143 protein-coding genes, 2 pseudogenes and 3 riboswitches are annotated in these 175,152 nt (G+C 52.1%); of the genes and pseudogenes, 106 read left to right on the forward strand and 39 right to left on the reverse strand.

The window, feature by feature from the left end:
* The first annotated feature begins 261 nt into the window (after nt 1-261).
* From AC0LWT_RS25635 to AC0LWT_RS25665, 7 genes are all read left to right on the forward strand, one after another.
* Nucleotides 262-1,308, forward strand: a complete 1,047-nt coding sequence (locus tag AC0LWT_RS25635; protein WP_474684258.1) for a Rieske 2Fe-2S domain-containing protein — start codon at nt 262-264, stop codon at nt 1,306-1,308.
* Between the two features lie 1,669 nt (nt 1,309-2,977).
* The gene (locus AC0LWT_RS25640) at nt 2,978-4,753 is read left to right on the forward strand and encodes a cache domain-containing sensor histidine kinase (protein WP_474684120.1); all 1,776 of its coding nucleotides are present in this window, start codon (nt 2,978-2,980) and stop codon (nt 4,751-4,753) included.
* On the forward strand, nt 4,753-6,315 hold the full coding sequence (locus AC0LWT_RS25645) for a response regulator transcription factor (protein ID WP_474684121.1): 1,563 nt from the start codon (nt 4,753-4,755) through the stop codon (nt 6,313-6,315). The genes AC0LWT_RS25640 and AC0LWT_RS25645 overlap by 1 nt, the downstream gene beginning before the upstream one ends.
* Before the next feature lie 93 nt (nt 6,316-6,408).
* Nucleotides 6,409-7,755 (forward strand): ABC transporter substrate-binding protein, encoded by a 1,347-nt coding sequence (locus tag AC0LWT_RS25650; RefSeq protein ID WP_474684122.1) that lies wholly within the window; start codon nt 6,409-6,411, stop codon nt 7,753-7,755.
* Nucleotides 7,756-7,846: 91 nt separating this feature from the next.
* Nucleotides 7,847-8,713, forward strand: a complete 867-nt coding sequence (locus tag AC0LWT_RS25655) for a carbohydrate ABC transporter permease (RefSeq protein WP_474684123.1) — start codon at nt 7,847-7,849, stop codon at nt 8,711-8,713.
* Entirely contained in the window at nt 8,710-9,540 is an 831-nt protein-coding gene (locus AC0LWT_RS25660; protein ID WP_474684124.1) for a carbohydrate ABC transporter permease, read from the forward strand. The genes AC0LWT_RS25655 and AC0LWT_RS25660 overlap by 4 nt, the downstream gene beginning before the upstream one ends.
* 57 nt (nt 9,541-9,597) lie before the next feature.
* Nucleotides 9,598-12,492 carry a family 78 glycoside hydrolase catalytic domain gene (locus tag AC0LWT_RS25665; protein ID WP_474684125.1) on the forward strand — a complete coding sequence of 965 codons (2,895 nt, stop codon included), beginning with the start codon at nt 9,598-9,600 and terminating at the stop codon, nt 12,490-12,492.
* Between the two features lie 1,004 nt (nt 12,493-13,496).
* Here the strand turns inward: AC0LWT_RS25665 and AC0LWT_RS25670 are convergent.
* Nucleotides 13,497-14,402 carry an S-layer homology domain-containing protein gene (locus AC0LWT_RS25670; RefSeq protein ID WP_474684126.1) on the reverse strand — a complete coding sequence of 302 codons (906 nt, stop codon included), beginning with the start codon at nt 14,400-14,402 and terminating at the stop codon, nt 13,497-13,499.
* Nucleotides 14,403-14,585: 183 nt separating this feature from the next.
* Complete coding sequence (locus AC0LWT_RS25675; protein ID WP_474684127.1) at nt 14,586-15,794, reverse strand: oxalate decarboxylase family bicupin; 1,209 nt, start codon at nt 15,792-15,794, stop codon at nt 14,586-14,588.
* Nucleotides 15,795-16,007: 213 nt separating this feature from the next.
* Here AC0LWT_RS25675 and AC0LWT_RS25680 point away from each other — a divergent pair, with 213 nt between their 5' ends.
* Nucleotides 16,008-16,985, forward strand: coding sequence for a carbohydrate kinase family protein (locus tag AC0LWT_RS25680; RefSeq protein ID WP_474684128.1), 978 nt, complete (start codon nt 16,008-16,010; stop codon nt 16,983-16,985).
* Nucleotides 16,986-17,384: 399 nt separating this feature from the next.
* Complete coding sequence (locus AC0LWT_RS25685) at nt 17,385-18,365, forward strand: alpha/beta hydrolase family protein (RefSeq protein ID WP_474684129.1); 981 nt, start codon at nt 17,385-17,387, stop codon at nt 18,363-18,365.
* A 306-nt stretch (nt 18,366-18,671) separates the two neighbouring features.
* On the opposite strand, the gene AC0LWT_RS25690 is transcribed toward AC0LWT_RS25685, so the two are convergent.
* Nucleotides 18,672-19,304, reverse strand: coding sequence for a TetR/AcrR family transcriptional regulator (locus AC0LWT_RS25690; RefSeq protein ID WP_474684130.1), 633 nt, complete (start codon nt 19,302-19,304; stop codon nt 18,672-18,674).
* 386 nt (nt 19,305-19,690) lie between these two features.
* On the opposite strand from AC0LWT_RS25690, the gene AC0LWT_RS25695 reads away from it, so the two are divergent.
* The 3 genes from AC0LWT_RS25695 (at nt 19,691) to AC0LWT_RS25705 (ending at nt 22,827) form a co-directional block, all read left to right on the forward strand.
* Nucleotides 19,691-21,103, forward strand: a complete 1,413-nt coding sequence (locus tag AC0LWT_RS25695; protein WP_474684131.1) for an NAD-dependent malic enzyme — start codon at nt 19,691-19,693, stop codon at nt 21,101-21,103.
* 226 nt (nt 21,104-21,329) lie between these two features.
* A complete protein-coding gene (locus tag AC0LWT_RS25700) occupies nt 21,330-21,719 on the forward strand; it encodes an OsmC family protein (protein WP_474684132.1) in 390 nt (129 codons plus the stop codon).
* Between the two features lie 187 nt (nt 21,720-21,906).
* Complete coding sequence (locus tag AC0LWT_RS25705; RefSeq protein WP_474684133.1) at nt 21,907-22,827, forward strand: DMT family transporter; 921 nt, start codon at nt 21,907-21,909, stop codon at nt 22,825-22,827.
* 59 nt (nt 22,828-22,886) lie between these two features.
* Here the strand turns inward: AC0LWT_RS25705 and AC0LWT_RS25710 are convergent, their stop codons facing one another.
* Nucleotides 22,887-23,798 carry a helix-turn-helix domain-containing protein gene (locus AC0LWT_RS25710; protein ID WP_474684134.1) on the reverse strand — a complete coding sequence of 304 codons (912 nt, stop codon included), beginning with the start codon at nt 23,796-23,798 and terminating at the stop codon, nt 22,887-22,889.
* A 325-nt stretch (nt 23,799-24,123) separates the two neighbouring features.
* On the opposite strand from AC0LWT_RS25710, the gene AC0LWT_RS25715 reads away from it, so the two are divergent.
* The 8 genes from AC0LWT_RS25715 to AC0LWT_RS25750 all read left to right on the forward strand — a co-directional run bounded on the left by AC0LWT_RS25715 (nt 24,124) and on the right by AC0LWT_RS25750 (nt 34,986).
* On the forward strand, nt 24,124-26,202 hold the full coding sequence (locus AC0LWT_RS25715) for an alpha-glucuronidase family glycosyl hydrolase (RefSeq protein ID WP_474684135.1): 2,079 nt from the start codon (nt 24,124-24,126) through the stop codon (nt 26,200-26,202).
* An 826-nt stretch (nt 26,203-27,028) separates the two neighbouring features.
* The gene (locus tag AC0LWT_RS25720; protein WP_474684136.1) at nt 27,029-28,195 is read left to right on the forward strand and encodes an iron-containing alcohol dehydrogenase; all 1,167 of its coding nucleotides are present in this window, start codon (nt 27,029-27,031) and stop codon (nt 28,193-28,195) included.
* 18 nt (nt 28,196-28,213) lie between these two features.
* On the forward strand, nt 28,214-29,497 hold the full coding sequence (locus AC0LWT_RS25725; RefSeq protein WP_474684137.1) for a four-carbon acid sugar kinase family protein: 1,284 nt from the start codon (nt 28,214-28,216) through the stop codon (nt 29,495-29,497).
* Nucleotides 29,494-30,489 carry a 4-hydroxythreonine-4-phosphate dehydrogenase PdxA gene (gene pdxA, locus AC0LWT_RS25730; protein ID WP_474684138.1) on the forward strand — a complete coding sequence of 332 codons (996 nt, stop codon included), beginning with the start codon at nt 29,494-29,496 and terminating at the stop codon, nt 30,487-30,489. The genes AC0LWT_RS25725 and pdxA overlap by 4 nt, the downstream gene beginning before the upstream one ends.
* A gap of 19 nt (nt 30,490-30,508) precedes the next feature.
* Complete coding sequence (locus tag AC0LWT_RS25735) at nt 30,509-31,459, forward strand: phosphoglycerate dehydrogenase (protein WP_474684139.1); 951 nt, start codon at nt 30,509-30,511, stop codon at nt 31,457-31,459.
* A 33-nt stretch (nt 31,460-31,492) separates the two neighbouring features.
* The gene (locus tag AC0LWT_RS25740; RefSeq protein ID WP_474684140.1) at nt 31,493-32,758 is read left to right on the forward strand and encodes an MFS transporter; all 1,266 of its coding nucleotides are present in this window, start codon (nt 31,493-31,495) and stop codon (nt 32,756-32,758) included.
* A gap of 69 nt (nt 32,759-32,827) precedes the next feature.
* Nucleotides 32,828-33,724 carry a 4-hydroxy-tetrahydrodipicolinate synthase gene (gene dapA / locus AC0LWT_RS25745; protein WP_474684141.1) on the forward strand — a complete coding sequence of 299 codons (897 nt, stop codon included), beginning with the start codon at nt 32,828-32,830 and terminating at the stop codon, nt 33,722-33,724.
* 8 nt (nt 33,725-33,732) lie between these two features.
* Nucleotides 33,733-34,986 carry a nickel pincer cofactor-dependent isomerase, group 22 gene (locus AC0LWT_RS25750; protein ID WP_474684259.1) on the forward strand — a complete coding sequence of 418 codons (1,254 nt, stop codon included), beginning with the start codon at nt 33,733-33,735 and terminating at the stop codon, nt 34,984-34,986.
* On the opposite strand, the gene AC0LWT_RS25755 is transcribed toward AC0LWT_RS25750, so the two are convergent.
* Complete coding sequence (locus tag AC0LWT_RS25755) at nt 34,970-35,236, reverse strand: hypothetical protein (protein ID WP_474684142.1); 267 nt, start codon at nt 35,234-35,236, stop codon at nt 34,970-34,972. The two genes, AC0LWT_RS25750 and AC0LWT_RS25755, sit on opposite strands and share 17 nt — an antisense overlap.
* 140 nt (nt 35,237-35,376) lie before the next feature.
* Here AC0LWT_RS25755 and AC0LWT_RS25760 point away from each other — a divergent pair, with 140 nt between their 5' ends.
* The 7 genes from AC0LWT_RS25760 (at nt 35,377) to AC0LWT_RS25790 (ending at nt 43,946) form a co-directional block, all read left to right on the forward strand.
* Entirely contained in the window at nt 35,377-37,599 is a 2,223-nt protein-coding gene (locus AC0LWT_RS25760; protein ID WP_474684143.1) for an ATP-dependent helicase, read from the forward strand.
* Nucleotides 37,600-38,193: 594 nt separating this feature from the next.
* Nucleotides 38,194-38,655 carry a hypothetical protein gene (locus AC0LWT_RS25765; RefSeq protein WP_474684144.1) on the forward strand — a complete coding sequence of 154 codons (462 nt, stop codon included), beginning with the start codon at nt 38,194-38,196 and terminating at the stop codon, nt 38,653-38,655.
* Between the two features lie 514 nt (nt 38,656-39,169).
* Complete coding sequence (locus AC0LWT_RS25770) at nt 39,170-39,547, forward strand: GntR family transcriptional regulator (RefSeq protein ID WP_474684145.1); 378 nt, start codon at nt 39,170-39,172, stop codon at nt 39,545-39,547.
* Nucleotides 39,548-39,620: 73 nt separating this feature from the next.
* A complete protein-coding gene (locus tag AC0LWT_RS25775) occupies nt 39,621-40,310 on the forward strand; it encodes an ABC transporter ATP-binding protein (RefSeq protein WP_474684146.1) in 690 nt (229 codons plus the stop codon).
* Entirely contained in the window at nt 40,307-41,140 is an 834-nt protein-coding gene (locus AC0LWT_RS25780) for a hypothetical protein (protein WP_474684147.1), read from the forward strand. The genes AC0LWT_RS25775 and AC0LWT_RS25780 overlap by 4 nt, the downstream gene beginning before the upstream one ends.
* A gap of 12 nt (nt 41,141-41,152) precedes the next feature.
* A complete protein-coding gene (locus tag AC0LWT_RS25785; RefSeq protein WP_474684148.1) occupies nt 41,153-42,463 on the forward strand; it encodes a hypothetical protein in 1,311 nt (436 codons plus the stop codon).
* Between the two features lie 508 nt (nt 42,464-42,971).
* Nucleotides 42,972-43,946 carry a LacI family DNA-binding transcriptional regulator gene (locus tag AC0LWT_RS25790; RefSeq protein WP_474684149.1) on the forward strand — a complete coding sequence of 325 codons (975 nt, stop codon included), beginning with the start codon at nt 42,972-42,974 and terminating at the stop codon, nt 43,944-43,946.
* A gap of 247 nt (nt 43,947-44,193) precedes the next feature.
* Here AC0LWT_RS25790 and AC0LWT_RS25795 read toward each other — a convergent pair whose 3' ends face one another.
* Entirely contained in the window at nt 44,194-45,099 is a 906-nt protein-coding gene (locus tag AC0LWT_RS25795; RefSeq protein ID WP_474684150.1) for an alpha/beta hydrolase fold domain-containing protein, read from the reverse strand.
* A 944-nt stretch (nt 45,100-46,043) separates the two neighbouring features.
* Here AC0LWT_RS25795 and AC0LWT_RS25800 point away from each other — a divergent pair.
* Nucleotides 46,044-47,501 carry a glycoside hydrolase family 32 protein gene (locus AC0LWT_RS25800; RefSeq protein ID WP_474684151.1) on the forward strand — a complete coding sequence of 486 codons (1,458 nt, stop codon included), beginning with the start codon at nt 46,044-46,046 and terminating at the stop codon, nt 47,499-47,501.
* 14 nt (nt 47,502-47,515) lie between these two features.
* Entirely contained in the window at nt 47,516-48,478 is a 963-nt protein-coding gene (locus AC0LWT_RS25805; RefSeq protein WP_474684152.1) for a PfkB family carbohydrate kinase, read from the forward strand.
* Nucleotides 48,479-48,516: 38 nt separating this feature from the next.
* Here the strand turns inward: AC0LWT_RS25805 and AC0LWT_RS25810 are convergent, their stop codons facing one another.
* Both AC0LWT_RS25810 and AC0LWT_RS25815 read right to left on the reverse strand, forming a co-directional pair.
* Nucleotides 48,517-48,873 (reverse strand): hypothetical protein, encoded by a 357-nt coding sequence (locus AC0LWT_RS25810; RefSeq protein WP_474684153.1) that lies wholly within the window; start codon nt 48,871-48,873, stop codon nt 48,517-48,519.
* Between the two features lie 155 nt (nt 48,874-49,028).
* On the reverse strand, nt 49,029-49,364 hold the full coding sequence (locus AC0LWT_RS25815) for a helix-turn-helix domain-containing protein (RefSeq protein WP_474684154.1): 336 nt from the start codon (nt 49,362-49,364) through the stop codon (nt 49,029-49,031).
* A 1,211-nt stretch (nt 49,365-50,575) separates the two neighbouring features.
* On the opposite strand from AC0LWT_RS25815, the gene AC0LWT_RS25820 reads away from it, so the two are divergent.
* The 20 genes from AC0LWT_RS25820 (at nt 50,576) to AC0LWT_RS25915 (ending at nt 73,940) form a co-directional block, all read left to right on the forward strand.
* A complete protein-coding gene (locus tag AC0LWT_RS25820) occupies nt 50,576-52,231 on the forward strand; it encodes a sensor histidine kinase (protein WP_474684155.1) in 1,656 nt (551 codons plus the stop codon).
* Nucleotides 52,232-52,272: 41 nt separating this feature from the next.
* Nucleotides 52,273-52,902, forward strand: a complete 630-nt coding sequence (locus tag AC0LWT_RS25825) for a response regulator (RefSeq protein WP_474684156.1) — start codon at nt 52,273-52,275, stop codon at nt 52,900-52,902.
* A gap of 155 nt (nt 52,903-53,057) precedes the next feature.
* On the forward strand, nt 53,058-53,801 hold the full coding sequence (locus AC0LWT_RS25830; protein WP_474684157.1) for a YveK family protein: 744 nt from the start codon (nt 53,058-53,060) through the stop codon (nt 53,799-53,801).
* A complete protein-coding gene (locus AC0LWT_RS25835; protein ID WP_474684158.1) occupies nt 53,785-54,420 on the forward strand; it encodes a CpsD/CapB family tyrosine-protein kinase in 636 nt (211 codons plus the stop codon). Before AC0LWT_RS25830 ends, AC0LWT_RS25835 begins: the two co-directional genes overlap by 17 nt.
* Nucleotides 54,421-54,497: 77 nt before the next feature.
* Nucleotides 54,498-55,436: a UTP--glucose-1-phosphate uridylyltransferase GalU gene (gene galU / locus AC0LWT_RS25840; RefSeq protein ID WP_474684159.1), complete on the forward strand. Its 939-nt coding sequence runs from the start codon at nt 54,498-54,500 to the stop codon at nt 55,434-55,436.
* Nucleotides 55,405-56,100: a sugar transferase gene (locus AC0LWT_RS25845; RefSeq protein ID WP_474684160.1), complete on the forward strand. Its 696-nt coding sequence runs from the start codon at nt 55,405-55,407 to the stop codon at nt 56,098-56,100. The genes galU (AC0LWT_RS25840) and AC0LWT_RS25845 overlap by 32 nt, the downstream gene beginning before the upstream one ends.
* The gene (locus AC0LWT_RS25850; protein ID WP_474684161.1) at nt 56,090-57,034 is read left to right on the forward strand and encodes a glycosyltransferase; all 945 of its coding nucleotides are present in this window, start codon (nt 56,090-56,092) and stop codon (nt 57,032-57,034) included. The genes AC0LWT_RS25845 and AC0LWT_RS25850 overlap by 11 nt, the downstream gene beginning before the upstream one ends.
* Nucleotides 57,035-57,039: 5 nt before the next feature.
* Nucleotides 57,040-58,380 (forward strand): O-antigen ligase family protein, encoded by a 1,341-nt coding sequence (locus AC0LWT_RS25855; RefSeq protein ID WP_474684162.1) that lies wholly within the window; start codon nt 57,040-57,042, stop codon nt 58,378-58,380.
* The gene (locus AC0LWT_RS25860; protein ID WP_474684163.1) at nt 58,377-59,153 is read left to right on the forward strand and encodes a WecB/TagA/CpsF family glycosyltransferase; all 777 of its coding nucleotides are present in this window, start codon (nt 58,377-58,379) and stop codon (nt 59,151-59,153) included. Before AC0LWT_RS25855 ends, AC0LWT_RS25860 begins: the two co-directional genes overlap by 4 nt.
* A gap of 21 nt (nt 59,154-59,174) precedes the next feature.
* Complete coding sequence (locus tag AC0LWT_RS25865; protein ID WP_474684164.1) at nt 59,175-59,696, forward strand: VanZ family protein; 522 nt, start codon at nt 59,175-59,177, stop codon at nt 59,694-59,696.
* Nucleotides 59,693-61,177 (forward strand): O-antigen ligase family protein, encoded by a 1,485-nt coding sequence (locus AC0LWT_RS25870; protein WP_474684165.1) that lies wholly within the window; start codon nt 59,693-59,695, stop codon nt 61,175-61,177. Before AC0LWT_RS25865 ends, AC0LWT_RS25870 begins: the two co-directional genes overlap by 4 nt.
* Nucleotides 61,140-62,528: a lipopolysaccharide biosynthesis protein gene (locus AC0LWT_RS25875; protein ID WP_474684166.1), complete on the forward strand. Its 1,389-nt coding sequence runs from the start codon at nt 61,140-61,142 to the stop codon at nt 62,526-62,528. Before AC0LWT_RS25870 ends, AC0LWT_RS25875 begins: the two co-directional genes overlap by 38 nt.
* 16 nt (nt 62,529-62,544) lie before the next feature.
* Nucleotides 62,545-63,387 carry a glycosyltransferase family 2 protein gene (locus tag AC0LWT_RS25880; protein WP_474684167.1) on the forward strand — a complete coding sequence of 281 codons (843 nt, stop codon included), beginning with the start codon at nt 62,545-62,547 and terminating at the stop codon, nt 63,385-63,387.
* Nucleotides 63,374-64,633, forward strand: a complete 1,260-nt coding sequence (locus AC0LWT_RS25885; protein ID WP_474684168.1) for a glycosyltransferase family 4 protein — start codon at nt 63,374-63,376, stop codon at nt 64,631-64,633. The genes AC0LWT_RS25880 and AC0LWT_RS25885 overlap by 14 nt, the downstream gene beginning before the upstream one ends.
* Nucleotides 64,611-65,753 (forward strand): glycosyltransferase family 4 protein, encoded by a 1,143-nt coding sequence (locus AC0LWT_RS25890; RefSeq protein ID WP_474684169.1) that lies wholly within the window; start codon nt 64,611-64,613, stop codon nt 65,751-65,753. Before AC0LWT_RS25885 ends, AC0LWT_RS25890 begins: the two co-directional genes overlap by 23 nt.
* 29 nt (nt 65,754-65,782) lie before the next feature.
* Nucleotides 65,783-66,883, forward strand: a complete 1,101-nt coding sequence (locus tag AC0LWT_RS25895) for a glycosyltransferase (RefSeq protein ID WP_474684170.1) — start codon at nt 65,783-65,785, stop codon at nt 66,881-66,883.
* A gap of 4 nt (nt 66,884-66,887) precedes the next feature.
* Nucleotides 66,888-68,216 (forward strand): UDP-glucose dehydrogenase family protein, encoded by a 1,329-nt coding sequence (locus AC0LWT_RS25900; RefSeq protein ID WP_474684171.1) that lies wholly within the window; start codon nt 66,888-66,890, stop codon nt 68,214-68,216.
* A gap of 42 nt (nt 68,217-68,258) precedes the next feature.
* Nucleotides 68,259-69,629, forward strand: coding sequence for a sugar phosphate nucleotidyltransferase (locus tag AC0LWT_RS25905; RefSeq protein WP_474684172.1), 1,371 nt, complete (start codon nt 68,259-68,261; stop codon nt 69,627-69,629).
* Between the two features lie 127 nt (nt 69,630-69,756).
* Complete coding sequence (locus AC0LWT_RS25910) at nt 69,757-71,244, forward strand: glycosyl hydrolase (protein WP_474684173.1); 1,488 nt, start codon at nt 69,757-69,759, stop codon at nt 71,242-71,244.
* Nucleotides 71,245-71,282: 38 nt separating this feature from the next.
* Nucleotides 71,283-73,940 (forward strand): discoidin domain-containing protein, encoded by a 2,658-nt coding sequence (locus AC0LWT_RS25915; RefSeq protein WP_474684174.1) that lies wholly within the window; start codon nt 71,283-71,285, stop codon nt 73,938-73,940.
* On the opposite strand, the gene AC0LWT_RS25920 is transcribed toward AC0LWT_RS25915, so the two are convergent.
* On the reverse strand, nt 73,904-75,706 hold the full coding sequence (locus AC0LWT_RS25920; protein WP_474684175.1) for a sulfatase family protein: 1,803 nt from the start codon (nt 75,704-75,706) through the stop codon (nt 73,904-73,906). The genes AC0LWT_RS25915 and AC0LWT_RS25920 overlap by 37 nt on opposite strands.
* 59 nt (nt 75,707-75,765) lie before the next feature.
* Nucleotides 75,766-78,066 (reverse strand): AraC family transcriptional regulator, encoded by a 2,301-nt coding sequence (locus tag AC0LWT_RS25925; protein ID WP_474684176.1) that lies wholly within the window; start codon nt 78,064-78,066, stop codon nt 75,766-75,768.
* Between the two features lie 151 nt (nt 78,067-78,217).
* On the opposite strand from AC0LWT_RS25925, the gene AC0LWT_RS25930 reads away from it, so the two are divergent.
* Nucleotides 78,218-79,741, forward strand: a complete 1,524-nt coding sequence (locus AC0LWT_RS25930) for an extracellular solute-binding protein (RefSeq protein ID WP_474684177.1) — start codon at nt 78,218-78,220, stop codon at nt 79,739-79,741.
* A 273-nt stretch (nt 79,742-80,014) separates the two neighbouring features.
* On the opposite strand, the gene AC0LWT_RS25935 is transcribed toward AC0LWT_RS25930, so the two are convergent.
* Both AC0LWT_RS25935 and AC0LWT_RS25940 read right to left on the reverse strand, forming a co-directional pair.
* Nucleotides 80,015-81,226 carry an MFS transporter gene (locus tag AC0LWT_RS25935; RefSeq protein WP_474684178.1) on the reverse strand — a complete coding sequence of 404 codons (1,212 nt, stop codon included), beginning with the start codon at nt 81,224-81,226 and terminating at the stop codon, nt 80,015-80,017.
* A 15-nt stretch (nt 81,227-81,241) separates the two neighbouring features.
* Nucleotides 81,242-83,065: an asparagine synthase-related protein gene (locus tag AC0LWT_RS25940; RefSeq protein ID WP_474684179.1), complete on the reverse strand. Its 1,824-nt coding sequence runs from the start codon at nt 83,063-83,065 to the stop codon at nt 81,242-81,244.
* A gap of 354 nt (nt 83,066-83,419) precedes the next feature.
* On the opposite strand from AC0LWT_RS25940, the gene AC0LWT_RS25945 reads away from it, so the two are divergent.
* The 7 genes from AC0LWT_RS25945 (at nt 83,420) to AC0LWT_RS25975 (ending at nt 91,558) form a co-directional block, all read left to right on the forward strand.
* Nucleotides 83,420-83,992, forward strand: a complete 573-nt coding sequence (locus AC0LWT_RS25945) for a DJ-1/PfpI family protein (RefSeq protein ID WP_474684180.1) — start codon at nt 83,420-83,422, stop codon at nt 83,990-83,992.
* Nucleotides 83,993-84,275: 283 nt separating this feature from the next.
* On the forward strand, nt 84,276-85,802 hold the full coding sequence (locus AC0LWT_RS25950; RefSeq protein WP_474684181.1) for an extracellular solute-binding protein: 1,527 nt from the start codon (nt 84,276-84,278) through the stop codon (nt 85,800-85,802).
* Between the two features lie 101 nt (nt 85,803-85,903).
* The gene (locus tag AC0LWT_RS25955; protein WP_474684182.1) at nt 85,904-86,854 is read left to right on the forward strand and encodes an ABC transporter permease; all 951 of its coding nucleotides are present in this window, start codon (nt 85,904-85,906) and stop codon (nt 86,852-86,854) included.
* Nucleotides 86,855-86,867: 13 nt separating this feature from the next.
* On the forward strand, nt 86,868-87,743 hold the full coding sequence (locus AC0LWT_RS25960) for a carbohydrate ABC transporter permease (protein WP_474684183.1): 876 nt from the start codon (nt 86,868-86,870) through the stop codon (nt 87,741-87,743).
* A 24-nt stretch (nt 87,744-87,767) separates the two neighbouring features.
* A complete protein-coding gene (locus AC0LWT_RS25965) occupies nt 87,768-88,886 on the forward strand; it encodes a prenyltransferase/squalene oxidase repeat-containing protein (RefSeq protein ID WP_474684260.1) in 1,119 nt (372 codons plus the stop codon).
* Nucleotides 88,887-88,924: 38 nt separating this feature from the next.
* Nucleotides 88,925-90,028 (forward strand): glycoside hydrolase family 88/105 protein, encoded by a 1,104-nt coding sequence (locus AC0LWT_RS25970; protein WP_474684184.1) that lies wholly within the window; start codon nt 88,925-88,927, stop codon nt 90,026-90,028.
* Between the two features lie 12 nt (nt 90,029-90,040).
* Nucleotides 90,041-91,558, forward strand: a complete 1,518-nt coding sequence (locus AC0LWT_RS25975) for a glycoside hydrolase family 28 protein (protein ID WP_474684185.1) — start codon at nt 90,041-90,043, stop codon at nt 91,556-91,558.
* Between the two features lie 166 nt (nt 91,559-91,724).
* Here AC0LWT_RS25975 and AC0LWT_RS25980 read toward each other — a convergent pair whose 3' ends face one another.
* Both AC0LWT_RS25980 and AC0LWT_RS25985 read right to left on the reverse strand, forming a co-directional pair.
* Nucleotides 91,725-92,153 carry a hypothetical protein gene (locus tag AC0LWT_RS25980; RefSeq protein ID WP_474684186.1) on the reverse strand — a complete coding sequence of 143 codons (429 nt, stop codon included), beginning with the start codon at nt 92,151-92,153 and terminating at the stop codon, nt 91,725-91,727.
* Nucleotides 92,154-92,209: 56 nt separating this feature from the next.
* Nucleotides 92,210-92,371, reverse strand: a complete 162-nt coding sequence (locus AC0LWT_RS25985; RefSeq protein WP_474684187.1) for a hypothetical protein — start codon at nt 92,369-92,371, stop codon at nt 92,210-92,212.
* Between the two features lie 141 nt (nt 92,372-92,512).
* On the opposite strand from AC0LWT_RS25985, the gene AC0LWT_RS25990 reads away from it, so the two are divergent.
* Complete coding sequence (locus tag AC0LWT_RS25990; RefSeq protein WP_474684188.1) at nt 92,513-93,247, forward strand: SDR family oxidoreductase; 735 nt, start codon at nt 92,513-92,515, stop codon at nt 93,245-93,247.
* Nucleotides 93,248-93,270: 23 nt separating this feature from the next.
* Entirely contained in the window at nt 93,271-93,690 is a 420-nt protein-coding gene (locus AC0LWT_RS25995) for a MerR family transcriptional regulator (protein WP_474684189.1), read from the forward strand.
* 125 nt (nt 93,691-93,815) lie between these two features.
* Here the strand turns inward: AC0LWT_RS25995 and AC0LWT_RS26000 are convergent, their stop codons facing one another.
* The 3 genes from AC0LWT_RS26000 to AC0LWT_RS26010 form a co-directional block, all read right to left on the reverse strand.
* Complete coding sequence (locus AC0LWT_RS26000; protein WP_474684190.1) at nt 93,816-95,627, reverse strand: DUF2334 domain-containing protein; 1,812 nt, start codon at nt 95,625-95,627, stop codon at nt 93,816-93,818.
* 103 nt (nt 95,628-95,730) lie between these two features.
* Nucleotides 95,731-95,883 carry a hypothetical protein gene (locus tag AC0LWT_RS26005; RefSeq protein WP_474684191.1) on the reverse strand — a complete coding sequence of 51 codons (153 nt, stop codon included), beginning with the start codon at nt 95,881-95,883 and terminating at the stop codon, nt 95,731-95,733.
* Between the two features lie 130 nt (nt 95,884-96,013).
* Entirely contained in the window at nt 96,014-99,217 is a 3,204-nt protein-coding gene (locus tag AC0LWT_RS26010; protein WP_474684261.1) for an NTTRR-F1 domain, read from the reverse strand.
* Nucleotides 99,218-99,548: 331 nt separating this feature from the next.
* Here AC0LWT_RS26010 and AC0LWT_RS26015 point away from each other — a divergent pair, with 331 nt between their 5' ends.
* Both AC0LWT_RS26015 and AC0LWT_RS26020 read left to right on the forward strand, forming a co-directional pair.
* Complete coding sequence (locus AC0LWT_RS26015; protein WP_474684192.1) at nt 99,549-99,992, forward strand: MarR family winged helix-turn-helix transcriptional regulator; 444 nt, start codon at nt 99,549-99,551, stop codon at nt 99,990-99,992.
* A gap of 312 nt (nt 99,993-100,304) precedes the next feature.
* The gene (locus AC0LWT_RS26020; RefSeq protein ID WP_474684193.1) at nt 100,305-101,498 is read left to right on the forward strand and encodes an MFS transporter; all 1,194 of its coding nucleotides are present in this window, start codon (nt 100,305-100,307) and stop codon (nt 101,496-101,498) included.
* A gap of 97 nt (nt 101,499-101,595) precedes the next feature.
* On the opposite strand, the gene AC0LWT_RS26025 is transcribed toward AC0LWT_RS26020, so the two are convergent.
* A complete protein-coding gene (locus AC0LWT_RS26025) occupies nt 101,596-102,636 on the reverse strand; it encodes an LLM class flavin-dependent oxidoreductase (protein WP_474684194.1) in 1,041 nt (346 codons plus the stop codon).
* Between the two features lie 324 nt (nt 102,637-102,960).
* Between AC0LWT_RS26025 and AC0LWT_RS26030 the strand changes: the two genes are divergently transcribed.
* From AC0LWT_RS26030 to AC0LWT_RS26050, 5 genes are all read left to right on the forward strand, one after another.
* Nucleotides 102,961-103,125 carry a hypothetical protein gene (locus tag AC0LWT_RS26030; protein ID WP_474684195.1) on the forward strand — a complete coding sequence of 55 codons (165 nt, stop codon included), beginning with the start codon at nt 102,961-102,963 and terminating at the stop codon, nt 103,123-103,125.
* A gap of 41 nt (nt 103,126-103,166) precedes the next feature.
* Nucleotides 103,167-104,474 (forward strand): S1C family serine protease, encoded by a 1,308-nt coding sequence (locus AC0LWT_RS26035; RefSeq protein WP_474684196.1) that lies wholly within the window; start codon nt 103,167-103,169, stop codon nt 104,472-104,474.
* Between the two features lie 217 nt (nt 104,475-104,691).
* Nucleotides 104,692-106,800, forward strand: coding sequence for an ArnT family glycosyltransferase (locus tag AC0LWT_RS26040; protein WP_474684197.1), 2,109 nt, complete (start codon nt 104,692-104,694; stop codon nt 106,798-106,800).
* Nucleotides 106,801-106,823: 23 nt separating this feature from the next.
* Entirely contained in the window at nt 106,824-107,723 is a 900-nt protein-coding gene (galU, locus tag AC0LWT_RS26045) for a UTP--glucose-1-phosphate uridylyltransferase GalU (RefSeq protein ID WP_474684198.1), read from the forward strand.
* Between the two features lie 263 nt (nt 107,724-107,986).
* On the forward strand, nt 107,987-109,081 hold the full coding sequence (locus AC0LWT_RS26050) for an S-layer homology domain-containing protein (protein WP_474684199.1): 1,095 nt from the start codon (nt 107,987-107,989) through the stop codon (nt 109,079-109,081).
* Between the two features lie 453 nt (nt 109,082-109,534).
* On the opposite strand, the gene AC0LWT_RS26055 is transcribed toward AC0LWT_RS26050, so the two are convergent.
* The 3 genes from AC0LWT_RS26055 to sdaAB all read right to left on the reverse strand — a co-directional run bounded on the left by AC0LWT_RS26055 (nt 109,535) and on the right by sdaAB (nt 111,612).
* Entirely contained in the window at nt 109,535-109,771 is a 237-nt protein-coding gene (locus AC0LWT_RS26055) for a hypothetical protein (RefSeq protein WP_474684200.1), read from the reverse strand.
* A 280-nt stretch (nt 109,772-110,051) separates the two neighbouring features.
* Nucleotides 110,052-110,927 carry an L-serine ammonia-lyase, iron-sulfur-dependent, subunit alpha gene (gene sdaAA / locus AC0LWT_RS26060; RefSeq protein WP_474684201.1) on the reverse strand — a complete coding sequence of 292 codons (876 nt, stop codon included), beginning with the start codon at nt 110,925-110,927 and terminating at the stop codon, nt 110,052-110,054.
* Between the two features lie 13 nt (nt 110,928-110,940).
* Nucleotides 110,941-111,612, reverse strand: coding sequence for an L-serine ammonia-lyase, iron-sulfur-dependent subunit beta (gene sdaAB / locus AC0LWT_RS26065; protein WP_474684202.1), 672 nt, complete (start codon nt 111,610-111,612; stop codon nt 110,941-110,943).
* Between the two features lie 576 nt (nt 111,613-112,188).
* On the opposite strand from sdaAB, the gene AC0LWT_RS26070 reads away from it, so the two are divergent.
* On the forward strand, nt 112,189-113,328 hold the full coding sequence (locus AC0LWT_RS26070; RefSeq protein ID WP_474684203.1) for an N-acetylmuramoyl-L-alanine amidase: 1,140 nt from the start codon (nt 112,189-112,191) through the stop codon (nt 113,326-113,328).
* A 185-nt stretch (nt 113,329-113,513) separates the two neighbouring features.
* On the opposite strand, the gene AC0LWT_RS26075 is transcribed toward AC0LWT_RS26070, so the two are convergent.
* Entirely contained in the window at nt 113,514-113,606 is a 93-nt protein-coding gene (locus AC0LWT_RS26075; RefSeq protein ID WP_474684204.1) for a putative holin-like toxin, read from the reverse strand.
* 200 nt (nt 113,607-113,806) lie between these two features.
* On the opposite strand from AC0LWT_RS26075, the gene AC0LWT_RS26080 reads away from it, so the two are divergent.
* A complete protein-coding gene (locus tag AC0LWT_RS26080) occupies nt 113,807-114,280 on the forward strand; it encodes a VanZ family protein (protein ID WP_474684205.1) in 474 nt (157 codons plus the stop codon).
* 52 nt (nt 114,281-114,332) lie between these two features.
* Here AC0LWT_RS26080 and AC0LWT_RS26085 read toward each other — a convergent pair whose 3' ends face one another.
* Complete coding sequence (locus AC0LWT_RS26085; RefSeq protein WP_474684206.1) at nt 114,333-115,688, reverse strand: APC family permease; 1,356 nt, start codon at nt 115,686-115,688, stop codon at nt 114,333-114,335.
* 67 nt (nt 115,689-115,755) lie between these two features.
* Nucleotides 115,756-115,856, reverse strand: a riboswitch (guanidine-I (ykkC/yxkD leader).
* A gap of 194 nt (nt 115,857-116,050) precedes the next feature.
* A riboswitch (guanidine-I (ykkC/yxkD leader) is annotated at nt 116,051-116,162 on the forward strand.
* A gap of 72 nt (nt 116,163-116,234) precedes the next feature.
* Between AC0LWT_RS26085 and AC0LWT_RS26090 the strand changes: the two genes are divergently transcribed.
* Genes AC0LWT_RS26090 through atzF form a run of 4 tightly spaced genes read left to right on the forward strand, consistent with a single transcriptional unit; the run spans nt 116,235 to nt 123,116 of the window.
* On the forward strand, nt 116,235-116,954 hold the full coding sequence (locus tag AC0LWT_RS26090) for an urea amidolyase associated protein UAAP1 (RefSeq protein WP_474684207.1): 720 nt from the start codon (nt 116,235-116,237) through the stop codon (nt 116,952-116,954).
* 28 nt (nt 116,955-116,982) lie between these two features.
* Nucleotides 116,983-117,633 (forward strand): urea amidolyase associated protein UAAP2, encoded by a 651-nt coding sequence (locus AC0LWT_RS26095; RefSeq protein WP_474684208.1) that lies wholly within the window; start codon nt 116,983-116,985, stop codon nt 117,631-117,633.
* 5 nt (nt 117,634-117,638) lie between these two features.
* Nucleotides 117,639-121,277 (forward strand): urea carboxylase, encoded by a 3,639-nt coding sequence (gene uca / locus AC0LWT_RS26100; RefSeq protein WP_474684209.1) that lies wholly within the window; start codon nt 117,639-117,641, stop codon nt 121,275-121,277.
* A 21-nt stretch (nt 121,278-121,298) separates the two neighbouring features.
* Nucleotides 121,299-123,116, forward strand: coding sequence for an allophanate hydrolase (gene atzF, locus AC0LWT_RS26105; protein ID WP_474684210.1), 1,818 nt, complete (start codon nt 121,299-121,301; stop codon nt 123,114-123,116).
* A gap of 227 nt (nt 123,117-123,343) precedes the next feature.
* Here atzF and AC0LWT_RS26110 read toward each other — a convergent pair whose 3' ends face one another.
* Nucleotides 123,344-123,919, reverse strand: coding sequence for a BsuPI-related putative proteinase inhibitor (locus AC0LWT_RS26110; RefSeq protein ID WP_474684211.1), 576 nt, complete (start codon nt 123,917-123,919; stop codon nt 123,344-123,346).
* A gap of 500 nt (nt 123,920-124,419) precedes the next feature.
* Between AC0LWT_RS26110 and AC0LWT_RS26115 the strand changes: the two genes are divergently transcribed.
* The 8 genes from AC0LWT_RS26115 (at nt 124,420) to AC0LWT_RS26150 (ending at nt 133,265) form a co-directional block, all read left to right on the forward strand.
* Nucleotides 124,420-125,193 carry a phosphatase PAP2 family protein gene (locus AC0LWT_RS26115; protein ID WP_474684212.1) on the forward strand — a complete coding sequence of 258 codons (774 nt, stop codon included), beginning with the start codon at nt 124,420-124,422 and terminating at the stop codon, nt 125,191-125,193.
* Nucleotides 125,190-126,374, forward strand: a complete 1,185-nt coding sequence (locus AC0LWT_RS26120) for an MGDG synthase family glycosyltransferase (RefSeq protein WP_474684213.1) — start codon at nt 125,190-125,192, stop codon at nt 126,372-126,374. The genes AC0LWT_RS26115 and AC0LWT_RS26120 overlap by 4 nt, the downstream gene beginning before the upstream one ends.
* A 21-nt stretch (nt 126,375-126,395) precedes the next feature.
* On the forward strand, nt 126,396-126,599 hold the full coding sequence (locus AC0LWT_RS26125) for a polysaccharide deacetylase family protein (RefSeq protein ID WP_474684214.1): 204 nt from the start codon (nt 126,396-126,398) through the stop codon (nt 126,597-126,599).
* Nucleotides 126,600-126,726: 127 nt separating this feature from the next.
* A complete protein-coding gene (locus AC0LWT_RS26130; protein WP_474684215.1) occupies nt 126,727-127,749 on the forward strand; it encodes a LacI family DNA-binding transcriptional regulator in 1,023 nt (340 codons plus the stop codon).
* Nucleotides 127,750-128,017: 268 nt separating this feature from the next.
* Nucleotides 128,018-129,280: an ABC transporter substrate-binding protein gene (locus tag AC0LWT_RS26135; RefSeq protein ID WP_474684216.1), complete on the forward strand. Its 1,263-nt coding sequence runs from the start codon at nt 128,018-128,020 to the stop codon at nt 129,278-129,280.
* Between the two features lie 87 nt (nt 129,281-129,367).
* On the forward strand, nt 129,368-130,234 hold the full coding sequence (locus tag AC0LWT_RS26140) for a carbohydrate ABC transporter permease (protein WP_474684217.1): 867 nt from the start codon (nt 129,368-129,370) through the stop codon (nt 130,232-130,234).
* 59 nt (nt 130,235-130,293) lie between these two features.
* Complete coding sequence (locus AC0LWT_RS26145) at nt 130,294-131,055, forward strand: carbohydrate ABC transporter permease (RefSeq protein ID WP_474684218.1); 762 nt, start codon at nt 130,294-130,296, stop codon at nt 131,053-131,055.
* A 23-nt stretch (nt 131,056-131,078) separates the two neighbouring features.
* Complete coding sequence (locus tag AC0LWT_RS26150; protein ID WP_474684219.1) at nt 131,079-133,265, forward strand: alpha-galactosidase; 2,187 nt, start codon at nt 131,079-131,081, stop codon at nt 133,263-133,265.
* A 1,167-nt stretch (nt 133,266-134,432) separates the two neighbouring features.
* Here the strand turns inward: AC0LWT_RS26150 and AC0LWT_RS26155 are convergent.
* Complete coding sequence (locus AC0LWT_RS26155) at nt 134,433-134,681, reverse strand: hypothetical protein (RefSeq protein WP_474684220.1); 249 nt, start codon at nt 134,679-134,681, stop codon at nt 134,433-134,435.
* A gap of 169 nt (nt 134,682-134,850) precedes the next feature.
* A complete protein-coding gene (locus AC0LWT_RS26160; RefSeq protein WP_474684221.1) occupies nt 134,851-135,399 on the reverse strand; it encodes a stalk domain-containing protein in 549 nt (182 codons plus the stop codon).
* 209 nt (nt 135,400-135,608) lie between these two features.
* On the opposite strand from AC0LWT_RS26160, the gene AC0LWT_RS26165 reads away from it, so the two are divergent.
* The 3 genes from AC0LWT_RS26165 (at nt 135,609) to AC0LWT_RS26175 (ending at nt 141,003) form a co-directional block, all read left to right on the forward strand.
* Nucleotides 135,609-138,572, forward strand: a complete 2,964-nt coding sequence (locus AC0LWT_RS26165) for an OmpL47-type beta-barrel domain-containing protein (RefSeq protein ID WP_474684222.1) — start codon at nt 135,609-135,611, stop codon at nt 138,570-138,572.
* A 286-nt stretch (nt 138,573-138,858) separates the two neighbouring features.
* A complete protein-coding gene (locus AC0LWT_RS26170) occupies nt 138,859-140,082 on the forward strand; it encodes a multidrug effflux MFS transporter (RefSeq protein WP_474684223.1) in 1,224 nt (407 codons plus the stop codon).
* A 165-nt stretch (nt 140,083-140,247) separates the two neighbouring features.
* On the forward strand, nt 140,248-141,003 hold the full coding sequence (locus tag AC0LWT_RS26175) for a hypothetical protein (protein ID WP_474684224.1): 756 nt from the start codon (nt 140,248-140,250) through the stop codon (nt 141,001-141,003).
* 77 nt (nt 141,004-141,080) lie between these two features.
* On the opposite strand, the gene AC0LWT_RS26180 is transcribed toward AC0LWT_RS26175, so the two are convergent.
* Complete coding sequence (locus AC0LWT_RS26180; protein WP_474684225.1) at nt 141,081-142,025, reverse strand: helix-turn-helix domain-containing protein; 945 nt, start codon at nt 142,023-142,025, stop codon at nt 141,081-141,083.
* A gap of 207 nt (nt 142,026-142,232) precedes the next feature.
* On the opposite strand from AC0LWT_RS26180, the gene AC0LWT_RS26185 reads away from it, so the two are divergent.
* The 4 genes from AC0LWT_RS26185 to AC0LWT_RS26200 all read left to right on the forward strand — a co-directional run bounded on the left by AC0LWT_RS26185 (nt 142,233) and on the right by AC0LWT_RS26200 (nt 145,615).
* Nucleotides 142,233-142,961 carry a ThuA domain-containing protein gene (locus tag AC0LWT_RS26185; protein WP_474684226.1) on the forward strand — a complete coding sequence of 243 codons (729 nt, stop codon included), beginning with the start codon at nt 142,233-142,235 and terminating at the stop codon, nt 142,959-142,961.
* A gap of 179 nt (nt 142,962-143,140) precedes the next feature.
* The gene (locus AC0LWT_RS26190) at nt 143,141-144,256 is read left to right on the forward strand and encodes a hypothetical protein (protein WP_474684227.1); all 1,116 of its coding nucleotides are present in this window, start codon (nt 143,141-143,143) and stop codon (nt 144,254-144,256) included.
* An 800-nt stretch (nt 144,257-145,056) separates the two neighbouring features.
* Complete coding sequence (locus AC0LWT_RS26195) at nt 145,057-145,146, forward strand: putative holin-like toxin (protein WP_474684228.1); 90 nt, start codon at nt 145,057-145,059, stop codon at nt 145,144-145,146.
* Between the two features lie 379 nt (nt 145,147-145,525).
* Nucleotides 145,526-145,615, forward strand: coding sequence for a putative holin-like toxin (locus tag AC0LWT_RS26200; protein WP_474684228.1), 90 nt, complete (start codon nt 145,526-145,528; stop codon nt 145,613-145,615).
* Nucleotides 145,616-145,886: 271 nt separating this feature from the next.
* Here the strand turns inward: AC0LWT_RS26200 and AC0LWT_RS26205 are convergent, their stop codons facing one another.
* Nucleotides 145,887-146,498, reverse strand: coding sequence for a biotin transporter BioY (locus tag AC0LWT_RS26205; protein ID WP_474684229.1), 612 nt, complete (start codon nt 146,496-146,498; stop codon nt 145,887-145,889).
* A gap of 120 nt (nt 146,499-146,618) precedes the next feature.
* On the opposite strand from AC0LWT_RS26205, the gene AC0LWT_RS26210 reads away from it, so the two are divergent.
* The 3 genes from AC0LWT_RS26210 to AC0LWT_RS26220 are packed head-to-tail and all read left to right on the forward strand — an operon-like array spanning nt 146,619 to nt 149,738.
* Nucleotides 146,619-147,482, forward strand: a complete 864-nt coding sequence (locus AC0LWT_RS26210; protein WP_474684230.1) for an ATP-binding cassette domain-containing protein — start codon at nt 146,619-146,621, stop codon at nt 147,480-147,482.
* Nucleotides 147,479-149,191 carry an ATP-binding cassette domain-containing protein gene (locus AC0LWT_RS26215; RefSeq protein WP_474684231.1) on the forward strand — a complete coding sequence of 571 codons (1,713 nt, stop codon included), beginning with the start codon at nt 147,479-147,481 and terminating at the stop codon, nt 149,189-149,191. Before AC0LWT_RS26210 ends, AC0LWT_RS26215 begins: the two co-directional genes overlap by 4 nt.
* A gap of 10 nt (nt 149,192-149,201) precedes the next feature.
* Nucleotides 149,202-149,738 (forward strand): 3'-5' exonuclease, encoded by a 537-nt coding sequence (locus AC0LWT_RS26220; RefSeq protein ID WP_474684232.1) that lies wholly within the window; start codon nt 149,202-149,204, stop codon nt 149,736-149,738.
* A 762-nt stretch (nt 149,739-150,500) separates the two neighbouring features.
* Here the strand turns inward: AC0LWT_RS26220 and AC0LWT_RS26225 are convergent.
* Together AC0LWT_RS26225 and AC0LWT_RS26230 are read right to left on the reverse strand one after the other, a co-directional pair.
* On the reverse strand, nt 150,501-150,695 hold the full coding sequence (locus tag AC0LWT_RS26225; RefSeq protein WP_474684233.1) for a transposase: 195 nt from the start codon (nt 150,693-150,695) through the stop codon (nt 150,501-150,503).
* Between the two features lie 125 nt (nt 150,696-150,820).
* Nucleotides 150,821-151,018, reverse strand: coding sequence for a hypothetical protein (locus tag AC0LWT_RS26230; protein WP_474684234.1), 198 nt, complete (start codon nt 151,016-151,018; stop codon nt 150,821-150,823).
* A 177-nt stretch (nt 151,019-151,195) separates the two neighbouring features.
* Here AC0LWT_RS26230 and AC0LWT_RS26235 point away from each other — a divergent pair, with 177 nt between their 5' ends.
* The 10 genes from AC0LWT_RS26235 to AC0LWT_RS26280 all read left to right on the forward strand — a co-directional run bounded on the left by AC0LWT_RS26235 (nt 151,196) and on the right by AC0LWT_RS26280 (nt 159,710).
* A complete protein-coding gene (locus tag AC0LWT_RS26235; RefSeq protein WP_474684235.1) occupies nt 151,196-151,861 on the forward strand; it encodes a helix-turn-helix transcriptional regulator in 666 nt (221 codons plus the stop codon).
* Between the two features lie 246 nt (nt 151,862-152,107).
* Entirely contained in the window at nt 152,108-152,326 is a 219-nt protein-coding gene (locus AC0LWT_RS26240; RefSeq protein ID WP_474684236.1) for a hypothetical protein, read from the forward strand.
* 21 nt (nt 152,327-152,347) lie between these two features.
* Nucleotides 152,348-152,842 carry a TlpA family protein disulfide reductase gene (locus tag AC0LWT_RS26245; RefSeq protein WP_474684237.1) on the forward strand — a complete coding sequence of 165 codons (495 nt, stop codon included), beginning with the start codon at nt 152,348-152,350 and terminating at the stop codon, nt 152,840-152,842.
* Nucleotides 152,814-154,634 carry an ABC transporter ATP-binding protein gene (locus AC0LWT_RS26250; RefSeq protein ID WP_474684238.1) on the forward strand — a complete coding sequence of 607 codons (1,821 nt, stop codon included), beginning with the start codon at nt 152,814-152,816 and terminating at the stop codon, nt 154,632-154,634. The genes AC0LWT_RS26245 and AC0LWT_RS26250 overlap by 29 nt, the downstream gene beginning before the upstream one ends.
* 20 nt (nt 154,635-154,654) lie before the next feature.
* Nucleotides 154,655-155,092, forward strand: a complete 438-nt coding sequence (locus AC0LWT_RS26255) for a thioredoxin domain-containing protein (protein WP_474684239.1) — start codon at nt 154,655-154,657, stop codon at nt 155,090-155,092.
* Nucleotides 155,089-155,631 carry a MauE/DoxX family redox-associated membrane protein gene (locus tag AC0LWT_RS26260; protein ID WP_474684240.1) on the forward strand — a complete coding sequence of 181 codons (543 nt, stop codon included), beginning with the start codon at nt 155,089-155,091 and terminating at the stop codon, nt 155,629-155,631. Before AC0LWT_RS26255 ends, AC0LWT_RS26260 begins: the two co-directional genes overlap by 4 nt.
* A 74-nt stretch (nt 155,632-155,705) precedes the next feature.
* On the forward strand, nt 155,706-156,044 hold the full coding sequence (locus tag AC0LWT_RS26265; protein WP_474684241.1) for a hypothetical protein: 339 nt from the start codon (nt 155,706-155,708) through the stop codon (nt 156,042-156,044).
* Nucleotides 156,045-156,060: 16 nt separating this feature from the next.
* The gene (locus tag AC0LWT_RS26270) at nt 156,061-156,486 is read left to right on the forward strand and encodes a DUF6941 family protein (RefSeq protein WP_474684242.1); all 426 of its coding nucleotides are present in this window, start codon (nt 156,061-156,063) and stop codon (nt 156,484-156,486) included.
* A 913-nt stretch (nt 156,487-157,399) separates the two neighbouring features.
* Nucleotides 157,400-158,701, forward strand: coding sequence for an ABC transporter substrate-binding protein (locus AC0LWT_RS26275; RefSeq protein ID WP_474684243.1), 1,302 nt, complete (start codon nt 157,400-157,402; stop codon nt 158,699-158,701).
* A gap of 85 nt (nt 158,702-158,786) precedes the next feature.
* Nucleotides 158,787-159,710, forward strand: coding sequence for a metal-dependent hydrolase (locus tag AC0LWT_RS26280; RefSeq protein ID WP_474684244.1), 924 nt, complete (start codon nt 158,787-158,789; stop codon nt 159,708-159,710).
* A 78-nt stretch (nt 159,711-159,788) separates the two neighbouring features.
* On the opposite strand, the gene AC0LWT_RS26285 is transcribed toward AC0LWT_RS26280, so the two are convergent.
* Nucleotides 159,789-159,989 carry a hypothetical protein gene (locus AC0LWT_RS26285; RefSeq protein WP_474684245.1) on the reverse strand — a complete coding sequence of 67 codons (201 nt, stop codon included), beginning with the start codon at nt 159,987-159,989 and terminating at the stop codon, nt 159,789-159,791.
* A 560-nt stretch (nt 159,990-160,549) separates the two neighbouring features.
* Nucleotides 160,550-161,095, reverse strand: coding sequence for an S-layer homology domain-containing protein (locus AC0LWT_RS26290; RefSeq protein WP_474684246.1), 546 nt, complete (start codon nt 161,093-161,095; stop codon nt 160,550-160,552).
* A 55-nt stretch (nt 161,096-161,150) separates the two neighbouring features.
* Nucleotides 161,151-161,262, reverse strand: a riboswitch (cyclic di-GMP riboswitch).
* A 291-nt stretch (nt 161,263-161,553) separates the two neighbouring features.
* Between AC0LWT_RS26290 and AC0LWT_RS26295 the strand changes: the two genes are divergently transcribed.
* On the forward strand, nt 161,554-162,912 hold the full coding sequence (locus AC0LWT_RS26295; protein WP_474684247.1) for an amidohydrolase family protein: 1,359 nt from the start codon (nt 161,554-161,556) through the stop codon (nt 162,910-162,912).
* Between the two features lie 253 nt (nt 162,913-163,165).
* Here the strand turns inward: AC0LWT_RS26295 and AC0LWT_RS26300 are convergent, their stop codons facing one another.
* The 5 genes from AC0LWT_RS26300 to AC0LWT_RS26320 form a co-directional block, all read right to left on the reverse strand.
* Complete coding sequence (locus AC0LWT_RS26300; RefSeq protein WP_474684248.1) at nt 163,166-163,747, reverse strand: stalk domain-containing protein; 582 nt, start codon at nt 163,745-163,747, stop codon at nt 163,166-163,168.
* Nucleotides 163,748-163,820: 73 nt separating this feature from the next.
* Nucleotides 163,821-165,239, reverse strand: coding sequence for a DUF5050 domain-containing protein (locus tag AC0LWT_RS26305; protein ID WP_474684249.1), 1,419 nt, complete (start codon nt 165,237-165,239; stop codon nt 163,821-163,823).
* Nucleotides 165,240-165,758: 519 nt separating this feature from the next.
* A complete protein-coding gene (locus AC0LWT_RS26310; RefSeq protein WP_474684250.1) occupies nt 165,759-166,379 on the reverse strand; it encodes an S-layer homology domain-containing protein in 621 nt (206 codons plus the stop codon).
* Nucleotides 166,380-166,619: 240 nt separating this feature from the next.
* Nucleotides 166,620-167,024 carry a hypothetical protein gene (locus tag AC0LWT_RS26315; protein WP_474684251.1) on the reverse strand — a complete coding sequence of 135 codons (405 nt, stop codon included), beginning with the start codon at nt 167,022-167,024 and terminating at the stop codon, nt 166,620-166,622.
* A gap of 33 nt (nt 167,025-167,057) precedes the next feature.
* Nucleotides 167,058-168,584 (reverse strand): sensor histidine kinase, encoded by a 1,527-nt coding sequence (locus AC0LWT_RS26320; protein WP_474684252.1) that lies wholly within the window; start codon nt 168,582-168,584, stop codon nt 167,058-167,060.
* Nucleotides 168,585-169,457: 873 nt separating this feature from the next.
* Here AC0LWT_RS26320 and AC0LWT_RS26325 point away from each other — a divergent pair.
* Together AC0LWT_RS26325 and AC0LWT_RS26330 are read left to right on the forward strand one after the other, a co-directional pair.
* Nucleotides 169,458-169,649 carry a hypothetical protein gene (locus AC0LWT_RS26325; protein ID WP_474684253.1) on the forward strand — a complete coding sequence of 64 codons (192 nt, stop codon included), beginning with the start codon at nt 169,458-169,460 and terminating at the stop codon, nt 169,647-169,649.
* A gap of 237 nt (nt 169,650-169,886) precedes the next feature.
* A complete protein-coding gene (locus AC0LWT_RS26330) occupies nt 169,887-170,324 on the forward strand; it encodes a hypothetical protein (protein ID WP_474684254.1) in 438 nt (145 codons plus the stop codon).
* A gap of 12 nt (nt 170,325-170,336) precedes the next feature.
* Here the strand turns inward: AC0LWT_RS26330 and AC0LWT_RS26335 are convergent.
* Both AC0LWT_RS26335 and AC0LWT_RS26340 read right to left on the reverse strand, forming a co-directional pair.
* Nucleotides 170,337-170,546: pseudogene (locus AC0LWT_RS26335) on the reverse strand (VOC family protein); the annotation flags it as partial.
* A gap of 58 nt (nt 170,547-170,604) precedes the next feature.
* The gene (locus AC0LWT_RS26340; protein WP_474684255.1) at nt 170,605-171,033 is read right to left on the reverse strand and encodes an Lrp/AsnC family transcriptional regulator; all 429 of its coding nucleotides are present in this window, start codon (nt 171,031-171,033) and stop codon (nt 170,605-170,607) included.
* Nucleotides 171,034-171,158: 125 nt separating this feature from the next.
* Here AC0LWT_RS26340 and AC0LWT_RS26345 point away from each other — a divergent pair, with 125 nt between their 5' ends.
* From AC0LWT_RS26345 to AC0LWT_RS26355, 3 genes and pseudogenes are all read left to right on the forward strand, one after another.
* Nucleotides 171,159-171,905, forward strand: a complete 747-nt coding sequence (locus AC0LWT_RS26345) for an MBL fold metallo-hydrolase (protein WP_474684256.1) — start codon at nt 171,159-171,161, stop codon at nt 171,903-171,905.
* Nucleotides 171,906-172,053: 148 nt separating this feature from the next.
* Nucleotides 172,054-172,860: a hypothetical protein gene (locus AC0LWT_RS26350; RefSeq protein WP_474684257.1), complete on the forward strand. Its 807-nt coding sequence runs from the start codon at nt 172,054-172,056 to the stop codon at nt 172,858-172,860.
* Between the two features lie 420 nt (nt 172,861-173,280).
* Nucleotides 173,281-175,152: pseudogene (locus AC0LWT_RS26355) on the forward strand (HNH endonuclease); the annotation flags it as partial.

Consider the following 175,152-nt stretch of genomic DNA (forward strand, 5'->3'; position numbering starts at 1 on the left):
AGTGAAGGATCGCTCTTTCAAACGGAACAAACAGACAAAAGCTAACAAATTCACGAAGACCAAGCGGCGGGGGCTATAACCGCTTAACCTGACAACATTGGGGGTTAGATCCCGTGCATAGGGCGTGAGGCATCTCTCCCCCAACGCACGTCGTGGCTCTCCACGACGGGGGCGCCAAACCCCATGCGTGGGATGCGAGGCCGGGGCAGCCGGCCGGTCGTGATTTGATTTTATCCAAAATATGATGGGGTGGATACGATGATGGTAAATGAGAGTATGACAGCGAGCGCCGAAGTTCAGCTTCCACGGGATTGCACGTTTACGCCTCAAGATTGGCAAGTGCTGTCCAAATATTGGTATCCGGTAGCCGCAGTCAGCGAAGTGGGGGATAAGCCGCTTGCTGTCAAGCTTTTGGATGTAAAGCTCGTGTGCTACCGCAGCAACGGCAAAATCGTGATTGCCCGGGACCTCTGCTTTCATCGCGGTGCCCCGTTGAGCATGGGTTGGGTGGAGAACGGGGAAATCGTCTGCCCCTATCATGGCTTCCGTTACAATTGCGAAGGCAAATGTACAGCGGTTCCGGCGCATCCGGACGCTAAAATTTCACCGAAATTGAAATTGATCGTATACCCGGCCGTTGAACGATACGGCTTGGTATGGACCTCGCTTGCTTCAACGGAAGAACAGCTTCCATCGTTTCCCGGATGGGACGATCCGGATTATATGAACGTGCTGCCGCCGAGTTTCGACATTGCGGGATCGGCAGGGCGGCAGATGGAAGGCTTTCTGGATGTGTCGCATTTCGCCTTTGTGCATACCGAAACATTTGGCGACCGCAACAACACCGAAGTTCCCCAATACAAAGTAACGCGTGAAGGCAACCAACTGTTGGCCGAGTATTGGAGCACCGTCAGCAATTACGGAAGAGGCCAGGAAAATCCGGCGCCGGACGGATTCATGTGGCTCCGCGAATTTCACGTATTCCCTCCGTTTGCAGCTTCGCTCACCGTACATTTCCCGAATGACGGCAAGCTGATGATCTTGAACTGCGCATCGCCGGTTTCGGCGCGCTATACGAGATTGTTTTGCCCGATATCGCGAAATTTCGATAAAAACGCGCCCGTCGAGGACACCATCAAGTTTAACCTGCAGGTGTTCCAAGAGGACCGGGATATGGTCGAAGCGCAGACGCCGGAAGATCTGCCGCTTGATTTGCAAGCCGAAGCGCATATTCCGGCGGACCGCACCTCCATCGCGTACCGCCAGCTTCTTACCGAGTTGGGGCTCGGCAAAACCTACACGTCATAGAAGGCAAAACCCGGCCCGACATGCTGTAGATGTGCGATTGACCGAGAAAGTCACGATACTTGGCCAGGTAGCCGGAGGAGGCGCTACAAAAAAACTGCGAAAGTGCAGGCTTTTTCCGTAAAAGGGGCCCGTTTTGGCGAAAAGCCTGCGAAAGTGCAGGAATTTCTGGTGAAAATGAGCTTGGGCCCGTATGTTCGATGAAATTCCTGCACATTTGCAGGAATTTTTCGCTGCTGGCGTAAGCACGAGCAAAAACCTGCACATTTGCAGGAATTTCTCACTGCTGGGGTAAACACGCGCAAAAACCTGCACATTATACGAAAATAGACGCAGTAAGCCTGAATTATTTCATTCCGTGGGGCTACGTCCACGGCGTCATGGGGGTTTTTGCAGGAATTTCTCGTTACAGGGGGAAGCACGCGCAAAAACCTGCACATTATACGAAAATAGTCGCAGTAGACCTGAATTATTTTCATTCCGTGGGGCTACGTCCACGGCGTCATGGGGGTTTTTGCAGGAATTTCTCGTTACAGGGGGAAGCACGCGCAAAAACCTGCACATTATACGAAAATAGTCGCAGTAGACCTGAATTATTTTCATTCCGTGGGGCTACGTCCACGGCGTCACGGGGGTTTTTGCAGGAATTTCTCGTTGCTGGCGTAAGCACGAGTGAAAACCTGCACTTTATACGAAAATAGAACGCAGTGTGCCTGATTATTTTTATTCTGTGGAGTGACGTCCACGGCGTCATGGGGGTTTTTACAGGTTTTCGCCGCGTTGCCGAGTAGATGTGCTTGCGAGTAGCGGGCGAGTCTTTCGACAGCCTGCGATGGCGAGCGATGGTGCAGGAATGTTTTGTGACTTGTATGTTTTGCAGGAATTGTGCACGTTGCCGGCTTCAGCGATGGGCTAGCGAGTTTGCGACAGGTCTTAGAAATGCTCCGAAAGGAGCATTTTTTTACCACATAAGAATGTTTAAGTTCTTTACAGCGCTAAAGCGCGTAGAACAGCACTCTTATTGGCGAATAAACCTACCTCTGAACGCGGTCGCTCATCTTCGAAAAGACCTCGATAGAGGTTTATCTCACTGTTTAGGAAATTATGATTTTTGTTGCTTGTGGATAAAGTGTGCATAAAGTTGGGGGTAAGTGCTTTGTCAGCCGTCGGGGTGATTTTGTTCTTTCAAGGTCAGGATTTCCACGTATGGAACCAAGTCGGACCGGGGAACCTATAGCGAGTGGTGCATGAGCAAATTTTGGTGGAATCAGTTTCTTCAATCGGGGGAATTTGCCGGGGGAACTTGCGGCGAGCGTTCTTCATTATTTTGTCTGCCAGATGGTCGGGGTAGTGTTTTTTGTCTGTCCGATGGTCGAGGTATCGTTTATGAGGCATTCCGGCAGCCGCCCCCCCAAAAAAAATTATCCCCGCTAACAAGGTGCACGCTGACGCGTGTTTTTTTGTTGTATCGGTGCGATGCGGGAGCGTATCGTTCACCCAAAAAAAACGGACATGCGCCAAAAAAATGTGTACATTTTGTATGTCTATACACCCTATATATAATAGCCTTATAGGATTTTGTATTGTTCAGCGACCTGTTTCGTCTCTTCAGGCCGCTGATTGGCGTTGCGGAACGCCGCACAAAACGAAAGCGACGACAGGGGGGGTCAGCATGAAATCTTGGATGCGTTTACTTCGCAGTAAATTACGTTTCCAAAAGCTTAGAAGCCGCTTTCTCGCGGCGATGATTGTCGTATCTTTGCCCCCGCTGTTCATACTGGGGTACATTTCCTTCAATATCGCCAAAAGCACGCTCATGGAGACGAACGCGCAGACGAATGAGGATCACTTGGAAACGTCCAGCGAAGTGGCCGATTTGCTGCTGCGAAATATTGTCAATCTGCACCGGTCGATCGTGATGAACGACGAAATGCGGGGCGTGCTGAGCAGCAGCAACACCGGCAGCGGCACGCAGCCGATCTTCGGGCAAGGCAGCTCGCTGGAATGGACGCCCAGCAGGCTTCAGAAGCTGGTCAATAGCAATCTTTCCGACACCAAATTCGTGAATTCCGTCTGTGTATTCAATCTCGATTTCCGGACGTTTTGCACCGGGCGTTCCGATGATGCCGGCATTTATGAGAAACCGAACAAGCAGGCGCTGATCCAACAAACGGAGTGGTATCGAAACGCTTTTAACGCCCAGGGGAGGGTCGTCTTTTTCGGCTATGACGTGCTGGGGGAGTCGAAGGATTCGTTTTCTACGGTAAAACTGTTCCGGGATGCTTCCGATCCGAACGGCGAGCCGATCGGTCTGCTCGTCGTCAACGTATCGAAATCGATATTCAACAACATATTTAATGCAAGCAACGATTACGGCGGCTTTATGGCGCTCGAACCCGATCAGGGAAAGACCAACATCGTATTTAATAACGGCATGCCGGATTTGCCGTCTTCCCGGGAAGGGGACCTTGGCGCCGTGCTTAGCGAACTGCGGGACAACGGATTTTTGATCAGCCAATATCAGAATCAGACGACGGGCTGGACCTTTGTCCACTTGATTAAAATTCAGGAGCTGCTGAAAAAATCGAATAGAATCGCCATGGTCACAACCTCCATCGCGGTTTCGATGGGATTCGTCGCGCTTATCGTATCTATTTTTATTTCCGGCACCATTACCCGGCCGCTCCTGCAGATCAAAAAAATGATGGTCGAGTGGACAAAAGGAACCCGCGATTTTACGGAGACGTTCGAACAGGATGAAGTCGGAACGATCGGCGAGACGTTCAAGCGGCTGGCTTCGGAAAACAAGGATTTGAACGAGCGGCTGACCCTCTCCGAGCTCAAAGAGCGCGAAGCCGAATTAAGGGCGCTGCAGGCGCAGATCAAGCCTCATTTTTTGTATAACACGCTGGATTCGATCTACTGGATGGCTACACTGCAAAAAAACAACGATATCGCCCAAATGGCGGTCTCTTTATCGGAAAGCTTCAAGCTGAGCTTGAATAAAGGGAAAGATATGATATCGGTGTTCAAGGAATTGAAGCACATTGAGCATTATATGACGATACAAAATATCCGGTATGACAACCGATTTCAATATGTGGAAGAAGTGGAGCCCTCCATCATGGGGATGGAGATTATGAAGCTGCTGCTGCAGCCGCTTGTCGAGAATGCGATTTATCACGGCCTGGAGCCCAAAGTCGGGGACGGCACGATTCGTCTGACCGGCAGGAGGGAGGATGGATTTCTTATTTTTACGGTCGAGGATAACGGGGTCGGCATTGAAGATATGAAACGGACGGAGCAGGGGTACGGCTTGCGGAATGTGCGGGAACGGCTGCTTTTGTATTACGGAGCGAGCAGTTCCATGACGATTTCGAGCCGGGTGAATCAAGGGACGAAGATCGAAATTCGCTTTAACCCAATTATGGAAAAGAGGGATGACTGATGCTGAAAGCAGCCGTATTTGATGATGAATATATCGTGCTCAAAGGCCTTCGGGAAATGATCGATTGGGCGGGCTTCGGCATCGAACTGGCCGGTACCGCAAGCGACGGTTTGTCCGCGCTGTCTCTTTTTCGCAGCGAGCGGCCGGATATGATATTTACTGACATTCGGATGCCGGGCATGGACGGGCTGCAGCTGATCGAGGAGGTCATGCGGGAAGCACCGGAGACGTATTGTGTCGTGTTCAGCGGATTCAACGAGTTTGAATATGTGAAAAGGGCTATCAACCTGGACGTTGTCGATTATTTGGAGAAGCCGATTACGATCCAGAGCGTGGAAAAAGCTATCCGCAAAGTGCTTGACCGTATTGGCCGGCAAAAGGAGATCCGGGAATTAAAGCGGGCGTCGCAAAATAACAGGCGGGAGCTGCTCGAAAAGGCGACGCTCGATCTGCTGCTGATCGGGGCGGAAGCCGAGGCGAAGTGGCGGGAGAGCTTCGGGCCGGACGCGCAGCGGGTGCAGGCCGTAACCGTCATCGCCGCTGCGGCGGACGAGCTCGTGCCTCCGGAGGGCGCTGCGTACGATGCGGTCGCCGTCAGGCACGGGCAGGAGCGGATGATCGTTTTTTTTCATTACGACGTTCCGGCGCAGGAGTTCTGGGAGCATGCGATAGGCGAATTCGAGCATGCCGAAATGCCGGTCGGCAGCGGCGGGACGAAGCTGCGCGTTTCGGAAGCGTCCCTCAGCTGCAAAGAGGCGCTTCGCGCGCTGAGAACGGCGCGTTTTTTGGGCGAGAAGGGGATGATACGCTTCGAGGATTTGGGCGACCTTGCGGATGTGCCCGAAGGGGTGACGGAGCGGGAAGAAGCGATCATTCTGAGTCTGCGCTCTGGCAACAAAGCGGTGCTGCTTGAGCAGATCGACAGCTTTATTCAATGGCTGCAAAGCGGGAAGTTCGATCCGGAAGTGACGGAGCATGAGATGCTCAAGCTGATTTATTTGCTGCTGGAGGAAGCGAAAAAAAGCGCCGGAGACAAGTCTTTCCGGCTGCATGACAGCATGCCGCATGTCGAGTTCGGCGAAATGGCCGCGAAAGGGCGGGTCGCTGAATGGTTCCGCAGCCAGATCGAGCGGATCGCCGACGTCACAATCGATGCCCGTGGCGATTCGCGACATGCCGCCGTCGTCCGGGCGTGCCATTTTATCCGGCAGAATTGCACCCGTGATTTGACCCTGCAGGAAGTGTCCGAGCACGTGGGCATGAACCAGACGTATTTCAGCGTGCTGTTCAAAGAGGAGATGGGCGAGTCGTACATCAAATATGTGACCCGGTACCGGATGGAGCTGGCCAAATCGCTGCTTGGCAAAGGCTTGAAGGTGAACGAAGTCAGCGAGAAGGTAGGCTATCATACGTATAGACATTTTTCCGAGGTGTTTAAAAAGTATACAGGGGTAGCGCCGGGGCAATATAAAGAGCAGCATGTACATTATATGGATATACGTGCACATTCAGAAATAGATGCGGTGCAATCAGAAAAAAACGGACATGAAACAAAAAAATGAAGCACTGCCGCACCCCATGAGCCGGTATTACAATAAAACTGCAGGGGGATCGAACTCTGCACAACAAGTCAACATCATAAGGGGGCTTAACCGATGAATAAAAAGGGAACAAAGCTTGTCGCGTCATTGTCAACCGCGGTGCTGCTTTCCGGCGCGCTCGCAGGCTGCGGCGGCGCATCGCAGCAAGCCGGAGATAAAAGCGGACAACCGGCGGCTCAAACCGACGCTTCGGGGAAAAAAGTGACGATTTCGCTGCTTGTAGACAATTCGCAGGATGTCGTCAATACCTCCAACGCGGTTGTCGCGGCATTTGAAAAGAAATATCCGAATATTCATGTTGAAACGGAAACCCGTCCGGGCGGCGGCGAAGGCGACAATATCGTAAAAACCCGTCTTGCTACGGGGGATATGTCCGACGTTTTCTGGTATAATGCCGGTTCTCTTATGCAAGCGCTTAATCCGGAGCAAAACTTGCTGGATCTGACTAACGAGCCGTTCATGGCGAATGTGATCGATTCCTTCAAGCCTACGGTTACTTTTAAAGGCAAAATCTACGGGGCCCCGCAAGGCTCGACATCGGGCGGCGGCTGGTTTTACAACAAAAAGATTTATGCGGATCTGGGTCTTTCCGTTCCGAAAACGTGGGATGAACTGATGGCCAATAACGAGAAGATCAAAGCGGCCGGCATTACGCCTGTCATCGGCTCCTACAAGGATGATTGGACCTCTCAGATCGTCGTGCTCGCGGACTATTACAATGTGCAAGCTAAAAATCCGAAATTCGCGGACGATTACACGGCCAACAAAGCCAAATACTCGACCGATCCGGCCGCTCTGAGAAGCTTTGAGAAGCTGGAGGAACTTGCGAAGAAAGGGTATATGAATAAAGACTTTTTGGCCACGAATTATGATGCCGGTTTGAAAATGCTGGCGGAAGGCAAGGGCGCGCAATATCCGATGCTTTCCTTTGCGATTCCTACTTTGGAACAGAATTATCCGGACAAAATGAAGGATATCGGCTTCTTCGCACAGCCCGGGGACAGCGCGGATCAAAACGGTTTGACCCTTTGGATGCCGAATGGAGCTTATATTTACAAGAAGAGCCAGCACATCGAAGAAGCCAAGAAATTCCTCAACTTCACCGCATCTTTAGAAGGCATCGCCGCGACGCTTTCGGTTTCCAAGCCTACGGGACCGTATGCGATCAAGGACGCCAAGCTTCCTGACAATGTATCGCAAGCGGTTAAAGATATGTTCCCGTATTTCAATTCCGGCAAAACGGCTCCGGCGCTGGAGTATGTATCTCCTGTCAAAGGCTCCAGCATGCCGCAAATTACGACGGAAGTCGGCGCAGGCATCAAGACGGGCAAACAAGGCGCGGAGGCATACGACAAAGATGTAGAAAAACAAGCGAAGCAGCTTGGTCTTCAAGGATGGTAGTCGCTAACGGATAGAATCTGAGGGGAGCCCGTCCTCATGCAAATTGGATGCAGGACCGGCTCTCCTTCTTTAAGATACAGGGGTGAACTCGATGACCAAGATTTTCAAACGCACGTATTCATACGCTTTTCTGATCCCGGCGGCGGTTGTTTACCTGGTGATCTTCCTGCTGCCAACCGTCATGTCCTTTTTCTTCAGTTTGACCAGGTGGAATTTGGCGGATTGGCAATTTATCGGTTTGGACAATTTCAAAATGTTTTTCCAGGAAGCATCGCTCGTTATCGGCTTCAAAAATACATTCATTTACGCGGTCGTCACTTGCGTCCTGAAAGTGGTTTTGGGACTTTTGCTGGGCGTATTTCTAACTTCAAAAATAAGAACCAAAGGTTACCTGAGGTCTGTCATATTTTTCCCGACTTTGCTTAGCGCCATTGCGGTCGGCATTACTTTCAGCATGATGATGCATCCTACTCAAGGCTTGATCAATACTTCGCTAGCCGCGCTCGGCATCACCGGGCCGGACTGGTTGGGCGATACCCGCATCGCGCTGTTGTCCGTAGCGCTGGTGGACGTCTGGAAAGGCGTCGGCTTCGCCACCGTCATTTACATTGCCGGAATCATGTCGATTCCTCAAGACTATTATGAAGCGCTGGAAATCGACGGCGGCGGCTCATTCCGCAAGTTTTGGAACATCATCCTTCCGCTCAGCCGTCCGGCGACGAACTCGGTCATCATTTTGGCGTTTATCGGCGGATTGCGCTCTTTTGACCTCGTATGGGCGATGACCAAAGGGGGACCGGGCTTTACGACCGACCTCATCGCTTCGATCATTTACAAGCAGTACCAAGGCGGCTATTACGGTCTGGCGACGGCAGGCAACGTCATTCTGTTTATTTTCGTCACGGCATTGGCTTTCCCGCTGTATACGTACTTGAATAGAAAAGAGGTTGACCTATGAGCAAAGGGATAAGAAGGTTCAGTGTGGAGGCCGTTGCCGTTCTTCTGACGGTTGTCGTTTTCTGGATCCCTTTTTATTTCGTTATCGTCAATGCGATCAAGGATAAGCAGGAATCCTCGCTCTTGAACTTGGCGTGGCCGACGACGATTCATTTTTGGGACAATTTAAAACAAGTGATCGCTGCGCGGGATTATATGCTGATAAGGGCGTTCTACAACAGCACGCTGCTCACGGTCGTATCGATCGTCGTGCTCGTTATCGTCTGCGCCATGGCCGGGTACGTCATGCAGCGCAGGCAGGACAGGGCTACGCCGTGGCTGAACTTTCTCGTCCTGTCGGGACTGATCATTCCGCCCGCCATCGTGCCTACGATCTGGGTGCTGAACGGTCTCGGACTGTTTAAAACGATGCCAGGACTTGTCCTGGTCGAGGTTGCGCTCGGCTTCCCGTTCGGCGTCCTGCTCTACAAAGGCTTTATGTCCGCGATTCCGCGCGAGATCGACGAGGCGGCGGTCGTTGACGGGTGCAGCGGCTTCAAGCTGTTTTACCGGATCATCCTCCCTTTGCTTCAACCTGTTACCGCAACGATTATCGTCACTTCTTCGGTCGGCATCTTCAACGACTTTACGAATCCGCTGTACTTTTTCCCGGGAGCGAAAAACGCTACGGTGCAGCTTACGCTTTACAATTTCCAAAGCCAGTACGTCACGCAGTGGAACTTGCTGTTTATGAATATTTTGCTCATTACTTTGCCGCCGCTGATTTTGTTCATCTTTTTCAACAAAAAGATTGTGGCCGGCATGACCGCAGGCGCAGTCAAAGGTTAATTAATAGCGCTAATATTTATGCTGTTAATCATAAGGCCAAAGAAGAGGAGAGATTTTATGGGGAAATTGACAGTTGAAGCACTAAAATGCGAATACCGCACGAATCCGCTTGGCATTGGAGTCGCGAGCCCGCGGTTTAGCTGGCAGCTTCAATCGGACCGCCGCAGCACGATGCAGCGCGGATATCGGATTGTCGTAGCCGGCATGGACGGCGATTTTGGCGCGCCGCTGTGGGATTCGGGCTTCGTCGAATCGGAGCAGTCGATCCAAATTCCGTACGCGGGACCCGGGCTGAAATCGCGCATGCGCTACTCGTATCGGGTAAAAGTATGGGACCGCTTCGACCGCGAATCCGAATGGAGTGAAACCGCCTGGTGGGAAATGGGGCTTCTCGATCAAAGCGAATGGCATGCGCAATGGATTACGCCGCATGCGGATGAGATCGATCCTGACGCCGAGCCGGCTTTTCTTCTCCGCAGACGGTTCGAGGCGAAAGAAGGGCTTGTGTCCGCCCGCATTTATGCGACAGCGGCAGGGGTTTACGAACTGTATATGAATGGCCGGCGCGTGTCCGAGGAAGTGCTTGCTCCGGGCTGGACCAGCTACCACAACCGGCTGCAGGTTCAGTCGTACGACGTGACGGAGCTGCTGCTTGAGGGCGGCAACGGAATCGGCATCATGCTTGGGGACGGCTGGTACAAGAGCGGGATGGGCTTTGAAAATAAAAACTACAAGTACGGCGACCGCCGGGCGGCGCTGCTGCAGCTTCATCTTCAATACAAGGACGGAACGGAAACGGTCATTGCCACGGATTCGTCATGGAAGGCTTCTACAGGCGCGATTTTGTATTCGACGATCTACCACGGAGAAACCTACGATGCGCGATTGGAGCAAGAAGGCTGGAGCGGCGCGGAGCTGAGCGAAGGGCAGTGGAAGTCCGTGCAGATTTGCGAAGGTTTGCCGCTAAGCGTCCTGGTCGCTCAAGAGAACGATCCGACGCGGGTAACCGAAATCTTGCGCCCCGTTTCTTACTTTGTAACGCCTGCCGGCGATCATGTGCTGGATATGGGGCAAAATATGGTGGGCCGGGTTCGGTTTACAGTGAACGCTCCGGCCGGAACCCGCATTCAGCTGCGGCATGCGGAAGTGCTGGACAAAGACGGCAACATCTATTTCGGCAACCTTCGTCCGGCGAAGCAGACCGTTGAGTATGTCGCAAAAGGCAGCGGCGAGGAAAGCTATGCTCCTTATTTCACGTTCATGGGCTTCCGTTACGTGAAAGTGGAGGGCTTCCCGGGCCAGGAGAACGGACTGCCGCTGGATGCTTTTACGGGCGAAGTGATTCATACGGACATGGAGCCGACCGGCGAGTTCGAATGCTCCGACGAGCGGGTGAACCGGCTGCAAAGCAACATCAAGTGGGGGCAGAGAGGCAACTTCCTGGATGTGCCGACCGATTGCCCGCAGCGCGACGAGCGGCTGGGCTGGACCGGGGACGCACAGGTATTTATCAGCACGGCGCTGTTTAACTTCCAGGGCGGGCCGTTTTTTACCAAATGGCTGCACGATCTGAAGGCGGAGCAGCTGCCGAACGGCGGAGTTCCTTTCGTCATTCCGGACGTGGCGGGCGGCGCGAATTCGGCTGCATGGGGCGACGCCGCGGTCATTTGCCCGTGGACCGTTTACCAATACTACGGGGATACGCGTCTGTTAGCCGAGCAGTACGAAAGCATGAAAGCCTGGGTCGAGTACATTCGTGCTCAAGGCGAAAACGAATATTTATGGAACACGGGGTTCCATTTCGGCGATTGGCTCGGTCTTGACGCCAAGGAGAACAGTTACATCGGAGCGACTCCGACGGCTTTGATCGCGACCGCTTACTACGCGTATTCGACGCGTCTCCTCCGCGATGCCGCACTCGCTCTCGGCAAAGAGGACGATGCCCGGCTGTACGGCGAGCTTTACGGGAAGGTCGTGCAAGCGTTCCGGGAAGAGTTCGTCACGAAAACCGGCAGGGTCGCCGCTCCTACGCAAACGGCTCATGTGCTTGCGCTTGTTTTTGATTTGGTCGACGATAGCGTTCGAGCGAGAGTCGCGCATGATTTGAACGAGCTGCTCGTGGACAACGAGTACCACTTAACGACAGGTTTCGTAGGGACGCCATACCTGTGCTTCGCGCTTTCGAATAACGGCTACCACCGTACGGCCGTGAAGCTGCTGCTGCAGGAAAGCTATCCGGGCTGGCTGTACTCCGTCTCCAAAGGCGCGACGACGATCTGGGAGCATTGGGACAGCATCAAGCCGGACGGTTCGTTCTGGAGCGATGACATGAACTCTTTCAACCATTATTCCTACGGCGCCATCGGCGACTGGATGTACCGCAAAGTAGCCGGCTTGGACATGGATGCCGCGGTGCCGGCGTTCAAACGGATGCATATCGAGCCTTTGTTCGGCCTGAACAAGCTCGCTTACGCTTCAGCCGCCCATCGATCGATGTACGGCCGGGTTGAATCCGGGTGGCGGGTCGACGGCGACCGGATTGAAGTGAACGTGCGGATTCCGGCGAACACGACCGCTGAGGTTGTGCTTAGGGGCGCGACGATCGGCGGCCTGAAAGAAAGCGGTGTGGAGCCGGGCTCGGCCGAAGGCATCCAGCTGATCGGCGAGAGCGAGCAGGGAGTGCGGCTGATGATCGGTTCAGGGGCGTACTCCTTCACCTACACGAATGCGAATTTGTTCCGCGTCATCTACACGGTGAACACGAGAATCGACGACGTGCTGAGCGATCCGGCGGCGGCCGAAGTGCTGAAAAAGCACTTGCCGGATCTTTTCAACGGCGGCGCCTTCCATATCGTGAAAAAGTCCACTTTCAAGCAGTTGGCGGAGCTGCCGTTCGTGAGCCTGCCGGGCGAAAAGCTGTCCGCGCTGCTCGAAGAGCTCTCCAGCTTGTAAGAACTGCCCCGCAGGTGCTGATGCCGCTTGCAGGCACCAAAGCCGCCCTGCAAGCGCTGATGCCACCCCGCAAGCACCAAAACCCACTCCACAAACGCTGATGCCGCTTGTGGGGTGGGTTTGGCTTTCTTCAGGGGGGAGCGGGTGCGTCGTCGTTCCGTTCCTGCGAGATGCCGTGCTGGAACACTGCTTGCTAAGGCATCGTCGGCATCGCGCGCTGAAAGCCTGCAAAAGTGCATCTTTTTGCAGCCAACTGTGCTAGTTTCGAAGAATTCCTGCAAATCTGCAGGTTTTTACGCCCGAACTCAAGCACAGGCCCATCATTTCGGAAAATTCCTGCACAATTGCAGGCTTTTCCTCGAAACGAGCCGGTTTCCTCGAAAAAGCCTGTATTTTTGCAGTTTTTCTGGCCCTGAAGCTGTTGATCAAACCGAATCAGCCGATTACGGGTGGGCGAAATCATCCCTCGACTGACAAAACTAGCCACTTGTTACCGGACAATACGCTCATCTTATCTCCAGCCGCTGAAAAGTTGTACCCAAAAACCTGCCTATCAGCACTCCCCAGCCTTCCCGCACCCTCCGACATCCCTCACACCCCCCTTGGTGCTGTAACGATGGGTTGTGACCGCCATGCATCGTGTACAAGCGAGAGGAGAGAGTGCCTCGGGTCGTTGAAGTGGGCTTTGGATCGATGTTGTAACGATGTGGCTGACCGACCGCCGTCATGCAGCAGCACCACCGCGTGCAAGGAGCTGAGCGTAGTGCGACCATGCATCGTGCACAGCTGGAGGAGAGAGTGCCTCGGGTCGTTGAAGGAGGCTTGGATCGATGTTGTAACGATGTGGCCGACCGACCGCCGTTATGCAGTAGCACCACCGCGCGCTGGGAGCTGAGCGCAGTGCGACCATGCATCGTACAGCGCTCCCGGCCAAGCTGCTACAACACGAAAAAGACGCCCCCCATACACTGGTACAGCGGGTGCCGGAGGCGTCTTTTCTAGCATTACTTCGCAGCGGCTGGTTCGGCCACTGCTTTGTATTTGGAGGAAACGTAAGTCACGGCCTGCGGCTCGGTAATTACAGTTAAGTTCATCGAATCCGGCTGCGGGTCCTGCAGCGTATACGTGATGACGGCTTGGCCGTCCTGCTCGAACCGGATGCCGGTAATTGTTATCCCATAGCCCGTGCTGGGCTTGGAACCGCGGGACAGCGTCACTTTGTTGATGTCGTCGTTGATTTTTTCGACAGCCACCGAAACGTTCTCGGTCGGCGCCGGCTTTTGCGTGTGGGCGGCTGCGACCTTAGCCGCGTTGTAAACCCAAGTCGCCGCTTCCCCGCGGGTAAGCTCGCCTTTCGGATTCAGCTTGCCGTCCTTGTCGAGCGAAGTGATTTTATACAAAAGCATGCGCTGCAGCGCGCCTTGATACTCAGTCGTAATTTGATCGGCATCCTTGATCTCGACATACATTTTCACCAGCGGGAACTTCCCGTCTTTCTCCAGGGCGTGAACCAGCAAGTTCCCGAACTGTTCCCGTGTAATGATGGCGTTCGGATTCACATCCTTGGGAATCTCCAGGCCGTTGTAATGAGCGATGATGAACGCGTCCGCATACCAGGCATTGTTTGGAATGTTGGTGTAAGTATCCGATGCCTCCGGCTTTTTGACAAATTTGATCGTGTCTAAGTTTAAATTCAAGCCTTTTACGATCATTTGCACGCTTTGCGCATAGCTGATCTTGCCTTTGGGCATGAAGTGCTCGCTATCGATTCCGCTGACGACGCCGCGGCTTTGCAGCGCCGATACAGCTTCCGCTTGTCCCTCTTCGACATCCGAAAAAGCGAATGCCGTACTAAATGTCAGACTGCCGACCATTAAAGACGTTAAGGTTAATGCGATTAATTTTTTCAATGTTATTTCGCTCCTTATCATTCATGATTTATGTTGTTGTCCTCTAGAGTTACCCTTAAAACGGAAATGGCGTGGAAAAAGTTGCAGGGCTTTCGGAAAATTCGTCAATTTTCCGGATGCGCCGTTTCATCGACGGGTTGGGAATATAAAACAAAAGCCATAAGACAGCTAGTATTAGTTGTCTTATGGCTTTCTATGTATGGGAGCGGGCGCCGGCGCCGGGTAGCGGACGACAGGCCATTTTTCTTTGCGCAGAGCGTTCATCAACGCCGGTTCCGCATCAAGATTATTTTGCACGAGCTCGTAAGGGGTCAGGGCCATCCATTGGTTGAGCGATATGTCGGCGAAGCGGTTGCTTTTGAACATTTCCAGAAACCACAGGTTTTGGTTCCCGGTGTTTTGGATGTAATGTCCGAAGGCAAAGGGCACGTATCCCACGTCCCCCGCCCGGTAGTTGAACGTGCGGGCTGTGCCTTCAGCCGCAAAAACAGTCATGCGCCCCGTGCCCGAAAGGTAATACTGCCATTCGTCGTTGTTAGGGTGCCAGTGCATTTCGCGCATTCCGCCGGGCTTGATTTCCACCAAAGCGGCGGCTATCGCGGTCGCAATAGGAAAGTTGGTGGAGTCGGCGATGCGCACCGTTCCCCCTGGCGTTACCAGCGGCTTTTGCGCGAGCAGCCGGTATGTGAAACTTTTGGGCACCGAACCGTACGGGTCGGCAACTTGCTGACTTTCGAGAGAACCGGGCACCCGGGCTTGAAAAATATATTTCTGTCCGTTCGGAACATGGGCAAAGACGCTCTCGGGTACGCCGAAATTCGCCGACAGCACATCTTTCGGCGTATGAGCGAACCAGTCGGAGATCGAGAAAGTGTCGATATCGGAGAAATTGCCGTCATCGAAGACGAGCAGAAACTCGCAGCCTTCCGCCAGCCCTTGAATCGAGTGCGGGATGCCGGGAGGAAAATACCACAGATCGCCCACGCCGACATCGGCGATAAAGTTCCGCCCATCCTGATCGACCGCAGTGATGCGCGCCCTCCCCAGCGTCACAATGGCCCATTCGGCCTGCTTGTGCCAGTGCAGCTCCCTGACGCCGCCCGGCGTCAGCCGCATGTTCACCCCGGCCAGCGTGGTAGCGATGGGGAGTTCCCTTGCGGTCACTTCCCGCGACCACCCGCCGTAATTCAGCTGCATATGAGTATCGGAAAAAGAAAACTTCATGTTGGGAATCGTTCCGGCATCCGTCGCCGGCGGGACCAGCATGTCGGGGTTTTCCAAATCCCGCATAACGTCCCGTGGGCCGAAATCCGTCGCCCCGGCGCCATCGCTTCTGATGGGCTGCGGGATATTGACATACGCCGGCCGCCCCGATAAAGGCCTGCCACCCATTCAAACGTCCTCCTTTCGCCGGACCGCCGTTTCTGTTTAGCATGCGGTCGGCTGTCATTTTACAAATTTATGATGCGTTTTTCGTACATATGCCAGCCGTCAAACGCCTTGCTTGTGCTCCAAACCAAACGCGCATTCGCCCGCTTTCATAAGCTAGGGTATGCGTGTATAATGGGCAGAAGAAAAATGAGTATACTTAGCCAAAGGATTTGAATGATGGATACGAATGTAACGGTTATCGGCACTATTCTTATGGATTGCAAAGGATTTTCATCAGACGCTTACCGGCACAACGGGCGGAATCTGGGGGCTGTTCGTTTCGTACACGGCGGGGTCGGAAGAAATGTAGCGGAAAATCTGGCCCGGCTCGGCGTCCGGGTATCGATGATGTCTACCGTGAATGCCGACGGCAACGGCAGGGCCGTGGTGGAGCATCTGCGGGATTGCGGAGTTCGGACGGAGTACATTAAGCCCATTCCGGAGAAAGGGATGGGTTTTTGGCTTGCGATTTTGGACGAAAACGGCAACTTGGTCGGTTCTATTTCGGACATGCCGGAGCTTGGGGCGTTAGAGCGGATGGTAGAAGAGAAGGGCGAGCAAATTTTGTCCGAGTCAAGCCATGTGGTGCTTGTCCTTGATTTGAACGAACAACTGACAAAGCGAATTCTCCACCAGGCGCTAAAGCTGAACAAGAACGTTTACGGGCTCCCCAGCAACTTTAGCGTGATCGCTTCTCATCCCGAGGTGTTGGAAGGGTTGGAGTGCTTCATCTGCAATGAGTTCGAAGCGGCGCGGTTGTTCGGCAGCCCGTCTCTGGCCGAATTGAGCAGGGAGGCCCAGACGCAAATGCTGCGGCAATTCATGACGTCCCGTTCCATCAAGCAGATGGTCGTAACTCTTGGAGCAAGCGGGGCAATCTATCACGATGCCCGAACCGGCGAATCCGGGTTCCAGCCTGTCCAGCCGGTCAAACTGGTCGATACGAGCGGCGCCGGAGACGCCTTTTTCTCGGGGACGGTTATGGCCCTGGCAAACGGTAAAGACCTCGGAACCGCGGTCGCGGCAGGCACCCGGATTGCAGGCTGGACGATAGAATCGTCGGAGAGCTGCTGCCGCTCACTGAGCGCGCAAGCGGAACAGGATGCTTTTATCCGCACGATGTTGGGAAATGCCGGGAACGGCGCGGAGTAAGAGGGAAGTTTGTGAATAGCGCGCAAAGCCTTTAATCGCCCATATTTTTCGGCAGGTCTGCGTTCCTTTTGAAGCCCTGGTTTGCTATACGGACAACACGAAACTTATCGACGATGATTGCTGCCTTAAGCAATACAGCCCGCACAGCTTCTTTATAAGTAAGCCATAGTTACGAAAAGCCGATGATCAGGTAATATGTGAGGTTTCTCTCCAGTTCCTAGGATAAACCTCAATTACCTCTTTTGGCGTGCCCTTTTTCAATCTAAACGAGTGTTTAATCGAAATACTTATTGCAAACGGAACGATGTTCCATATATAATTGGAACGTGGTTCCGTTTGTGTTTGTCTTTAGCACAACAAGGCGGGTTGGCCATAAATCGATGAAAAAAGGAGTTTACTATGAAAGATCATTCCATGAGCAACACAACCACGCCGGCTATAGATAAGGCCCTCAGCACGCCCGCTCCCGTCCTCTCGGTCAGTCCGGTAGTGCTGCCAGCTCCCGGCCGAGCCGTGGACCTGGAGGTACGGGTCTCCGCGCCTATGACCGGGAGCGACCTGCCGGTCATCCTCCTCTCGCACGGTCAGGGCTACTCGAACAACCTCTCCTCACTGAACGGATACGCCCCCCTCGCCAACTTCTGGGCGGCGCACGGCTTCGTCGTGATCCAGCCCACCCATCTGAGCTCGAGGACGCTGAGCCTGGATACCGGCGACCCTGAGGCGCCTCTGTACTGGCGATCGCGGGCCGAGGACATGAAGCGCATCCTCGACCAGTTCGACGTGATCGAGGCCGCTGTCCCGCAGCTCCTCGGGCGCCTGGACCGAAGCAAGGTCGCCGTAGCCGGGCACTCGATGGGTGGGCACACCGCGAGCCTGCTGCTGGGCGCCCGGCTCACCGATCCGCACGACGGAACGGAAGTGAACCTGGTCGAGCCCCGGATCAAGGCGGGTGTACTGCTTGCCGCGCCCGGCAGAGGCGGCGATGCCCTCAGCGAGTTCGCAGCCGAGAAGTATCCTTTCTTCTTGACCACGGACTTCTCCGAGATGACGACGCCTGCGCTCGTGGTCGCCGGCGATAAAGACACGTCTACTCACCTGACGGTTCGGGGTCCGGCTTGGCACACCGATCCGTACTTCCTCTCCCCAGGCCCCAAGTCCCTGCTCACCCTGTTTGACGCAGAGCACGGGCTCGGCGGGGTCTCTGGATATGACGTCGCCGAGACCACGGACGAGAACCCCGAGCGAGTCGCTGTGGTCCAGCGGCTCACGTGGGCTTACCTTCGCAACGCGCTCGACCTCGACGATTCCAGTTGGCCGGCAGCTCGCGCGGCTCTGGAAGAGAGCGCCAGCCCGCTGGGGCGCATCGAGTCCAAGTAAGGGCCTGATGGGCACTTCGTTTCGAATAAATCCGAACGCATGTCGAACGGGTAGCTTCGTTAAGAAACAAACGATAGAGGCTTCCATTAGCTAAGAGAAAAGGGGAGCCATTTGCATGGCTTCCCCTATCGACTGTACATACCTTATTATGGCGGTAAGAACCTGAACCGTTCCTACTGCCAATTTGTTACTATGTAAAATCTGCACAATAATTGGAAGGAGCTCTCGATCTGTTGGCACGGTACGCGAGAGTTCCTTTTACTTATTGCATGGTCAAATTGCATTGGAGGTTCATCGGACAGACTTCTAGGAGGGCGTGTTTGCTGACGGGATCGCGCGGTAGCGCAACCCATCTACGAGCAGAGCAACCATTTGCCGCGCATGCACGGGATCGCCGTTGTGTACCACCGTACAAAGGCTCGCGACCGCCCGCAGCAAATCGTCTGGCTCAACGTCGGCACGCACCTTACCGGCAGCGGTCGCCGTTTCAAGCAAGGTTCTCAGCGCGGGATTTAGTCGCTTTTCGAAGTAGGAGGGCAAGGTCTCGTATGCCGGGTTGCCTGAATGCAGAGCCGCCGCGAGTCCGCGTTTAGCCGCTATGAAGTCCACGTATCGCTGCATCCATCGCGCCAGTGCCTCACCGGGTTCATGCTTGGCGGCCAAATCCTCCGCGGCATCTGCGCAAGCATCGACCTCGTGACGGAAGACGGCCTCGATAAGGTCCGAGCGCTGTGGAAAATGGCGGTAAACAGTGCCGACGCCGACGCCGGCCTTCTCCGCAATCTCCCGCACTGGAGCGTCCACTCCCGAGGTCGCGAACACCGTCATCGCGGACTGGAGCAAAGCATTGATGTTGCGCTGTGCGTCGGCGCGCACGCGTCGATCCGTGTGGTCGCGAGGTTCCAAGCCATCACTGGGGTTATCCGTTTTGTTATTCATCAAGTAGTCCCCCCATAAATTTAATCCTCAATTTACATTTACGAATTCATCCATTACCGCATATGTGAATAATTATACTATTACCACCAACATGGCTCAACCGTATATTCCGATTTTAAACCTTTGTGAAAGTGGATTGGTTTCAACCATTTTTTTCCTAGGGGCCATTTTTCATAAAAAAACCGGCGGCGCCGGTTTTTTTTGTTTTTACGAGAGATGCAGATGTAAAATAATAACACACATTAAATGGGTGATAAAATATTATTTAGTATGCAATAAATATTTTAATGTTGCGATTTATGTCGCGAAAAATATAATGATTATATGAGATGGCGCAGGTTGATCTCAAATATGATGTCGGATTTTTATTTGTGGGAGGTTTAACAATGTCGGTAGAAACAAAGGGAAGTCAAAGCGTCATTCTGCGTTTGGAAATTGAACGGGCCGTCTCCTTTTTTGAAGTTGTGTCTATGATGAATGAATGGGGCGCAGAGATTATTGCTGTGGATATGATCAGAACGCTGCAGGATTCCACTGTGCGAGATATAACGATCAATATTTCGGACGACTCCCGCCAAAACCAACTTGTACAAGCTCTCGAGGCGCATCCGGGTATCGAGGTGCTGCATGTTTCCGATCAGACCTTTTTGCTTCATCTAGGAGGCAAGATTGAAACTAAACTTAAAGTTCCGGTAAAAAACCGTGACGATTTGTCCCGGGTATACACGCCGGGCGTCGCCAAAGTCAGCATGGCGATCCACCACGATCCGTCGAAGGCGTACTCGCTGACGATTAAGCGCAACACGGTTGCGGTCATTTCCGACGGCACCGCCGTTCTCGGATTAGGCGATATCGGTCCGCTCGGCGCACTGCCGGTGATGGAAGGTAAGGCGATGCTGTTCAAGGAAATGGCCGATTTGGACTCTTTTCCGATATGTCTGGACACGAAAGATACCGAAGAAATCATTCAAATAATAAAAGCGATTGCCCCGGTTTTTGGCGGCATTAATTTGGAGGATATTTCCTCGCCGCGCTGTTTTGAAATCGAAGAAAGACTGAAGAAGGAACTGGATATTCCCGTATTCCACGATGATCAGCACGGCACGGCTGTCGTTTTGCTGGCAGGTTTGATCAACGCATTGAAAATCGTAGGAAAAAGCATGGAAGAGATCAAGGTCGTCTTCACCGGCGTCGGCGCCGCAGGGGTGGCCTGCACGAAAATTTTGCAGCGCGCCGGGGTGAAGCATATCATTGGCGTAGAACGGACAGGCATACTGAACCGCAATCATACGTACACCAACCCTGTACATGAATGGTACGCGGCGAATACGAACGAGGAATTGGCGGAAGGGACGCTCGCCGACGCCATTCAAGGAGCCGACGTGTTCATCGGATTGTCCGGCCCCGGTGTTCTGAAAGTCGAAGACGTTAAAAAGATGGCCAAGGATCCGATCGTATTCGCCATGGCGAATCCTACCCCCGAGATCAGCCCGGAAGAAGCGGCGCCTTATGTGCGCGTGATGGCGACCGGACGGTCGGATTATCCGAACCAGATCAATAATGTGCTCTGCTTCCCCGGCATTTTCCGCGGGGCCCTGGATTGCCGGGCGACGACAATCAACGAAGAAATGAAAATCGCCGCTGCGCAGGCAATCGCTTCCATAATTGGAGAGCATGAATTGAACGAGCAGTATATCATTCCGAGCGTGTTCAACCACAAGGTCGTCGAATCCGTCCGCCAGAAAGTCATACAAGCAGCCATCGAAACAGGCGTAGCTCGAAGAAATCCCAATACGTAGTACCGTGCAACAGCCCCGACAGGAATCGGCGGCAGATGAAGCTAAAGCTATCCCTTATTCATAAGGGCGGCTTTAGCTTTTGTCATTTACTTTTCGATTAAGAATAATTTATAGGTAATAACTATTAAATAAATTGCTTTAATATATTTCACTTATATCATCGCAAGAGCAATAATAAAGTTATCCTGATGTATGAAGTGAAAAATTTATAATTGGAGGGAATACAATGGTTATCTCAACAAGTGGAAGCGAAACTTATATTACTGAGATTTTTAACGGTACTTCTAAAATTTATTCAGATGTTACCGAAGAGAAAGGGGGGAGTGGAAAATATTTTAGACCACATGATCTGATAGAATCCGGCTTTGCTTCGTGTTTAAATATTACTGCGAGAATAATATTGGACTCAATGAATGTATCTTACGACGGAGTTACTGTTAAAGTTGAAATGGATAGAAGCAACGAAGCAAAGACTATATTTAAGTACCACATTGACATTTCAGGATCAATCGATAAAGAAACCAAGGAAGTAGTATTAAGAAAGGTAATGAACTGTCCAGTCAAAAAAACATTATCTAAACAGCTAGAGTTTATTGATGAAAGCAGTATTATTTGAACAAAGGAGCTAGTGGTTGCTTATTCTGTGAAATGATGTTGTTTCATTAAAAATAGTCAGAATCATTTAACTGCATCACTTCGTTTATGCCGCCTTACTAAACGAAGTGGTTGAGGTATTAACAAATATTGCGCGGGGGCGGTATACTTTCTAATGAAAGTTACTGCGTGGAAGGAGCTGGACGCTAATGTTTCGAAATTCGCCCTACATATTACTCATTCTGGCAACTTGCATTTGGGGCGGCAATTTTGTCGCCGGCAAGGCGCTGGTTACGCAAATGCCCCCGCTGACGCTTGCGGCTTTGCGGTGGAGCATTGCCTTCGTTTGCCTGCTTCCGTTGTTCGGCAGGGAAGCGTGGCGATTGAGAGCCGACTTTCTTCGCCATTGGAAAATGATCGTGTTCCTCTCCGTGACAGGGGTAGCGGGCTTTAATACGCTGACGTATGTGGCTGTACAGTACACCGGTTCGATCAATGCTTCTTTGATGAACTCGGCAACTCCCATTATGGTTGTCATTCTGTCGCGTCTGATGTTCAAGGAGAAGATCGCCTGGTCCGCCATCCCCGGGATCGTCGTTTCCATGGCGGGGGTGTTCTGGATTATCGGCCGGGGCAGCCTGGCCGCGCTCATCGGCCTGTCTTTCAATAAAGGCGATTTGTGGATGATGCTGGCTATTTTGTGCTGGGCGCTCTACTCGGTCGGCATGAAAAGAGCGGCTGGTTTATTTCCGGCTAGCCCGTTTTTGCTTGTTCAAGTGGCGGTCGCCTTGCTGCTGCTGCTTCCGCTTTCTGCGGTTGAGCTGGCGGCTGCCGCTTCGCCGATTGTTTGGACGCCGTCGCTGCTTATCGGTCTGCTCTATATCGGCTTGTTCGCCTCGGTTATCGCCTTCTCGTCCTGGAATCGGGCGATCGAGCTGGCGGGGCCTCAGCGCTGCGCGGGCTTTCTCAATCTGATTCCCTTGTTCAGCGCCCTGTTCGCGACGGGATTCACCGGGGAATCGCTCCATTTGTATCATCTGCTAGGCGCTGCGCTGATCGTTGCAGGGGTGTACGCGACCAATCGCGCGATGAAAAGGAAGGGTGGCGGGCGTCCGGCGCGGCAATCTTGATCGGGCGCGGTTGACCGCCGCCATGCGACATCGAACGGCCTGCTGCAAAAGCAGGCCGTTCAACTGCCCGGCGGGTTCTGCCGCCGGTATTCGCTCGGCGACAAGCCCGACCACCGCTTGAATTGGCGGCTGAAGTGGGCGATGTCCCGGTAGCCGAGCATGGACGCGATGTCCTGCACGGACAGCCGCGCATTGGACAGCAGCAGCTTGGCTTCGTGCAGCACCAGCTCGGACAGATGGGCGCGCGGCGAGACGCCGAACACGTGCCGGAAAATGCGGTTGCAATGGGAGGTGCTGATCCCCAGCCCTGCGGCAATGTCGTCGATGCCGTAATGCTGTTCCACGGCGATCCCTTGCTTGAAATGCTGGCTGACCAGCGCCTGCAGCCGGTTGCGGATTTGATGGGCAAGCTCGACCTTCTCGTAAGCGGTGGAAGACACGAGGACGGCTTCCTGGGAAATGGCTTCCCACAGCATGCCGAAAAGCTCAAAAATCGCGGAATGCAGCCGCATCCGCTGGGCCATCGTCGCCTCCCCGGACCGGCTTGTAATGTCGATCAGCCTGGATAGCACAGGCTGGATGTGCCCGGTCACGGAGCCGTCCCGCGGGAACAGCACCTGCTCCATGCGGCTGAGCAGGGACAGGAATATTTTGTCGTCGATATCAAAATGAATGCAAAAATAAGTAAAAGGCTCCCGATCTACGCTGCGGCTGGAATGGACATCCCCCGGACGAAGCAGGATGAGATCGCCGGCCTCCTGAACGAGTTTACGCCCGCCGACGGTCATGAGCTGCCGCCCCTCCAGCAAATAGTTGATCTCGTACTGCGGATGCTCATGCGCCGGATACTCCCATTCGCCGCTGACGCTGCGCAGATGGATGCCGAACAGGTTGACGGTCGTCCGGATATCCGGCAGCACGATGTCGTGAATAATTTGTCCCAATGTTGGAGGGGTGAATGTTGCGGCCATAGGCTGTTCTCCTTTGCCTGCTGATCGTTATGCAGTCAGTATAACCTAACTCGCCCGATTTGGGTAAATTTTTGATCGATTTGTCAATGGTCAGCCGGCCTGTTGCTGTGCTAGGATGGACGGGAATCTGCCGGTTCCAGGCGTTAATCCGGGCTGGCAGCTGATCAATATGCGCAAATTGGATTCGATCCCGCGCAGCCGGAATGTACAAAGCTTTGGAAGGCAACGGCAAAAGGCGAGAGCGGTTTGATGTTGGGAAATGGAAGAAAAGGGTAAGGGGAACTCGGGATAGGCTGCAGGCGGTAATAGCGAGGGAGGAACTAGGATGAGTGGAGCAACGAGGTTAGGCGCAGAGACGGGCTATAACGGCTGGCTCGGGTATAACCGATTGACGGAGAACGGGCCCGGCGGGGGATATGAAGCATGCTTCGGCAAAATTGTCGCGACCGAGACGGATGAAGTGATCCGGACGGCCGTATCGGAATGGATAAAAGGCATCGAGTCGATGCTCGGGCAGCGTCCCGTCGCGGCCGGGCATGCGGAAGGGGCTCCTTGCATCGCCGTCGGAACTTTTGGCGGCGGCAATGAAATTGTCGGCCGGACCTTCAGCGAAGCTGCGCGTTCGGCTGCGGGGGCGGAGGGCTTCGCGATCAAGGCGAATGCGGAGGAGAGCTGCATCGCGATTGGGGCGGCGACCGCGGCGGGCGTTCTGTACGGCGTGTTTCATTCGCTCAGATTGATCGGTACAGGCAGCGCGGTCGGCGGTCTCGATATCGCGGAAGCACCGGCCGGCATGCTGCGCATGATCAATCAATGGGACAATATCGACGGCAGCATCGAACGCGGTTATGCCGGCAATTCGATTTTTTACGCCGATAATGAAATTACATCCGATCTGGAACGTGTGCGCGATTATGCCAGATTGCTCGCTTCTACGGGAATCAATGCGATCGCGATCAACAATGTAAACGTACATAAGTATGAAACGATGTTTCTGACGGAGCGTTATCTTCCTGATGTGGCCAAGCTGGCCGGCGTTTTCCGGGCTTACGGCGTCAAGCTGTTTCTGAGCGTCAACTACGCCAGCCCGATCGAAATCGGCGGCTTGTCCACAGCCGATCCGCTGGATGCGGATGTGCGCCGGTGGTGGCGGGATACGGCCGCCGAGGTGTACGCGGCGATCCCGGATTTTGGCGGCTTTCTCGTCAAAGCCGACTCCGAGAACAGGCCCGGCCCGTTCACCTACGGACGGGATCATGCGGACGGCTCGAACATGCTGGCCGAAGCGCTTGAGCCGTACGGCGGCATTGTGATCTGGCGCTGCTTCGTTTACAACTGCAAGCAGGATTGGCGCGACCGCTCGACGGACCGGGCGAGGGCGGCCTATGATCATTTCAAGCCGCTGGACGGCCGGTTTAAGGATAACGTGATTTTGCAGGTGAAGAACGGTCCGATGGATTTCCAGGTGCGGGAAGGCGTCTCGCCGCTGTTCGGCGCGATGGAAGCGACGAATCAGGTGCTGGAATTTCAAATTACGCAGGAATACACGGGACAACAGCGGCATCTCTGTTACCTCGTTCCGCAGTGGAAAGAGGTGCTCGATTTTGAAACTTACGCCAAAGGCGAAGGCTCTACGGTGAAGCGGATCGCCGGCGGTGCGCTGTACGGCAACCGCTGCAACGGCTTCGCCGCGGTTTCGAACATCGGAGACGATGCCAATTGGACGGGGCATCTACTGGCGCAGGCCAACCTGTACGGCTTCGGCCGTCTGGCCTGGAACCCGGATCTGACTTCCGAAGCGATTGCCGAGGAATGGATTCGGCTGACGTTCGGGGGCGATGAGCGGGTGGTACGGACGATTGCGGCCATGCTGCTGGATTCGTGGGGCATTTACGAATCCTATACGTCGCCGCTCGGCGTAGGCTGGATGGTCAACCCGAATCATCACTACGGGCCGAATGTCGACGGCTATGAATATTCGAAATGGGGCACGTACCATTTTGCCGACTGCCACGGCATCGGCGTCGACCGGACGGTGGCGACGGGAACGGGATATGCCGGACAATATCAAGGAGCGAACGCGGTAATGTACGAGTCCGCGGAGTCGTGCCCCGATGAGCTTCTGCTCTTTTTCCACCATGTTCCGTACACGCATGTGCTGCATTCCGGCAAAACGGTCATCCAGCACATTTACGATACTCATTTTGAAGGCGTGGAGCGGGCGGAACAGCTGGAGCAATCGTGGAGCGCATTGAAGGGAATCGTGGCCGACGGATTGCACGGGCAGGTGGAAGAGCGACTGGCCGAGCAGGCTGAGCATGCCAAGGAATGGCGCGATATGATCAACACGTATTTTTACCGGAAAAGCGGTATCGCTGACGTACACGGCCGCAAAATTTACTAGAAATTGCAACGCTCTCTTGCTGGGGCCTACAGGGCCAAGCCGGAGGGCGTTTTTTGTCGTTTGGGAAATTATGCTTGTTGGTACTCAGCATGCTTCATGGTGCTGTTGTTCAAGCGGCGTGCAAAAAAACATTCCGGCAATTTGCCTCTGAATGCGGTTGTACGTCTCGATAGACCTTGGTGAAGGCTTCCTGCTGAGGCATAAGGTAGGGGCGATGCAAATCGGTTTGGCTTTGTTCCGCTTGCAGGGATTTTTCGAAGTATATACACTGCGGCGCATAAATTGAAAAGCCCCCACGTTCGAGGAGATAACCATAATTTGCCCGCCTGCACGAAGAAAACCTGCAAAAATACATGAATTTGCGTCCTTGATCGCTGTCCACGGACAATTCCTGCAAAAGTGCAGGCTTTTCACCAAACATATAGACTTATACTCAATTTCAGCGAAAATTCCTGCACTTTCGCAGGCTTTTCGCCAAAACAAGCCAATTTCAGCGAAAAAACCTGCACTTTCGCAGGTTTTTTCCCTAGCAAGCTGATTTCTGCCCAGTCGTGCAGTTACACGACCTGCCCCGGGAGAGGCACGCGGCCAGAAAATAAAGAGGCGGCTGCCTTTTTTCGCGCCGATAGCTTCTGTCCGGGAGTATTCTTGCCGAGGATGAGTCAGGATTTCACCTCAAAAATATTGTATTATGCATCAATATTATTCATTTTTCCTTTTATTAAATTTATATGTTGATAAATAAAACAATTATAATTATAATCCAATTATACAATCCTTGTTTCAATTTAATGTTTCAATATGGAACATGATGTGGAGGTGGAATATGAATACGCTGTATCAATTTCAAACTGCAGAGCGAATTGTGGCAGGGCGCAACTCATTTCAATCTTTAGGAGATTATATTCATACACTTGGAGCTGCGGTAAAATCGGTTTTGATCGTTACGCAGCCATCCATGAAAACGTTTGGATTCGTTGACGATCTTGTAAGCAGACTATCCGCTCAAGGAATAAGCGCCGACATTAATACGGGAATTGCTCCCGAGCCGACGGCAGACAATATTGAAGAAGTGTTTCGGAGCATTTCCGGCGAGCGTTACGATGCGCTCATAGGTTTTGGCGGCGGAAGCGTGTTGGATGCTGCGAAAATTTTATCCGTGCTGTCGACTAACGACAATTCGGTCCGCGAGCTGCTGGGAACGGATTTGGTGAAAAATCCGGGCATACCGACGATTTTGATTCCGACGACTTCGGGAACCGGGTCTGAAGTAACGCCGAATGCGATTGTGACTTTGCCTGACGAGGAGCTGAAGATAGGGATCGTAAGTAAGCGTTTGCTGCCCAAACTGGTCATTCTCGATCCTGTGCTGACGTTAAGCTTGCCGAAGCCTATTACCGCTGCAACGGGAATGGATGCTTTCACTCACGCCCTGGAATCGTATATTTCGAACAAAGCCAACCCGTTCAGCGACATGTTCGCTTTGGAATCGATCCGGCTGATCTCGGCAAGCATCGTGGAGGCGTACCGGAACGGCTCGTCCGTCGATGCAAGGGAGAACATGCTCGTAGGCTCCATGTACGGAGGAATGGCCCTGACTGCCGCCGGAACGGCTGCGGTTCATGCGCTGGCTTACCCGCTTGGCGGCAAATTTAAAGTGGCCCACGGAGTCGCCAATTCAATGCTGCTCCCTCATGTGATGGAATTCAACATGGATGCGATTACGGACAGGCTTTCCCGGGTCGCTGAGCCGATGGGCATCGGCGTTCAAGGACTTTCCGCCGCGCAGGCCGCCGGGAAGGTAGTCGAGAAAATGGTGGAATGGACGAATGTTTTGGAAATTCCGCAAGATTTGAGGAGCTTTGGCGTAAAAGAAGACGACGTGCCGGCCTTGGCCGTATCCGCTTCCAAAGTAACGCGTCTGCTCAACAACAATCCGAAGCCGCTCGCTTTAACCGATATGGAAACGATTTATCGCAGATTGCTTGTCTAGCTAAAAGGTGATGAAAACATGAGGATATTCGTTATTTCAGACGATTTGACGGGCGCAAGCGATTGCGGAGGGCAGCTCGTGCGGTACGGGATGGACGTTTCGGTCGTTATGGACCGCAAGGCCGAAGGCCTGGGCAAGAAAGAAGCGGTTATTCTGGACACCGACAGCCGTTCCGTATCCGGGGAAGAAGCTTACCGCAGGGTGCGGAATGTCAGCGAGTGGATCAAAAAGGAGTCTTTCGATGTGGTGTACAAGAAGATCGACTCCACGATGAGAGGAAATATCGGGCAGGAAATCAACGCGGTATACGATGTTTTTCAACCGGATTTCGTCGTCATCGCCCCGGGGTATCCGGAAATCGGGCGCCGGGTGAAGGACGGGATTCATCTTTTGGGCGGAAAGAAGCTGCATGAAACCGAGGTGGCCAAAGACCCGAAAACGCCCGTTACCGAATCTAACATTATGCGGTTGATGCAAATTCAAACACATAGAGAAGTCGGTCATCTGACGCATGACGATTTGAAGCAAGGTTACCCGCAGTTTATGGAGAAGCTGTTGGCTTTTAAAAAGCGGAACATCTCCTACGTGACGGCGGATTCCGTTACGGAGTCGGATCTGGAGACGCTTGTCGTATGGATGAAGCAGACTCCGTTTTCCGTCATATGGGCCGGTTCGGCCGGCTTGATGAATTATTTGCCGCTTGCTTACGGGATGCGGCGCGGGCGTTCCGCGGCGAGTGTGCCCAAGCATGACAGCCCTGTTTTGCTCGTCGCCGGCAGCGTCAGCAAGGTCGGGCGGGAGCAGCTGCGGCAATTGCTGGCGAATGCCGATGTTGCCGGAATCGAGATGCGGTCGGATCAAGTGATTGCAGATGAGGCAGGCAAAGAGCGGGAGCGGAACCGGGTGATGGAGGAAGCCGGGAACGCTTTTCGCAATGGACTGCATGTTGCGCTGTTTTCTTCGAATGAGGTGGAACGGACGCAGCGATTGGGAGCCGAACAAGGCTGCAGCCCCGTTCAAATCAGCAATAGGGTATCGGAGGCGCTGGGGGAGATGGCGGTTTCGCTCGTGAAGCGGCATGCATTGCGCCATCTTTTTCTAACGGGCGGAGATACGGCCCATCAAGTGTTCCGCCAACTGCACGCACAGGAGTTCCATTTGCTGGACGAGGTCGAGCCGGGCATTCCGCTCGGGAAAATTATCACGGACGAAGAGGTGTTTGTCGTGACGAAAGCCGGCAGCTTCGGTACGCAGCAGGCTATGGTCAAGGCAGTCCGCAAACTTCAAGGAGGATCAGAATGAAGCCCATTATCGGAATTACGATGGGAGACGCGGCGGGGATCGGCCCCGAGGTCATCGTGAAAGCGTTAGCCCATCGTTCTGTTTATGACATTTGCCGTCCGGTTGTAATCGGGGATGCCGGCATATTGAATCGCGCCATTCAAGTTACACAGGCGAAAGTCAATCTTCAAACCGTCCGCCGGGTCGAAGACGGCAAGTTCGTCCCGGGCACGTTGGATTGCCTGGATATGAATCTGCTGCCGGAAGATCTGTCGTTCGGGGAAATATCCCCCGCCGCCGGCGACGCCGCTTTTCAATATTTGAAGCAAGCGGTCGAGCTGGCCAAGGAGAAGCGCATTCATGCGATTTGCACGGCACCCTTAAATAAAGAAGCGCTGCAAAAAGGCGGGCACCTGTATCCGGGGCACACGGAAATTTTGGCCGATCTTACGGATACGGCGGATTACTCCATGATGCTTTCCTCGCCTAAGCTGAAAGTGATTCATTTGACGACGCATGTAGGCTTGATCGATGCGATTAAGGCCATTACGCCGGAGCGGACTTACAAAGTGATCAAGCTCGCTTATGAAACGTTAAGCCGCGCCGGCTATAGGAATCCGAAAATCGCGGTTTGCGGCATCAACCCGCATGCCGGGGAGAACGGGCTTTTCGGCAACGGGGAAGAAGAGGAGAAGCTGATTCCCGCTATTGAACAAGCCGCCGCCGAAGGCATCCAAGCGAGCGGCCCGTATCCGGCCGACACTTTATTTTTCCGGGCTGTCCGCAAAGATTTCGATATCGTTGTCGCCTGCTATCACGATCAGGGGCATGTCCCGATCAAAGTGCTGGGGCTGGAAGAAGGCGTCAATATTACCGTGGGCCTAAAAGGCGGCGTGATCCGCACTTCCGTCGACCACGGCACCGCATTCGATATTGCCGGGAAAAATATCGCGGATGAGCGAAGCATGCTGGCCGCGATCGGGTCGGCTGCCGATTTGTCCCCGAAAAACTAGAGCGAAGGAGCAACCTGTTATGAAAGTCGTATCTACTTCACCGTCCTTTGCCAAGTATTCGCAGGAGCCGATTCATTATTTGGAAAAGCACGGCATCCAAGTCGTCCACGTACCGTCCGACATTCAAGAGGAGCAGTTTATTGAAGCAGTCCGGGATGCGGACGCGGCGATTGTCGCTTTTAACGAAATGACTCCTAACGTGTTTGCGCACGCTCCGCGCTTGAAGATCGTGTGCAAGCATGGAGTCGGTGTGGATAACATTCATCTGGAAGCGGCCAAAGCGGGCGGCGTCTGGGTGACGAACGTTCCGAACGCCAACAAGCATGCGGTAGCCGATTTTACTTTTGCGCTCATGTTGTCGTTAGCCAGACAGATTCCGCTTGCCAATGACTTGACGAAAAAAGGCGAGTGGCCGCGCATATTCGGCTCCGACGTGTATCAGGCGACGGTCGGCATTATCGGACTCGGCAGCATCGGCAAAGAGGTTGCCCGCAGAGCGGCCGGCTTCGATATGGAGATTTTGGCTTACGATCCTTATCCCGATCATGCTTTTGCCCAAGCGCATGGGGTTAAATTCGTAACGATGGAGGAAATTTTGGCGGGCAGCGATTTTGTCACGCTTCACATTGCTCTGACCGACCAAACGAAACATTTAATCGGCGCAGCCCAGCTTGGCATGATGAAAAAGAGCGCTTACCTCATCAACGCGTCCAGAGGCGGCATCGTCGTTGAAGATGCGCTGTACGAAGCGTTGACGACAGGGGCGATTGCCGGCGCCGCATTGGATGTGTTCGAGCAAGAGCCGCTGAAGGAGCACCGACTGTTCGCTTTGCCCAATTTTATCGCGCTGCCTCATATCGCCGGGTATACGAGCGGAGCCATTAACGCATTAAGCCTGACCTGCGCCAAAAATATCGTTGAAGTGCTCGTAAACAACAAAAGGCCCGACCATGTGATGAACGGGCTATAACACAATCGGATACGGAGAGGTTGAGTTGCAAACATGAATAAAAGATCAAACGTACGCTGGGTAGTCGCGTTTCTGATGTGGGCGGCTATCGCCATCAATTATATCGACCGCACTGTTCTCTCGGCAGCGGCTCCGTATATCACCAAGGAGTTCGGTTTGAATGCCGCACAGATGGGCCTTATTTTATCGGGATTTTTCTGGTCTTATGCCTTATTGCAGATTCCTTCCGGATGGGTCGCGGACAAAATCGGGCAAAAGAAAACGCTCGGCTTCGCCGTTATCTGGTGGTCGCTCGCAACGGCGGTGACCGGCCTGGCGACCGGCTTTAAGTCGATTTTCGGCTTTCGGGTAGCGCTGGGGATCGGCGAAGCGGCGGCTTATCCCAGCAACGCGGGGATCGCGTCCAAATGGTTTCCGGATAAGGAGCGGGCGACGGTAGCCGGTATTTTTGACAGCGGTTCCAAGTTCGGCGGTGCTGTCGCCATCCCTTTGATCGTCTGGCTCATTTCGATGTTTCAATGGAAAATGACGTTTGCCATCATCGGTTTGCTCGGGATCGTATGGGCGGCTGTCTGGTTGTGGTATTTTAAAGAGAGGCCGGAAGATCATAAAGGCGTAAACGAGGCGGAACTGAAACATATCCGCGACGGCCAGGCGACAAAAGAAAGCGACGGCGCCGAGCGTCCGATGAAATGGTACCAGCTGCTCAAATACCGGAATATTTGGGCGATGTGCATCGGATTTTTCATGATCAACTACAATTCGTATTTCTTCATTACGTGGCTGCCGACTTACCTGGTCAAAGAAAGAGGCATGGGCCTGATTGAAATGGGTTTTATGGCATCGCTTCCATTGTTGTGCGCCATGGTCATGGAAGTGGTGGCGGGTTGGCTGTCCGACCGCATTTATGCCAAAGGGCTGCTCTCTTTGACGGCGACAAGAAAGCTGTTCCTGATCGTCGGCCTGCTGATGGCTTGCTGCATCGGGTTTGCCGCGTTCGCCCATTCGGCCGTGCTGGCCGTAGTGCTCTTGTGCATCGCAAAGTCCGGCACGACCGTAGCCGCTTCCCAGGTTTGGGCGCTTCCGGGAGATGTTGCGCCGAAGAACATGACCTCTATCGTTGCCGGCATGCAGAACACGGTTTCCAATATGGGAGGCGTAGTGGGGCCGATTATAACGGGATTTTTCGTTGCTGCTTACGGTTCGTTCGTGCCCGCTCTGCTGTTCTCGGCCGCGCTCATCGTCATCGGAATTCTCAATTACTTGTTCTTGCTCGGAAAAGTAAAACCGATTCAATAGCAATGGCGAACAACTGCAAATCATAATAACGGTTACTGCATGTGATGCAATGAAAAAGGAGATGCTGAAATGTTCATTCCAAAAGGTATAATTCCCGCCATGGTCACTCCGTTTACGGCGGACTATAAGTTGAACGAGACGGCTTTGCGCCAGATGACCCGCCGTTTTATTGATGCGGGCGTACACGGTTTGTTCGCTCTGGGGACGAACGGCGAGTTTTTCTCGCTCACTTCCGAAGAAAAAATCAGAATTGCGGAGATTGTCGTTGAAGAAGCAAAAGGCCGGGTTCCCGTCTATATGGGTGCAGGCGGGATCAGTACGGAGGAAACGATTGTTTTGACCCGCAAATTTGAAGCAATCGGCGTCGATGCCGTATCCGTGATCACCCCTTACTTTTTGGCGTTTACGCAAAAAGAGCTGTCGGACCACTACGTCAGCCTGGCCGGCTCGACTTCGCTGCCGATTGTGCTGTACAACATCCCGGCGCGGACCGGGAACAGCTTGCAGCCTGCGACCGTAGCCCAACTATCCCGCATCCCGAATATCGTCGGCATCAAAGACAGCAGCGGCAGCTACGATAACATTCTGGCTTATCTCGAAGCTACCGATCCTGGCGAATTTTCCGTTTTGGCCGGGACGGACTCTTTAATTCTCTCCACGCTGCTGGCCGGAGGACATGGCGCCATTGCTTCAACGGCGAACGTATTCCCGCAGCAAGTTGTTTCGATTTACGAAAACTGGAAACAAGGCGAAGTCGCAAAAGCCGAGGAGGCGCAAAGAGTGCTGAGAAAACTTCGCGGCGCCTTCAGTCTCGGAACGCTTCCCTCTGTTTTGAAAGAAGTGCTGAACATGATCGGCGTTCCGGCCGGACCGTCGCGCAAGCCGGTCGGTCTTGTTACGGACCAGGCTAAGGAAAAACTGGAGCAGATGGTGCAGGCATACCGCGAACAAGGGCTTGTCGAGTAAAGCCTATGCTGAAAAAAGTCGAACAATTGCTGAGGGATATCCCGATTCCGAGAATGGCAAAAGTTCAGCAAAACTTTTTTGCTCCCGAGCTTGACGATACGGCAAAGGCTGTTCATCAAGCCATTGAAGCGGCAGGCGTTATGTCACGCATTCTTCCGGGGGACCAGGTAGCGATCGCAGTCGGCAGCCGCGGGGTAGCCGATATCCCGATTCTGGTCAAGGAAGTCGTCCGTGCCGTGAAATCGGCCGGGGCGTTTCCTTTCATCGTGCCCGCTATGGGCAGCCATGGCGGAGCGACGGCGGAGGGCCAAGCCGAAGTGTTGGAGCAATTGGGGGTCACGGAGCCTTCCGTGGGAGCGCCGATACGCTCAAGCATGGAAGTCGTGGAGGTCGGGAGACTGCCCAAAGGCTTGCCCGTGTACACCGACAAACTAGCTTATGAAGCCGATAAAATTATCGTCATCAACCGGATCAAACCGCACACCGCGTTCAGCGGTCCGATTGAAAGCGGCTTGATGAAGATGGTGACCATCGGCCTCGGCAAGCATAAAGGCGCGGATGCCGCTCACGCCTACGGGTTCGGCAGCATGGCGGAGCATGTTCCCGCGATGGCCCGCATCGCGCTTGCCAAGCTCCCGGTCGCGTTCGGCTTGGCCTCCGTAGAAAATGCGTATGACCGCCCGGCCAAAATCGTGGCCGTACCCGCCGAGCGGATCGAATACACGGAGCCGGAGCTGCTGCTGGAAGCGAAGTCGCTCATGCCGCGGCTGTTGTTCGACCCGATCGACGTCCTGATCGTCGATGAGATCGGCAAAGACATATCCGGCAGCGGCATGGACCCGAATATAACCGGGCGCTTCAATACGCCTTATGTGAAAAGCACGGCTCCTGCCATCAGCCGAATCGTAATCCTCGGCCTGACGGAAAAAACGCAAGGCAACGCGCTCGGTATCGGCCCGGCGGACATCATCACGCAGCGCTTGTTCGACCAAATCGATTGGGAGAAGGGCTATTTGAACGCTTTTACAAGCACGGTATTGACGCCGGTCAAAGTCCCGATGTTCCTTCCGACGGAGCAGATGGCGGTGCAGGCGGCGATCAAGACATGCAACGTCCCGGACCTGCATCAAGTGAGGATGGTACGCATCAAAAACACGCTGGAACTCAAGCATATTTGGATTTCCGAGAGCATGCTGCCCGACGCGCGGAACATCAGAGAAGTCGACGTATTGACGGAGCCGTCAGTCATGCATTTTTCATAAATGAAAGGCGCTGCACGCGAGCAGCGCTTTTTTTCAATACGTGGGGGGGCGGGGCCTGGCTGCGCAAAGAAAACCTGCGAAAGTACATCTTTTTGCTCGATGGATACGCTGGCCACGACAAATTCCTGCAAATGTGCAGGCTTTTTGCTGCGAATATGGGCTCAGGTTCATTTTCATCGAAAAATTCCTGCACAATCGCAGGCTTTTTGCCAAAACGAACCGGTTTCCCGGAAAAAGCCTGCACTTTCACAGGCATTTCCTGCCGATCGCAGACCCTGCCTGGCTGCGCGAAGATAATTTGCAAAAGTGCCGTTTGGTTTGAATAGCATGAATATGGGCAATCGATTATAATAGCGAATGATCATGTTCATTGCAAAGAGGGTTTGTACCATGTTGACCAGGGAACATTTTTTTGACCGCAAAAAGCGGGAAACGGGCGTGGCCCTGAACGACGCCCAGAAAAGGGCGGTTCTTCATACCGACGGAGCGCTGCTGCTCCTGGCGTCGCCCGGTTCCGGGAAGACGACGACACTCATGATGAGAATCGGCTACCTCATTGAGGAAAAAGGAGTGAAGCCGGAGAGAATCAAGGCTGTGACCTTCAGCCGGGCCGCGGCAGCCGACATGCAGGAGCGGTTCAAGCGCTTTTTCCCCGGGGTGCCGCCCGTTCATTTTTCGACGATACATAGTTTGGCGTTTGAAGTGATGCGGGAGCATTTGCGCAGGTCGGGAACCACGTATCAGCTGATCGAGGGGGAAGTGAACCTGGAGGAGCAGGGGCTATTCGACCCGGAACGTCCGCCGCTGCACAAAAAGTTTATTTTGCGCCGGCTGTTTCAGGAGATCGCAGGCGAGAATATCACCGACGACCAGATGGAAGAGCTGACTACATACATCAGCTTCGTCAAGAACAAAATGCTTCCGCAGCACGAATGGGCCGGGGTTCCGTGCGACGTTCCGCTGGCGGAGGCGGTTATGCGGCAGTACGAGACTTTCAAGCAGTCCGGCGCGGACAAGCTTTTGATCGATTATGACGACATGCTGACGCTTGGCAATCAGGCGCTTGAGGAGGATAGAGGGCTTTTGCGGAAATACCAGCAAAGGTATGATTACGTGCTGACGGACGAAAGTCAGGACACCTCGCTCGTGCAGCATGCGATCATCGAAAAGCTGGTGCGCAAGCACGGCAATTTGTGCGTCGTGGCCGACGACGATCAGAGTATCTATACGTGGCGGGCGGCGGAGCCGGAGTACCTGATCAATTTTCGCAGCGTATATCCGCATGCGGCGACGCTGATGATGGAGCAAAATTACCGCTCCTCGAAGGATATCGTTGATGTGGCGAACCGTTTTATCAAGCGCAACAAGAACCGTTACGACAAAAACATGTTTACGCACAATCCCCGGCAAAAGCCGATCGTCCTGAGAAGCTTCGCCGATTATAAATATCAGTCCAAGTACGTGGCGGAAAAAGTGGCGGAGTTTGCCGATCTGCGCGAGGCGGCCGTACTTTACCGGAACAACGCGTCCTCGATCATGCTGATGAACGAATTCGACCGGGCCGGCATCCCTTTTTACATGAAGGACACCGATAACCGCTTTTTTTCCCATTGGGTCGTTGAAGACGTATTGAACTTTATGCGCATGAGCTTTAGCGACCGTCGTCCGGACCTGCTGGAGAAAATTCATACCAAATGCATCGGCTATATTACGAAAAAGCAGATGGCGGCGCTTATGGGCATTGCAGACGGCCAAGTCTCGGTATTCGATACATTGCTGGACCGCGTCCCGCTGCAGGATTACCAGGTAAAGCAGCTGAAGGAAGCCAAAGAAACTTTTCAGCAAATGAGAGGCGTCGCTCCGCTCCACGCTATCCGCATGATCCGGGGGCCGCTCGGATACGAGAAGGCGATCGACAAAATGTGCGAGCGGCTCGGCTTTCGCAGGGAGGCGTTGATCGGCATTTTGAACACGCTGGAAGCGATCGCCGATACGCTGGAGACGATGGAGGAGTTTGCGGCCCGGCTCAAACATCTGGAATCGGCGCTGAAAACGTCGAAGTTCAACAAGCATGAAAATGCGGTCACATTGTCCACCCTGCACAGCGCCAAAGGTCTGGAGTTCGACCAGGTGTTCATGGTCGATTTAGTCGACGGCATCCTGCCCGCGGCGGACGATATTCAAAAATTCGCCAAAGGCAGCAAAGCGCAGATGGAGGAATCCGCGCGGCTGTTCTACGTCGGCATGACGCGTGCCCGTACGCACCTGGAGCTGCTGACTTACAGAGCGAGGGACGGGGAAAAGGCTGCGGAATCCCAATTTGTTGCGGATGTCCGGCTTTTGCTGCAGCCTGGCAAGCCTGCGCCGGTTAAAAAGGAGCTGCCGCGGGCGCTTACGGTTACGGTGAAAATGGCCGCGCCGGCCCCCGTCAACCCGCGCGCGATCCGCGGGAGGGACCGGCTGCAGGCAGGCGGCGCCGTCAGGCACGGCGTATTCGGAAACGGGGAAATCGTGTCGCTCGGGAGCGAAACGATTTTGATCCGTTTCCAGGCCGGGGAGAAGCGGCTGTCCGTCGCGGCCTGCCTGGAAAGGGGCCTGCTCGAGCCGGGGTGACCCGGCGGTTCGCGGCAGCGCTGGCGGCCGGGGCCGCCGGACCGCACGCGGTTGCAGGCGCGGGAGGGTCGCCCCGCGGTGCGGCGCCGCCAAAGCGGCAGGGCCGCCGCTGGGGGTTGACCGCCGCCAGGCGCCGGCGCCGACTCGCGTGCGGGAATCGCGGGGGCCGGGCGCCGGGCCTACCCCGGCCCGTGCGTTCGGGATTCGCGCGGGGCGCCGGGCCTACCCCGGCCCGTGCGTCCGGGATTCGTGCGGGGCGCCGGCCCTCCCCCGGCCCGTGCGTTCGGGATTCACGCGGGGCGCCGGCCCTCCCCCGGCCCGTACGTTCGGGATTCGCGCGGGGCGCCGGCCCCCCCCCGGCCCGTACGTCCGGGATTCGTGCGGGGCGGGGTGGGGGCCTTTGGGCGGAAGCGCTCCGCGGCAGGCGCATAAAGCGGCAAAAGATGTACTTTCGCTGGTTGTTGCGAAAGTTTTGGTTGGTTGCTGCCCACAGGTTCAGCCCAGCCTTTTGTGAAGCTGCGGGGGAGGAGCCCAGAAAGCTGCGAAATTGCGGGCAGCCCAGAAACCCACACGTCGAAGCGGGTCGCATTCTAGTTGCGCGAAGAAAACCTGCAAAAGTACAGTTTTTTGCTCGTTAATGTGCTGGCAGCGAAAAATTCCTGCAATTGTGCAGGCTTTTCGCCGCGAACAGGGGCTCTGGTTCATTTTCATCGAAAATTCCTGCACAATTGCAGGCATTTCGCCAAAATGAACCATTTCTACGAAGAAAACCTGCACTTTTGCAGGTTTTCTCCCTGCCGCCGTCTTGTCCCCACCACTTCAGCACCGCAACCCGTGCAGGAGGGCGTGGGTCGGGGAAGAGCGGCTGTACCTACTCTGGTTCCTCTAACTCGTCACTTTATCAACAATCTGACTTTGCAGACTTTTTTGCGATGGGTGGTGATTTTGTCGAGCAAGCTATTTGCCGCTCTTCAGATCATCGCCGGAGCCGGGGGCCGGGAGGGGGGGACTCGCCAAGCCGATGCCAACCACCACCGCGCCGAGGCTAGGCGCTGAGCCGGGTGCCCGCTCCCCGCCGGAGCGCTGCCAACCACCACCGCGCCGAGGCTAGGCGCTGAGCCGTGCGCCCCGCTCCCTGCCGTAGCACCGCCAACCACCGCCGCGCCGAGGCTAGGCGCTGAGCCGGGTGCCCGCTCCCCGCCGGAGCGCTGCCAACCACCACCGCGCCGAGGCTAGGCGCTGAGCCGTGCGCCCCGCTCCCTGCCGTAGCACCGCCAACCACCGCCGCGCCGAGGCTAGGCGCTCAGTTGTGCGCCCCGCTCCCTGCCGGAGCACCGCCAACCACCACCGCTCCGGGCCTAGGCGCCCCGTCCGGCGCCCGAGCCCCCCATACACGAACGACTCCGAGAATCGTTCGTGTATTTTATTATTGACACGACCACTGTATTAAGGGTATAGTACACCCATAGTGTATGAACTACTTAGTACACACACTTCGTTTTTTCGGAATGCTGGTTTCGAGGACTGTTTGGTCAGGCTTCACGAGAAAGGAACTTAGGGAGATGGGCCGATGAACGTTACGTTTAATAATCGCGATCCGGTGTATTTGCAGGTGGTGCGGTACTTTAAAGAGGAGATTGCGACCGGCAGATTGGCGGCAGGCCAGGAGATACCGTCCCGCAGGGAGCTGGCAGGATTGCTCCAGATTAATCCCAATACGGTGCAGCGGGCTTATAAGGAAATGGAGGAGCAGAAATTGATTACGACGGAAGGCAATTCCCCGAGCCGTATTACGACGGATGAGCGGGTGCTGAGCTTGATTCGGGAGGAGCTCATTCGGGAAGCGGTCGAAGTGTTCGTGAATTCGGTCAAGAAAATCGCGGTGCCCGTCGACGAGCTGATGCAAATTGTCAAGGACAAATACGAATCGGAGCGGGCTAAGGAATAGGAGACGGGCTAAGGAGCAGCTGACGTTGTCTGAAGCCGGTTTTTCTGAAGGAAGACTTGAAGGAGGTTGCCCTATGGTTGAAGTGAACCGGATAAGCAAGAAATACGGAAGAAAAAGAGTGCTGGACGAAGTTACGTTCACAGCGGAGAAAGGCCAGATCACGTGCCTGGTAGGCATGAATGGGGTAGGCAAGTCAACGGTCCTGAAATCCATTATGGGGCTGACGCCGGTTAGCGGCGGCCATATTCGGATCGACGGCCAGCCGATGAATAAGCGGCTCTACGAAAAAATCGCATATATTCCGGATACGCTGACGATGCCGCCCTCTATGAAGATCAGTGAGGCGATGGACTTTATGCAGGATTTTTATGAATCCTGGAACGTGCGACGCGCTGTGGAACTGCTCGCTTTTTTCAAGCTGAAGGAAGGGGACCGGATCAGCGATCTATCGAAAGGGAACGCGGCTAAGGTCAATCTGCTGCTCGGCTTGTCGCTTGACGCGGATTATGTATTGATGGACGAGCCTTTTTCCGGGATCGATATTTTCAGCAGGGAGCAGATTGCCGCCGTGTTCACCAGCCATTTGATCGAAGAACGCGGGGTCATCATTACGACGCACGAAATTCATGATATCGAGCATTTGATCGACAAGGTCGTGCTGCTTGACCAAGGCAGGGTGATGAAAGAGTTTATCGCGGAAGATATCCGCATGAAAGAAGGCAAGTCCGTCGTGGACGTGATGAGAGAGGTGTATTTGGCATGAATCGTTACTGGAAGCTTCTGAGCTGGGAATTGAACCGGTTCGCCAAAATTTACGGTGTATTATGGCTTGTAGTTCTGCTCTCGCAAATGACCGGCGTGTTTTTGTACGCCCATAATTATACGAGTATTGCTGACGAAAGAATGTACAATGATTCTTTAACCGCAGCCGAATACACCGCCCGTTTTCGGCCGGCGAGCTTTGAACATACGATCTCGTCTTCCTGGTTTGAAGCGCCATTTTCTTTGTGTGCGGCGGCGCTCCTGCTGTATGTATTCCTGATCTGGTATCGGGACTGGTTCGGCAAACATACTTTTGCCTACCGGCTTCTCATGCTTCCGACTTCGCGGATGAATGTGTTTTGGGCCAAGCTGAGCGCCATTCTGCTGTTTGTGCTGGGATTTGTCGCTTTCCAACTGCTGATTCTTCGGCCGCAGCTGCTCTTTTTCAATCTGATGATTCCGAGTGAATTCAGGGTTCCTGTATCCATGGGGGAGCTGATTTCAAGCAGTTCCAACTTGAATACGATCATTCCCCGGCATTTCATTCAGTTCGTCCTGTATTACGGCGCTGGAATTATGGCAGTAACGGTCGTTTTTGCGACCATTTTGCTGGAACGCAGCTTCCGCATCAAGGGAATCGTCGCAGGCATTGTTTATGCGGCACTGGCCGGTTTATTGCTCCTATTGCCCATGTTCATCGCTAAAAACCTGCTTCCGAATTATTTTTATCGCAGCGAGTTATATTTGATGGAAGCCGTCGCCGGGCTTGTGGTGCTGGGCGTCTCGCTGTGGTTCAGTTCCTATCTGCTTCGTAACAAGGTAACCGTCTAAGGAGGAGTAAGAATGAAGCGTTATTGGAAATTAGCCGTGCTCATTCCTCTTATCGTTGTGTGCATAGGCATTTATTATATATGGCTGTCCAGCGGTGCTTATCCGCAATACGTTTTGAAGTGGCAGGAAGGCAACGAGAAGGAGGCTTTTCCGGTCTCACTTCAAGCTAATTACAGAAATGAACCGCTCAGTATCAGTTCGGCCGGAAGCCTGTATCGCAACGAGCAGTCCGTTCGGGAAATAACGGATGCTTATAATATGTTTAACGATGACTTTAACAAGCTTGTGAAGGAACACCGTTCGTTCATGCGGGGGAAAAGAAACCTCGGCGGCGTCTACGAGGATGACCGCATTATCGGGTATGCGGATATCAAATACGAGTCCGATTCGAAAAAAAGCAATTTTTTAGCCTTCCATCCTTTCAATTTCCGTTTTGCCGTGTCGGTATACGATAAGTCGCGGAAAGAAAGCTCTTCCTTCGAGGTCAATGTGCCAAGGGAGAACGAATATAATAATCTGAATATGGCTGAAGTTCAAATCGACGGTCAGAATATGAAGCTGATTACATATAATTCCAAGCGAAATCCAAACAAGCAGGGAAGCTACATTTCGGAAGTTCATCTGTATACGCTGAATTTGGACGCGAAAACTGTGGCCGAGGATCAGGCGATTTTAACCGGTCTTGTACAGGACGACGATAACCCGATCGACATCGGGGGTGTGCTTGAGGCGAATCCGACGAAGGCAAGCCGCTACGCTATTTTTAATCTTACATATTCCAAAAAGAATACGGCAAAACAATCATCGGAAACGGTTGCTTCTCGGGAGTATGTGAAGGATAAAGAGGAACTGATTGTCTACGACATACCAAGCGGCAAGCTGGCGGTGATACAGGATGCAGCGATAACAAGTTTGCTGAAAGAAACCGATGCCGTCACAGTCAGACACTCCGGGAACGAGCTGTTCCTGACCTCATGGAAGGACCCCAAAGGGCCCCGTGTTATCCGATATAGTCTGGCGGACAACAAAATTATGAAAGATCTGACGATAGCGTTCAAAGACGGGGGCAAAGGCGGGGAAGAGGTGCGAACCGCAAGTATTGCGAATAATCGTATATACATGCTGGTTAACTCGATGAAGGATGAAACATCCCCTCCAAGGGTAGTCATCGCCGAACTGGACAACGGAACGGTCGTTTATCAGGGCGCGGTCGCGACCAACGATAATCGGAAGTTTAGAAATTTGACGATTTTTGATATAGAAGGCAAACAGCAAGAAGAGCCGTCCCGGCAGTCGGCCTGGGCCCTTCTGCCGCCGTCGTAATACGAAGAACCTCCGGCGCTGCGCGCATGCAGCGGTCTGGAGGTTTTTTCGTTACCACATAAGAATGTTTAAGTTCTTTACAGCGCTAAAGCGCGTAGAACAGCATTCTTATTGGCGAATAAACCTACCTCTAAACGCGGTCGCTCATCTTCGAAAAGACCTCGATAGAGGTTTATCTCATTGATCGAAGGGCCATACGCGTCCGCTCCTCGGAGTATCGAGTCTGTAATCGGAATACTTCACGTCATAGAACCCGTATGACCTGACAGCGTATTTTCAGCGCACATTCAGTGCACTTTCAGTTGGTTGTGCTACGATAATTGTTAAGGATGTTCGCATGACTATGGAGAAAATCCCGTTGGAATAAGCGGCAGGCAGGCCGATTCCGCGCCGCCGTTTTTTGGCGGTGGCGGTTGGAGCGTCGGCTGCCGTACTATCGGCGGCGCTTTATTTCCCGCTGCGGCCGTGCTATACTTTTGTAAATTTGCATGCGGAAGAGGACGAACAGATGGCGACGATCAAGGATGTGGCTGAGAAAGCGGGAGTAACCGTTACAACGGTTTCCAGGGTTCTCAATAACCGTGGCTATATTAGCGACGCTACCCGGCAAAAAGTACATAAAGTCATGGAAGAGCTGCAGTATCAGCCCAATGAAATCGCGCGCTCGCTTATGCGCAAAAAATCGATGATGCTGGGATTGATCATTCCCGCCGTTGCTCATCCTTTTTTCGGGGAGCTGGCGAATAAGCTGGAAAATTACGCCTCTCTCAAAGGGTACAAAATTTTACTGTGCAATTCCCGGCTCGACCAGGCGAAGGAAAAAGAATATATCGATATGCTCAAGAGCAATCGCGTCGATGGCATTATTATGGGCAGCCACACGCTGGATGTGCTTGAGTATTTACAGCTTCGCAAGCCCGTCGTGACGTTTGACCGGCGCATTGCGGATATCCCCTACGTATCCTCGGATAACTATCAGGGCGGCGTATTGGCGGCGGAATTGCTGATCCGCAAGGGATGCAGAAACATTGGGCATATTTGCGGCAATTTGTCCCTGGACATGCTGGGCAACCGCCGGACCGAGGGGTTTATGGCAACGCTCAAACGGCATTCGCTGGAGCCCGTCATTATCGAGCTCGGAACGGATGTGTTCGAAAGCGGCGACTACGAAAGGGCGGTCAGGCGGATGCTGGCCGACTATCCGGAGGTGGACGGCGTTTTTGCAAGCAGCGACATGATCGCCTACTATATGATCAAAGCTTGCACATCGCTCGGAATTCGAATTCCGGAGCAGTTGAAACTGATCGGCTACGACGATATTCAATTCTCCTCGCTGGTGACGCCGGGGCTGACCACGATCAGACAGCCGCTCGAAGCGATGAGCCGGATGGCGCTCGACATTATCGACAGACTGACGGCAGGGGAAACCGTCCCTTTGGAGAACGTCCTTCCCGTGACTTTGGTGGAACGACAAACTACCTAGACGAAAAGCCGAATCCCTTTTGCGGGATAAGGCTTTTTTTGCGCATATGGTTCATTTTGCGGAAAAGCCCGCAATCGTGCAGGAATTCCTGATAAAAATGGGTCCACAGGCCGTGGAGCCGGAGACCCGGAATGCGCAGCGGCATGTCGAGCAGTTTTTGCATATCCATCCGTCTGATTTCAAAATAAAGGCAGAGTGACCGGAAAAGCCAAAGGAGGGCCTATGCCCTCCAATAAAATTACAGCTCTTATACATGCGCCGCCAAAAAAGCGCGGACGATATCAAGCACCTTCGGCGTCCAAAAGCGCGCCCCGTGCCCCGCTCCTTTCACCTTATAGAAGGTTGCCTGATGCCCCGCTTCCTTTAAAGATTCGTATAATAAAACGCTTTGGTTGAAAGGAACGATTTCATCTTGATCGCCATGCATAATTAAAAACGGCGGAAGCGGCTTCTCTTTGGAAATATAGAAAATCGGATTTGTCAGGGCCGCCTTCTCCTTGTTCTGTTGAATCGGGCCGCCGATCAGCAAAGATTCGGGAGAACCGGCCGCGTCATGGTCGATCCTGGACGGATATTTGCTCATTTGAAGAATGTCGGTCGGCCCGTAAAAATCGATAACTGCGTTGACGCTGCTCGGTTGTTCCGGGAATAAATCCGAATCGAAGCCGGCTACGCCTTCGCTGACCCCTGTAAGCGCTGCCAGATGTCCTCCCGAAGAATCTCCCCAGACAGCAACCCGGCCCGGATCAATTTGATAGGTTACGGCATGTTTTCTTAAATACCGGATAGCCGTTTTCACGTCCTGGATTTGAGCCGGAAATTTGGCTTCGAGCGAATGCCTGTATTCGACGCTTGCTACAACGTAGCCATGATGGGCAAAATCGGATAACTGCGGGATGGCCGTATACCGTTCCTGCGGAAGCCAGCCTGATCCTTGAATGTAAACTAGCAACGGGAACGGTCCCTTGCAGTGAGCCGGCTTTATAAGATTGATACGAATATCGCGCTCTCCGAAAGAGGCGAAAACGATGTCCGGTATGTACTTGGCGATATAGCGATCTTCTTCGTCTCCGCTTACGATCTGCATATCTTCGGATTCGTAGTTATCCACAGGAACTTTGACTTGAAGAAAAGTCAATTTGGGGGCTTCCATTTGTTAATTCCTCCTTAGTTTGGCGGATCGTTTTACTGGCCGATTGCGGCAATTCGCACCGCGCGCAGCTCTTAGCCCGCGGTGTTGTGCTGCATGACGGCGGCCGGTCGACCACATGGGCACGGCATTCTGCGAGGCAATCGGGATTTGGGATTCGGAGAATCGTGAAACCGCTAATAACACTTACGTCAATGTTATTCAGAACGCCTGAGAAAGTCGCGAGCGTTATCCAGAACCACCTGAGAAAGGCACCGATGGTATCCAGGACGCCCGAGAAAGTCTTGGGGGAGCTGTGCTCGAAGCAATGGTGTTTCGCTTTCCCGCCCATGCCGATGCGGTCGCCTGTGAAGCGGATTGGCCACCCGAAAAACCTGCGAAAGTGCAGGCTTTTTCGACGGAAGCGGTTCGTTTTGTGGAAAAGCCTGCAATTGTGCAGGAATTCCCAATAAAAACGGGTCCAAGCTAGAATATTGGTGGAAAAGCCTGCAGATTTGCAGGAATGTTGCGTTCTGAGCGTACCAACGAGGAAAAAGATGTACTTTTGCAGGTTTTCCGCGCGTTGCCGAGTAGAAATGCTGCCTTTTAGCATGCGGGTTTTCAACAGTCACACATTTGCAGGCTTTCTCCACGTTGCCGAGTAGATTTGCTAGCTCTAGCGAGCAAGAATTCAGCAAATACTTGCGGATGGCGGGGCGGCGAAAAAGCGGCTGTTTGCGCTCGTTCGATGATGCAACTAGTGTAATCGGTATAGTTACACAAATTAGTATAGATTTGCCTGTACCTATAGTCAATATCCTCGGTAAATTCTCCCTTTTCAGGTGCCGGTAAACAACAAAACTCGACGATATGTCAAGCGATTGACATAACACCGGCGGATCACTATAATCTCACTTAGATACGGTTTGGGGAGCAGGGCTCCGCCAAATGGGAAAGAAGGGTGCGCGATGAGCTATACCAGGGAAAAGGCCGACGCGTTTATTCGCGAGAATAAGCATTTGCTTCGCAATGATTATCGGCCAGGGTATCATTTGGCCGGGGAATTGGGCTGGATCAACGATCCGAACGGTTTTGTCCATTTTCAGGGAGAATACCATTTGTTTTATCAGCATTATCCGTATAAGCCTGTCTGGGGGCCGATGCATTGGGGGCATGCGGTCAGCCGGGATTTGATCCGCTGGTCGTATCTGCCGGTTGCGCTCGCTCCGGACCGGGAATACGACAAGGACGGCTGCTTCTCGGGCAGCGCGATTGTGAAGGACGGGCAATTGACGCTTATGTATACCGGGCATGTGGTGACAGGCCCCGATAAAGACCGCGATTATGTGCAGACCCAGAGTCTGGCGCTGTCGGTGGACGGGGTCGCTTTTACGAAAAGCGGGCTCAATCCGGTCATCCCTGCGTCCCAAATCCCGGCTCATGCCAGCCAAAAAGATTTTCGCGATCCGAAGGTGTTCGAGCGGGACGGGCAATACTACGTCGTGCTCGGCTCCAACGACGGTGCCGGCAGCGGAATTATTTTGATGTACCGGTCGGCGGATTTGCGGGAGTGGACGTTCGCCGGCGAAATTGCCAGGAGCGATGGCACGCTGGGAGATAATTGGGAATGTCCGGATTTATTCCGGTTGGAGGACCGCGACGTGCTGATGATGTCCCCGCAGCGCATGCCGTCGCAGGGCGATAACTATCATAATTTGCATTCCACGGTTTTCATGCTGGGCAGGCTGGACACGGCGGAAGGAAAGTTCCATTACGACAGCTACAGCCCGATCGACTATGGGTTCGATTTTTACGCGCCGCAAACGTGCGAGGACGATCGGGGAAGACGCATCATGGTCGGATGGATGGACATGTGGGAATCGGACATGCCGACTCAGCAAGGACACTTTTGGGCGGGGGCGATGACTCTGCCGCGGGAAGTCAGGCTGCATGGCGACAAGCTGCTCTTCGTGCCTGTGCAAGAAATAGAGGCTTATCGGGAACAGCCGTATGAGCTTGCGGCACAAGAGCTTGACGGCGAACTGACGCTCGGCTGCACGGGGGACCGCTACGAGCTGGATGTTGTCATCGAGGCGGGGGAAGCGTCCGCGTTCGGCTTGAAGCTGCGCCAGGGTGCGGAAGAAGAGACGCTGATCGCCTACGATACAGTTTCCGGTTTGCTGCGCTTCAACCGCGACCGTTCGGGAAGCGGGCCGAAAGGCGAGCGCAGAACCGCGGTAGAGCTTAAGGATAACAAGCTTGCTCTGCGCGTATTCGTAGACCGCTCTTCCGTCGAGGCGTTCATTCAAGACGGCGAGAAAGTTATGACCGGGCGGATCTACCCGGGGCCGGAATCGCTGGGCATTCAGCTTTTCTCTGAAGGGCAGTGCCGGATCGTTTCGCTGCGCAAATGGGACATTCGTTAAGAGGAGGACGGCACATGAGAACTGTATATACAATTGGCGAAGCATTGATTGATTTTATTCCTGCAGAGACCGGCGTTCCGCTGAAGGCGGTCGGCAGTTTTGCCAAAGCGGCGGGCGGAGCGCCGGCGAATGTCGCTTGTACGGTCGCGAAGCTCGGAGGGCGGAGCGCTTTTATCGGCAAGCTCGGCGAAGACGCTTTCGGCGATTTTCTTGTGGAGACGCTGGATCGGCTTGGCGTGGATACGCGTTATGTATCCCGCACCGCGCAAGCGAATACGGCGCTCGCGTTCGTCAGCCTGCAGGCGGACGGCAGCAGGGATTTTTCGTTCTACCGCAAGCCGAGCGCAGACATGCTGCTGGAGGAAAGCGATATCGACGCATGCCCGTTCGCGGCGGGGGATTTGCTGCACTTCGGCTCTGTCGATCTGATCGAAGCGCCCGTGAAGTACGCGCATATCAAAGCGATCGAAACGATGAAAAGCCGCGGAGGCTTAATCAGCTTCGATCCGAACGTCAGGCTCCCGCTGTGGAACAGCGCGGAGGAGTGCCGCCGGACGATTCTGGAGTTTATTCCGCGCAGCCATATGGTCAAAATCAGCGATGAAGAGCTCGCCTTCATCACCGGAATCGAGGACGAAGCCGAGGCGATTGCTTCGCTGTTCGCGGGCGATGTCGCGCATGTCCTCTATACGCGCGGCTCAAAAGGGGCTTCATGGCATACGCGAACCGGAAACGTCTCGGTTCCGGGACATGCCGTGCAAGCCGTCGATACGACCGGCGCCGGCGACTCGTTCATCGGCGCGCTGCTGTACCGGCTCAGCCTCGAAGCCGGGACGCTGCGCGAGCTGGACAGCGGCGTGATGCAGCAGGCGCTGTCCTTCGCCAACGCAGCCGCGGCGCTGACGACGACGCGCCACGGCGCGATCCCCTCGCTGCCGACGCTGGAAGAGGTGCGGCAGTTTGCTGCCGCGCGCTAGGCCGCGCGAGTTGCAGCTACCGCTGTAGTCTGCGCGAGTTAGGGCTGACAGCCCGCCCAGGTAGCCGGCAGTCGCCTATAGCCGGCGCCGCTCCAGAAAGCCTGCAATAATGCAGGCTTTTGCTCGTTACAGCCCTTTCCTCGAACAATTCCTGCAAAAGTGCAGGCTTTTCGTCGAGAACAAGGGTTCAGACTCATTTTCATCAAAAATTCCTGCACTATCGCAGGCTTTTCGCCAAAACGGGCCACTTTCGCGGAAAAAGCCTGCACTTTTGCAGGTTTTACACGCTGCCAGTGCAGCAGCTTTACGAGCGGCTGCACTCCCAGGGAGCGATTCATTGTACGATTTTGCAATGGCGGCGTAGCAGGTGTAGGAGGAAATAGTTCTTCGATCAAAGCACTAAGAAACTACTTGATTTCCCTGGAACAGCAGGGGGGAACAGCGAAGCACACGGCCGCACAAATAACAAAAGACCACTTCAAGCCTATGACAAGGGCCTTGAACGGGTCTTTTTTTCAATCCTATGAAAGTATACGGGAGGTTCTTATCGTTATTGCTCTTTGCGATGTGCCTTTTCCTCGAGTTCCCTCTTCTTCTTTCTGTATGCTTCAACGGTTGCGATTGCCAATTCTTTCTCTTCATCTGTCCAGGATGCCCCAAATGACGGGCTTGTCTCCGACTTAGGCTTGTCGGTGCGACCAAGCAAATAGTCTGTGTCTACCTGGTACAAATCGGCAAGCTTTTTTAATGTTTCAGTATCGGGGTCTCGATAGTTGCGCTCATAATTGGACAGAACTGAGTTAGTGATTCCAATTTGGTCAGCAACATATTTTTGTGACCATCCTTTTTTGTCACGTTCGTTTTTTAATCGCGTTCCAAGGGACATGGATTCATACCGCCTATTTGCCTGCTTTTGAAAATAATCGTAGCATTACTTCGCACCCTGCTAAATAAAATCAACTATTAGTTGATTTTATGATTGTTTTCAACGTTTAGTTGAGTTATAATCGGTTCATCATTCAACTTTACGTTGAATTGAATTCATGAACTTTACAAAGGAAGGTGAAGGGATGGAACAATTGCTGCGCAAGTACGAGTCTGTAGTCGAGGAAGAACAAATTCTGAACGAAAGAATCAGGGTATGTAATGAATGTGTTGAAATCATATTGGATTTTATCGAAAAGAGGGCGGATCAGATCCATGTGCTTACAGCGGAGGATATTGTTTCGGCCGCGCATACAATCGGTAAGGATTTGCAGACAGAGTTGCTTCATATAAGATTGCTTTCGATATATTTCTCGATCCCGCCAGTACGCCCCAAAGAACACCTCCCGAGGCGTTCTTTTTTCTTTTTGCCCGGTTTTCCCGGGCCTGGGCCTTGGCGCGGTGCAGCCGGTCGGAGGAAATATGTGAGTTCGGACCCAAGAGAGGACCATAGCGGCACTCGAAGGCACGTTTAGAATCAGATGGCGGATATAGTAAATTTTACTAGAGGCCGTCAGACGGCTCCCCGGCTTGCGGCGAAGTTGTTTTGTATACGCATTCATTTGTATAAAAGAGGAAATTATTCATTCGATCCGGTCATTTTTTTATGGAAGTGCAGACTTTGGTAGGAGAGTACATGGGATCAGAGCATAGCAAAAAAATGGTTAAAATTATCCTGTAACAAAATGCAAAACCCGAAAAATAGGTCGATGCGATGGACGCATGGGTCGGCAAAATCGGGACTAAGCACCTAAAAAATGCTCATTTTCAGCGTTTATGGACAAAAAAGTGGAAAAAAAAGCGAAACCTATAAAGGTTTCAGATAAGAATCTGTCGACTTATTCATTTTCGTGCATGATCATGAAATAATTATTTTCAAGATCTATTTTGGGAAAGGGGAGAGTTCGTTCTAAAGGACCTATAAGTAAGTATGATTAATATTCAGAAAATTTAATTAATGAGATAAACCTCTATCGAGGTCTTTCGAAGATGAGCGACCGCGTTTAGAGGCAGGTTTATTCGCCAATAAGAATGTGTTCTACGCGCTTTAGCGCTGTAAAGAACTTAAACATTCTTATGTGGTAAAAAAATGCATAAAGGAATGGTGCTGCGATGAAGCCAATGGCCGCAAAAGAGGACGGCGCCATTTATTTTTACCGATACACGTCGCTTTCGCTCACTTCTATCGTTTTTTTGTTGGGGGACAGCAATCCGCCGTCTATGTGGAAAATGGGCGTTGTATTGGCGCTGTTCATTGCGGTGAAATGGATAACGGCGTTTTACCGGAGAAGCCATAAAGGCTCCCGGACGTTCAAAGTGGCCGTAGGCCTGGAGATGGCCGGCATGATTTGCCTGCTGATTTCCACCGGCGGTATGGATAGTCCCTTTCTCTGGTGTGTGATGAACCCGACCCTGATCGCAGCAAGCTACCTCTCCACGGTGTACTGCTGGTTTATTCTGCTCGGATACCTCCTGTTCGTAACGTCATTCTCTTATTTTATCGCCGGCAATAGCGACCACTCGATCTGGAGAATCGTGTTGGACAACAGCGACTTTTATCTGGTGCTGCTCCTGATGACGCTTGCCATTCAGGTGCTGGCCGGCATGAAAAACAAGCTGGAGAGAGCCAATACGCGAACCAACGAGACGATGGAGCATATCAAATCCTTGTATCAAATCGTCGAAGCGGCCACTCAAAGCGAATCGGGCAACTTGCAGAAAATTTTTGCCGAGTTCGCGTTCAAGCTGACGAAGCAAAAGATGGCGTTCTTCTGGGACGTCAACGGTGAGGACGACGAGGACAAGCTTATTGTCCAAGGCAAAAGGTTCAAGGATACCGAGGCTTCCCTATGCGCAGCCATTGAGTCGAATTTGACCGGACTGCGGAGGCAGGACAACTGCACGGTGATGAATTTGCCCGGCCACGGCGAGTTTCTGATCACGCCGGTCAAGTCGGCGAGCAAATTTTGGGGAGTGCTCGGCATCAAGATCGAACGCTGGAATCACGAGGAAGGAAGCCGGTGGTTCGTGCAGCAGCTTTATTTCCTCTCCGAACTGTGCGCGGTCATTCTTGAGCGGCACCGGCTTGAGCGCATCGAAAATCAGCTGATGATTATCGAGGAGCAGAACCGGATCGCCGACGAAATGCATGACAGCGTCTCACAGCACATGTTCGGCATCGTGTACGCGATCCACTCGCTCAACCGCAAATGGCAGGACATCCCGGCAGACCAGCTGAAGACACAGCTGGAATTTATCCGGGAATCCGCCAACACCGCTTCGCAAGAACTTCGCACGACCATTTACAGTCTCAGCTCCAGAAAAAGCGGCGCCGCCTTTTGGCTGAGCACGGTCCAGGCTCATCTGGACAGCTTGTCCAAGCTGTATGCCGTGAAAATCCGCCTGAACGTAACGGGAGACGATCACCGCCTTCCGGTCAGCCACCAGAAAGCTTTATCCAGAATTATTTCCGAGGCTGCGGGCAATGCCATCCGACACGGCTCCAGCAGTTCCATCGTCGTGGAATTATGTCTGAAACCAAGCGAGGTCAAGCTGGCCGTCAGCGATAACGGGGAAGGGTTTGACGTCAATGTGCAGATGTCGGATCCGAAAGTTTCGGGACTGGGGCTCAGCAATATGAAATTCCTCGTGCAATCGTTAGGCGGAACGCTGCAAATTTCCAGCAACCAAGGAGAGGGCACGCGCATCTCCGTGTTCATCCCTATGGATCAACAGGACAAAAAAGCTTTGGAAGAGGTTATGGGGTAAAGCCGGTAGTTTCTCATTCGATGAAAGAAGGTGTATAAGCGATGAAGATTGTTATTGTAGACGACCATCCTTTGGTGAGAAGAGGGCTTTCAGCCGTATTGAAACTGGAGCGGGACATCGAAATTATGGGCGAATCGGAAATGGTTGAGGAAGCGATGGAACTGATCGAGGAAACGAAGCCCGACCTGGCTATTGTCGACATCAAGCTCGGCAACCGGTCGGGATTTGAAGTTGTGGAGAAGCTGAAAGATACGGACTGCCGTTGTATGATCCTGACATCTTCGATGATGGAGACGGATGTGCGCCGGGCGGAAGCGTCGGGGGCGGACGGGTACGTGCTCAAAGAGGCGCTGCCGGAAGAGCTGCTGCTGGCGATCAAGCTGATTTCCAAAGGGAAACGGTATTACGATCCGGGCTTGATGGAGATGCTGATCAAAAAGGACGACGACGATCAGTTGGACAGGCTGACTCCCAAGGAGCGGGAAGTTCTGATGGGTCTGGGAGAAGGGCTGTCCAACCAGGGGATAGCGCGCAAGCTGACGATTACGGAATTTACCGTCAAGAAGCATGTCAGCCAGGTTTTGAACAAATTGAATTTGAACGACCGGACCCAGGCGGCCCTGTATGCGCAATCCAAAGGGCTGGTTCATTTCAGCGTGGAGCATGCATAATGGAAGTTATGGTACGAAAGTATACCGCCTGGGTAGTACATAGAGGGGATGCAGGATATTCCAATTGATACCTAAAAAATCGTAATATCGGATAATATCATAATATTTGTAATTCATATAAAATAAATGACAAGCAGTTCTATCGGGAGGGTGTTATGGAGAAGACAATACTGGATTACTTCATCCTGATTCGAAAGAAGCTATGGGCTATTGCATTGTTTGTTCTTCTTTCCTGCATGATCACATTCGTCGTCAGCAAAGTGCTCATCAAGCCTGTATATCAGGCCGACAGCCAACTGTTGGTCAACAGCGTTTTTAAAAATTCGGACTCGATACAGCTAAACGATGTCGTGATGAACTTGAATCTGATCGACAGCTACAAGGAGATCATCAAATCGAACGCCATTCTCGACGAGGTGCTCGCCAACCATCCCGAATTCGTGCTAACCAGGGAAAAGCTGGATAAGAAATTGAAAGTAAGCTCCATCGATAAAACGAATATTATCACCGTCGAAGTGGAAGACAACAACTACGGCAAGGCCGTGCTAATCGCAAACGAAATTACGCAAACTTTTGTGAAACGAATCCCGGACCTGATGAATATGAGCAATGTCAAAATATTGACGGCCGCCGATTCCGGCAACCTGCCTCCCTCGGGGAGCGCCGGCCTTGTCATGAATCTCGCAATCAGCTTTGTACTGTCGGCGATGGCCGCCCTCGGCGTCATATTTTTCCTGGAAAACATCAACGACACGCTGCGTTCCGCCAAAGAAGCCGAGCACTACGTAGGGCTGCCGGTGCTTGCGACCATCGAACCGATCAAGAACAATAAAGCCCGGAGCCGCTCAAAAGCTGCGAGCAGAGAGGTGAGTGATACGAAGTATGCCACCGTTAAGTGAAACGCTTGTCACTGCGTCCGAGCCGGCTTCATCCGCCGCCGAGATTTACCGCTCCCTGCGGACCGCAATCAGGCAGAAGAGGGTGAAACAATCGGATGACGGGGTCGTCCTCATGGTCGCCTCGCCGGGCGAGCAGGAAGGCAAGACGACCATCGTAGCGAATCTGGCCGTCACGTATGCGCAGGATGGGAAAACGGTCGTCGTCGTCGACTGTAACTTGCGCAGCTCCTCCGTGCACACCCTGTTCGGATTGCCGGGCCAAACCGGACTTGTGCAGTGCCTGAAATCGGCTTCCGCTGCGAAAGACGCGATCTGCCGGACATCGGTGCCTAACCTGCACGTGCTGCCGGCAGGGGGCCAGCCGCCGAACCCTTCGGAGCTGCTCGGTTCCCGGTCGATGGAGGAACTGCTGGATGAGCTGAAGCGGCAGTACGATGTCGTGCTGCTCGACTCGCCTTCCGCGCTCAGCTTCACGGACGCCGGGCTGCTGGCGGAATACAGCGACGGCGTCATGCTGGTAGCGAAGCACGGCACAACGAAGCGCGAGCATGCCAAGCAAGCGAGGCTCCGGCTCGAGCAGTCGGGCGCCAAGATGCTGGGGATCGTCATGAACGGCTGAAGCGCCGGCCGGCAATCGCTCGTAGGGCCGGCCAGGCCTGTGTTTTGCTCCGCCAATTTGATAGGAGGATGAGAGAGATGAAAAAAGTGAAGAAAGCCATTATTCCTGCGGCAGGACTCGGTACCCGGTTCTTGCCCGCAACGAAGGCGATGCCCAAAGAGATGCTTCCGATCATCAACAAGCCGACTATCCAATACATCGTGGAAGAAGCAATCGAATCCGGAATTGAAGACATCATTATCGTAACCGGCAAAGGGAAAAGGGCCATCGAAGATCATTTCGACAACGCTTTTGAACTGGAGAACAAGCTGCTGGAAACCGGCAAGCTGGAACTGCTCCAGGAAGTGCAGCGCTCGGCCAAGGTGGATATTCACTACATCCGCCAGAAGGAGCCCAAGGGTCTCGGACATGCCGTATGGTGCGCCCGAAGGTTTATCGGCAACGAGCCGTTCGGGGTGCTGCTAGGCGACGATATTGTCACAGGCAGGGTGCCTTGCCTGAAACAGCTAATCGAGCAGTATGAATTATCAGAAAATTCTGTCATCGGCGTGCAAACTGTGCCTTCCGAAGTGACGCATCGTTACGGAATCATCGATCCGGGCGCTCAGGATAACAGGTTGTACGAAGTTAACGACTTTGTGGAAAAGCCAAAGCAGGGCACGGCCCCTTCCAATTTGGCGATCATGGGCAGGTACGTATTTTCCCCGCAAATTTTCGATTACCTGGAGCTTCAGGAAAAAGGAGCCGGCGGCGAAATTCAGCTGACGGACGCGATCCAAAAGCTGAACCGGGTCCAGCAGGTGCTCGCTTATCATTTTGACGGCATCCGCTACGACGTCGGGGAACGCCTCGGTTACATTCTCACTACGCTAAGTTTTGCTCTCGAAAGCAAGGATTTGCGCGATCCGGTACTGGATGCTATGGCTGCCATGCTGATTAAGGAACAATATCCGTCCATTATGGACCATTTAGGAGGTAGGGAGAATGAGTTTGCCAAAATTGCAGGAGGATTATGAGTATGCGGTACCGCAAAAAAATTATTACCGCACTGTGGCGTCAAGGGATCGCGGCCTGGATTCGTATCTGTTCTTCAAACGCGCGCTCGATATCGTATTGTCGTTGTGCGGGATGATTGTCCTGCTCCCCGCAGGGCTGATCATCGCTCTGCTGATCAAGCTGGAAGATCCGAAAGGCACGGTTTTCTTTAAACAGAACCGCGTAGGGAAAGACGAAGCGCTGTTTCCGATGTATAAATTCAGATCGATGGTTTCCAACGCCGAAGAGCTGAAAGCGAAGCTGCTGGAGCAAAACGAAGTCAGCGGCGCGATGTTCAAAATGAAGAACGATCCGCGGGTGACGCGCATCGGCAAAATTTTGCGCAAAACGAGCGTCGATGAGCTACCTCAATTGTGGAACGTGTTCGTGGGCGACATGAGCTTGGTCGGACCTCGCCCCGCTCTGCCGGCTGAAGTCGCGGAGTATACGGCGTACGATAAAAAGCGGCTGGCCGTGACGCCGGGCTGCACAGGGCTGTGGCAGGTGAGCGGGCGGAGCAGCGTCGGATTCAAAGAGATGGTCGAGCTGGATTTGACCTATATCAAAAACCGCACCATTTGGTACGATTTGAAAATTATCGTAAAAACCGTCCGGGTGCTGCTTGGTTCCAAAGATGCCTTTTAATCAGCCTTACAAAGATAAGCCGCTTGTCTCGATCGTCGTATGCACCTATAATCGCGCCGACTTGCTGCGGATTACTTTGGATTCGCTGCCGGGGCTGTCCGGAATCGAAAAAGCCGAAATTGTCATTGTGGACAACAATTCCACCGATCATACGCGCAGCGTTGCGGAACAATTTGCCGAGCGTCAGACAGGCAAGCTGGAGGTCCGCTACCGCTTCGAACGGAGTCAGGGGCTGTCCGTCGCACGGAATACGGGCGTTCAGGCGGCCCGGGGAGAGGTCGTCGCTTTTCTGGACGATGACGCCATACCTTGTCCGACATGGTTAAGCACGATATGCGCGGTTTTTAGCGGCAGGCGCGACGTTGATGCGCTGGGCGGCATCATCCGCCCGAATTTTGAAACGCATCGCCCGGATTGGCTCATTCCGGCGCTCGAACTGCCGTACACGATAGTGAATCTGGGCGATGCGCCCAGGGCGTATCCGGCGGGCCTGCACCCATACGGGGCCAATATGGCGATGCGCAAATCTTTTATGGAAAGCCATCCGTTCCCGACAGGGCTTGGGCGAAAAGGGCAGCTGCTGCTGTCAGGCGAGGAATCGTGGCTGTTTGACAAGATGAAAAAGGAAGGCAAGACGTTTCTTTATCATCCTGACATGGCTGTCGACCACTTCATCCCGGCCGGCCGGCTGACCAAGGAATGGATTTTGCAGCGCTACTATTATCAAGGCATTTCCAACGGGCTTATGCGCCAGGGATTCGGAGGCAAGCTGTTCCAACTCGGCACGGTCGCAGCGAGGATGGTGTACATTGCGGCAGACTCGCTGCTCGCCCGCAGCGAAGGAAGGAAGCTGCTGATCCAGTGCAGGCTGGAAAGCATTCGCGGAACGCTCTATATGCTGAGAAGACGCGAAAATATGCCATCAACCAGGTGAGGACTATGACGGGGCTCCATTTGAACATCAAAAAGCCGGTAACCTATGCGGCCGCCTATTTATTCACTGCGCTGCTTACGGGAGCCGCAGCGGTGTACCAGCCGGCACTTGGCGTCGGTGGAGCCGCCCTCTTACTCCTGCTGGCGGTCACTCTGCACAGACCGGAAACCGTCAGCTATCCGGTGCTGCTGTCAACCGCCATATCCATCAACTACATTATCGATACGAATGTGCTCGGGATTGAAATCATTTCGCTGTATAAGCTCGGCATTTTGGCGCTGCTCGTCCCGTGCATGCTGCGCACCGGCATCCGGCTAAAGTTCATTTATCCGATTGCGGCGCTCACGGCGATGCTGTTCATCACCTTTTTCTTTTCCGAATGGCATCCGAGGCTGACGGCTTCGCTGACGCTCAAAGCCTATATCGGATTGGCGCTGCCCTTCGTCTTCCTGCTGATAGAGTGGAGCCGGGAGATGGCGGCACGGCATATTCAGCTCATCTGCCTGCTTCCGCTCGTCAGCGTTGCGGCGGGGCTGCTGCTCCAGCTCACGCACCTGTACTCTTTCCTGGACGTCGAGTTCACCGGGGCCGTGCGGGTGCAAGGGGCGAATATCGCGCCTCATTTGGCGATGCTCGCTTTTCTCGGGATGACGATCGCGTTGATCGAGACGAAGCGGAATCCGCGGAAGGCGAAATTTTTCTATTTTACGCTCGCCGCCAACTTCGCCGTATTGATCGCGACGGGAACGCGGGGTCCGATTCTGGCTATGCTGGCGATGATCGCCTATTACTTTTTCGATATGGTCAAACAATATATCAAAGGAAAAGTGATCTTGATCATCCCGCTCGCCTGTTCCTTAGCGCTGATCGGAGCGGCATTATACGTGCAGTGGGACAATATGACGAAGCGCTCCTTCGAGCGTGAGACTTCTTCGGGAATCGATTTGTCCGGCAGAACCGAAGCCTGGGCGTTTTTCCTGAACGGGGTCAAAGATAACCCGCTGGCGGGCAGAGGGCTCGGCGCGGTTACCGTGGCGAACGACGGCAGCTTATACAAAGGTTTCGTCGTCCCGCACAACGAATACATCCGCTTTTACTACGACGCCGGCTACATGGGCAGCGGGCTGCTGTTTCTTTCGCTGATCATCGTATTTATTTTGATTTACCGGGCTTTGGCGCCCCCGATCAAAGTGTATTATTTGGCGTTTATATGGGGATTTTTCCTCTACTCTTTTTCCGACAATACGCTCTCTACCGTTCAGTTCATCATTCCATTCTGCTGGTATTTGAATTGCCTGTACGTATTGTCCAAGACAACTCCGAACAAAGAAGATGTGATCCCATGAGTAGTAGAGTCAATATGTTCGATGTCAATTTTGACAATTACGATTTTATGGATCTGCTCGGATTCATTGATGACGTGATTCGCCGGAACAACCATTCTTACATTTTAACCTGCAATGTGGATCATTTAATCAAGCTCAGAAAGGATGCCGAATTTCAGAAGGTGTACTCGAACGCAGGGGCCATCGTCGCAGACGGAATGCCGATTGTATGGGCGTCCAGGGTGCTGAGAAAGCCGCTGAAGCAGAAGGTGTCGGGTTCCGACTTGTTCGAGAAGCTGGGCAAAGCTTTTGAACACCGGCAGTACCGCCTGTTCTTCCTCGGATCGGCAAACGGGGTGCCGGAGCGGGCGATGAAAAACCTGAAATCGCTGTTCCCGGGCATCAATATTGTCGGATGCTACTCGCCGTCCTACGGTTTCGAGCATAAAGATGAGGAGAACCGCCATATTGTCCAGATGCTGATCGATGCCAAACCGGATATCGTTTTCGTCGGCGTCGGAGCGCCAAAGCAGGAGAAATGGATCTACAAGCATTATCTGAAATACCGGGTGCCGGTTTCCATCGGCGTCGGAGCGACCTTCGACTTTATTTCCGGCTCGGTCCAACGGGCTCCTAGCGTGATGCAAAAAATCGGCTTCGAATGGTTCTGGAGACTTGTGCAGGAGCCGAAAAGGCTGTGGAAGCGTTATTTGGTGGACGACTCGATGTTTATCGTGCTGGTATGGATGGAATTCATTAAGCAATTCAAGCTGAAACGGGGGGAAACGGAATGAACAGAGGATTTTCCGGCCGGTATGACTAGGAGCTTCACCGCCGTGTGGGGGCCTGCCATCATTGTGATGGGCGTTATCTTCATGCTTTCTTCCCAATCCTACGAGCAGCAATCGATCAAGAAGCAGCTGACGCGCGCAGTGGAACAGACTGCTCTGAGTCCTTATTTGTCCGATGTCAAGTTTCAATACGGCACCTTGACGGTCGATGGCCGCAAAGACGGGCCGGGGGGCGTGATGGAGTTTATACTCCGCAAGCTGGCCCATTTCACGGAATACTTCCTGCTCAGCCTATGCTTGCTTAAAGCGCTTCGCTATGCGACCAGGCTGAGTGTCGCTTATGCCGTGCTTGTTACGATTCTGATTGCGGCCGGATATGCCGTAACGGATGAGATTCATCAATTGTTTGCCGTCAACCGGGGATCCAGGCCGCAGGATGTCATTCTCGATACGGCAGGCGCGGCAGCCGGCATGTTGACGTACATGGCGCTTGCAGCATGGAAGAAGCGCAGACACAGCGAATCTCGCATGACGGAGGGTGTATGAGAACGTTAAGAAGCATGACTGTCATTCCCTTCACGAATCCGGCGGTAACGGCAAGCTTATGGGCGTGCTCCGCTTTGTTCATGGCTCTGGTTATCGGCTATGCAAGCGCCAAATTGAGCTTCAATGTCAGCATTCAGATCACGATCCTGTGCGTCATTCTATTCCCGGCTTTTATTATGGCTTTGCTGGAATCGCGCCGGATTGTGCCCTACATTTTGTTCATTTGGGCGATATGTCCCGAGATTCGGCGGATTGAGGATTGGCTGGAAGGCTCCTATCATTCGGTTTCCATGTTAAGTCTGGCGCCGCTTTTGACAAGCGCCGTGCTGATTATTCCGGTTCTCGCCAATATGCACAAGCTGGATGCGCCGATCAAAAAAATCATTCTTTTCCTGTCGCTGGCTCTGATTTACGGAACTTTGGTCGGCATTACGAAGAACGGGACGGGAACGTTTTACGATTTGGCCAACTATCTCATTCCAATGCTGCTCATTCCGTATTTTGCCCTTGCTTCCTTCGATAACAAAGACTTGGACGGGCTGCTCATCACCTTTTCCAACGTTGCTATTCTGGTCGCGGTGTACGGGATCATACAGTATTTGATCGTACCTCCGTGGGACGCATTCTGGATGAATCATGTGGAAATGAACTCGATCGGCAAGCCGTATCCGCTGGAAATACGCGTATTCTCCAGCCTGAATTCCCCGGGCCCGGCCGGCATGTTCATGGGGGCTGCGCTGGCGCCGATGATTTTGGAGAAAAAATGGCGGGGACCGCTCGGCTGGGCAGGCGTCCTGCTGGTCGCCGTGGGCTTGCTCATCACGCTCGTCCGCTCGGCATGGGTGATGCTGTTTATCGACATTTTCGCTTATACGATGATCTCGTCGGGCAAGCAAAAATGGAAACTGCTGACGCAAATGACGCTGGTCGCCGCAGCTTTGTATTTTATCATCCCCAAGCTTCCGGGCGCAGAGGGTCTTGTCGCCAGGATGAACACGATGACCGACATTCAGGGCGATCATTCGTATCAGGAGCGGCTGAGCTTTTTCAACACCGTGTTCCCGGTCATTTTCGGCAAACCGCAGGGCATGGGTCTCGGCAGCATCGGCGTCGGGACGAAGCTGAACAACGATGGTGCGCTTGGCGAATACGGGGTATTCGATAACGGGTTCGTCGCCGTCTTTCTGACCTTCGGCGTGTTGGGCGGCGCAGTGTTTTTCTGGGGTCTGGGGCTGATCATTAAAATGCTCATTGCCCGCCAAGAGGGGAATACCGGGTTGTTGTCTTATCGAAGAATGGGAGTTGCCGCTTTGATCGGAAGTATGGTGAGCTTGATTTTCGAGAACGGCTATACGGGCTTGAGGGGTTTTCTGTTGTGGAAAATGGTCGGCATCGGGATCATGGCGCACAGAACCATCACCCAAAAAAGGAGGCAAAACCCGGATGGAGCAGCCGGTGAATTTAAAAGTAGTCCGCATTAGACCGCTCTTCGGGTTGGTCAAAACGTTATTGTCCAGCAAAAGCAATATGGCCAATACGGTCAGAACGATGTTCTTCAGCATTTTTATACTGGTCATCAATATGCTTACGGGAATTTTGACCGCTCGCTTCCTCGGTCCGTCCGGACGGGGCGAGCAGACGGCCATGGTGCTGTGGTCGCAATTTCTCGCTTTCAGCTTCACGTTCGGCATTCCTTCGGCCTTGATTTACAACATCAAAAAGAACATAAAGGATGCTGCGAAGCTTTATACGACGGCCTTGTGGATGGGACTCGCAGGCGGTGCGATCGCCATGGCGTTCGGCGTGGCGGCTCTGCCCTACTGGCTGAAATCCTACTCCCACAGCGTAGTGCTGTTCTCGCAATGGACGATGCTCCTTGTGCCCTTGATCGTATTCTCGCAGATCAACAACGCGATGATGCAGGTGAGGGGCGAATACAAGCTGTATAACCGGATGCGGTTCCTCGTTCCGCTCAGCACGCTGGTGTGCTTGAGCGTTCTGATTTTGACCGGAACGATGAGCGCCCATACGTCGGCAGTCGCTTATTTGGCTCCAGCGATACCCTTCTATATATACACGACTTTGCGGTTAGTCGGGATTTATCGAGTTGTACTGGAGGATACGCTCCGCTCCTTCAAGCAGTTAATCACGTACGGGCTTGGCTCTTACGGCAACGATTTGATGGGCAATGTCTCTTATTATATCGATCAGATCGTCATCGTGGGGCTGTTGAACCCGGCGGAATTAGGGCTTTATGCAGTAGCCGTCAGCCTCTCGCGGATCGTGAACGTGTTCTCCACTTCCATTATCGTCGTTCTGTTTCCCAAAGCGTCCGGCCTGGAAAAAGAAGAGGTGATCGCGCTGACGTTCCGCGTCTACCGCATAAGCACCTGCATCGCTGTGCTGGCCTCACTGGTCATCATGCTGGTCGCACCGTTCGTATTAACGCTGTTGTACGGATCTGAATTCAGAGAAGCGCTAGGGGTATTCCGGCTGCTGCTGCTGGAGGTGTCCATCTCCGGCGGAACGATGGTGCTGGCCCAAGCCTTTATGGCGCTTGGGAAACCGAAGATCGTCACCATTTTGCAGGGCCTTGGGCTGCTGCTCGTCATTCCGATGCTGACACTGCTCGTTCCGAAGTTCGGGCTGACCGGCGCAGGACTCGCGATGCTGTCGTCCGTCGTGCTGCGGTTTCTGTTTATTTTGATCAACGTGCGCTTTACTTTAAAAATGAAAATTCCCAACTTGCTGATTACAAGGGAAGATGTGAGATGGTTGATATCGCAGCTATCGGCGTACACCGCCAAAAAATCTGCCAAATCAACGGAATGATGGAGGGGGGAAACCGATGCTTGACCATAGTAATTCCGCAGGAAAGTACCGCATTTCTGCAGTCATAATTGCACAGGATGACGAACAGCGGATTGCCGATGCGATTGCTTCCTGTAAAGCTTTTGCCGATGAGATCGTCGTGGTGGACGGGGGGAGCAAGGACGGAACCGTACGCGTCTCGGAGCAATTGGGGTGCAAGGTATACACGAATCCTTGGCCCGGATATGCCAAGCAGCGGATTTACGGAAGCGAATGCGCATCGTACGACTGGATTTTCGCGATCGATACCGATGAGGTCGTCAGCGAAACGTTGGCCAAGGCGATATTAGAGAGAAAGCAGGACTTGTCCGACGGCGAACGGGCCTACGCCGTGTTCAGGATCGGCGACTTTTTGGGTCGGTGGATGGGCAAAGGCGAGCGCCTGGTGCGCCTGTACAACCGCAAACACGTGGAGTTCAAAGATATTCTGGTTCATGAAGCTCCGGATGTAGCGGAAAGGCAGGTCACGCATTTGCCGGGAACTTTGTGGCACTACGGTTTTAGAAGCGTCAGCGATCACGTCAGGCGCTTTAACAAATATACCGATCTGGAAGCGGAAGGCGTGATGGCGGCGGGCAAATCGTTCAGACTGCTGCGGATGCTGTACCGTCCACCCCTGCGTTTCGTGCAAAAATACGTGTTCCAGGGCTTGTACCGCAAAGGCATACCGGGCCTGGCCGTAGCCGTCTTCTGGAGCTTGTACGAATTTCTCGTCTGTCTGAAGCATTACGAAAGGCTCCAGGAGCGCAAACAAGTGAAGCTCCGGCATGAAGAAGAGCCGTTAAAAAAGAAGGAGGGGAAAGCTTATGCCATCCAATAGCTTGCGCATTTTGTCTACCGGAATGGGCTGGCCGTCGGCACAGCCCGGGGGGTTGAATACTTACTTCCAGAACATTACCGAGCGGCTTTCGGAACGCCACGTGGTGCAAGCGCTGGTCTGCAGCCAGGAAGAGCCTGTGGTGAAGCCGGGACTGTTCGTCGAGAACATCGCCGATCCGAAGCTCAGCCTCAGGAGGCGGAGAATTGTTTTCGGCGAGTATGCGGCCCGGCAGATGGAAGAGCAGAAGTTCGACCTTGTCTATACGCATTTCGCCCCTTACGGCCTAGGCGTAGCCATGGAAGCGAAGAAGCGGAACATTCCGGTCGTCATGGCGTTTCACGGCCCTTGGAGCGAAGAAATCAAAGTGGAAGGGGGCGGGATGAGGGAGCGGCTCAAAAGATGGATCGCCAAATCGATTGAGATGAAAGCTTACAAGCATGCGGACGCGTTCATCGTGTTAAGCGAAACGTTCCGCGATATTTTGCACAATCATTACCAGGTACCGCTGGACAAAATCCACATCGTCGCCGGTGCGGCCGACACTGTGCGATTCCAGCCGTCCGCGGACCGGACGGCGGTGCGCATGCGGCTGGGGCTGGCGCCGCATCAAACGGCGGTGCTGACCGTGCGCCGGCTGGTCAACCGCATGGGGCTGCTGCAACTGCTCGCAGCCTGGAAAGAAGTCGCCGGGCAAGCTCAGGACGTCGTGCTGCTGATAGGCGGGCGCGGCCCGCTGAAGGGCGAGCTGGAGAGCCGCATCGCCGAATACGGGCTTCAAGACCGCGTGCGGCTGCTGGGCTATATCCCCGACGGCGAGCTGGCGGGCGTGTATCAGGCGGCTGATCTGTTCGTCGTGCCGACCCAGTCGCTGGAAGGCTTCGGACTGATCACGGTGGAAGCGATGGCTTCCGGGGTCCCGGTCATGGCTACGCCGATTGGCGGCAGCCGGGAAATATTGAGCAAATTCAATCCGGCGATGCTGTTCAAGAGCGCGAATAGCGGCGATATGGCGGCGGGCCTCATTCATATGCTGAATCACCGCGAACAGTGGCCTTCGTCGGAGCAATGCCGGAATCACGTCCTGGACCATTATACGTGGGATCTGGTGACGACACAGGTGGAAGCCGTGTTCGAGCAGGCCATGGGCCGCAAAATCCAGGCGTTCATGGTCAAGGACCGCGACGCCGGGGGCCTGCGTGTCAGGAGAGGAGGGACGGATACGGATGTTGAGAGTAGCCTACATTGATCATACGGCCAGATGGAGCGGAGGCGAAGTCGCCCTTTACAATATTTTGACCCATCTGGGCAGCAGAGTGGACCCGCTGGTCATTTTAGCGGAAGAGGGCGTGCTGGCCGACAGGCTGCGGGAAAAGGGCATCGACGTCAGGGTCATTTCCCTGGACGATAAAGTCCGCAACCGCAACCGCAACGCCGTCAACCTGCAGGTCGTATCCGCAGCGTTCCAACTGTTCGTTTACGGAAGAAGACTGGCCCGGATTTTGCGGGAAGAGCAAGTCGTTTGCGTCCACACGAATTCGTTGAAATCGGCGTTTTACGGCGCCGTTGCCGCCAAAATGGCGGGCATCCCGCTGATCTGGCACATTCGCGACCATATCGGCGCACCGTATTTGAAGCCGGCCGTCGCCCAGGTGATCCGCTTTCTGTCGCGGGTGCTGCCTAACGGCGTCATCGCCAATTCCAACTCAACGCTTGCGGCATTGCAGCTGCCGAAATCCAAAAAAACGCTGGTCGTCTATTCTTCCTTCGCCAAAGTCGTTAGTCAGGCGGCTCTCGTCATCAAGCCGAGGAAGACGTTCACGGTGCTGCTGGTCGGCCGTCTGGCCGAATGGAAAGGCCAGCATATTTTGCTGGAAGCGGCCAAATCCTTTTTGCCTGAAGCCCATGTCCGATTCTGGCTGGCCGGCGATGCGCTGTTCGGCGAGGAAGCTTACAAGCAAGGGCTGATGGATCAAATCCGGGAGAACAAGCTGGATAACGTAACGCTGCTTGGACATGTCGATGATATTCAGGGGCTGATGCAGCAGGCCGATCTTCTCGTACATACGTCGATCACGCCCGAGCCTTTCGGGCAGGTCATCGTAGAAGGAATGGCCGCCGGTCTGCCGGTGATCGCATCCAATGAGGGAGGGCCGACCGAAACCGTCGTCCATAACGAAACGGGACTGCTTATCACTCCCAAAGATCCCGCTCTGCTGGCGATGTCGATCCGGCATTTGCTGGAGCATCCCGTAGAGAGGCAGAGCATGGGGGAAAAAGGGAGAAAACGCGTGCAAGAGCATTTTGTCATCGAACGAACCGTTACACAGATCACCAGGTACTATGAAGGGTTGATTGCCAACCCTTGAAAGTAACCTCGGAAAAAGGGGTGGATCAAATGAGAATAGCAATCGCGCATGATTATTTGATTCAAATGGGCGGAGCCGAAAGAGTCGTCGAGGTCTTTCACCATATGTTTCCGCAGGCGCCTATATTCACGACGATGTTCAGCAGCAACCGGCTGATCGGCACGTTGAAGGAAGCGGATATACGGGCGTCGTGGCTGCAAAAGATGCCGGGAGGGAAGGATAACTTCAAAGGGATGCTTCCCCTGTACCCATTTGCGATCCGGGATTTTGATTTTCGTGATTTTGACATCGTGCTCAGTTCCAGCAGCGCATTCATGAAGAGCATTCAAGTTCCGAAAGAAACGTTTCACCTCTGTTACTGCCATACGCCGATGCGGTTTGCATGGGATTACGATACTTACATAGAACGACAATCCAACTCCGGCATTACGAAACGGCTTTTGAAAATTTATATGAACCAGCTTAAGCAGTGGGACCGGAAAACGTCGAAGAACGTCAACCAGTTTATCGCCAATTCGTCGGTCGTCAAAAACAGGATTCAAAATTATTATCACCGGGATTCCGACGTTATTTTTCCGCCGATCAACACATCGCGCTTCCGCAGCTCCGAGGCGATCGGGGATTACTATTTGATCGTCTCCAGGCTCGTATCCTATAAGCGGATCGACCTGGCCGTGGAGGCGTTCAACCGCAACGGACTGCCCCTGTACATCGTCGGGGAAGGGCCCGATCTCGAGCGTCTGAAGCAAATGGCGAAAAGCAACGTCCGCTTTCTCGGAAGGCTGGGGGACGCTACTGTGACGGAATTGATGGCGCAGTGCCGGGCGCTGATTTTCCCGGGCGAAGAGGATTTCGGCATCACGCCGCTCGAAGCCAATGCCGCCGGCAGGCCGGTTATCGCTTATCAGGCGGGCGGCGCGCTCGATACGATTGTACCGAAGGTGAACGGCGTCTTTTTCCGCCGGCAGGAGGTCGACGATTTGCTTGCCGCCATCGGCGAGGTGGAGAATCATGCCTGGAACGTGCCGCAGATCGTGAAGCACGCGCAAAAGTTCGACGAGAAGACGTTCATGGAAAAGCTTAAAAACTATATGATCAAAGCCTATGACAAATTCAGAGAGGAACGGTGATGGTATGAAATTAGCGGTAATCGGAACCGGCTATGTCGGATTAGTTTCGGGTGTGTGCTTTGCGGAGACAGGCAATCACGTCATTTGTGTCGATCAGGACCCCGGCAAAATCGCCATGCTGCAAAATGCGGTTTCACCCATCTACGAGCCTGGGATCGAAGCGTTCATAGAACGCAATATGCAAGCCGGCAGGCTGCAGTTTTCAACCGATTTGCGGGAGGCAGTGCAGCAGTCCGAGCTCGTCATCATCGCGGTCGGCACGCCTTCGCTGCCTAACGGCGAGGCCGATCTGCAATACATCGAGGCGGCAGCCGGAGAAATTGCCAGGGCGATGAACGGCCACAAGATCGTCGTGACCAAAAGCACCGTTCCGGTCGGAACGAACGAGAGAATTTACCGCATTTTGGCGGAACATACCGCCGAACCGTTCGATGTCGTCTCCGTGCCGGAGTTTTTGCGGGAAGGGTCGGCGATTCAGGACACGCTTCACCCGGACCGGATTGTCATCGGTTTGGACAATAAGGAGCTGGAGCAGACGATGGTGGAGCTGCACAGCCGTTTTACGGATCAAATCTTCGTCACGGATATCCGCAGCGCCGAGATGATCAAATATGCCTCCAATGCGTTCCTGGCGACAAAAATATCGTTCATCAACGAAATATCCAACATTTGCGAAAAGGTCGACGCCGATGTTACGCAGGTAGCCCTCGGAATGGGCAAGGATTCGCGGATCGGCCCCTCGTTCCTGAATGCTGGGATCGGATACGGCGGGTCCTGCTTTCCCAAAGATACGAAAGCTTTGATCCAGATCGCGGGCAATGTCAACTACGAATTCCAGCTGTTGAAATCGGTCGTGGAAGTGAATAAAGCGCAGCGCTACAAAGTCATTACGAGGCTGGAGGAATCGCTCGGACAGCTGTACAACACGGTCGTCGGGATTTGGGGCTTGTCCTTCAAGCCGAACACGGACGATATCCGCGATGCGCCGGCGCTCGAAATCGTCGAGACGTTGATCCGCCGGGGCGCGAAAGTGAAGCTGTACGATCCCGCCGCCATGGATAAATTCAGGGAACAGCTGGACCACCCTGCGATTCAATGGTGCAGTCTGGCGCTGGAGGCTGCCGGAGGCGTCGACGCTTTATGCCTGCTCACCGATTGGCAGGAATTCAAGGAAGTTTCGCTGCACCAGCTGACCTTCCTGATGAAGCAGCCGATTATGATCGACGGCAGAAATGTATTTTCCAAAGAACAGATCGAGGGAACCGGCTTGAATTACTATTCGGTGGGAAGACCGGATATGACCCCGCACTTCCGTCCGCGGGCCTACGTTTGACAAGTTTAAGTTCGTCCAATAATAAGAGGGAGTGTGATTAGCATGAAACTGGTTCTTTTATCCGGCGGGTCGGGCAAGCGGCTGTGGCCGCTCTCCAACGATTCCAGATCCAAGCAGTTTTTAAAGGTGCTCGACAGCCCGAATCAGGAGATCGAATCGATGGTGCAGCGGGTGTGGAGACAGTTGAATGACGCCGGTCTGGGAACTTCCGCTTATTTGGCAACGAACCGTTCCCAGGTTGAAATGATCGCCAGCCAGCTTGGCGGCGAGGTTCCTCTGATCGTAGAGCCGGAAAGAAGGGATACTTTCGCCGCCATCGCGCTCGCCGCAACTTATATGTATTCGATGGCCGACATGCCGCTGGATACGGTCGTCGCCGTTCTGCCGGTCGATCCCTACGTGGACGAAGCTTTCTTCGAGAAGATCAAGGAGTTGGAGCAGGTGCTTCGGGAAACGGATGCGAACCTGGCGCTGATCGGCGTCGTACCGAGCGTCCCGTCAGAGAAGTACGGCTATATCGTCCCTGCGGACCCGCACCCGGATTATGCGGAGGCGCTTCGGGTCAGCCATTTCCGGGAGAAGCCGGACCGCGCGCAAGCGGAAGCTTTGATCCGCCGGAACGCTCTGTGGAACTGCGGCGTGTTCGGATTCCGCCTCGATTATTTAATACAAGTGCTGGCGGAAAAAGGACTTCCGATCCAGTACGAAGAAATGCTTAAAAAATACAAGGAGCTTCCGAAAATCAGCTTCGACTACGAAGTGGTGGAGAAGGAAGAGAATGTGGTCGTCCTTCCGTACGACGGCTTCTGGAAAGACCTTGGCACGTGGAACACGCTGACGGAGGAAATGAACCGTTCCCAGATCGGCACGGGCATTGTGACGGAAGACTCCGTGAACACGCATTTGATCAACGAACTGGATATTCCGGTTACGGTGATCGGCATGAACGATGTCGTCGTTGCTGCCAGCCCGGACGGCATTCTGGTCACTTCGAAGGCGGAAAGCCCGCGAATCAAGGAAGTGATGAATGCGATCCAGCAGCGTCCGATGTATGAAGAGCGGAGATGGGGGCGCTATCGCGTCATCGACTATGTCAAATACGCGGAGGGCAGCGAAGTGCTCACCAAACGCATTCTCGTCCGCGCCGGCAAAAACATCAGCTACCAGCTTCATTACAAAAGAAGCGAGGTATGGACGATCGTCAGCGGCATAGCCGATATCGTCATCAACGACAAGCCGTATCAAGTGAAGCCCGGCGATGTCGTACGGATTCCGGAAGGGACCAAGCACAGCATATTGGCGATAACCGATCTGGAACTGATCGAGGTCCAAACCGGATCGCAGCTGATTGAGGAGGACATTGTGCGAATTTGCATGGAATGGAAAGATATCAAGCTTCATCAGTTTATATGAGGTTTGGATTGTGAAATAAACAACCCCTTTTTGCTCTCTTTTTCATGGGACTGGAAGGCGGTTGTTTATTTGGTAATCCGATGGGCATAGCAATGGCATCTTAAAATCATCCAATGGAGGGCGCGTTATGCGGGTGTTTCAAGGCAGAAAGGGTGGTGTAAAAGGAAAGGCGGCGATCCTGCTTTTATTCGCGCTGATTTTGCCCCAACTTCCTTTTTATCCGAACATTGCTTCTGCTTCGTCTGTCCCTGTGAATCCGTCTGCCTCGGCGGAGGCGAAGGCCGTTTTGCAGATTTTATATGACATTTCGGGCAAAAATATTATAGGCGGCCAGCACGATTACCTGGAAAGTCCGGACGAATTAAACGATAAATCGCAAAAATTGACGGGAGCGTACGCCGGAATCCACGGTTACGAGTTCGGCGCGATTATGAACCAATCCAAGACGGCGGTTGCTTCGCAAAGGCTGAATGTCGTGAAGAGCGCGATCGATTGGCATGAAGCCGGAGGTCTCGTAACCTTAACTTATCATCAGAGCATTCCCGGCAAATGCCGCTGCTGGTCCAACGTATCGACGGAAATGAGCCAGTCCGATTTCGACCGGTACGTCACTCCGGGAACGCCGGAATACGATAAGCTGATTGCCGATCTCGACGATGTGGCGGTGTACCTGCAAAAGCTGAAGGATGCCGGGGTCCCCGTATTGTGGCGCCCGTACCATGAGATGAACGGTGGCTGGTTCTGGTGGGGCAAAAAAAATAATTACCCCGCCCTTTGGGATACCATGTATGACCGGTTCGTCAATGTGCACAAGCTGGACAACCTGCTCTGGGTGTGGAGTCCGAACGCGCCCAACGCTTATGCCGATCCTTACCGGCTGACGTATCCGGGCGCCGACAAGGTCGATGTGCTGGCCGTCGATATCTACGACAACGATTACCGGCAGGACTATTACGACGACATCGTCGATCTGGCGGACGGCAAACCGGTGGCAATCGGGGAAAACGGCGAAGTGCCGGATCACGCAGTTCTTGAAAAGCAGCCCAAATGGGCGTACATGATGATTTGGGGCAAAATGCTGACGGATAACAATTCCTATCAGGGGCTGCAATCTTTTTACAAAAATTCGAAATCGCTGTCGAGGGGCGCCGTGCCTTCTTATTTTCAAATGGCCGACAGGCCGCCGGCTGCCATGCACGGTCTGCGGGCCGAATATTTCGACGATAAAAACTTGACCTTGCTCAAAGAGGTGCGAACAGACCCCAAAATCGACTTTAACTGGCATAAGTCCGCTCCGGTGCCGTCCGTTCGTGCCGATAAATTTTCCGTCAGGTGGACGGGCAAGCTGAAGCCGAAATATTCGGAGACCTATACGATTTCCACGGTCAGCGACGACGGAATCCGGGTGTGGATCGACGGGACTTTGGTGATAGACAGTTGGAACAATCAGAGCTGGGTGGAACGAACGGGAAAGATAGCGCTAACCGCCGGGCAGCTTGTGGATATTAAAGTGGAATATTATGATCATACGGAAGGGGCTGCGGCCAAGCTCATGTGGGCCAGTTCCTCCCAAGCGAAAGAAATCATTCCCGAAGGCGTCCTCTTCCTCCCTTGATGAATTCGCAAAAGCTAAGACTGGAAAGAGAGGACATCATGAAAAGAAGAGCGTTTCAGTTTATTGCCCTGTCGGCCGTCTTGCTTTGCATCATCATCTTGTCTTCCGCTTCGTATTATTGGAGCGTGGCGGCGAAGACGGCGAATCCTTCCGCTCAGGCTCAGGCTTCATTGGCACTCATGGGCGACAGCCGGCTTTTGTGGATGCTTGGCAGTCCGGACGATTCCTTTGTTGAGTTCGCCAATTACGACGCCGGCATCCGAAGGTACTCGGCCTCGGCAGCCCCGGCTAACGGCGCGAATTGGAAAAAGGTGCCCAAAGGCCTCAACAAATCTGTGAATCCCGATTTCAGCATCGACTATTCCTTGGACACGGTTCCGGAATACGGCGTTCAGCTCCAGGTCAAGGTGCTGGGTGCCTACAAGTCCGTTCCGCAGATGGCTGTATTTTCCAACGGCATGCTGTCGGGCATCGTGCAAATCGCCGGCGTCGGCGGGACGACAAGCAAGTATGCTTACAAAAAGACGTACGATCTTTACATCCCGAAGGAAATGCTGCGGCAGGGCGACAATGAATTGAAGCTTGAGGCGATCGGCTGCATGTACTGTTCGCCGGCGGAAAACCAGTACCTGTGGTGGAACTGGGATTACATTGCGCTGACAGCTTTGCCGGCGCCGGCGGAGGAGCCGATTCACGGCAATTACATCGCGTCCGGTACGAGCGTCAACAATATGTCCTTCTATTACGACGAAGGCGCCGTCCGCCACCTTCCGTACGTGCTGAAATGGCTCGGCATCGCCTATAGCGGCAACATTATGCGGACCGGCTGCGCCACGGATGTCAAGAATGCCTGCTCGTCCATCAAGGAATATTACGAGACTTTGCGGGACTATAACACGCAAGCCGTCTCCTTTCACCTGCACACAGGCAACATCAAGCTGAAAGCGGACGGCACCCTGCCGGACGATGCCGAAGCGAAGCTGGCCGATTATTTGAAAAACTACGGTTCGCTCTTTCAATATTATGAAGTGGACAACGAGCCCGGCTTGTTCAACAGGTCCAAGGCGGTCAATCTGGCGATTGCCAAATGGCTGGGCGAGCATATTCCCATTTTGGCGCCTCATATGAAGACGGTAGCTCCCGGATGGGCATACGCCCCGGAGTATGAGGAGAAAGCGTGCAAAAACCAAGCGCCCGGCCAGACTGCCCGCTGCGGCGATCCGGACGGTTGGGAAAGCGATCCGGCCCAGCGCAAGGAGCTGGAGCGGGTGACGGATTTGACCAACGGGCACGCTTACGGCTCATCCTACGTGGATAACGATGGCGGGAGCTTCGTGGAAAATTTGGAGACGTTCGGAGGAGCGGAGGACGGCTTGCCGAAAATGATGCTGAACACCGAGTACGGGACGTCGGACAGCCACACCGACGACAAGCAGTACGGGGCCGTTCAGCCGAAAGCGGCCGCTTTCGACCGCATCATGCGCGCCCATATCGGCTATGCGGACATGTTCACGCAGCATGCGGCTTTTTATCCGTCGTATTCGCTGTTCGAAACGGGCTTTGATCTGAACGGCCATAATCCGTCCGAGACGCGAATCCACAGCAACCCGCCGGAGCAGGATTCCCGCGCAGCCGTCATGCGCAGGCTCAATCTGGCCTATGCGACCCATGGCCGGCCGCTGGCCTACGAGGTCACGAACAAGAGCGGCTTGACGGGCAAGCTGGTATATGTTCGCGCTGTGGATACCTCATCGTTGAAGCCGCTGCCCGGATCGCAGGGGACATCGGACAAAATATTGCTGAACTTCGTCAATTTTGAGAAAACCGCGCAAACGATAGAGGTCAAAGTGACGATGCCGGAAGCGGCGGAATTTGAAGGGGAACGGTTCGGAGCGGGCGACACGTATGAGGAAGCCCGGACGTACGTATCGGGGCTGCAAGCCGCCCCCGAACTGCAGCTGAAGGAAACGCTCGCGCCGGGCGAAGCGGTGCAGTATATTTTGACGCGTTCCGCAAAAGTGAAGCCCAAGGCCTCGGCCTGGCTGGATGCGGCGCCTTTGCAGCAGCATGCGATCGAGCTGGACTGGCAGGAATCGGAAGGAGCGCGGGGCTACGATGTATGGCGCAGCTCCGTTCCGGGCGGCAGCTACACGATGATCGCCGAAAATATACAAAAAACGCATTATTTCGACAATGACACGCAGCCTGAAACGGCTTATTCTTATCAAATACAGGTGACGGGGACTAAACGGGGTTCTCCGGTCACGCAGGCGACCGCCACCGATTATGCGTCTTTGGACCGTAAGGATTGGGCGGTTTCCAGCAGTTCCGGGAAGCCGGAGCGCGCGATTGATGACAATCCCAACAGCCGCTGGGATACGGGCACTGCGCAGACGGAAGGGCAGTACTACCAGGTCGATATGAAAAAAACGGCGGAGATCAACCGGATCGTGCTCCGGACGGAAGGCTCGCCGAACGATTTCTCGAAAGGGTACGAGGTCTACCTGTCGGACGACGGCTCCGCATGGGGAAGCCCGGCCGCGACGGGGCGCGGGGCTACGGTGACGGACATCCGCTTCGCGCCGCGGCGGGCCAGATACGTGAAAATCGTGCAAACCGCGAGAAGCGGCAGCTATTGGTCCATTCATGAGCTTTACGTTTACGGGATCGGAGAGGGTCCGGGTACACCGGGCTGATACGGCTTCAGCCGCTTGCGGCTCCGCTGCTCTTCCAGCAGCCGGGCCATCCGCAGCTGCATGTTTCGGGATTGCGGCGTGGCCAGGGAAGGATGAGCGAGATTGCGCACTTCGAGCGGGTCCTCGGTCAAGTTGTAGAGCTCATACTCTTCCGGCACAGGCTCGGTTTTGACCGTCACGGCGCAAGAGGCGCAGGCCGACCACTGCGGAGGCCCGCCGGCATACCCGCCCGGAGGCGGCACGCTGACGGTGACATCCCGGACTCCGGGCTCGCTCCAAAACTGCTCGTTGTCGAAGTAGCGGGAATACTTCCACAGTTCTTTGACGTTATTTCGCCGTACGGTGGCGATAACGGTTTCGATGTGGTTCGGTTGGACAACGGCGGGATAGGGCACTCCGAGCAGGCTGACCTGGTGCTGGCCGCGCAGAAGGTCGTCCTCGGTCATGAAATAGATCGGATCGTCCAGCGGATCGGTCTCGTCCTGTTCCAGAAGCAGCCGCGAAAGATCGCGTCCTGCCAGGGGGTGAACCTGGCTGAACTTGCTTTGCAGCCGGCTCTCGATCGCCGCGATATCGGCGCCCGCCAAGCCCAGCATGGTGGGCAGAAGATCGAGGTGGCTGGTCAGCGATCGAAAGGCTCGGCGCTGCGGGAACAGCTTTTGATGGTGAATGAGACAGGGGACGTGCAGCATCTCTTCGTAAGCGCAGTACATCTTTTGGTGCAAATGGTTGTGAGCCCCCAGCAGATCGCCGTGATCGGACGTAAAAATGACGATAGTGTTTTCATAGAAAGGCGAGTTCACGAGCGCATCGAAAACTTTGCCCATCTGTTCATCGGCATTTTTTTGCAGCTGGTAGTATAGCTTGCGGTAAAATGGCTCGTCGATGATGGGCTGCAGCGCCAGGGGATACAGATCCCGGTAGCTCGCCTGGCATCGCGGTTTCGTGTCCAGAGGTTCGTCCAGAGTCGGCGGCGGATCGACCGAAGGCATGGGATCCACGGCGAACCGGAAAAAAGGCAGCCGCTCCGTGACCGAGCCGTACAGCGTAATATCGTGCGGATTCACGAACGATGCGACGAGGAGCCACGGCTCGGCGCTGCTGCCGGCGCTTTGTTCGCGGCCGAGCGCCTCGATAAGCTGCGCCGCCTCGGCGGCGTAGACGACGTCTCTACCGCTGACGCCGAATGCCGCCGACGAGGCGGAGTTTCGCGGGTCGGCGCCGTGCGGCTCGGGGCCGATCCAACTGGAAAAGCCGAAGCTTTCCAGGGGATCGGCCTGCAGGTACAAATCTTCCTCCGCCCGATCGGGCACCCCGGTCAAGGGATGATAGCTCGGAACGCTGCGGTGCGTGCCCGGAATCCCGATATCTTCAAAGGAGATATGCCACTTTCCTTTATAATACGTCCGGTATCCCGCCTCGCGGAAATAATTTCCCATCGTCGGCACCGTATTTCTACCCAGCCAAAACATATCGGAATCGAAGGATCTCTTGGCCAATCCATTGGTCTGGCTGACGCCGTGGAGCGACGGATATTGACCCGTAAACAAGGTGGCGCGGCTCGGACAGCAGGCGGTGCTGCCGATATAATGCCGATGGAACTCCAGACTGTTCGCGCGTAACCGCTCCTGCGTCGTAAGATTTTGCCTGCGCCATTCGCGGATTTCCGCATTTTCGTATACGGGAGGATAACGCTCCTCATCAACGAGCAGGACGAGAAAATTAGGCTGTTCCGGCTTGCGTGAAGGCTCCCCGTTCCTAACCATGGCATACACATCCTAAGCGTTTTTTACCTAGATTATGCCGGGGAGCTTCAAAAGAGTATTCATGCGTTCTTTTCCCTGTATTGACCCGGAGTAATGCCCTCCTGCTTGCGGAACGAGCGGATAAAGTTTTGCGGATTGTTGTACCTGAGCCTGGATGAAATATCCTTAATCGGTATATCTGTCTCGGCCAGCCATTTCTTCGCCATATTAAATCTGTAGGCGGATAAATATTCGCTGAACGAATGGTTCGTTTCTTTGCGGAAAATACTGCTTAAATAATTAGCGTTGTAATGCAGCTGCGAAGCGCACTCCTCCAGCGTCAAATCCGTGTCGTAGCAGCGCTGCACCAGATCGATGATTTTCTCCGAAATGTTGTGGTACTGCGCATCCTGCCGGTCGCGGAAAATTTTGATCATCGGATATACGACCTGCGTCCAGAACCAGTCTTCGATTTCAGCCGCGATTTGCAGCTCCAGCAATTCCTCGAATAAAGAGCCGTTTCCGGGGTGAATCTGATTCAGGCTGATGCCGGATTCCTGCATGACGATCAGCAGATTGTTCAGGAAGCGGGCCAGCGGAACCTGGTACTCCTGCGGGGACAGCTGCGCCGAAAGCACGGACTGCAGCAGCTGCTTCAGCAGTTCCTTCGATTTATCCTTCTCCGCCACTTTGATGGCGTCCTTCAGTTCCTGTTCGATATGCTTCGGATAGTTCAGATTCAAATAATGCTTGCCCGAGTTAATATTCTCATATTGAATAATGATGCCTTCGCCCAGCTTGATCCGGTGCTTCAACGCTTCCAGCCCTTCCCGGTAGGCGATCGACATGTTCGTAAACGACGACGTCGGTAGGCTCATGCCGATGCTGACCTGCAAGTTCAGGTAGCTGAATATTTTTTGCTGCAAATTTTCCGTCAAGGCGTACAAAGTGTTGCGGAAAGCCGCCGGATCGCTGTCCGGACTGCCGATCAGTGTGACGACGGTATGGTCGATAATGACTGGCGCGAACCGCTGCTCGGTTCCGATCAGTTCCTCGATAATGTTGTGCACCGCGAACAGCAGCAGATCCACGTCCTGCTTTTCGTACCTGGTATTGTCGATCGAGTCGATCTGCACCGTAATGGCGGCCATCGTTCTCCATTCGGCCATTTGGGCGCCGTAGCCGAACTGCTGCAGCTTTTCCAGCAGCTCGTTATGTTTGATGTTGCCTTGGAACGCTTTGATCAGGAAAAACGTGCGCACCTGCTGGATATGCTGGCGCACTTCGTTTTCCAACTGGGATTTGGACTGGAACAAATCGCGGACCTGCTCGCCGATCATCTGGAACTCGTTGGCTTTGCGCTGCTGGTTCACGGTTACGAGCTCTCCGATCTGCTTGAGCAGCAGTTGAATCGGCGAGTACATCCGGCGGGAGCCCAGCCATGCCAGCAGCATGGAGACGAGCAGCATGATCACGCACACATAGATCGTATAGGTGCCGATTTTATCGGATTCCTTGGTCAGGCTGTCGATGGACGTCACCGACAAGTACGCCCAGCCGTTCAGATTGGAGCGCAAATATGTCACCGCGTACGACTTTTGATTCATCTGCGTGGTGAATTGGCCGCGGGGCTCCGATGGGAGCTCAATATTTTTAAGTCCCGTTTCGGCGACCGGCTTGCCGATGAACTCGGGGTTCGGGTGCATCAGAATCCGGTTGTGCTCATCGATGATCATAATATCGTCATACTGCGGCGTATCGCTGCTTAGCAAATCCTGCAGACTGCACGCCGGTATGTTGGCCAGCGCTATCCCGAACTGCTCGAACCCGGTGGTCGGCAGCTTTTTGACCAGGCTGATATGGTAATCGCAAGCGACGCTTCTGGCATTTTCCTCCGTGTAAAACCATGCGGACGGATTCAGCACCCAGGAGCTGTTCTCGGACCCGTTCATCAGTGCGGCCAACTGGTCGTGGTATGGGTATTCGTTGAACTTGTACAGCCCGGAGTTTTTGACCATCCAGTTGTAGCGTCCGTTAATAAGGACAACGTCTTCCAGCTTCGTATCGAAAGACTGCATGTAGCGAATCTCGCTGCGCAAGTCGTCGTACATTTTGAAATCGTTTACAGTCAGTGGAATATCCAACGCTTTTTTTAGCACGGTAGAATTAATCACTTGATTCAAAGTATGGTTGACAGTCGTTAATTTCTGCTCTACATTTGAATTAATTTGCATGATTAACTGCATTTTACCTTCGTTTACATTTTTTTGGATCTCTTTGGAAGAAGTCACAAACGAGAAAGCACCGATGAAAATGACCGGAAGCGTGCTCAACAAGAACCCGAAAATCGTCATTTTGCTCAAAAAACTTAAAGAACGCACAGCATCCAACACCTTATCATGGAGGTTACGAAGCATCTAACATGTCTATTGTAGTAAACGCTTTAGTTCAGGACAATAATCATCTGGACGGCGGATAATCATTTTATTAGATTATGACGATAAATCGAAGTATCAGCAAGGGGGAATTCGTATGAAGCAGGGTCCGGTGCAAAAAAACAAGAGAATTGCCGGCCTAATATTTATGGTGCTGGCCATCCTGTGGCTAAGCGCCTGCGGGAATGACAACACGGCAAAATCCGGGTCAGCGGCCGATGGCCGTCCGGCGATTTCCATCATGGCTCCTTTACATTTTCCACACCCTCCGAATCAGGAGCTCGTGCAGGAAATCGAACGAATGACCGGCACGAAGCTCGAAATGAACTGGGTTCCCGATGGCATTTACACGGACAAAGTGAACACCGCGCTAACGACCAACACGCTGAAAAAAGCGACTTTTATCAAATATTCGGACTACATCATCCTGAAAAATTCGATCCGCTCCGGCTCGTTCTGGGAGATCGGACCTTATTTGAGCCAATACCCGAATCTGAAGCAGCTCAGCCGGGACATTCTCGGTCAGGCGGCGGTCGACGACAAAATATACGGCTTGTACACGGAGCGTCCCTCGTCCCGCCAGGGAATCATTATCCGCGAGGACTGGCTGAACAACCTCGGCTTGTCCAAACCGACGAACCTGGATGAGCTGTACAACGTATTGAAGCAGTTTACGTACGGGAATCCCGACGGGAACGGAAAGCAGGATACGATTGGATTAACCGACCGGAACGATCTGGTGTTCGGCGCGTTCAAGACGCTGAGCTCCTATTTCGGCACGCCGAACGGCTGGAGCATAGCGGACAATCGGCTTGTTCCGGATTTCGAATCGCCCGCCTACATGGATACGATGGATTTTATGAAAAAGCTGTACACCGAGAAGCTGATCAATCCGGATTTTGCCGTAACCAGCAAGGAAGTGCAGCGGGACAAGCTGATCCGCGGCATCGCAGGCGTATATATCGGCAGCATGCAGGACGTGCAGCGGCTGACCGATGAAAGCAGAGCGATCAACCCGAAAGCGAAGTACACGCTCGTGAATCGCATCGAAGGGCCCGCCGGCTTGAGAGTATGGTCCATTCCGAACTACAACGGCTTGTATTTATTTTCAAAAAAAGCGATAAAAACCGAAGAAGAATTGAAGCAAGTACTCGCATTCTTCGACCGGACGATGGACAAGGATGTCGCCAACCTGCTGCGTTACGGCATCGAAGGGAAACATTACACCAAAGTGGGCGATCAGGTTCGACTCTTGGAGGAAACGTCACAGTTGCGCGTGGACGAGGTGAACTCGCTTTATACGCTGATGATCGCGGATTTGAGCAATCCGAAGGTCATGCACATCGCCGAACAGGAGTCTTTAACCCAACTTGCGGATCAATTGAGCGCGGATAATGAGAAATTCATTGTTAAAGATCCGACGGTTAATCTGGAATCCAAGACGTATGACGAGAGGGGATTGGAGCTTTACAAAATTATTTCCGACGCGACCTTCAACTATATACTGGGTAACTTGAGTAAGGAAGAGTTCAGTCAAGAAATCGCCCGCTGGAAGCAAAACGGAGGGAATCAGATCATAGAGGAATACAGCAAAGCGTATTTTCTAAAAAAAGCAAAGTAGCGTCGCTCGTGGGCAATCGTTCTACGTAGCACCCAGGCTATAAAATCGTTCATCCCGGGCGGCCGGGAATAGAACGCTGACATACAACAAGCCAAGGTTCGGCACCTTGGCTTGTTTGGGTTTTTGTAAGTGGAGTTTTGTGGTGAATTATGGAATTTGATTCACGTCGATGATCTGGTGTTATGACTGCGGCCACTTGTCGTTGGTTAATTTTGACATACTAGTACCGCAATTTGTCACTCTTTTTGATTTGTTTTGCCAGACGATACTCCGTTACGATCCGATTTCTTTTTGTTTGTTGACTCCAACCTTGTTGTTGCCTACTATCAATAGATAAACAACTAAAACAGAAATAATAAGCAGGAAGGAACCCCCTAAATAAAAGGATGCATTCACACCTAGATTTTGCGAGAACATGCCAAACACAACCGGACTAAGTAGTTGTCCTACCCTATTCACTGTTTGGCTAATACCTATCGTAATTGATCGTTCCTCTGGATCTGCACTATCGGCAACGACAGAGTTGCTAAGTGGAATCGCTATTCCCATCGCTAATCCTATGATAATAGAATTAATAAGCTGTAGTACAAAATTGTTGCAAATTGGAATGATAGCTATTGAAACAGCTAGTACTACAGAACAAAGTACTAAGGCCCCTGAGCGTCCTCGAGCTACTTTTATAACGAGTTCTAATATGGATCTGCTCGCAATCGCCGCTAGTGATCGAGCCGCCATAATAAAGCCAACAGCAGTCAATGTATAACCAATGTCCTTTAGATAAACGGGTAAGAATAAAAATCTAGCACCGTGAGCAAATAAAACACCGCAGCCTACTAACATTCCGATTGAAATTTTCCAATTTAGAGATTTTTTTAGATCTTGTAAACGGAATGCAGGCTTTGAAGCATTAGTTTTAGAAATATTACCTATGTCAGTTAAATAAAATGCTAAGAATGATAAGCCAACCAAAATAACACTTAAAAACAACCAGACCATACCATAACTTTTAAAATCAACTAATAAACCTCCCAGAATGGGGCCAATCAACGAACCAATAGATGCATAAACCATAAACCAACTATAATTTTTATCCATATTATTGTTAAGATTACTGCTTAAATTGGCTACTTGAGTCTGAAGGCCCACGGTAAAAAAGATTTCGGCAATTTTTAATATAGATAACATAATGACTAGTTGAATAATGGAGGGGAACAAAAAGAGCATAAAACATGAACAAGCGCTTATCAAACTTGCAACAAATAATGGTAACCGAAGTCCCCATTTCTTTGTAGCGATGCCAGCGGGTACAGCCGCCAACAATGGAGCTAAACTAGCGATTGTCATAATAATACCAACGGAATTGTAGTTTCCCCCCCATTCTTTAATAAGTATAGGGACAAAAGATGGATACATGTTTGTACACATAAAAAAGATGGCTACGATGCTCAGTACGATTGCTAATTCACGGTTTTTTATCAATTTCAAGGGGCAACTCCTTTACTACTGCGTTATAGATACTGGATTTCCAAGGACATCAAATAAATCGGAATTACATTCCATTTGGTTTAAATACTCATCTTTCGAAATAAATACATTATGCCAAACTAAAAAACCAATTATTGTAAATATCCTGCAAGATAGTACAGATGCCTTGTAATAATCCCCTGTTTCATGTCCACTTTCAATGCTATATTCAAATCCTTGCAGTAATTTATTAATTGATGTCAAATTAAAAAATTCCTTGGTTGTTTCTGACTTAAGTATTAAATCAAAAATTTTGTGCCGGGTTTCTTTATCTTCCAAAAATATATAGGAGTAGGGAGAGGTAGACTCCGTAGCTTTGACAAGCTCTTGACAAACCTCAAGAGGTAAAGTTTCTTTTGATATTTTAACGTGCAAATTTTTAAATATGAGATCCTCTTCACTCAAATGTCTGTCAATAAAGTCTATATATTTGTTACTAAGAAAAGGAAGTCTTGAAACGATACCATATTGCTTATGAACTAGTCTTTTTGTTAGAAAATAGTTTGTAAAAACTGTAGAATAATTTTCTAAACTTAATTTCATAGAAGGATAGTTATGACTGCTATTTAATAACCAAGATGCTTCTATGTCAGTGAAAAATTTGTAAGTAAAAATTCTATCAATTTCTCCAAGGCGCAATCTTCCATATTTAGGATAATCATAGATTGTTTTTGGTTCAACTAACTTCTCAACCATCTCATAGTATAATTTTTTATCATACACTTGATCGTTAGCATCCCCTCCTATCACGATATCGATATGATTATCATTAATGACATCAGCTAAACAAGCTTGAAAAATTAGACCGGGTTCTGATATTGGTTCTCCGAGGGCAAACATCATCTTGGGTAATCTATGTATATCTTCTGCTTTTACTGTATAGTCGTACAGACTTAGCTTATACCCCTTCTGTCTATAAATATCTACAATTCTGCGAATATTGTTAATCTCTGATTTTACACTTGTTGAACCGTAGGAAAACAGTTTGAGATCTAAATCTGGTTTGTGTTTTAACATTCGTGATAATAGGAAGTTTGAGTCGTATCCACCACTAAACATGACAGCAATTTGTTTGTTTCCTAGTTCTTCCATCCTAGAATGTAATGCATCATCAAATGTTTGTATTAGACCTGCTTCTTTATCCTCTCTAGAGTATTCTCCTTTTACATACGGATTTGGCAATAATGATAATTGATTTGAATTATAATCATATTCTAGAATCATTTCTGTTGGAATCTTGTATACATCTTGAAATAGGGTTTCGTTCCCGGGTACAAATGCGTAGTGTAAGTAAGTAGGCAACGCGTCTTTATTTACTTTTGGTTTTATTTTTGCCTTTCTAAGTAAAAGTCTTACATCACTTGATAAGAAAAGAGTATTGTTTTCACTGTAGTAATACATATGATTTAATGATGTATGTCGATCTTGAATGATGAACACTTTTAGCAATTTATTATCAAAAATCGATATAGTAAAAAAACCATCCAATTGATTAAAACCTTTCACACCAAATTTCAAATAGATTTCAGCAATCACATCCAAATCATCCTCATATTGATTTTCAGATTTAAAATCCATTAGATTATGTATTTCCCCAACTATTGAAATTACAACATGGTTATAAAGCTTAACTGATTTATTTTGCTTTTCGTTTAGAGAAATTCTATGCGCCTCTAATTGAATTTTTGTGCTTGAGTAAGTATGAGATGTTAATTCTTCTTTTGCGTCATTTGCTGCAGAATTAAGATCAAAATATTGCTGATCTCTGTTTACCATTAAATACAAATAGTTTAAATTCATAATTCTCTCACTCCATTTTATGATATTTTTACTTGTAATATTTTGCCTTTTTCAAGAATACATAATTGTTTATAGTTACGTAAATAATCATTTGCTCATATTTGGTACGGGTATAATAATTTTCTAATATTTGGTATTTGTTATTTGTATGTATGCAAAGAGAGAAGGAAAAACCTATCGTCAGATTCATACGGATTTCCATACAACCTTTTTTTCGAGACCACCCTCAAAAAAAGGGCGACATTTCTAATAATGGCTTCCAAGGAATATAACTCTTGTTGGCGAATATATACACCGGAGGCTATTCCTTTCGTCTTGGTTAAAGTGAATAACAATGTAATTGGGGTGCGATAAATGGGAAAGATAATTTGTTTTGTATCAGAAGAATTTGCTGATTTTGAGATTACACTTGCATTACATAAAATTAAGAATGTTGGAAAAAAAGAAGTCTTTGCAATGGGATACAACTATGATCCTGTAGTTAGTGAATCCGGTCTGTATTATAAACCTAATCTGACAGTTTATGCAGCTATGGAACTGGATGATATTGAGGGACTCATTATCCCTGGCGGACCAATTCGAGACCAGCAAAAAGAACTAACAGTACTCATAAATAAACTTGATCAAGAAAAGAAGATGATAGCTGCAATATGTCATGGTCCACAATATTTGGGAAGAGCAGGAATTTTAAATAGAAGGAAATTCACCACTTCTTGCTCAATAGAAAGAATCAATACATTAGGCGTAGAAGATCCATTTCCACGCGAGAATTTCCTTGATAAGCGTGTAGTAAGAGACGGACATGTAATTACTGCAAATGGTCGTGCATTTGTTGATTTTTCTTTTGAAATTTTTGATTTCCTGGATATTTATCAAGGTAAGGATGAGGAAAGCGAACAATTGTTTAAAGATATAATGGACAGATAAATTATGATTATCAAGCTTTCAACGGGAAGGCCAGCTTATTAACGGCTGTTATGAGTAATTTTTAATCACCCAAGTGGATGTATTTGTTTGTCATCCGCAGGGTGATTTTTTTGCATGCGCCCGTAGGGTCCCCGGTGTGTCATCTTCCGCGGCAATAATCATTATCTCACATCCTTGTTATGCAAGGCCGAAATGGTGAAATGATTGTTTCGGTAATCTATACAGGTGTGTAGTGTAGGAGGTGTAGCAGCACAAAACCATTAATTGTGGAGGTCTGACAAATATGAAGAGAAAACTGGTCTCGATTCCCCTGAGCGTTCTGCTCGTTTCCAGCGTCCTGCTGGCCGCTTGCTCAGACGGGGGCAAAACGGCGACTCCCGCATCGACTGCAAGTGGGGACACTCCTAAAACAACTGACAATAAGCCGACGGCAATCACGATTATGGCTCCGCTCAACATTCCGGAAACACCGCCGGACGTAGTGATTAAGGAGCTGGAGAAGCTGACGAACACGAAGTTAACGTTCCAATTTTTCCCTGCCGATACCTATGAAGAGAAGCTGAACACGACTTTTGCGACAGGCGGCCTGCCTCAGGTGACTTATCTGAAAAACCAGGCCACGTTCATCCAAATGAAGTCGGCGATTCGCGACGGCCAATTTTGGGAAATCGGGCCTTACCTGAAGGACTTCCCGAATCTCGGCAAATTGAAATCAACGACCAATGACAACACGAAAGTTGACGGCAAGCTGTATACGCTTTACCGCGGCGTAGATATCGCCCGCCAAGGCATTATCTACCGGAAAGATTGGGCCGACAAGCTCGGACTCAAGCCGCCGGCGAATCTCGATGAGCTGTACGCGATGATGAAGGCGTTCACCGAGGGAGACCCTGACGGCAACAGCAAGAAGGATACGATCGGTCTGGCGGACCGCAACGATTTGATCTACGGCTCCTTCAAAACCGTAGCGACCTGGTTCGGCGTTCCGAACAACTGGGGGCTTAAAGACGGCAAGCTGCAGCCGGAGTTCATGTTTCCAGAATATGTAACCGCGATGGATTTTTATAAAAAGCTGCGCGACGAAGGCATTATCAATAAAGATTTTGCCGCGACAAGCAAAACGGATCAGCAAAAGCTGTTCACCAAAGGCACGGCGGGCATGTATATCGGGGCTATGACAGAAGTTACGTCTCTGAACAAAGATTTGATCAAAAACGTTCCTACGGCTGTCGTGGATGTGCAAAGCATGGTTGCCGGCCCTGAAGGCAGATTCTCGTCGTGGGCCCTAAATGGCTACAACAACGTGGCTTTGTTCCCGAAATCGGCGATCAAAACGGAAGCGGAACTGAAGAAAATCTTGGCATTCTTTGACAAAATGATGACCCCTGAAGTAGCCAACCTGATGTACTGGGGCGTTAAAGACGCTCACTACAGCGTAATCGATAACAAGGCGAAGAAACTGGATGACGAAAAATGGACGCGTGAAGTCAAAGTTTTCTCTGATATGGCCATTGGCGACGAGGATACGACCGGCAGATATTTGGGCATACCGACCATACCTGCCCAAGGCAAGGCGGATGAGCTGAAATTCGCCAATCTGAAGTACGCCGTGCAGGATCCGGCCGCTGCGCTGGACTCCAAAACGTACATCGAGAAAGGCGTGCAGCTTCAAGACGTAATCAAAGACGCAACCTACAAATACATTTACGGCAACCTCGACAAGGCGGGATTCGATAAAGCTGTAGAGGATTGGAAAAACCGCGGAGGCAGCAAAATTATCGAAGAATATAATGCCGCGGGCAAAAAATAACTGATGGGTACGGAGTAACACAGGTTGAAAAAGAGAAGAGGCTGTTGCACGAACAGCAGCCTCTTTAATTTTATCTAATCTACCGGAGAGGAAGAAATGCTATGCAGGAAGCACACATTCAGCCAAAGGTGGTGCCGACAACCCGAAGCAGCGAGCTCGGCAGACGCCTTTGGAAAAATAAATTGATCTATATCATGCTGCTGCCGGGAATTCTGTATTTTCTAATATTCAAATATATCCCCATGTACGGGCTGATCATTTCGTTTCAAAATTACAAACCGTTTAAAGGAATCAGCGGAAGCGAATGGGTCGGTTTCGAACATTTTCGCCGCTTGTTTACGGAACCCGATTTTTGGACGATTCTCAGCAATACGTTAATTCTGTTCGGCATGAATCTTTTGTTTTATTTTCCGATTCCGATCATTTTGGCGCTGATGTTAAACGAAGTCAGAGCGGAACTGTTTAAGAAAACTTTTCAGACGATTGTTTATTTGCCTCACTTCATGTCCTGGGTCATTATCGTCTCGATCACCTTCGTCATGCTGACGATGGACGGCGGGATTGTCAACGAGCTGCTTGAGTATTTCGGATTTACGGAAATCAATTTCCTCTTGAGCCCCGATTGGTTCAGGCCGATCTATACGCTTCAAGTCATTTGGAGAGAAGCGGGTTGGGGAACGATTATTTATTTGGCCGCGATCGCTTCCATCGATCCCCAGCTTTATGAGGCTGCGCGGATGGACGGCGCCGGGCGCATCAGACAAATGTGGCACATTACATTGCCGGCGGTTCGCAGTGTGATCATCGTATTGTTAATTTTGAAAATCGGTCATGTTCTCGACCTCGGTTTCGAGCACGTCTACCTGCTTCTCAACTCCATGAACCGGGAAGTTGCCGAGATCATCGACACTTATGTATATACGGCAGGCTTAAAGCAAGGGCAGTACAGCTACAGCGCCGCAATCGGATTTTTCAAATCGTTTATCGGACTGATTCTTGTCATGCTGGTCAACAGGATTTCCAAGAAGATAGGCGAAGAGGGCGTATATTGAGGAGGACTGGACAATGATTGATGACAGAACGATAGCCGGCAGAATGTTTAACATCATCAATTATGCATTATTAACGATTATCGGTTTAGTTACCGTGCTGCCGTTCGTGCATGTCGTAGCGGGTTCGTTCACGACAAGCGCGGAAATGGCCGCCAAGAAGTTTGTGCTTTTCCCTACGGATTGGAGCTTGGACGCTTACCGGTTTATTTTCTCGACGAATACGATTTTTAAAGCGATGGGCGTATCGATCGGAACTACTCTTTTCGGAACGATATTCAGTATGTTTGTGACGATTTTGATGGCATACGGTCTGGCGCGTAAAGATTTGGACGGAAGAAAGACGGTCAACTTCCTTGTCGTATTTACGATGCTGTTTAACGGCGGATTGATTCCGACCTTCCTGGTCGTCAAAGAGCTGGGCTTGATCGACACTTACTCGGCGTTGGTTCTGCCTACCGCGATCAGCGCGTTCAACTTGATTATTTTGAAAAACTTCTTCCAAAACGTGCCGGAAGGGCTGGAAGAATCGGCCAAAATCGACGGCTGCAACGATTTCGGCATTTTGTTCCGCATTGTGCTGCCATTATCGATGCCGGCGATCGCGACCATCTCTTTATTTTACGCAGTGACTCATTGGAACACATATATCAATGCGATCTTTTATATTAACGACAGCAAGCTGTGGCCGATTCAGGTGCTGCTCAGACAAATTGTCGTTCTGGCCAGCGGAATGGACTCCAGCTCTGCCTTCGACAATACGACTCCGCCGCCGGCGCAATCGGTCAAAATGGCCGTTATCGTCGTTGCGACGCTGCCGATCCTGCTGGTGTACCCGTTCCTGCAAAAGCATTTCGCCAAAGGAGCGATGCTGGGCTCGATCAAGGGATAGGAAAAGAGGGTCTTGCACATGCACATGCAGACACACGAAGAGAATTTACGCGCTGCGCTTGCCGAAATGGACGGTTTGTTCAGCCGGTTTTTCGACTGGCTGGCCGGGCAGTACGATGCGCGCAGCGGCGGATTTTTCTACGCCCGCAGCTCGCGGGAGATCGCCGGCCTTACGCCGGACATCGAATCGACGGCTCAGGCGCTGAACATTTTGGAGCGCTGCGGCCTGTTGGAATCGATGCCGCCCGCGGTGAAGGAGCGGTTGGTCCGCTTTTTCCAAAACAAGCAGGACCCGGACACAGGCTGCTTTTACGATGCGAATTCGCATATGCGCGAAGACGAGGTGATGGTAGCCCGGGCGATTGGCTACAGTCTTAACGCCCTGCGCAAGCTCGGGGGCGAGCCGCTTTACGCTTTGCCTTATCAGGCGCGGCAGGCGCCCGGCTACATGAGCTCGCCGGAAGCTTATCTCCGCTGGCTGCGCTCCGTGGAATTAAGCAACAGCTGGCGCGGCTGCGACCGCTTGTCAACTTCCGCGGTGTATGTGCGGCAAGTCGAGCCGTCGGAGCGCCGGGCGGAGTTTGCGCATACGGCGTTCCGGTTTTTTGCGGAAATTCAGGATCCGGACACTGGGCTTTGGGGCCGGGGAACGCAGTATGAGGGAATTTCCGGCACTTTCAAGCTGCATACCTTTTATGACAGCTTCGGTGTGCCCATGCCCGCAGAGCGGCGGATTTACAGCAGCATACTCCGCTGCCTGCGGACGGAGGAGGCCAGCGATATGTGCTACATTCGCAACCCGATCCACCTGCTTTCCTATATGAAGCCGGACATCCCGCCGGAGGAGCTGCGCGAGATCGTCCGCATCACGCTGGCGAACATGAGCAGGCTGCTCCGCGCGGACGGCGGATTTTCCCGCGAGCTGGCTCACTCGCCTTCGGCGCCGAATGTGGCGCAGATCAAGCGCGGGGAGTATTACCCGGACATGCCGAGGCCGGTTCATATCGGGCGCGGGCTAGTCGAGGGCGATATGAATGCGGGAACGCAGGCGCTGCTGATCCGGTCCGTGTGCTATCATCTGGCCGGCCTGCAGGAGCCGGGGTGGAGTTTTTCCGCCGATTCATTTTACAAACCAATACTGTGATAACACTGGCAAGCTAGAGAGGGAAGGGAGAAATCAGAATGACTGTTATTGCAAAAAAGACACCGATCGAGTGGGCGAAGGCTGCCTGCGATTCCGTTATGAGCCAGTATACCCCGATGGAGCTTCCGCCCGCCGGGCGCTGGCACTACCATCAGGGCGTATTTTTGTGCGGAGTGGAATTGCTGTCGGAGCAGGTGAAGGAGGAACGCTACGCCGACTATATCCAGGGATATGTGGACGGTCTTGTGGACGAATACGGCAATCTGTACTTTGCCCGCGACGAATTGGACGCGATTCAGGCCGGGCTGCTGCTGTTCCGTCTGGAACAGCGGACGGGCCGCAGCAAATACCGGATAGCCGCCGACAAGCTGAGAAGCTTGTTTCATACGCTGAACCTGACTTCCGAAGGCGGCTTCTGGCATAAGGACAAATACCCGTATCAAATGTGGCTGGACGGCTTGTATATGGGTGGCGTTTTCGCCTTGAAATACGCCAACGCCTACGGGGATCACAGCCTGCGGGCGACGGTGCTGCATCAGGAGAAGCTGATGCGCAAATACATGAAAGACGATCGTACGGGCCTCCTCTACCACGCGTGGGACGAGAGCCGGAGAATGCCGTGGGCCAACCTGGAGACGGGCTGTTCGCCGGAGTTTTGGGGCAGGTCGCTGGGCTGGTACGGTCTGGCGCTGGCGCAGTTTTTGGATGAGCTGCCGGCAGGCGAAGCGGGCCGTGACGAACTGGCCGCCGCTTTGGGGGATTTTGTGCGCGCGCTGATTCGCTACCAGGACCAAGAAAGCGGTCTGTGGTACCAAATCGTGGACAAAGGACACATGCCCGACAATTGGCTGGAGACATCCTGCACCAACTTGTTTGTGTACACGATCGCCAAAGCGATTAAGCACGGCGTTGTCGGAGACGAGTGCCTGGATGCGGCCCGAAGGGGATATGAGGGACTTATCCGCACGCTGCAGTTCGACAAGCAGGAGTGCCTGATTTTGCCGCACATCTGTATCGGAACTTCCGCCGGAGATTACGAAAATTATGTGACCCGGCCGACGAGCGAGAACGACCTGCACGGCATAGGCACATTCGTCATGGCTTGCGTGGAGATGCAATCGTTAACCGCAAATGAACACTAGAGGTGCAGCCAAATGTCGATATATAGCATTACACGGTTCGGCGCCGTTCCCGACGGAGTCACCGATAACAGTCAGGCGATCGCCGAGGCTATCGAAACTTGCGCGATCAACGGAGGCGGGACCGTCTACATTCCCGCAGGGACGTATGTCACAGGCAGAATCGCGCTGCGCAGCCGCATGACGCTGGAGCTGGAAGCGGGAGCCGTGCTGTTGTTCCGCACTGATTTTGACGACTATCCGCCTGTTCCGACCCGGTGGTCCGGCTATGAATGTTACGGCTACTCGCCGCTCATCTATGGCAGCGGCCTGTCCCATGTGACGATCAAGGGCAGAGGGATCATCGACGGACAGGGAGCCCCGTGGTGGCAGGCGAATCGGGCCCTGCGCCGGGGCGAAACCGTGGAAAGCGCGCGGACGAAGGAAATCGCCGGCTTGAACGAGGCGCTGCTCCGCTCGGTCAAGAGCAATATCGTGGAGTGGGAGTCGCAATTTCTCCGCCCGCCCTTGCTGCAGCTGATCGATTGCGAGCATGTGAGCATCGAAGGCGTTACACTGCAAAATTCGCCGTTCTGGAACACGCATCTGGTCTACTGCAAAAACGTGCATATTCACGGCGTGAATATTAAAAATCCGAGCGACACGCCGAACGGCGACGGCTTGGACATCGATTCGTGCTCGAATGTGCGGATCTCCGACTGCTTCTTCGACGTGGGGGACGACTGCCTCTGCATCAAGTCGGGCATCGACGAAGACGGACGCCGTGTCGGCAAGCCTTCGGAGAACATCGCGGTGACGAACTGCACGATGCTCAGAGGGCACGGCGGGGTCGTGCTCGGCAGTGAAATGGCCGGCGGCATTCGCAACGTCGTCATTTCGAACTGCATCTTCATCGGTACGGATCGCGGCATCCGCATGAAAACGAACCGCGCCCGCGGAGGGTACATCCGAAACATTCAGGTTAGCAATGTGTATATGGAGGATGTATTTTGCCCGCTGACGGTCAATTCGTTCTACCGGCACGGCGTGGATGAAAGCAATCCGTTGATCGGCAGTCCGCTTCCCGTCGCCGTCACCGACAGCACGCCCGTGATCGAGCACATCCGGATCAGCGACGTGACCGCCAAACGGTGCAGAGCTTCCGCCGGATTTATTTACGGATTGCCGGAGATGCCGATCCGGGACGTGCAGCTGCATCATGTGCTGATCGAAATGACGACCGATCCGCTGGAGCAGGGCGACGAGCCGGATATGGTGCGGGAACCGATCGTCATGGCCGGAGACGGCATGCTGTGCAAGCACGTGGAGGGCATGGAGCTCCACCACGTCCGCATCGAGACGCGGCAAGGTCCGGCGCTGCGCGCGGAAGACGTGCGCGACTTCGAAGCGCATGAGCTGTCCATGAAGCGCAGGCACAAAGATACGCCGGTCGTGGCGCTGACCCGCTCGGCGGAGGTGTTTATTGCCGGCAGGCATACGGCTGACGGCAGCTATTTGCAAACCGACGCGGGCAGCGCGCGCGTGGGGGGATGACGTACCAGGGGAGCTCGGTTCCCCTGGTTTTTTTCGGATAAGTCGGGCTTAGGCCCGACTATTTCTCGATGAGCATCGGCGGCTCCGGGTAGTACGATATTCACCCGAGTCCCCACCGTAGCAAAAGCTGTTTCTGCACAACGTCGTCCAAAGAAGGTGCGACCGTTTATGAAGCGGCCCGGCAGCCCGCAGTGGCTTCACTCTGCAAGGCCTCCACCCCGCAAAACCTGCAAAAGTCAGGCTGTTGAAAAACCCCCGTGTCAGCGGCGATAACCACAATCTGCTTGGCTGCACGAAGAAAACCTGCAAAAATACATGAATTTGCGTCCTTGATCGCTGGCCACGAAAAATTCCTGCAATTGTGCAGGCTTTTCAGCGGGGATATGGGCTCAGGTTCACTTTCAGCGCAAATTCCTGCACTTTCGCAGGCTTTTCGCCAAAAAAAGCCAATTTCAGAGAAAAAAACTGCACTTTCGCAGGTTTTCTCCCTGACACGATGCATCCTGCCCATTTTGTTCAGTTCCGCGACCTCGCAAGGAGAGGTACGCGCCCAGAAAAAGCGGCTATCCCTCAAATTAGGGTAATGGGTATGCATAAAAGCAACCCCGTCGCACAGACTCCTACTTCCAGTAATTCCCACCCCCTCACGGCTCATTTTTTTGCAATCGAATCGCTGGAGCCGGCGTCGATCAGGATAGTTCTGTCGAATATGTTCACCAATTCCGCGGAATACGACTCCAGGTCGACTTTACCGTAAAGATTCGCATTCGCCCAATACTCCCCGATCGCCCCCGTGATCGCACTTGTCATCACGCGAACGTTGAACTCGCGGAACTTTCCCTATCGCCCCCTCAGTTCAATAAAAAACGCTCCTTGTTAATGCTTGACTTGGAGTATACTCCAAGTTTTATCATGATTTTCAGCAAGTAAATTCTACCTCCAGGAGGCGTAATCATGAGCACTTCAAAAACAGTTTTGATCACTGGCGGAAACAAAGGTATTGGTCTTGAGACTGCCAGGCAATTGGGCAAGCTGGGATTCACAATTTTAATCGGTTCAAGAGATCAATCTAAAGGGGATGAAGCTGCAGCTTTGCTGAAGAATGAGAACATAGATGCTGAGGCAATTACGCTTGACGTTACAGACATGGATACCATTCAATCTGCCGCGAAACGAATTGATGATCAATATGGGGCGCTTGATATTCTGATTAATAACGCTGGCGTGAGCTTGGATGGAGGTCTTCCTCCGAGTCAACTGGAATTGACCGTTCTAAGGAATACTTATGAAACGAATGTATTCGGCATGTTTTCTGTCACTAAGGCAATGCTCCCTTTGATTAAAAATTCGCCTGCTGGCAGAATTGTAAACCTCTCAAGTGGCCTGGCTTCCTTGACCTTGAATAATGACCCGGAATCCGATGCCGAAAAATACGGAGTCAATGTGCTCGCCTACATGAGTTCGAAAACGGCTGTCAATGCACTGACTGTCTTGTTTGCCAGAGAATTAAAAGGTACGCCGATCAAGATAAATTCAGCTGATCCGGGGTACACAGCTACGGATTTGAATGGGCATACGGGTTATCGTACCGTTGAACAGGGCGCGTCTATTGTCGTGAAACTCGCAACCCTTCCCAACGAGGGTCCGACCGGCGGTTTCTTTGATGAAAACGGAGTGATACCGTGGTAATACAGCAGGAGGAGGTGGCAAAAGTGAGCGACGTTCCGGAAGCCTTCAGTTCAATTAAACAGGCGGCAAAATTCACTGGGCTATCGGAAGATACGATCCGCTATTATGAGAAAATTGGATTACTGCCGTATGCGGATCGTGAAGCAAACGGGCGCAGGACTTACAATAAACATCAGCTGGAGTTTATGGTTTTTTTGACGAGAATGAAGGCAACAGGAATGACGTTGGAAGAAATCAAGCGATACCGTCAACTCTCCTCGCAAGGATCTTCCTCAATCCATCAAAAAATCTCGTTTCTAATCGAGCACAAGACAAGAGTCCAAGACGAAATTTCTCGATTGCAGGAGACCGAAAAAATTATTGATTATAAAATTGATTATTATAATAGGGTTCTAATGAACCCCGATTTAAAAGATTCCAACTGCGATCCCATAGAAGAGTAATTAAACGATGAGCTGCCATATCGCCAGTCTGCATTTTATTTTCTTCGAACACAAGGAATGTGTCGTCGAGGGAAAGAACTGAGCGTGACAAAATGCACGCTGCCTGCAGCCTGCAGCCGGCGGTTTTAACGCCTGTTCAAAATGTTGACCGCGGCAGATAGCGTGCCGCCAAACCGATCGGGCCAACGCGCCAGCAGGTCGTTCCGGCCAGTCGCGTGAAAGTCGCCCGCGAGCGGCTCCATGCTTGCGCCCGCGGCCCACGGCCCGAAAGGGGAAGCCGGCGGTAAGAAGGCGCTTCCTGTACTGAGGGCGGCTGTCCAAAGTCCCTGCTCCCGATCCACAAGCAGGAGATCGCTGCGGCCGTCGCCGTTCAAATCAGCGAGAAGCGCGTCATAGCGCTCGCCGGATATGGGCGCGGTCAACCAGGCGCCAGCGGCATGTAAACGCAGTCCGTCGCTTAGCCAGACGTCCCATTGACCTGCCGCGCGGTCCCAGAGCACAAGATCGGCCAGCCCGTCGCCGTTGACGTCCGCGATATAAGGGGAGCGGGCTTTGGCGAAGCCGGGGACTTGCAGCCGGAGCTGCGGGGCGTAAAACCCTCGTCCGTGGCTGAGAGCCACAGCCAGACGGCCGGAATCCGGGTCCCACAGCACCAAATCCGTCAGCCCGTCGCCGTTCAAATCCCCCGCAAGAGCTTGCCATCCCCTGAACGCGTCTCCCGCGGCAAGCCATCTCCCGTCAGGCTGCAGCCCGGTACCTGTATGTAGCGCCACCTCGCAAACGCAAAGCCCGGGATGCCATACCGCAGCGTCAGTTCGGCCGTCGCCGTTGAAATCGCCGGCCAGCTCCGTCCCGCCGCCCGATACGGGCCAGCCCGACAAAACCGGACGAACCGTGCGAATCCCGTTCCCGATTTTAAACCTGCTGTCCAAACTCACCTCAGCAAAATACCAATTGCCGCTTGAGCGCTGACGGATCATGAGCCTGTCTTTACCGCCTTTTTCGGTTTTTGCAGTCAGAACCCGGTAATCGGGTCCTTCCCAAAGATCGGTTTGCCGGAAATCCGGTACAAACGAAAGCAAACCCAAAATGGAGACGAACCGTCGGCCGTCCGCTTGAAAGGAGCGGATTAGCGTTTTGAGCGGCGTTTTGTCCTCATAGATTGGCGGGGCGCCGGGCTGAAGCCGGATATATGGGAATTCAAGAAACGGATGATAGAAAAAAGAAGCCAAATCATCGGCTCCATACTTGCGCATCTCGCTGACGATTCGTTTCGTGTCTTCCTTGGCAGCTTCGCCGCTTACGTAGAAGAGGGGTGTCGGAACGTACAGAGCTCCACTGGAGACAGGCGAGTCCGAGCCGTGAAACGTGACCTTCCGGCTATCGGGGAAAGCGGGATTATTTTCATAAACGAGGCCGCTGCAAGCTTCAAGAATACCCCTTTGAACCGGGGAGGCTGCATAGTGCGGCGTTTCGAACCAATCCGCCCGCAACCCGGCGGCGTGAAACAGCTCAAGCGCCTTGGCGAACCGACCGTATGCGTACGAATGCCGCAGCTGGGCAGGCTGACTCAATGCCTTCGGCGAATCGTCCGGCGGGCAGTTCGCGCGGCAGTCTGCGTAATGAAATTCGTAGCCTTCGCCGCTTACCGTTTTGCCGTATTGATGCGTGTATCCGTGAATGCCGAGGGATGCGCCTTTATCGGACAACGTGTGCAGCGTTTGGACAAAACGAACCGATACCGGATCGCTCCGGTCCGCAATGGAGCGGTCGATCCGGCGGATCGGGTCGACAAACCGGGGAATGACGGCGACATGAAACGGAACGCCAGACGCACGCAAAAAATCGGCGACAGCAATAAGCTTCGCCTGATTTTCCGCAGATTCGTAATAGTCTCCGGGGCCGATATCTTCAAGCCGAATCAATGCTTTTTTCATCCGAATTCCCCCTCGCCTGCACGAAACCTTTCGTTGGTGATATGTATGATGGGATCAGCTTTTTTCATAACCGGCTTTTGCAGGGGGAGAGGATGGGAGGGGGCTAGTCTTCCGGCGTGCGATCAAGGTACAGGCGGGTAACCTCCGTATATTCGCCTTGCTCGATCTCTTTTCCGTCAGCCTTTTCTTCAAGCGGATCATGGGTGTTCATTCCGGGTGCGATCGTCGGCTCGGTTTCTTTTTCATGTTTTGGCACTATTTTCACGCTCCTTAACAAGTAATATAGCCATTCGTTAGGAAGGATATCCGCTTTTCAGGCATGAAGAGGGGGCAAAAGGGCAGTTAAAAGGCCAACCTGTAAAAGGTCGGCCTCAAAGCTTTATTTTTTACAGCAAAATTCCGGTGAAAGTGATCGCTCCGATTGCAGTCGCCGTACCGCTCAGCGTTAACGCCTGTAACGTATACGTTACATCGCCGGTTCCAGGCGTTGAATCAACATGGTCGACGCTCGTTGCGAAAAATGAGGATGTCGAGGTCGCTTCATCATTGATGCTAAAGATGACGGTTGCTCCATTAAGAATTTGCAATTGAAGCACAGTATTAGCCGCATCTGCTTGCCATCCAACAATTCCGGTTAACCAAACGCGGCTTCCGGCCGGAACCCCCGTTATTGTAATCGTCCCGAGAGGAGTCGCGACAGCACTTATCGCTATTGCTGAACTCCCCGTCGTATTTGGCGAATTCTCGGAAACCTGAAACTGTTGGAACGCCCCTGTGGCCCCGGTAGCGCCCGTGGCCCCGGTAGCACCCGTAGCACCAGTGTCGCCCGTGGCTCCGGTAGCACCCGTAGCACCAGTGTCGCCCGTGGCTCCGGTAGCGCCAGTGTCGCCAGTAGCCCCAATGGCACCTGTGTCGCCCGTGGCACCTGTAGCGCCAGTGGCTCCAGTGGCACCTGTGTCGCCCGTGGCCCCAGTGTCGCCGGTGGCTCCGGTAGCGCCAGTAGCACCTGTGTCACCAGTAGCCCCAGTAGCGCCAGTTGCGCCAGCCCCGGTAGCACCAGTGGCTCCCGTAGCACCTGTGTCACCAGTAGCCCCAGTAGCCCCAGTAGCCCCAGTAGCTCCCGTGTCACCCGTGGCTCCGGTAGCGCCCGTGGCACCTGTGGCACCAGTAGCGCCCGTGTCACCAGTGGCACCTGTGTCGCCAGTAGCCCCCGTGGCCCCCGTGGCCCCTGTGGCACCAGTAGCGCCCGTGGCTCCGGTAGCGCCCGTGTCACCAGTGGCACCTGTGGCACCAGTAGCGCCCGTGTCACCAGTGGCACCTGTGGCGCCAGTAGCCCCCGTGGCGCCCGTGGCTCCGGTGTCGCCCGTAGCCCCAGTGGCCCCAGTGGCACCAGTGTCGCCCGTGGCACCAGTAGCGCCCGTAGCCCCTGTAGCGCCAGTGGCACCTGTGTCGCCAGTAGCCCCCGTGTCACCCGTGGCTCCGGTAGCGCCCGTGGCACCTGTGGCACCAGTAGCGCCCGTGGCTCCCGTGGCCCCTGTGGCACCAGTAGCGCCCGTAGCCCCAGTAGCGCCAGTGGCACCAGTGTCGCCAGTAGCCCCCGTGTCACCCGTGGCACCTGTGTCACCCGTGTCACCCGTGGCCCCTGTGGCACCAGTAGCACCAGTAGCGCCCGTGTCACCCGTGTCACCCGTGGCTCCGGTAGCACCCGTAGCCCCAGTGTCGCCAGTGGCTCCAGTGGCTCCAGTGGCACCGGTAGCGCCAGTGGCTCCAGTGGCACCGGTAGCGCCAGTAGCTCCTGTGACTCCAGTGTCGCCCGTGGCACCAGTAGCGCCCGTAGCCCCAGTGGCCCCAGTGTCGCCCGTGGCACCAGTAGCGCCAGTAGCCCCTGTAGCGCCAGTGGCCCCAGTGTCGCCCGTGGCTCCGGTGTCACCCATCGCACCCGTGGCACCGGTAGCCCCCGTAGCCCCCGTGTCGCCCGTAGCCCCAGTTGCACCAGTGGCACCGGTAGCGCCAGTAGCGCCCGTGGCCCCCGTGTCGCCGGTAGCCCCCGTAGCCCCAGTGTCGCCCGTAGCACCCGTCGCGCCCGTAGCACCAGTGTCGCCAGTGGCTCCAGTGGCACCGGTAGCGCCAGTAGCTCCTGTGGCTCCAGTGTCGCCCGTAGCCCCAGTTGCACCAGTGGCACCGGTAGCGCCAGTAGCGCCCGTGGCCCCAGTGGCCCCCGTCGCGCCCGTAGCCCCCGTGTCGCCAGTGGCTCCAGTGGCTCCAGTGTCGCCCGTGGCACCAGTGTCGCCCGTGGCTCCGGTGTCGCCAGTAGCCCCAGTGGCCCCAGTGGCCCCAGTGGCCCCAGTGTCGCCCGTAGCGCCCGTGGCCCCTGTGGCCCCAGTAGCGCCCGTGGCCCCAGTGTCGCCGGTGGCCCCAGTAGCGCCCGTGGCCCCAGTAGCGCCAGTAGCCCCAGTGTCGCCGGTAGCTCCGGTAGCGCCAGTGTCGCCCGTGGCACCGGTAGCACCTGTGTCACCAGTAGCGCCCGTAGCCCCAGTGTCGCCCGTGTCACCAGTGGCACCCGTCGCGCCCGTAGCCCCGGTGTCACCAGTAGCGCCCGTAGCCCCAGTGTCGCCGGTAGCTCCGGTAGCGCCAGTGTCGCCCGTGGCACCGGTAGCACCTGTGTCACCAGTAGCGCCCGTAGCCCCAGTGTCGCCCGTGTCACCAGTGGCACCCGTCGCGCCCGTAGCACCAGTGGCACCAGTGGCACCAGTAGCGCCCGTGGCACCCGTCGCGCCCGTAGCACCAGTGTCACCAGTAGCGCCCGTGGCACCCGTGGCTCCGGTAGCCCCAGTAGCGCCCGTGTCGCCCGTGGCTCCGGTAGCGCCAGTAGCACCTGTGGCTCCCGTGGCTCCAGCAGCACCCGTGGCACCGGTAGCGCCCGTGGCTCCAGTGGCCCCGGTAGCACCTGTAGCCCCAGTCACACCTGTCGCGCCAGTAGCTCCGCCTGATGGCCCTGTCGCGCCCGTCGCACCGGTGGCTCCTGCAACACCCGTCGCCCCAGTGGCTCCTGCAGCCCCCGTAGCACCAGTAGCACCTGTAGCTCCCGTAGCACCCGTCGGCCCGGTGGCTCCGCCTCCGGTTGCAGCCAGCAATGCCACGTCGTCTACTAAAATATCCGCTGTTCCAGCCAGCGGGATAGTGTTGATTAGTATGAACGCTTGAGTGGTGCCGGCGGGAGCAGGGCTCGTCGTTTGGTAGATTTCGAGCCAAGTATTGTTTGTAGCGTCAGGAATTCGATCTTGTAGAACGTCTATAAAAAGTCCGGTGCTGAGCAGATTAAAGAGGCTGTCAAAAAAAAGCACCTGGGCCGTAACGGAAGGTGCCGGCAGTCCCCCGACCTTGGCAAGCGAAACAAGGAATTCGTAAGATTCTCCTGAAGTTGCCGGTACGAATTGTGCTATAAAAGAGGTAACTGCACCGCCTTGCAAATCGGCAGCAAATATACCCGAATGCGAAAAAGTACTTGTAACCGAAGCATTGGCAGAGCTCCACGGGACAAGAGTTCCTGTTTCAAAACCGCCGTTAACGACTAAGTTTTGAATAGTCATTTTTAAAGCCCCTTTCCTCATAATTGCGTTTCCCTTAACCCGTTAGAGAAACGTAGAATAGTATACGGCAGCTTTTGTTTTCCAGTAACGTCCTTTGACGCTGGTCAGAATCACAATTTTTGAACGCGCGAAGAAGATGTGGGCAGTCATGAAGACCGTTACCGAGAGGGGAGGCTGTCTAAATCCAATTTTTTTATTTGCACAAAAAAGCATAAACATGAATGCTGCGGTCTAGCTTGGGAATAATCATTATGATATTCTTAAAATAATGAACGGCGGCTGTAATAATCCGAATGACTATATTATTTGAAACAGAACAGGTGAGACTTATATGCATACTAGCGCCAACAATGAACTATTAGATAACTGGCTGTCTTTTACCAATATACAAACGAGCATTAATAATAAATTGGAGAGTGCTCTACAAGAGAACTATAGTTTATCGTTAAAAGAATTCTATGTTCTTTATTTCCTGTCCCAAACAAGCGATAAACAATTAAGGTTACAGAAATTGGAGGAAATGGTCGGCTTAAGTCAAAGCGCCGTATCAAGACTGGTAGGCAGAATGGAAGCTAAAAGCTGCGGTGCTTTGCAGCGGCACGTTTGTGAAGACGATCGGAGAGGGATCTACACCCATTTGACGGAGCTCGGCGAAAATAAATTTAAAAGAGCCTTGGTAACTTTTAACGAAATTATTCAGTCTGCCTTTTTAGAGGACGGCCTCCAGAATGAGCTGCAGTCTTTAATCCAAAAATGCAAAACGGCGGATAAATAAATCTGCTGCAGAGTAACTTTTACCCGAAGATGTTTGTTCGGGCTTTTTTGCATTTGAAGATGCAGAGCCTCGCCTATAACTCCGTAATGATTTTACCCTCCCAACTTTCGCACGTATGTATCCGAACTGAAAAGTATAAACTAAATTAAATTGTCTATTTACAAAACTATACGTTCAGTATATTATTTAATCATTAATTAGTGAACATTAAGTGCAGTATTTAATTGCGTTATCGGTAAAGAAGGGGGGATCATCGCAGCGCTTGAATAAAATCCATATGTCAATATGATTTCCAAATAAGGAGTTGTAACTATGACTTTTTCAAAAAAACAAGCCATCGAAAAGGATCTCCCGGCATGGTTAGCCATACTTCTGGCGGCCGCATGCGGTATCATTGTAGCTAATCTTTACTACGCACAGCCCTTGGTAGGTTTAATCAGCTCTTCAATTGGGATGTCTGCCGGAAGTGCCGGCTTGATCGTAACGTTAACCCAGATTGGGTATGTTGTCGGCTTGCTGTTTGTCGTACCTTTGGGGGATATTATTGAAAATCGAAGGCTGGTAGTCGTCACTTTACTGCTCAGCGCAGTCGCCCTGATTGCCGCTGCAGTCGTGAAACACGCTATGCTTTTCTTAGCGGCTTCACTTTTCATCGGGTTGGGGTCGGTAGCTGCACAAGTACTCGTGCCTTTTGCATCATACCTTGCAACGGAAGCAACACGCGGCCGTGTTGTAGGCAATGTCATGAGTGGTCTGTTACTTGGTATCATGCTCTCACGTCCGTTATCGAGCCTGGTGGCTGACTTCTTAGGCTGGCATGCGATATTCGCCCTGTCAGCCGCAGTTATTGTTCTCCTGGCGATCGTGCTGGCTAAGGTCCTTCCTGCAAGGAAGCCCACGGCAAACACGCACTATGTAGTCCTCCTTGGTTCAATGTGGCATCTGCTTCGGACTACCCCGATCTTACGCCGTCGAGCCGTTTATCATGCGTGTTTGTTTGGGACTTTCAGCTTGTTCTGGACAACAGTTCCGTTATTGTTGACCAGTCCTGCTTTTCATTTTTCTCAAAAAGCCATTGCGTTGTTCGCCCTTGTCGGAGTCGCGGGTTCTATAGCGGCACCTATAGCCGGCCGACTGGCTGATCGCGGCTTGACCAGATCGTCTACAGGGATAGCTCTCACGATTGTCGTCGTTTCTGTTTTACTGCCACTCATCATCCAGACAAGTTCGCCTGTCGGAATAGCTGTTTTAGTCGTATCAGCCATTCTATTGGACGCTGGAGTATCCGCAAATCTTGTGCTTGGACAACGGTCAATCTTCTCGTTAGGGCCAGAAATCCGCAGCCGATTAAACGGGCTATTCATGGCTATTTTCTTTTTGGGCGGTGCCGTTGGATCCGCTATCGGCGGATGGGTATACGCATTAGGAGGATGGAGTGCAGCATTATGGGTAGGAATAATCTTTCCGGTCATTGCTCTGCTTTATTTCGCCACAGAGAAGAAGTAAATCTTTGAGGTGTGCATTTTATATAGAAGCGAGGCGCAGCAAAAAAACCTCCGAAACCACGGCAATCAAGTGGAGTCGGAGGTTTCATTGTTGATTTTTACTTTCCTTGCACGATTTCGGCAAGTATTTCGTAGGAGCGCAGACGGGCGCTGTGATCAAAAATTTGCCCGGCCACAATGATTTCGTCGGCTTCCGTTTTATTCAAGATCTGCTGCAGCCGCTCACGTACCGTTTCTTTGCTTCCGGCAACCGTGAAGCTCAATTGCTTCAGGACGTGGGCTTTTTCCTGCGGCAGCCAGAGCGGCTCCATGCTGTCCACAGGCGGCTTCAACAAGCCGGGCCGGCCGCGGATCAGATTGAGAAACAGCTGCTGCTGCGACGTGGATAATTTTTGCGCTTCTTCGTCGGTATCGGCGGCAACGACGCTGATGCCTACCATGGCATGAGGTTTGTCCAGCACTTTCGACGGACGGAAGCTGCTGCGGTACAGTTCCAGGGCCGGCATCAAATAGTCCGGGGCAAAATGGCTGGCAAAAGCGAACGGCAAGCCCAATTGGCCTGCGAGCTGGGCGCTAAATCCGCTTGAGCCGAGCAGCCAGATCGGGATGTTCAGCCCTTCGCCGGGAACGGCCCGCACGCCGGGCATGCTGGTTCCCAAGGACGGGTCCAGGTAACCGCGCAGCTCGCTGAGCAGTTCGGGGAAATCATGCCCGTCGCTGCCCAGACCGCGGCGCAGAGCGCGGGAAGCAAGCTGGTCCGATCCGGGGGCTCTTCCCAGCCCCAGATCGATGCGCCCCGGATACAACGATTCCAGCGTGCCGAATTGCTCGGCAATGACCAGAGGGGCGTGGTTGGGCAGCATGATGCCGCCTGAGCCTACGCGGATTCTCGAAGTGCCTGCCGCGACATGGCTGATAATAAGCGAAGTGGCCGAACTGGCAACGCCGGCCATGTTATGGTGCTCAGCCAGCCAATACCGGTGATAGCCCCACTTTTCGGCATGCTGCGCAAGATCAAGCGTCCGGCGAAAAGATTCGGCCGGGTTGCTGCCTTCAACGACAGGGGCCAGGTCCAGAACGGAAACAGGCACCTCATCAAATCGCTTGTTTTGTTTGGTAGTACTACTATCTTCGAACATAAAGTCGTCAACCTCCTCGATAAGTAAAATCCAACGATAATAACCATGCTCTCATTATTAGATATTATGCAAATTAAAGCAAGTACCAACTTATTTGTAGTATAGTATCTTTTTTATACCATCTAGGGATACTTTTTTAAATTTCCTTATAAAAGCCTCTGTTGCAGCGGTTTGCCGCTGTGGGAGAGGTTTTTTGCCGCCCGCAAATTCAGCGTATTTTCAGATAGTTTTTATGTTCTTATCAGCATAGCTTCAGGAGCGTTTCAGGTTAGGCATCTATACTCAAAACATAAAGTTAATCCAACACAGTTAGGTGGAATGAACATGAGCGCTAAACCAAGCCATAGTTCGGCCGAAGCTATCGTATACAACAAAATTTACGCCGCAGCTTCAGACAATGCCGTTTCCCGGTCTGTCGGCCAGATCAAGCTGGATGAACGCATTCGGAAAATCGTATCCGCGCTCTCCAATTGGTCCGTTATAGCTTAAACATTTTATAGATTGCAAATAAAAGAAAGGTGGTATATCCAATGAACGAATTAATTCCAACCAATCATACACCTGAGGAACGTCGCAAAACTTCCATGAAAAGCGTCTTCGCGGCTTTTATGGCCGGAGCGGTCGTAGTCGGCAGTCTTATGTTCGCTTCCGATAAGCTGAATTTGTTTACCGGCGGTGTTCAGCCGCTTGCAAGCGGAACGGTCGCCGCGGCAGCGGGAACTACGACCGGCCGCGGCGTACAGACCGCATCGCTGGGCGCTTCCACCGGAACGAACAGCATAGCCGCTATTGCCAAACAAGCCAGTCCTGCCGTAGTCAAAATCGAGACGAAAACGAAAGCGACCAAGACGAAAAGCAGCAACCCGCTATACGACAGCCCGTTCTTCCGGCAATTTCTTGGTGACGGCAGTGGCAACGGCAGCGGTGGCGGCAGCCAGTCCCAGGGCGACAACAGCGGCAGCTTGCAGGAAAGCGGGCTCGGCTCCGGATTTATTTTCGAGTCCTCCGGTTATATTTTAACCAATGAGCACGTAATTGACGGCGCCGATGAGATCGACGTGTACGTACAAGGCTACGATACGCCGTTCAAAGCGACTTTGCTGGGCAACAGCTACGATCTGGATCTGGCCGTGCTCAAAATTTCCGGAAACAAAGAGTTCGCCTCCTTGCCGATCGGCAATTCGGATAATGCTCAACCGGGAGACGGGGTTGTCGCCATCGGCAATCCGTACGACTTCGACTACACGGTTACGTCCGGCGTACTCAGCGCCAAAGAACGTTCGATCAGCATCGACGACCAGCAGGGCACAAGAAACTACAAGCATCTGATTCAGACGGATGCGGCGATTAATCCCGGCAACTCCGGCGGTCCGCTGCTCAATATGAACGGCGAAGTGATCGGCATCAATACGGCTGTCAGCTCGGAAGCTCAAGGCATCGGCTTTGCCATTCCGACAAGCACAATCAATTCCGTTCTGGATAAATTGAAAAACAACGAAGCGATTCCGAAAGAAGCTTCTCCTTACATGGGCGTCAGCGTTCAGGATGTTACGCAAGATATGCTGTCCGATTTTAAATTGAAAAATACCGATGGCGCCTTTGTGGCTGCCGTACAGCAAAAATCGCCCGCCTTCGAAGCCGGTATCCGCCAGTATGATGTCATTACGGCCATCAACGGAACGAGTATTTCGAGCGCAGAGCAGCTGACCAAACAGGTTCAGGCGGCCAAAGTCGGGGATAAGCTGAAAGTGACGATTTCCCGCAATGGCCAATCTCAAGATCTGACGGTTACCGTCGGGGATAAAAATAACGCAGGCACTGCTTCCACCCGGAAATAAGCCGGATTGCCGGATTGTGCAGGAAACCAGGACAAATGCAAACCCGTTGACTTATGCGTCAATGGGTTTTTGTCTTCCTGAGCCCGGGATTTCTATTCAGTAAATGTTCAGCAGGCTATCAAGAAATGCTCAGGCCGCCCTCAGGGCCGATTCAGTTTCGTTCGTTACAGTATACATAACGAAAGAGACAACGATTTGGCACAAAGGGGTGGGCAATATGTACGCAAAATCTTTGCGGAAATTGGACTATTTTTTGGCTGCAGCGGTTTTGTTATCGGCTTTTTTTAACGTCTGGAATATTTGGAACCAGACCTATGTCAACGCTTATTACACGTCGGCGGTTACCAGCATGCTTCAAAGCTTTCATAATTTTTTCTACGCATCGTTTGACCCGGGAGGCTTCGTAACAGTCGATAAACCGCCTGTTACGTTTTGGCTGCAGACCGCCAGCGCCTACTTGTTCGGGCTTAGCGGCTGGAGCGTCATCCTTCCGCAGGCTTTGGCCGGTATCGGTTCCGTATTGCTGATCTATTTTACGGTGAAGCCGACTTACGGCAAGATTGCCGCCCGCATGGCCGCGTTCGTTTTTGCCTGTACGCCGATTGCGGTAGCGGTTGCCCGAACGAATAACGTGGACAGCTTGCTCGTATTCATTTTGCTGCTCGCCGTCTGGATGCTGCTGCGCGGCATCCGCAATCACAAGTGGGGATGGGTCGCAGCCGCCTTCGGCACGGTCGGCCTCGCTTTCAACATAAAAATGCTTCAAGCGTATATGGTTGTACCTGCTTTTTACTTGCTGTACTTGATCGCTTTTCGCGCCAACTGGAAAAAGAAACTGGCCGTACTTGCCGCCTCAACCGTCCTGCTCGTCGCGATATCCGTCTCGTGGGCGGTGACGGTAGACTCGATTGCCAAAGACAGCCGGCCCTATATCGGCAGCAGCCAGACCAACTCCGTCCTGGAGCTGGCCTTCGGGTATAACGGCGTATCCCGTTTAACGGGCTCCGGGATAGTCGGTGGCGGCGGCAGCGGGGGCACGCCGAAAGAAGCTCCGGCGGCGGACGGCACAGCCACCGAGCAGGGGCAAACCGGCAGCGACGGCACAGCCTCCGCTGCAAGCACCGGCGCTTCAGCCGACGGAAGCGCGGTCGGACCGCAGGCCGGCGATGCAGCCGGCAGCGGCAATATGCCGCCGGGCGGGTTCGGCGGCGGGCAAGGGCCCGGAGCCGGCGATGGTGGCGGCGGACCGATGGGCGGCGGCAGCGGTGGCGCATTCGGCACGGGGAGTGCCGGACCGCTGCGGCTGTTCCAATCCGGCCTGTCCGGGCAGATCAGTTGGCTGATCCCTTTTGCGGCCATTGGCTCCGCCGGGCTGCTCGCAGGCATCCGCCGCAGAAAGCCGCTGACGGACAAACAGAAAGAAACGCTGTTCTGGCTCGCATGGCTGCTTCCCGCCATGGCATTCTTCAGCGTCGCAGGCTTTTTCCATCAATACTACCTGATCATGCTCGCTCCTTCGATCGCAGCGCTTGTCGGAGCAGGATGGGGCGAAATGTGGAGGCTTTACCGCGATAAGGCCGGCTGGCGGATGTGGCTGCTGCCGTCGGGCGTTCTCGCTACGACAGCGCTTCAGCTATACATCATGTCCGATTATACGAGTCAAATCGGTATCGGCTGGTCCATAGGGATCGGCGCAGCGGGCGTCCTGGTATCCGCATATCTCGGTCTGCGCACGCAAAAAGCGAAATGGAACCGGATCGCCGCCGCTGCCGGGCTGCTCGTCCTGCTGGTCGTTCCGCTGTATTGGTCCGCTACGCCTCTTATGTACGGCGGCAACAGCATGCTGCCTGAAGCGGGGCCTCAGTTGAAATCCTCGTCACAGGGCGCAGGCATGGGGCAAGAAGAAGTGAACGCCAAGCTGCTGCAATATTTGACCGAGCACAACACCGGCGAAAAATATTTATTCGCCACAATGCGCGCCACGTCGGCTGCGCCTTATATTATCGAATCCGGCAAGCCGGTTATGGCGATGGGCGGCTTTTCGGGGTCCGACCCGATTTTGACGCTGGATCAACTTAAAACTTTAGTGAAAAACAAAGAAGTCAAATACTTCCTGCTCGAGGGATCGGGTTCCCCGGGCGGCGACAGCTCCGAGCTGACGAACTGGATTCAAGAAAACGGCACCGTGGTTTCGACCGATGAGTGGCAGACCTCGGCTGCGGCAGCTTCGAACTCAACTTCGAGCACAACTCAAGACACGACGCAGGGCCAGGGTGCGCCAATGCGCATGGGCAGTTCGATGACGTTATACGAAATTCAATCCTAATCCGAGACAAGGAGTGTATCAAAATGAAAATCAAGAAAGCTATTATTCCTGCCGCAGGCTTGGGAACGCGCATATTGCCCGCTACCAAAGCTCAACCTAAGGAAATGCTGCCGATCGTCGACAAGCCGGCCATTCAATATATTGTGGAAGAGGCCGTTCAATCGGGAATTGAAAGTATTTTGATTGTGACGGGGCGTAATAAGAAGTCGATCGAGGATCATTTTGATAAATCCGTTGAACTGGAACAAATTCTTCGCGAAAAAGGCAAAAGCGAGCTGCTCGCAGAAATACAGAGCATCAATCAGATGGCGAATATTCATTATATCCGACAGCAGGAACCGCTCGGATTGGGCCATGCCATCCTTTGCGCGCAGCCGTTTGTCGGCAATGAACCGTTTGCCGTTTTGCTCGGCGACGACATCATGGTCAGCGATACCCCGGTGCTGCAGGAGATGATCCGGCTGTTCGAAACCGCGGATATGAATATTGTAGGCGTGCAGCCCGTCCCGCCGGACGAGGTGAGCAAATACGGCATCATCGATCCGGTCAGAAACCTCAACCGAACGTATTCCGTGCGCGACATGATCGAAAAGCCGGCTCCGCATCAAGCGCCGTCCAATATGGCGGTGATGGGCAGATATATTTTGAAGCCATCGGTGTTTGACGCGCTGCAAACGATCGAGAGAGGGTCCGGCAACGAATACCAGCTTACCGACGCGCTGCGCGAAGTATGCCGTACCGAGGGGCTGCTCGCGCTCCAACTGAACGGAGAAAGGTATGATATCGGAGATAAATTCGGATATATGAAGGCATTCGTCGAAATGGGCCTGCAAAGAAAAAGCCTCCGTGCGCGTCTGCTCGATTATCTGGAGATGCTTATATTGAAGGAACGCGGTAAAGAGAATATGAAGAAGAGCGTATGAAGCTTTGCCCAGTACAAGAGCGATACGCATGGATTGAAAAAGCATGATCGCAGCGGTTTCCCGTAAACCTGCCGCCGATGATGCTTTTTCTTTTTTACCGTCAATTGGCCCTCTTCAGCGCGGTTTGGCGCTTTTGCCGCATTCAGGGGATTCTCAGGCAGTTCTCATTGTCTCTTCAGGGCAGGCTCAGGGGATATTCAGGTTAGGGGTCTATACTTGTCCTTGTAAGAAACAATAACTTATCCGAGAGGTGGAACTACATCATGAAAGCACTAAGCAAAAAAATCATCGCCGGCACTCTTCTTACTACTTGCCTGTTCAGCTCAGGCAGCGTCCTTCTCAATAGTCAAGCCTACGCGGCAACGCCGACTTCGAAGTACAGCGCAGCAACCGACACATCCGCAAATCAGGACAGCAGAATGGTCAAAGAAGGCGCCAAGCTGCTCGGGGTCGACGAGGCGGCAATTACTACGGAATTGAAAAAAGGCAGAACGCTATCGCAAATAGCTTCTGATAAAGGATTCGGCAAAGACGCTTTTCTACAAAAGCTGAAGGATGCCGTTAACACTTCCATCGACGCCGACGTTAATGCCGGCACGCTTACCAAGGATCAGGCCGACAAGCAAAAAGCCGCTTTTCCTGACCGTTTGAACCAGCAAATCGATAATGCAAACCTCGCAAACACATTGGCGAATTGGAATTGGCAAACGCAAAAGACCGACCCTGTCTACAATAATACAGCGACAACAGCAGCGGGCTCCCAATCCAACGACGATAAAGGTTTGATCGATATTAAAAATCATTGGGCTAACAAGTCCATCAATGATCTGGTAGGCAGAGGCGTTCTTCAGGGGGACCAGAACAAGCGGTTTAACCCGGACTCGACCGTCACACGCGAAGAGTTGGCTGCGATGCTGTCCAGAGGCTTTAATTTAACTGCGGACACTTCGAAAACTCCTAATTACTCGGATGTGCAGAAAAACAGATGGTCCTACAACAACATTGCCGCGGTAAAAGATTACCTCGATCCGCAAACCGACGCTAACGGCAATTCGGCCTTCAATCCGACCGACGGAGCGAAGCGGCAAGATGTAGCGGTCAGTCTCGTAAAAATACTTTTGAAGAACAAGCCTTCGACTACTTTGATGGACACGGCTTCCGCCGACAAACTGCTTAAAGAGAAATTCAAAGATGCCGACAGCATTCCTGCCGCTCTCCGTCCATATATCGCAACTGCGGTTCAACATAACTTAATTCAAGGGGACGAACAAGGAAACTTCGCACCTACGCATACCATTACCCGCGCTGAAGTAGCGACGCTGCTCGATCGTTGTCTCACCAGCGACAGCAGCCAATGAGCCGATAAAAAAGACGCCTCCCAAACCTTTTAGGTGTGGGGGCGTTTTTTTTGTTGCCATATGCAGCGCTAAGCGCGTGGGGCAGTAGGACAATCGTTCTGATTGGCGAATAAATCTGCCTCTGAGTGCAGCCCCACATCTTCGAAAGACCTCGATAGAGGTTTATCTCATCGCCGAAGGAGGGCGGGACCCGGCTGGCACCTGAAAAAGCTGAAACAATGCAGGCTTCTTCTGCGAAAAGTGCCGCACCGCGCGCCCACGGCACAACAGCTCTCGGCGCGACACCTCCCCAGTGGAACAGCTCCTGGCGCAACAGCCCTCGGCGCAACATCTCCCCGGTGCAACAGCTCCTGGCGCAACAGCCCTCGGCGCAACATCTCCCCGGTGCAATACCTCCCAGCGCAACACCGAGCACGCAAAACCTGCGCCTGTCAGGCTGCCCAGTAACCCATGCTAAGGGAGGTCGCCCAATCCGCCCGGTTGCGTGAAGAAAACCTGCAAAAGTGCAGTTTTTGCTCGGTTGATGCGCTGGCTACGACAAATTCCTGCAAATGTGCAGGCTTTTCGCCGCGAACATGGGCTCAGGTTCATTTTCATCGAAAATTCCTGCACAATTGCAGGCTTTTCGCCAAAATGAACCACTTTTATGAAAAAAACCTGCGCTTTCGCAGGCTTTCCCTTACCAAACACCTTGTTCCCTCCACTTCAGCACATCCACGGGAGAAACCTACACTTCCGCAGGATTCTCCCTGCCAACCGTCTTGTGCCCTCCACTTCAAGCGTATCCACGGGCGAAACCTACACTTTCGCAGGGTTCTCCCTGCCAACCACCTTGTGCCCTCTCACTTCAAGCGTATCCACGGGCAAAACCTGCACTTTCGCAGGCTTTCCCCGCGTTGTCCGTGCTGGTTCTAGCGGGCGAGTTTCAACGCTCTCGCGCTTTCTCAAGGCCCTCCATCGCTGCTCATGATCAGCGTTTTTTCAAGTCGTTCATGATGCGGCGGCCTGTCGGCGTCTGGGCCAGGCCGCCGCCGGCCGTTTCGCGGTGCTGCTCCGGCATCGCCGATCCTACCTCGAGCATCACCTGGATGACCTCGTCGGACGGGATGACGCTCCGCACACCGGCGAGCGCCATATCCGCTGCCGCGAGGGCGGTGACGGCGCCGAAGCCGTTGCGGACGATGCAGGGGATTTCTACGAGCCCGCCTACGGGATCGCAGATGAGCCCGAGCGAGTTTTTCAGCGCGAGGCCGACGGCGTGAACCGCTTGTGCGGGCGTGCCGCCGCGCAGTTCGGTCAGCGCGCCGGCCGCCATGCCGATGGCGGAGCCGACCTCAGCCTGGCAGCCGCCTTCGGCGCCGGAGACGAAAGAGTTGTTGGCGATCACGTAGCCGATAGCCCCTGCGGCGAATAAGCCGTACACCATATGTTCGTCGCTCCAGCCGAACCTTTGCTGACAGCTGACGAACACGCCGGGAATAATGCCGCACGAGCCGGCCGTCGGCGTCGCGATGATTCTCCCCATGGACGCGTTCACTTCCGAGACGGCCAGAGCGTAGGCCATGGCCAGGCTCGCATCTCCGCCAAGATTGGGCTCGGTTTGGCTCCGATAAGCCATGACGCGCTGGGCGTCCAGCCCGGTCAAGCCGCTGCGCGATGTCGTATCTTCCCGCAGCCCGCGCTGCACCGCGTCTTTCATAACGGCGTAATAGTCCGCCATCTTGGCGAATTCCAGCCGGGAATCCCGTCCCGACTCGGCGGACTGCTCCTCCAGCATGAGCCTGCCAATGCCGGTTGCCTTGGACTGGCTTAACGCGGCTAGCTCGTCTAATGTGCGAAAATTCATTACGTCCAACCTCCTATTGCAAATCTACGATTTGTATCGACTGCAACGCCGGTATATGGTGCAGTTCCTCCATAAGCTCAGCGGTCACCGGACCGTCCAGTTCCAGCACGGTGAGGGCATCTCCGCTGCGGCTTTTGCGGTCGACGGACATGTAGCCGATATTCGTTTCATGCTGGCGCAGCAGCTGGGTGATATCGGCAATGACACCGGTCCAATCGCGGTGCTGCAAAACCAGAGTCGGGTAAATGCCGGTCATTTTGACGCTGAATCCGTTCACTTCGACGATCTCAATGTTGCCTCCCCCGATGGACGTGCCGACTACAGTGAGCTGCTTCTGTTTCGTTGGGTCGGAAAGAATCAGCTTGGCTGTGTTCGGGTGCGGATATAAGCCCTTGCCGATTTCAAAGGCAATGTGCAGCCCGCTCTGTCCGGCGATTTCAAGCGCATTCGAAATGCGGGTATCATCAGGCCGGAAATCGAGCAGCCCTCCGACAATCGCCCGGTCGGTGCCATGGCCCGCATAGGTGGCGGCGAACGAGCCGAAAAAAATAATGTGCGCATCGGCAGGCTGTCCGCCGAAAAGCTGGCGAGCCGCCCGGCCAATCCGGGCGGCTCCTGCCGTGTGGGAGCTTGACGGTCCGACCATAGCAGGACCGATAATGGAAAAAACGTCTTTAAATCGCATGAGCCATCGTCTCCGAGACAAGGATATACAATCCGCAAAGGACAGCTGGATAGCCGCGGCTTGAACGGACATGGACGTTTGGGGCGGGGACACGCCGGCCGGTACGAGACAATCGCAGGACTCGCCGTCCAGCCGTCCGGGCAGCTCCGTTTTGGCCTGAGCCGACAGTTCGGCGTCCGTAAACGCCGTCGGTCGAACCAGCCGTTTTGGACAGTTTATGCGTATAACGCGCAATAAATTCAGGAATCGGCCGCTTCGCGAGCTGAGCAGCAAGCGATTTGCCCGCTTGATCCGCAGCAGATGCCCGGAAATGCCGCATCCGCATCCGTATCGCCGAACAGCCCCTCGCGCGCCATTTTGCTGCAGCGCTTTCTTCGGCCGGACAGCTGTTAATGGGAGGCGTCCTTACTCCACCGGGCAGCCGCGGTCATAGCAGCAGTGACATTTTACGAGAAAAATTTTATAATTTGCATGTGTAAAGTGCTTAAAGCTCAATTCGGGCAAAAATCAATCATCGGAGCCCCTCCTGAACCGGAAAACGGGTAAAGCGGAGGCTGAAGGCAGGAGTAAACTTACATGCGGAACAGATCGGGGAGTCGCCTTTTACGCTGCAGCAGCAGTCTTGGTTTTATTTGTTTGTCACTCGTCCTGTTGTTCGGGGCGCTGGTGCCGGCGCCGGTCAGCGCCAAAGCTCAGGGCGAGCAGCTTATTTGCCTGGATCCCGGGCATCAACTGCACGGAAACAATGATCCGGAGCCCGTCGCTCCGAATTCAAAGGAAATGAAAGCGAAAGTGTCTTCCGGGACAACGGGAGTCGCCACGAAAAAGCCGGAGTATGTGCTGACCTTAGAAGCTTCGCTGCTGCTCAAAAAAGAGCTGGAACTGCTGGGCTACAAGGTGGTCATGACCAGGGAGTCCAACAACGTCGACATTTCGAATGCGGAAAGAGCGCAAATGTGCAACGAAGCTCACGCTGATTTGGCCGTGCGGATTCACGCCGATGGCGACAGCTCTCCAGCGACGCAGGGCATCTCTGTGTTGTATCCGGCATGGAGCGAGGGGACTCAAGCGATTTACGCTCCAAGCAAGGAAGCGGCGGAGATCATTTTAAGGGAAGCGGCAGCAGCTTCGGGAGCCGTATCCAGGGGCGCCGTGCCGCGCTCCGATTTGACCGGATTCAATTGGTCCAAGGTGCCGACGGTTTTGGTCGAGATGGGATTTATGACAAATCCGCAGGAAGACAGGAAGCTGTCGGATCCCGGTTACTTAAATAAACTGACCGGAGGGATCGCGGCGGGCATTAATTCGGCTTTGGCCGCCCGGGTGGAAGAGCCGGAGGTTGAGGGGCAATCCCGGATCTACATGCCGATCCAAACCTGGCTATATGAATTTTCCAAGGGCAAAATGACCCGTACCCGGTCTGCTTTGTCGCCTCAGCCTTTGCAAGTTGCCGCCGTCAGGGGTGGCTGGGGAAAAGTGAATACCTGGCTTGGAGAGCGGTGGGTGTTCCTTGGGCATGCTTTAACCCCGATCCAGCCGGTGAACAAGCAAATTGAACTGCGGGAAAACACGGCAATCTACCGGAGCCCGCTTGATGTGGAGCCTGCAGGCCGGCTATCCTCGCAAAAAGTAAACGCCCGTGAGCAATGGAACGAGTGGTATTTGATCGATACCTGGCTGGGCGAAATGTGGGTCAGGACAGCGGCGGAAGTGTAAGAAGTCATTGGATAGTGGGTTATATTTTCGTTGTCCTTGTGGTATACTGGATTCAAGACATGCGTACAATGCTAAGAGAGCCGTGCTGGTAACACGACTCTCCGCGCAATAGCCGCTTTTAAGGGCGGTAGGCTTTAGATAGGTTAACACGATCAGAAATAGACCGTTACCTTGGGTAGGGCGGTCTATTTCTTATTTCTGAAAGACAGCAGAGCTACGATAAGTAGTCCGAACGTAAGCATGATCATAAGTGCCTCGTATACTGTCACAGGCATCATCCTCCTTTCACAGAGGATTAGCCGACCGCCCTTGCAAGCTTATTCTATTTGCACACCGATTATGGCATATATTGGAACTTTCAGAAATATTTAAGCGAATATTAACGTGTTATTCAGCTGGTTATCAGCCTGGCTTCAGTTCACGATCTTATCATTTTATTAATCCCACGGATAAAAAAATGATGAGGAAGGTGAACGGAATGAAGGTTCGATACCGGCTTTTTTTGGTTTGTTTGTGGTCCGTCATTCTTGTCGTTTTAACATGCACCAGTAGTCTCGAATCTTTGTTCTACAACCATACGGTCCGGTTTGCTTTCGATCCGCATCCGGATTTTTCGCAGCTGTTTCTGTTTGATTTGACCGAAATTCATCCCGCTTGGATTATCGTGAAGACAGGCCATTTTCTCGGCTTCGGCATGATTGACGTTTTGGCTTTTTATTTAATCCGGAAGCAAAAACCGGCTATGCTGGTTGCGATCCTGTTCGCCGTTCTTACCGAAATTCTCCAGCTTTTCTTCAATCGGGACGGCAGATTGTATGATATGATGATCGATTCCGCCGGAGTGCTTCTGTCCTATTTTGTCATTCGCGCCGTGCTTTACTTGAAAAACCGGACTCCGTCCTCCTGGAACAAGCCCGGTGTTTACAGCGGCAAGCAGTACGCCAAAAGCTGAACGACGGACTGCCCGTCCGCCGATTTAGCGGCCCGGCAGGTCGATCCGCCTTTCATCTTCGGCCCCAACTAGGTCCGGCCGGGATGTCCGCTCTAATTTTTCCGCCCGTTGGGGAATGCCCGGGAAGCTTGACGGTCAACAGTCTGTAGACGATGCCGAAAGCGACCCAGGCGAGCCCCATCCACAGGGCGTTTTTGTCGAGGAGCGAGAGCAAATAGCCGATAAACCCGGCTCCGGCCAAAGGCAGCGCGAGGTAAAGGACCGTTTGTTTGAACGAACGCTGCCGGTCTTTGACATAACGCTTGACGATGACGGATATGTTGACAAAAAAGAAGGCGGTCAGCGCGCCGAAATTAACGAATTTCACCGCGGTATCGAGGCTGATGACCAAGGCAAGCAGGGAAATGGCGCTAACGATGAGGACGTTGACGACGGGGGTTTTGAACTTCGGGTGCAACGAGCCGAATACCCGTTTGGGCAGTATGGAATCCCGCCCCATCGCATACAGAAGGCGCGAGACACTGGTCACGGACGATAATCCCTGGGTAAAGATGGCGAGTACAAGCACCGTGATGAAAATGGAGCTAAGCACCGCGCCGCCGACGAGTTTGACGATTTCAAAGCCGGCCGAGTCCGTATTTTGAAAAGTCAGGTTCGGATAGGCGAGCTGGGTCAAAAAAGACGGCGCCAGATAAAGAATGCTGGCCGCAATAATGATGATCATAATGGCTCTTGGAATCGTTTTTTGTGAATCAATGGTTTCTTCGGACATCGTAGTGACGGTGTCAAAACCGAGAAAAGAGAAGCAAATCAGCGCTGCGCCCGCCAAAATAGCCGAAAACGGGATCTCCGTTTGAACAAAGGGCTGCAGCGGATGAATGTCGGCTAAACCGGTAAGATTTTTGAAGAGGAACAAACAGAACACGGCGATGAAGACAATTTGCAGCCATACGAAAATTTTGCTGAGATTGGCCGAAAAGCGGATGCCGATTATCGCAACGGCCGCCAAAACGATATTTAGCGAGACGATCCATACATAAGCGGGCACGGAAGGGAATTGCGCATGAAGATAAATGCCGAACGTCAGGCAGGCGATGATCGGCGAGAACAAATAATCCAGAAGCAGCGCCCAGCCTACCAGAAATCCGAGGTAAGGATGGATGCTTTTGCCGGTATACGTATAGGCGGAACCGGAGGTCGGGTACGTTTTGGACATAATGCCGTAGCTGTGCGCCGTGAAAAAGATGGCGATAAAAGCAAGCGAATACGCCTGGGTCAGCATGCCCTGCGAATTTTCGTAAGCGATCCCGTAGATCGAGAAATAAATCATCGGCGTCATCCAGGCCAAACCCATATAGACGACTTGGCGCAGATTCAAAGTTTGGCGAAGCTTGACTTCGGACTTCATGATAGCGGCACTCTCCCTTGTTGTTAGTCTCATAAGAAAAAGCCCGGGCGATATCCATAAAAGAATATCCTCCCGGGCTTTTGTCCCTCCGTGAACACAGCGGCGCTGTGCGTTTTCTCTCGGACCTGGCCGGAGATGCTTTTCCGCGGAACCCTAGAAAACAAAATATATGTCACAATACATGACTTTAAAATTCGAACTGACTGTTATTTCATAAGAATTATGAGACATCAGAAAATTATGTTAGTTAATATAACACAAATAAAACGGTTTGAGAAGCGTTCGGACAAAATTTACTCATTTTTCGCCAGCCTCATTGACAATCGCTTGATATGGTGTTACTTTAATTAACACAACCGCATAACTTTGTTTACTAGGGTTCCGCTGGCTGCCAAAGATAGGATGTCAGGCTGGTCCGAGAGTAAACCGCTCTTCGCAGGAAGAGTGCCACGGAAGGATAAAAACCTGGGAGATATCATGGAGACGACAAAGTCTCGTGATGTCTCCTTTTTGTTTACACGCATAAGCGAAAAGGAGCTGGTCAGGATGAGGAGCATTTGGAGTACGACCCTTAATGCCGGAGGGAAATGGTCGGGAGTCATCGGTAAAAGGAAGCTGCTGCGCTTTACGGCGCTCGAATCGGGCGCGAACGTTTCGATGATGATGTTCAACGCCAGGGAGCTGACGGAGCGCTACAATATGCCGGATACGCTGAAAGCGCAGCATACGGCGCATTTGACGAAAGGGAACGTGCTGATGAGCGATAACGGGCGGGCGCTGGCCAGCTTTGTCGAGGACAGCCTCGGTTGGCACGATCCGCTGTGCGGATACACAAGTCGGGCGGCGACCGATGTCAAATACGGGGCGACGAACTACCAGGATCTGCGGAACGGTTGGCTTCGCAGCGGCCAGGAAAATTTCGCCGTGGAACTGGTGCGCAATGGTCTCGGCATGCGCGACATGATGCCTGTCGTCAATTTGTTCTCGAAAGTATACTGCGATGATTTGGGCGTGCTGCATTTCAGCGAGAATCATTGCCAGGCGGGTGCGACTGTGACACTGCGTACGGAAATGGACATTTTGCTTGTGCTGTCCAATACGCCGAACCCGCTTGATCCGCGAACCTCGTATCCGTCGGTTCCCGTAAAGTTTGAAGTTCAGGCCGCAGAGCCCGTGGATGTGCAGGATTACTGTGTGAATTACCGGCCGGAAAATCGCCGGGCTTTTGAAAATACTTGGGAATACCACGAGTTATCCGGTTTTTAATGAACATTATTTTCGAGGAGGAGTCCCAATGACGGTTTTTAATCGAGTGGAAAGTCCCCGCAAGGCCGAAGATGCCATATATGACGCGGTGGTGTTGGCCGGAGACGGATGGATGCATGATCTCGAGCCGGGACAAGTGCTGCGCATCGTCGATCTGGAAGGCAATCAGGCGGCGGATACGCTGTTTTATGACGCTGATCATCCGGAAGATCATTATAGTGCAGTGGCGACCATCGCCGATCAAGGCAACATGTATTTGACCGCAGGTTCGGTGCTTCGGGCCGAGTCCGGCAAAAAACTGGTGACGATTGTCGCCGATACGTGCGGACGCCATGATACGGTGGGCGGTTCCTGCTCCGCTCAAAGCAATACCGTGCGGTATTCCCACGACAAACTATCGATGCACAACTGCCGGGACACGTTCATGCTGCAGCTTGGGAAGCGGGAAGGTGCTTATACGAAGCGGGACCTGGCTCCGAACGTGAACTTTTTCATGAACGTTCCGGTAACGCCGGACGGGGGGTTAAAGTTCGACGACGGCGTATCGTCGCCCGGCGCATATGTGGAGATGCAATCGCACGGACGCACGACGGTGCTCATCAGCAACTGCCCGCAGCTCAACAATCCTTGCAACGCCTACAACCCGACGCCGATTCGGCTGCTCATATGGGAGGGGTGACGAATATGTTCAACAAAGTGCTGATCGCCAACAGGGGAGCCATTGCAGTGCGGATTGAACGCACTTTGCGCAGGCTGGGCATCGCTTCGGTTGCCGTGTATACGAGCGCCGACCAGGACAGCCTTCACGTCGATCATGCGGATGAAGCAGTGCTGATCGGCGAAGGTCCGGCGAAGGAAAGTTACTTGAACGCCGAGCTCATTCTCAGAACGGCGCTGGAAACAGGCGCCCAGGCGATACATCCCGGTTACGGCTTCCTCAGCGAAAACGCGGATTTCGCGAGGGCGTGCCGCGAGCGCGGCCTCGTGTTCATCGGTCCGACGCCGGAACAGATGGAAATGTTCGGCCTCAAGCACTCCGCCAGGGAGATCGCCGAACGGGCGGGGGTTCCGATGCTGCCGGGAACGCCGCTCATCACCGGGCTCGAAGAAGCGCTGCGGGAGGCCGGGCGAATCGGCTACCCGGTTATTTTGAAAAGCACCGCCGGCGGCGGCGGGATCGGTATGCGCGTCTGCGCCGACGAGGCGGAGCTCCGTGCCGCTTACGACGGCGTGCGCCACCTTGCCGAGACGAATTTCCGAAACGGCGGCATGTTCCTGGAGAAATACATCGCCAGAGCTCGGCATGTCGAGGTGCAAATATTCGGCAACGGCTTCGGCGAAGTTGTCGCCCTTGGCGAGCGGGATTGCTCGATTCAACGCCGCAACCAGAAGGTGATCGAAGAAAGCCCGGCGCCGAACCTGTCCGGGGAAGTGCGCGAAGCGATGTTCGCCGCCGCACGGCGGCTGGCTGCGGAAGTCGGCTATCGCAGCGCGGGCACTGTGGAGTTTTTGTACGATCCCGAAACGTGCGAATTTTATTTCCTGGAAGTTAATACCAGGCTTCAGGTGGAGCACGGCGTCACGGAAGAAGTGCTCGGGATCGACCTGGTCGAGTGGATGGTCCGCGAAGCGGAGGGCGGGCTGCAGGATTTGCAGTCGCTGCTGCGGGAGCCGGTCGGCCACAGTATACAGGCCCGGATATATGCCGAGGACTGCCTGCAGCAGTTCCGTCCGAGCGCGGGGCAGTTGGACCGGGCGGTTATGTCGGACAGCGCGCGGAATGAGACCTGGGTGCGGGACGGCATTACCGTGACGACGCTGTACGACCCGATGCTGGCGAAAATTATCGTCCGCGGCGCCGACCGCGCTGATGCGATCCGCAAGCTGATCCGCGCGCTGGAAGAGACGCGGATGTACGGCATCACGACGAACCTGCAGTATTTGCAAGCGCTGCTGCAGGAGCGGGAAGTTGCGGAGGGCCATGTGCATACCCGGCTGCTGAACGGTTTTGAGCCGTCGGAGCATGCCCTTGAAGTGCTGGACGGCGGCATTCAATCTACGGTGCAGGACTACCCGGGACGCATCCGCCATTGGGACGTGGGCGTGCCGCCCTGCGGACCGATGGACCCGCTCTCCTTCCGCATCGGCAACAGGCTGCTCGGCAACGGGGACGACGCGCCCGGCGTGGAACTAACGCTGCGCGGCGGCGCCTACAAGTTCCGCGGCGATATGCGGTTCTGCCTCACCGGGGCCGACATGCAGGCCGAGCTTGACGGGGCCGCGGTTCCGATGTATCGTCCTGTTTTTGCTGGCAGGGGGCAGGTGCTGAGCTTTGGCGAGGCCAAGGAAGGGATGCGGACTTACCTGCTCGTCGCAGGCGGGTTCGATATGCCGCACATTCTCGGCAGCTCCGCCACATTTACGCTAGGGGGCTTCGGCGGTCACGGCGGCCGCGCTCTGCGTCCCGGTGACGTGCTCGGGGTAAGCAAAAGCGGAAAGGGAGCGGACGGTGATACAGCTAGCGATACAGCCGCCGTCACTCAGCCGGATTTTGCTTATCGACCTGCAATGGCACGGGAATGGACGATCGGCGTCATTCCGGGCCCGCACTGCACCGGAGAGTTCCTTAAGCCCGAGTATTTGCGGCAGCTGACCGAAATTAGCTATGAAGTGCATTTTAACAGTTCGAGAACGGGTGTCCGATTGATCGGCCCTGCTCCGCTCTGGACGCGGGAGGATGGCGGGGAAGCGGGGCTGCATCCGTCCAACATTCACGATAACGCCTATGCGATCGGCACGCTTGACCTGACGGGCGACATGCCGATCCTGCTCGGGCCGGACGGTCCGAGTCTGGGCGGATTCGTATGTCCGGTGACGACGGCGACGGCGGAACTGTGGAAAATCGGCCAGTTGCACCCGGGCGACAGCGTGCGCTTCCGCCTGCTGACGCTGGAGCAGGCGGAAGCGCTGCGGCAGCGGCAGGAAGAGCAACTGCAAGTCGTCGGCAGCGGGCAGGCCCCGCGTTATGGAAGCGATGCGCTGCCGCTGGCAGATGAAGCGCTGACTGCGGAGTACCCGAAGCTCGTGGAGCTTGCGGCAGGCCGCAGGTTCCCGCTGACGATCCGCTGCTGCGGCGATCAAAACCTGCTCGTCGAATACGGCGCAATGGAACTGGATTTGCTGCTGCGTTTTCAGGTGCAGGCGCTTATGCAAGCCATTGCCGATAGCGATGCGATTCCCGTCTTGGATTTAACGCCGGGCATCCGTTCGCTGCAGGTTCATATCGATCCGTCGCAAATGACGGTCAAAGAGGCTTGCCGGCGGATCGTGGAGATCGACGCCGCGCTTCCCCCGCTGGAATCGTTCCGGGTTCCTTCCCGGATCGTGCGCTTGCCGCTATCGTGGGACGACCCCGCAACGCAGCTCGCGATTCAGCGCTATCAGCAGGGCGTGCGGCCTGACGCACCGTGGTGTCCGAGCAATCTGGAATTTATCCGCCGCATCAACGGCCTGGACAGCATCGAAGACGTACGCGAGATCGTGTACAGCGCCAACTATCTCGTTCTCGGTCTGGGCGACGTGTATCTGGGGGCGCCGGTGGCGACACCGACCGACCCGCGCCACCGGCTCGTGACGACGAAATATAATCCCGCGCGCACATGGACGCCGGAAAATGCCGTCGGCATCGGCGGCGCATACATGTGCGTCTACGGGATGGAAGGGCCGGGGGGCTACCAATTCGTCGGCCGCACGATTCAAATGTGGAACAGGCTGCGGCCGACGGCGAGCTTCAAGCCCGGCAAGCCTTGGCTGCTGCGCTTTTTCGATCAGATCCAGTTTTATCCCGTGGAGGCGGATGAGCTGCTGCGGCTGCGGGAAGATTTTTTGCGCGGCCGGTATGAAGCGGACATTACGGAGACGACATTCGATCTCGGCGAGTACCTGCAGTTCCTTGGCTCGATTGAAGAGAGTGCCGGGGCGTTCCGCCGACGGCAGCAGGCTTCCTTCCAGGCCGAGCGCGAAAACTGGAAAGCTCAAGGGCTGGCCGAGTACGTCGCGGAGCAGGAGACGGCAAAACCGCCCGCGGAAGACGAGCTTCCCGAAGGAACGGTCGGCGTGCGCGGCATTATGCCCGGAAGCGTCTGGAAAGTGCTCGTCGCTCCGGGCGAGCGGGTGAAGAAAGGCGACAAGCTGGCCATTTTGGAAAGCATGAAAATGGAGTTCCCGCAGCACGCCCCTTGCGACGGTTGCGTATCGACGGTTTTTGTGAATCCGGGAGATCAGGTTCACGCCGGACAGCTGCTTGTCGGCATTGCCCAATAATAAGGAAGAGGTGCCACGCTTATGAAAAAGGTTGAACTTCCGCGCGAGTTGAGCATTTCGGCGCTGCGGAGCATGTATGAAAGCGGGACGGTTACTCCTGCGGAAGTCGTCGGGGAAATAATCCGGCGCGCCGATGAAGACGCCGATATGAATATATGGATCACTCCGCCGTCGATGGAGCGGGTCCGGCCGTACCTGGACCGGTTGGCATTCCTCGATCCGGCGGATGCGCCGCTCTGGGGCATCCCCTTCGCGATCAAGGACAACATCGACCTGGCCGGAGTGCCGACGACGGCGGGCTGCGCGGAGTACGCCTACACGCCGGAAGAACACGCCGCCGTGGTGGAACGGCTCATCGCCGCCGGGGCGATCCCCGTCGGCAAAACAAATCTCGACCAGTTCGCCACAGGCCTGGTCGGCACGCGCAGCCCTTACGGCGAAACGCACAACGCGCTTCGCCCCGAATGGATCAGCGGCGGCTCCAGCGCCGGTTCCGCCGTATCCGTGGCGCGCGGGCAAGCGGCGTTTGCCCTCGGTACCGACACCGCGGGCTCGGGCCGTGTGCCCGCGGCTTTGAACGGCCTGGTCGGCTACAAGCCAAGTCTTGGCGCGTGGCCGACCAAAGGCGTAGTGCCGGCGTGCGCGAGTCTCGACTGCGTCACGGTGTTCGGCCGCAGCCTCGCGGATGCGCTGGCTGTGGATGCTGCGGCGCGGGGCGCCCACGACGCGGACCCGTGGTCGCGCAGTCTGCCGCAGCCTGTGGCCCGCCGGCCTGCCAAGGTGTGCCTGCCGGCGGGGCCGCTCGCGTTCTACGGGCCGTACGCGGGCGAGTACGGCAGCGCCTGGGACGCGGCGGTCCGGCGGCTGGAAGGGCTGGACATCCACATCGAGTATGTGGATGCGGAGCTGTTCGCGCAGGCGGCGGCGATCCTCTACGAAGGCCCCTGGGTGGCCGAGCGATGGGCTGCCTTGGGCAGCTTCATCGAGGCCAACCCGGGCACGGCCTTCCCGGTGACGGAGCGCATCCTGCGCTCGGGAGCCGCCGCGGAGTACGACGCGGCCTCCGTGTTCAAAGCGCTGCACCGGCTCCAGCGGTTCAAGCTGGAAGCGAGGAAGCTGCTGCAGGACGCGGTGCTGGTCATGCCGACCTGCGGCGGGACGTGGACCCGCGAGCAGGTGCGCCAGGACCCGGTCGGAACGAACCGGGATATGGGTCGCTACACGAATCATTGCAATCTGCTCGATTTGTGCGCGGTTGCGCTCCCTGCGGGGGAAGCGGCGGAGCGGACGCCGTTCGGCGTCAGTTTGTTCGCCCTCGCGGAGAACGAAGGGCTGCTCAGCGGCGCGGCGGAATGGTTTGGCGCGCAGCCGGCTGCGATGCCGGATACCTCCGCTTTTGCGCCTGCAGTTGCATCTGCATCCGCACCTGGACTTGCACCTGCATCTGCGCCTGCGGCGGAAACGACGGTCCGCATTGCAGTCTGCGGCCTGCACATGCGCGGCTATCCGTTGGAGCGGCAGATGCTGAGCTGCGGCGCGACATTTCTCAACGAGGCCCTGACCGCGGCGAAGTATCAACTGGTGAAGCTGCCGACGGTTCCGGCCAAGCCCGGTCTCATTAAGCGGCCGGAGGGCGGGGCGTCCATCCGGCTGGAGCTGTGGGCGATGCCGCTTGGGGCGTTCGGCGCTTTTGTCGCTTCGATCCCGGCACCGCTGGGCATCGGCCGGGTGGAGCTGCTCGACGGCACCGAGGTGCCGGGGTTCGTATGCGAAGCTTACGCGGCTGCGGACGCGGAAGACATTACCGCCTCAGGCGGCTGGCGCAATGCAACCGCATAATACACCAGGAGCAGGAAAGCCCAAGCGGCTTCCTGCTTCTTGGTGTTCTTGATCGCGCTCCCTGTTCCTCGGCGTGTTTGAACTTGCTCCATGCCCCATGACGTGCATCAACGCGCCTTCCCGAACGTTTTCCCGCCGCGCCTCTCCCCGTTCCCTTTTCCCGGCTTGATCGACCGTCGTCATGCGGCGCAACACCGCGCGCTGGGAGCTGTACGCGCCGCGGCGTTCTATAATTCGACTGTTATTTTATCTGTCAGATCGTCATTGCTAATTGACACAGAGTCTAATCCGATCATCACTTTGACGGCGATTGTATATTTGCCGGGCGGAACCGGATGGTTTTGATTGTCGTTCAGATTCCATTCCTCGTTGAACGTAAGCTTCTCCGCATCCTTGAAACCCCTCACGATCAAAGCTTGGGTAAATGCTTTATTGATCGACCATTTGTAAACTTCTTCATTTTGATCGTTATAGACCCCAATATCATACTTTTGTCCCGAACCGTATGAAATTTGCAGGTCTTTCCCTGAAACGTTCTGCAAAGAAAAGTCCAGTTTTATTTTCCCGTTCTCTTGTTTCAATTCCAGCGAAGTTTTAAAAAGTCCGGATACGGGCTGGGGCTTCATTGTTTTCATTTCCGGAACGCCTTTCTCTAATTTTGGTCCGTTAACCGTTCCGCTTTCGATGGACGCAGCAGGTTCCCGGCGGTTGTCCAATGCTTGATTTTCTTTGATTACGATGACTGAACATCCGGCCAATAATGGAATTAGCATGATTCCCCACAAAATTTGCGTTTTTTTCATAGCGCTTCACCTCAATACGGTTAGACGGTACGATATTGGAAAATATTCCACCCGCAACTCGCCGAAAAAGCTTCCCGCAATTCTATCCCCTAAAATGACTTATTCACAATTTATACACATTATCAACATATCCCAAAAGCCTCTTGTGTATAAGTTCGGATAATCCTATGCACATATCCACAACTTCTCTTGTCCACAGCTATCAGTTTTGTGGATATTTATTTTGCAGAGCCGGATTTTTACCAATTAAAATGTCTGTTAAAAATTGTATTATCATATATGAAACTGTAAAATGAAAGCAGGGCTGTCCCGCTGATTTTGCCCATTTTTTCCATAAAGCTGGTCTTAGGTCGGGGATTCCTTCGGACCTTTGTCTAAGACAATACACAACCAAAGTGCGTTTTGGCGATCGTGATTCTCCTTTATGATGAAAACAAATAACAACGGGAAACGCATCCGGGCGCCGGGTGCAAGGAGTTGTTTTCGAGGAGGAGATGCTGGTGAAGGAATCGTTGGGATTGTATTTGCGAACATTAAGCTGGCTGCTTTCCATTCCTTTGGTGGGAATGATATATGTTTATCTGAATCATGCCGGCGGACCGGCGCACAGTCTGGTTACCGACATGGACCGTCAGATCCCTTTTCTCAAAATATTTATTGTGCCTTATTTAAGCTGGTACGCGTTCCTTTTCGTCACGTTTGTTTACCTTGCTGTCAAGCATAAGGAGCTTTATTTCCAAACGTTGGTGAAGTTTTTGCTTGGTTTGTTGATTTGTTACGGCGTGTATGCCGTGTATCAGACTTATGTGCCGCGCCCGGCGCTGACGGGGGATGGCTTTCTGGACAGGTTGGTGGGCTTTGTTTACAGTACGGATGAACCGCTGAATTGTTTTCCCAGCACGCATGTGCTTACGGCTTATCTGATGATGAAAGCGTTTGTCGGTTCGGCGGTGATTCCGAAGCTTTACAAGGTTATTGTCACGGTGATTTCTGTTGTAATCATCATTTCGACTCAATTTGTGAAGCAGCATGTTTTGCTGGATATCGTTGGCGCCGTTTTGGTTGCGGAAGGTGTCATTTATGTGGTGAATCGTTGGTGCAAAGGTTGGCTCGGCAAATTTTTTGCCGGCAAATCTCCTGCTTTTCCTGTAGAAACGGCGGGATTAATGGGCACAATGGGAACAGAGAAGCTGGCAGCGGCTGCAAGAACCATACATTCTGTGGGTACAGCGGGTACTGCAAAAGCATTTGAAGGGGGTCCTAGGAAACGATGAAAACGCAGAGAGAGAAAATTTTGATTCTTACCGGCGCCCTGGGTGACGGACACAATAAAGCGGCTCAGGCGATTGTAGAGGCGGTTCGTCATTACCGCCCTGACGTAGAAGTGGAAGTGGTGGATTTTCTGGAATGGACGCATCCTTATTTGCACTCGGTCGGGAAGTACTGCTACATGCAATGGGTGAAAAGCCTTCCTTCGCTGTATGGCTATCTGTACCGCAAAACGAGAGATGACAATACGTTTTCCAACATGTTCAAACGGATGAAATCGTTCAGCACCGACCGCATGCTGGAGCTTCTTCGCGAAGTCAGGCCGACTGAGGTGGTCAGCACGTTTCCCGGCGCTGCCGCGGCGATGTCTTATTTGAAAGCGAACGGACTGACGGAGGTTCCTACGGTTACGGTCATCACGGATTATACGGCGCACAGCTACTGGATTCACCCTTGTACGGACCGCTATCTGGTAGGCGCCGGGCATGTGAAGCAAGCGCTTCTGCGCTACCGCATACCGGAGCAGCGAATTATTGTGACGGGAATTCCGATCCGGCTGCCTTTTATGCAGCAGTACGACCGGACCTCGCTGAGGGATCAGCACGGGTTGGACCGCGAGCTGCCTACGGTGCTGGTGATGGGCGGGGGGCACGGTTTGATCGGCAAGCAATTTTTGTCGGTGCTGCAATCGGAAGACCTCGTTTCCACGGTTCAATTTATTTTCGTATGCGGGCGCAATGAAAAGCTGAAGCAGCTGCTTGAAGCCGAGCTCGGGGGTGACAAAACCCGCCATCGGGTGCTGATCACAGGTTTTGTGGATCACGTGCACGAGCTTATGGCTTTATCCGATCTGATCGTTACGAAGCCGGGAGGCCTGACGGTATCGGAGGCGCTGGCGCTTGAGCTGCCGATGATGCTGTACAAACCGATTCCCGGGCAGGAGCAGGACAATGCGGCCTATCTTGTCGGCCTTGGCGCAGCGCTCGAAGCTAAAAATGCGGCGGATTTGAAAAGACAACTGCTGCAAGTAATCGACAACAGGGCGCTGCTTGCTTCCTTAAAGAAGAAGGTGAAGTCTTCTCATTCGAAGCATGGCGCGTTTCACACGCTGAATGCAATTTTGGAAACGCGGCACCATTACGTGCCGACACACGAGAGCCGGTCGGTTACATATGCTAATGCATGATCGCTTCGGCACGCGTACGGAATGAGCACAGACGGTTCGGTCGTTCTGCTTCACGACTGCGGCGAGACTTTCGGGGCGAATCCCGATGCGCCGGCCTATATGCTGCAAGCTTTGCAGAAGGTGCTGGAAGAGCTGTGGGCCCGGAATTACAAGTACGTACGCATCGACGAAATGAACCGTTCGGCGGCGGACATTCGCGTGGAGAAACAAATTTCCGTTTCATAAAAAGGCAGTGATAGCGATTCGACCCGGATGCGGCAGCGGGGAGGATCGTTTTTTATTTGTAAAATGGGTACTGCTCTGTTATACTAAATTTAAGTAAAAATATTAACTAAAACTAGGTTGTGATGAGATGGCTACAATAAGGGATATTGCCGAGCGTGCCAAAGTATCGTCGGCAACCGTTTCCCGCGTTCTGAACAACGATCCTTCTTTATCGGTCAGCGAAGAGACGCGGGAGCGGATTTTTCAAATCGCTGAGGATATCCACTATAAGCCGTCGCGCGTAAAACGGCTGAAAAAAGAAAACGATTTAGCGAGCAAGGAAATCGGCCTTCTTCTTTGGATATCGCCGGACGAAGAGAAGGAAGATCCGTACTTTTCCTCCGTCCGCCGCGGCATCGAAAAGCGTTGCGAGGAGCTTGGCGTCGCGATCGGCAAAGTGATCCGGGGCAACAATGCGGATCATCTCGCTTTGCAGGATCTGGACGGGCTGATCATTGTCGGATCCGTTGACGTGGAGGATATCGAGCGGATTTTTAGTAATAGGAAGGAAATTATTTTAGTAAATCATTCGCTCGACATTCGCAAGTACGATTCGGTCAAGCTTGATTTTCAGCAAGCCGTGGAAAACGTCCTGGATCACTTTTTTCAACTGGGCCACACATCCATCGGCTTTATCGGCGGGCACGAATATTTGTATAAGCTGGCTCCGAATAAAAAAGGCAGCCCCGTTGCCGATGCCAGGAGACATCATTTTGAACGGATCATGGAAGCGAAACAGCTGTTCAGGCCCGAGTTCGTGCAGATCGGCGACTGGTCGACGGCATCCGGATATGAAGCGATGCAGCACATTTTGCGGCAGCCGGATCGTCCGACAGCCTGCTTTATTGCCAACGATCCGATGGCGATCGGCGCGCTGAGAGCGCTGCACGAGCACGGAGTGAAAGTGCCCGGGGAGATGGCGATTGTCGGTTTTGACGATATCGAAGTATCCGCGTACGTAAATCCGCCGCTTACTACCGTCAAGGTGTATCCGGAACAAATAGGCAAAACTGCCGTACAACTGCTTCTTGAATGGCTTGAGGGAAGGGAAGTGCCTATGCACGTTGTGATCGGCACAGGGCTTGTCGTGCGCGAAAGCTGCGGGGGCTAGGAGTTTGTCCGCACAATAGCAACACCTTCGGGCAGGCTCCAAGCCGGCGGAGATCAATTGAGGGAGGTGATGACGCATTCATTGATGAGCGTTCGGGAATGGTAAGCCGAGGGAGCAATCGGGCAAGGGAACACCAAAAAAAGAACCCAAGCCGCAAGGCTATGGGTCAAAGAAAAAAACAACTATGCAAGTAATTGTAAAACAAAAAGAGAAGAGTTTCAAACGAAATCGACAAACTTGGAAACTTGAGACCTGGAGGATTCGACAGATGAAAAAAATGCTATCCATACTTATAACTTCCGTCGCTGCCGTATCTCTGATCAGCGGTTGCGGCAATGGCAGCGGCGCGTCGAACGGCACTGCCGCAAATGAAAACGCTTCAACGAAAACGGCGAAGGTAGAGCTGCAGTTTCTGCAATATAAACCGGAAGCGCGCGACACGTTCGACGCGCTGATCAAGAAGTTCGAAGAGCAAAATCCGGGCATTCATGTCGTCCAGGACAACCCGCCGGACGCTTCGACAGTGCTCAAAACGAAGGTCGCGGCAGGCGAAGTGCCCGACGTTATCGCCAACGGCGGCGACAACGTATACGCCACTCTCGCGCAATCCGGCGTTCTGGCCGATTTCACGAACTCGCCGGAGCTGGCTAACATCCAGCCGGCTTACGTGAAGATGCTCAGCGATATCGCGGGAACGGATAAAACGTATGCGATCCCTTACGGCGTTAACGCTAACGGCATCATTTACAACAAAAAATTGTTTAAAGACAACAATTTGTCGGTTCCGGCGACCTGGGACGAATTTGTGGCGCTGAACAAAAAAATTCAGGACATGGGCAAGCTGCCGTTCTACTTCACGTTCAAGGATGCGTGGACGACGCTTCCGGCTTTCAACGCTTTTGGCGCGAGCACGCAGGAGGACCAATTTTTCAAAAAGCGCAAAGACAATCAGGCTACTTTCGCTGCCGGATATAAAGAAGCGGCGGACAAGTATTTGCAGTTTGTCTCGTTCGGACAAAAGGATACGTTCGGCGTAGGCTATAATGACGGCAACGTAGCTTTTGCGGGCGGACAGTCGTTCATGTACGCGCAGGGCGTCTGGGCGATCGCCGAGATCAAAAAAGCGAACCCGAATATCGAGGTCGGCGTATTCCCTTACCCGGTTACGAACGACCCGGCCAAAAACAAACTCGTATCCGGCGTCGACCAGCTGTTGACGATGTCCGCTACGACCAAGCATGCCGCGGAAGCGAAGAAATTCATCGACTTCCTGCTTGATGCGGACAATGCGAAAGTGTATGTGAAAGGCGTGAATACGTTCTCGGCGATCAAAGGAATTTCCCAGGACGACGCTTCGGTCGCGGATCTGAAAACCGTGTTCGATAAAGGTCTTGTCGCGGACTTCCCGGACCACTACGTGCCAAGCAGCATGAAGCTCGACCAGCTTCTTCAGGAATTCGTATCCAAAAAAGATTCAGGCGCTCTGCTGAAATCGATGGACGACGAGTGGAACAAGGCGCAGGCCAGATAATTTAAAATGACCGAACATGCGGGGATGAAACAGAAGGCGGATCGCTTTCGAACGTTTCATTCCCTCATTTCGTAAAGGAGTTCCGAGATGCGTAAGAACATGAGCGCGTTTTACATGATGGTTATTCCTGCCGTGATTCTGTTTTTTGCGTTTCATACGTTTCCGGTTATTATGGGCATTTTCTACAGCTTTACCAACTGGAACGGATTAGCCAAAACGTATCATTTTGTAGGGTTAAAAAACTACTTGAATGTGTTTCAGGACAAAAATGTGTACCAGGCGTACTGGTTTACGATTAAATTCGCCGTGCTCACCACGATTGTCGTCAATATCGTCAGTTTGCTTGTCGCGATAGGCCTTAATTCGAGAATCAAGCTGAAAAATACGTTCCGTGCCATTTATTTTCTCCCGAACATTCTCAGCATGCTGATTGTCGGATTTATTTTCAACTATTTGTTCTCCCACCTGTTGCCCGATTTGTTCGCGAATCTTCATATGGATAGTTTGGCCTTTAATATTTTGGGCAGAAAAGAATGGGCCTGGCTTGGAGTCGTCATCGTGACCGTCTGGCAAGCGACAGCCTTTAACATCATTTTATATTTGTCCGGCCTGCAGACGATACCCGCCGATTTGTACGAGGCTTCGAGCCTTGACGGCGCGGGCAAATGGAAAGAATTCTGGCACATCACCTTCCCGATGATTGCGCCGTTTTTCACGATCAACATGGTGCTGGCGATGAAAAATTTTCTCATGGCATTCGACCAGATTGTCGCGCTTACCGGGGGAGGACCGGCTAAAGCGACGATGTCTATCTCTTATCTGATTTTTACGGACGGGTTTCAGGGAGGCTCTTTCGCTTATCAATCCGCCAACTCCGTCATTTATTTCATCATCATTGTGTTTGTATCCGTTATGCAGCTTAAATTTTTGCAGCGAAGGGAGACGAGCTTGTAATTAAATTCGATCGTACGAACTGGATCACGACTCTCTTCATCGCCGCAGGTTCGCTTATCGTGCTGTTTCCGCTTTATATGGCCGTGATGATCGCCGTGAAAAGCCCGCAGCAAATCGCCGCGTCCGTGCTGGCCTGGCCGTCCGAATGGCACTGGAGCAACTTCTCGGAAGCGATCCGCATGACGAATTTTTTCCACGCTTTTCAAAACAGCCTGGTCGTGACCGTATGCGCAGTCGTATTCACGCTGCTGACGAATTCCATGGTCGCTTACGCGGTGGCGAGAAATATGGATAAAAAGTTTTTCAAAGGCTTGTACTATTATTTTGTGAGCGCCTTGTTCGTTCCATTTCCGATCATTATGCTGCCGATTGTCAAAGAAACCGCAAAGCTGGGGATGAACAATCACGCGGGGCTGATCATACTTTACGTCGTTTACGGCATAGCTTTTAATATGTTCGTCTACGTCGGTTATTTGAAAAGCATTCCCGGGGAACTGGAAGAGGCGGCTACGATGGATGGCGCGACGGTATGGGGCACGTTCTGGAAAATTATTTTCCCGCTGCTTTCGCCCATTAACGCGACCGTCGGCATTCTGACCTGCATCTGGGCCTGGAACGACTTTTTGCTGCCGCTCATAATTTTGAGCAAGCCGACGATGGCTACGCTGCCGCTGGCGCAATACGTGTTCCAGTCGAAATTCGGAGTCAACTACAATTACGCTTTTGCGTCGTATCTGATGGCGCTGCTGCCGCTTGTCCTGATTTATTTGTTCGCCCAGCGCTGGGTCATCAGCGGCGTGCTGCGGGGCGCAGTGAAATAACCAAAGTTGAGAGGAAGACCATCATGGCCATTTTTTATAGCGAAACAGAAGGCTTGTTTCATTTGCAGTCCCAGGATATGAGCTACATCATTCAACTGGTGCAAGGGTACCCGGCTCATGCCTACTGGGGCAAAAGGCTGCGGCACGACGGGAACTTGTCGAGCATCCTGACGTTCACGGAGCGTTCTTCGTTTTGCCCGAATCCGGTTGCGGAGGACAGGCGCATTTCGCTGGACACGCTGCCGCAGGAGTATCCGCAGTACGGCACGAGCGATTTTCGCGAACCGGCCTACCAGGTGCAGCTGGAAGACGGCACCCGGATTACGGAGCTGACGTACCGGGGGCACAGGATTTTTGACGGGAAGCCCGCTTTGGAGGGACTGCCCGCTGTGTATGCGGAGTCCGGCGGCGAAGCGCAGACGCTGGAGCTGGAACTGGTGGACGCGTATGCGAACATCACGGTATACGTGGCGTATACCGTGTTCGCGGATTTCGCGGCCATTGCCCGTTCGGTGCGTTTCGTGAACAACGGAAACGCACCTGTCCGGTTGTGGCGCGTGCTCAGCGCCAGCGTGGATTTTCACGACGCCGATTACGAGGCGCTGTATTTATCCGGCGCATGGGTGCGCGAGCGCCATGTGCAAAGGCGGCCGCTCGCGCCCGGCGCCACGCGGATCGAAAGCCGTAGAGGCTCGAGCAGCCATCAGCACAATCCGTTCATGGCGCTGCTGCGGCCGCATGCGGACGAGGATCATGGGGATGTATACGGGTTTAGTCTCGTATACAGCGGCAATTTTATGGCGGAAGCGGAAGTCGATCAGTTCCATACGACGCGGGTTTCCATCGGCATCAATCCGTTTGATTTCGGTTGGCTGCTTGAACCGGGCGCGAGCTTCCAGACCCCGGAAGCGGTCATGGTATATTCCGCGGAAGGGCTGGGGGGCATGTCCAGGACGTATCACCGTCTCTACCGCACACGATTGTCCCGGGGAGTTCACCGCGATAAGGAGCGGCCGATTCTCGTCAACAACTGGGAAGCGACGTATTTTAACTTTAACGCCGACAAAATCGAACAGATCGCCGCGGCCGCAGCCGAGCTCGGCATCGAATTGTTCGTGCTCGACGACGGCTGGTTCGGCAAAAGGGACGACGATACGAACTCGCTGGGCGATTGGGTCGTCGATAAGAACAAGCTGCCCGGCGGGCTGGAGGATTTGGCGCAGCGGGTGGGTAAGCTCGGGCTGCAGTTCGGCCTTTGGGTCGAGCCGGAGATGGTTTCGCCTGACAGCGAGCTGTACCGCAGCCATCCGGACTGGTGCCTGCATGCGCCGGGGCGCAGGCGCACGGAAGCGAGAAGCCAGCTGATTCTCGATTATTCGCGGGCTGATGTCAGGGACTACATCGTGGAGTCGCTTGGCGCGATCTTTGCTTCCGTGCCGGTTGCGTATGTCAAATGGGACATGAACCGCAACATGACCGAGATCGGCTCCGCTGCAAGCCCGGCGGAACGCCAGACGGAAACCGCGCACCGCTATATGCTCGGTTTGTACGAGGTGATGGAACGGCTGACTTCGGCGTTCCCTCATATTTTGTTCGAAAGCTGCTCCGGCGGCGGCGGCCGCTTCGATCCCGGCATGCTGTACTATATGCCGCAGACGTGGACCAGCGACGACACCGACGCGATGGAGCGGTTGAAAATCCAATACGGCACGAGCATCGTGTATCCGGTCAGTTCTATGGGCGCGCACGTGTCCGCCGTGCCGAACCATCAGGTCGGGCGCGTGACGCCGCTCGCGACCCGCGGGCATGTGGCGATGTCCGGCAACTTCGGCTACGAGCTGGACTTGACGCAGATGTCCGCGGAGGAGAAGCGGACCGTCAAGGAGCAGGTCGCCATGTACAAGGACATCCGCGCTCTCGTGCAGACGGGCGACATGTACCGTCTGCAAAGCCCGTTCCAGGGCAACGTAACGGCCTGGATGTTCGTTTCCGCCGACCGGAAGGAGGCGCTGGTGTTCCGCTTTCAGGTGCTGGCGGAGCCGAATGCGCCGCTGCGCCGCCTCGTCCTGAAAGGGCTGGACCCGCAGGCCGATTACGCGGTGGAGGGCATGGACGGCCGATTCGGCGGAGACCGGCTGATGCAAATCGGCCTGCCGATCCCGGCGCCGCATGAGGACTACTCCAGCCTGTGGTACAGGCTGAAGGCCTAGCGCGGCTTTAAATAACCGGGCCCCCCGGATACTTCCGGGGGGCCGGTTATTTTTTCGAGCGCTCGCGGCCGGCGGCCGGCCGTGGGCGAACGCGTTCCGCTGCCGCGCCCGCGCTTGCCGCCCGCCGGCCCCGCCGCCACCGTGCGCCCTACCGTGCTCGCCCCCACCGCGCCCCAGCCCTACTGTGCTCATCCCCGCCGCGCCCAAAGGCGCTTCGAGCAGAGCACCGTCCGGCAGACAGCTCCGCAGCGGTATAAGCACCGCTCGTGCCCCCACCGATGAGCGATGCTCTCCAGCGGCAATTGATCCTCCTGAAAAGCTCACCGGCGGAGAAAACCTGCAAAAGTACATCTTTTTGCACCTTATTGCGCTTGCCTCGAACAATTCCTGCAAATGTGCAGTTTTTTTCGCTAAATTCGGGTTTCTGAGCGATCGGAGGCAAAAATTCCTGCACTATCGCAGGTTTTTACTCCAAACGAGCCGTTTCCATCGAAAAAGCCTGCACTTTTGCAGGCTTTGTGGATCGGCAATCTACTCCGCAACCGGCCGTACCGTCTCGGTCCGGCAAAAGAGTAGAATCGCCCTGCGAGTAACAAACCTCATCCAACAACTGTGGCTAAAGAAAGGAAAAGTTTACTAGTCAGCCTCCGTTTGAGTCGATTTTATTCTTAAGACGAGGGGGCAGTGCGAAAACGATTGGGTAGGCGCAAAAATTGTGCTGTTGCGGTTCGAACTCCGCAACCGGCCGTACCGTCTCGGTCCGGCAAAAGAGTAGAATCGCCCTGCGAGTAACAAACCTCATTCAACAACTGTGGCTAAAGAAAGGAAAAATTTACAAGTCAGCCCCCGTTTGTGCCGATTTTGTTCTTAAGACGAGGGGGCAGTGCGAAAACGATTGGGTGGGCGCAAAAATTGTGCTGTTGCGGTTCAAACTCCGCAACCGGCTGTACCGTCTCGGTCCGGCAAAAGAGTAGAATCGCCCTGCGAGTAACAAACCCCATCCAACAACTGTGGCTAAAGAAAGGAAAAGTTTACAAGTCAGCCTCCGTTTGAGTCGATTTTATTCTTAAGACGAGGGGGCAGTGCGAAAACGATTGGGTAGGCGCAAAAATTTTGCTACTGAGGTTCGAGCAGTGAGTCGTTCGGCAGACGGGGTCCGCAGCGGTATCAGCATCGCTCTTGCTCCCAACGATGAGCGATGCTCTCTAGCGGCCATCGAGCGCTGCGAAGGATACTACCGAAAAGCTTGCTAGCGAAGAAAACCTGCAAAAGTACATCTTTTTGCACCTTATTGCGCTTGCCTCGAACAATTCCTGCAAATGTGCAGTTTTTTTCGCTAAATTCGGGCTTCTGAGCGATCAGAGGCAAAAATTCCTGCACTATCGCAGGTTTTTGCTCCAAACGGGCCGTTTCCATCGAAAAAGCCTGCACTTTTGCAGGCTTTGTGGGTCGGCAACCTACTTCGCAACCAGTTGCACCGTCTCGGTCCGGCAAAGGAGTAGAATTGGCCCCCGTTTAAGCCGGATTTTGTTCTAAAGACGAGGGGTTCCAGCGTGAAAGCGTTTGTGTAGGTGCCCGCCGGGGCTTACTCGGTCTTTTCCCGCTCATCTTCCGGGTGGTGGTACAGGAAGCTCACCGCTCGGTTCATGCTCCAGACGCAGACGGTTACTGTTTCGCCGGCTTCGTTTTGTCCTTTCAGGAAGTAGTACACGGGGGCTTTGTTCTTTGCTTCTTCGGGGATTTGCGTTTTTTCGTCATCGGTTAGCAGCCGCACGGTGTAGTCGTCCTCTACATGCTTCAAATGGTGTTTCTCATAAGCTGTGAGTTTCGCCTGGTCCGGATTAACGTGGGGGGCGCCGATTCCCCTGACAGGAGGGGTATCGAAGGTCAGCGTGTTCGTGTCCGAGCGGTATTCGATTTTGGCGGCCAGGCTGTCGGCTATGAAGCGAACCGGCGCGTAAATATGTCCCTGATAGTACAGGGAGACGTATTCTTCGCCCAGCGGCATTTCGGCCCCGTCGATTACGTATTTTACCGGGAACGAGAGAACTTCCAGCGTGTTTGGCGAAGCGAAAACAAGTGTGGAAAATGATAGCGAAACTCCTATACATATGCCGATAATCATTTTTTTCATTGGAAAGGCAGCTCCTTTACTTGCCGGTATGCCAATTTATACAACGTTGACGGTCGTATGTTTCGTTTTACAAAGGTTTATTTTTCCAATGATATTTGGAAGCTTGCACAAATCTCGCCGCATTTACAAAAAAATATCACTGCTCCGGATGGGGACATGTTAGAATGGGGGCGGTAGACCATACTTCACTTGTCTAGAGGAGGAATATAATGAGTAAGATGGCAGGGTGGAAAGCGAAATGGGTAAAGTCGGCGCTGGCGCTATCGTTGGCTTTGCCGCTGCAATTTGCGGCTACGAGCGGTTTGCAGCAGGCGTTAGCCGAGGGTCCGACCGATCCCGCACCTTTCATCGAAGCTAAGGTTGTGAATGGAAATGCCGGCAAGAAGGTGCTGTTTGACAATACGCACGCACAGACGGCAGGGGCAGCGGATTGGGTGATCGACGGCGGGTTTTCGGACTTTGCCAATGCTTTGGCGAATAACGGCTTTTATGTAAAAGAACTTCGCAAAACGACGCCGATCACGCTGACCGATCTGCAAAGCTACGACGTGTTCGTGATCGGGGAGGCGAACATTCCGTATAAACAAAGCGAGCAGGCCGCTATGAAGCAGTATGTGGAGGGCGGCGGCAGCATTTTCTTCATCGCCGACCACTACAACGCGGACCGCAACAAAAACCGTTGGGACGCTTCCGAGGTTATGAACGGATACCGCCGGGGCGCATGGGAAGACCCTGCCAAAGGGATGAGCGACGAAGAGCGCAATTCGGCGGCGATGCAGGACGTAGCCAGCTCGGACTGGCTGGCGACGAATTTCGGCGTCAAGTTCCGCTATAACGCTCTCGGCGATATTACCGCCAACAATATCGTTGCGCCGGAGCAAGCTTTTGGCATTACGGATTCCGTATACAACGTTGCCATGCACGCGGGCTCTACGCTAGCAATCGTCGATCCGACGAAAGCGAAAGGCATTGTCTATTTGCCGCAGACGAATGAGGCTTGGGCGAACGCCGTGGATCAGGGCGTGTACAACGGCGGTGGCATCGCCGAAGGGCCGTATGTCGCAATCGCCAAGGCGGGCGCGGGCAAAGCGGCATTTATCGGCGATTCTTCGCCGGTAGAGGACGCCACTCCGAAATATGTGCGCGAAGACAACGGACAGAAGAAAACGACTTACGACGGCTTTAAAGAACAGAATGACGGCAAACTGCTCGTGAACCTCGTCAACTGGCTGGGGCAAAAGGAAAGCTACACGAGCCTGACGCAAGTAGACGGGCTGCAGCTTGACCAGCCGACGGCTCTGCTGCCTTTTGAAGAGCCGGCAGCTTCCACGGAGCCGAAGCCTGAGCCATGGGCCGCTCCGGATGCGGGCTACAAGTGGTGGGACCGCTCTACGTTCAAAGCGGGCTCCTACGGCGGTCCGGCGGCTACGGCGAGCGCGACATACGGTTTGGTTCACCAGGCGACGCTGCCGAACGCGCAGGACTTCCAGGTTCGAGTCACTGTCGATAATCTGCCTGCGAACACGACTGTTTCAGGCTTCAGCGCGGGCATCTATCTGGCCGGAGGCACGCAGGTTGCGATGGTGCAAAACGCCGACGGCACATGGCCGACGGCTTACGGCTATAGCTCCGCTTTCAGCGTGACTTCCAACTTCAAGGGCCATGCCTCCAAAGATCTGACATTCCGCATCAAGTCTGGTACAAGCGGTGCAGCGAGCTTGCGGCTCAGACAAAACGGCAGCAACTTAAAAACAGAAGCGGTGACGATCGCCAACGTACCGGCCGAACCGCTGCCGGAAGAGGAATCGCCGATCCCGGCCAAAATTACTGTCGCAGAAGCGCGCAGTAAAGCCGAAGGATCGCTTGTGACGCTGGAAGGCGTCGTTACGACCGAGCCGGGCGCTTTTGGCGGTCAGGCGTTTTATTTGCAGGATGCGACAGGCGGCATTTATGTTTTCCAAAGCCAGAGCGGCTTCCACCTGGGAGATACGGTGAAAGTGACCGCGTCGACGGCGCTTTACAACACAGAGCTGGAGCTGACCAACCCGGTTGAAATCGCCAAAACAGGCACAGCGGCCGTTCCGCAAGCCGTATCGGCAGCGGCGGTAAATGACGCCAACCAAGGGCAGCTGGTGCAGCTTGACTCGGTCACCATTCACAATATCGTTAGCGCGACGCCGGCAGGTTCTTTCGAATTCGACGCTGCAGCCGGTTCGGTAAGCAACCATATTCGCGTGGACGGACGCACAGGCTTGACTTTGACTCAATTCCCTTATCAAGAGGGAAAAGTTGTAACGATTACGGGCGTAGCATCGATTTTCAAAGGTGTTTATCAATTGAAACCTCGCGGCTTATCGGATTTTGCGGTGCCAGCGGATACGACTCCGCCGGTGACGAAAGCTGCGCTGTCGGGAACTCCGAACGCAGAGGGCTGGTTCAACCAAGATCAGACGCTGACATTGACCGCATCCGATGAAGGCAGCGGCGTGGCATCGACTTCGTACAACCTGGACGGCGGCGCATGGACGGCTTATACGGCACCTGCGGTTATTCAAACGGAAGGCACTCATACGATCCAATACTATTCGACCGATGCCGCCGGAAATGCGGAAGCGGTGCAATCCCTGTCATTCAAGCTCGACAAGACGCTGCCTTCCGTCACTTTGACGCAATCGGGCAAGCCGGTTCATGATGTATCATTTTTTGAAACGCTGAATTTCACGCTGTCCGCTTCCGACGCAGTATCGGGTGTAGCGGCACAAAAGCTGCTCCTGGACGGAAAAGAAATCGCCAGCGGCCAGAGCATCAAAGCGAAACAACTGGGCTTAGGCACTCATACGGTACAGTATACGGTTACGGATGCAGCGGGAAATAAAGCCGAGCAAAGCCAAACGTTCAAAGTGAGAAGCATCTTCGATATCATCAGGGAAATTTTGAAACAGCTGCATGATGGCGGGTTCTTCAAAAATGAAGGCACCTACACTTCTATCGTAGCGAAGCTGAATCAGGCCGAAGATCAGTACAATAAAGGTCATTTGGATCAGTCGTTTGGCAAAATGGTGGAACTGCAAGTCTCCGTAAACAGAGAAGTTTCGAAAGGCAGTATCAATGCCGAAGCTTCGAAAGAACTGGTGCAGACTATTCTTGAAGCGATTTTAAACGGATTGAAGTAAGGCAATGCTGCTGTAAAAATAGTACCCGAGAAGCCCGCGATGCCGGGCTTTTTGGGTTGTCTGAAAGGCTGCCCGGGGCATCGCGGCATGCTGGGATCTTTGATGAAATCCGGCCAGCTTGAAAGCGCTCTATCCAGATAAGAAAACATGCTCGGATTAGGTTGTTTGGTGCTGGACAGACAAGCCGGTCAAATGGTAGGATGGATGAGAAACAGTTGCCGTAGCAACTATTTTTCGACAGGGGAATAGTAGCAGCAAAAAAAGTACAGAAAGTTTGTGATACACGATGAATAATCACAATCATGCCGACGCAGCGGCTCCGGCTTCTTTGAGTCCGTCGCGGCGGCTGGGAACTGCGGCCGTTTTAGGAGCGCTTGCCTCATTCGGACCGCTGTCGCTGGATATGTATTTGCCCGCATTGCCCGTATTGGCCGACGATTTGCATACGAGCACCTCGCTCACCCAGATGAGCTTGACGGCCTGCATGCTGGGGCTATCCCTGGGACAATTGGCCGCAGGGCCGGTCAGCGATGTGCGGGGACGGCGCAAGCCGCTGCTCCTGGGACTTGTCGTCTATGCCATTGCTTCGATTTTATGCATGATTGCTTCATCGATCTGGGTCTTCATCGCACTGCGTTTCATTCAAGGGCTCGCCGGGGCGGTGGGGATCGTCATTTCAAGAGCAATAGTCCGCGACTTGTACTCGGGTGTGGAACTGACCAAGTTTTTCTCGCTGCTCATGCTGATTAACGGCGCTGCCCCGATTTTGGCACCGATCTTAGGGGCGCAAATTTTACAATTCGCATCGTGGCGGGGTGTCTTCGTAGCGCTGAGCCTGATCGGTGTCGCGATGCTGATCGCCGTTTTGTTCGGCCTCGGCGAGACGCTGCCGGCCCACCGCCGCTCCAAGGGCGGGCTTGGCAATACGCTGGCCACTTTTCGCGTGCTGCTTACGGATCGCTCGTTCATGGGGTATGCCTTAACACAGGGCTTGGTGATGGCCGCTATGTTTGCTTACATATCCGGGTCGCCCTTTGTGCTGCAAAACATTTTCGGCGTTTCCGAGCAAATGTTCAGCGTGCTGTTCGGCATCAACGCTCTCGGCATTATTATTGCCGGTCAAATTACGGGCCGGCTGGCCGGCAAAGTCGACTTGCGCAAGATGCTTGCCTGGGGGCTGGGGATGGCGGCCACGGGCAGCCTGCTGCTGCTTGTTGCGGTTTTGGCCGGTGCCGGACTGCCCGTTATTTTGCCGGCGCTTTTCCTGGTCGTGTCCAGCGTCGGGCTCGTCTCAACCTCGACATCTTCGCTCGCATTGCAGAATCAGGGGAAAACGGCGGGCAGTGCGTCCGCGCTGCTGGGCTTGCTGATGTTCATTATCGGCGGCATTGTCGCGCCGCTTGTCGGAATCGGCGGCAGCCATACCGCCATACCGCTCGGGATTATTATAGCGCTTATGGAAGCGGGAGCCGTCACATCCTTCCTGCTGCTGGCCAGACAGCGGAGCTAGGGCCTGGGCTGGGAGAGCGGCGGCTTCCGGTTAAGCCGTTCAGGCTCCCTTTATTTTCATTTCATCAAACATTTAAGCTGTATTAAGCCTTGCGTCAAAGTTCCTTCACATTTATTTCCTATACTTTGAATCGTAGTCGAATTCATTGAAGAGGAGACAAGGTTCATGAAGAAACTTCACAAAGCAATGCTCACAGGCACATTGGCAGCCGGGCTGCTGATTGGCGGCGGAATCGTGGCGCAGCACAATCAGGCTTTTGCCGATGAGGCGGGAACAACTTCGACAACTGCGAATCAGCCGGCTTCCAACAACTCCAAACATTTGGCCAGCCATCATCAATTCCGCGGCGGCTTCGCTCTCGGCAAAAGCTATTTAGACGCAGCAGCGGTTCTTGGCATTGACCAAAGCACTTTCAAAGAAGAGCTCAAGCAGGGCAAAACCATCGCACAAATCGCACAGGAAAAAGCAGGGCTCAGCGAGGATGCGGTGCTGCAAAAGCTGACCGATGCACAAACGAAAAAAATCGACGACGCCCTCAGCGCCGGCAAAATTACGCAAGCACAAGCCGACAAGCAAAAATCCGGGCTCGCCGACCGGTTGAAAAAACTTGTCGAAAGCAAGCCGAAGGCGATGGCTTTCAAAGGCAAGCAGCAGGCCGCCAAGTGGGGCAGCCCGGACAAAATCGCGAGCCTGCTCGGCATTACCAAGGAAGAGCTGGCGGCAGAGCGCAAAGCCGGCAAATCCATCGCCGACATCGCCGCGGAAAAAGGCATCAGCGAAGATCAACTGATTGCGAAGCTGAAAGACAGCCTGACCGATCAGCTTACAAAGTTCGTTGAGCACAAAGGCGGGCCGCATGCGAAAAAAGCGGACAGCGGCACTGCCCCAAGCGCCACGCCTGCTCCAACGGCGACGCCATAAACCCGAAAAAAGGTTGCTCCGGCATGTCTTTTGCAGACTGTCGGACAACCTTTTTTTTGTTGGCGGGCGGGCCGGGCTTACGGCGTGCCGCCTGGCGCTTGCAGCGCCGAGCCGATGGCGCGCTGGCTTCTCATGCGCCGCTTGAATTCCTTGGGCGAGCATTCGTTATGGCGCTTGAACAGCTTGTAGAACTGCGCCATATTTGAAATGCCCACTTCAAAGCTCACATCCATCATGCTGAGATCGCCGGTCAGAAGCAGGCGCTCGGCTTTTTTTATTCTTTTGTAATTCACGTAATCGACGAAGGACATGCCCATTATTTTTTTGAAATATTTGATAAAATAATGATAGCTCAGATTGAGCAGGGAGCATACGTCCTCGACGGCGATTTTATCGCTCAGATGCGTCTCGATGTAGTCAAGCGCTGGACGGAGCCGGATAAGCCCGGTTTCCTCGGCGGTGCCGATCAAATTGCGGTTATCGCTGCGCATAAGCAGCAGCAGCAGTCTTTTGATGGATGCGGTAATGGCCAATTCGTAACCCAGCTTGCGCGACTGGGACTCCTGGAAAATGTCCATAATGAGATCGTAGGCCGACTGCTTGACCGCGGCATTTTCCCGAAACAAATAATTAAACAGTTCGAGCGGCTGCGTCAACTCGGAAAAACAGTGCAAATACGGCATGGTGCTGGGGTCAAAATGCTGCGACAGATCGACCTGGAACACGACGTAAGAGAGCGGATCTGTGGTGTGCTTGTAAGTGCGGTGCGGCTGGGAAGAGCCCAGTACGATCACATCGCCGGGGCCGAGAACAGCAAAATCGTTCCTGGTCTGAATGCCCAGATGCCCGTGGGTGACGGCCAGAAATTCAACCTGCTTATGGTAATGCCAGGGCCAGGGATGGCGGATGCCGCAGTCGGCCGTTTCGTTGGCGATTTCCCATACTTTCAAAAATAGCAGCGGATTCTGATAAACTACTTCCTCATTGACAAGCTCTGTAAATGTACTCGCGGCACTCGTCATAGGTACATACCTCGCTAACGGAAAGACAATTTTGAATAGAAGAAAGACGGCAACAAACGGGGATTTCCCAGTACAAGTATAGCATGCTTTTTAGCGGATAGACATTTTTGAATAAGAAATAGGCAGGATCACGCCTTTTTATTCGGCAGCCGGAAGCCTATACTCAAGGTAATAAATCAATTCCTACCCCATGGAGGTAATTTGCAAATGAGCCAGAAGCTGAAAGTTACAGTTTGGAACGAATTCCGTCATGAAAAAGAAAGCGAAATCGTCCGCGCGGCTTATCCGAACGGCATCCATACGGCCATTGGCGAAGGTCTTGGCGATGTGGAAGTTACGTATGCAACGCTTGATGATGCCGAGCACGGGCTGACCGAGGAAGTGCTGAACAATACGGACGTATTGATCTGGTGGGGACATAAGGCGCATGACGAAGTGCAGGACGAAATCGTAAACCGCGTTCAAAACCGCGTCCTGCATGGCATGGGGCTTATCGTGCTGCATTCCGGACACTTTTCCAAAGTGTTCAAAAAGCTGATGGGCACAAGCTGCGACCTCAAATGGCGCGAAGCCGACGAGAAGGAGCGTATCTGGGTCGTAGCGCCGGGACATCCGATCGTCGAAGGCATCGGCGAGTACATCGAGCTGCAAGAAGAAGAAATGTACGGCGAGCACTTCGATATTCCGCAGCCTGATGAGCTGATCATGGTCAGCTGGTTCGAAGGCGGCGAAGTGTTCCGCAGCGGCTGCACATTCAATCGCGGCCAGGGCAAAATTTTCTACTTCCGCCCGGGACACGAAACGTACCCTACTTACTACAACGAGCAAGTTCGCCGTGTGATTCGCAATGCTGCGCACTGGGCGGCTCCGACGACGCGCGAATATCCGAAATACGGCAACCACAAGCCGCTGGAAACGATCAAAGCGAAAGCTTAGGAAGTTCGATCTTAAAAAACGATTAGCCCTGCGGCAGCTGCCTTGTGCAGAACGCCGCGGGGCTGTTTCTTTTAGCAGCCGCTATTTCGCCGTGTGCAGCTTCCAACCGTGCGGAGTACTTCGTTTTCTTGTACGGAAAGGAAAATAATGTTACTCTGGTGGAGGGAGGGATTCACTTAATGAGAAAATGGCAAGCGATTGCAGCGATCTTGGCGATGCAGCTGTTTGTGGCGACGTCCGCCTCTGCCAGTAAGATGGATTTTACAAACGGGGACAAGACGAATTGGGACAGCCCTGCCAATGGGCATCTGGAAGCTGTTCAAGCGGATGATAAATACTTGTACACATCGGCCGATGTGCAATGGAGCAGGGAGCAACTCGGCATTTCCAACCGGAGATTTTACGTGCCTGCATTAAAAGTGATCGCAGGCCGCTCCGACCTGCTGCAGCCCCTAGTCGTGGTGACTAATTTGCCAGGCGCGAAATTTAACAAAAAACTGGTGGACGACGGCCGGGGGGTCGAAATCAAAGTAACGGCCCTGGACGGCAAGGAACTTACCGAAGACAAGTCCTACACGTTTTCCACTTCATGGGCTTACGCGGGCGGCAAAAAAGATAACCCGGCCATTACCCTCCAGTCGCTTCAGCGCTTTGTGCAGCCCGGAAACGGCACGGTCAACGATTTGACAAAAACCGAAGATACGCTTGCCAGCGTAGAGTGGAAGCAGTTGAAAGCTTTCGACTTCAAAACCCGCAACACAGACGATACGTCCAATAATAGCGGGTTCTTTACCAGCAAAGCGGAAGAGGCTTTCATCAAGGGCGGTAAAGTGAAAAGTTACATGAAAATTGATTCCAAAGAGGCGCTGGAGCAATTCAAGAAAGAAAGGAAACGGCTGATAAATCTGGCTTCGCCGGATGTAAACATTCCGTTTGCGATTACTTTTGATAAAGCGGGGATTCCGGGCGGATTGAAAGGTTTATTTGAGGAAAACAACCTGTCCGTGGCTCAAATTTATGGCGAAGGCACCACCGAACAAGGGGACAAGTATACGGTAAGCTGGTTCAACGCCGATCCGAATGCCCTAAGTCCGATTTATCCGGATTCGATGAAGAAGTATCAGTTTAAGTCCTTCGTCTTTACTGAAATCGAAGGCATCGCCACAGGGAAGGATTTGCGGAATTTAAGCTACAAATTAAGTCCCGGAGCCGTAATGGATATCGAGGAAGCGGGCCAATTGCCAACGGGCATACATCAGCTGCTAGAGCGCTATTCCGGTAAGGCTAGCGAGTAAATATGGTGAAATAATGATAAGGCGGCTTGGGATTTGATGGGAACCACGCAGGCTGATCGGGGGGGGCGCTAGCCCAGCATCAGGCCTGAAATATGGGTGATTGTGTGATAGCTTTGAACGTACAGACCTGATTTTGTTCTTGTTAACAGCTGGTTTTTCAGAAACTTGCTTGCTAGGAGACAGCGCATTGCTTAACAACGTAGAGAAAACCCGCACGACCCGCAAAACCCGCACGACCCGTGGACGTCCCCACACAGATTGAAAATAATCAGTTCTACTGCTACAGTTTCAAGCTTTAAAAACGTGACAGTTGGAAACAAGCTCGTAAAAAAGTGAGACAGTTGCAAAATCCCCCACCAGGGCAGCGCATCTGCTTCGTAGTACGGAGAATACCTGCAAAAGTGCAGTTTTTTGTAGGCTCATACGCTAATAACGAAACATTCCTGCAAAAATACAGGTTTTTCATCGAACATCTGGGCTCAGGCCCGTTTTCACTGAAAATTCCTGCACAATCGCAGGCTTTTCGGCAAACTAAGCTGCTTTTACGAAGAAAGCCTGCACAATTGCAGGTTTTTCGGGTTGTAGCTGCTTTATGAGTGGCTGCCCCCCGATCAGGGCTATCTCTGGCTGCCTAACAAAGTACCGCGACTTTCTCGGGAAGCCTGAAGTTTTAGACTTGATATGGGAATCAAACCCGACGAAAAATAGGCCTTCAGGCAGAGGGTCTATCGTGCTATAATATGGCTTGCACAATAGAGTGGCTGATATGGGCGGTCGGCTAATCTCCCGGAAGGGAGGTGATGCCTGTGGAGGTATTTCAAGCGATGCAGTTAATGTTCCTATTCGGAATGTTTATTCTCGCGCTGCTTACCTACATGAAAAAGAAATAGACCGCCCTCTCGCAAAGGATAGCGGTCCATTCGGATCAACCTTTTGTTAAAGCCAACCGCCCTTAAAAGCGGCTATCGTGCAGGGGAGACGGCTGCAACCGACTCCCCTTATTTATTTTCATTATAATATCAACACTTTATACGCGCAACTACCTTATACAAAATACCCTCTACGTTCAGTTTGGCCGAACGGCACGCCGGGTTTGAACGCTATTCTGATGAAGCTGCAAATAATTATGGCGGAAATATTGAAAAGACAGTATGAGATTCAATCTGACGAAAAATAGGCCTTCAGGCAGAGGGCCTATCGTGCTATAATATGGCTTGCACAATAGAACGGCTGATATGGGCGGTCGGCTAATCTCCCGGAAGGGAGGTGATGCCAGTGGAGGTATTTCAAGCGATGCAGTTAATGTTCCTATTCGGAATGTTTATTCTTGCGCTGCTTACCTACATGAAAAAGAAATAGACCGCCCTGGTCAAAGGTAGCGGTCTATTCTTGACTGTTTCACCTTTAAAAGCCAACCGCCCTTAAAAGCGGCTATTGCGCAGGGGGGACGGGTGCAACCGACCCCCCTTTATTTATTTTCATTATAATACTAACACTTTATACGTGCAACCACCTTACGCCAATATTCTCCAAGCTCGCCTTGGCTTAATGGGTGGTCGACCGACCGCCGTCATGCAGCGCAACACTGCGCGCTGGAGCTGCGTGCGGTGCGAATTTCATCACTGCCGTATTACGCCTTCGCACCACTGTCTTGCGATTGCCGGACAACACCGCGCGCAGAGGCGCCTGTCAGCCTTTCATGCGGGAACACCTGACGCACCGGCGCGATAATCAGTGCGGCGACAGCCGCTTTGATAGCGTCTCCGGGCAGAAACGGATAGCAGGCGCTGAACATGGCTTTGGAGAACGTAAGTGTCGGCACTTTGTACATCAGCCACGGTACACCGGTGACGTATAGGATCAAGGAACCAAATACTTCAAGAACGAGAAATGCGGCCAAATATCCCATAATCCCTTTCATGCGGATGCGCGGCAATATGAGTCCGATCAGCAGGGCCGAGAAGGGCCACATGAAGATGAACCCGCCCGTAGGCCCGGTCAGTACGCCTATTCCGCCGTTGCCATGGAGCATCGGAAAGCCGATCGCGGTCAAAATCACGACCAAAGCCATGCTTAAAAATCCGTATCGGGCACCGAGGAGGCCGCCTGCCAGCATCACAGCCAAAGTCTGCAGTGTGATCGGCACGGGGGTGAAACCGAGCGGGATGCTTACAAAGCTGAATAATACAAGAAGTGCGGCAAACAATGCGCTAAAAACTATGCCTCGAAGTGTGAGTTTCATATTGTTCATCTCTCCCGATTCTGGTATTCTTAACTTATTGTCAACCAAATTTTCGAATGTTTGGTTAACAATTCAGGATTATAGCACAAGCTTTCAGAAAGTGAAAGGAACTTTTTTCATATGTCTAATTCAAGCATCGCAGCCTCTTTACAAAAGGCGTCTGTCATCTATAGAGCCGAGGCGGGGCAAGTCCGGCAGGTGTGGACCAATGTTAACATCGACATTCGCGCAGGGGAATGGATCGTTGTCGCCGGACCGAACGGCAGCGGCAAAAGCACGCTGGCCAGCGTGCTGCTTGGCCTATGCCCGCTCTCGGACGGTCAGCTTATTCGTGGTGCGGGGGAGCAGTCGGTCACCCGCGGTGTACTGCAAATCCCCGATGCGCAATTCGTCGGGGATACGGTTGAGGAGGAGCTGCAGCATGTGCCGCAGGCTCCCGATCTTGCGCCTGAAGCGCGGGCGGAGCTCTATGCGGCAGCGCTTGGGCGGGTCGGCCTGTCGCTGCCGCCGGGGCGAACGCTGAGCAGCTTGTCCGGCGGACAGAAGCAGCTGCTGAACATCGCCGCAGCTTTGGCGGCGAAGCCGGATTTGCTGGTGCTCGACGAGCCGACAGCGATGCTCGATCCGGCAGCCCGGCAGGAGGTGCTGCGTGCTGTGCGGCAAGCGCACGCGCGCGGGATGACCATCGTGTGGATCACGCACCGATTGGAGGAAGCGGCCGAGGCCAGCCGCGTGCTGGCGTTTCATGGGGGCCGGATCGCTTTTGACGGGCCGCCGCGGGATTTTTTCTACGGAGAGGCCTCGGCGGCGGATACGGGCAGCATTGAGGCGTTCGGGGAAAGCACGCTTTCTCCGTGCGAGAGGCTAGGGCTGGAGCCGCCGTTCGTCGTGCGGACCGCTTTGCTGCTGCGGCAGCGGGGGCTGCGGCTCGATCCGCTCCCGCTGCACGCTGACGAGCTCGCAGAGGCGGTGAATGCCGGATGACGATCCGTTTGCAGAACATTTGCGTAACCGCACCGGATGACAAGAACAGCTTTTTGCTGAAAAATATCGAATTGACTTTGCACGACGGAAGCATTACTCTGCTGGTCGGCCATACGGGATCGGGCAAGTCGACTTTGCTGCAAGCCGCCGCGGGAATTATTGAGCCTTCGTCCGGCACGATCCTGCTGGATGAACAGCCGATGTGGAACAAAGGAAAGGTCGATCAAGCGATGATGCTCCGGCTCGGGCTGACGTTTCAGTTTCCCGAGCAGCAGTTGTTCGCCCGCAGCATACAGCAGGAATTCAACTACTCGCTGCGCCCGTATCGGCTAGGCGCTGAGGAGCGCGAGCGCCGCGTTCGCTCCGCTTGCGGCGATTTCGATCCGCCCGGCGCTTTCGCCATGGATCGCTCGCCTTTCACGCTCAGCGGCGGCCAGCAGCGGCGCCTTGCGCTGGCAACGACATTCGCAGCCGCACCCGACTGGCTGCTCATGGATGAGCCGACCGCCGGCATGGAAGCGGCGGCGGCGCGCGAGCTGCTCCGGCTCATCCGCCGGAGCGAGCGGCCCCGGGGTGGCTTCGTTATCGCCACCCATGATTTGGACACGTTCCTGCCGCTGGCGGATCGTGTTATTGTCCTTGCCGGCGGCTCCATCGCAGCCGATGGCACGCCGGAGGCGATCTGCCGCCAGCCGGAGCTGCTGCTCCAGGCCGGCGTGGGCTTGCCCGGCTGCGTGGAAGTGGCGCAGGCGATGAGGCGCATCGGCGGAATCGGGATTCCGCCGGATGCGCTCACGCCTGAGCGCGCCGCAGCCGCGATTGCCGAGGCGCTGGAGGCCCGCGCCTCGGGCGGCGCAGCCGCGCCCGCGCCGCCTCCGCGCCCGGCGGCGTTCGCGCGCGCGGAGGCGGCCGCTGCGCCGTACGCCGCGGAGCGGCCCGCCGCAGCCGCGCAGCTCCCGCAGGCGGCATGGCACCGCATCGACCCGCGCGCGAAGTGGCTGCTCTACCTGCTGCTGGTCATCGCAACGATGCTGCAGCATCAATGGACGGGGCTTGCCGCCGCAGCCGTCCCCGTCCTGCTCGGCTTCGCGGGTCTCCCGCGCGCGGCTATCCGGGGCGGAGCCAAAGTGGCCCGGTCTTTTGGCTGCTTTATGCTTTTGTCCGTTGTGCTGGCGGGTTTACAGTTTTCGGCTGGCCCGGGGCCGTTTGCCGTAGGATTTAACGCGCCGCGGGCGTTGGACACAATGCTGAACGTATCGCGCCTTTTTATCGTTATCCTTGCGGGCTATTGGTTTGCGGCGACGACGCCGTACGGCCAAATGGTACAGGGTCTCGGCTGGGCGCTCAAATATTTCAAAAAGCTCCAGCTTCCGGTTGATTCGTTCGCGCTGGCCGTTTCCTTGATCTTCCGGTTTTTGCCGCTCATTTTGCGCGAATGGCAGCGGTTCTCGGCAATCGTACGGGCCAGAGGCAAAGCCTCGCTGCGCCCGGGCGCCGTCAGAATGCGAGACATCCCCGCGTTGATCGTACCGCTCCTGCTCGCGCTATTTTACAAAGCGGAAGAAATGACAATCGCGATGGAATTGAAAAGAATGGGCGGCCAGCCGCTGACCGTTCAGCGAAATTTGCTCAGTTGGACTAGAAGGGACACACTCGCGGTCTTCGCCGGAGCTGTATGCTTCGGATTGTTGGCCGTGTGGCGGAGTTAAGGAGGAGAAAATGAATTACATCGTATTTGATTTGGAAGCTACATGTTGGGAAAATGACAGAACGAAGCAAAACGAAATTATTGAAATCGGTGCGGTAAAAATTAATGAAAACTTGCACATTATTGATGAATTTCAAACCTTCATTAAGCCCAAATTAAATCCCGTTCTCTCGGATTTTTGCAAAAAACTTACCTCCATACAACAGGGAAATGTCGCTGCAGCGCCATATTTTCCGCAAGCGGCGGGGGCTTTTCGGGATTGGATCGGGAAAGAAGACTACATTCTTTGTTCGTGGGGATTTTACGATAAAACTCAGCTGAAAAAGGATTGTGAATTGAACAAAATCAATGCAGGGTGGACGAACAAGCATATCAGCATCAAACATCAGCACGGGAAAATGATCGGAGTTGAAAAGGGAGTAGGCATGGGGCATGCCTTGCAACAACTGGGCATTGTACATGAAGGCACTCATCATAGAGGAATTGACGATGCCCGAAACATTGCAAAAATCTTCGTGAACATTTTTGATAGATTAAAATTTGAATAGAATTCCTTGGTTCGACAGTAACTTAAGCTAGCGGGAATGATAGGAGAGTCTGTAAAATAGCCATATTCCCCGTTCCTAAGCAACTTCTAAAATAGAATTAAATACACCATGTTTTAATTTGCCGCCCATGATTTCGCTGCATTTTAGGCAACCCAAATAGAGATTATCGAGCACTTGTTTATTTAAAAGATATGCAATCGTCAATAGTGCCTTTTATTTAAGTTGGTAGATGCAAATAACTCGTATATTGTCATCAGCCACTTTAATTGATGGTGAATTCGGTAGATATTGCATTTATTCGCCATTTATTGTATATAATAATTTATATAGTAAAAGTATGAAATTAAAGGAGAGTGATTATCTTTATTTGTCTCTTCGCTCTATTAGGTGGGTAATCACCACCTAGATAGAGCGATATGTTTAAAATCGGACAAGGGAATTGGTATAGATGCTTCGCTCCGCATTCACCTTCTGTTGCAGCATAAAAAGGTGCCTAAATGGACAGACTTGTTGCTGGAAAAGGGAATTGGTACAGATGTGAGCGATGCGTGGCTCCGTGCTGTTGCCAGTTCTTTTTTCGTGTCTGGGTATATGGTTAATGTGACCGCCGTGCTTCAAGCACGGGCAAACGAAGCTTATTGGCCGTCATGTACACCATGGCGATCAAATTCTCGACGTCGCGTTAGCCACGCGCTCTGCGCTTGGCCGCTTGGACGAGGCCGTTAATGCCCTCCAAAAGCCATTGGTCATTTTGCTGTGGAACTATCGTAAGATGCCTTCCTCGTTCCTCTTTATCGTTTTCGCCAGATCCACAATAGGTGTAAGCTGTGACCGATTCGCCCAACCAATCCACTCCCGAAGGTACACATCCGCGAGAATATGCGGCGTCGTCCAGAAATCCTGCATCGCCAGCTTTAAGCGATACGCGCGGCCCGTCTGCAGGTTGCTATCTTTCAACCCGCGTCAGCGTTTCCTTCTGCTCTGCTTTTAAGTTTAACTCGTTCTTAAGCCAAATGTATTTCGTGTGCTTGAGTTCCGGTGTTTGCTTTGCTCGGTGATTCGCACATCGTCCACGGCTTCGTTCACCAGCCGGTACAGTCGGCTCCGCAAACCGGACAAGCAAACGTCGATCCGCATTCGAAGTCGATAAACAAGTGCCAGGCGTCTTCCTTGTCGTCGAATTCCACGTGCATTAATTTCCACGGTTCCTCAATCTGGAGCGCTATTTTAAACATTTCGTAAATCAGATTATCCTTGCTGCTTAATGAGGTCCACATCATTCATCCCGCCCTAGTAATGTTCTTACTCGGCAGTATTGACAATACCTCCATTAAACAGACCTCAGCCATGGACTATAGCGACGCAGCCTCTATATTTATGTCGTATAAAACTTAATTAATAATGTTATTGGTGATCTTCTTTCTTTAATTTAATTAATAAATTGGGGTAGGGATACAATGTTATCATTTGATTCTAGAGACTCTTTGAACACTTATCAATACATTAATTTGTTTATTAACGAAATAATAGAGAACTACCAAGAAGTAGATGGTGAATATTTATTTCTGATTATAAATGGAAAGGGTGATCTAGTATACGACAACACAGTATACCCAACTCATGGGATTATTGGCCAGGACTTGCTAATAAAAAAAAAGTATACACTGGAACAATATAAAGCAATTAACATGGCGGATTGTCAACTATCGACTAGAGCGTTCGTAGGACAAAAAGAGAGCAGAGCGGGGTGGGTATTGCAATGCTGCCCTATTTTGTTAGACTCCCAAGAGTTGTATATCTGCCTAGCATATGAATCAAAGGATCAAGAGCACATCTTGACAATGATGTTGAGAACTTTAGCTAAAAGTATAGAGAAATTAGTAGCATCTAATGAAATTGAACAGGGGGTATGTACTAGACTCCATACATATAAACTGACAAAAAAAGAGGTAGTTATCGCCCAATTATTGTATGAGAACATACCGATAAAAGAAATTGCAGTTCAACTGTGCATTTCTGTCGAGACCGTACGCACACATCTTAAAAAAATATATTCCAAAGTGGGTGTGAGGAATAAAATTGATCTAATAAAAAAGTTAGAGAGCAATCGTAAAATACCATAACTGGGTGATTGACACAAAATATGGGTTTGATATGATATTTATGGGAAGAGGAGCTTGATGTATCTATATTTCGAAGCAGAGTTTTATAGTCCAAGAGAGTAAGGTAACCTAATGCGCGCATATCCATGGAATAGGTACGTTACTGTTAGACCGTAAATCAAAAGCCGAGAACCTCTTCTACAACGTTCCAATATTCGAACTCATTTAAATGGAGGTTTTATTCTATGTGCCAAGTTACATGTCCTGGTGGAGCTTCAGGTTGGGCATACGACCCGCCTGAACAAAATGGAGTTAAAAAATATTATTGCCACGCTGATCGTAAACAATGGTATCGCCATGTTTACAGCGTTTGCTATGATGGCACTAATCAGTATTGCAAAACAGAGTTTGAAGGCAAGTGCTAATCAAGTATTAGTAACTGTCATGAATTGGGAGGGGCGCTCTTATCGAGCGCCTTTCTACTAGGATGGTTTGAGGTGAAGATATATGTTCGTAGAACAGAGAAACTTACGAAGTAAATTTCTAAAAACTCCGGTTCAATGGTCCTATGAGATCGGATTTCAGTATCCGTTGAAACTTAGAGCTTTTGAAGGTCAAGACCCGATTGATTTTGAATGGGTAGCCCATCAACCGTGTGGAACTGTCATTTTTGTAATGAGTGAGAGTTGTGGGGCATGCCGATATGAAGCAATAGAAGAAATTGTTCAAAAGTATCCGGCCTTTTCGTATTTTATGTTTTTAAGTGGTACTTCAATATCGATAGATAATGTTCTAAGTAAGCATTCCTTCAGGTTTTCGGTTGTAGCTTCAGATCTTACTGAGATTAGACGGGTTTTTAAGTTCGACCTAATCCCTTTCGTCATCGTGCTAAACAAAAAGGGACAAGTCATCTCCTGCGGTAATTTTTATAATGATATCGTTTCGCTTGAAGAGAAAATGTGGCCTTTACTTAATGTTTTCTATAACTGGAAAACTAAATAAGCAGCTTATGAAAAAAAAAAATTCCTTCTCTCGTATAATCAACAAAGCTTCATCTATACTGTCATTAATAATCTACTCAATCTCATTTATTTGGAAATACAAGCCGCAGTATGTCATTATCACGGTCTTCACGACTTTCTATTTTGCTTTTCAAGCAAACCTAACGGTATATATTAATAAATACATAATCGATAATTTGACAGCATCACAGTTTAAACAGGCAATGATATTTGTTGTCATATTACTAACTTTAGAGTTTATCGAGGAAGTATCGGGGCTTATCACTAGATATTTTTTTCAAAAATGGAGTGAAGACTTCAATATATACAAAGAAGATAAAATTCTTACCATTATAAGCGGAATGCCATTAATCGATCGAGAACACCCGTCCTTTCTGAATAATTTACAGGTATGGTCACTGGGGCTTTCCAAGCTGGAAGCAACTTTTCGATCTATTATGGAAAGTTTACAGTCAGCTTTAACTGCAGCTGTTTCACTTTATCTTATTACACAGCATCATTATATGTTTGCAGTGATAATTCTCGGATTTTCTTTCTTTCGAGGGCTGGTAGTATATCGAATTATAGAGCCTCTTGTTAACTTTAATATAGAATCAGCTCGAAAATTTAACGTCAGTGAATATTACACTGGTATATTGAAACGTAAAGATGCACAGAAAGAAATATTGCTATTTCAGGCCTTCTCTTATTTTTATAAAAAATGGTTGAATGCGAGACATGTTCTGTTGGAATTAACCTTAGGGGCAACTAAGTTGAATTTAATTCCAACAGGCATAAGTTCTCTGGTAACCCTTGCTAGTAAGGTTGCTGTTTTTGGTCTGATTGTATATTTAATCAACAAAGGAAATATGACTATCGGCGATTATGTTTCCCTATCTTTGGCTGCAGTACTGGCTGATCGAAATATCGTTTCTTGTATATTCGACGTGAAGCAACTAATTGAAAATGTAAGGTATGTAAGCGAATATCACAAGGTCGCCGCTACATCACAATCGATAAATCAGGAGCCTAAACACACTTTTCAGCTAAAGGAGAAAATATCGATTGAAAACCTAAGTTTTACATATCCCGAATCTAATGAGCCGGCCTTAAAGAGTATTGATCTTGAAATCAAGCGTGGAGAGAAAATATTGTTTTTAGGGGATAATGCTGCAGGTAAATCGACATTAGTTAAAATAATGCTGGGTTTGTATGAAACTAAACCCAATACGGTTTTTATCGATGGAGTTGATTTGCAAAGTGTAGATAAAGTGTCTATGTGGAAGCGCTGCGGAGCTATTTTTCAAGATTTTATGAAATATAAAATGACTATTCGCGAAAATATTTGCATAAATGGCACTACAGCAAATGATCAAGATCTAAATCCCTTATTGGAATCATTGAATCTTTCTAAATTATATAAGCTGCCTCAAGGGCTTGACACTCCATTAGGCGATATTTTCGACAAAGGGCTTGAATTATCGGGAGGACAATGGCAGAAGCTTGCAATTGCCCGGTTATTATTCAGAGATCTTGACCTTTTTGTACTGGATGAGCCGACGTCAGCGCTGGATCCTCGCAGCGAGGTGGATATAATGGATAACATACTTACAATGACTAAGGAAAAAACGGTGATAATCGTCTCACACCGAGTAGGGATTGCGAGCAAGGTAGACCGCGTTATCTATATGAAGAATGGCGAAATTATTGAACAAGGCCATCATAGGGAACTACTCCAAGCTAGGAATGAATATTATGAAATATGGAGTTTACAAAAGGAAATGTATCAATAATAAGTACGAAGGTGATATTGATGACGCAAAAACTTATAAAAAACACGGGGCTTGAGGTAGGTTCCCGGATAACGAACGTGAGATTGAAAGGTATTGATGGAAATGAATATGTGCTCGAAGTGTCAAACTTTAAAAAATCGTTGTTCTTTTTATCTGTATACTGTCCGAATTGTATCGACTTAATGCCCGATATTTCAAATATAAGAAAGGAAACCGAGCACGAAATTATCCTATTTATTGATGGAGATCATGAAGATTTGATAGAGCTGAGAGATTATTTTCTTTGGGATTTCCCAATGGTTCAGTTGACCTCGGCGCAGATGTTTGAATTATTCAAAGTGTCTCACCACCCTTTTGTCATCAATATAGATTTGGACGGAAAAGTACGGTCTAAAGGTTTTATTTACAACAAAGATGATTTCGGCAAAGTGCTACGAACTGAAGGGATCGTTTTATGAGTTTATTTGCATTTTGGATAGGATTCGGCCTAGGAACAATGTATTTGATGAGTGCTGTAGCCAAACTGGTGTCATTCATTCAATTTATTATTTCTATTAATAGTTTCGGAATTATCAACGAGCGCTATTCTAAAGCCATTGGATGTCTTGTTATTACTGCTGAACTCATTCTTGGTTTCAGCTTTATTGAGTATTTACATCCTCGCCTCGCGTTCATAGGGTCTTCTTTGCTTATGATCTCTTTTTTGGCGTTATTTGCGAATGCAAAGCGTCAAAATATTCAAGTTGCTTGCAGTTGCTTTGGGTCCAGCACGAAGAAAACAAATGTTGACTATTCCATTATACGAAATCTAGTCCTTACAACAGCCTCCATAACTGGAGTTCTTACTCCCAAATATGATTATCATTTGTATTTAGTATCTTGGAAATTAACTTTGGTGCTTATAACGGGAGCTTTGATCATTCAGCTATGGAAAGAATTCATGATAATGCTTCGTTATAAAAACACGATCTCGGAAAAGTTAAGGAATAATTTATGATGGTAATATACTTCTTGCTATCTTGGCTGATCATGGTAAGTTGGATCTATTTTCTCAAGTGCAGAAAAAACACTTTGCTGTTTATGAATCTTTTGCAAAGTGGCCAAGAATCTGTAAGAAAAACATCGAAGAAAGGGGTATTTATTTTCCTTCATTTTGCCAATGAAAGAAACAAAGAGATAATAGATAAAATGATAAAGGAGTATTCTGGAATTTCTGTAATTGTAATTATGCAAGGCCCTGATTGGAAAGTTAACGCACTGAAAAGAGCTTATTCTAATAACATCTCTTTAATTAAAGATGAAGATGGCCAACTATCGCAACTAATGGGTGTTTCCATTCAACCGGTATGCATCAGTTTTCAAACAATAATTGGGGATTTAGGAATTATCAAATACAATTCATTAACATAAAGGGAGTGAATATACCATGTTTGGACAAATCATTTTGTCGAATAAAGCTACTTTTCAAGAATCTGAAAAATTGTTCAGGTTGGACCAAGTTTTGAATTCAATCGAACTTGATGTGCTTCCGAGTGTTTATCAATTCAATTTATTAACGAAGGTGGCTTTTATCCCAGATGTGTCTCCTGTGGAAATTCAAATATTTATTAAAGATGAAGAAGGAGAGACAGTAGTTAAATCGGAGGCTATTACACAGTATAATCCTAGAAGCGAGGAGCGCGTTCCAGGTCTAGATATTTGTATTAAGCTTACTACTGTTTTGTGCAAGACAGGCAATCTCTTGATTGAACTATATGTGGATGGTACTTTATTGAATGTATACCCCATCTATGTGGGTTTGAAAGACGAGTCTATTGTTGACGAGCCTAGCGGTGTAATGTCAAGTATTTGAATTGGGGAAATTGGAAAAATGTTAGTCTGAAAAGGACGAATGCGCGTTTATTCTTGTGCTTCGGAACTTCGTCGAACTTCTTCTGGTAAAACGCACCGTACTCCGAATCATGCTTGCGAACCGCGTCCGCCGCTTGAATCTGGTAGTAGCGGCAGGTACTTGTTACCGGTCGCACATGATCTTCGCGATCTCCCGATCCAACTTCTTTACCCCGGATTCGAGATGCTGGATGACGCTGAGCGTGGTCACTAGAGAGATGTTGTCTGGATCCGCCATGGCCTTGTCATGTTGTCAAGCAAAAATCAGACCTTGGTGCCCGTGGAAACCACCGACTTCAGCCTCGTTATAAGCACTCGTCCGTAGCGTCCGAAAATTGATGGATGCTACGCCCCGGACGATGTGGAGGCGCATTCAGCGGTTAGAACATGAGTGATGGATCCCGGATAACAGGTTTTTCACAGCAGTACCTTTCGGTCCGCAAGGAGAGGGAGAAACCTCCTGAGAGGTGCTTGTTGATCTCATTGTTCCACAAGCAGGTCTGAGAATTCTTGAGCAGCCGCGCAAAAGCAACGGGGCACCGCCCGCTCGGCAGCCGCGGATATGGAAATGTCAAAGAGCACATGGCAAAGAAGGGCAGACGACAAGCGGCCTACCAATAGCATGAAACCATTTGTTGCTCCGTCTCCCTTATTCGAAGGGAATCGGGAAATACAGGATAAAGCGGGTTAAGCGGAATGAGAAAGCCGAAGCTCGATCCACCAGCAGGCAACTCCACCAAGATTCGGTCCAGTTTCGGCTACGTCGGCCGCCCCAGCACTAGCTGGAAACTCACATTATTCCTTTTCAGTTGTCCGGACTATCTGGGAAAAGAACAAAATGATCCTGCAAATATGATTATACAAGGGGACTTATAATGAAGAACTTAGTTCGAGCTTTACTTAAGATCACTCTTCTTATCGCTGTCTGTACTAGTTGCACCAGTAAGCCGGTTTCTCAAGTCGAAGGCAAAGTGAAGATACTTTATTTTAGCAGGGATATGTTTAACGACGAGTACGGCAATCTGATTCAATCCAAATACAAAGATCTTGACTTCGAAGTAATCCCCATGAATGATATCGTGATGAAGTCCAAAAATCCTAAAGAAGATCTAGTAAAACTCATTAATCAGGAACAAGTTGATGTAATTATGATAAGAAATTACGACGAATATATGAATTATATCGATAAGGGCTTATTGATGGAGTTGGATTCATGGATTACGCGGGACAAATTTGATATCGAGAACATGCAGCAAAGTGTTATTTCGATTTTAAGAGACAGAGAAACTCATAAAATATATGGATTGGCGCCAACATTCACTAGTTTTGTTCTTTATTACAATAAACAGATTTTTGATTCTTTCGGAGTCCAATATCCGCATAATCAAATGACCTGGGAAGATGTTTTTGATTTAGCCAAAAGGTTCACCGGCAATGAAAAAGGCATCTACGGATTTTCATCGGTTTTCTCTACATACTCCATGTTGGACATGATTGGGAGAACAAAAGGAATAAGTATTCTTGGACAAGAGCCTAAGAATCCTCTAGAAGTCATGGAGAATGCGACGGAATGGAGTAAGGCGATGGAACTGCTGGCTGAGGGATTCAGATCCAAGTCCATTTACTATCCTCAAATCAATAAACCAGGGGAGCCTACTCCCGGCTTTATAGATCTATTTGCTGATGGCAAAGCTGCAATGACGGTAGATTCAGAAGTTTTGTTGGATCGAGTGCAAAACAAAAAGATTGATGTGGGAATTGTGAGTTTTCCGGTTGACCCTAATTTGCGCGATTCAAGCTATATGTTGTATCCTAATATTATGTTTTCTGTTAATTCCAATTCTTCATCTAAGGAAGCAGCATGGGAAATAGTGAAATTTATCAATAGTGAAGAAGTAGCCAAGGTCAAATCGAAATCAAATCAAAATCTGCTAACAAGAACAGAATATTCAAAGGAGAAATATGGACATTCGCTAAAACCGTTTTACGAGCTTAAATTTGACTCAAGAACGTATACCGCTACTAATTATCCTTTGTCCTTCATGAGTTCCTTCAACTTAGCGGTTCAAGAGGAGATTCGTAATATCGTCAGAGGAAGTACTACGAGTGATCGTGCTGTCAAAGTTTTGCGGGAAAAAGCCAATTCATTTATCAAACAAGAAGCCAATCCGAAATGATATCGAATGAGGAAGAGAATCGACAAAGGACACAAGAGTAAGTAGGGCTAAGTAGCTGATGTGAGGAATGAGGTGGGAGGAGATTATGGACTTATTAGGACACTTACTAACTCATATTGTCCTAAGCACGATTATTGTATATCTTTTACTTAGTAAGTCTGGTCTGGCCTTAACCAAATATAATGCAGTCTTTATTGTGACATCAGGCAGTATCGTGGGGATCCTGCCTGATTTGTTTGGGTATCGTACTGTTCTGTTATGGAGCCATTCGATTATATTCGCTCCCATTTATCTTCTCCCCTTTACAGTCCTTGCTTACGGCTTTTTGAAGCAATACAATTTTATTAAGTTATGGTTTTCATTCATTGCCGCATTAATTACTGGGCACTTATTCATGGACTATCTTGGGCATGAAACCCCTTTACTATACCCATTATATGTTGAAGGTTTTAGTGCGAATATTATCTATCTGGGAGATCCTTGGATATGGGTGCCACTTTTAATAGGACTGCTCTTTGTATTGTTTAGACCCGGAGGCAAGAGAATGTTGTATTTGCTATTGGTCTTTGTATTTGGCTATCTGGGATTAAGGAGTTATTCCAAATGGAACACCGATGCAATGATAAGGACACTATACGAAGATCAAACTTCTACTCAATATCAGGTTAGTCCTCGAACAACGAATTTATTTAATAAGTACAATCCGATGAATTGGCTATATTGGTCATTTGATGTTGTAGGAGAATATAGGGTTATCAAGGGGACGGTGTCGCTATTCGGAAATGCCGTAGACACACAATTTAATGTTATCTTTTCGAAACCGGGAATTGTAAAAGAAGCTTATAGTACGATCTACCGGGAGAGCACTTTGGATAATGAAAAATATTTACCGGTACTTTACTACAAAAATACTCCACAAGGAAAGTTTATTTATGCCGGTAGCCCAGATCAGATGGAAGTATTTCAATTTATTAATGACAAGTGGATTAAAGTTATAAGACACGACTAACTCAAGTTTCCTATTGTAACTGTCCAGGGTCGTAAACTCTGGACTGCAGTCTGAAGCCGCCCGGCTTGCGCATGAGAACTATTCATAAGCTCGCATGCCTGCTATGATTTCTCTCGCAACCTCGGCATCGTCGAAAGGAATCTTCACGCCGTTCCATACTTGATATTTCTCACGCACATTGCTCAGAATGAGCACGCAAGCGTCACAGTCGTCGCCCGCTTCGTGCAGCGCTTGCGCTATCGCCTCGCGGTGATCCTGCTGAACGTAACCTTCCCCCACAGCACCTCTTAAGAAAAATTCCATGAAATTGAAAAAAATGGGACGAATTAAATTTTATAAATTTTGACCCGTGTGAGTATTCAGTGAGATTAGTGAAGGTAGAAAGAAGTTTATGGAGAAAAATGATCGAATTTTCATGGGAATTTGATTATGTTAACGGGAATATAGAATGGCATATTTTTAACAAATCAAATGGTCTTTGCTTTAAATTCTTCCGTGATCAATCCCTATAAATAAAGCTTTTGGGAAACCAATTTCCTCCAATGCTCAAACATGGAAATGAGGGTCTCTTGATCGTCTCGGTCAGAACCACCTAGAATCATTCGATCAAGTCCGTATCTACCCTGTAAGTCATCTAGGACGGCCCTTACAATTGAAAGAGCCAGATCGTCGTTAATATCGTTTGGTTGAAGTGGTAGGGCATCCTCCATTTTTAGATCAACTCCTGTAATTCAAAAAAATAAGACTTAACTGCAGCTAGTGGGAAATTTTCCTAATACTTATCGAGCTTATTACGATATATATCAAAATTCTCATCATCGAAGCAAACAAAATAAACCTCATCGATCTAGTGTGCCGCTATCGTCCAGGCCGGTGATCAGCCCGGCTTTCGTCGCAAGGTACATCCACTTCTTGTCATCCGCGTTCTTGTCGCCGGTAGCCGCCCGAACCGCTATGCGCGCCATTTCTTGACGCGTCATCGGCGTATTCCAGTCTCCGCTCGTAAAGTCGCTCCATTGATGAATCCCCGCGGTGACCGCCGCGTTAATGTACGGCAAATACCAGTCACTGCCACTGGCGGCGCCGGAAACCGAAAGATGAAGCGCGGTATCGACCATTTTGATAAACTCGGCGCGCGTCACTTTTTCGTTCGGTTTGAAAGAATGGTCTTGATAGCCGTCGACATAGCCTTTTTGAATGGCTCCAGCGATGGTCGTTTCCGCCCAATGTCCTTTCGTGTCGCTGAAGCTGCCTGTGGAAGCCGTACCGGCGGTAGTTATCGCTTTTGTTCCCGGCGCAGCAGTGGTAGAATCGGCCCCGGCAGCGTGAATGGAAGTTCCAAGTAGTGCGGCAGTTGCCAGTGATGCAATCCAATATACTTTCATTTGTATACCCCCAAAGGAATGAATTTACTTTTCTCAAATCAAAAAACCAACCGATTTCGGCAACCCGGCTGCCGTTTCTCCGAGAAATGTCTTACGACATATCCCTCGTAGAAGTAGGCCCGTGGCTTTGCGTCCCTGTCTTTCGAACAGGTTTGCCTTTTCGTGTTCAGTTGGTTCATAGGCATTTAAAACTATAAAAATAGTACATAAGATTTAATACAAGTCCCATATTAACCCATAATCTAACATATTTCCACAAAATATTTATTTCTTGCACCTACTTGAACACGCGCCGATCTTTTTCTTTCTTCATCATAGCTTAGAGCTACGTTTGAGCAAGTGTCATAATTAAGTCTTGACCAAATATGTTAAATTATGTAATATTTTTTTTGTAAGCATTAGATGTAAATTCGTTTTTCATCATCACTTTTGTAAAATCCATTCATTTGTCAAAGGAGATGGGAAGGTTGAGTAGACGTTACTTAATTAAAAACGGCTGCGTTTTGACGATGGACAAATCTTTAGGGGATTTTAAGAAAGCGGACATTTTAGTAGAAGACTCTGTCATTGCAACGATTCAAGAAGATCTCGAAGTATCGGATTGTGAAATGGTCGACGCAACGGATATGATTGTCATGCCGGGATTGGTGGATACCCATCGGCACGTTTGGGAATCTTTGGTGCGAACTATAGGCGCCGACTGGTCGTTGCCTACCTATTTGCAAAACATTTATTATGGCGGGTTTGGAAGCAGGCTGCGGCCCGCGGATTGTTATGCCGCTAACCTGTTGGGAGCTTTGGAAGCGCTCAATGCCGGCGTAACCACTCTTTTGGATTGGACGATGATTTATTCTCCCGATCATGCGGACGAATTGATTCGCGGCTTGCAGCATTCCGGCATTCGTGCCGTGTTCGCGTACGGAGCTTCCGGTGAAACCGAATATTGGAACCGTGATAGCAAAAAAATGGTTACTGACGATGTGCGCCGCGTAAAACAGCAGTATTTTTCCTCCGATGATCAATTATTAACGATGGGGTTAGCCATTAGAGGACCGGAATTTAGTCACTGGGATACATCGGTTCAGGAAATCCAGCTTGCCAGAGAACTGGGTGCGGTATGTTCCATGCATATTGGCTTCGGCAGTTGGGGGCCGGATGACCGATCCGTTGAAAAGCTATATAAAGCCGGTTTGCTTGGCCCCGATTTAAATATGGTACATGCAAATACAATGGGCTATGACGAATACAAAATGCTCGCAGATTCAGGAGCGTCGATATCCGTTACTCCCGAGGTGGAAATGATGATGGGGCACGGGTATCCTGCCACCGGGTTATTTCTTGAGAACGGCGGGACTCCTGCCCTTGGCGTGGATGTGGTGACATCAACCGGCGGAGACATGTTTACGCAAATGAAATTCATGCTTCAGGCGGAGCGGGCGAGAACGAATCAGAGCATTTTAGCTTCCAAAAACATGCCCGGCGAATTAAGTTTGAAGGCTCGGCAAGTATTAAATTTTGCAACCCTGGCAGGAGCCAAGGCCTTGGGGTTAGACCGGAAAACCGGTACCTTGACTCCTGGAAAAGAAGCCGACCTCATCCTGATTCGGACGACGGATTTGAATATGTTTCCTGTTTCCGACCCGGTCGGTGCCGTCGTGCAATTTGCAAATCCGGCCAACGTTGATTCCGTGTTTGTTTCCGGTCGCCCGGTAAAGCGGCACGGACAGCTTCTTCACGCGGACCTGAACCACGTGCGTAAAATCGCAAATGAAAGCAGAGATTTCCTGTTCTCTACATCTGCAGACGCTCCAAGCTGAGTTGTTTAAAAAAACCGGTCTCCAAGTCCTGGAAACCGGCTTTTTATTTGCACTATTCGCTGCTGGCTAGCTACGGCATAATTTAAATGAAAATAACCAGAAAGATATAGAAACTAAAACACAACGAACCCACAATAAGTGAGTTCGTTGTGTTTGGCACAAAAATTATCGCTGCAAGGTTCTTGTTGGTTGAATTGGTAGGGGGCGAATCGCCACATGCATTCCCGCTGACCGCACGCACCCTGGTGTCCTGCTATTTATACTTTGGGATGTTTCCTTCATCTCGCCAACCGTTGAAGTAACCTACGTGAAGTTTAACAGAAGAATAATTCACGAAATCCCCATCGCCAAGTAACTCAAAGCTATGCGTCCCAGCCTCATAAGTGTTACTAATAACAACAAAACCTAATTGTTCCCCCTTATCATTGAAAAATGCTAAGTTTGCACCGACCTGTGCCTGTCTTGGTATTTTGAAGACTCCCGAAACTTTGGTTTGATTGCCTTCTTTCACAAGTATTAAATTTCCCACCTGCATATCATCTGTTGAAAGAGGGTTTGGGTCAACAATATCGAGCTGTCCTTGTTTGATAATGACTTCTTGTGTTTCTCCGTTATAACCAACACCAGCTCCTAAACTTTCAGCTACAAAACGAATGGGTACATAAACATGACCTTCATAGTTTAGAGTGACATACCCGCTTCCGATTTCTTTTGATTGATCATTGATATTGAACTTAACTGGAAATAAAAGTGATTGAATGTTATTTGAAGCAGCTACCGCAGTTGCCATTGTCAAAGACGATCCAATTAGCATTCCAATTATTATTTTTTTCATAGCATTAGCTCCTTATAGTTACCATCATAAACCTGGATATCAATTGTTTGTGATAAGAACAATGACCTGACCGTTATTTCACTTCCATGTGGTCGAGCTGGTTGTTCCCCTCCCACGCGCGGTTGTAATATATCGTGTCGCCCGCGAAGTAGAGTGAAGTCGCACGAGCGGTCGTCAGACCGGTTTCCCCCGTACCGTCAATGCGGAGCTTGTCGATATTGTTGGATCCCATAATTCCGAAGTAGCCATCGGCCATGTAAATCCAGCCTTGGCGGTATTGAAGCGTCAAAATCCCGCGCTCCGAGGTGTACAGCGGAATATCGACCAGCCCGTTCCCGCTCATTTTGTTCAATTGCATACCGTTATGGCAAACATAATAGATCCATCCGTCGATGACGACCGCATGGGTCACATCTTCGCGAAGCTCCCGATTGTCGGAGCCGTCCAGATTCATCCGAAACAGACGGTTTTGTCTTATATAATAGATCGTATCCCCATCCAGAAAAAATCCGGAAAAAGACGAATTTTGGTCTTTGGCCAGGATCACTTGATCCTCCGTACCGTCGGTTTTCATCCTATGAATGCCGTCAGTCCAGTAATAACCGCCGCCGTTTGTATCATGCATGTAATATATCCAGCCATCCTTCACCCAAAGTTTTTCGGCAGGGCCGGCGAAAAGCTGCGCGCGCCCTGTCCCGTCGGTTTTGATCTTGTAGATACCGCCGGGATCATTTTGTGAGGGAATCGTGTAATACAGCCATTCCCCTTCGATGTTGAGATACGCGGCATTGTCGTCCGATAGCTTCACTTCCTCGCTGCCATCCATTTTCCGTTTCAACAGTTGACTCGGTTCGAAATACTTGTTCTCCGGGTTCATATAAATCCAGTCGCCTTGAACGGCAAGTTGTCCGTTATTTGCCACATTGAGCGCATCGGCCTGCTTCGCTTGCGTATTCGTTCCGCCACCGCAGGACACAATCCCGAGTCCCTGTTCAACATCCCAACTCGTCATCCATCCGAAAACGTCGTGCGCGAACCGCCACGTTATCGGAAAATACGTGATATTGCGGTAAAGCAGCAGCGGATACGGTTCAGCCGCATTGTCAATCACTTGGCCATTCACTTTAACTGGAAATGGCGCAAACTCCGCCGTTTGTGTATCATCGTTCGAATTGATTGTGGAAGTCAAATCCTGTTGGAGCGGTATGCAGGCGTTCGTATTTTTCAACGACATCCCCTGACTCGGGTTCCACTGCGCCGTAAGCCCCAGTGCGGTCGTGTTGTTCCAGGTCATCGGGAAATAAGTGATGTCTTTATACACGAGAAGTGGATATTCGCTGTGCCGCATATCCAGCACGTTACCGTTCACGGTTACGGGAAATTCGGGAAAGCTTACCTTGACCTGATCAGCCGCGGCACTGGATACGGACGGCTGCAAGGCAAGCGATATGCTCAATAACAACGCGCAGAGGCAAAGGCGGGCTCTGTTCATATCGAGTTCATCTCCTCACAATTAACTTTTACTTAAGCGTGTCCAGCACGTTGCAGGGGGCGTTTGAGCAGCGCATTTAAATCCTCCACATAACCGTTAACAATGCGATGCATATACTGCTTGATTTCCTGATTCATGCAGAAATAACCTCCTCGTTCGGTATCTTTTCGGTAAAAGACGAAAGTTTTCATGCTGATACCCTTCAGTACCTAAAAGACCCCATACTCTTGATTCGTAAAGCATCTCGATATTTGGTCATTCTATGACCTTTCATTGGTATTTACCCCCTGATGTCCAGAGGCACATTTCTCCATTTTACCCACGCAGAATATTCAGTTAGGGTCGTTGCAATGGTAGTGCCTTTTACAGGTTCGTTATCATGGTTTGTGTACTCTCCTGAAACTTCGGAAGAATTGAAAGACAAATGGAGCAAAAGAAAAAACAGCTCCTTAAAAATATTCGGCTACCCGCCTTTTTTGAAGGTGCTGTTTTTTTCGCATTACTTACAGCCTAAACATATTATTTTGGCTTGTAAACGGATTCCTCTTGTGGAGCAGGCTTCAATACATTCAATTTATTTTTCAGATTCTTAACGAAAGTTACTGCTTCTGCTCTTGTTAAATGATCATCTTTCCCAAACCCTTCTACTGTTCCTTCCGTTTTTCCCTCCACAAGTTTATGATCAAGTAAATATTGTATTGAATCTTTTTCGCTATAATTTTCTCCGCAAGCATTGGACACGAGCTTTGCAATAGCCCCTCTTGTCAAATGCACGCCGTTTCCGGCAGTTGAGGATGGCGGTGTAATAATAGTCCACCCCATATTTAAAGCATATTTTATATAAGACCAAGACCAGTCGTCTTTATTCGGTGATACAGGCAAGTCTTTCGGCTGATATGCCCTAATTAATATGGCAAGAAATTCAGCTTGCTCGACATTTTCTTCAGGTTTAAAAGAGCCATCTGAATACCCATCGATAATATGATTCTCTACAGCCCATTGAATTGAATTATAACCCCAATATTCTGGCGATACATCGCTAAAGGGTTTTTGATTTGCAAGAGCCAAACCCGGCTTGGCCGCGGATATACATATGCAAAGTAAGGCAGTAACTGCCACAATCTTTATTATCTTTTTCATAAATTCCACCTCTTGTTAAATAGAAATGGCAAAGATCAGATAGAAACCTATCCAATCTTCGAAGCCTTTCCTTATTTATTAAAATCTATGTTTACCTCATATAAAGTATCGCGTGTTTCACTGATTAGCTGAATTGTGCTAATTTCTGCCGCTGTATCTTTTTTGCTGCGTGCTAATGTGAAAATCGATGTCCACGGGGATGTTATAGAACTGCTATAAATATATACGTTGGACCATTTCCTATTTATTCCTTTTCTCCATTTTCAAGTACAGCTCTATTACATGATGATATTTTTTAAATGCTTCATCAGGCCCAAGTTTTTTAATACGCTTTGATATGGTTGATGGTGATACGCCCAACAATCTTGCCCATTCAGCTATTCCTAGAGTAAGACCGCAATATGTTGAAAGAACCCTTAGGTCCCTGGGGTTCCCCCAATAGCAGTTTTCTTTCGTGTATCCCACATTTTCATCTTTCAAGTAAATTACTGCCTTCTCGAAGTATGTTTCCTGGGTGTCAATATAGAATTGTTCAAAATCCTTCCATTCTTCTGCAAAGTATATGTAAGGATGATAGTATCCGAATCGATACATAAGACTTGTCCAGTACTTTTTGATTTCCTTTTTTCTATTTACATTATCCATTAGTTCTACCTTCCAAGTGATCAGTAATCGAAATCATGCGGAAATAGCCTCCTCGTTCGGTATCGTAATGATGAATTTCGTTCCGAGCCCTTTTTGCGAGGTGACCTCCAAATGTCCGCCCGCATGCAAGACTCGGCTCCTCATTTGTTCGATTCCCAATCCCGATGAGTCGATCTCCTTCCGTCGCACTTTGTTGTCTTCAAACCCCACACCGTCATCCTCATAAATCAAACAAAAGTTGTTGTTTGCTTCCGTTATCCGGAAAGTGACGTTGGAAGCTTGGGAGTGCTTTTTCGCATTGTTGAGCAGCTCTTGAGCGATTCGAAAAATATGCCGCTTCGTCGGCAAATCTTTAGTTTCAATAGCAGCAGCCTGCTCAGCAATGAATTCAAGTTGAAAAGGAGCCGTAAAAGCTTCCTTCTTCATGTACATCGTCAGCGTTTGAATCAAACCGACCTCTTTCAGCAAATGAGGATTTAATTCAAAACAGCTTTGGCGCAAACCGGCATTGATCAGCTCCACGAAATTAATCATATTGTCGAGCTGTTCCCGGTCTTCTTCGGGCGTGGCATCCTTCTCCGCCAGAGTGGTCAACTTTCTTTTCAGAAAGAAGAGGTCCTGCATCGTCGTATCATGAAGATCGGCAGCAATCCGAATCCGTTCCTCCTCCTGCAATTCGAACATGATCTTGCGGAACCATTGAATGTCTTGCGCCGTGTCCTCTTGGGGAAGTTGGGAAGCCAATTGCTGCAGCCTCGCGGTCAGCTTGCGAACCAAGTGAACATTTTCCAGGCTAACTTCCAAATAAGATGTAATCAGGCGCAGCCATTGGATTTCTTCCTTTCCGAGCAGCGTATTCGCCTTTTTGCGTGTCATGACCAAATAACTCGTATATTCTTCATGGTCATTCATCTCAATGCAAGTATAAAGCGGATGATCGAGCAGGGATGACGAATCGAGCAGCTGCCGAATTTCCGCAGTATTCATATCACCTTCGCTAATGATTTCGGTATCGTCCTTATACCGGAACACAATGGCTCCCCCCATCACCTGAAGCGTGTCCACAATATCGACAAGTATGCTATCTTTCAATTCGCGGAAGCTGGAAATGGTGCCAAGGTTTTTGGAAATCTTCTTCAAAGCTGTTTGCAAGACGTATTTTCTTGGGAAAAGAAACGGTTCAAACCGTGTTGTCCAATATTCCGCCGCGTAGAGCACCCATGTAACAATAATCAGAGAAGCAACAAATATGAACAGAATTTGCTTCTCATCCACAACTTGGCTAAATAAGAAAGCATATACTCCCGTAAGCAAGCTGACCGGAACGACAGCCAGCAGGCCGGCGAACAAAATCCGCCGGATAATACGGCCAAAATCATATAGCTGGTTGGAAGCAATCAAGTATGCAAAAGAGATGGGAAAAAGTAAAATAATTCCGCTTGTAAATTGTGCATTTAAAATTTGATGTTGCGTAATCAATTGTGGAAGAAAGGAGAAGCAGATGACTGGTAAAAAAGAGAACAACCACGAAAGCCATACGCTCTTGATAATGCTTGACACGTAGGATTGTTCTCTCTGGATTTTGATGTACAGGAAAGTTAGAATGCACATATTGAAAATAAATCCAATTATGAAAAAGCTCAAGGAAACTGAACCACTATAACGATAAATTGTGTATGCTATGGAAGGATAGAAGTACAAGCATCTTATGCAGAAGCATATGGCAGCAAATGAATACATATATGTCAAAATTCGTTTTGGTAATTCAATGTCGCCTTTTTCCTTAAAGAAGACAACTAGAAAATGATAAAACACTATCGGCAACAAGATCATTAAACTGGTGATTACAAGTTTCCCGATTACATCTCCTCGAATAGAAGCGCCTAAACTCATATAAATGATTGCCATGGTCAGAAAAACAGCCGAAAGCAGTCTGGCAGATGGAGAGTGGCGTATTTTTATAAAAAGCAAAACGGCCATAAATAAGCACACTGCTTCTTCGATAATCGGAACAATATCGTAGTAGGTAGCACTATTGATGTTAAATTCTATTGCATACTCACGCCCGTCTCTAAAAATTAACAACGTGTGAGCTTGCTCAATTGTTCGCCATTTATAAACGAAAGGAGATTCATTGGGAAGCTTGCCGTCTACTCGCTTGACAATATCCCCCACTTGAAGATCAAGCTTTATACTGGCACTATGGGGAGCCAATTCTTTGATTACCCATTGCTGCTTTGGAGTTAGCTCAAGGTAAATCCCGGTATATGGGTAATGGAACGTAATGAACGAACACCAAAGCTGCAAGGCGACAAACATCGATAGTAATAGCCCGGTCACATACTTATTTTTCATAATAATCGTCCTCCATGCTTCATTTATTTGTTATTATTATGTACGTAGCACAAATTGTCCCGGAAGGGGGTGATCTCTATGCCTACAATCCAGCTAACCCCCAATTTGCATAATGCGGTACATATGTTGAAAAGTGTCGAGATGCATGAAAATGAAAGTCCTTCTGTAGCTGAACTATCCTTGTCGAAAGAAGAGTCTTCCGCACTGATGAGCACCTTCAATCGTCCTGTAACAAGAATGAAAAAAGAACCTCGTTGTGACTGGGATTGACCCCCTCAAGCAATATTTTACCAAATAGAAGAAGGATTGTAATTAGCCCCGGCTAAATGCAATCCTTTTTTTCATTTTTATGCATGGTTTGTGCGCACGTATGTTTCATAAAGATGAAACATATTTAGAATCGATGGCGTGATTTATGCGCTGAATCCGGTACAAGTTAACTTTATGATTATAGGTATATAAATGGGAGAGAATTACATTTTATATCATATCGGGAGAGAGTCAGGGATGAGAGATAAAAACATGAGCCGTTGGAATACTTATGAGCCATTTTATGTTCGATTAGATGATAAAAAAATAGTCGACATTGTCATCACCCATCATGCGCACAGCCGTTGGCGCACCCGAATAGACGACGAAAAAACCGAACTTGAAGAAATATGCATGTTTTTGTGGGAAAGGCTGAAGAACGGCAAAATCGTACCGTATTACCGCGATGAGGAGGAAGTATATGTCATCGATGGCGATTTGCTTATGGTTGTGCAGTTTGCTGTGGTTGAGAAAGAAACGGATCTCGCCGGCAATCCCTTACATAAAATGATCGTCATTACCTTCCTCGGAAGCATGGCGAAAACGATAGAACTGCGCGACTTGAAGACGTATTATTCATGGCTGCGCCATTCGAGAAGAATGAAATTACTTAAACACAGCAGGAAGAGAAGGTAATTATCCAGAACCTCACTTCGACGGCACATGGGCCAAAATGCTGACGAGCTTGCCGAAAGGATCGCGCACATAAAATCTCCGAACGACCCAAGGCTCGTCGGCCGGGCCGTATTCGATCGGAAAGCCGGCTCGCTTCATGCGCTCAAGGGCATCGTCGACAGACGTATGCGAGCCTCCTTGTGAGGCGAAGCTGATTTGGATGCCCATCTCCTCTTGCGATCCGTTTGACCTTCATTTCCGATCTTCCTTCCTATCCCGTGAGCGGGCAAGCTTTTATGATTCATTTCAACTGTCCGATTGACAGGCTGATTTTGTAGTTCCCGAACTGCAGCAGGTCGTCGAGCAGCGCGGATAGTTCCGCCGGCGAGCCGACACGCACTCGTATCCAGTAACAGCCTTCGCCGCTGACGCGGTGGGCTTCGACGATTTGGCCGTTTTGCTGTATGAATGTGTTGAATGCTTGATGAGCAGTATTCGATTTCATAAAAACCGTAACGAACGCTTGAACCGCCAGGCCGATTTTTTCGGGATTCCAGCGCACTGTGTATCCTTCGATGACACCGAGATCCTGCAGTTTCCGCACCCGGGAACCGACCGCTTGTCCGGTTAAATGGACGATTTGCCCGATTTCCTTATGCGGCCGGGAGGCATCCTCCAGCAAGCATTGCAAAATGCGCAGATCGGTTTCATCGATGGTTGATTGGCTCATCTGCAAGTTCCTTTCACGTTGAAAATAATTGCCGGATTTTCGTTTCACCAGGTTGTATGCGGATTTTCCGGCACATTTTATAATTGTAACAGATTTAAGATGCAAACGTTAAGGAGTGCTGAACGATGAAACTTCAATTGATCCGCCACGCCACGCTTTGGCTGGAATATGGGGGAGTCCGCTTTTTGATAGATCCGATGTTTAGCGAAAAAGAGGCGAATCCGCCTATCCCCGGCACATCGAATGAAAGGCGCAATCCGCTCGTCGCGCTGCCGTCCCCGCTTGAGACTTGGCTCCAGCCGGACGCCGTTATCGTCACGCATCTGCATCCCGATCATTGGGATGAAGCCGCCGCGGCTGCACTGTCCAAATCGATACCGGTTGTGTGCCAACCGGGCGATGAATCGACGATAGCCGCCTCGGGATTCGAGTCGGTTACGGCTGTGGCATCCACCTTTACCGTGGGCGGGGTATCCCTGTCACGGACAAGCGGGCAGCATGGAACAGGGGAGATTGGCATCCGGATGGGACAAGTATCCGGTTTTGTTCTCCAGGCTGAGGGCGAGCCGACCGTTTACATCGCCGGGGATACGATATGGTGCGATGATGTGCAACATGCGCTCGATACGTACCGGCCGCAGCTGACTATCGTGAATGCGGGCGGAGCCCGGTTCACGGTCGGCGACCCGATTACGATGAACGCGGACGATGTGATCAGCGTTTGCCGCTATGCGCCGTACACCAAAGTCGTTGCGGTGCATGTGGATGCCATTAATCACTGTCTCACCACGAGAAGCGATTTGCAAGTGAAGTTGAATGAATCCGGGCTTTCTCCGCAGGCTGCAGTTCCCCAAGACGGCGAATGGATTTGACCTGTGGTAATGCGAACACCTGTCGATACTGGAAATTACAATCCGGTATTGACAGGTGTTTTCATTTGTTCGTTGAAGTTGAACTATTATAATAATATGGAGTATCCTGAGAAGCATTGAAATCTAATAATTAAGGTGTTGTTTTGAAATGGAGATCATAAAATTTAATGATGACTTGGAGCTTTATGGCAGGGAATTTCCTGACTTTGACGAGCTAAAGAACTACTGTACTACAACTCTTAATAATAAAAGCAATGCAATAGAAGCTAAAGTATATGCTATATATAACTACAGTAAATTTCATTTTGTATGTGCATCTAATGAAAAAAGTCTCTTCGATCCTAATGAAGAACTAATTAAAACAGGAATCCCAAGCGGAGAATATATCACATGTGATATCAATAGCTATGATCGGGTCGGAGATTTTTTAATCCAATCATCCTATAGAGTAGATCATACATCGTTTCTTTATATTGAGGAATACGATTTAAGTTCCGGGTCTATACAGGTTTACGTTTTATTAAGAAACAATGGTTTGAATTTAACGAGTATATCCAAATTTCCATACGAACAATCGCAAGATCTTAAGAATCATTATATTGCTAATTTTGTCGGTTCGTTAGAAATGAAACGTCTTCAAAATGGGTATATATGGGAGAATTTGAAAAAATACAACGCAGTGAGTATTGAAGAATTAAAAAGTTACTCGAAAAAGCTTAAAACCGTTCTATTTTTTTGGGATACCCACTGGAGTCTGCCTGTGTTGAATGTTCTTGGAAGAGACTGGGTTTTTACTATGGAGTACGAAATATTGCTTCATCATTACTTTGAAAAAAATTTTCCTGAAGACCTCTATATTTTTGATCAAACTTTGAAATGGACACTTGTTTTAACTCATGAACCTCAGAATGAGGACGGGTGGAAATATTTGAGAATTGGAGAGATTGCCCAATAAATCTTTCATAATGCCACAATTCAGGCTTGGAACTGAAGAGGCTGATTGGGCGAGAGTGGTTCCGACTGGGGGCAGGTCGGCAGAGCCGAGAAGACGGCGATAGATATAAGGAAGCATGCCTTCCGGCATACCTTGGCGATTTGTTTCAAGCGTGCATTCGTTCACCTCTTTGTGAAAAAATTCAAAATGGCCCAGCCCCTTTCCACGAGAGGGGTTGGGCCATTTTGCCAACAAGCGTCGGACAAAAATGTTAGATTATTCACAGAATTACTTTTCAAATTAAAGTAATATATGGAACAATGGGGATAAAATATTACAAAATATAGCATATGGGTAATGAATAATGATGTCACAAAGGCTATATTACGTTTATCAACAACAGCCAATACAGGATGAGTAAAGGAAACGGAGGTGAGGGCCATGGCAGGCTTTGAACAGATCCGGGTCAAGACCGCATACCCAATTCACCGGCTGGAGGATGTGCAGATCGAGTGGAAACCGGGGGAGCACGGACGGCTGACCGTGCGCGGAATCGTAGATGAGGCTGTCAACGTAAACGCAGCGCAGCAAGCATCGGCAAGCGATGAGATCCATGTCTACGAGTACGACGGCCAGCGGGAAACGACGCTGTTCAAAGGTTTTGTAAGTGCAGTGAACATGACGCATGCCAACGGCATATACGGCATCGAACTGGAAGGGCTGTCCGGTTCGCATAGGCTGGATGTCGCCAAGCGGCGGCGAACGTTTCAGGATGTGTCGATGGACTATCCGTCGCTTATCCAGGAGCTTTTGCAAGCCTATCCGCAGCAGGATGTGCTGTACAGCGTGGGCCAAGGCGCAGCGATCGGAGCGCCGGTGATCCAGTACGAGGAGACGGACTGGGAACTGCTGAAGCGTCTGGCAAGCCAATTCCAAAGCGTCGTTGTCTGTGATATCTTGGAAGCAAGGCCCAAGCTGTTTTTTGGCATGCCGCAAGGGAAAAGCGTCAGTCTGCCGGAGGATACGCCGTATAAGGCGGGTAAGGACCTGCTGGCTTTTCAGCGGGCCGGCGGTTATGAGGCAGGGCTGCACGATACGGATTTCTTTTACTATGAGGTAGACAGCATGGAGCGCTTGTCCCTAGGGGATGAGCTTGAATTCCGCGGTAAACGGATGGTGGTTAGCGAAGTTACCGGCCGCATGAATCGCGGACAGTTCGTGTACACGTACCGTTTGTCACGGGCAGAGGGGATTCGCAGGAGCCCTATCTACAACGAGAAGTTGACGGGCATCTCGCTAGAAGGGGAAGTGCTGGAGGTCAAGGGTGAGCAGGTGAAGCTGCATCTGAGCGTGGACCGCGAGCAGTCGAAGGACAAGGCGCACTGGTTCCCGTTCGCACCGGCGACCGGCAGCGCCATGTACAGCATGCCGAAGGCGGGGACTCGCGCCAGCCTGTACATTCCCGATGCCGAGGGACGGCAGGCGATCGTCGTAGGGGCGGTGCGCACCAATGGCGGCAGCTGCGCCAAAACAGGCGACCCGAGCAAGCGCTACTTCGGGACGGAGCACGGGAGCGAACTGGAGCTGACGCCGACAGCGATCAACCTGACGGGCGGGAGCAAGGAGCCGCTGAAGCTGAGCTTCGACGATGCGGTGGGCGTGACGATGACGAGCCACAAGAAGCTGACGCTAAACGCGAAGGCGGACATCTCGCTTTACACGCCCAAGCGTGTGGTCATCTACGCGCAGAGTCAGCTCATGGCGAAGAAGCTGAGCGCGCAAAGCGGCTTCTCGATCGAGAGCGAGTACCACTTTCTCGGAGCGAACGTAAGGGCGGAAGGAAGAGACCGCACCTCGTATGCGCCATTTGCCGACGAGCCGAAGCAAGGGACGCCACCTCCTCCACCCCCGCCGCCGGAGAAAAAGAAGTTTAGCTGGGGGAAGCTGGCGGGCAACGTGCTGGGCGCACTGGCGGTTGTGGCCGTGGTAGCGGTAGTTGCGGCAGTTACCGTAGCGACGTTAGGAGCCGGAGCGGTGGTGATCGGAGCCGTTGCAGCCGGCGTGATGGCAGCGGGAGCCGTCGCAGTAGGAGCGAAAGCCGTCTCGGATGTCCAGCGAGGGGAAGTGAGCGACTTTAGCGATTATTCCCCCGCCGATGCGTTTCGGGAGTTGATGAGCGGTGCGACATCCGGTGCGCTTTTCGGACCCATCAAGAAAGCATGGGAAGCGTACAAAGAATTTGATCCGATGAGCGCTGGCATCCTGGCAGGAATCGGCACGGTTGTAGAGGAAACCGTTCTGGGGTTGGCAGAC

This window comes from Paenibacillus sp. sgz302164 (assembly GCF_056120505.1).

Bases quoted from the DNA above. Each gene is read 5' to 3' on its own strand.
- AC0LWT_RS25635 (WP_474684258.1), top strand. From the start codon at position 262: ATGGTAAATGAGAGTATGACAGCGAGCGCCGAAGTTCAGCTTCCACGG.
- AC0LWT_RS25640 (WP_474684120.1), top strand. From the start codon at position 2,978: ATGAAATCTTGGATGCGTTTACTTCGCAGTAAATTACGTTTCCAAAAG.
- AC0LWT_RS25645 (WP_474684121.1), top strand. From the start codon at position 4,753: ATGCTGAAAGCAGCCGTATTTGATGATGAATATATCGTGCTCAAAGGC.
- AC0LWT_RS25650 (WP_474684122.1), top strand. From the start codon at position 6,409: ATGAATAAAAAGGGAACAAAGCTTGTCGCGTCATTGTCAACCGCGGTG.
- AC0LWT_RS25655 (WP_474684123.1), top strand. From the start codon at position 7,847: ATGACCAAGATTTTCAAACGCACGTATTCATACGCTTTTCTGATCCCG.
- AC0LWT_RS25660 (WP_474684124.1), top strand. From the start codon at position 8,710: ATGAGCAAAGGGATAAGAAGGTTCAGTGTGGAGGCCGTTGCCGTTCTT.
- AC0LWT_RS25665 (WP_474684125.1), top strand. From the start codon at position 9,598: ATGGGGAAATTGACAGTTGAAGCACTAAAATGCGAATACCGCACGAAT.
- AC0LWT_RS25675 (WP_474684127.1), bottom strand. From the start codon at position 15,794: ATGGGTGGCAGGCCTTTATCGGGGCGGCCGGCGTATGTCAATATCCCG.
- AC0LWT_RS25680 (WP_474684128.1), top strand. From the start codon at position 16,008: ATGATGGATACGAATGTAACGGTTATCGGCACTATTCTTATGGATTGC.
- AC0LWT_RS25685 (WP_474684129.1), top strand. From the start codon at position 17,385: ATGAAAGATCATTCCATGAGCAACACAACCACGCCGGCTATAGATAAG.
- AC0LWT_RS25690 (WP_474684130.1), bottom strand. From the start codon at position 19,304: ATGAATAACAAAACGGATAACCCCAGTGATGGCTTGGAACCTCGCGAC.
- AC0LWT_RS25695 (WP_474684131.1), top strand. From the start codon at position 19,691: ATGTCGGTAGAAACAAAGGGAAGTCAAAGCGTCATTCTGCGTTTGGAA.
- AC0LWT_RS25700 (WP_474684132.1), top strand. From the start codon at position 21,330: ATGGTTATCTCAACAAGTGGAAGCGAAACTTATATTACTGAGATTTTT.
- AC0LWT_RS25705 (WP_474684133.1), top strand. From the start codon at position 21,907: ATGTTTCGAAATTCGCCCTACATATTACTCATTCTGGCAACTTGCATT.
- AC0LWT_RS25710 (WP_474684134.1), bottom strand. From the start codon at position 23,798: ATGGCCGCAACATTCACCCCTCCAACATTGGGACAAATTATTCACGAC.
- AC0LWT_RS25715 (WP_474684135.1), top strand. From the start codon at position 24,124: ATGAGTGGAGCAACGAGGTTAGGCGCAGAGACGGGCTATAACGGCTGG.
- AC0LWT_RS25720 (WP_474684136.1), top strand. From the start codon at position 27,029: ATGAATACGCTGTATCAATTTCAAACTGCAGAGCGAATTGTGGCAGGG.
- AC0LWT_RS25725 (WP_474684137.1), top strand. From the start codon at position 28,214: ATGAGGATATTCGTTATTTCAGACGATTTGACGGGCGCAAGCGATTGC.
- pdxA (WP_474684138.1), top strand. From the start codon at position 29,494: ATGAAGCCCATTATCGGAATTACGATGGGAGACGCGGCGGGGATCGGC.
- AC0LWT_RS25735 (WP_474684139.1), top strand. From the start codon at position 30,509: ATGAAAGTCGTATCTACTTCACCGTCCTTTGCCAAGTATTCGCAGGAG.
- AC0LWT_RS25740 (WP_474684140.1), top strand. From the start codon at position 31,493: ATGAATAAAAGATCAAACGTACGCTGGGTAGTCGCGTTTCTGATGTGG.
- dapA (WP_474684141.1), top strand. From the start codon at position 32,828: ATGTTCATTCCAAAAGGTATAATTCCCGCCATGGTCACTCCGTTTACG.
- AC0LWT_RS25760 (WP_474684143.1), top strand. From the start codon at position 35,377: ATGTTGACCAGGGAACATTTTTTTGACCGCAAAAAGCGGGAAACGGGC.
- AC0LWT_RS25770 (WP_474684145.1), top strand. From the start codon at position 39,170: ATGAACGTTACGTTTAATAATCGCGATCCGGTGTATTTGCAGGTGGTG.
- AC0LWT_RS25775 (WP_474684146.1), top strand. From the start codon at position 39,621: ATGGTTGAAGTGAACCGGATAAGCAAGAAATACGGAAGAAAAAGAGTG.
- AC0LWT_RS25780 (WP_474684147.1), top strand. From the start codon at position 40,307: ATGAATCGTTACTGGAAGCTTCTGAGCTGGGAATTGAACCGGTTCGCC.
- AC0LWT_RS25785 (WP_474684148.1), top strand. From the start codon at position 41,153: ATGAAGCGTTATTGGAAATTAGCCGTGCTCATTCCTCTTATCGTTGTG.
- AC0LWT_RS25790 (WP_474684149.1), top strand. From the start codon at position 42,972: ATGGCGACGATCAAGGATGTGGCTGAGAAAGCGGGAGTAACCGTTACA.
- AC0LWT_RS25795 (WP_474684150.1), bottom strand. From the start codon at position 45,099: ATGGAAGCCCCCAAATTGACTTTTCTTCAAGTCAAAGTTCCTGTGGAT.
- AC0LWT_RS25800 (WP_474684151.1), top strand. From the start codon at position 46,044: ATGAGCTATACCAGGGAAAAGGCCGACGCGTTTATTCGCGAGAATAAG.
- AC0LWT_RS25805 (WP_474684152.1), top strand. From the start codon at position 47,516: ATGAGAACTGTATATACAATTGGCGAAGCATTGATTGATTTTATTCCT.
- AC0LWT_RS25815 (WP_474684154.1), bottom strand. From the start codon at position 49,364: ATGTCCCTTGGAACGCGATTAAAAAACGAACGTGACAAAAAAGGATGG.
- AC0LWT_RS25820 (WP_474684155.1), top strand. From the start codon at position 50,576: ATGAAGCCAATGGCCGCAAAAGAGGACGGCGCCATTTATTTTTACCGA.
- AC0LWT_RS25825 (WP_474684156.1), top strand. From the start codon at position 52,273: ATGAAGATTGTTATTGTAGACGACCATCCTTTGGTGAGAAGAGGGCTT.
- AC0LWT_RS25830 (WP_474684157.1), top strand. From the start codon at position 53,058: ATGGAGAAGACAATACTGGATTACTTCATCCTGATTCGAAAGAAGCTA.
- AC0LWT_RS25835 (WP_474684158.1), top strand. From the start codon at position 53,785: ATGCCACCGTTAAGTGAAACGCTTGTCACTGCGTCCGAGCCGGCTTCA.
- galU (WP_474684159.1), top strand. From the start codon at position 54,498: ATGAAAAAAGTGAAGAAAGCCATTATTCCTGCGGCAGGACTCGGTACC.
- AC0LWT_RS25845 (WP_474684160.1), top strand. From the start codon at position 55,405: ATGAGTTTGCCAAAATTGCAGGAGGATTATGAGTATGCGGTACCGCAA.
- AC0LWT_RS25850 (WP_474684161.1), top strand. From the start codon at position 56,090: ATGCCTTTTAATCAGCCTTACAAAGATAAGCCGCTTGTCTCGATCGTC.
- AC0LWT_RS25855 (WP_474684162.1), top strand. From the start codon at position 57,040: ATGACGGGGCTCCATTTGAACATCAAAAAGCCGGTAACCTATGCGGCC.
- AC0LWT_RS25860 (WP_474684163.1), top strand. From the start codon at position 58,377: ATGAGTAGTAGAGTCAATATGTTCGATGTCAATTTTGACAATTACGAT.
- AC0LWT_RS25865 (WP_474684164.1), top strand. From the start codon at position 59,175: ATGACTAGGAGCTTCACCGCCGTGTGGGGGCCTGCCATCATTGTGATG.
- AC0LWT_RS25870 (WP_474684165.1), top strand. From the start codon at position 59,693: ATGAGAACGTTAAGAAGCATGACTGTCATTCCCTTCACGAATCCGGCG.
- AC0LWT_RS25875 (WP_474684166.1), top strand. From the start codon at position 61,140: ATGGAGCAGCCGGTGAATTTAAAAGTAGTCCGCATTAGACCGCTCTTC.
- AC0LWT_RS25880 (WP_474684167.1), top strand. From the start codon at position 62,545: ATGCTTGACCATAGTAATTCCGCAGGAAAGTACCGCATTTCTGCAGTC.
- AC0LWT_RS25885 (WP_474684168.1), top strand. From the start codon at position 63,374: ATGCCATCCAATAGCTTGCGCATTTTGTCTACCGGAATGGGCTGGCCG.
- AC0LWT_RS25890 (WP_474684169.1), top strand. From the start codon at position 64,611: ATGTTGAGAGTAGCCTACATTGATCATACGGCCAGATGGAGCGGAGGC.
- AC0LWT_RS25895 (WP_474684170.1), top strand. From the start codon at position 65,783: ATGAGAATAGCAATCGCGCATGATTATTTGATTCAAATGGGCGGAGCC.
- AC0LWT_RS25900 (WP_474684171.1), top strand. From the start codon at position 66,888: ATGAAATTAGCGGTAATCGGAACCGGCTATGTCGGATTAGTTTCGGGT.
- AC0LWT_RS25905 (WP_474684172.1), top strand. From the start codon at position 68,259: ATGAAACTGGTTCTTTTATCCGGCGGGTCGGGCAAGCGGCTGTGGCCG.
- AC0LWT_RS25910 (WP_474684173.1), top strand. From the start codon at position 69,757: ATGCGGGTGTTTCAAGGCAGAAAGGGTGGTGTAAAAGGAAAGGCGGCG.
- AC0LWT_RS25915 (WP_474684174.1), top strand. From the start codon at position 71,283: ATGAAAAGAAGAGCGTTTCAGTTTATTGCCCTGTCGGCCGTCTTGCTT.
- AC0LWT_RS25920 (WP_474684175.1), bottom strand. From the start codon at position 75,706: ATGGTTAGGAACGGGGAGCCTTCACGCAAGCCGGAACAGCCTAATTTT.
- AC0LWT_RS25930 (WP_474684177.1), top strand. From the start codon at position 78,218: ATGAAGCAGGGTCCGGTGCAAAAAAACAAGAGAATTGCCGGCCTAATA.
- AC0LWT_RS25940 (WP_474684179.1), bottom strand. From the start codon at position 83,065: ATGAATTTAAACTATTTGTATTTAATGGTAAACAGAGATCAGCAATAT.
- AC0LWT_RS25945 (WP_474684180.1), top strand. From the start codon at position 83,420: ATGGGAAAGATAATTTGTTTTGTATCAGAAGAATTTGCTGATTTTGAG.
- AC0LWT_RS25950 (WP_474684181.1), top strand. From the start codon at position 84,276: ATGAAGAGAAAACTGGTCTCGATTCCCCTGAGCGTTCTGCTCGTTTCC.
- AC0LWT_RS25955 (WP_474684182.1), top strand. From the start codon at position 85,904: ATGCAGGAAGCACACATTCAGCCAAAGGTGGTGCCGACAACCCGAAGC.
- AC0LWT_RS25960 (WP_474684183.1), top strand. From the start codon at position 86,868: ATGATTGATGACAGAACGATAGCCGGCAGAATGTTTAACATCATCAAT.
- AC0LWT_RS25965 (WP_474684260.1), top strand. From the start codon at position 87,768: ATGCAGACACACGAAGAGAATTTACGCGCTGCGCTTGCCGAAATGGAC.
- AC0LWT_RS25970 (WP_474684184.1), top strand. From the start codon at position 88,925: ATGACTGTTATTGCAAAAAAGACACCGATCGAGTGGGCGAAGGCTGCC.
- AC0LWT_RS25975 (WP_474684185.1), top strand. From the start codon at position 90,041: ATGTCGATATATAGCATTACACGGTTCGGCGCCGTTCCCGACGGAGTC.
- AC0LWT_RS25980 (WP_474684186.1), bottom strand. From the start codon at position 92,153: ATGCATACCCATTACCCTAATTTGAGGGATAGCCGCTTTTTCTGGGCG.
- AC0LWT_RS25990 (WP_474684188.1), top strand. From the start codon at position 92,513: ATGAGCACTTCAAAAACAGTTTTGATCACTGGCGGAAACAAAGGTATT.
- AC0LWT_RS26000 (WP_474684190.1), bottom strand. From the start codon at position 95,627: ATGAAAAAAGCATTGATTCGGCTTGAAGATATCGGCCCCGGAGACTAT.
- AC0LWT_RS26010 (WP_474684261.1), bottom strand. From the start codon at position 99,217: ATGACTATTCAAAACTTAGTCGTTAACGGCGGTTTTGAAACAGGAACT.
- AC0LWT_RS26015 (WP_474684192.1), top strand. From the start codon at position 99,549: ATGCATACTAGCGCCAACAATGAACTATTAGATAACTGGCTGTCTTTT.
- AC0LWT_RS26020 (WP_474684193.1), top strand. From the start codon at position 100,305: ATGACTTTTTCAAAAAAACAAGCCATCGAAAAGGATCTCCCGGCATGG.
- AC0LWT_RS26025 (WP_474684194.1), bottom strand. From the start codon at position 102,636: ATGTTCGAAGATAGTAGTACTACCAAACAAAACAAGCGATTTGATGAG.
- AC0LWT_RS26030 (WP_474684195.1), top strand. From the start codon at position 102,961: ATGAGCGCTAAACCAAGCCATAGTTCGGCCGAAGCTATCGTATACAAC.
- AC0LWT_RS26035 (WP_474684196.1), top strand. From the start codon at position 103,167: ATGAACGAATTAATTCCAACCAATCATACACCTGAGGAACGTCGCAAA.
- AC0LWT_RS26040 (WP_474684197.1), top strand. From the start codon at position 104,692: ATGTACGCAAAATCTTTGCGGAAATTGGACTATTTTTTGGCTGCAGCG.
- galU (WP_474684198.1), top strand. From the start codon at position 106,824: ATGAAAATCAAGAAAGCTATTATTCCTGCCGCAGGCTTGGGAACGCGC.
- AC0LWT_RS26050 (WP_474684199.1), top strand. From the start codon at position 107,987: ATGAAAGCACTAAGCAAAAAAATCATCGCCGGCACTCTTCTTACTACT.
- sdaAA (WP_474684201.1), bottom strand. From the start codon at position 110,927: ATGAATTTTCGCACATTAGACGAGCTAGCCGCGTTAAGCCAGTCCAAG.
- sdaAB (WP_474684202.1), bottom strand. From the start codon at position 111,612: ATGCGATTTAAAGACGTTTTTTCCATTATCGGTCCTGCTATGGTCGGA.
- AC0LWT_RS26070 (WP_474684203.1), top strand. From the start codon at position 112,189: ATGCGGAACAGATCGGGGAGTCGCCTTTTACGCTGCAGCAGCAGTCTT.
- AC0LWT_RS26075 (WP_474684204.1), bottom strand. From the start codon at position 113,606: ATGATGCCTGTGACAGTATACGAGGCACTTATGATCATGCTTACGTTC.
- AC0LWT_RS26080 (WP_474684205.1), top strand. From the start codon at position 113,807: ATGAAGGTTCGATACCGGCTTTTTTTGGTTTGTTTGTGGTCCGTCATT.
- AC0LWT_RS26085 (WP_474684206.1), bottom strand. From the start codon at position 115,688: ATGAAGTCCGAAGTCAAGCTTCGCCAAACTTTGAATCTGCGCCAAGTC.
- AC0LWT_RS26090 (WP_474684207.1), top strand. From the start codon at position 116,235: ATGAGGAGCATTTGGAGTACGACCCTTAATGCCGGAGGGAAATGGTCG.
- AC0LWT_RS26095 (WP_474684208.1), top strand. From the start codon at position 116,983: ATGACGGTTTTTAATCGAGTGGAAAGTCCCCGCAAGGCCGAAGATGCC.
- uca (WP_474684209.1), top strand. From the start codon at position 117,639: ATGTTCAACAAAGTGCTGATCGCCAACAGGGGAGCCATTGCAGTGCGG.
- atzF (WP_474684210.1), top strand. From the start codon at position 121,299: ATGAAAAAGGTTGAACTTCCGCGCGAGTTGAGCATTTCGGCGCTGCGG.
- AC0LWT_RS26110 (WP_474684211.1), bottom strand. From the start codon at position 123,919: ATGAAAAAAACGCAAATTTTGTGGGGAATCATGCTAATTCCATTATTG.
- AC0LWT_RS26120 (WP_474684213.1), top strand. From the start codon at position 125,190: ATGAAAACGCAGAGAGAGAAAATTTTGATTCTTACCGGCGCCCTGGGT.
- AC0LWT_RS26125 (WP_474684214.1), top strand. From the start codon at position 126,396: ATGAGCACAGACGGTTCGGTCGTTCTGCTTCACGACTGCGGCGAGACT.
- AC0LWT_RS26130 (WP_474684215.1), top strand. From the start codon at position 126,727: ATGGCTACAATAAGGGATATTGCCGAGCGTGCCAAAGTATCGTCGGCA.
- AC0LWT_RS26135 (WP_474684216.1), top strand. From the start codon at position 128,018: ATGAAAAAAATGCTATCCATACTTATAACTTCCGTCGCTGCCGTATCT.
- AC0LWT_RS26140 (WP_474684217.1), top strand. From the start codon at position 129,368: ATGCGTAAGAACATGAGCGCGTTTTACATGATGGTTATTCCTGCCGTG.
- AC0LWT_RS26150 (WP_474684219.1), top strand. From the start codon at position 131,079: ATGGCCATTTTTTATAGCGAAACAGAAGGCTTGTTTCATTTGCAGTCC.
- AC0LWT_RS26155 (WP_474684220.1), bottom strand. From the start codon at position 134,681: ATGGAAACGGCCCGTTTGGAGCAAAAACCTGCGATAGTGCAGGAATTT.
- AC0LWT_RS26160 (WP_474684221.1), bottom strand. From the start codon at position 135,399: ATGAAAAAAATGATTATCGGCATATGTATAGGAGTTTCGCTATCATTT.
- AC0LWT_RS26165 (WP_474684222.1), top strand. From the start codon at position 135,609: ATGAGTAAGATGGCAGGGTGGAAAGCGAAATGGGTAAAGTCGGCGCTG.
- AC0LWT_RS26170 (WP_474684223.1), top strand. From the start codon at position 138,859: ATGAATAATCACAATCATGCCGACGCAGCGGCTCCGGCTTCTTTGAGT.
- AC0LWT_RS26175 (WP_474684224.1), top strand. From the start codon at position 140,248: ATGAAGAAACTTCACAAAGCAATGCTCACAGGCACATTGGCAGCCGGG.
- AC0LWT_RS26180 (WP_474684225.1), bottom strand. From the start codon at position 142,025: ATGACGAGTGCCGCGAGTACATTTACAGAGCTTGTCAATGAGGAAGTA.
- AC0LWT_RS26185 (WP_474684226.1), top strand. From the start codon at position 142,233: ATGAGCCAGAAGCTGAAAGTTACAGTTTGGAACGAATTCCGTCATGAA.
- AC0LWT_RS26190 (WP_474684227.1), top strand. From the start codon at position 143,141: ATGAGAAAATGGCAAGCGATTGCAGCGATCTTGGCGATGCAGCTGTTT.
- AC0LWT_RS26195 (WP_474684228.1), top strand. From the start codon at position 145,057: ATGCCTGTGGAGGTATTTCAAGCGATGCAGTTAATGTTCCTATTCGGA.
- AC0LWT_RS26200 (WP_474684228.1), top strand. From the start codon at position 145,526: ATGCCAGTGGAGGTATTTCAAGCGATGCAGTTAATGTTCCTATTCGGA.
- AC0LWT_RS26205 (WP_474684229.1), bottom strand. From the start codon at position 146,498: ATGAAACTCACACTTCGAGGCATAGTTTTTAGCGCATTGTTTGCCGCA.
- AC0LWT_RS26210 (WP_474684230.1), top strand. From the start codon at position 146,619: ATGTCTAATTCAAGCATCGCAGCCTCTTTACAAAAGGCGTCTGTCATC.
- AC0LWT_RS26215 (WP_474684231.1), top strand. From the start codon at position 147,479: ATGACGATCCGTTTGCAGAACATTTGCGTAACCGCACCGGATGACAAG.
- AC0LWT_RS26220 (WP_474684232.1), top strand. From the start codon at position 149,202: ATGAATTACATCGTATTTGATTTGGAAGCTACATGTTGGGAAAATGAC.
- AC0LWT_RS26230 (WP_474684234.1), bottom strand. From the start codon at position 151,018: ATGATGTGGACCTCATTAAGCAGCAAGGATAATCTGATTTACGAAATG.
- AC0LWT_RS26235 (WP_474684235.1), top strand. From the start codon at position 151,196: ATGTTATCATTTGATTCTAGAGACTCTTTGAACACTTATCAATACATT.
- AC0LWT_RS26245 (WP_474684237.1), top strand. From the start codon at position 152,348: ATGTTCGTAGAACAGAGAAACTTACGAAGTAAATTTCTAAAAACTCCG.
- AC0LWT_RS26250 (WP_474684238.1), top strand. From the start codon at position 152,814: ATGTTTTCTATAACTGGAAAACTAAATAAGCAGCTTATGAAAAAAAAA.
- AC0LWT_RS26255 (WP_474684239.1), top strand. From the start codon at position 154,655: ATGACGCAAAAACTTATAAAAAACACGGGGCTTGAGGTAGGTTCCCGG.
- AC0LWT_RS26260 (WP_474684240.1), top strand. From the start codon at position 155,089: ATGAGTTTATTTGCATTTTGGATAGGATTCGGCCTAGGAACAATGTAT.
- AC0LWT_RS26270 (WP_474684242.1), top strand. From the start codon at position 156,061: ATGTTTGGACAAATCATTTTGTCGAATAAAGCTACTTTTCAAGAATCT.
- AC0LWT_RS26275 (WP_474684243.1), top strand. From the start codon at position 157,400: ATGAAGAACTTAGTTCGAGCTTTACTTAAGATCACTCTTCTTATCGCT.
- AC0LWT_RS26280 (WP_474684244.1), top strand. From the start codon at position 158,787: ATGGACTTATTAGGACACTTACTAACTCATATTGTCCTAAGCACGATT.
- AC0LWT_RS26290 (WP_474684246.1), bottom strand. From the start codon at position 161,095: ATGAAAGTATATTGGATTGCATCACTGGCAACTGCCGCACTACTTGGA.
- AC0LWT_RS26295 (WP_474684247.1), top strand. From the start codon at position 161,554: ATGGGAAGGTTGAGTAGACGTTACTTAATTAAAAACGGCTGCGTTTTG.
- AC0LWT_RS26300 (WP_474684248.1), bottom strand. From the start codon at position 163,747: ATGAAAAAAATAATAATTGGAATGCTAATTGGATCGTCTTTGACAATG.
- AC0LWT_RS26305 (WP_474684249.1), bottom strand. From the start codon at position 165,239: ATGAACAGAGCCCGCCTTTGCCTCTGCGCGTTGTTATTGAGCATATCG.
- AC0LWT_RS26310 (WP_474684250.1), bottom strand. From the start codon at position 166,379: ATGAAAAAGATAATAAAGATTGTGGCAGTTACTGCCTTACTTTGCATA.
- AC0LWT_RS26315 (WP_474684251.1), bottom strand. From the start codon at position 167,024: ATGGATAATGTAAATAGAAAAAAGGAAATCAAAAAGTACTGGACAAGT.
- AC0LWT_RS26325 (WP_474684253.1), top strand. From the start codon at position 169,458: ATGCCTACAATCCAGCTAACCCCCAATTTGCATAATGCGGTACATATG.
- AC0LWT_RS26330 (WP_474684254.1), top strand. From the start codon at position 169,887: ATGAGAGATAAAAACATGAGCCGTTGGAATACTTATGAGCCATTTTAT.
- AC0LWT_RS26340 (WP_474684255.1), bottom strand. From the start codon at position 171,033: ATGAGCCAATCAACCATCGATGAAACCGATCTGCGCATTTTGCAATGC.
- AC0LWT_RS26345 (WP_474684256.1), top strand. From the start codon at position 171,159: ATGAAACTTCAATTGATCCGCCACGCCACGCTTTGGCTGGAATATGGG.
- AC0LWT_RS26350 (WP_474684257.1), top strand. From the start codon at position 172,054: ATGGAGATCATAAAATTTAATGATGACTTGGAGCTTTATGGCAGGGAA.